The following is a 230,686-nucleotide window of genomic DNA, read 5'->3' on the forward strand; positions in this document are numbered from 1 at the left end:
AAGCGAGCGCCGAACAGCGTCAGCAGGTGTATCGCTGGTTATTTAAAACGCCGAACCGCAAAGCGCGCGACGCCCGCATCCGCATCATGCTGGAAGTTGAAGCCTTTACCGACATTCATCAGCGCTGGGCTAAACTTGGTTATCCGTTTGATCACTTAGTGCCAAGCCTTGGCACCGCACTTGGCAGTTCGGGCGACCGCCCTGCAGCGCTCGCTGAACTGATGGGTATAATCCAGAATGACGGTATGCGTTTACCGACCATCCGCATCGACAGCCTGCATTTCGCCGCGCGGACCCCTTATGAAGTGCAGCTGGGCTTTAATGCCAGCGCCGGCGAACGTGTGATGCGGCCAGAGGTGGCGCGGGCACTGAAAAAAGCGCTGGGACAGGTGGTTGCTGAAGGTACGGCACGGCGCTTAAACGGCAGTTTTGTCAAAGCGGACAGCTCGCCACTGCAAGTAGGTGGTAAAACCGGTACCGGTGATAACCGGATGGCCACGCAAGTGATCCGCGGCAAAACGGTGGCATCGACCGCCACCAGCCGCACCGCCACTTTTGTATTTTATTTAGGGGACAGCTATTTCGGCACTCTGACCGCTTTTGTGCCAGGAAAAGGTGCTGATGATTTCAGCTTCACCTCTGCCCTGCCGCTGCAGGTGCTTAAAGGCATGGCGCCTATTTTGCGGCCTTATGTGGTGAAAACCAGCCCGATGTGTCAGCCGGTGCAGCGTTAAAGATTAATGTCAGCAGCGGCACTCCTCGACCATCAGCCACAGTAGCGATAACGCAGCGCTGTGGCTGTACTCTGCATCAACTGCATACCGCATTGACGGGCTAAGCGTATCGCGGCCAGATTCTCTGGATGGATACTGACCTGCACTTCGAAACCAAGTAGCAGCGCGCGTTGCATCAGTGCGCTGTATGCGGTTTTGGCCAGACCCGCCTGCTGCCGGTCTGGTAACAGCATAATCCCCAGCTCCAGGGTGCCGGCGGCGGGTGTTACATCAAAAACGGCCAGCATACCGGCCAGCAGTTGTTGTGGGTTTTCCAGCGCCAGATAAAACTTTTGCAGCTCAGATTGTTGATTTGCTCTGGCGCAGGCTTCAATCCGGGCCATAGCTTCAGTTTGCGACAGTAGCTGCCCAACAAACTGCTGAGTGCGGGCGTCAGTGTAAATCGCGGCCATCACCGGGGCATCGGCTGCACACACTGGTCGCAGCCGGCAACCGGCCTGTTCTAACGCAAAATCAGCTACCGACAGCATCAGAGCTCCTGCAACGCCTGCAGCCGTGCCAGCATTTGGGAGTTTTTCTGCAAAGGCCGGGACGGCGGCAATACCAGCGTTGATTTCAGCGTCAGGCGCGCTGTCGGTAAATCGCCAAGCGCAATCCATTCCATCCGCGGCTGTTCAAACGGCATACTGGCGGCTTCATAAATCACCACCTGATGCTCGGCCGGATAATGCCCGGACAATAGCTCAACCAGTAATTGCAATTCAGCGGCGCCGGTATCAAACCGGGCGATGCTACGATCACCGGCCAGAGTGATTTGCCATAACACCAGATAGGCGCTCGGGTCCACCACGCGCTGATAAAACATAAACTGGCTGGCTTCATAATACTGACAACCAACCCGGCCCGGATCTATCCCCAAATCGGCGTGCAGACAATCTGCCGCACTGATGCCCGCCAGCATCTGCGCTTCATAACCTTCCTGGCGTGCCAGCTCTATCACCTTGTGCGGGGCATAAGCAAAAACGCCAGGATGACCATAAAAAGCACCAACGACAAACTTGCCGGCCCGTACTTCGGTCAGCATCAGGTCGATCATTTGCTGATAAGTTTCATGGCGGGACTTGCCCAATTCGTACAATGGCGCAAAGCTGCGGACATCGTCATGCATCGTCTGCAACCATTGCTCTGTGATCCCATCGGTCACCGCAGCAAACACCACATCGGCAGCCTGCAGATGACTTTTAGCCACTGGGGTGATGTGGGCGCCGAGCATAATCCCTGTACCCAATATCACGATACGTCCTTCATTTTGCATATATGTCCTTTGCGATATTCTGGTATCGTTTTTATCAGCGAAATCTGATGCTACGACAGCAGCCTTTGATTTACAAAACAAAATGCTTGCTCTAGTCTGAAGGACCGGTTGTTGTCACCGTACCGGAGTTATTAACAAATTTTAGCAAGGAGCTTTTTATGTCAGCATTACATCTCGTCTTAAACGAAATGGCGACCAGCACCTTACCTGCCCGGCAACGTGCATGGCTTATCGCCAATTTGGCCCGCCAGTATGGACTGAATGACGCTGTGGCTACCGCTCTGCAAAACGGTGACTGTCAGCAGTTAGCCCAACTGAGCAATACCCAAACGACGGGTTGTAGCTTTATCGTAGCGTCCAATGTTCCGGCAACCAGTACTGGCTGTTTTTTTATCGTTGCAACTGAAGTCCCCAGACACTGATTACAACGACATATCGCCACTACGTATTGCCTGTGTTTAATGATGGTCAGAGAAAAAAGGTCTTATCATGTCCCAACTGGTTCAAATGTTAGAGAAACTTGCACTTAACACCGAAAAAGTGACAGCACGCGATCACGAGATTGATCAACTTGCAGAGAGTTTTGCGTTAAACGAAGAACTGACGGCCGCTATGCGTAAAGCCGATCTTGCAGGCTTAATTCAGCTGGCAGGTATGCCGGGACGAGGTTGTTTCGTCATTGTCGCACCAGATGTACCGGAGCAACCGGATGACGAAGATGAACCAGATGATGACAAAAAAATCCGCCAACATTAAAGGTTTTTTATTGTGATGAAATACTGGCGACTGCTCAGTTGTCTGTTGTTATTGTCGGGGTCGGCGCTGGTCCGCGCGGCCCCCGACAATCATGCTGAGCGTATCGATCTGATGCTGAATGAAGCCGATGAACTTCGCAGTTCAGCGCCACAGCGCTTTGCTGAATTACTGACACAATTAAAGCTGGCCAGTGCAGAAATGAAGCCAGCTCAACGCAGTTTCCTCGACTTTCTGCTTGCTTATCAACTGGCTTACACCGGGCAACACAAACAAGCTGAAGCCCTGTTGACTCAGTTAGTGGCTCCTGGCCAGTCAGCATTAATGCGATTTCGTGCTTACTACACATTGGCCAATGTACAAATGGTCAGACGCCAGTTTGTGGATGCTTTTTCCAACCTGAGCCAGGCGATCTCGCTGTTACCGGATATCGAAAACGCCAAGTGGCGCAATCAGGGTCTGCTCAGTGCCGCAAATATTTATTCCGAAGCCGGACTCCATCAGGAAAGCAGCGAATTTATTGCCCAGCTGGCAGCAGATAAAATGACTACGCGCGATACCTGTCTGAGCCAGCTGATTGATTATCAGAACCAGTTGTTTCTCCAGAAAAGCCTCGAAGTCAGCCTGTTGGAAAAATCTGTTGATTTATGTCAGAACGCTAACGAAAAAATGTTTGCGCAGATGATCAAAGTACAAATCGGCTGGCATTACCTGCAACAAAAACAACCGGATAAAGCACTGCAAAACCTGCAAGCGCAGCGTGCTGACGCTGAAAGTACCGGTTACAACCGATTATTAATCCAGCTTTATCAGCTGATGGCACAAGCGCAGGCGGATATTGGTAACGCGGACGAAGCGCTGCAACTACTCAGGGAAGTAGAATCAGCCGCTAAAAACCTGCCGTATAGTACGCCATTGGTCGCTGCATTGCAGTTAAAGGCAGAACTGTCGGCTCAATTAGGGAATTTTCGGGAGGCCTATCTGGCCGCCAGACAATTTTCAGAAGCTGAGCGGGCGATGCGGGACGACCGCTCCGCCCAACTGTTGGCTTTTCAGCTGGCCAAAGGCGAATTACTGAAAAAAAATCAGCAACTGAAGCTGATGAAAGAAGAATTCCGTGTCATTGAGCTAGAAAATCAGCTGAAGAAACAACAAGCACAACGCGACAGTTTGTATATCGGCCTGCTCAGTTTTGCCAGTATTTTGCTGGTGTATATCAGCTATCGCCTGGTCCGCCGGCATCGCTTTTACAAACTGGCGGCGGAAAACGACGGCCTGACCGGCATCAGCAACCGGCATTTTTTTGATTTACAGCTGCAAAAGCAGGTAAAACGCTGCAAACAACAACAAAAGTCTTTGGGCGTGATTGTGTTTGATTTAGATTTTTTTAAGCTGATCAATGACAACTACGGCCATGACGTCGGCGATAAAGCGCTGCAGGCCACAGTACGCATCTGTAACCATTTTATCCGTAGCGGCGATATTTTTGGCCGCATTGGTGGTGAAGAGTTTGCCATCGCGCTGCCGGATTGTCAGCCGGACAAAGTATTGATGCTGGCGGAGATCTGCCGGGACGCAATTGAACAGCTCGATTGCAGCGAGTTCCAGAGCGGCCTCAAACTCACTGCAAGCTTTGGTGTATCTTACAGCCAAATCAGCGGCTATCAGACTGCAGAGTTAATGCGCCATGCTGATCAGGCGCTTTATCTCGCCAAATACAATGGCCGTAACCGCGTCGAAAGTTATGATCAGATGCAGCCCCATCCGGGACGACCGCTTATCAATAACCCATTGCACTAAGCCGCAAGGGCCGGCAGGTTTTCGCGCTCAGGATAAACGCAGAAAACCGTCCGGCACCTGCTCGAGCAGGAATTGTTTTAACTGTTCGTCGTTGAGCGGCCGGGCAAAATAATAGCCCTGCCCGACATCACATTTGTGCTTTTTCAGCAGCTGCAGCTGGGCGCGGTTTTCCACGCCTTCGGCCACAACCGTTAGTTCCAGCTTCTGCACCATCGCAATAGTCGAGACAATGATCTGATAATCCGCATCATTTTCCAGCATGCCAAATACAAAGGATTTATCGATTTTGATGATGTCGACCGGCATTTGTTTTAAATAACTCAGGCTGGAGTAGCCGGTGCCGAAATCATCGATGGCAAAACAAAAGCCCATGCCTTTGAGCTGGCGCATCATCTGCAGCGTGGTCTCAATATTTTTCACCAAAGTGCGTTCGGTCAGTTCCAGTTCAAAATGGTTGGCTGGCAGGCCAAACTCGTCCAGCAAGCCCTGCAGCACCTCTGGCAACTGCGGGTCCAGAAATTGCCCGGCTGATAAATTAATCGCAATCCGGATATGGCGATAACCCTGGCTAACCAACTGCTGCGCCAGTTCAAAGCTGCGCCGGAACACCCAATAACCCAGTTCAACCATTTGCGGTGAATTTTCCAAAACACCGATAAACTCATCCGGTGTCACCATACCGCGCTGCGGATGCGACCAGCGCAGCAGTGCTTCAAAGCCAACCAGCCGGCCGGTGGACAACTCAATCTGCGGCTGCAGCACCAGGTAAAACTGTTGCAGGCGAATGGCGTCTTTGATGTCGCTTTCCAGCTGAATACGACTCGACAGACGCTGATACATCTGTTGGTCATAGCCGGTATAGGCGGCACCGCCCTGCTCTTTGGCGTTATACATCGCAATATCCGCCTGACGAATGAGATCATCCGGCAGTGACAGTGGGTCAGACGACATCGCCACGCCGATACTGCCGGAGACATAAAACAGCTGGCCATTGAGCTCAACCGGCTGCTGAAACGCCTGCAGAATGCGGTTGGCGACTTCAGCCGGATGCTCGTCAGACATCACATCAGGTAACACCAGTACAAATTCATCGCCACCAAACCTTGAAGCCAAATCAGTTGGGCGGATACAGGTTTTCAGCCGGTTGGCGGCTTCAACCAGCAGCAAATCACCGGCGGCATGGCCCTGGGTATCATTCACCAGCTTAAAATTATCCAAGTCGAGAAATAACACGGCAATTTTCCCTGGATGCCGTTCAAGCGCCGCCAGATACTTTTTCAGCTGGAACAATAACATATTGCGATTGGGCAAGCCAGTCAGCAGGTCGTACATCGCGATGTTTTCCAGCTCGCGGGTGTTGTGTTCAATCTGCTGATGCAGATGTTCCAGTTCCAGGCTCAGCTGATTGGCCGCATTGCCCAGCACGTCCAGTTCATCGGAAAATACCAATGGCGGTTTTTGACTGTGGTCGCGAAATTCACGGAACTGGCGCTGCGCCAACAGCGGTAAATGCCGCGCCATCTGTAATAAACGCAAACTAAGCCGCTGGGTACTGAAATAAATCAGCACGGCTACCAGCACAAAACAAACTAAGGCAAAAATCACAATCTGGTACTGATAATCAGCTTTGGTGCGGGCAAATTTATTGGTGTCATCAACCAGCGCCAGATAATAACCCTGACCATTGCCAACCAAAGGCAGGAAGCTAATCAGATAATGTTCAGCGCCAATCTGCACCGGCAAGCCGTTTTCGATGGCCTGTTTCACTGTGGCTTCGGCCGGTAGTGCCGAAAACACTGAGGCCATCCGGCTGGCGTTGGATAAACTCAGCAACTGCAGTTCACGGGCCGGCCGTTCCAGGTCGCCTTCAATCCGCACTATCGCCACTTCTGACCCCACGCCTTGTTTCAGCGATGCCAGCACATCCAGCAGCGTAGTCGACAACGCTGCCACAGCGACATCGCCGTGTTGATTTTGCACCGGCACCAGCACCAGCTTAGCGCAGTGCTCGGCGCAGACGATTTCGCTGAATGGCTGCAGTTCCATCAACACTTGCTGCACCGCCTGACGCACCCTGCCCGGCACTTCAGGGGTGGAGGCATAAAGCAACACACCGTCTTTATCAAATAACCACTGATGTTCAACATTCAGGTGCAGCGCTATGGTGTCGTAGTGCCGCGCCAGCGCCGTCGCAAAAGCGCTGAAATCGGCTTGCTCACGGATATTGGCCATGTCAGTGAAGGATTCGAGCCAGCTGCGAAGCTGATTTTCCAGCAGCATATTGAGCAGTTCAAATTGTTGCTGACGCAGCTGCAACTGCTTTTGTTGCTGCAAACGGAAGTCCTGCTCCATTTTGACAATGGCAAAACTGGTGAGTACCACCGTCATCAGCAACAAAGCACTTAAGGTCAGCGCCAGGATCTTCCAGGGTAAACTTAAAAATGGCCGCATAAGATCAGAACCAATACATCAGTTGTACCGCCCAGATATCGTGCTGACGACTGCGGTTAATGTCGATGGCAGGTACCACATTTGGGCCCAGCCGCCCGGTGCCGGTGATCCAGTGATATTCCAGTTTCAACCGCAGATTGCGGTCCAGCTCCTGCGTGATGCCAAGGCCCCAGTCGCGCTGATAACCGAAATAACGCGCTATCAGCCCACCACTTTGCAGTGGTAACAAAGCACCGCCACGGTCGTCTTTATTGGCGGTGTACCAGTCATAACTGGCATACAACCGGGTATTTTCCGACCAGTTATAGCTGCCAAGCAAAAACGCGCCCTGAGCAAACTGGTTGCGGTTAAAACCGGGCAGATAAAAACCACGGGCAAACACCCGTTCCTGCATCAGTTCACTGGATAATTCCCACAATTCTGCGCTGTAACGCCAGTTGGCCATCACTCGCTGTACCGTAAATTCACCGTCAAAAAACAGGTCAGGTTGTGCCTGACGATATTCAAAACCGGAATCGAGTAAAGAGATGCCCCACTGTGTCTGGCTGTTGGCTGGCCGGAAAAACAGCGTCGCCTGATGCACGTATTTTTGCTCAGTGTCGCCCCGTAGCTGTGTGGCAATGACCCGGCGCGCCATTTCTTTGCTGATCGGAATAGCGCCATAACTCCAAATCATTTCAAATTCGCCAATCGCTGTGGTGTTGGTTGATTGCAGCGCAATGCCGTCAGAACCGACGGCAATATCACGAAAAGCGTCAAAATACACCGACTGCGGCAGCACAATCATTGGCCTGGTCATCGGCACATCGCGGGTGCTGGAATAAAGCCAATGCATATTTTTAAAGCGGCCGGCATATAAATTCAGCTGCCAGTCGAGGTTGTTCACTGCAGTCCAGTTCAGAAATAAATAATCGACCCGGCCACCGGATGCATAACGGTTACCACCATCCAGATACATTAATTGGCCAGACAGGCGTAAATCAGCACTGAACTGATAACTGCCATTGACGCCAAATTCAGTCAGTTCAGTACTGATGGCACCGTCGTCATTAACAAAATTACTGTCGCTGGCCTGCATCAGCCCCTGTGAGACAAAACCATGCCAGTGCCAGTTATCAGCCGCAGCAGCGTCAGACAGACCGCACATTGCCAGCAGGCAAGCGCTAAGGCCTGATTGGAATGACTTTAACAACCTGAGTTTCATCCTGTATCCCGATATAACCTATGGCACCTGGGGTTGCGGCGACTGCCTGCAACATGGCCTGTTGATCCTGTAATTCGGTAGGGGGCGTTCCTGTCCCGGAGTACGTCAGTTTTTGCCAGACCCGTTCCAGCTGATAAGGAAACAGCTGGAGCTGGTCGCGGCAGAATTGCAGATTGACCGCTGAGCGCGGCGCAAGGGTAAAAACACGAATGGCGACGCCGTCAGGCCAGACGACCTGACGCATCAGATAAATGCTGCGTAACTGTGCCGGTGTTAACGCCTCAACCTGAACGGACGGATGTGCGATAACCCTGACCTTTGGTGGCAGTTCTGCAGCCGGCGCTGCAACAGCAGCCTGACACCAGAGTAAATAGAAACAGATAAATAACCTTTTCACGATGTCCTTCTGTGCTGAATTGTCTGGCAATTCAGGTTGTATCCGGGAACTCAAGGCCATAGAGGCGAGTATAGACGACTTGGAAAAAAAACAAAAAAGAATGCTGTAAAACAATAGTTTACACAAAATTAGCATTCAGTATAGGATTTGATTGCGGCAAAGAATAAGGCCGGCAAAAGCCGGCCTTGTAGTGGCAAAGTGATATTAGCTCTTTGGCGTCAGTTCAAACACCGTTAAAGTCCCGCTGACTTCGTTGGCCATCAGCAACAGCGGTTTGCCGGTCGGGCTATTGGCCGGCGCAATAAAAGACAGCGATTCTGGCCCCAAATCACCGGCCTGCGCTACGTTACCGGTCACCACTGCCGGCAGTTTGTCGTCGTTAATGTTATACACAGCGTTCAAATCACGATTGAAGCTGTAGTCGACAAACTGCGGCGCATAAGGATTCGAAATATCATAGACATAGATACCACTCATCCGCTCTGTGCCAATAAACGCATAAGTCCGGCCATTGATTTGACCGAGCGCCAGCGCTTCCGGCTCAGGGCCTTTGTCGTCAGAGCGGTTATCGCCTTCGACCGTCAGATGATTGGAATTAAATTTATCGCCATGGACGCCGGAGGCAATGCGTTCAAAATCATTGCCGCTGTCAAACACCTGCTGACCATTCTGGTCCCAGATACTGAAAGAGCGGGCGCCATAAGCATACAAAGCATCATATTCGCCGCTGGCATTTTGCCCCAGCGCCGTGGTGACGTTAAGCCGGCCCAACACATCGGCCGAATATGGCTGACGGGCACTGAGTGCGGCAGAACGTTTCAGCGCTGACACGCGTTTTTGCTCAGAGAAACCGGCCCAGTCGCGTGCATCGCCTTCGTTGGCACTTACGTAAAAAGCACTGCCCTGCCAGCTGAAGCTTTGCAAAGTGTCTGGTTGATACATACCAAACAAACCAGGCACGGTTTGCAGATTGACGCCGTCTTTGTTGCTGACGTCCAGGCTGTTTTTGGCCAGGCTATGGTCTTTAAACCCAAGCGGCAGAATTTTATCCAGTTTCGCCGTAGCAAGGTCAATCACCGCGATGGCATTGTTTTCCTGTAACACCACCCAGGCCTTTTTCAGGTCTGGGCTCAGCGCGATATATTCAGGCTCTAAGTCCTGTGCCACAGTGGTACTGGCAGGCCCGGCGAATTTCACGCCTTTGGCAGCCAGCGCTGCTTTGTCGCCATTCAGCGCGCTGAAGCTGACGGTTTTGGCTTGTGTAGCCGCCACGCCATTCGATACAGAGATCAGCGAAACCGAACCTTCCGGATCAACCGAATAATCGGCCACCGGTTCGCCTTCATTGGCGACCAATAACCATTTGCCGTCACTGCTGAAGGTCAGCATATCCGGCTGGGCCCCCACCCGGATCGCTTGTTTTAACAGCGGCGCGCCCTGGCTTAAATCATAAATCAGCGCGACACCGGCCTCACTGCGGGTTTTATTTTCCACCGCGACTGCCAGCAGCTGGCCTTGAATACTGATGGAGTTGGCAAAACCTAAGGCCACAGTTTCGTCCTGATCGGCGCTGTTACGCACTGTCACAGTGGCTGGCAGCGTCAACGGCTGACTGGTCAGGGTGTTGGCGGTCAGCGGATCTGACAAGGCCTGACTTTTGACTGAAGCTGCATCCAGCACTTCCACCCGGTTTGCCGCGCCATTGACGACAAAAATCCGTTTGGACTGTGCATGAAAAGCGGTGATTTCCGCCGCGCCGGCACCGTAACTACCGGTTACATACCGAGCGACCGCCTGCAGCTGCATGCCAACCGGTGCATTCTGACCGTTACTGCCATTGCTGCCGTTAGTACCGGATGGGCCTGTGGCACCGGTTTGACCGGCCGGGCCCGTCGCGCCTGGCGCACCGTCGTCTCCTTCCAATGTGCAACCGCTTAATGCCGCCGTAACCAGCAAAGCCGCCAGCGAAACTTTTAACGCCTTCATTTGTCGCTCCTGAACAGAAAAAACAAGACGTTAGCTGCGGCGCATGACAATGGTGTGAAGTTATCGCGGCATTTACATGACAGAAAAAAATGTCCGGAATTTCGCCTTACCCCCTTGTAAATCAGCGCTGGGAGGCAACACTAGATAAAGCTTATTCATGCAAAACAACGGAGTGCAACTTGAACGCTGCCGAATGTGCTCTTCAGGTCGGTGATATTTTCGCTTTGCCGGATACCTGTCTGAAAATTAAAGAAATTATCGACGATGAAATCAGTGATATCGACGAAATTGCCGAACTGATTTCTTATGACCCGGTCTTGTCGTCTAAGCTGCTGCGCCTGGCCAACAGCGCGCTGTACAACTTTCCCAAACAAGTAGAAACAGTGCAAAAAGCCGTGCAGGTGCTGGGGGAAACTCAGGTTTATAACCTGGTTGTCGCCAGCGGCGCCGCCGAGGCTTTTGCCAGTCTCAAACCCAATGTCATCGCATTGGACAAGTTTTGGGAGCACAGTATCAATACGGCGCTGATCGCCAAACATCTGGCATTTCACCTTGGGGTGAAAAAGGACGAGCCGATTTATTTAGCCGGCTTGTTGCACAATTTAGGGGAACTGGTGGTTGTGCAGGTGAAGCCGGATATCGCCCGGATCTGTGCCCAGCATCAAAAAGGTAAAAAACCCTGGCTGAAACAACAGGAGTTGCTGGGCTTCACCTATGCTGACTGCACGGTCGAGTTGCTGAAACACTGGCAACTGCCGGACCGCATCATCCAGCCGCTGAAACAACTGAACCAGCCAGAATACTCGGCGGCCAATAAAGTGGGCCTCATCCTGCACCTGGCCAGTTGTCTGGCACTCAGTGAGGCTAACGCCGATGTGTTTCAACTGTATGATTTAACCGACAAACAAATTATGGAAGTGCTGAACCTCAGTAAAGACGATCTGCATGACGCCAGCAGTTTTGCCTTTTTAGAAGGCATGTCGATCCTGAGTTTACTGAATCCGGCGCTGTTCAGTATTTTCTGACGCAAACCGGACAAGCTTTATTATCAACAACAAAAAACCGGGCCAAAGCCCGGTTTTTATATGCCACAAAGGCTCAGACTGGCACGATATCAATCACGGACAATTGACATCTCATCCAGCAGATTCTGCGCCCCATCAACATACTGCATCATCCACAGCACAAAGCGGATGTCGACATGGATGGCCCGGGTGATAGCCGGATTAAAGTACCAGTCTTTACTGATCGACTCATAAGTTGAGTCAAAATTCAGACCAATCAGCTCACCTTTACCATTCATCACGGCAGAGCCGGAATTGCCGCCGGTAGTATCTGCGCTGGATAAAAAGTTCAGCGGCACCGAATCAAACGGTAGCGCCGGTTTTGCGCCAAGATCAGCATAATAATAACCGTCATATTGTTTGGCCTGATAGGCTTTCACCAGGTTTGCCGGCAGCTGGAACACCCCTGTTGGCTGTTGTTTGGCGATCATGCCGCGTACTGACGTGAATGGCGTTTTATAGACACCATCAGAGGCCGGGTAACCGTCAACATGGCCGTAAGTGATCCGCAGTGTACTGTTGGCATCCGGATAAACCGGTTTACCTTTGCTTTGATTAAAAGCAATCACCGCCTGCATATAAGCCGGACGGGTTTTTAATAAAGCGCCCTGAATGGCTTTTTGTTGCTGCTCCAGCGCAATTTGCTGCTGATAGACCGCAACGGCAGCTTTGATGAAAGGGTCTTCACTTGCAGCAAACTCCGCCGGTGTTTTTTCCAGCCAGGCCAACCGGCCGGCGCTGGTGCCTAAGGTTGTTTTGTCATACCAGGGTTTTAAGCTGGCGCTGATTTGCGCGGCAGTCATGCCAGGCACTAAACCTAACGCATCATCCAGCGCTTTGACCCGCAGCAGCGGTTTTTGCTGCAAATACACTTCAAGTTGTTGGCTCCACAACGCTAAATCGACCCTTGGTGCAAAGCTGGTATCAAGCCGTTTTAACCGGCCCTGCCACATTTTTTGGTCGCGTTGCTGATACCCCAGCTCACGCTCGCTGTCCGGTTTTTGCCGCTCTTGTGCCAGACGGTATAAATCCTGCGCCGCTTTGAACAAATCGCTGCGTTTGGCATTATCAAAATACCAGGTTTGTTGCTGATATTGTTGTTCAGCACTGACCACTTCTTTGAGCGCAGCCAGTGCCTGCTGATGGCCTTTGCGACTGCTGTCTGCGGCTATCCAGGCCAGTAATTCTTGCTGTTGCTGTTGCTTAATGGCGTGAATATCGGTGACTTTGAAGCCATCGAGCAGGCCCTGCATTTTTTTCATCCGGTTGTTATAGCCTTTGACCACTGAGGCGTAACGCACCTGCATGGCCGGATCTTTAGCGCCAAAAGCGTCGATGGTCTGGATCATCTGGTTAAAAGTGCTGACGCTGGCCGGATACTGCCAGTCACGGGCAAAAGCAATTTCTTCCGCCAGCCGGTAACGGCTGGTCTGGCCCGGATAACCGGCCAGTAAAATACCATCACCGGCTTTGACGCCAGCAGCGTTAATTTTTAAGTGAAATTTCGGTTGGTATGGCACGTTGTCTTTGGCAAAAGCTGCCGGTTTGCCGTCTTTACCAACATAACCACGCAAAAATGAATAATCGCCGGTGTGGCGCGGATATTCGTAGTTGTCGATATCACCACCAAAATTACCAACCGCTTCAGACGGCGCGTACACCAACCGCACATCCTGGATCATCAGCTGTTTGATCAGGAAAAACTGCAGGCCATGATGGAAACTGACCACATTACAGCGGTAATTGACATCACTTTCACAAGCCTGGATTAGCTGTTTACGGTTGTTTTCAATGGCTTCAAACCGGGCTAAATCAGTCAGCTTAGCCGGCAAGGCACCACTGACTTTCGCTGTTACATCTTCAACCAGTTCAGTGACATACAAACGTTCTGAGGGACCGGCCGGCAGTTCTTCTGCCTGAGTTTTTGCCAGAAAACCATTGGCAATTAAATTATTTTCAGCACTGGAGTTTTGCTGAATTGCGCCATAAGCACAGTGATGATTGGTGATGACTAAGCCCTGTGGTGACACAAACGACGCGGAGCAATAACCGAGACTGACAATGGCATTCATCGGATATTTGCTTAAATCGGCTAAATCGGCTGCCGGCACTGTGATACCGCGGGCACTGAGTTGTGGTTGTAATTGTGGCAATTGATAAGGTTGCCATTGGCCTTCGTCGGCAACAACGACGCTACTGCACAGCAGCGCCGGAACCAGCAGGTTTTTATACATCGGGACAGTCCATTCTGACAAAAACGCCTAGCCTATAGCTGTGGCGTTATCCCTGCAAGCAATGGTAGCAACGGGCGCGCCGAGCAGCCTGTCAGCAGCGGCCGTTATCTGTTGGCGCCGGATGAAGACCTCAGGTCCGGGCAGTTCTGTTAATGGCTGGCGCGAGGCACCGGCCCTGTTGCTGAACCACAAGCCCGCACCTGATACTGATAACCATAAGGCTGTTTTGCATCCGGCGTGATCACCAGCACTTCATAATCATTCAGATGCACCAGATGTTCGGCGCCCTGCATCAGGCATTGTGATTTGCTCAGGCTTTCAATCTGATATAAAAACCAGGCCACAGAGCGGTTGATCCAGCGCACTTCCGGATTAATGCCGGATAAACCCGAGATCTCACCGCCAAACATTTTGACCTGAGGATCCGCTTGCTTTGGCACAACTTCGGTCTCATCTGCTTGCGCGGCAGCAGCCTCTTCTGGCTGAACCTGTGCAGCTGCCGGTTCGCGGAAAATATCGATAGCCGCCGTATCGCCGGTAACATAACCGGTCATTGCTGCGCCCATATAGGTAAAAATCAGCGGCAAAAAACACAAACGGGCGGCCAATGATAATTTCGGATAACTGCCATCCTGCAGATGATGGCTGCGCACACCCAGCGGGCGCAGCATCACCAGTAACATCAGTTTGATGCTATGCAGAACCAGATAAGCCGACAGCAACACAAAGGCCAGCAGGAAACTCCAGAACGGAGCCAGTAACATCAGCGTCAGATTGACACTAAAAGGCACCACTTCAGGCCGCACGCCAATCAGGTTATTGACCGAACTGTCGGCGAGCGCAAAGCAAAAATTCGCCAACACCGCATAACAAACCAGAATAAAGGCCTTGCCCGGTAAACTGTGCCAGATGCGTAAAAAGCCCTGCCAGATGTCATTGACCACAGCAATAAACAAACTGACACCAAGCAAGCCCAGCAGCCAGTATTGGCTATTGAAGCTCAGCAACCAGGCCAGCACCAACAACGCTGAGATCAGATAACAGCGCTGCGACAAGTCCAGTTGCTGCCAAATCTGTCCGCCACGCTGACGCCAATCACTGAGCCATTGCATCTGATTAGCCCTGTTGTGAGTGTTGTTGTGGCTGTTGTTGCTGTTGTTGCTGTTGTTGCTGTTGTTGCTGTTGTTGCACTGCTTGCTGCTGTGCCCGGCGGATCAGACCGGTCAACAGCGGCGACAGCACAAACATCAGTACAGCAGAGCCGAGGCCCACCCAGCCCAGGATGGCAAACACTTCTGCGTAAATATTCAGCGCATCCGGCACCGCAGTGCCGGCCGGCATGGACGCCAGGGCGCCAAAACGGCCGGCAATCATTTCACCAAATGCAGAAGCGAGGAACCAGACGCCCATCATCAGACTGACCACCCGCGCCACTGACAATGCCGTGACCGCGGACAAACCAATCGGCGATAACGCCATCTCCCCAATCACTAAGACAAAATACGCCAGGATAAACCACCAGAAACCGGCGAGACCGCTCTCCAGCGGGTTTAACGCGGCATATTGCAGGATAAAATGCGCAAGGCCGGCGCAGAGCAGCGCGATGCCAAACTTATTCGGCGCAGACGGATTCCAGCCTTTACGGTCCAGCCAGGGCCATAACCAGGCAAATGGAAACGCCAGCAGTACGATAAAAAACGATGCGACAAAAGTCAGCTGTGACGAATTAAAGGCAAAACTGAACAAACCCAAATCAAAAGTCGGGCTTTGCATGACCCGGTCCGAATAGGCCAGCCAGCTGCCGTAGGTTTGTTCATACAAACCCCAGAACACCGCTGAAATGGCGGTCAGCACCATCAGCATAATCATGTTGGCGCGTTCCAACGCATTACACTGGACGAAAATGAACTTAAACCACCAGACCATCAACACCAGCGTCAGGGCCACAGCGACCACTTCAGTCGCGGTAATTTCCGCGCCTGGCGCCATGCCAAGTAATGCGCCTAAAGCACCAAAATCGATACTGGTTTGCAGAATTTGCTGCACGACCGCAACGCCAACCAGCGCCAGCAGATAAATCAGCGTTTCACGGCGCATTCCAGCTACTTTTTCATCAAGTACTGCCGGGTTGGCCGGTTCAGCCTGACCGTGGAAGTGTTTAGTGCCTTTTAAAAACACCACTAACCCCAGCAACAGACCGATACCGGCCGAGCCGAAGCCATATTCCCAGCCGTAGGCAATGCCAATCCAGCCGACAAACAAACTGGAAAAAATCGCGCCTAAATTGATGCCCATATAAAACAGCGTAAAAGCCGAGTCGCGGCGCGGGTCGCTGTCGATATAAAGCCGGCCAACAATAGTTGAGATATTCGGTTTGAGGAAACCAACGCCCACCGCCACCAGGGCTAACGAGGCGTACATCACCTGCAGTGCCAGTAAATCGGCACCGCCTTCGGCACTGGCCTGCGTGCCTTTGTACGCCATGCCTAACATGCCAACAGCCATCAGCGCGCCGCCAAAAGTCACGGCTTTACGCATGCCGAGATATTTGTCGGCGAGTAGTCCGCCCACGACCGGCAGTGCGTAAGCCAGACCGGCATAAGTGCCCAGCAGCAGATAACCGTTTTTGTCGTTGAATAAATGATGTTGGGTCAGATAAAGAAACAGCAGTGCTTTTAGGCCGTAAAAGGCGAAACGTTCCCACATTTCGGTAAAAAAACAGACAAAAAGTCCGACCGGATGGCCCAGCCATTGTTTCTGGCCAGCCAGCACGTCATGTGTTGAGGTCATAGGGATCCCGCAATAGATTGTTATCGTTATGTAGCACCGGAAGGGCTTGGGCCTTACTATACCATGAGCGACTGATTTAGGAAGCGCGCAGCGAAGGGCGACCGTTAGTGCTGTTCATCGGCAGCAGCCGGACTGGCGCTACTTTGCAGTTGCTGCTGTTGTTGCCACAGAGCCAGCTGTTCGCGGTAATAATCCCAGACACAAGGGCAACAACTGCCACTGCCACAGCACTCGTTGCTGCCAGGCGGTTCTGGTTTTTCCAGCAATTTGACAGGAATGGACGCTGCAGGCATAAAGACTCCGGAAAAGTTATGAATATCAGGTGCAGATGAACCCGCATTACAACCGGATCTGGCAAACAGTGCAACAAATCCCCGCTGGCAAGGTCGCCAGTTACGGCCAAATTGCTGATTTAGCCGGCCTGCCCGGCCGCGCCCGGCTGGTCGGAAAAGCCTTAGGATATAGCCCAACCCCACTGCCCTGGTATCGGGTGGTACGCAGTAATCTGAGCCTGGCTTTTGCACCCGGCAGCGCAGAAGCTTCCGAGCAAAGTGCCTTGCTGCGGGCCGAAGGCGTGATACTGCGTGGCATCAAAGTCCCGGCGCAATATCACTGGCAACCGGATTTAGCCGAGTTGTTGTTTCAACTGAAGTTTTAGAAAGGCTAAGGCTTATGCCAGGCGCGCAGCAACCAGCGCAGCGGCAACTGCGACAGCAACATGCCGAATAACATCAAGGCACAGCCGGATAAGGCTCTGACCGTCAGGGTTTCGCCCAATAACCAGACTCCGCCCACGGCAGCAAATACCGTTTCCAGACTGAGGATAATTGCGGCATGAGCCGGATGCGCGCGGCGCTGACCGATGATCTGCAGGGTATAAGCCACGCCAGTCGCCAGAATACCGGCATAAAGTAAAGGCCAGACAGCGGCTGCCACAGCAGCGAACGTGACGGTTTCCAGCACAAAAGCCAGTCCGAGGCTCAGCACCCCACAGACCAGACATTGCAGCAGCGCCAGCAAAACCGGGGTCAGCTTTGTTGCAAAGTGATCAATGCTCAGCAGATGGGCGGCCCAAAAAAAAGCGCCGGCAAATAACAGCAGATCGCCGGTATTGATTTGCATCGCGCTGTCGATCGACAAAAAATACAGCCCCAGCAAAGCAACCAGCCCACCCAGCCAGGTATTGGCACTGGTTTTATGCCGCAGCCATAAGCCAAGCAGTGGCACCAGCACCAGATATAAACCGGTGATAAAGCCGGCTTTGGCTGCAGTGGTATATAGCAGCGCCACCTGCTGCAGACTGGCGCCGATAAACAGCAACATGCCAACCGGCAAGCCGGCCCGCCACATTGTCGAAAATTCAGCACCCTTTAAGCCACTGCGCTGTTTCTGCCACAGCACTAATGGCAGCAAACTCAGGGCTCCAAGCAAAAAACGCACACCGTTAAAGGCAAAAGGCCCGAGACTATCGAGCCCCAGACGCTGAGCGACAAAGCCAAAACCCCAAATCGCTGCCGCCAGCAGCAACAGCCCATTAGCCTGCAGCATGGGGCCGAGCCGAAGTTTCAACGCCGGGTTGATTAGACATGAAGACTGATGGTGAGAGGCTGCGCGGTGCGAGAGCCCAAGCCTGATTATTTACGGTCATTGCCCTGAATAAAATAACTGACCTGTGCGCGCGGATTCAGATATTCATACACCGCCTGCGGCAATGCAGAAGGCTTCAGCACTTTGACAATACTGAGTTTGCCTTCCTGCAGCGATATCACCGGCGCTTCCAGGCGCGGAATTTGGGAGTCATACACCAGCACATTCGGGTACAGCAGCTGGTCGCTGTTGACCGACATGACCAACCCGACCCGGTCGTCGCTGAGCTGCACTATAGTGCCGGGCGGATACACGCCCATCATCTTGATCAGCTGGCCCATTTCACTGGCACCGAGTTTGCCTTTCATCGTTTTAAACAAAAACGACATGGCATGATGCGGTGAACGCGCTTTGGTCACATCCACCGGGTGGCACAAATTATCAAACTCATTGACCACGGCGACGACCTTCGCCATCGCGTCAATCTCGGCATCTTTTAGACCCAGGGGATAACCAGTGCCATCTAAATATTCGTGATGCTGCTCAACCACGGGCCAGGCTGCTTTTGGGAAAGACTCTGTCAGCTTCAGCAGTTCAATACCGTAGCGGGTATGCATTTTCAGTAAGTTGGCTTCAGGCGCCGTTAAAGGCTCAGTTTTACGCAAAATTTGCGTCGGGATCTTCAGCTTGCCAATGTCGTGGAACAAAGCGCCGAGGCCGGTCAGCTTGACCTGCTCTGCACTCATGCCGAGATTTTTTGCCAGCATCATCGATAATACCGACACGTTCAGCACGTGAAAATAAATACTTTCCTGTTCTTTGCCGGCCTGCGAAATCAGATGTAGCACTAAAGAATCGGCATTGATAATAGTGTCGGCGATTTGATTCACCAGGCCAGTCGCTTCGTCAACGGCCTGCAGTGGCCGGCTGCCAATTTTCGACATGACATTACGCACCTGCACCATCGACTGCTCAAAAGCTTTTTCGGTGCGCTGCAGCTGACGACGCTGTTCTTTGGCCTGCTCTATCCGCTCGTTTTTTTCCCGCTCCAGTTTATAACGTAACTCGCTGGCATGCTGCGCCAGTTCCTCAGCCGGAGCGGCCTCTTCCGAAATTTCAACACTACTTTTATCCGGGAAAAAATACACAAACTCCAAATCCAGCGTCTGGATGATGGCGATTTGTTCATGATTTTCGACTTTAAATTTATTGGTCAGAAATGGGTGTTTCATCCAGTTCACGGGCAACTGAATGAAATAACCAATTTTGACCTGAGACGGACTTATTTTTGCAACTGACACGCCACACCTTTGATTCGGCTATAGATTTAACGAAGCCGGATAATAAAAACAGCTGGAAATGACTTTTAGAACTCTGAGCAGTCTAGCAACCTATGCTGTAAATGTCTTTGATCTGGCTGATGTTCTGCACTTTTTGCCCGAACAGAGGCCGCGTATGTAATGAAAAAGCAAACCACGGCCTAACCAGATGTAAGCGGCATTCGCAGCTGATAACAAAGTCTGAGTTCATCAAAGTGCGGCAGGACAAAATCGGCCTGCGCCCGGTAATGGCCATTCTGGTCATTAAGGTACAAACAGCCCGGCATGCCGGCGGCCCGCGCGGTTGCCAGGTCAAAATGAAAATCACCGATAAAGATTAACTCAGCCGGCGGCAGCTGCCAGACGCTGGCTATTTGCAACAAACCGGTCGGGTCCGGCTTGGCCGGCGCATCTTCGCGCGTTAAGACAATATCCACCGCAATCCCAAGGCGATCCAGACAATGCCAGGTAGCACTGCGCATATTACGCGTCAGAATTGCGGTCGGGATTTGCTGTTGTTGCAGTAATGCCAGCAGGTCGGCCGCGCCCGGCATCCACTCTGCCGCGGCCGCGCCTGCCAGTTCAAATTGTTCGATAACGCCAAGCGCGCGCTGGTATTCATGACGGTCTGTCATCGTCGCCAGTTGTTCCAGAATAGGCGTACCGGCCGGCCAGCCGAGCTGCTGGCATAACTGACTGAAATCCAGCCTGGAATCCACCAGCGTACCGTCTAAATCAAAAATCACGCCGCGATGTTCACCTAATTGCATACTGCTGGCCCTGTTTCAGTCACTGGCTTTTGTATTCGGGTTGTGGAATACGGCGGCCCAGTCATATTGGCTCAGTTGCCGGCTGAACCATAATAATGCCTGCCCCGGTTGACTCTGACGCCGCCAGCCCAGATACATCATAGTGCCGGCCCTTGGCACTTCGCAGGCTTTGGCAATCAGCCGTCCAGCCCGGATCTCATCGCTGACCAGGTGTTTCGGCAAAAAACCCACGCCAAGCCCGGCCTGCTGCGCGGCGATTTTGGCCTGCATGCTGCTCACTACCACCCGCCGCCGGCTGTCATAGAGGCCGGAATCCCGCGCCGGCAAATCCAGTGCTGAATCACTGACCACAATCGCCGTTTGCTGCTGTAAATCCTGCTGTGTGACGACCCGGTCCAGCTGCGCCAGCTCGTGATGCGGCGCCACCGCAAACACAAAATCCAGCTGCGCCATCGGCTGCAACTGAAACTGACCAGATACGCCTTCGCCGGATAACCCCACCGCTAAATCAGCCCGGCCACTTTGTAAGGCCTCCCAGCCACCCGCCATCACTTGTTCCGACAACACTATTTGCGTCAGCCGGCCAAGCTGATGAAACTCATCAATCAGACTGAATAACGGCTGCAACGGCACCACTGAGTCCACCGCAATCACCAGTTGCCGTTCCCAGCCGGTATCGAGCTGGCGTACAGCCTCTTCTAACTGCTGACTGGCCAGCAATAAATGCCGGCCTTGTTGCAACAGCAGCTGACCGGCCTGCGTCAGCTGGGCCTTTTGCCGGCTGCGGTCAAATAATTGCACGCCAAGATCGCTTTCCAGGCGCGCGATGGTGTAACTGAGCGCAGAAGGCACCTTATATAAAGACTCAGCGGCTGCGGCAAAACTTCCTTTGCGATCAATAGCATCCAGCGCTCTGAGTGCCTCCAGCGTCAATACGGGCTGCATGGCCATCGGGGGAATGTCCTTAATTCAAATATTTTGAACATGAGTGTCAATTTATTCCGCTTTTTTCGCAATAGCAAGCAGGCTACATTTATCTCAACGCAGCAGAACGCAGGCAGTAAAGCCGGATGCGGCAGAACCTCAACAACATATTGGAACAAGACAAATGAAAAACTTAATCAAAACTTTCGTACAAAACACACAAGACTCAGGCAACAGCATTGGCAGTCTGGCGCTGCGGGTCCCGGCCGGCATCATCTTCGCCGCACACGGTGCACAAAAACTGTTTGGCTGGTTTGGCGGTTATGGCCTACAAGGCACGGCCGGCTGGATGGAAAGCATCGGTTTAACCCCAGGCATTCCACTGACATTGATGGCTGGCGGTGCTGAGTTCTTCGGTGGTCTGGCCCTGATTCTGGGTCTGCTGACCCGCCCGGCGGCTTTTGTGCTGGCAATCACCATGCTGGTGGCGATTTTCAGCGTGCACTTTGCCAACGGCCTGTTTATGAGCAACAACGGCTATGAATTTGCCCTGTCGCTGCTGGCTATCAGCGTGGCCCTGACGTTCAACGGTGCTGGTCGCTTTGCCATCGATAACTGGCTGGCGAAAAAACTGGCCTAACGCAGCAGCCCCAAGCACGGCAATCCAAAGCACGGCAACCCGGCGGTTGCCGTCTGACGCTCACAAGTTTTACAGGAGTCATCTGATGATCGAATTAAGAAAATCCAGTCAACGCGGCAGTGCAGATTTTGGCTGGTTACAAAGCCGCCACAGTTTTTCTTTTGGCCGTTATTACGACCCGGCGCAAATGGGCTTCTCTGCCTTACGGGTGATCAACGATGACCGCGTCACGCCAGGTGCGGGTTTTGATACCCATGGTCATCGCGATATGGAAATTATCAGTCTGGTCTTGGATGGTGTCATTGCGCACCGCGATTCCACCGGTCAGGTCGCCGAGCTGCCAGCCGGGGAATATCAGCTGATGAGCGCCGGCCGTGGCATTATGCACAGCGAATTTAACGCCAGAGCCAAGCAGAATCTGCATTTCTTACAGATTTGGATTGAACCGGACAGTCTGGGTGGTGAACCAGGTTATCAGCAAAAACCTTTTGCCCAAACGCCGGGACTGACGTTGATTGCGTCGAAAGATGGCGCGGCAGGCAGTCTGCTGCTGAAGCAAGATGCTAAATTGTTTCAGCTGCGGCTGGACGCGCAAACTAGCCTGAACTATCAGACGCAGGCTGGACGTAAGCTTTATCTGCATCTGGTAACGGGTAGTCTGAGCGGACAAAGTGGCGAACAGCACATCAGTCTGCAGCCGGGTGATGGGGTGAAAATTGCCGATTTAACCGACTGGCAATTCAGCAGTGGCGCAGAACCCGTCTTTGCTTTGTTGTTTGATTTACCCTGATGCTAAGCACTAACCAGTGCTTTCTGCACAAAAGCCCGCCCGTTGCGGGCTTTTGTGCAACTGCTCATGATCATCTCAACGGCCCTGCACCATCACACTGCCTTGCAGCGGTTTGGCAGCAATATCCTGAATGTCGACATGACCCCGCACATATTTTTTCAGATGCTGATAAACCGCGGTATTGCCAGCCTGGAAGGCAAAACTGGCAACCGGTAAGTCATTACACAGCAGCTTGTTGGCAGCAACTGCAGCACCAACCCGGTTATATTTCAGCTCATGTTTAAAATCGATTTTGCTCGCGGTGGCTGCGCTGATACATAAAGCAGTTTCCATCGACTGATCTGCCGCCACATACTGAGTTTGGGCCGCAACTGCTGAACTGGTTAACACACAACAAATTAAAAGCAATGTACGCATGATGGCTCTCCTGTTTGCTATCGCCATGATCAGAGTCGCAGATCTGCAGAAAAGAGTTGTGAATAGCGCTCTTCAGACTGTAACAAAGGCCACTTGCAGCAACAGGTCTGATTTTGCTAACTGCTTTATTTTTCAAATCATTCAGATAACCGGTGGGAAAAGTGGGACAGGTCTGGTTACAGAGCTGTGCCGGTTGTTGGATCAAACTGGCTGCAGTAAACGGCTTGCCCCCCAGGCAGGGCTTTTTTCCAAAGCCCTTTTTTCCCAACTCCTTTTTTGCGAACGCCCCTTGCAGCTTCAAACAGAAGCAATATACTGTATATATAAACAGTATATTGGTGATATTATGCAGCTGTCTGAACTGAAACAACAAGGCCACGTCTGGCATCTGAACCAGGCTCCACACCCCGAGCTGGCGCTGTGTCCGACCGGTTTTACCGAGCTTGATCTATTACTCGGTGGCGGCTGGCCCTGCCAGCAGGTAATTGAGCTACGCACAGCCTTTGGCATCGGTGAATTCCGCTTATTACTGCCCTATCTGCAGCGGCAAAGCAGCCGGAATAAATTACAGGTCTATATCAACGCCCCCGCCCAGTTACATGCGCCATTTCTGCGCAGTCAGGGCCTGCCGCTGTGGCAGCAACTTGAAGTGCGCGCGAAGGAGCAGGATGCGCTGTGGGCGGCAGAACAATGTCTGAAAAGTGGTTGCTGCAGTACTGTGCTGTTATGGCAACAGTCTTTGAATGTTGCCCGGCTCAAACGCTTACAACTGGCGGCAGCAGAAGGTCAGGCTGAGTTATTTCTGCTGCGTCTTGCTGAACCATCACAGCTGAGCTTACCGGTTGGGCTGAGTCTGGCGCTGAGCCCCGCCCCACAAGGTCTGAATGTCAGGGTGTTAAAACGTCGCGGCGGCTGGCCCGGCGCGCAGCAGCTGGTTAATTTCAGTCAGCGCTGGCCAAGGCTGGTCAAGCCTGTCATTTCTCAGGCGGGGCAACCGCTCACTGCGCCTGCAGCGCTGGCGATCTGACTAATGAAAAATTTCAGGTCATTGAGCCGCATACCAGCACAACACCGGCGATTAGGGTGGCGCTGATGCAGACCTTATGGCTTTATCTGTATTTCCCACAACTGCAGCTGGATTTATTGCCACAGCTGCAGGCGGATGCGACCAGCCCGGACTTGTCAAAACCTTTGGTGTTATTGCATCAGCAGCAGCTTTTGGTACAACAGGCGAATCCGGCGGCGCAGGCCTTGGGGATCCGGCCTGGTCAGAGTCTGGCGCATGCCTGTGCGCTTTGTGCCGCACTGCAGGTCCTGCCCTGGCAGAGTGAACTGGAACAACAGCTGCTGGAGCTGCTGGCGCAAGATTGTTATCAGCTTTGTGCTGATCTGGCGCTGGCGTCGCCTGCAGCTTTGTGGTTGCGGCTGGACCCGATGCTGCAACTCTATGGCGGGCTGGATAGCTTTCTCAGGCAACTGGAGCAGCTGCTGCAACAAAAGCCTGGCCTGCAATTTCAGTATGGCGGTGCAGTCACTGCCGAAGCGGCCCGGTTGTTGTGTCTGGCACAGCCCGGCCAGATAGCGCCAACCCAGACTGCGCAGCGAGCCGCACTTTCACAATGTCCAGTCACACTGCTGGATGTGGCGCCCGCATTATTACAACAGCTGCAACGGCTTGGCATCGGCCAGCTTGGCGCCCTGCTGCAGATACCGGCCGCCGAGCTGAGCCGGCGTTTTGGCGCGGAACTGCAGCGCTACCTGCAACAGATCCAAGGTCAGTTACCACCGCTGCTGGTGTATTACCAACCGCCGGAGCAGTTCTGTGCCCGGCTTGAATTGTGGTATCAGATTGAACACCATCCGCAATTGCTGGCTCCGCTGCGGCACCTGCTGCAACAACTGCAGCACTATCTGCAGCGCCGCGCTCAGCGTTGTTATCAGCTGCAGCTGGAACTGAGCCTGCGCGACCAGCCGCCGCTTTGTCTGAAATTGCATTCTCCACAGGCCGAAGCACTGGCAAAGCGCTGGCTGGCATTATGGCAACTGAAACTCGAAACCTTAACGCTGCCGGCCCCGGTTCTGGCCATACAATTGCAGGCCCACCAGTACAGTAAAGAAGAGCAACACAGTGCCGATCTGTATCAGGGCAAACAAGGCCAATACAGCCCGTTGCAGCTGGTGGGGCTATTGCAGGCGAAACTCGGCGCCGCACAAGTGCGCCGGCCCACTGAACATGCCGCCTTTTTGCCGGAACTCTCCGGCAGCAGTCAGGCCCTGCAACAAGCCGGCGAGCACAGAGTCACGTCCCTGATGCCAGTGCCTGAAAAGACAGTACCGCAGCTGCACCAACCAGCAGCCTGTTATGCCCCAGCTGTGTACAGGGCCACAGTAAAACCCACAGCGCAGTCACTCCATACCGCCAAACCGGCAGGGCTTGCCCCAACAGCACTTTCACCAACAGCGCTCTGCCCCTCAACCACGCCACACCGGCCGGCTTTTTTATTCGCAACACCGGTGCCGCTGCAACAGCAGGTGCAGCTGATGCCGGGGCTTGAACGCATTCAGAGCCACTGGTGGCAAGATCAAGCACAGCCGCGGGATTATCTGACAGCACAAAGCAGTGACGGCCGCTGGTTATGGCTGTATCGCACTGAACAGCAACAGTGGTTTGTGCATGGAGTCTTCGCCTGATGTCCTACGCCGAACTGTTTTGCCAGAGCCATTTCTCCTTTTTAAGCGCTGCCGCGAGCCCGGAGCAACTGGTTGATACCGCCGCCAGTCTCGGCTACCAGGCGCTGGCGCTGACTGATGAATGTTCAGTGGCAGGCGTGGTGCGGGCACATCGCCAAATCAAACAACATCAGCTGAAACTGCAGTTGATTGTCGGAGCCTATTTTCGCTTCGCCGCCGACCTGCAGCTGGTGCTGCTGTGCCCGGACCGACGGGCTTATGCCGAACTGTGCCGCATCATCAGCAACAGCAGGCGGCGCGCGGAAAAAGGCCAGTATCAGCTCGACGAATGGGATTTAAAAAGTTGCCGCTATTGTCTGGTGTTGTGGTTACCGGGCATCGATACCCAAAATAATCAACACTGGGGGCATTGGCTGAAACGCCAGTTCGGCCAGCGGTTATATCTGGCACAGCATCGACTGCTGGACGCCGGCGACTTCGACTATCAACAGCTTTGTCAGCAACTAAGCCAGCAATTTGACTTGCCGGCCTGCGCCGTCGGGGCCGTGCTGATGTTTGAACCAGCGCAGCAGCCACTACTGGATGTGATGACTGCGATCCGGCTCGGACAGAACGTCGCAACTGCCGGTTTGGCCTTATCCGCTAACCGGGAGCGCTGTTTAAGACCCATCAGTAAACTAACACATTTATTCAGTGCGGACTTACTGGCGCAAAGCTGTCAAATCGCCGCGCTTTGCCAGTTTAATCTCGATAGTTTGCAGTATGAATATCCGGCCGAACTGGTACCGCCCGGGCTCACTGCGATGCAACATTTGCGACAGCTGGTGGCAGAAGGCAGCGTTATCCGTTTTGGCGGCCATGTTCCCCCGGAGATCGCCAAACAAATCGAATACGAGCTACAGCTGATCGCCGAGCTGAACTACCCCTATTATTTTCTGACCATCGCCGATATCGCCCGCTTCGCCCGTGAGCAGCAGATTTTGTATCAGGGCCGCGGCTCGGCAGCGAACTCCATCGTCTGTTATTGCCTGCAAATCACAGCGGTCGACCCGCGAAAAATTGCCGTGTTGTTTGAGCGTTTTATCTCCCGAGAGCGCGATGAACCACCGGATATCGATGTCGATTTTGAGCATGAACGCCGCGAAGAAGTGATCCAGTACATTTACCAGAAATATGGCCGGCAGCGCGCGGCTTTAGCCGCGACTGTGATTTGTTACCGGCTGCGCAGCGCCGTTCGGGATGTTGGCAAAGCGCTGGGATTTAGCATCACCCAACTGGAATACTGGCTGAAACAGCTCAACCGGCGCCATCCTGATCTCAGCTGGTGGCAGCAGCTGGCGCAGCATGGTCTGGATATCCATAGCCTGCAGGCCCGGCAATTCATCAGTCTGGTCGAACAAATCCGCGGCAAACCACGGCATTTATCTCAGCATGTCGGCGGTTTTGTCATCTCCGCCGGGCCTTTGCATGAACTGGTGCCGGTAGAAAATGCCAGTATGGCCGAGCGCACCGTGATCCAATGGGATAAAGATGATTTGGAAACCCTGGGTCTGCTGAAAGTCGATATTCTGGCACTTGGCATGTTGTCGGCGCTGCGCAAGGCGCTGGCGCTGGTGAATCAACAACGCGAACAACCGCTGACCTTGGCGACGATCAGTCAGACCGGTGATGACCCGGCGGTGTACCGGCAAATCCAGCGGGCCGACACTATTGGCGTATTTCAGATTGAATCGCGCGCCCAAATGAGCATGTTGCCGCGGTTAAAACCGGCGTGTTTTTATGATTTGGTCATTGAAATTGCCATAGTGCGGCCAGGCCCCATTCAGGGTGACATGGTGCATCCGTTTTTGCGCCGCCGCGACGGCCTGGAGCCAGTCAGTTACCCCTCGCCAGCCGTGGAGTCAGTATTAAGCCGCACTATGGGCGTGCCGATATTCCAGGAACAAGTGATTAAGCTGGCAATGGTTGCAGCTGGTTTTTCCGGCGGTGAAGCCGACCAGCTGCGCCGCGCTATGGCCAGTTGGAAAAAGACCGGCGAACTGCTGCAATTTAAAGCCAAACTCATCAATGGCATGCTGCAGCGTGGCTACCCGCAAAGCTTTGCTGAGCAAATCTTCGCGCAAATCTGTGGTTTTGGTGAATATGGTTTTCCCGAATCGCATTCAGCCAGTTTTGCCTTGCTGGCCTACGCCTCCGCCTGGCTGAAATGTTATTACCCGCTTGAATTTTTAACGGCGTTGCTCAACAGTTTGCCGATGGGATTTTATTCTGCCTCGCAGCTGGTACAGGATGGTAAACGCCATGGTTTGCAGGTACTGCCGGTCTGTATTCAGCACTCGGACTGGGACCACCAGATTGAACAAAGTGACACTGGCCCGGCGCTGCGGCTTGGGCTACGTCAGGTCAAAGGGCTGCAGCAAGACGTGATCCGACCTGCTTTGCAACAGCGCCCAGCCGGCGGTTTTACCAGCCTGAGCCAGCTGAAACAAAGTGGCTTAAGACCAGACCAGCTCAATGCGCTGGCCAGCAGTGACGCGCTGAAGGCTTTATGTGGCCATCGCTTCGCCAGCCGCTGGCAATTACTGGACCGGCTGGATGAGCTGCCGCTGTTTCGCCAGCCACTCCATCAGCCTACTCGCCAACCGCAAAATATGGACACCACAGGCCCTGCACTATTACAACAACTGGGGCTGGATCTGACGGTCGAGCCAGCAGGCGACAGCCCTGCCGTCAGCCTGCATCAGCAGCCACCTTGTCCACTGCCGGCGCCAGATGCCTGGCAACAGCTGGGAGAAGATTATCAGAGCCAGGGCCTCAGCCTGCAGCTACATCCGGTAGCCTTATTACGTCAGCAGCCGGCACTGGCGAAGCAATCGCTGCAACGCGCCAGTGACTTGCTGGCCGCCCGCTCCGGCCAGATGCTCAGGGTGATAGGTCTGGTCACTGTCCGGCAAAGCCCGGGCACTGCCGGCGGTGTCACTTTTGTCACGCTGGAAGATGAGACCGGTCAAATCAACCTGATTGTCTGGCAGGCGACGGCGCTGGCGCAGCAACAAACCTTTATCAGCAGCCGGCTATGGCTGGTGCATGGTGTGCTGCAGCGTGAAGGGTTGGTTTGCCATCTGGTGGCTGGCAGGATAGAAAGTCTGGACTCACTGCTGCCAACTTTACCACTCCCTAGCCGGGATTTTCATTGATCCGCCGGCGTACACTTACAGTAAAATCAGCAGTAAAATCAGCCCACTGCAACCTGAATCCAGAATCCGATGACAGCACCAGATAAATACCAGCGCTTTGACCAGTTCCTGCAAAAACGCCGCAGCGGCGCTTTGCAGGACGAACAGGCAAACAACAGACGTCGCTCCCGTCTCGATAGCCCCAAAGGCGCGCAGGAGAAAAGCATTGATGCGACGATTTTGCAGCTGCACAGTGCCATGGTGGATAAAATTATCGCCAACCCGGCGCTGTTATCACCGGTCGCGGCACAGCTCGAACGGGAGCAGCAACAAGGATTATTGCGTCACAGTGCTTATTTATTCTGGAGCTGCGCTTTTGCCATGATTCACCAGCCGGAGTTATTCAGAGCGGCGTTATTAAGCCCGGAGCCCGGCGCCTGTAAACAGCGCCGGCGCACCCGGTTACGCGGCATTTTAACCGAAGCCGAACGGGCACAGGTGTTAGCCGGGCAATGGCCGCCAGTACCTGCCCAGATGCAGATCCTAACGACGCAACACAGGGCTAAACCGCACTGGCCTGTGACTAAAACAACCAGATTTGTTGCAGTGCCCAAGATCCTGCCGCAACTCAGTCACTTCAGCGCTAAAAAGCTGCCGCCGGGTGTACCCTAAGCCGTTCCCATTGAGTACACTCAGACATCTTCTTGTTGGTTTTTGCTGGGTTTCTCCATGTTGCTGAATGCTATTACCCGAGGCTTGCGCCGTCTGAACGCCGGTGCTGCACTGCCGGCCGCTTTATTGTTCTCTCCGTTATTCTTTTTCTCAATGCAGACGCTGGCGCAACAGACCGTTGCGCAGCCGGCTATCCCGCAGGCTGAATTGCCCCAATCCGGCAGCGAACAGCCAAACGGCCTGCCAGCTGAAGCAGCAGCGGCACAAAGCAACACAACGCGACTGGCCGGTGAACTACAAAGCCGTCAGCTGCAAAGCAAATTTGGCAGTGTCAGTGTCGAAGCGTTAACGCAAAAAAATGATGATGGCAGCGTCAACAGCCGTCAGTTTGTGTTAAAAACCGGGCCTGCGACTGCACCTTTAGAAAAAACTATCAGCCCAACCAGCGCTGATGCGCTGCTTATCAGTAAAAACCCGCTGTTTGATGCCGCCTTTGCGCTTAGTCAGCTGGAACGTCAGCAAAACAGTGTCAGTGAAATCACTGACTGGGGCTTTAACGACCAGCAAGCGCTGCCTTGCCCTTGTTTTGAAACCGGCGCCAAATGGCATTATGTCTGGACCCGCGATTTGTCTTATGCGCTGGATTTAGGCCTTAGCGCACTGGACCCTGAGCGCGCGCAAACTTCCCTACTGTTTAAAACCTCGCAGGTGCGGCCGGAGCTGATTGCCCGTGGCGTGGAAAACACCGAAGTCGCACTGCAGGACACCGGCTCCGGCGGCAGTTGGCCGGTCAGTTCCGACCGCGTCGTCTGGGTGTTGGCCGCCAGCGGTCTGACCGCGCAGGACCCGGAAGGCGCATCGAATCAAGCCGCCGCTGAGGCCTGGCAACAACGTTGGTATGCGATTGCGCGCAACACCATCCTGCAGGACCGCAGTTATATTTTTGATGCCAAGCTGGGTTTATATCGCGGCGAAACCTCGTTCCTCGACTGGCGTGAGCAGAGTTATCCCAGCTGGACCGCCAAAGATACCTTGTTCCTCGCGGAGTCCTTTTCGCTGTCGACCAACGTGTTGCATTATGTGGCGTTAAGCCGTGCTGCCGAAGCGGCAAAAACGCAGGAACCGGCCCGCGCCGCAGAACTTGCACAGTGGGCGCAGGCGCTGAAACAAGCCATCAACAGCTGGTTCTGGTTGCCGGAAAAGGGTCTATACGCCCGTTATATTGGTGAAGTCTATAACCCGCTGGCCGTAGAACATTATGATTTATTGGGTTTAGCGCTGGCGATTAATCATGGCGTGGCCTCGCCGCTGCAAGCCCAGCAAATTCTGCAGAATTATCCGCTGACTCAGGCCGGCCCGCCGGTGATCTTCCCGTCGCTGCCGGATGTACCGATTTACCATAACCGCGCCATCTGGCCTTTTGTCAGCGCTTATCTGCTGCGTGCGGCGCGCCAGCAAAATCAGGCAGAACTGTTCCATAAAGTGGCAGTGTCGTTGTATCAGGGCGCTGTGCTGAATCAGTCCAATATGGAAAATCTGGAATGGCTCAGCCAAAAAGCCCATGTCGAAGATGGCGCTTTATCCGGCCCGGTGATTAATTCTGAGCGCCAGCTTTGGTCTGTGGCGGCTTACGGCGATTTGGTGGCCGGTCAGCTGTTTGGTGCTGAGCTCAAAGCCGGCACGCTTCACATCAATCCGTATATTCCGGTGGATTTGGCGCGTGAACTCGATCTTGGTAACAACCCGGTTCTGCAAAACCTGACGCTGGCCGGTACTACGCTGGACCTGCAGCTGGAGCTGCCGCCACAAGCACGGCGGGGTCAGGTGTACCGGCTGGCGCAAATCAGTCTGAACGGCCAGCCGCAAGTGCTGACCGGTAATCAGCAATTCAACATCAAGCTCAGCGATTTCTCACAGCAGCGCAACGAACTGGTGCTGAAACTGCACGCATTCGACGCACCCGCATCCAGCGTCAATCAGTTGCGCAGCAGCAATAATGCCGGCCCGCTCAATGGCCTTAGCAATAGCGAAAAACGGAAGCTATTAGCGCCAAAAGAGCCGTTGCTGCAACTGAGCCTGAATGACAAAGGTATTGCGACGCTGGCCTTTGACGCCGCCGGTGAAAGCGATACCCGCTTTACCCTGTATAAAAATGGCGTGCCGGTGAAGCTCAAACCGCGCCAGCAAGAGTGGACCGACAGTAAAGCCAAAGCGGCGTACAGCCAGTGTTATGCCCTGACGCAAAGCTACAAAGACACAGCCCTGAGTTCACAACCCAGCCGCACTTTGTGTACACCGGGCGCAGCAGTCAACTTTGTTGCCGGTCAGGGCTTGGTGAGTGCAGATCATGAAATCAGCGATTATCTCAATCAGCCGGTGTTTAAAAACTGGGGGGCGCCGGAGCAACAGCTGCAGCTGAACTTCAGCGCCAGCCACGACGGCCTGCATGCGCTGCGGCTACAGTATTTTATTGATAATGGCCCGATCAATACCGGCATCACGGCTGTGGTAAAACGCCTGAGCGCCAACTGTCCACAATCTGGTCTGCAACAGGCGACGCTGGTAATGCCACATCTTGCCACTGCGCTCGAGGCTGGCTGGTCCAGTCGCGCCATGTTCCGCGCCAAGGCCGGTGAGCAGTGTACGGTCACTATCAGTGATGGCTTTAATATGAGTTATCTGCAGCACTTTAACCTGTACACCGGCGGCAAAGGCGGCCGCACCGGCCCGCTGAATCAGGCCGTGATCCAGCAGGCACAAATCCAGCCGATGGCGGAGTAAGGCCTCGGTTAGACCCTTTGTTGATTAAAAAAGCCCGGCACAAGCTGTCGGGCCCAAAGTGGAGTTGTTGTGAATTTTTATCTGATCCTGGCCTTATGTTCGGCAGTGTCGATGGCCAGCAGTGGCGTTATCGCCCGTTTATCCGGCCTGGGCGCCGCCGAACTGACCTTTTATCGGCTCTTTGTTGGCGCAATCTGCTTAGGCATGCTGGTGCTGGTGCTGGGGAAACAAGCCGACCTGAAGCAAAAGCCGGACCGGCGTATTGTGTTAAACGGCATACTGCTGGCGAGCTTTATGTTGTGTTTTCTCAAAGCCATCAGTTTTATCAGTCTGGCCAATGCCATAATGCTGGTCTATCTGGCACCGGCGCTGGCCGCCATCGCCGCACATTTCCTGTTCCGGGAAAAACTCGACGCGCTGTCAGGGCTATTGATTGCCTTGTCGTTTTTGGGTTTTGCGATGTTGCAGCAATTTAAACTCGATTTGGTGTTAACGGCCGCACAGTGGCCGGGTTTTGTTTATGGTGTGCTGTCGCTTTTGACTTATACCGGCTTTTTACTGGCCAATCGTCACAGCGGCAAATCCGCATCACCGCTGCAGCGCGCGTTTTATCAGCTGTTACTGGGCGCGCTGTGTGTTTTACCATTTTTAACTGCAGCACCAATCCCTGCCGCAGAGCAGTGGATTTGGGTGTTGTTAGCTGGTTTTTTCCCCGGTTTTCTGGCGATTTATCTGGCAATTGTGGCGCTGGAACATTTACCAACCAGGGTGTTTGGCACCCTGGCTTATATTGAGCCTGTGGCGGTGATCTTGGCTGGCTGGTGGTTGTTTCAGGAAACCCTGAGCCTGCTGCAACTGGGCGGCGTGGTGCTGATTCTATTGGCCGGTTTGCTGCAGTCTGTGCTGCATCAGCAACCAGCCCGTCAGACTGCGACGTCGCAATGAACTTCTTCGCCCATCTGGTACTGGCCGAGCCGACGCCACAATCAAGGCTTGGTAATCTGATGGGCGATTTTTGTCAGGGATTGGACCTTAAAACCCTGCCGTTGCCCGTCCAGGCCGGCATCTGGCGCCACCGCGCCATCGACCGTTTTACCGACATCGCCCCGCAAGTACAGCAGGCCAAAGCGTTGTTCAGCCCGGCGCGCCGGCGTTTTGCGCCGGTGATGCTCGATGTGTTGTTTGACCATTTACTGCTGCAACATTGGCCGCAGCTCGACTGTCGTCCACTGGCGCCACTGTGTCAGCAGCTTTACCAACAATTGTGGCAACAACGCAGTGCGATGCCGCCAGCGATGGCGGCGACAGTCACGGCCATAGTGCAACAAGACTGGTTTGGCAGTTATCAGCAACTGGACAACATCGGCATGGCGCTGGACCGAATTGCCAGCCGCATCCGCTTTGCCCATCAATTTACCGGCAGTATCGGTGAGATCCGCCAGCATTTACCTGAATTGCAGACGTTGTTTTTGCAGTTTTATCCAAAGCTGCAAAGCTATGTCCGCGAGCTAGGGCCGGAACTGACAGCTTTAACTGCACGCCGACATCCGGAGTAAAGCCGTCCGGACTAAAGCCTTCTGGCAAAAAATAGTGATACAATAAACCCCTTTAGCGGCCGCCCTGGCCTTCCCCTTCTTCACTCGGAGCTGATATGAGCCAATTTCCTGACGACGGCAACGGCGATATGCTGCAAGCCATGCAAGATTCTGGTATGGATTTAACCAAATCATTAGATCTCGATTTTTACCTGGTATTCCCGGACCGCGCCAAAGCGGAAAAAGCGCTGGAAGCCATGACCAAACTGGACCAGCCCGGCGAAGTTGAACTGAATTTAAACGATCTGGACCAATGGGAACTGATTGTTTCACTGAACATGGTGCCAGACCACGCCGTGATCACCGCCAAAGAAGCTGAACTGGACAAATTCGCCAAGAAATTCAGTGGCCATAACGATGGCTGGGGCGTGATGCAACATCAGGACGGCGACGACGAATTCGCCGACGATCATGACCACGAATGTGATGATGACTGCGATCATCACCACCACTAAGATAAAACCCAGCCATGGCTTTTACTGCTGAACTAACCTACCGCGCACTGGGACCGCTGTTTTATCAGACTGTGGCACCTACGCCGGTGTCGGCGCCGGACTGGTTGCTGTTTAACGAAGCCTTAGCGTCAGAGTTACAGTGGCCGGAAGATGCCCAAGTGACGCAGCTCGGCCTGCAGTATTTCAGTGGTAATCAGCTGGCGCCCTGGATGCAGCCGACGGCTTTGGCTTATACCGGCCATCAGTTTGGCTCGCTGGCACCGCGTTTAGGTGATGGCCGCGCTTTGTTACTGACCGAAGTGCTGAGCCAAAATGGCCAGCGCTTTGATGTGCAGTTAAAAGGTGCAGGCCCGACGCCTTTTTCCCGCCGTGGCGATGGTCGTGCTGCGCTTGGCCCGGTACTGCGGGAATATCTCATCAGCGAATGGATGGCTGCGGTGGGCGTGCGCACCAGCCGCGCTTTGGCAGCTGTCACCACTGGCGAGATGATTTACCGCGATACGCGGGTGCCCGGCGCTGTACTGACCCGTGTTGCAGCTTCGCATATCCGTATCGGAACTTTTCAGTATGCCTCCATCCATGGCACTGCTTCGGATGTCAAAGCGCTGGCTGATTATGTGATTAAGCGCCATTACCCGCAGTTGGCAACAGAGGCAGAGCCCTACCTGGCACTATTGCGCGCCATCGCAGCAGCTCAAGCCGATTTGATTGCACATTGGATGAGCCTGGGTTTTGTCCATGGTGTAATGAATACCGACAATATGACAGTCAGTGGCGAAACTATCGATTATGGCCCTTGTGCTTTTATCGACGCCTTTAGCCCCAATGCTTGCTTCAGTTCTATTGATACCCAAGGCCGCTACGCCTACCGCAATCAGCCGCCAATAGCACAGTGGAATCTGGCGCGCCTCGCCGAATCCTTGCTGGGGCTGCTTGATGCCGACGAACAACAAGCCATTGCGAAAGCGATGACAGTGCTGAACGACTTTCCGGCCATGTATCAGGCGGCGCGATTACTACGCTTTGCCACTAAGTTAGGGCTACAAGCACCGGTTGAGTCTGATCTGCCGTTGGTCGACGACCTGCTCAACTTGCTTGCAGAGCAGCAAATTGATTTCACATTGTTTTTCCGCGAATTATCCATTGATGCCGCGACACCGGGCCAAGCAGCCAAAGCGCTTTTTGCTGAAGCGGCCGCATTTGATGCCTGGCACCAACGTTGGTTAAACCGGCTGGCAGCAAACCCCATCAGCCCCGAAGCATTAAGCCAACAGCTGTTGCAGGTCAATCCGGCGTTTATTCCACGAAATTTCCGCATTGAACAAATCATCGACAGCGCATTAAACGGCGATTTGGCGCCGGCCAAGGCTTTTGTGAAAGCCAGTCAGTCGCCTTTTGTCGACGACGAATATTGGGCAACTTTACCACCGGCAGATTTTTGCGATTATCGGACTTTTTGCGGTACCTAAAGCCATTCAGGAGGACAAATGGGACTGGATTGCCGGGAAATTCTCGACGTCAAAGAATACGAGTTTTTGCTGAACTGGTTTATCCGCATGCAGCAACAGCATCAGTTGGCCAGCTTGCAGGAGCCTTTGAGTTACGACGGCCACTCCGAATACGACCAACTGTGTAATTTATTGCTGGAGCAGGCGCGTATCGCCTTTATCGAACAATTTGGCTATCCGGCGCCGCCGCTGGTGTTTACCAACCTGTTTCATCTGGCGGAACTCGAAATCGCCGGCAAACGAAATGCCCGTGGCATTAAAACCCCGCCGCAGCTGATGTAATTTTGCGCTGTCCACTTTGAAAGACAAAAAGCCCGCAGCGCGGGCTTTTTGTCTTCAGGCTGAAAACCTTAAATCGCGGCAGCCGGTTGCTGCTGCGCGGTTGGTGTTTGTTGCTGCTTCGCCTGCATCGTCTGACCACGCTGTTTCAGCAGATGGTATCTTTCCAGCTGCTCAGACGTCAGTTTACGGGCAACCACCGGGCCTAAAGGTAATGCCGCCACTTTGATCGCGGTTTTATGGCCTTTGGTGTTTGGCAATGAGCCGTACACGTCGGTCACACTGTAATTCGACAAATTGGTCAGAATGGTTTTATTGCCCTGCAGATAAGGTTGTTCGTCAAGGCGTAGATAAGTGGCTAAATGTTTACGCAGGTCGGATTGAAAATCCGGGAAATAGGCCGCACTGCGCTGATAAAAACTGGAGACGCGAAAACCCAAAGTGCCTTTTGGCAAGGTGCCACGGTTGGAGTTAATAAACTCAGCGGCATTTTTGACTAATTGCTGCTGCACATTGCTGCCGGTATAGGCCATGGTAGGGATATTCGGGCTACCAATCACGCCTTGGTACAGGCCATAAATCAGTTCCGGCTGCTCTGGAAATTGTTTCGGCAAAATCGCGAATTGAATGTCATCTAAACTCAGCCGCTCGCCGGCGACGGTCAGGATCTTTTGGCTCAGTAAACCAGGCTGTTCTGCAGTCCCGAGTAAAAATGCTTCTAAATCTTTGCGCGGATAGACTTTAATCACTTCGTCCAGCACTGTGACGTTATACAGATTTAGCCAATATGCCAGCTGTTCATTTTTACTCAGTTGATCAAGCGGCGTTCGCTCCGGTACCGCGGCTAACTGCCGGCGCAGCTGGCTTATCACATCGCGCATTTCCGGGTTTTGTTGATATTCCTCAAAATGAAAACGGTTGGCGGCAAGCGCGGTGAAATGGTCACCAACCGGATAACTGCGATACATGTCGTAGCGCTGTTCCCGCTCTGTCACTGTGCTGCGCTGCGGAATGCCTTCGGCTAACACTGACGTGCGCAGTACCAGATCCAGCACTTTGTAATCAATTTTTTTGCCTTGTTCTGTCCCACCGAAAAAGCTGGCAGGCAGTGTCTGCGCTGGCACGGTCTGGCCTGCTGACGACGGCTGATTTTCTAAAGCTGCGCCAGTGGCAGAATGTGCAAAAGCTGGATATGTCAGCGTCGAAGTAAGCAGCAGCGCTGCCATGGCAGATACAGAAATGTGCAGTTTCATCAGTGTCAGCCCCTGTGTTGTAAGCGGTATATCAGTTGTTTGCGGTACAAAAACAACCCTAGCCAATTAAACACAAAGCTGCAACCAATAATTACATTTATTTTACTTTCATCAAAAAGTCAGCTGGCCTAATCTGGCCGGGCTGACAAAAACCGGCTTAGGCCTGATACAAAGTCCTAATCCATTTCTCTTCGGTGATAAAGTTCCAGCTCCAGCTTTTCCACTGTGTTGACAAGCCTTTGGCCACCGTCTGGTCAGCAGTTAAGCCCTGCGCTTTCATCGCCTGCACTTCCGCTAATGTCTGCTCCATCATCGCCAGAAAACGCTGCAGCCCGGCTTTATCCATCAGCTCGCCATGGCCGGGAATGATTTTGGTGCTGTCGTTTATTTGCCCGAGAATGGTTTTGGTGTTGTTGATGTAGCCGACGACTGAGCCGCCGCTGTTGAGGTCAATAAAAGGGAAACGGTCGGCAAAAAACAGATCGCCCATATGCAATACATTCTGTGCTTTAAACCAAACGACTAAATCACCGTCGGTATGGCTGACCGGCATAGTTTGCAACAGCACCTGCTGATCATTGATTTGCAGCGTTTTTTCGCCGCTGAAAGTTTCGGTCGGTAATCCTGCTTTATTGAACTTGGTATCGCTTTGCAGGCGGCTCAATACCGCTTGGTGTGCAATGATTTTGGCTCCGCCAGCGAGCGCAGCATTACCGTCGGTATGATCTTTATGAAAATGCGTGTTAACTAATGTGTTGACCTGCACACCGCTTTGCAGCCGCTGCAGCTCAGCTTTGACCAAAGGCGCCGTCGCGGCAAACTGCGCATCCACCACCAGCGCGCCATCTTTACCAAGCAGAGCGCCAATATTGCCGCCACTGCCGTTCACCAGATAAAGATTTGGCGCCAGTTGCTGGCTGCTGACTTTAGGCGCATCAGCGGCCGAAGCAGAATTCACGAATAAAGCGCTGCCAAAGAGCGCAAAGGCCGGAAATAAACGAACAGAGAGTGTCATTGGCAAAGTTCCTGTGCTGTTTTTATGAAGTTGTTTTCTATGCAACTTCTTACGCCACTGACGCTAAAGCTGATCAGTACGCCAACACAAGCCTTTGCCTGTAGAATGCCATTAAGGTGCGACCGCTGACTTCTCACAGCGGTGTTCGCTTTTATATTTGCCTTCCCGATACAGATAAGACGGCAACTGTACTTCGGCCAGCGCCTTTTCATATTGTTGCCGGCTGGCCGGTAAATCACTTAGTTGCAGGGTCTTTTTCGCTTCATCATAACTGCCGCGCACCACAGTGCCATCCGGTTTTAAGATGGTCAGGCCGTCTGGTTGCTTCAGCGCAAAGTACTGATCAAACTGAATGAGCGCCCGCCCCGGCGAGCTGTTATCAAGCGTCAGGTCACGGCCCGTCATCGGATGGCAGCTGCTGACGCCCAGCATCGACAATAAAGTCGGCGCCAAATCAATCTGGCTGCTTAGCGTATCGATAGTGCCGGCTTTGGTGTCAGCACCTAAAATCAGGCCAGGGATGCGGAATTTCTCCACCGGAATGAGATTAGAGCCGTACACACGGTTGTCATGGTCAGCCACAATCAAAAATATTGTGTCCTGCCAGTAACTGCTGTTGCGGGCCTTCTTAAAGAACTGCCCCATGGCCCAATCAGCGTATTTCACCGCATTATTGACGGTATTTTTCGGCTCTTCGTGTAAATCGATGCGGCCGTCCGGGAATTCAAAAGGCTCATGATTGCTGGAGGTAAACACCAGGCTGAAAAACGGCTGACCACTTTGCTGCCGTTGTTGTTGCAGCCGGGTCAGCTCCGCATCGGCTTTATCGAATAAATCCTCGTCACTGGCGCCCCAGCTGGCGACAAACTTCGGTTTTGTAATCTGATTGATATCAACGATTTGGCTAAAGCCATTGCCGGTGAAATAGCTGCGCATATTGTCAAAATGCGCTTCACCGCCATAAATAAACTGGGTGTGAAAACCAGCGGCTTTGAGCACAGACGCCAGCGTGGTGAAATTTTGCTGGCTGTTGGACAGTTTCACTGTGCTTTGCGCCGGCGTCGGGGCAAAACCGGCGACCACGGCTTCAATGCCACGTACCGAGCGGGTGCCGGTGGCGTACAGCTGGTTAAACCACAACCCCTGTGTTTTCAGCTGTTCCAGCTCAGGCGTGACCGGCACACCACCAAGCGACTCGACAAAAGTGGCGCCCATACTTTCCTGCAGCACTATCACCAGATTCAGCGGTTTGTCGCGCTGCACCGTGGCCTGTTGCCGGTGCCAGGTTGGCAACGTGGTGTCAGTAAACTGATACTGCTTCAGCCAGGGCCAGTCCAGCGCCTGCTGTAGCATCGTTGCTTCATCAAGTTTGCCGTACATCTCGGTCGAGCGCGCTTCGTGGCGCAGGCTGTAAATGGCATAAAGCACGGAATAACCTGAGCTGATGATCAATGAATTGACCATCGCATCCGGTGTAATGGCAAATAACGCCGGATTGGCCGGTCTGTGCTGTGTGGTGGAACGGATACTGATAAACACCAGCACCACCACCAACGGCCAGCTCAGCCATAATTTTTTGTTGGAAGTACAGCCTTGCTGCTGCGCCACTGCGCGAAAATGCCGGGCCGCCAGCACCACCAGCAACACCGTAAAAGCACTGCCAAGCAGCAGCGGCACCCGAAAGCCATGCCACAAAGTGCTGAACACTTCTTTCGGGTATTTCAGATATTCGACGTATAACCTGTTGGGCCGGATGTCGTATTGCAGGATAAATGACGGCGTGGATAATTCGATAAAAATCAATAAGGTGAGTGCAAACAAACACCAGACATAACTAAAACGCCGCCACAGGGTTTTAAAACGGGACAATGCCAGCACAGGCGCCAGCAACAACGGGATCACCAGCAGTAAACCGAGCAAAATCAGGTCGGCGCGCACGCCCTGCACCAGCATCCACAGCGGATTGCCAGCCGCTTGTACCCGTTCCCATTGCCACAGCATCAGCGCGACACGGCTTAAGGTTAAGCCGGCCAGCGCCAGCAGAATAAAATGTGTAAAGACCAGATAAGGGCCGCTGATCCGGCTGAATAATGACTGTTGTGACATCAAATCCCTGCAACTTTTTGTTGTTTTACATCGGGTATTGTCGCGGCCGAGTCTTAAAACAACCTTAAGGTTAAAGCGGTTCAGGCAGCAACAAAAGCGTCACAAAACTTACCTAAATTCAGCGGCAACAGCAAGGGTTAGCTGCGAAGGAACAGCACAGAACGGCCGCCCGGCGGCTGAACGCTTAAAATTCATACTCAAGCGCAAAGCGCAGCGTGTTATTCACCGTTGAAGCGTCGATGGCAAAAATCACCGCCAGCTCCCATTTCAGCATTTTCATCTGCTCAAACTTCTGCACGCCCATCAGGCTGGGGCCGACACCTTTATAATTTTCGCCGGCATAGAATTCAAAGGCCGGCTGCAATTGCGGTAAATACCGATAACGATATTGCAGGCGGAATTCACCTTCCAGCTCATTTTCGATGTTGTTACCCCATTCATACACCGCCAGCGCGTTTAACGTCAGGCTGGTTGGGCCGAATTCTTTTTCCATCAAAAGGCCCGTGGTAAATTCGAAATTGCCCAGATGGTTGACCCGCTCCAGTTCAAACAACATGCCCCAGTCGGCGCTGTATTGCCCTTGTTCGGTCAGCATCCAGCGCAGTTCCAGTTCATAACCGCTGATCTGATAATCCTGTGGTGAACGACGCTCAGCCATCACATAAAGCTCCAGCGCCAGCTGGTCTGCGATAGCGCGGCCATAGCCGAGTTTTTGCGCCATATCGTTGTCGTTCTGATGCTCGTTTTGCTTTTGGTACACATAACGATATTCAAATTCCTGCTCGTACGGCTGGACATAAGGGTGATAAACCTTGTCGACCACCCGGCCATCCGCCAGCGCCTGCTGGCCACAACCCGCAAGTAGCAAACACAGTGCAAATACTCTGGCGAAAAACACTTTGCTGGAAAACACTTTGCCAGAAAACGTCAGGTTCATGATGTTGACTCCCGCTGGCGCAGCGCCAGCAACACAAGCAGCGTCAGGCTCCAGGCCAGTAACTGGCCCTGGCTGGGGCTGGACTTATAGCCCAGCAACGCATTGAGAAAATAACCGAGCTCCGAGCTTTCATCGATCCACAGGTGCTGCGACCACACCGGTGCCGCGCCGCCCAGCCAATCCATCTGATGCAGAATAAACACCGCCGCACTGATTTGCCGCGCCGCACTGAAACACAACAACACCGCAGCGACCTGCCGCCAGTGCCAGCGCAGTTCCAGCACCAGGTGATACATCAGCACCGCAATACTGAGGCTGATGCCACTGCCAAGCGCAGCACCCAACCATAAGCTCTGGCTGTCATCGAGCTGGCGTGGGTATAAAAACAAATACAGCACCAGATTACTGCCATTGACCAATAACAACGCGACCACAGCCAAGGCTGCCAACCAGTGATGCTGCCGGTTCTGCAGCAATAACGCCGCGACAAACACAGCACAGAGGCCATAACAACAGGCGTACCAGAATTCCAGCCCCTGCCCGTCCAGCAGTTCCGCCAGCAAGCTATATTGACTGCTTTGCAGCACCAGTAAAGGCGCGCCGAGCAATAACACCCGTAGCAAAATAGCGCGCATCGCCGCAGGATTGGCCGCGAGCAGCAGACTTAATAACAGCACTACCGGCAATAATTCACGCAGCAGCAAAATCACGGTATTAATCAGCATCATTGCCTCCGGCCTGAGGCAGCGCTTTCCAGTCTGCTTCCGGCAGCGCAATCAGCTGGCCTTTGGCACTGTCCGGATTATATTCGCCACTAAAAGGGTAAGTGCCCGGCAGCAAAGGTCCGACAAACACCACTCCGCTGCTGTTGCCTAAAATGACTTTCTCCCGGTTCATCGAGAAACTCTCAAACTCTTCCGGATTAGGGTCCTGATTATGAATAATGATTTTGACTTTTTTGCCGGCCGGCACCTGTAAAGTACTGGGGCTAAACAAATGATCTTTCAGCGTCAGCTCAAATACCGGCAAGTTGTCGGCAAAAAGCTGCGCCGGCCAGCACAGCAGCATCAGCACTAACTGAAAATAGCGTCGGGGCAAACCAGGTTTTAGTGCAGGTTTCAGTGCAGGTTTTAGTGCAGGTTTTAGTGCAGACTTTAGTGACACAGCGGCAACTCCAGAGTCACAGCCAGGCCACCAAGCGCCGAGCGGCCAAGCGCCAGCGTGCCCTGATGTAACAGCGCAATATCCTGCACTATGGCAAGGCCAAGCCCGCTGCCGGGCTGACCCGACTGATGCCGGTCGCCGCCCACCCGATAAAAACGTTCAAACACGCGCGAATATTCCTCCGCTGCTATCCCCGGGCCCGAATCCTCGACCAATAACCGGGCCTTTTGGCCATCCTGCACTACCTTCAGCTGGATCTGACCATGCTCCGGCGTATATTTGCTGGCGTTACCAAGCAGATTCACCACCAATAATTTTAAGGCAAAAGCATCACCATCCAGCCAGACCAACTCATCCCCTTCCAGTGCCACCTGCTGGTGCCTGCGTTCAATTTGCGGGTACAAGTCTATCACCACTTCACGGCACAGCGCGGCAAAATCCAGTCGTTGTAATTTGGCAGAAAAATGCGCCGGATTGGTGCGGTTCAGCAGCATGATCTGTTCAATCAACGCGCTCATCCGGCTGACGCCATCCTGTAGCGCCGGCATAATGCGGTCCGGATCGGCAAGGCCGGCATCCTGCCAGCGCTGCTGGGCATTATGTAAATTAACCTGTAATACGGCGAGCGGCGTGCGCAGTTCATGCGCCACATCGGCGGCAAAACGTTTCTCTCTGGCAAAGGCATCATCAAGCCGCACCAGCAGCTGATTGGTGCCACTTAATACCGGGTCGAGCTCAGTCGGTGTTTGCTCCAGCTGCAGCGGCGTTAAATCATCAGCTTTTTTCTGCGTCAACTGGCGGGTCAGCTCCAGTAATGGCTTTAAACCACGGCCGACCAGCAGCCAAATCAACAGCGCCTGCAGCGGCAGGCTCAGCACTACCGGATAAATCGACGCCAGCACCACCTGATCGGATAAAGCCAGTCGGTCCTGCAGCGGCTGCGCCACTATCACCGTCAAATCATCGATGCTCTGGCGAAAGGTTTGCCAGCGTTTGCCGGCAAAATTTTGCTCGCTGTAGCCGTCGGCGGCACTCAACAAAGTTTCGGGGGTTTGCGCACTGTGATACACCAGCTGACCGCCTTGCCATAACTGAATGGCGTTGGCTTCAGCCAACGTCGACGTGCTGTGCGGGTCATCCGGTAAATAAGGTGCCAGTACACTGGCCGCTAAGGCTTTGAGGTCATCATCAAACAGTTTTTGCGCCTGAGCGCTACTTAAGCGGTAACTTTGCAGCGCAGCTAAAAAGCTGGTCAGCGTCAATAAGGCGATAAGCAGAGTCACCAGATAACGCCGGATAGAGGTCATGCCACACTCACACTGTAACCCACGCCACGCACGGTTTTGATAAAGTCTTTTGGCAGTTTTTTGCGCAAATTCGAGATGTGTACTTCCAGCGCATTGCTGGCCACTTCTTCGCCCCAGGCGTACAAGCTGGCTTCTATCTGCTCGCGGGTTTTGATGCGGCCGGCTGATTCCAGCAACAGTTTCAGCAGTACATATTCACGGCGTGACAAGGTTAAAGCTTCACCATCGACCTGCACCTGATGCGCGCTGCTGTCGAGCACCACCGGACCTACTGTGATGAGATGGCTGCTGGCGGTACCAAGCCGACGTTCAATCACGCGCAGACGGGCAAAGAGTTCAGGTAGCGCGAAGGGCTTGACCAGATAATCGTCGGCGCCTAAATCCAGACCACGAATGCGGTCATCGACGCCGTCCCGTGCGGTCAGCACCAGCACCGGTAAGCGCGGGAATTTGTGCCGGGTTTGTTTTAACACATCCAGGCCATCGATATCCGGCAGACCTAAATCCAGCACCACAGCGTCACAATCGCCACTGCGGATACTGGACAGTGCTGCCGCACCGGTGCTGACATGGTTCACGGCAAAACCCTGTGAGCTCAGCGCCAGCTGTACACCTTGTGCCAGCGCCTGATCGTCTTCTACCAGTAATACCCGCATCCGTTCTCCGTATTTATCCTCGTCATCTACCCAAATCTTTGAAGATGTTGGGTAGATGTGACTGACAATTATTTTTTCAGTTTTTTCTGCACTTTGGCCAGCAAGTTGGCAATTTCCTGCTGCCGGCCGGCATCAGCACTTTCGCGGCCCGGCCGTGGCGCTGCTGCTTTAGCAATTTCAAGATAACGTAAAGCTTCGGCCCAGTCGCGTTTTCCTGCTAAATAATCGGCGTAAAAGTAGTTTGGATCAATCCCTTGTGGGTTTTGCTGCAGTGCTTTTAATAGTAATTCTTTGGCTTTTTTGTTGTCACCAAAACCAATAGGCCAACCCGGCACTTTTGAATACAACACCCCCAAACTGGTGTAAGCCGAGCCTTGCAGTGCAGTCGGGTCCAGTGTGATGGCTTGCTCTAAGTCGGCTTTGGAGCCTTCCGCCACCGACAAAGCACCTAACCCGCCTTTGGCATTGGCATAACTCGATTTGATAATACCGCGCCAAATCAGCGCTTCGGCTTTATCCGGATTGCTGCCGACCACTTTGTCTGCGGCGGCCAGTAACTCCGCAAAAGCTTTTTCGCGGTCATCTTCTGGCAGTGCATAATTGACTTCAGCCCAGCGGTCCTGCAGCGGTTTAATATCCGCCAGCACGTCGGCCAGGACGCTGGAACTCAGCAATAACGTCACGGCAGCGAATAAAGATTTGATCTGTGTTTTCATGGGATTAAGCCTCTGAATGAGAAAGTTGGGCGTAACGACGGATCACGGCCAGCTTGGCGGCCAGTGCTTTGTCGACGATACCGGGGAAAATCGCATTAACCCGGACGAATAATTGCTCAGGCCAGCCGACAAATCGCCGCGCCTGTTCTTGCTGAATTTGCTGCGACAGTGCTGTGGCTACCAGCTGTGGGCTGTCGCTGTGGTTCCCCAGTTCGCGGTTCATCGCCACCACTGCATCAGTGTTAATCGCGGTATCAGTGGCGCGCGGCGCGAAATACAACACCTGCACGCCAGTGTCGGCCAGCTCACGTTTGAGCGCTTCAGTAAAACCGCGCAGGCCAAATTTGCTGGCACTGTAGCCGCTAAAACCGGGATAACCGATACTGCCAAAGGCCGAACCGACATTGACAATCAGCGCTTGAGCTTTGCGCTGCAATTCCGGCAACAAGGTTTGCGTCAGCAGCATCGGCATTAACAGGTTGGTGCCTAGTTGTGCGGCGTAATCCTGTTGCGCCACCAGGCCAAACTGACTGATGCCAGCGTTGTTTATCAGCACATCAACGCCCTGCAGCTCACGGACAAAGGTCAACAGATGCTGCCGATCTTCTTCTTCGGTCAAATCTGCGCTAAAGATCTGATGGTCGGCCGGATATTTCGCTAAAAGCTCCGCGTGCAGCACCATCAGACGTGCGGTGTTGCGCGCCACCAGCACTAAACGGGCACCGGCGGCGGCGAGCTCCAGCGCTATCGCCTGACCGATGCCACCACTGGCGCCGGTTAATAACACCGTTTTGCCTTTGAGGTTCATTACACCGCCTCCGCTGTGGCAGTAACGGCAAGCTTGGCAATGCCATGCTCTGGTGTCAGGGTGCGGAAAATATCGCCATACAAGCGGTAGAAACGCTTCGCCGCATGGATAATCAGCGCCTGATCGGCCGGGTCGTCGATTTTATCCATCAGATTTTCATAGAATTTAATATGGTCCTGGTCCAGCGCACCGTGTGATGTCAGGTAGCTGAACGCCGATTTTGGTAACTGCAATTTAGTAGCGATGGTTTCGGCGGCATTTTCAGCCAGCGCCGTCGACGTGCCTTCGAGCACCAACACCATGCCAAAAAAACCAACCGGATTAATACGGCGCACCGTGTCATAGGCATAAGCGACCATCATCTCGGTGGCAAAAGACGGCGTGCTGCGACGGGCCATTTCTTTGTCATAACCACTGCGTTTGATGTCGTTTAAGATCCATTCCTGATGGCCTAATTCTTCTTCGATATATTCGGCAACGGCTTCGCGCAGCCATTCTTTGGATTCTGGTAATAGAGCACCGACACTCATCAGCAGCGGCACTGTGTGTTTGACGTGATGATAAGCCTGGGTCAGAAACGCCACATAATCGTCGCGACTGATGTCGCCATGAAAACAGCGGGCGATGATTGGCGCGCCCAGCAGGTACTGACGGTCTTGTTCGGTCGCTTGTAATAAAGTCTGATAAAAGCTCATAAATCACTCCGATCCAGCGGTTTTCCGCAAAAAATTAGGTTCAGTGTTTCAGGCAGCCGGATACAGTGCTGCTATCTGCTGTTGATATGCTTGCACAATGGCGGCGCGGCGTGGCCGGCCATTGCTGGTTAAAGTGCCTTCTGCCTGTGACAAAGGAGTTGTCAGGCGGTGATAACGCGCCACCCGCGCATAATCCGGCAATTGCTGATTGACCCAGTCGATATAGTCGTTGAGCTGGGCGTCGCTGACCGTTGGCGCGGCGTACAGCACGGCCACACAATAGGGTTTGGCATCACCACACAACACGGCCTGTTGCACCAGACCGGTTTTGGTCAGCTCGCTTTCCACCCATTCCGGTGAAATATTGCGACCAAAACTTGAAATCAATAAGTTATTGCGCCGGCCCAAAATTTGTAAATCACCATCGTCAGTCCACTGACCTAAATCGCCGGTGGCAACCCATTCATTCTGCTCTGGAGCGCTTTGCCCCATATACCCCAGAAACGGCGTTTTGACCTGAATTTCGCCTTGTTCAATCCGCACGGCCAGATGCGGCAGCGGTTTGCCGGCGCTTTGTAATTCATCATCTGTGGCGTTTGCGGCATCGACACTGCAAAGTGCGACCACTGAGCCACATTCACTTAAACCATACCCCTGATACACCGGCAATTTCAGCGCTGCAGCCTGACGCAAGGTATCCACCGCCACTTTGGCACCACCGACCGCAATAAACTGCAGACTGGCCGGCACAGGCCAGCCTTTTAACGCCGCCTGCACTAACAATTGCAGTAATTCCGGCACCAGAATGAGGCTATTGGGTTGAGTCTGACTAATCAGCCCGAGTAACTGCTGAGGGTTGGCCAGACTGCTGCCGGCAAAACCACGGCCGGCATCCGGCATCAGCAGCACTTCACCACCGGCTAATAACGGCGCATAAACACCAGCGATATTTTCCAGCAGCAAAGACAGGGGCAGCAGGCATAAATGCCGCGGTTGGCTTTGCGCCTGCAATTTGGGGGCAATGCGTGTGACCAGACTTTGCGCGGTATCCAGCTGGGTTTGCGCTGACAAACACACGCCTTTGGGCTGACCGGTCGAACCTGAGGTAAAAGTAATTTTTTGCGTGCCGGCCGGCACTGGCTGCGCTTGTTGCTGCAATGCCGCAGGGGTCTGGTACAGATAAAAACTGCGGCAGCGGCCACGTAAAGTCAGACCCAGCTGCTGTGCCCACTCTGTCGGCACTTCGCGGTCCGTCAATAAAAACTCCGGCCCCACCGCGCTTAATACATGCGTTAACTGGCCGTGACTGGCAAACAGTGGCAGTGGCACTAATAACTGTTGGCACCTGAGGCAAGCGATATCTAACAACACCCAGTCCAGGCTGGTATCGGCCCATAACACCAAACGCTGGGCGGATAAGTCGGTCAGAATTTGCTGCCACTCCAGCACGGCCGCTTCGATAGCGCTTTGATTTAATGACTGCCCGGACACCAGATCAGTCAAACGGGCACTGGCAGGCACTTCAAACGGAGCAGCAAACTGTACGGCAAACTTCATCAGACTTCCCCTTAGTGACCGGCTTGTTCAGACAAACTGGCGCCTGCGCTTTGCAACAAAGGCAGAAAACCACCAAGCATCTGTTGTAACTGCGGCTTGGCCATAATCAGTTGATAAGCCGCTGCTAAATCCAGCTGACAAACCTGCGGATGACGCTGGTAATAACTGCCCCAATCGGCGGCGGCATCACCTAACCGTCTTGGGTCACCTTCTGCCAGCACATTTAACTGCAGACCATGGCGGCTTAACATCGACATCACTGTGGGTGTGGCACAGCACACCAGATGACGGTAACCCTGCTGATACAGCGCCACAGCCATCGCGATAAAAAGTAATAAGGTTTGTTGCCGGCCACTGGCGTACAGATTGCCAATTTCGGCAACCTGAGCACGCTGCGTCTGGATACCGGCACTTGCGAGCACTGTGCAGATGTCGGCATCAAGATATTGTTCAACAAAAAGGCGCGGCGCGAGGCCACTGCGAATGCCCAGCACGGCCTGCCACTGACCGTGCAGCGTCACAGCTAATAAGTGTGGCATAAACTGAGTGATGCGGGCGTCGTACGCTGCGGCAAAGCCGCCTGCGATGAATTGCTCCAGGCTGTCACGACAAGCGTGGTTGCGGTCGCACCACAACAGCTGGGCCTGGGATGACTCGGTACAGGCAGACTGGCTTTCTTTGAAGGCCAGAGGTGGCAGGTATTCAACCGGGGACAGCGTTACAGCAGCAGTCATTTCAACCTCTCCACAGGTCTTCTTTGATGATGCTGATTCTGGCGGGGGAAACTTAAAGCAACCTTAAGGTTAATTAAGGTTGCTAAATTCGTTGATGAATTAAATTAACGTATTGAAATGAATAGAATTTAAATCTAAATTTAAATTTAAATCAGCCGCCAAAAATTAACTGCCAAAACGACGGACTTCTTTCTTTGTGATACTGCTTTTTCAGCGCATCAACTTCGCCCAGCAGTTGTTTGGCTTTGTCGAGGTTCTGTTCAGCCAGCGCACCTTGCACCAATACAAGTTGTGCCGCGACTTTGTCCAGCCCCTGCTGAAACACTTGCTGTTTTTCCGGCGTAAACTGATAAGCCTGCACCGACGCGGTTAATTCAATAAGCGCCTGTACTTTGGTTTGCATGCCTGGCACATCAGTCGCCTGCATCGCCTGCTTAAAATTCAGCCCCATCTGTTTCATTGTCGCTTCGACATCAGTGGTCGCTGCGACAGCGGTTGTCACCGGCTCTTCGGCCAAGACCGGCGCCGGATGCATTAGAAGCCCGCTGAGGAATACCAAGGTACAAGAATAAAACTGCAGCCCTTTCATAACTACTACTCCGAAAAATGGTGCGCCAGTTTAGCACAGTTGTTTGCTCTGTTGCCTCAAAGGGGCGGATTGGCTAGACTACGGCGGTTTTTTCCGACGTTAATCAAAGTGAGAGAGCAGCCATGGGCGCGCAATGGAAATCCAAACACAAAGCTGATGCCGCAGCGGCAAAAGGCAAACTTTTTACCAAACTGGCCAAAGAAGTCATGGTTGCTGCGCGCAATGGCGCAGATCCGGCAATGAACTCCAAACTGCGCATGGCCATTGAAGCCTCACGCAAAGCCTCGATGCCAAAAGAAACGCTGGAACGCGCTATTAAAAAAGGCGCAGGCTTACTCGACGGCCCGGTCAACTACGAACACGTTGTTTATGAAGGTTTTGCGCCGCATCAGGTGCCGGTGATTGTCGAATGTCTGACCGATAACAAAAACCGCTCAGCGCAAAGTATGCGGATTTTGTTCCGTAAAGGTCAGCTCGGATCTTCTGGTTCTGTGTCATGGGATTTCAAACGCTTAGGTCAAATTGACGCCTCACCTGCCAACGCAGATGCCGACATTGAAATGGCGGCGATTGAAGCCGGCGCGCAAGATTTTGAGCCGGGTGAAGACGGCGATGCGGTGTTTTACACTGAAATGACTGATCTTGATCTGGTGGCCAAAGCCCTGCCGGAATTTGGTTTTACCGTGTCAGCCGCCAAGCTGATTTATAAACCAAACAACCCGCTCAGCATGTCATCACTGTCGGCCGAAGCACTGGCCGAAGTTGAACACTTCCTCGAAGCCATTGAAGACGACGACGACGTCCAACATGTGTACGTTGGCCTTGGCGAATAAGCCAAGCACAGTCGCTGAAAAACCGCCGGAAGGCGGTTTTTTTATTCGCTGCCATCCATGGCGCTCTCCTTTCAGGCCAACGCTTTGCGTTGTTAAAAACCACTCCCGGTGGTTTTTTTATTTATTACATACTCAGCAGCGCCAATACCGATACCAGCCCAAACACACCGACACCGGCGCAGACCGGCCAGCCTAAAGACCGGGTGCGGCGCCAGACCAACACCGTCACCAGACTTGCCAACACTGTCGCCAGCCAGCCGCTAGCGGTTTCACTGACAGGGATCAGCGACACGCCGAGCATTGCGGCAATCATGGTCGGAGCCAGCACTGTAAGCCAAAGCGGCATCGCCTCACCCTGCCGCACCGGGTCGCGCCGGCGCAGATGGCGCTGCATCCACAGCAACGGCAGCATGCGCAGCAACAAAGTGCCGGCGGCACAAGCCAATAACGTCAGCCAAATCTCAGTGCTCATGCTGCGCCTCCGTCCGGGCTGTTTGTTGTTGCAGCAAATAAAACACCACTGCACCGCACAAGGCCGCCAGCGGGATCGCCAGATTGCTGTGGCCGGCTAACTTCAGCGCAAGCGCCACCAATGCTGTGCTGCTTAAAGTACAGGTCCATTGCCAGGAGGTAAACCGTGGCGCCAGCAGCACAATAAACAAGGCCGGCAGCGCAAATGGCAGCACTTGCCCGAGCAGCGGCCAGCGTGCGGTAATTTCTGCCCCGGCGACAGCGCCAAGCGCAGTGCCGGCGATCCAGCTGCCCCAGGCAATTAAAGCTGCGCTGCAATACCAGCCGAGACGCTGCGACTCCGGCAACTGCGGCAGCCGGGTATGCGCCAGCGCAAAAATCTGGTCAGTCAGACCATGCATCAGCCAGGGCCACAAACGGCCTGATGGCAGATAAGGTGCCAGATTCGGTCCATACACCACATGGCGGGCATTAATCAGCAGCGTCATGACTATGACCAGCCACAGCGGTGCACCGGCTGCGACCATGGCAATAAATAAAAACTGCGAGGCACCGGCATAAATCAGCGTCGACACCAGCACTGCCGCCCCTGCCGTAAAACCAGCCTGCACGGCAATCAGACCAAAAGAAATTGCCACCGGAATATAACCGCCCAGTAGTGGTAAGGCATCACGCGCCCCCAGTCGCCAGGCTGAGATATTACTCATCGCACAGCTCCTTCTGTTGATAAACAATAGTCAGCAGTGCCGTCACCCAATGCTCGCCACTGCGATACAAATGCGGCACATCGGCGGCAAACTGATGGCTGTCGCCGGCTTTGAGCCGTTTTATGCTGCCGGCGCCACCCACTTCAAGCTCGCCGCTGATCAGGCAAATCATCTCGACAGTGCCCTTGGCATGCGCTTCAGCCTGCCGTTCGGTATGAGGTGCCACCGACATCCAATACGCATCGACCGCCGGCTGATCTTTGCCCTGATCCAATAACCGCACCTGCACACCGGCATCACCGACCAGCGCCGCCACCGGCGCAATTAAATTGCCAAAAGGCACACCAAGCTGCAGCGACAGCCGCCAAATGGTGTCGAGCGTCGGGTTCCCGGCCCCCTGCTCCAGCCGCGACAAATTTGATTTAGCAATACCGGCCGCCGCCGCAAGCTGCGACAACGACAACCCTTTGCTTAGCCGCAGGCCCTGAATATGCCGGCCCAGTGTTTGTAAACTTTCCGGATCCACGTCGCAGCCTCTTGTTGTTGGAGTAAAATCGTTCTTTATACAGAACGTTCTATATAAAGAACAGTCTGCTGTCAAGATCAACGAATGACGTAGGACCCGCCTGAAATGAAAACAGGAGCTGAAATCAGCTCCTGTTTTGCCTACCAACGAAAAACTATCGTATCGCTAGAACTTCAGCGCCACTTTGACTGAAGCATCCACTTTCGCCGCGTCGACATACCCAATCACCGACGGATTGGTGGCGACCAGTTTCAGCATTTCTTCGTCACTGCCAATTTCTTTTGGTGGTGTGCCTTTACCGGTAAACACCAGTTTCGACCAATAGGCTTTAAGCTGACTTGATGATTTTTTTAGTACCGCATCGTTAAAAGCAGTGCTCGCCGGCGCCGCATCCGCCAGCGCCAGTGGCACCACCGATTGACCATCGGCAAAGGATTTTTCCCGGCCGAGGAAAATCTTCGACACTGTCGCTTCATCCAGCTGATTATTGTTCGACGGATGCACTATCACAGCAACTTCAGCAAAGGCCAGCTGACTAAAAAGCAAACCACTGATAATCAATAATTTTTTCATCATGCTCTCCTCAGAACACCAGATCGATGCCAAATGATAAGATTTTGTAGTCACCAACCGCAGCTCTGGTATCGGTGCCACTGAAATAGTCAACTTTGAGTGCGGCACTGGGGTGGAAGTCATAACGTACAGTCAAACCAACACCATCAAACTCACGCTGACCAAAAGCGTTATTGATGCCTTTGCCGGTCGCCAGCAACACCGGATGCGTCACACCATTAAGGAAATCATGGTCCGGTGACTGGGCATAATCTTCGGTATGCACCGTCAGTATCACGTTGTCAAAACGCCGCCCCAGTGCCAGATACCAGGACTGATTGGTGGCGTCGGTCGAGTCTTTCACTACATAGTCGACAAACTCAAAATCCAGCAGCCAATTATCCCGATCTATGGCAAAGCCGCTGAACCAATAAAACGCGTCTTTGTTATCCCAACCGATCCGCGATTTAAAATCGTCGATCTGAGCAGCTGTCGCGCCGGTCTTACTGGCGGCGCTGATGCCTGCCGCAGCCAGCGGAAACACAGTGCTGTTGTCGATGCTGGTGCCGTCAATTTGCGCAGCAAAGACCCCACCAAACAGCTGCCACCAGTCACCGGCTAGCGTGGCATTGGCACTGATGATATTGTCCATCCCGAAATCGACAAAGGTGTTGGTCACCGCACTGAAGGATTCACCGGACCAACCGCCAAACAACACTTTGGTCGACAGACTGTAGTCGCCGATATTGTATTGGCTGTCCAGCGCGACCCCTTCAATGGTGCTGAAATCAAAATCGATGTAGACCGCTTTAGGTAAGCGGGAAAAATTGTGGGCATAACCGACTTTTTCGTATTCGGACTGGTGGAAAATCGGGTTGGCAAAACGGCCGGCGCTGAGCCTGTGGGTATCATTAAACTGGTAACTGATGTAGGCCCAGCGCGCTTCGACCTCAAAGTCGCTGCGGCCTTCACCAAACAGCTGCACTGTGGCGGTCAGTCCTTCGCCGAGGTCAGCCTGCGCCTGCAGCGCAAACAACGACTCAGGATTAAAGGACAGCTCGCCTTCTTCAAAACCGGGAAACGGCTCCAGGCCGCCATCGCTCGACACCGAAGTGCCGCGGATGGATGCAAAGCCGTTCAGTGTGACCTCAGCCAGTGCAGTCGCCGGCAATAACGCCGTGACCAGCACCAGACTGAGTGACCGGAACGATTTATTAGCCAATACAATAGGTTTCATCTCTATCCTGCCTTTTTTATGAAATGCTCTTCAAGCGTAGCCGAAGCCGCAGGCAACATAGAAAATTCGTGTTAAAACAGCAGTAACATCGCGATTGTCCGCCAAAATCGCCGGCATAGCGTCAGAAATGCCGCTGTTGTTGCTGTCGGTAGGCGCGAAAGCCGGTTAATGCCAGGCAGATAATCAAAAGCACACTGTATTCCATACCGTTACGACCAGCGCCGACAACAAACCAGCCAAAAGGCGCATGCACCATCAACAAACCGGTGGTATAGATGCCGATAAACCCCAGCGACAAAGGCCAGACCCATTTGCCGGCGGCATATAGCACTGTTGCAATGATCTCATAGCCAGTGACGGCGGCGGCCAGATAAAAACCGGCGGGCAAGCCCTGCGTCTGCAGCCATTCGCCAAAAGGCAGCACACCGCCGCCAAGCAACCGGGCCCAGCCGTGTGCGGCCAATAAGCCGGCTAATGTCAGCCGCAACAGCGACCATAACCGTGCGTCCAACTGATCCAGCCGATCGCTGTGCATATAATGCTCCTTCATTGTGAGGGGATCCTGCTGCGCAGCTACTCCAGCAAGGTACAGATCTGCGCAAATGGTTTTTTCTTCAGCGCATGGGCCGGTACCGTTGCATCGTCGGCCGGATAGCCTAATACCAGCAACATATAAGGCCGGTCATTGTCGTTATCGCGGCCACAAATCTTGCTTAAAAAACTCATCGGCTTCGGTGTATGGGTCAGCGATACCAGCCCGACCTGATGCGCCGCCTGAATCAAAAAGCCAGTCGCAATGCCCAAAGATTCATGCACATAGTAGTTGGTATCCGCGTCATTGTTGTCGATGCCACCGCGTTTTTGCGAAAAAATCACAATAAGCCAGGGCGCGGTCTCCAGGTAGGGTTTGTGCGCGTCTGTCCCTAATGGTTTTAATGCGTTCAGCCATTCTTCACCAGCCCGGCCATTGTAAAAACCGGCTTCCTGTAATTCCGCTTCCTGGCGGATTTGCTGCTTCACTGTGGGGTCGCTGATCGCAACAAAATGCCAGGGCTGATGATTGGCACCGCTTGGCGCGCTCGCCGCTATCCGGATTAAATCTTCGATAACCTGACGTGGCACCGGCTTGTCAGAAAAACTACGGATAGTATGTCGGCGCTGCATCAGCGCCAGATGCTCTGTGGCACGTTGTTGCAGCTGCGCATCATCATATTGAACAAAATCACTGAGCGGGTATTGGGTTTCCATCAGCAGGCTCCGGCAAATTTGGGCGGGGTAAAATCTATGTAAACACAAAGTGACTACAAACAGAAATCCGACCAACGTCAGCGCCAGGGATGCGGGGCCTGATGCAAGGCGAATAGTGCAGCGATATAATCGCCTTTTTACCCGAAGGAAACATGCTATGTCCTGGCTGATAGCCGTCGCTTCCACCAATCCCGCTAAAATCAATGCAGTGCGCGATGCCTTTGCTTTAGCTTTCCCGGAAACACCCAGTCAGGTGGTAGGCTTTAAAACGGAGTCCGGTGTCGCAGCCCAGCCGATGACTTCTGCAGAAACCTTACTGGGCGCCGACAACCGCTTGCACAATTTACAACAGCAACAACAAGCTGATTTTTATGTTGCTATCGAAGCCGGACTGGACGACGGCATGACTTTCGCCTGGATCCGCATCAGCGACGGCAAGCGTGAAGGCCGCGCCCGCTCCGCCTCTTTGCAGCTCCCGCCGGCGGCTGTACAACGCCTATCACAAGGCGAAGAACTCGGCGATGTGATGGATGCTTTGTTTGGCACGCAAAACATCAAACAAGCCGGTGGGGCTATTGGCCTTTTGACCCAACATAAGCTCAGCCGCAGCAGCGTGTATCAACAGGCTTTGATTCTGGCCCTAATCCCGTTTTTAACACCGGAATGGTTTTAACCTCTGCTTTGCGATGCCGGCTCAAACGCAAGTCTGCACCAACAAAATATTTTTTGCGGATATCGTCGAAAAGTAATGCTTGCAAACGACCACAAGCAACAGACGCTGCGCCAGCAGTGTCAATTGCCAAAACCAACAGGAGTTCATGATGTCGAAGATGATTTTCGTCAATTTACCGGTCACGGATTTAACCGCCAGCGTCGGCTTTTATCAGGCGCTTGGTTTTACGCAGAATATGCAGTTCAGCGATGATACCGCCGCCTGCATGGTGTGGAGCGACAGTATCTTGGTTATGTTACTGACCCATGCCAAATGGCAAACCTTTACCACAAGGCCAATTCCTGCCAGTAACAGCAGCGAAGTGATGCTGGCACTGAATGCCGACAGTAAAGACGCTGTGGATCAATTTGTCGCCATCGCCGGCGCACAGGGCGGCACTGCAGATGTGAATCCGCTGCAGGACCTGGGTTTTATGTACAGCCGCAGCGCGCTCGATTTAGACGGTCATCTGTGGGAAGTATTTTGGATGGACCCGGCTGCGCTGGGCTCTGACCAGCAATAACCTTAACCGGCGCTGGTATCCATCGGCTATCAGCGCTGGTCACTGCTTGTTTCGGTTTGTCAGAAATAATTCATCTTCGCGACAGCGGCTTTTAACCTGACTGACGGCGGCCTGACTGCAGCCTTGCCCTAACATGGCTGCAGTTTCCATCAGCGGAGTTGCATCATGCACCAGTCTTTGTTTTCTGCCCGTCGTCTTCTGATCGCCAGCACTTTATTCAGCAGCAGCCTGCTGGCTAGCGAACTGAACCACAACATCACCGCTGCCGATGTCAAAGCGGCGCAAGATGCCTGGGGCCAGGCGTTAATTCAAATCAGTCATGACCACCGCAGCGGCGGTATTGAAAAAGCCACAGCAACAGCCCGGCAAGTGTTAGACCAGGCCTATGGCTACAATCTGGGGCCGGTGTTGTTTAAGCCGACGCTGGCCAGCGGCGACACCACCTTTCGCACCACCTATGCTGGCGCGTTGGCCTATTTTGTTGGCGGTAACCCACAATTTGCTGACAAAGGCTTCGCCTTAAAAGGCTGGACCAAATATGAATATAAAAATGCCGGCGTGCAAATCAACGGCGATCTGGCGCTGACTATGGGGCACGTGATGCTGACCGACCTGAATGGTAAAGTCACGCTAGTCGATAAGACCTGGGGCTTTCGCAAAGGTGATGACGGGAAAGTCCGTATTGTACTGCACCATTCGTCATTGCCTTACAGCGCAAACTGACCGCTAAAACGGAGTCGCAGCATCACCCGGTAGCTTTGGCGGTTGCGGCGGTTTTTCATTACACTGCACTCTTTATTGCTGCGGGTCCGGAGCCTGTATGTTTCGTAACAAGCTGTACCTGGCCTTTGCTTTATTGGTCGTGCTGACGTTAATTCAGGCGGCCACGGCCGTCTGGGCCAATCAGGTGGCGGCACATCATGTTGAACGCAGCCGGGTTGCCAATCAGATGCTGGCTGGTTTTATCTCGTTGGGTGCAGACAAACAGCGGCTGAAAGTCTGGCTGGCGCAAGCCCTGCTAACCAATGACGATGCACCGGGCGTACGCGAACGTTATCTGCAACAGATGCAGTCGCACCTGCAAAAAATCAATCAGTTGCTGCAGAAAGACCAGCAACTGGCACAAACACCAGACGACTTCAGTGCCATCACCACACAATTAAAAACCGTATCTATCTTAGAGACCAACGTCGTGGTGCTGGAACGCAGTCTGGCACGCAAAGCCTCAGCCCCCAGTGCCCCTTTGAATGCGGCAGATACCTGGACCTTATTAATTGAAATTTTCGACAATCTGGAAGGATTGGATCTGAAGACCCTGATTGCACAGGCGATAGAGCTGCAACAGCAACGTTCGGCGGCGGCTGAAGCACAAGCGGCGGCAGCGCTGACTCAGGCCCGGCTGTTGCTGTTCAGTACCTGCGGTTTTGCTGTGGTACTGGCCCTGTTGCTGGCCGTGGTCTTGGCGCGTGCCATGTACCGGCCGATGCAACAATTGCTGGCCGGCACCAGTGCGCTGGCACAGGGCGTGTTGAGCACCCGCCTGCCCGAGCAGGGACAACAGGAATTTGTCGTGCTGGCCCGCAGTTTTAACCAATTGGCAGTCAGTCTGGACCGCGCCAGAGCGCAGGAAGAAGCTCACACCCGTCAGATTGAAAAAGTGGTGGCAGAGCGCACCGCACAATTGCAGGACGCGGTCAGTAAGCTGCAACAGGCTGAACGCATGCAGCAACGCTTTTTGGGCGATGTCAGCCATGAACTGCGCACGCCTGCGACCACGATACGCGGCGAAGCAGAAGTCGCACTGCGCGGCACTGACAAATCCGCCGCTGAATACAAAGAAAGCCTGCTGCGGATTGTCGAAAGCAGCCAGTTGCTGTCGAGCCGAATTGACGACCTGTTGTTACTGGTGCGCAGCGACCAGCCGTTGCAATTGCGCTTTCGTGATATCGCGGTCGCCGACCTGTGGCCACTGTGGTGTGAACAGGCGCAGCGGCAATGTACCGCCGCCCAACAGGCGTTGGTGATAACGCCGGTCAACGCAGCGATGCTGCAACAGCATCTGTTTATCGATTTGGATAAAACCATGCAGGCACTGCAAATTGTGCTGGATAACGCCATCCGTTATGGCCTGCAGCGTCCGCTGCAAATGGGCTTTCAAGTGACCCACGAACAGTTGCAGCTCAGCATTACTGATCAGGGCATTGGCATTGCGCCTGCTGCACAACATCAGCTGTTTCAGCGTTATTTCCGCGCCGAAAATGCCCGCAACCTGCGCCCAGATGGTCTTGGTATTGGGCTGGCGTTGTGCCGCACCCTGATGCAGGCGCAACACGGCACGGTGCAGATCCAAAGCCCGGCCATGCTCGAGTGCGGCGGCCTTGGTGGTACCACAGTTTTATTAAGTTTTCCGCTAGTCGGCGAAGAACCAGAGGATATGTCCTGATGCAAGTCCTGATAATTGAAGATGAACAACGGGTGGCTGATTTTTTGGCCCGCGGTTTAAAAGCCGAAGGCTATTTCCCCAGCGTGGTCAATGACGGTGCCGAAGCCCTGCATGCGATCAGAACCCAACAACCGCAACTGGTGATCCTCGACCGCATGTTGCCGAATCTCGACGGGCTTAGTATCTGTCAGCTGATCCGCGCGCAACAATTGCCGGTGCGGATCCTGATGTTGTCAGCGCTCGGCGATACCGCGGAGCGGGTCCGGGGCCTGACCAGCGGTGCCGACGACTATCTGGTCAAGCCTTTTGCTTTTGAAGAACTACTGGCGCGGTTAAACAATCTGGCGAATCGTCAGAATGACCAAACGCAGCGCAATTGCCTGCGTTTTGCCGACATCGAACTGGATTTAGACTTACGTCAGGTGCGCCGCGCTGGCGAGCTGGTGAGTCTGACCGCAAGGGAATTAAATTTACTCGAATTGCTGATGCGCAACCCGCAAAAAGTGCTGAGCCGCGAACGCATTCTGGCTAACGTCTGGAGCATGAACGAAGATCCGCTCACCAACGTGGTGGATGTTTATGTCCGCCGCCTGCGTAATAAGCTGGATAAAGGGCACGCCGCAGGATATGTCCGGACACTACGTGGCACCGGCTACTACTTAAGCAGCGACTAGGTGCACATCGTTTAACGATCCAACAGCAAAAGTAGCGCCAACCAGTTTACAGGCCGGTTGGCGCACAACTTCAAAGCTTACGTACCCAGATATTACGGAAACTGACCTTGTCGCCATGGTCCTGCAGTTTCAAAGGCGCACAGCCGTGTGCGGGTTGCTGTGGCGGACCAATCCATTCAGTAGTACCCAAAATTTCCGTATGGTTTTGCAGCAACACGCCGTTATGCAGCACTGTGACGTATCCTGGGCTCAGGCGCTTGTCACCGTCAAAACGCGGCGCTTTATAGATGATGTCATACACCTGCCACTGCCCGGTTGGTTTTGTCGCGTTTACCAACGGAATGCTTTGTTTGTACACTGCTCCAGCCTGGCCGTTCGGGTAAGTCGGGTTTTGATAGGAATCCAGGATTTGTACTTCGTATTTATCCTGGAAGAAAATCCCGCTGTTATTGCGCTGCTGACCGGTTTTGGCCGGATCTGCCGGTGGCGACTGCCATTCCAGATGCAGCTGGATGTCACAGAAGTTCTCCGCGGTACGAATATCACCACTGCCAGGCGTGACCGTCATCACGCCGTCTTTCAGTTGCCACTGTGCCGCGCCGCCATCTTTCACCGCACGCCAGGCCGACAAATCTTTGCCAAGCAAAGCGATAGCATCCGAAGGCACGTTCTGTTGGTTAAAACTGACGACTGCCGGCACCGGCGTCCAGACTTCGGTGCGGGCGGCCTGGGCATGGCGCTCGGCGTCGGTCATTTTGGCCAGTTCCGCCGTTGTTGGAAAAGTGCCGCTCGCCGCTTGCGAAGCTGGCGCCACCACGCTGAACACCAGCGCAGCGCTGAATAAAACCGATAATTGCTGCATAAAAAACTCTCACAAAGTGGTTCGGAGCGCTGCTAAAAGCAGCGCCGTCTGTTGCTTTAAAACCCAGGCTATAAAAACCAAGGCCGGCCATCAGGTCGCCCAGGCTTTATCGCCTTTTTTATACGGCAAAGCACCATCATAGCGCCCCGGCACTGCGACATACCGCAGCACTTCAGTGGCGCCCGTTTTGGAGGTGAAAAACACAAAAATACTCAGCTGTTTCAGTAGCGTAAAATAGTGTGGTTCGATGCTGGCATCGCCTTTGCGGTTTGACACATTGGTGCTGTCATTGCTGGCGATAGCGGCATTACGGGCACTGGCGTCTTTGTCGAGTTGCGTCAGCAAAGCGGTGCGCTCGGCAGCGGTCAGCTGCAAAAAATCGCGCTGATATTTTTGTTTGCAGCTTGCCTGCAGCGCCGCAAGCCCGGCAACAAACAGTGCTTGTTGTTTGGCGTCATAACAATCCTGCACCATCACGGCCATCTGCGCGCCAGATCCGGCATCTTTTGCACCCGGCGTGTCGGTGCGCGGTAAAATGGTTTCGGCAATTTCATCCAGCAGCATAATGTCGCCGGCGCCAAATAAAGCTTTGCTAGCCGCTGTGGTTTTGTGGCCCGAAGCCCAGGCTTCGCCGCCAACAAAAGCCAGGCCGGTGGCCGCCGCGATCATTTTTAACAGGTCACGTCTTTCCATCTCAGAGTTCCCCTTTTTTCAGTGCTTCGACGGCGAAATTGGCGGCACGCGCGGTCAGCGCCATATAAGTCAGCGACGGGTTGACGCACGACGCTGATGTCATGCAAGCGCCATCGGTGACAAAGACATTGGGTGCATCCCACACCTGATTATTGGCGTTGAGTACCGAGGTTTTCGGGTCGCGCCCCATTCGTGCTGTGCCCATTTCGTGAATGCCCATACCCGGCGCGTAATCGCCGTTATAGCCATGCACGTTTTTCACGCCGGCCGCTTCGAAAAACTCGACCGCATCCTGCATCATGTCTTTACGCATGCGCAGTTCGTTGGCTTTCATCTCGACGTCCATCGCCAGCACCGGCAGGCCCCATTTGTCTTTGACTTTCGGGTCGAGGAAAATCCGGTTGTCATGGTGTGGCAGCATTTCGCCAAAACCGCCCATGCCGATGGTCCAGTGGCCAGGCTCCGTCAACGCTGCTTTTAAGTCAGCGCCAATCGAGAGCTCTGCGACATCACGACGCCAGTTTTCGCGACTTGCTGCGCCCTGATAACCAAAACCGCGTAAATAATCGCGTTTATCACCGCCCCAGTTGCGAAACCTTGGCACGTAAAAACCGGTCGGCCGGCGACCAAAATGATATTTGTCGAGGTAACCTTCGACTTCGCCGTAAGCGCCAACGCCCAAGTGGTGGTCCATCACGTTGCGGCCAAGTGCATTGCTGCTCGAGCCTAAACCGCCTTCCCACACGTCTGTGGCTGAATTCATTAAAATCCAGGTGGAGTTAAAAGCTGACGCATTTAAGAAAATGATTTTGCTGGTGAATTCAACGGTTTGGTTGGTTTCACTGTCCAGCACTTCGACGCCACGGGCGCGTTTTTTGTCTTTGTCGTACAGCACTTTGGTGACGATCGAATAAGGCCGCACCGTCAAATTGCCGGTTTTCATCGCCACTGGCAACGTTGAGGACTGAGTACTGAAATAAGCACCAAACGGACAACCCAACCAACATTTGGCGCGGTATTGGCAGTTAACACGGTTTTGTTCAGGTTTAGGCTGCGTGATGTTCGCCGTGCGGCCACAAATCAGCTGACGGCTGCCACCAAAGGCTTTTTTGATCCGCGCCGCCACGTCTTTTTCGACGATATTGAGTTCAAATGCCGGCAAATACTGTCCGTCCGGTAACACATCCAGGCCATCGCGGTTGCCGGAAATACCAGCAAAACGTTCGACATAATCGTACCAGGGCGCTAAATCGGCATACCGAATTGGCCAGTCCACCGCCACGCCTTCTTCGAGGTTCGCGGTAAAATCGCGCTCGTTTAAGCGATAACTTTGCCGGCCCCATAACAAAGAGCGGCCGCCCATGTGATAACCGCGATACCAGTCAAAGCGTTTTTTCTCGGTATAAGGCGAGTCTTTTTCATTGGCCCACATGCCGAAAGTACTTTCATTGAGCGGATAATCGCGCTTTAACACCGGATAATCCTGCTTCATCTGTTCGGTCGGCCGGTCACGATGCGGATAGTCCCAGGCCTCTTTCATCGCATTGGTGTAGTCTTTGATATGTTCGATGTTGCGGCCGCGCTCCAGCAGCAACACTTTTAAACCTTTTTCGGTCAGCTCTTTCGCCGCCCAGCCGCCGCTGATGCCGGAGCCGACGACGATGGCGTCGTAATGATTTTGCGCAGTTGTCATCTGTTTTACCTGTGATCTGTTGTGTGAGCGCTCTGCCGGCGCCTCGGGTCGGTTGTTAAAGCTGTATCTGGTTACACGTCACAAATTCGGACAGCATCCGCCAGCGACTGCACCTTGCCTTGTGGCGTCGCTGGCGTCGGAATAAATTCCTGCGCCAGATACCCCTTAAACCCGGTTGCGACTATCGCCTTGGCGATCGCCGGGTAATACAGCTCCTGCGTGTCATCAATTTCATGGCGTCCCGGCACCCCGGCGGTGTGGTAATGGCCAAAATACTGATGGTTGTCCTGTATGCTGCGGATAATGTCGCCTTCCATAATTTGCATATGGTAGATGTCATACAGCAGCTTAAAATTATTTGATTTCAGTCGCTTGCAAAGCTCGATGCCAAAGCGTGAGTTATCGGCCAGATAATCCGGGTGGTCGACTTTGCTGTTAAACAGCTCCATCTGCAGCACCACACCACGTTTTTCTGCCTGCGGCAGAATTTGCGACAAGCCAATCACCGCATGATTCAGTGCAGTTTCGCGGTCCATGCCACGGGCATTGCCGGAAAAACAAATCAGGTTGGTGTAACCGGCGTCCGCAACTAAATCGATATGGGCCAAATAACGTTTGATAAGCTCAGGGTGAAATTGTGGGTTACACCAACCATCGACCAGATTAATTTCAGCGCCATTACACATAGAGCAATCGATGCCGTGCTTTTTTAACGTCGGCCAGTCTTTGGGCCCGACCAAATCAATAGCGCCAAAACCTAAGGATTTGACCAGCTGACACAGCTCTTCAATCGACAGATGGCCATAAGTCCAGCTGGCAACTGAATGCCGCACCCGGCCTTTCAGCGGCGCTACTGCGTTATTTGCTGCAACATCATCTGTAGCCGGCGTTTGCTGAGCATTTGCTGCACAGCCACTCAGTAACAAAGACGGCCCAGCGACGCCCAGCGCCACACTGCCAGCCGCCAGCTGTTTCAGCATGTTGCGGCGTGACGCGCCAGTAGACTCAACATCAGTAGACGCAACATCACGAGATTCAAAGTGTTTAGTCATGACGGCCATCCTGAGCTGCTAAAGTCTCGTTTTTGAAAATCAGCGCAAACAGCACCAGCACTACTGCGGCAAAACCGGCCGGGAATAACCAGATCTGGGTCCAGTCCGCGCCGGCAGCCGTGGTATAGGCCTGGGTCACTTGCCCCGCCACACTAAAGCCAATCAGCATACCGACGCCGTAAGTGGCCAGTGTAATCAGGCCTTGCGCCGCGCTTTTATAGGCCGCACCGGCTTTGCTATTGGTATAAATCTGGCCCGAAACAAAAAAGAAGTCATAACAAATGCCGTGCAGTGCAATACCGACCAGCAATAAAGCTACACCGCTGCCGGCATCGCCATAAGCGAACAGCACATAACGCAGCACCCAGGCCGCCATGCCTAAAATCAGCGTCCAGCGAATACCAAAGCGGTTTAAAAACAGCGGCAGTGCCAGCATAAAAGCGACTTCGGACACCTGGCCCAGCGTCATTTTGCCAGTGGCATTTTCAACGCCAACAGCAGTCAGGAACGGGTTGGCATTCTGGTAATAAAACGCCAGTGGAATACAAATCAGAATGGAGGAGACAAAAAACAGCGCAAAGTTGCGGTCTTTTAACAGTTTCAGTGCGTCCAGCCCCAGTAACTCTCCAATCTTAACCTGACTGCCGCGCGCCGCCGGCGGCGTGGCTGGTAAGGTAAAGCTGTACAGACCGAGCGCTAAAGACGCCACCGCACACATCAGGAAAGTGTTTTGCAGCGCACCGGCGGCAATCGCATCTGCCGCATCCCAGCCAAACAGGTAGCTGATGACAAGGCCCGCCGCTATCCAGCCGATAGTGCCCCAGACGCGGATTTGACCAAACTCACGCTCCGGCTGTTGCATCTGACCGAATGATACCGAGTTGACCAGCGCCAACGTCGGCATATAAGCCAGCATGTAGCCGAGCACTAACGGATAAAACGCAGCGAAATCAGTCGCCTGTGCCATCAGATACATCAGTACCGCGCCAATCAGATGTAGCACCGCCAAAATGCGTTCAGCGTTAAAAAACCGGTCGGCGATAAGACCAATAAAAAACGGCGCGATAATGGCGCCCCAGCTTTGGGTCGAGAACGCCATACCGGTTTGCGGACCGTCAGCACCAAGGTTCTGGCTTAAAAAAGTGCCTAGCGTGACAAACCAGCCCCCCCAGATAAAAAACTGCAGAAACATCATCGTACTGAGGCGTATTTTTATTGTACTCATCGTCATCCCCGTGATTTTTTGTTGTTGTGTTCTCTGTTCTACTTGTTGTGTTTCGATACCCGCTCTTACAAACCTCTGTTACAAACCGCTATTCGAGGCCTAAAATCCGTCTGTTACGGACCGCATCCGAACTGCCACCAGCAAAATCGTCAAAGGCGCGGCCGGCGCGTTCAATCAGATGCGCGGCGATAAATGGTGCGCCCTCTTTGGCGCCCTGTGCTGAATCTTTTAAGCAACATTCCCACTCCAGCACCGCCCAACCGCGATAACCGTACTGAGTTAACTTACTGAAAATACTTTTAAAATCGACCTGACCGTCGCCTAATGAACGAAACCGCCCCGGTCTGTCGACCCAATCCTGATAACCGCCATAAACACCGGCACGGCCGTCTGGCCGAAACTCGGCGTCTTTGACATGGAACATTTTGATGCGGTCATAGTAGCGATCGATAAAGGCCAGATAATCCAGTTGCTGCAGCACAAAATGGCTGGGATCAAACAGGATATTGGCGCGCGGGTGGAAGTTCGTCGCTTTGAGGAAACGTTCAAAACTGGCGCCGTCGTGTAAATCTTCACCAGGGTGAATTTCATAACAGACATCCACACCTGCGGCGTCAAAGGCGTCCAAAATCGGTAACCAGCGAGCGGCTAATTCGGCAAAACCTTGCTCCACTAAACCGGCCGGCCGCTGTGGCCAGGGGTACACCAGATGCCACAATAAAGCACCGGAAAACGTTGCGTGCGCCTTCAAACCTAAATTCTGGCTGGCTTTGGCAGCGAGCTTGAGCTGTGCAATCGACCATTCGGTGCGCGCCTTGGGATTGCCGCGTAAATACGCCGGCGCAAAGTTATCAAACAGCTCATCATAAGCCGGATGCACAGCGACTAACTGGCCCTGCAAATGAGTTGAGAGCTCAGTGATGCTGATGCCGACCGCCGCGCATTGCGCTTTGATCTCATCGCAATAGGCCTGGCTGTTTGCAGCCTTTTCCAAATCAAACAGCGCCGGGTCATTGGTCGGCACCTGAATGCCTTTGTAGCCTAAATCGGCCGCCCATTTCGCCATCGTGATGAGGTTGTTAAAAGGCGCGCTGTCGCCCATAAACTGCGCCAGGAAAATCGCCGGGCCTTGAATACTGTTCATTGTGTGTCCTTCAAACCAAAATTCGTCAAATGCACGGCGTCAGCCACCTTTTCGTTAGCCGACATCCGGCACGGCCTGCCATTTTTCGCTGCTCACCGTGCTGACAGTGTCGATAAAAGCCATGCCGCGTAAGCCGGCGCTAATGCCAGGCACACCCGTTGGCGTGCCGCGTTCGCCGGCGCGAATAGCCTGAGCAAAATCACGGTACAGATTCGCCATCGCTTCTAAATAACCTTCGGGGTGCCCTGCCGGCAACCGGCAACGTTTCAGTGCTTCTGCACCTAAACCCGCCTGACCGGCCCCGGCGCGCAGCACATAAAAAGGTGCGCCGTGTGGCCGCACTATGATGCTGTTCGGCGCCATCTGCTGCCATTCCAGCCCGCCTTTGTCGCCATAGAGGCGAATTTTCAGTGCGTTTTCTTCGCCGGCACAGATTTGACTGGCAATGAGTACCCCACTGGCACCACCGTTAGTTTTAAATAACGCCGCACCGTCATCATCAAGCCGACGGCCCGGCACATGGCTGGTGAGTTCAGCACAAAGCTGGTTGATGCGCTGGCCGCTGATAAATTCGGCGAGGCCAAAGGCGTGAGTGCCGATATCGGCCATACAGCCGCTGTTGCCGGCCTGCGCCGGATCTGTGCGCCAGCTTGCTTGTTTCTGCGCGCTGGCTTCTAAATTGTCAGTCAGCCAGCCTTGCGGATATTCGACATAAATTTTGCGCAAAGTGCCCAGCACGCCGTCCGCCACCAGCTGCTTGGCCTGCCATACCATTGGATAACCGAGATAAGTGTGCGCCAGGCCATACAAGCGGTCGCTTTGCGCCAGCTCGGCTGCAAGCAACTGCGTTTCTGCTAAGCTGACGCCGGCCGGCTTTTCACAAAACACATGAAAACCTGCAGCGATGGCGGCGCGGCTGACCGGCACATGTAGCTGGTTCGGTGTGACAATCACCAGCAGCTGCATACGTTCGTGTTCCGGCAATGCCGCTTCACCGTCCAGCATCTGCTGCCAGCTGGTGTATAAACGTTCAGACGCGATATCCAGGCTTTGGCCGGTACGCTGATTATTGCCGGCGTCGCGGCTGAAGGCACCGCAAACCAGTTCAGTCTGCCCATCCAACGCCGCGGCGTGACGATGCACGGCGCCGATAAAAGCGCCTTCGCCGCCACCGAGCATGCCTAAACGAATTTTCTGTGAACGGGGGCGAACGGATTGGGTCATCTGGTTATCCTGCATCAGCTTTAAACGGAAATCAGCACCGGGCCCTGGCATCCGGTACTTTTCGGCACACCTGGCACAAGCCCGCTTTAAAAAATGTAACGGATTACATTTTGCCACGTCAACCTAAAATCCGGCCAAAAGCAAAATATTTGCGGCATTTTTGCGCAAACCTAATTTAATCTGCGCACCAAAAACGAGCTTTTGCACTAATTTAATGCCAAATTTTGCCGAAACAGCCCTTCCCTGTGCGGCCAAGATAGCTTATAAATGATACCGGTTACATTAAAAGCTATTGCATTCCCGGTCCTGCAACTGAGTAGAATGCCGGTTTGGATCCAACAACAAGTACACTTATGTCCAATATCCGCGAAGTGGCCCGCCTGGCCGAAGTGTCCGTGGCAACAGTGTCCCGGACTTTGCAGCAACCCGATTTGGTGTCGCTGAAAACCCGTAATAAAGTGCTGGCCGCGGTCAAAGCGGCCGGTTACAAACCCAATTTGATGGCGGTGCGTTTTCGCTCCGGCAAGACGCATAATTTAGTCGTGCTGGTGCCGACCGTCGCCAACGTGTTTTTCGCCCGTGTCATCAGCGGTATGCAGGAAGCCGCGCATGACAACCAATATGCGCTGCTGCTGGGGAACACGCTCGGTGATGACGAGATGGAAGCGGCTTATGCCCGCATGGTGCAAACCTCACAAGCGGATGGCCTGATTCAGCTGCGCGCGCACAACCCCTTTGATGCGCTGCAACAGCAGGACGCTGGCGACGACAGCCCGGCGCTGCTGCCGATGGTCAATGCCTGTGAAGTGCTGGACAAAGCCCCCTGCCCAACAGTGGTGCTGGATAACCGCGCCGCTGCCTGCGCCATGACCGAACATCTGTTAGCGCTTGGCCACCGCCGCATCGCGATGATTAAAGGCCCGGCCAGAAGCCCGCTGACCCGTGACCGCGTCGCCGGTTATCGTGATGCACTGCAAGCAGCCGGTGTACCTTTTGCTGCTGAGTTGCTGTCGCCGGGGAATTTCTCGCTGCAATCCGGTTTTGACGCCGCCGCCGATTTACTGGCGCTGCCGAATCCGCCGACGGCGATTTTCTGTGAAAACGACGAAATGGCGATTGGCGCCATGCAACGCATTAAACAACAAGGCCTGCGTGTGCCGGCGGATATCTCCGTCGCTGGTTTTGACGATATTTCTTTTGCCGCTTTTGCCGATCCGCCGCTGACCACTATCGCCCAGCCGGCGGAAGAGTTTGGCCGCACGGCGGTACGCCTGCTGATTGATGTGCTGGAAGGCAAACTCAGCAAAGCGCCCAAAGTCATTTTGCCTTTTGATCTGGTGATCCGCGCCAGTACCGGGCCTGCGCCGGGGGTGCATCAACGACAGCCCGATCTGCAGCAAAAAGACCAGCCCGATAAAACTTAGCTAAACCGATATTTGAACCACAACAGGGAGCTTCATCATGTTTAAGACCGAAAAACTGCCCTCACCGGGCCGCCGCCAATTCCTGCAGCAAAGCAGTGCCGGCCTCGCCGCTGTTGCCCTGCTCGGCAATCCGCTTCAGGCACTGGCTGCTGACTCAGGCAATTCCGCCAAAAAAGCCGGTCTGCAGCTTTATACCTTGCGCGACATGATGGAAAAAAGTGTTGCTGACACGCTGAAGCTGGTGGCTGGTGTGGGTTATGGCGATGTCGAATTCGCCGGTTATTTTGGCCACAGCGCCAAAGATATCCGCAAACTACTTGATGCCAACGGCCTTGCTGCGCCTTCAGTGCATGTGCCGCTTGAAGTGCTCAGAAGTGCGCTGCCGCAGGTGATACAGGATGCCAAAGTCATCGGCCATCACTACATTGTGCTGCCCTGGTTGTCAGAGGAGCAGCGCGGAGATTCAGTCGACAGCTATAAGAAGCTGGCGGCGGAACTGAACGGTTTTGCCAAACCGATTAAAGACGCCGGCCTGCAGCTGGCTTATCACAACCATGATTTTGAGCTGACACCAGTCAAAGGCGGCCTGCCTTATGATGTCCTGCTCGGTGAGACCGACAAAGATTTAGTCAAAATGGAGCTGGATTTATTCTGGTCCGTCAAAGCTGGCGTCGACCCGTTAAAACTCTTTGCAGCAAATCCGGGCCGGTTCCCGCTGGTGCATGTCAAAGACATGGCCAAAGACGGCGCTATGGTCGATGTAGGTACAGGTACTATTGATTTTAAAGCGATTTTCGCCAAAGCAGAGCAAGCCGGCATTCGTCATCAGTTTGTCGAACACGACAACTCAGCCAACCGCATCACCACCATTCGTCAGGGCTATCAGGCGCTGTCGCAGGTGCTGAAGGGCTAAGCTGCTTTTGGGAGCCGCGTCCTCAGCAAAACACCTCGGTTGTTTAAATATCGATGAGCCCCGGCCTGCACTGCCGGGGCTCATCGCCAGCAAAAAAACCGACTCGAAACGAAATGGTTTAATTTATCCGCCTTGCTCAGTCAGGTTTATTTTCCACATGGCGCCGGAAATTCTGCAAAATGCCGAGCCAACCCTGCCGCTGCATTTCTGCAGAATTTTCATCTTCGGCATCAAAGGATTCTGTGACTTTGACTCCTTCGGGCGTGTTGATAAATTCGATATCCACCTGACGGCCGTCACCGAGCTGGTAACTCAGCGCCTGATAAGGCTTGATAGCAACAAAGGTACCGGCGAAATCAAAACCAAAAGAACCATCTTTCGCTTCCATCCGGTAATTAAAAGTCCCGCCCACGACCAGCTCCAGCTCAGCCTTCGGGCAACACCATTCATCGATGGCAAAGTTCCAGCACATAATATCCTGTGGCGTGACAAAGCATTGCCACACCAGCTCCAAAGGCGCGTTTATTATTGTTTCAATTGAAATTTTCATCACCACTCCATTGCTTATCAGTTCAAATCAACAGACCTGCATGAAGGTCCTTCCTTCTGGTCGAAACGGTTTTGTCCAAATCGACAACTGATGAAAAAATATTTTCTCAGATCTATTCGGCGTACTCAGGCAGATACATGCTGGCGGCTGCCCATCGATACAAAATATTGCGCAAGCCCCAGGGCTAGCCGCAATACCTTTGAACTTTGTTTTTTAGTAACTTACCCGGTAGCGCCGCTAAGGCCGGCGCCTGTTACAACGGCAATACCATATCGACCCGATGCATGTTTGTGCCCCAGCCATCTGTCGTCACTGCCACCGTCTTCGCGCCAAATTTGGCAAAAAATGGCGCCGACAAATGACTGGCGGCAATACTGATTTGGCTGATTTGTTGCGCCTGTGCCAACAGCATCACCCGCTGCATGATGGCCCGACCCACACCAAGCCCTTGTAATTCCGGGCTTAGCAGGATCCAGTTGAGCGCGCCGTGCAGCCCGTCGCGGCAGATCAGGCCAAAAGCACCGACCACAACCTGCCCTTTACAACAAAGTTCATAGCCAGGCGGTGCTGCATCCAAAAACGCGGCATAATCATCGCGTTCATTCGGCGCAAAAAACGCCGGACAGTTGCGGTCAAACAACTGCAGGCAAGCCGCTTTGTCTTTGGCTGTATAGGCGATAAAACTCAGGTTTTGCATCAGATAAAGCTCCTTTGCGCTGACACTGGCCGCTTAATGCTTTGGGGTTTGCTGCTCTGCTGTTTGCTGTTTGCTGTTTGCTATTTTGGCGTGTCCGGCTGCGCAGCTTTGCTGGCCTGCCGCTTTTTCGCCTTGACCGCGACAAAAATACAAAAGACAAACACCAAAAGCCCAATAGCTGCAGCGCCCAGCGCGATAAAAGTTGCTTCCGTCATGCGATATCTCCTTGCTGATGAATTGATATTTCCAGATGCTAAAAAAACCTGTCAGGCATACTGATGCCAGCAGGTTTTAATCAATATCGATGGAAAAATACTTTGCTTCGAATGTCATGCCATGCTGCTGATAAAACTGGTGCGCCCGTTCCCTGGCGACGCCAGAAACCAACCGGACCTGACTACAGCCATTTGCTTTGGCGTACGCTTTTGCCCAGTTCAGCATTTGCACACCATAGCCTTGAGAACGCTGGTCCTGGCAGGTCACCAGCTCTTCAATTTCGACATACTTGCCACGATGCAACCAGGCGCCAATTCGGATCCCCATCACGGACTTGATTTGCGGGTCTTTTAGAGACACCAACCGATAGCCGTGCTCACACATCAGTGCACGGACCTGTGCCACAAAGTTATCCCGTTCCAGCTGTGGGCGCAGCTGCGACATCACCGGGAAACAGTCGGCAATATCCTGATCAGTTTCAGCAATAGCGATGTGCATCAATAGAACTCCCTGCCTTGGTCAAAGCGCCAGTCGGTAAGGCATCAGGCCTGCTCATTCACAATCTCGATTTGCGCGATGTTTAACACCGGGATGTGCGTCTGATAATAGTATTTGCCCGACTGCCGTCGGTTTGCACTGATAAAATCGACCCGCACCCGCTGCGCGCTGCCTTTGACCGTAATTTTTTTACCGGTAAAAAACGCTTCGGGCCCAACGCCGTATTTTGCCTGCAATTGCGCGACCACGGCCGGATGTATCGCCACAGTCACATTGCGCTGATCCCGATAATCAAGTTCAGTATTGAGATACACCTTCGCATCTTTTGTGCCGGTGGCCTGGATAGTTAACAAATATTCGCCCGGCACTCCCTGAGGCGCGGACTCAGCAGCCCTTTTGATTATGTCCATGGTGTTGGCAATGGTGTTGGCATTGGGCGCCGCAGGGGTACTGCCAGACAGCTGGGTTGTAGAACTGCAACCGGCCAAAATGAATACCAGACTTGCTAAAACAATACGCATATTTATTTCCTTATAATGAACTAAAAATTATTCGGCATCCCAGCCATAGGCATGGCTGATGCGGTCCGCCACCTGATTCATCAATGCCATACCGTTATCGCCGTTGGTCATGATAATCATGCCATAGCCTTTGCTGATATGCCCTGTCATCCAGGCCCGGTAGCCCCAGTTTCCCCCGCTATGCGAAAAAAACTTTTCCTGGCCGCGCTGCTCGATTTTTAAGCCCACCGCATAAGGCCCAACCCGCACCGGCGTGGTCATCTCACTGGCGGACTGACGGCTCAGCAACTGGCCTTTGGTATCACGCAGCGCTGTCTGTATTTCGATAACAAATCTGGCCAAATCGGTCGGCGTGGTCCAAAGCGCCGCGGCAGCGAGTTCCGGGTAAACATGCCATGGCGCACCCATCCGTTTGCCTTGTTCGTCATGTGCCAAAGCGGCGGTCAGCTCAGCGGACATCGCTTCAAAGCTACTGTCGGACATCTTCAGCGGTGTCAGCACAGTGCTTTGCATCAGCGGCGCGAAGGCGCAACGGCACAGGTCCATCATCGCCTGCTGCATAATTAAAGTGCCGCCGCCGGAGTATTTGTATTCGGTATAAGGTGGCCGCGCGAACAACACTTTGCCCACATTAGACGGCGCCTGACCGTGCAGAATTTGCAGCACTGTTGGCAAAGGTGCCTGTGGTGCATAACCGGGAAAACCAAAACCGTCATCGGCACCGGAGGTATGGCTGAATAAACTGCGGGCGGTCACACTCTGCTGCCGGTTAAATTCAGACGCCGGCACTTGCCATGAGCTGAGGAATGTATTGATGTCCTTGTCCAGCGCCAGCTGTCCGGCTTCAACCATCCGCATCGCCGCCATCGCCGTCACCGGCTTTGAAATAGACGCCGCCTGAAAACGGGTCTGGCTATCCACTAAGCGGCCGCTGGCAGCATCGGCAACGCCGTATGCTTTGGCCCAGTGCACCTTAAAATCTTTCACCACTGCAATGCTGAGCCCAGGCACATGCAGCTGCTGCATCAATACGGGCAGGCTGAGTTTGTCAAACTCACCACTTCCCGCTTTTTGCGCCGATTCAATCTGCTGGATATAAGACGTCGCATCATCCGGCGCGGCCGAAACCATAAAAGTGCTGCATAACGCCAGCAATAAACAAACTTTGGTCATCACTGAAACTGTCCTTGTCCGCCTTGTTAAATTCCTACAGTGCCAGATGCAACAGCGGATAAGGTTTACCCTGGCCATCGACCGGTGAGCGGCCAGTCACTTTAAAGCCAAGATGCTGATAAAAACCCAGCGCCTGCTGATTCTGCTCGTTTACATCGACCTTCAATGCGCCTTGCGCTTTGATCGCATGCGCCACCAACATGGCGCCAATCCCATTGCCGCGTGCATCCGGTGCGATAAACAACATCTCGATATTACCGTCGTGCACGCCACAAAATCCCTGTATTTCACCGTTTTCGTTTTTAACGCACCGTAAATCAACGGCATCAAAATACTGTTGCAGAATCAACGGCTTTAACTCTTGTAGATCAGCTTCAGCTAAAAAGTCATGGGTCGCTCTGACGGATGCTTCCCAGATCTCTATCAGCTTGAGGTGTTCAGCTTTTTCTACGCTCTCAATGTTCATTATCGTTCCTGTTTAATCTCTAACGCCGGTCACACAGCCCAACAGCTGGTGGCGGTCAAAAGCCTCAGGCTACTGTGTCCCGGCATTTGCCTGAGTTTGGCTACTCCAACACGTACTAAATAACCAAAGCTTCAAGCTGGGCTTTTTGTTCGGCGCTTATCCCCTTGAGAGATTTCAGCGCATCTTTTTGTGCGGCTTTGGCCTCCCCAGCCATTTTAAAATGCAGATAAGCGTTGATGAGCGCGGTATGCGCATTAAACGATTGCGGATAATTTGTCCGGTTCCACTGCAGTAAAACCAGCGAATCCTGTTGCCGGCCCAGGTACTGCAGCCACTGGCCGTAACCATTGGCTTTATCTTCCGGGATCATCAGGTCTGTTTTAAGCAGTTTCGAGCGACTGGCAAATTTTGCCTGCAAATCGGCCAAATTCTGCGGCTGCCCTTCCGGGATAGCCCAGCCGGAAAACACGTGCTTTAAAGCAGCATATTGCCCTTGTAACACTGTGGTGTTGTGGGTTTCATCGCTAAAAGTCTGGGATGCGACGACTAACTTGTCAGATGGAGAACGGGCCAGTAAATCAACAAATTGTTGATACGGCTCAGTCATCGTCGGTTCTTCATTGGCGATGGATATAAACAAACGCCCTTGCAGACGCTGCTGTTTCAGCGCCTGCTCAGTTAACCCAAGCAACTGATTTTTATCCCAATATAACGACGGGCTAATCGCGATGATGGCGTTAAACAAACCTGGGCGTTTCACCAGCGCATTGATGGCAAACTGGCCGCCGTGGGACGTTCCGGACAGGACCTGATAGTCCAGCGTCCGGTAATTCTGTTTCACATAAGGGATCACTTCGTTTTCAACAAAAGCTAAGAAGCGGTCGGCGTTTTGCGGTTGGTTTGGCTTTTGCTGGTCTTTAGGGGTCAGCGTCAGATCCCGTTCCCGGTGTTGCCGGTTCACAATGCCAACCACAATCATCGGCGGCAACTGTTCAAATTTTGCCAGATAATCGATGGTGCCAGCAGTATGCGGGCCCTGAATGTCGCCATCGGTCAGATATAACACCGGATAACGCTCATTGCTCTGCTGATAACCCGCAGGCAGATACACTACCAGCTCACGTGTTTCCGCCAGCACAGCGCTTTTTATGCTGACTGCGCGCACTTCCAAAAGATCGGCAGCAGCCCAACTACAGCAAGGGCTGCAGAGTAACAGCAGGATGACTCCGTACAGTATTTTTCGCATTTCTCTTCCCTAAACTTATGAATTTTCCATATTTTTATGTGAGGTGATTACAGCACTCGCGATAAAGCTGAGGGCCAACCTCGGTGAGCAGAAGTAGAGCTTATTGTGATACGCCTGCTTCGGACCAGACTGCAAACTCATTCCCGCTTGGCTCTGTAAAATGAAAACGACGGCCTCCCGGGAAGCTGAATATCGGTTTGATCACTGTGCCCCCGGCGTCGGTCACTTTTAAAAGTGTGCTCTCGAGGTTATCGCTATAGAAAACCAATAACGCCGAACCATTGGCTGTCCTTGCATTCAAATCGGCCTGAAAGAATCCCCCGTCCAGTCCCTGCCCGGAAAATGCTGTGTATTCAGGACCGTAGTCGGTAAACGACCAGCCAAAAGCCTTTGCAAAGAATGATTTTGTCGACTGCAGGTCAGCTGCCGGGAACTCAACATAATTTAATTTTTCGTGTCTGGTCATTTGATCTCTGTTTTACTGATAACGCCGCACTAAGCCGCGACTAACTCTGGGCGCTTTAAATTGAAGCAAAGCGACCGCGCATAAAGCGCACAAGGCTGGACGTCAGCATGCAGCACATTGTATATGCGAACCCCGGTACTAACTTCATTTCAAGCTCTGAAGGGCCTTCTTAATTTCTTTCAACTGCTCTGGAGGAACTTCCGAACTCTGTAGATTTTCTAATGCTAATTTATATGCAACACTGAAAGCGGAATCTTTGCTAGCTAAAATATCGGGTTGAACGCCAGTACCTTCCCAATTTGTATTGGTTATAGGATTAACGGCTTTTGCTATTGGTATCGCTATCTGATAGTTATCAATGAGCTCAAAAAACTTCCACGGATTTGCACCACCTTTGGTTGTCTCCCCAATGATAGTTGCGCGTTTAAGTGCTTTTAAATTATATGCAAATTCTTCCGCTGCAGAGAATGTATCTTTGCTGGTCAAAATATAAACAGGAACTTTAGATTGGGAACTATTTTCTATGTCTGAATACGTCCAGAATTCCGTAGTAGAATCACTTTCTTTCCAGTAAATAGAATTGAGGTGTACGCGACCTTTCAGTAAAAAACTACTAATCAGGCGAACCATATCAGCACTGCCGCCACCGTTATTTCTTAGATCAAAGATCAGCGCATCTGTTTCTGAAACAAACTGCATAGCTGATTGAGCTCTGGATTTTGATTTATCGTTAACGTTATCAAAACCCCAAAAATCAATGTAACCAACATTTCCATCCAAAATTTCAACTCGTTGAAAACCCGAGTTTTTTCTATCAAGTTGTGAGAACCACCCTTCGTAAACAACCTTTTCAGTTTTAGAAGCAGGATCACTCCACCTCACAGCAAAGTGTTTATCATGTCGCTGTAGAGCTGAGCTCAATATTTCAGCAATTTTAGCTGGATCATCAGAGCCACTGAACTCAGCTTTGATCTGTACACTGGATAGAGAATTAATGATGTCAGGAACTTTATCTCCCATCACATAATTATTGGTTATTTTTTCTTGAATAAGATTTACCAACTGGTCACTTTTATGCGCTTCAGCGCTTACGATGGGAGCGATCCAGACAGATAAAACTAGACAAATTATTCTCATTCTGACCTCAATAGGTGATGCCTGACTCCGGCATATAACGCCCGCTACAAACGCGAGCAACTTGTTGCGACTCGAGCCACGTAGTAGCGTTTTGGTGGCGATTGTTAAGGGAATAAAACTAGAACGGAGCGCATGTTGTCCCTTGATGGTAAATCATTTGCCACTGACCGCTCGCACTCCGACGCCAGATTGAACACCTATGCGAATAAAATGGCGATGGATGATCAATTTTTGACATCTTCGCTTTGTATAACAACTGAGCACAGTCCAGGCTAAACATTCGTAACTCATAATTAGTTGCAGTTATTTCAGGTGCAATCTCAGTTGGTAAACGCTCCAATACATTTGCCTTGCCAAATCGCAAACCTGAAGCACCAATTTCAATAAAATCATCAGAGATTAGCTGAGCGAGCTCACTTGAAGAACTTCGAACATCAGGCTGGAAAAGACGCTCCTCCAACCCGATTAATATTTGCTTCAAATCTTCCATTGAAGCTCCGAAATGCCCAAACGTTTAGCGTACGCGCGCAAACCTTGGCGAGCGTCGCAGCGGCGGCAGGTCGCAAAGTGCCGCGCCGTGTTATGTGTTGTACTTTGAACCATGGGCAAACAACAAATACCTTGGAGCATACCCTGTACATGCAACGCTTCCTGATACATGCAACATAATCCCCACGACCGCGACATTGGATAAAATGGCTGGCTCAAGCGGATCCATTACTACAGCAAGCATTACGTTGACACCAGCCAGAAGACCGCACAATAAGAGAAATGCTGACAACACTCGGAATAAGATTCTGACTTTTTTTACATCATTTTTGCTTGGGTAATTCATGTAGACCACACATAACATATTACTCAACGGCAAAACGCCTGCTTTTACGCCTGCGTCGTGCATTTGAAATTTTTTAACATCCGTTAACACTACCTAAAAAAGATACAGATCTCAACCCTTTGCCGTCAGACAAAGTTTTGTGAAAAGCTGAAAGCAGGAATGGTGCACCTTTCTGAAAAATTACTTTTTATTTACATTTGTCTACTAAAGAGCTTGCGCCAGAAAACTGCGTAGACCGTATTTTGACCGCAGCAATTCCCGCAGAATCACATCCCCATGCCGGCAAATAACCGTGGGTTGTAGATATCGTGAAACACTTGTTCGAGGCGCAGTTGGCTGGCTTCCGGGTGGCTGGCGTTGAATAGCAGGATGCTGCCAAGGCCGGGCGGGACTGTGACACTGGGCAGTTCCAGTGCGACTTTTCGCTGGCTGTGCAGCCAGTCGCTGCCGAGTTGTTGGGTGCAGGCGGGATAAGGGAAGATGTCCCAGTCGGCGGGCAAAATACCGCTGAAAGGTTCAATCAACGCGTCCGGCAGCTGGTATTGGCCGAGCCGGTAGCTTTTAGGGATAAAACGCGGGGATGGCAGATAGTTGGCGACTTCCAGCATCGCTACTGCGGCAGAACTGGCAAAATACAACACACGCTGGCCCGGTTGATTCCAGCGGCCGCCGCTTTTAAAACTGGCGCCTTCGCCGCTGAAATTCTCCAGGAAAGCTTCCGGGCAGATGCGATACAGCTGCATCAGCTGAATTCACCAAATTCAATGGCTTGCAGTACATCTGCCACCATATTCCGACCAACAAAACTGTCGAATAATGCGATGGGTTTGTCGCCGGATAGGGCCGGCATCGGGCTGTTCAGCCATTGGCGCGCCATGTCGGGGCCAAACAGATTTTCGGCGCGGCAAATCAGTTGCAGCATATCCAGCACCGGCTCGGCCTGATGGCTGGGTAAAGTGCCTTTATACAGCCGGCTGATATTGGCAGCGCTGATGGACAAGGCCACCACTAATACCGGTTTTAATTCGGGTAACCACTGCAGCAGGGTTTTTACTTTGTCGCCGGACACGCCGTCGCGGACCAGTTGTAAATAGCTGCGTTTATTTGCAAAGACTGTGGCAGAAACTGCACAGGCGTCAGAGACAGTTTTGACGGGCAAGGTTTGGCAAGGTTTGGTCTGATAGGTCACGGCCATGATTTATCTCCGGTTTGCACCTTTTGACGATACATCAAAACGAGAAGACCATCAAATCAAATTGATGAATCAGCTGCGCCTTACAATATCTGCCCGTCAGGTGTGCGTTAGATATGCGGTAACGGTGTGGACCCCATGCAGTCTGTCGCTTAGCCGGGCTGCCGCACGCCACTTTGCTGATCAGCCGCCGGGCGTAACAGGCCATTGCGCGCCAGTGCGCGGCGTACACCGAGACACATTTTGCCGAAGCGGCGGATCTCATCAAACTTTGGCAGCACGCCGCGTTTCAGCGCACTCTCCCAATAGCTGATCTCGCCGTCGACCATCTCCAGCAGCTTTTTCGGACAACCGGCACAATCTGTATTGGCGCCACAGATAAAAGTGGCCGGTTCATACAGCGGAAACTCGGTTTTGACCTGCGCGATGATTTGCCGCATTGCCGTGGCCCGATCTGGTTTCATCTGGCTTTGCTCCTGTCTGGCCCGCCACAGTCTCTGTATATGGCGGCAACAGGATCATCAGTGAAAACCGCCACAAGCACTATCCGGCAAAAGAGGTAGTGCGGCAGGGTTAAGCAGGTACTTTTTGCGCCAGATATTCCGGATAAAAGCGGAAATACACACCGGTGCCGCCGACATCACGCCGCTCGACCCTCAGCTCGCCCTGCAGCTGCCGGCTGCGCTCCTGCATGATGGCGAGGCCATAGTGATTAAGCTTTTCGGCTTTATCCGCAATGCCGACGCCATTGTCCTCGACGCACAGCTCAACCCATTTGTCGTCAAGCTGCGTCAGCCGCACCAGCACTTCAGAGCCTCTGCTGTGATGCACGGCGTTCTGACTGGCTTCGCGCACGATTTGCAGCAGGTGGATCTCTTCCTGTGGCGACAACGGAATATTCGCCAGCTGATAATCGAGCCGAAAGCGCATACCCGACTGCTCGGCCAGCACCACCACCGCCTGCTGCAACGCCACTTCAATACCACCGCCGTCGACTTTCAGCCGGAAAGTGGTCAAGAGTTCGCGCAGCTGGCGGTAGGCATTGTCCAGCCCCTGTTTCAGTTCAGCCGTAATGTCCTGCAATAACTCAGGTTTATTCAGTTCTATCGCCTTATTAAGCCGGGTGACCTGAATTTTTAAGTAAGACAGTGCCTGCGCCAGCGAGTCGTGTAACTCGCGGGCAATCACCGTGCGTTCCTGCATCAGCACCAGCCGCCGGCTTTGGTCCTGCTCTTGCTTCAGGCTGAGCGCAATCGCGATATGCCCGGCGACACTGCGAAACAGCTGCAGCTGCCAGTCATTGAGTTTGTCAGTGGCATGGGTGCGCACCACCAGTACGCCGTGATGCTGGCTTTCCCGCTGCACCTGAAAACGGTAAACCCAGCCGCTGTTATCCAGCTGACCGGTTTCGCTGGCGCTGGTGCAGTCACCACAGCTGTCTCTGCCGCATTCCTGATGACTGGCGTCCGGCAAAATTTGCAAATAAGGCCGGCTGCCCTGCTCGGTCAACAAACACAGCTCGATATCCTGCACCGCCACCACCTGTTGTAATTGCTGCACTATGGTGTCGAGCCGGGTACGGTCGACAGTTTCCACCGTTAAGTCGCGCACCATGTCGTATAAAAATTGCAGTTTGGTATTGGAGATTTGCAGCGCATGGGTCTGGGCATCCACACGTTTTTGTAAAGTGCCGTACATCGAGGCGATGGCATCAGACATTTTATTCAGCGTCTGTGCTAACACGCCGAGTTCGTCCTGTTCCTGCGGTTCCACCCGGCAGGTGAAATCGCCCTGACCGATGCGATGCGCGGCGCGGGTTAATTCACTGAGCGGCTGCTCGACCCGGTTGCGCAGCCAGTGCAGCACCACTGCGGCCAGAAACACTGTGGTAAACAGCGCAAAAATCTGCACGATGCGCAGCAATCGCACCTTGCGCTCGGCGTCGCGCTGAATAGTGCTGACCAGCACTTCGATGTCGTTGACCTGACGCTGCGCCTGGGCAAACCGCTCTGTGGGTGTCAGCAAAGGTAAATTCTGTGCCAGCTGCAGCCAGTTTTGCCGGGCTTTCACAAATTGCAGATTAAGCTCCGGATCGGCGGTTTTCATATGACTGAACACCGGGTGCTGCCAGCTTTGGGTTAATTTTTCCTGCGCAGCGGCAAAGTCGCCTGAACCTGGCTGCTCACTGAGCAGCACCACTTTATAGGTCTGCATCCTGAGAGAGCCGGCGACATTAATCGCTAAGGCATCGCTGTCGGCGCGCTCCGACAGCCAATACGAAATAATCATAGTGCCAAGCGCCAGCGTGACGATGATGCCAAGTGCAATACCAATACGGCTGACAATAGACGCCTGATGCGTTAACAGTGGTTTTGATTTCGACATGCCGGCTCCTGCTGCTGTTGCCCCATCATACCTGTTTCCACCGGCAGTTTCAGGAGCTACTCCTTTTGCGCCGCCTCTCAATGAGCTATAGGGCCTGCCGGTAACAGACACAAACAATATCAATATAAATCATAAAGATAACGAACAACCCTACTACCCACAAAGAGGTAGATGCCGGCTGTTGTACCCGTTCTTGCTCCGTGGATTGCTGGCGCCAAATCAATCATGATTCGCCATGCGCAATCCAGACTACTGGCAAGTTCAGCATCGCAGTCTGGTGCCTCACACCGCACCGGATTGGCAAGCAGGAGTAATATAATGAGTCACTTGCTCGACAAACTGCGTTTTTTTAAAACGCGCAGCACGCCCTTCGCCGAAGGGCATGGCATCACCACCAATCAGGACAGAACCTGGGAACAGGGTTACCGGCAGCGCTGGCAACATGACAAGATTGTCCGTTCCACCCACGGCGTCAACTGCACAGGGTCCTGTAGCTGGAAAATTTATGTCAAAGACGGTCTGGTCACCTGGGAAACCCAGCAAACCGACTATCCGCGCACCAGACCAGATTTACCAAACCATGAACCCCGCGGCTGCCCTCGCGGCGCCAGTTATTCATGGTATATCTACAGCGCCAACCGGCTAAAATACCCGAAAGTGCGCCAGCATCTGATGAAACTGTGGCGCGAAGCCAAAGCGCTGCATCAGGACCCGGTGTTAGCCTGGCAGTCGATTGTCTCCGACCCGGTCAAAGCCAAAAGCTACAAAGAACGCCGTGGTTTAGGCGGTTTTATCCGCGCCAGCTGGGATGAAGTCAATGAACTCATCGCCGCCGCCAATATCTACACCACCAAACAATATGGCCCGGACCGCGTCACCGGCTTCTCGCCAATTCCGGCGATGTCGATGGTGTCTTACGCTGCCGGCGCGCGTTATTTGTCATTAATTGGCGGCAACTGCTTAAGTTTTTATGACTGGTACTGCGATTTACCACCGTCGTCGCCGCAAGTCTGGGGCGAACAGACTGACGTACCGGAATCGGCCGACTGGTACAACTCGAACTACATCATTGTCTGGGGCTCGAACGTGCCACAAACGCGCACACCAGACGCGCATTTTTTATCCGAAGTACGTTATAAAGGCACTAAAACCTGTGTCATCACCTCGGATTATTCCGAAGCCTCCAAATTTGGTGACACCTGGCTTGCGCCAAAACAAGGCACAGATGCTGCGCTCGCGATGGCCTTTGGCCATGTCATCTTAAAAGAATTCCACGTCGACAGCCCAAGCAGCTATTTCACTGACTATGTGCGGCGTTACACCGATATGCCGATGTTAGTCCTGCTGGAAGAACACGACGGCAAGCTGACCCAAGGCCGCTTCCTGCGCGCCGCTGATCTGGTCGACAACCTCGGCGAAGCCAATAACCCGGACTGGAAAACCATCGGCGTGAAACAAGATGGCAGCCTGACCAGCCCGAACGGTGCTATCGGTTATCGCTGGGGCCAGAACACCAATCAGGTGGGTAAATGGAATCTGGAGCAAAAAGACAAAGACGGCGATATCGAGCTGAAACTGTCTTTAATTGACGCGCATGACAGCATCGCTGAAGTCGCCTTCCCGTATTTTGGCGGCGCGCCGCACGAGTACAAATACTTCCAGCACACTGAACATGACGAAGTGCAAATCCGCCGTATTCCGGTGCGTAAAGTTCAGCTCAAAGATGGCACTGAAGCCTTAGTCGCCACTGTCTATGACCTGACGCTGGCGCATTATGGCGTCGATAACGGCGCCGCTTTTGGTCTCACCGACCCGAATCGTGCGCAGTCTTATGCCGACAACGTGCCTTATACCCCGGCCTGGCAACAAGCCATTACCGGCGTGGAGCCAGAAGCGCTTATTCGCGTTGCCCGTGAGTTTGCCCGCAACGCCGACAAAACCCGTGGCCGCTCTATGGTCATAGTCGGGGCAGCACTGAACCACTGGTATCACATGGACATGAACTACCGTGGCCTCATCAATATGCTGATGATGTGCGGCTGTATCGGTCAAAGCGGCGGCGGCTGGGCGCATTATGTCGGCCAGGAAAAACTGCGGCCGCAAACCGGCTGGGCCCCGCTGGCCTTTGCGCTTGACTGGCAAAAACCACCACGCCATATGAACGGCACTTCGTTTTTCTATAACCATGCCAGCCAATGGCGGTATGAAAAACTCGAAATGGCCGAAGTCGTATCGCCGCTGGCTAACAAAGAAAAATGGACCGGTTCTATCATCGACTTTAACAGTCGCGCCGAACGCATGGGCTGGTTACCGTCCGCGCCGCAACTTGGCACCAACCCACTGCATTTGACCAGCAAAGCCAAAGCGGCAGGCCTCGATGTCAAAGACTATGTGGTGAACGAGCTGAAAAACGGCAGCCTGAAATTCGCCTGTCAGGAGCCGGAAAATCCTCAAAACTTCCCGCGTAATATGTTTATCTGGCGCTCCAACCTGCTGGGTTCGAGCGGTAAAGGCCATGAATATATGCTGCGGCATTTACTCGGCACCAAACATGGTTTGCTTGGGAAAGACTTAGGCGGATTTGGCGGCAAAAAACCTGAAGACGTTGAGTGGACTGACAACGCCGCTGAAGGCAAAGTCGATTTGTGGGTGACGTTAGATTTCCGTATGTCGACCACTTGTCTCTATTCCGACATCGTATTGCCAACCGCCACCTGGTATGAAAAAGACGATATGAATACTTCGGACATGCATCCGTTTATTCATCCGTTATCCGCCGCCATCGACCCGGTTTGGGAAGCACGCAGCGACTGGGAAATTTTTAAAGGCATCGCCAAAGAATTCTCCCGCCTCTGCCCTGGCCATTTAGGCGTTGAAACCGATTTGGTCACCACACCGATGCACCACGACACCCCGGCCGAACTGGCCCAGCCTTATGGCGTCAAAGCCTGGTGGAAAGGTGAATGTGACGCCATTCCGGGTTTAACTATGCCGCACCTGAATGTGGTTGAACGTGATTATCCCAATACTTATCAGCGTTTTACCTCATTGGGGCCATTGCTGGAAAAAGCCGGCAACGGCGGTAAAGGCATCAGCTGGGATACCAAAAACGAGGTGCATTTCCTCAAAGAGCTGAACCGCACTCATACCGCTGAAGGTGTCAACAAAGGCCTGGCGCGGATTGACAGTGCCATTGACGCCTGCGAAGTGATTTTAAGTCTGGCGCCGGAAACCAATGGTCAGGTTGCCGTCAAAGCCTGGGCGGCTTTATCGAAAATTACCGGCCGTGATCACCGCCATCTCGCGCTCAATAAAGAAGACGAGAAAATCCGCTGGCGCGATATCGTCGCGCAGCCGCGCAAGATCATCTCCTCGCCCACCTGGTCAGGTCTGGAAGACGAGCATGTGTCCTACAACGCCGGCTACACCAACGTGCACGAGCTGATTCCGTGGCGCACCATCACCGGCCGCCAGCAGTTTTATCAGGATCACGAATGGATGCGCGATTTTGGTGAGCAGCAATGTGCCTACAAGCCACCGATCAACTTAAAAACCGTGGCGCCGGTGCTGCATAAAAAACCCAATGGCAACAAAGAAATCGTCCTGAACTGGATCACGCCACACCAAAAATGGGGTATCCACAGTACCTATTCTGACAACCTGCTGATGCTGACCTTGTCGCGCGGCGGCCCTATTGTCTGGCTCAGTGAGCTGGACGCCAAAGCGGCCGGCATCGAAGACAACGACTGGATTGAAATTTTTAACGTCAACGGCGCTATTGCTGCCCGTGCCGTGGTGTCGCAACGCGTGCCGGAAGGCATGAGCATGATGTACCACGCTCAGGAACGCATCGTGAACGTGCCGGGCGCTGAAACCACCGGCACCCGCGGCGGAATTCACAACTCGGTGACCCGCGCTGTGATGAAACCAACGCACATGATCGGCGGTTATGCCCAGCAGGCCTACGGCTTTAACTATTACGGCACCGTCGGCTGTAACCGCGACGAATTCGTCATCGTGCGCAAGATGAGCAACGTCGACTGGTTAGACACCAAATAAGCTTGGAGTAGCAATTTATGAAAGTCAGAGCCCAAATTGGCATGGTGTTAAACCTCGACAAATGTATCGGTTGCCACACCTGCTCTATCACTTGTAAAAACGTCTGGACCTCGCGCGAAGGCGTCGAATATGCCTGGTTTAACAACGTTGAAACCAAACCCGGCATCGGTTTTCCGAAAGAATGGGAAAACCAGCAAAAATGGCACGGCGGCTGGACCAAAAACCAAAGCGGCGAGCTGGAACTCAAAATTGGCGGCAAACGCCGGGTGCTGGCGAATATTTTCGCCAACCCGGATTTACCGGAAATTGACGACTATTACGAACCCTTTGATTTTGATTATCAGCATCTGCACACCGCCAAAGACAGCCAGCACCAGCCGGTGGCGCGGCCGCGTTCACTGATTAGCGGTCAGCGCATGGAAAAAATCGAATGGGGACCAAACTGGGAAGAAATTCTCGGCACTGAATTCGAAAAACGTAAAAAAGACCAGAACTTCAACGACGTGGTGCAAAAAGACATTTATGGCCAGTTTGAAAAAACGTTCATGATGTATTTGCCACGGCTGTGTGAGCACTGTCTGAATCCGGCTTGTGTTGCAGCGTGCCCAAGCGGCGCCGTGTACAAACGCGAAGAAGACGGCATTGTACTGATTGATCAGGACAAATGCCGCGGCTGGCGCATGTGTGTATCGGCCTGCCCGTACAAAAAAATCTATTACAACTGGAAAACCGGTAAGTCAGAAAAATGTACTTTCTGCTTCCCGCGTATCGAAGCCGGTCAGCCGACTGTCTGCTCAGAAACCTGCGTCGGCCGCATCCGTTATTTAGGTGTGTTGCTCTATGACGCTGACAAAATCGCCGCTGCGGCCAGTGTTGCCAATGAGCAGGACCTGTATCAGGCGCAGCTGGATATTTTCTTAAATCCAAACGATCCGAAAGTCATCGCCGCCGCCCGCGCCGAAGGTATCAGCGATAACTGGATTAAAGCCGCACAGCAAAGCCCGGTGTACATGATGGCCATGGACTGGAAAATCGCCCTGCCGCTGCACCCGGAGTACCGCACGCTGCCGATGGTCTGGTATGTGCCGCCGCTGTCGCCCATTCAAAGCGCGGTACAGGCCGGTCATGTCGGCATGAATGGCGAGATCCCGGACTTAAAATCGCTGCGTATTCCACTGAAATACTTAGCGAATTTATTAACCGCCGGCGACGAAAAACCCGTGGTGCGGGCTTTGGAACGGATGATTGCGATGCGCGCCTTTAAACGCGCGCAGCAAGTCGACGGCGTCGAAGACTTAGCGGTACTGCAGCAGGTCGGCCTCACCGCCCATCAGGTGGAAGAAATGTATCGGTATATGGCGCTTGCCAACTACGAAGACAGGTTTGTCATTCCAACCAGCCATCGCGCTTATGCCGAAAATGCCTATGACCTGAAAAGCTCTTGCGGCTTTAGTTTTGGCAACGGCTGTGGTGATGGCAATAACGGCGTCAACCTGTTTGGCAGCAAAGCCAAAGGCGTGCGTCAGGTCATTCCGGTGGAATTGAAGGATTAACAACATGCAAATACTTCAGGTGATTTCGTTATTGCTCGACTACCCGACTGCGCTGTTACACGACAGCCAGGCCGAGCTTGAGCAAATTGTGCAGGCGGCGGCGTTGTCCGACGCCGCCAAAACGGCGCTGCTGGCCTTTATCAGCCAGCGGCTTGGCAAAGATTTAATGGACTGGCAGGCCGAATACGACAGCCAGTTTGAACGTGGCCGCAGCTTAAGCCTGCTGCTGTTTGAACATTTACATGGCGAATCGCGCGACCGCGGTCAGGCGATGGTCGACCTGCAGGCGCAGTATCGCGAGGCCGGGTTGGATATCTCGCAAAAAGAACTGCCGGATTATCTGCCGCTGTACTTAGAGTTTTTATCCACCCAGGGCGCTGACAATGCGCGTTTTGGTCTGCAGGAAGTGGCGCCGATTTTGGGCCTGCTGGCGGCACGTCTGGCGCAGCGCGATTCGGATTATCAAATCCTGCTGCATAGCCTGCTGGAGCTGTCAGAGGCAGAGATTGATCTCGCTGATTTGGCCAAACAAATCAGCAGCGAACAGCGCGACGACACGCCCAAAGCACTGGATAAAGTCTGGGAAGAGGAAATGGTCAGCTTTATGTCGGCTGGCAACACCGGCGGGGGTGAAACCAGCTGCCCCAGCAGTCAATACCGCCCAAGTGAAAGCCAACGCCGCGACCAAATGGTGCCGGTGCAGTTTTTTAATGAAGCGACACCCGCTGCCGCTGCAGCTTCAGGAGTTTTATGATGAGTTTCATAAATGCGAGTTACTTTGATCATCTGGCTTTTGGCATTTACCCCTATATCGCCTTTGCGGTGATGTTGATTGGCAGTTGGGTGCGCTACGACCGCGAGCAATACAGCTGGAAAACCAGTTCCAGCCAGCTGCTGGAGAAAAAACAACTCCGCCGCGGCAGTATCCCCTTTCATATCGGCATTCTGGCCATTCTGGGTGGTCACGCGGTCGGGCTGCTGACGCCGGCCGAAGTCTGGCATCTGCTTGGCATCAGCGCAGCGTTTAAACAAATGATCGCAATGGGTGTCGGTGGCTTTTTTGGCCTGATTTGCCTGTACGGTTTAGTGATCCTGCTGAAACGCCGGCTGACCAATCCACGGGTACGCGCCAGCAGCAATCCGATGGACATCGCGCTGCTGTGGTTATTACTGGCGCAGCTGCTACTGGGCTTAACCTCGATTTTTGTCTCCGCCGGTCATATGGACGGCAGTGAAATGCTGAAGTTAATGGCCTGGGCGCAAAACACTGTGACCTTTGACAGCGCAGAAGCCGTCGCGGCGATGCAGGGTGTGCACTGGATTTTTAAAGCGCACATTGTGCTTGGCATGACGCTGTTTGTGGTGTTCCCGTTCAGCCGTCTGGTGCATATGCTGAGCGTGCCGCTGCAATATATCCGCCGGCCGCATCAGATTGTGCGTCAGCGTTTTGTGCGCTAACCATCCTCGAAAAAGTGAAGCCGTAACCAGAACAAAGGCCAGCGCAGCGCTGGCCTGTTGGGAGTTCAATATGATTGAAGTCAATCAGCAGCCAATTTCCGAAGCCGAGATTTTTGCCGAGATGCAATACCACCCGGCGGCCGATAAACGCGCAGCTATGGTCGCTGCCGCGCAAAGTCTGATTATTGAAAAGTTAATCTGCCAACGCGCCGACGCACTGGGTTTAACCAAAGCAGTTGCCGCGTTACAGCAGACGGCAAACACCGATCAGCGTCAGGCTGCGCAAGACAGGTTGGTGCAGCAAGTGATCGATTTGGAGGTCACAGTGCCCAGCGCCAAAGCGGCGGATTGTGAGCTGTATTATCAGCAAAATCCGCAAAAATTTGTCAGCTCGCCGTTATTGGAAGTACGGCATATTTTGCTGGCCTGCGCGCCAGATGACCAGGCCGGACGCAGCAAAGCACAACAACAGGCTGAAACGCTGATCACACAAATTCAGGCGGGTAGCGCTTTTGCTGGCTTCGCCAGTCAGTTTTCCGCCTGTTCAACTAAAGACAGTGGCGGTTTATTAGGCCAGATCTCCAAAGGCCAGACAGTGCCGGAGCTGGAGCGGCCGTTATTTCGCTTACAGCCGGGTTTATTGCCTTATCCGCTGGAAAGCCGCTATGGTCTGCATGTGGTTGAAGTGCTGCATAGAGTCGAAGGCCAGCAGTTGCCCTATGCTGCGGTTTCACAACGGATTGCCGACTACCTGAACGAAAAAGTCCGGCGCAAAGCGGTGGCGCAATATATCTCAGTGCTGATTAGCGAAGCGCAAATCGCCGGTTTTGATTTTCAGGTGAACCCTTCGCCACTGATGCAATGAGGCTTGCTGTTGTAAAATTGCCGCATACTGGTGCAAAAAAGCCCGCCGGCCGCTTTTAGCCCGGCAAATTGCACCAGTTTGGCGCAAATTGCTGGGCGATCGCAGCACTGCTGGTTAGAATGGTGCTCTTTTTGCTGCAACTGTCGGCACTAACTATCGGTAACGACTGTCTGCAGCAGCAATCACGAGCAGCGACAATATCCATGGCCCCAGCGTCTTTACGGCAGCGTTTCCTGCAGCTGCTCGGTTTGTACCAGCCCAATGAACAACATCTGTCAGCGATCACGCTGCGCCACCGCTTAAAAGTGGTGGCTGCGGCCTTTGTCGCTTTGTTACTGGTTTCACAAATCAGTCAGTGGTATCTGGCCGGCAGCGGTCATGTGTTGCTGTTAGCATCGATGGGCGCCTCGGCGGTGTTGTTATTTGGTTTGCCCGGCAGCCCGCTGGCCAAACCGGCGGTGTTTTTATGGGGCCACTTGTTGCCAGCCGCGATAGGCCTTGCTTGTAGCCATCTGTTCAGCAGTTTTCCGCTGATGGCCGCCGCCACCATAGCACTGGTGTTATTTGTGATGTATTTGTTTGAAGCCATGCATCCGCCAGGCGGCGCCACCGCTTTGGTGCCGGTGATAGCCACCACGACGGGCAACCCGCCCGGCCTTGATTTTCTGCTGTTCCCGGTTGGGCTGAATTTAGGGGTGATGCTCGGCGTCAGCCTGTTGTTGCAACGGTATCTGCGTCCGCAACGCCTGCCTGGCCCTGGCACGCCGGTCACCACCGACCTGCCGCCGCTGAGCCGCAGTCAGCTGCAGCATGAAGATTTACAGGCGGCGATGGATAAGTTTCAGTCGGTGCTGGATATCAGTGAAGCTGATTTGGTGCAACTCTTTAGCCTGGCGCAACAACATGCCCAAAGCCGGCAGCACTCGGCGTTAAGCTGCGCCGATATTATGGCGAAGGATTTAGTCACAGTCAGCCCACAAACGCCGCTGCGCGATGCCTGGTTGCTGCTGCGCCAGCATAAAATCAGTATGTTGCCGGTGGTTGGCGCTGATGAGCGTTTAGTTGGCGTGATTTCGCTGCCGGATTTTCTGAAAGATTTGGCCTTACCGGAATTGACCGGCACCCGTCAGCATTTACGCAGTTTGTGGCTGCACCTGCGGCGGAAATGGCGCATACCACAGGACCAGCACAACGTCAGCGATAAAATGAGCACGCAGCTGGTCGTGGCAGCGCCAACCGATCCGATCACCACTTTAGTGCCACTGCTGGCCAACAATGGCTTACATCATGTGCCTATTGTGGCCGCCGACCAAACACTCTGTGGAGTGGTGACGCAATCGGATTTGATGGCGGCACTGGCCCACCAAAGGCAGGCTTAACACAGCAAACACGGGTTACCTATTAATGGTTATCTGGCTGTTTCTATTGGTATTTTCCACATAATGCGCCGCTTGCGCCCTACAATAGGCGCAGCGAACCGCATGAGGAAAACCAAAATGAAACGCGCGTTATTGCTGGCCACTTTGGCCACTGCCCCACTGACTATCTGCCACGCTGCGGCCACTGAAGCTGCCCAGTTCTGGCAAGATTCTACCGTCAAATGGAACTTCCGCTACCGCCTCGAACAAGTGCAGCCGGATGGCGCCTTAGCAGACGCACTGGCGTCTACCTTACGCAGCCGGCTGACGGTCAATAGCGGCCAATGGACGCTGGCAACCAATCAAAGTCTCAGTGCACTGATTGAAGCTGACCATGTTGCGCTGCTTGGCGGCGACTCCTACAACAGTACCGTTAATGGCCAGAGCCGTTACGCCACTATTGCCGATCCGGATGGTCTGGACCTCAATCAGGCCGCACTGTTATTTAAAGCCGGCAGCAACAGCCTGATTACGATTGGCCGGCAGCGGCTGAATTTCGGCGACCAGCGTTTTATCGGCAGTGTCGGCTGGCGGCAAAACGAACAGACTTTTGATGGTATCCGCCTGAGCCAACAGTTCAGCCCGACCCTGCAGCTCGATATGGCAAGTCTGCACAATGCCAACCGGGTGTTTGGCCCGGACGGCGCCAATGCCGACTTACACGGCCGCTTTAACCTGGCGCAGGCACAGTGGACTATGGCGGCCGACCAGGTGCTACAGGGTTATTTTTATGACCTCGACTTTGACACGGTAAGCGCCCGCTCCGCCGGCACCACTGGCCTTGACTACAAAGGTGGTGCGCGCGGGTTTAAATGGCAGGCGGCCCTCGCCCGCCAGCACGATGCTCATGCCGCCCTTGCCGACTATGAGCTGAATTACCACAGATTTGAGCTCAGTTATCCGCTGGGTAAAGTCACAGTCAAAGGTATTCTGGAGCGGCTTGGCTCGGACGGGCAAAATGCCTTTCAGACGCCTTTTGCTACTTTGCATGCCTTTAACGGTTTTGCCGATATGTTTTTAACCACGCCGGTCAAAGGATTGCGCGAACAAGCGGTGCAGCTGGCCTTTCCAGTGCAAAAAGCCAAAGCAACGTTGTCCTGGCATCGTTTCCACAGCGATGTGGCAAGCCTGCATTATGGCAATGAACTGGACGCCAGCCTGGCTTATGAGCTGAGTAGCCAGTGGCAGTTGCTTGGCAAAGTGGCGTTTTATCAGGCTGATACTTTGCAGGCCGACACCCGTAAATTCTGGTTGATGGCAACTTATCAGCCTTAATCCCCTGTTTTGCTCTCTGTGTACCGGTCGCTCCACGCCGGTTTTTTGCAGCGCCATCTCAGCTTGATTTGGCGCTCTTTTTTATTTCGCTTTGCCGCATTTGCGCTTTTTCGATTAAAAGCGCCGCCACTTCGAACAGCGATTGCTGCCGGTCCATCGCCAGTTTTTGCAGCTGATGATGCGCCTGCTGTTCGCTGATTTGATGCTGTGCAATCAGCATCAGTTTGGCGCGTTGCACCATTTTCAGCTCCTGCACCGCGGCCCGCGCTTGTTCCAGTTCAGTTTCGATGTTGCCGATATGCTGCGATTGCTCGCGCAGCAACTGCAGCAGCGACGCCTGGCCGTTTTGTTCGCTACTGAGTGGCCAAATACCGGCCAGCTTCTGCGCCGCTTGCAGTGGTGCAGCTTCTGGGACTGGCGCGCCCTGTTGCTTCAGCAGCTGCTGCTCTTTGGCATAAGTTTGTTTTGACGCGGCCAGCTGTTGCTCCAGCGCTTGTTTCAGCGGCTCGAGCAGCGCGTGCAGCAAATCAATACGCCGGCTGGCACACTGAAACCACAGTTCAGCCAGCGCCGGCGACGCCTGCTGATGCCGGCACAGGCCAAGCATCATGTCTTTGAGCTGCAGATATTGTGGGTCGGCCTGCTGACAAAAATGTGGCTGATACACCTGGCAAACCGCGGTGCTGAGGCCTGGCCACAGCGCCTGCAACGCATCCTGTTGCGACTGCGCCAGCACCTGCAACCGCTCGGCCAGTTCAATGCCATTGGCCTTGCCGGAAAAAGCCACCACGCCCCAGGCGCGCTCCTGACCGGCAAATTCTTTCGCCTGCAACAGGTAGATGAGGCTCAGCACCAGCTGACTGACGGCCGGCGACACTGACAGGCCAGCCGCCTCGATCACCACGTCAAGCCAATGCCGGATCAGCTGCGAATACTGTTCACAAGGTGCCTGGCTGCATGCCTGCTCTGCCTGACAACCGGCGACCGCCAGCCGGACTTGCGCCAAAACCTGACTTTGTTGTAAGGCACAGGCCAAAGCGCTTTGTAGACGCGGCGCCTGTAAAGCACCGGCTGCCAGCAGCTCTGCAGTCAAGGCGGCCGTTTGCGCCAGCCGGCGGCTGACCTCGCCCTGCTGCTGTTGCAGTGCGCTGCTTAGCGCCGGCTGCGGCGTATACATCAGCATGTTACTGAGGCCACGTTCGCGCTGCAGATGATGCACCAGATCGCCAATGCGGGTGACCACTTCAATCAGGCTGTGTAACTGGCGCAGCGCCGCCACATCCTGTTGTTTTGCCGACAGTAATAAACGAAGGACTAATGGATCCATAGCGGTCCGGTCTGAACATCACAGACCCCTGCTGCGGCAAAGGTTGTTCCAACCTGAAGCAAAGTGCGGCATCTGACTGAAAATAAACAACTTTAGCGTGCTATTCGGTGCAGCAGGCGCGCCTGCTGAGCTGGCGCTTGCGCCAGTTCCGTGCAATCACTGCACTGAACTGGCGCAGCCGTACCGGGACCAACCGCTGGCTGCATTATTTTTTGTTTATAAATGAATAAGTTAATAAATATTTCAAGCTGGCATCTGAAATGCATTTACCCATTTGGCTGCAAACGCATGTGGTGTGCACATGCATGTGGTGTGCATCTGGTGTGATAAACCAGTCGCACCGCACAAACTGCAGACAATACAAACAATATAAAAAAACGGACACAGGCGTCCGCTCCTCATTTGAGGGCGGGCGCTTTTTTTTGCAACAAAACGAGGAAATTTTATGGCATATCTCATCCCCGCTGAATTTGTCAGCAAAATGGTCGACGCCGGCGAAGCGAAAATTTTTATGTCGACCCGCGACACGCTGATCCGCGCTTTTATGGCCGGCGCCATTCTGGCTCTGGCGGCGGTATTTGCCGTGACTGTCAGTGTGCAGACCGGCTCGCCGCTGGCTGGCGCTATGTTGTTCCCGGTCGGATTTATCATGTTGTATTTAATGGGCTTTGATTTATTAACCGGCGTCTTTGTGTTAACGCCGCTGGCCTGGCTGGACCGCAGAGCCGGTGTCACAATCCCCGGCATTTTACGCAACTGGGGCCTGGTGTTTTGCGGCAATTTTGCCGGCGCTTTAACGGTCGCCTTTATGATGGCCTTTGTCTTTACCATGGGCTTTGATGCGCCAGCCGGCCCGGTCGGCGAAAAACTCGCCGGCGTTGGTGAAGCCCGCACTGTCGGTTATGCCGCCCATGGCGTCAGTGGCTGGCTGACGATCTTTTTGCGTGGCATGTTGTGTAACTGGATGGTGTCGATGGGCGTGGTCGGCGCGATGATCTCCACCAATGTCAGCGGCAAAGTGATCGCGATGTGGATGCCGATTATGTTGTTCTTTTACATGGTGTTTGAGCACTCGGTCGTCAATATGTTCCTGTTTCCTTTTGCCCTGATGATGGGCGGCGATTTTTCCGTGATGGACTATTTGCTGTGGAATGAAATTCCGACGGCGCTGGGTAATCTGGTCGGCGGTTTAGCCTTTACCGGGCTGACTTTATACAGCACCCACTATAAAACCGCACCAAAACGCGAGTTATTGCAAAACAACAGTTTCAGCGGCAATAAAAAGGCTGCCTGAATATGAGTTTACAGCTGAAGGCCGGCCAGCACAGTATGGCTGGCCGCCAGTTCATCAATCAGGATTTTGCTGATTTCAGCCTGCCCTCTGCAGGCTTGTTGCGTGATAAAGGCGCAGTGTTTGCAATAGCCGACGGCATCGGCAGCAGTCAGGTCAGCCAGCTGGCCAGTGAGACTGCCGTACGCAGTTTTATTCTGGATTACTTCGCTACGAACCCGGCCTGGTCAGTGCCTCATGCTGCACTGCAGGTACTCAAAGCCTGTCATCGCTGGTTATATCAGCAAAATAAACACAGCAGTTATGGTCAGGATCCGGATAAAGGCTATTGCTGTACTTTCTCCGCGCTGGTGCTGCGCCAGCAACAGGCGCACTGGATCCACCTCGGCGACTGCCGGATTTATCTGTACCGCAACGCACAGTTGTCGCAATTAACCCGGGATCAGCGCAGCTGGCAGGCTGGTCAGCAGCTGCTCAGTCAGGCGCTTGGCGCTGGGCCGGAGATAGTGCCGGAGCAACAACAGCTGAGCCTTTACGCCGGCGATTGTTTTCTGCTGGCAAGTGATGGCCTGTTTGATTTTATCTCCCAGCCAGAATTAGCCACTTTGCTGGAAGGCGCCGCAACTACGGCTGATTTGGACCAGCTGGCGCAGCAACTGGCCAATATCGCGCTGGCCAATGGCAGCGATGATAATATTTCCGTGCAACTGGTACAGGTGCTCGCCGTGCCGGCGCAGAGCCAATTACCCGGCGGCTTTTTACCTAATAGCCTCGATGCCAGATTGCCGCTGCCCCCGCTGCTACAGAACGGCAGTGTGCTGGACGGCATGACAGTGCAGCGGGTGCTGAGCCAGACCAACCGCAGCCATCTGTATCTGGTGGCGTTGCCGGATGGCACGCCGGCGGTGTTAAAAGCGCCGTCGCAGACGCTGGCCAATGATGATCTGTATCTGGAAAAACTGCTGCGCGAAGAATGGATAGCCCGACGAGTGCACAGCCCTTATGTGCTGCGCGCGGCGCAACCTGATTCCGGCGCGCTGGCAATGGCACCGCGCAGCGCCATTTATAGTCTGTTTGCCTATGTCAAAGGACAGACACTGGCGCAGTGGCGCCTGCAACAGGCCACACCGGACTTGCAGCAGGTGCTTGGCATTATTGAACAGACCGGTAAAGCGCTGCAGGCGCTGCATCGCGCTGAAATTCTGCATCAGGATATCCGGCCGCAGAATGTGATGATCGATGCGCAAGGCCAGATTTGTGTCATCGATTTTGGTGCGGCGCGACTGGCCGGTTTACAAAGCGATCAGGAAGTGGCGGGTGATATTCCGGGCACGGCGTTATTTACGGCGCCAGAATATTTCACTGGTCAGGCCGGCAGCTGTCAGTCCGATTTATATTCGCTGGCCGCCTTGTGTTATTACCTGCTGACCGGCCAGTCGCCTTATGGCCCGGACATCGCGCGCTGTAAAAATCTGCCGGCGCAGCAGCGTCTGAGTTACCAGCCGATTGTTGGCCGGCACAATGACTGGCCGCAGTGGTTAGATTTGACGCTGCAAAAGGCGTTACAGGTCGACCCGGCCAAACGCTATCAGCATCTGTCGGAATTTTTGTACGACCTGCGCCAACCGAACCCGCAGCTCGGCCGCGAACTAACCTTGCAGGCCGCTTATCCGCTGCGGCTCTGGCAGTGCCTGTGTTATCTGCAGACACTGCTGATCCTCTGGTTGCTGTTGGTATAGAAGCAGCACCGGCAAAACTGATCTATCAGTACCTGGCCAGCCACTGCAGCCAGTATTTACTGGTGTCGGTCAGATAATGCCGGGCGTCATACTGCGCCGCTTTGATGAACACCGCATAACGCGGGCCAAACTTCAGCTGCAGGCTGACATTAAGTTCATTGCCATAATCCGCGCCACCTGTGGCCGCGGTTAACCAGTGATATTGCAGCTGCAGGTCCCAATCCGGCTTGATGTAGCCAGCTTTGAGCTGCAAGTCTTTGACGCCATTGGCCGGCGTATTTAAAAACTTATCCGCATACCCCTGAAATTTATGCAGCGTCGCCAAAGGCGTGCTAAAGCCTACACCGCTATCTGAGCCAAGTTTTTCATAACCGGCGCCAAACAGATAAGCCTGATAACTAAGCTGCGCTTCGAGATTCTGATAAGAAGCGCGGTACGCACGCGGGTTGTCACCGCTATCCTGCTGTGTGGCGAGCGCGCCAGCCCACTGCCAGTTCAGCGCCCCGGCTTTGCCACTGTGCTGATAATCCAGCCCAATGGTGCGGTTGGACTGCGCGGGCGCCTCGCGAAAATCCATGTTGTAGCTATAAAATTTCAGCTGCTGCGCTGTCGAAATCGCGTAATTGACGTCCAGTAAATGGATATTGCCGCGCCAGTCGCCTTGTGGGCTTTTGCTGCCAAACACCCGGTTGACTCTGTTGCTGAAGCTGTAATCGAGGGTCAGACCGCTGCCAAGCGCGGTTTGATAACGCAGCGCATCAAAGGTCTGTTCGTTCTGCCGCCAGCTGACGCCACCGACAAAACGTTCGTTGCCAAGCGCCAGTTTTTGCCGGCCGATTTTCAGCTGATGCCCGCCATGCTGATACTGCACATAAGCCTGATTTAGATCACTGCCGGTAGGGTCGGCAATCAGCGGATACTGGCTTTTGCCATTCAAACTATTGTTGTAACGGCTGTTGTCCAGCGCCGCGACATAATCAAATTCGACGCCGGCGCTCCATTCATCGCTGATGCCCTGCTGGGCGCTAAGCCGCGTCAGCAGCGTATTGGCCAGCGCCTGCTCGGGCAGGCCGTCCTGATCAACATATTCCGCACGATAGCGAAACAGCCAGTTCAGGTTATTCTGGCCGGCTTTAAGCGCAGGCGGCTGGGATGCCGCGGCCGGCGTTGCTGGAGAGGCAATTGCTGCTGCATGGGCAGGCAGCGCTGTCAGTAGTGGCAGCAACATCAGCGGCGCCAATTTCAGGGGCCCCAGCTTCAGCGGTAATAGAACGACAAACGGGCGGACGGATAATTTCATCGACATTCTCCTTGGACAAATTCCGGGCAAAGCAAAGCCAGACCGGTGACCACACCGGCAAAAAACTGGCAAAAGCTGGTAAAAAACTGATTAAAGTTTGGGGTAAAAAAGGCCGGCTCAGACCTGCTGCAGCGGCCGTAATAAAGTGCGGTTTAGCGCCATCGGGCTGCTGACCACAGTGCCAATCACTATCAGCGTTGGCCCAAGCAGCGGGTTCGGTCCTTGCTGATGGCAGGCGTAGCGCGCACAAATATCGGCCAGACTGCCGGTCAGTTCTTGCTGTGTATCACTGCTGAGCTGGTCAAGCAGCGCCACCGGCATCGCGCCGGGCCAGCCGACATTCATCAGCCCCAGACACAGCTCGTTCAGCCGGTTCAGCCCCATATACACCACCAGCGTCGGGTTCTGGCCGCTCTGGTACTGATACTGGGTAAAATCCGGTTGCCGGCCTGGATCGGCAAACTGGGCGGTTAAAAACTGCACCGATGCGGCCTGACCACGCGCCGTCAGCGCGATACCGCTATAAGCACAGGCCGCCGAGGCGCTGGTGATGCCAGGCACTATGGCAAATGGTAAACCAGCCTGCGTCAGTGCCGCAGCCTCTTCACTGACCCGGCCAAAAATCGCCGGGTCACCGCCTTTGAGCCGTACCACCACTTTGCCGGCACTGACACTGTGCTGACCATATTCCACCAGCAGCTGATTAATCTGGCTTTGTGCCATCGCATGCTGACCCGCGCGTTTACCGACATAAATGCGCTGACAGCTACGCCGGCACAGCGCCAGCACACCGGCCGACACTAGATTGTCGTACAACACCACATCGGCAGCGCGCAGCACCCGCTCGCCTTTACGTGTCAGCAGTTCCGCATCACCCGGCCCGGCGCCGATTAAATACACTCCGGCGGCGGTATCGCCACCGGGCTGTGCCAGGTTCAGCTGGTTATTGCCGGCCAGGCCGCCAGAGCCCAAACCACTGGCGTTGAGGCCAATCGTATTAAAGCCAAGCAAACTGCCGATTTGGCGCAGGCTGAATCCTGCCGCCTGAAAAAAGCCCGCTACACTCATGTTGTTCTCCCGCTTTGCTGGTCTGACGCCAGTTCTGGTTGCGCTGGTCTGCCTTGTCTTTTGTCTTGCTTTTATATTCAGTTTGTAAACTGGTCAGGCTGCCGCAGCGGCTGTGGCCAGCGGCGTGCTGCCAATCAGCACTTTGTGCTGCGCCAGCAACACCGGATACACCGGCACCCGCACTTCTGACTGCTGCAGACACTGGCCACTGCGTAAACAAAAGTGCTGTTTATACAAAGGCGAAGCCACCACCAGCTGGTCACCGACCGACCCCAGAATGCCGCGCGACAACACATTGGCGCCACCGAGCGGGTCAAAGTTGCCGATGGCAAACAGCTCGCCAGGGCCGGTAGTGCCCGGTGTGCGTAACCAGAACAACGCCACCTGCTGGCCATCGACCAGTACACAAACGCCACTGTTTTCGACTAAATCATCCAGACTGCAAATTTCACGGACACTCATGCCATGCTCTCCTCTGTCAGGTTTTTCACCGGGATCTGTAACTGAAGTTGTTGTTTTTCCTGCTCGGTGGCCGGGCGGATTTGCGCGCGCTCCTGCACAAACAGAATATTGGGGTCGGCCTGGTCGCTGTTAACGAAGTGGCGAAAACGCTTCAGTGCCTGCGAGTCGTCCAGCGTGGCTTTCCATTCACAGGCATAAGTACCGGCCAGTTTGTCCATCTGTGCTTCCAGCTCAGCAGCAAGGCCAAGACTGTCGTTGATCACCACGTCCTGCAGATAAGCCAGACCGCCATCGAGTTTTTCCAGCCAGACCGAGGTGCGGGTCAGCCGGTCGGCCGTTTTGATGTAAAACATCAGGATGCGGTCGATGTAGCTGATCAGGGTTTTTGTGTCTAAATCGGTGGCAAATAAGTCAGCATGGCGCGGCCGCATGCCGCCATTGCCACAGACATACAAATTCCAGCCGCGTTCGGTGGCGATAATGCCGATGTCTTTGCTTTGCGCTTCGGCGCATTCCCGCGTGCAACCTGACACCGCCATTTTAATTTTGTGCGGCGCGCGCAGGCCTTTGTAGCGGTTTTCGATGGCGATAGCCTGGCCGACACTGTCCTGCACGCCATACCGACACCAGGTACTGCCGACACAAGACTTCACAGTACGCAGCGATTTGCCATAGGCGTGGCCGGTTTCAAAACCAGCGTCGACCAACAACCGCCAAATCTGCGGCAACTGTTCTAAACGCGCGCCGAACAAGTCAATGCGCTGGCCGCCGGTGATTTTGCAGTAGAGGCCAAAATCTTTGGCGATTTGGCCAATCACCAGCAGCTTGTCAGCGGTGATTTCACCACCGGCGATGCGCGGCACTATCGAATAAGAGCCGTCTTTTTGCATATTGGCGAGGAAAGTGTCGTTGGTATCCTGCAAACCAACATGCGGCTTTTTCAGCACATAGTCGTTATGCAGCGACGCCAGCAAAGATGCCACTGTCGGCTTACAAATCTCACAACCATGCCCCTGACCGTGTGCCTGCAGCAGCTGATAAAAAGTGGTAAAGCCTTCGACCTGGATCAGATGCAGTAGCTCCTGGCGCGAATACGCAAAGTGTTCACACAGATGGTTGTTGACCACCACACCGCGGGCTTTGAGTTCATCATCAACCACGGTTTTTAATAAGGCGCTGCAGCCACCGCAGCCGGTGGCGGCTTTGGTGCATTGTTTGATGGCGGCAAGGTCGCACACGCCGTTGCCAATCGCCTGAATAATGTCGCCTTTGGCAACGTTATGACAGGAGCAGACTGTCGCCGTCTCCGGCAGCACCAGTGCCGGCATCGCGCTATCGCCGGCCTGCGGCAGGATCAGCAGCTCCGGTTTGGCCGGAAGCACAAGGTCATTCAGCGCATATTGCAGCAAAGTGTCATAAGGGCTGGTGTCGCCGACCAGCACTGCGCCTAACAGCTTTTTACCATCCGGGCTTACCACTAATTTTTTATAGTGGCCGGCTTTGGGGTCGGTAAACAGATAACTCATCGCGCCCGGCGTTTTGCCATGCGCGTCGCCAATAGAACCCACTTCGACACCGAGCAACTTCAGCTTGGTGCTCATATCGGCGCCCAAAAAAGTTAAGCCGGTGTTGGGGTGGATGTCCTGGCTTAACCGGCGCGCCAGCTGGTCGGCCACTACCCGCGCCATCTGATAACCCGGTGCCACCAGACCGTAGATTTTGCCTTGCCACAGCGCACATTCACCGATGGCATAGATGTGGCGGTCCGACGTCTGACACCAATCATTAATCACCACGCCGCCGCGCTCGCCGACACTCAGGCCTGCGGCGCGCGCCAGCTGGTCATAAGGCCGGATCCCGGCGGAGAACAGCACCAGATCGGTATCGAGCACCGAACCGTCGGCAAACTGCAGCTGATAACGGCACTGACCGCCAGCCACAATGGCCTGGGTGGCTTTGCCGGTGTGTACCGTCACGCCAAGCCGGGTGATCTTGTCGGCCAACAATGCACCACCGGCGCCGTCTAGCTGCACCGCCATCAGCTGTGGCGCAAACTCGACGACATGGGTGTCCAGGCCCAGTTGTTTCAGCGCGTTTGCAGCTTCTAAGCCCAATAAACCGCCGCCAATCACCACGCCGGTTTTGCTCAGTGCTGCGCTTTGTTCAATCGCCTGTAAATCCTGCACAGTGCGGTACACCAGACAATGCGGCTGGTCGTTGCCGGGAATAGGCGGTACAAATGGATAAGAGCCAGTCGCCAGCACCAGTTGCTGATAACTAAACACCCGGCCGTCGCGACAAAACACCTGCAGTAGCTGCGAGTCAATCCGCTCCACCCAGCAGTTCAGCTGCAAATCAACCTGCTGCTCCCGGTACCACTCCTCGCTGGATAACGCCAGCTCGGCCAACGGCGTGCCACTGAAATAGGACGACAAATACACGCGGTCATAGGCCAGCTGCGGCTCACCGCACAGCACAGTGATGCCACAGCTGCGATCACGCGTACGCAACTGTTCGATAAAATGATGTCCGACCATCCCATTGCCAATCACCAGGATCTGCGCTGTTGTGATCTGATCTGTGCTCTGTTGCATGCTGCAATCTCCTGCCTGTCGTGTCTGAACGCCGTCGCTGAAAAATCGGCATAAAAAAAAGCCCGGGTCTTGCCTGCGAAATTGCAGGCTCAACCTGGGCTTCTTTGCCGGGGCAGAGTCTGGCTCTGCCTGTGTTAAATGTTTTACCGGTTGCAACCGGTTGTTTTGTTAAAGCAGTATTTAAGCCAACTTCATATCTTATTGTTTTTAAATAAAAAGAATCAAAAACACCATAACAACCGCTGCCTTTCCTGCACTTTTTTGGGGATTATTTGCACCAGTTCGCAGCAGCTACTCCCGATGGGGTAGCAGGCTTTGCTTCGCCGTTGACTTTGATCTGGATCAAATTCAGCCCCGGCATAAAACCTAAGCTAAACACCATATCTTGGATAATAAAACGCACAGATCACAACATATGGTGTTTTCTACTTTAAAGCAGGCCACACAGCCATCGACTACTGCACTCAGGTTCACCGCCTGCAATGTGCTGCTGCAGGAAATTCCCGCTGAAGTCAGCCTGGCGTATCTCATCAGTGGCTGTTCAATTGGCTGTAAAGGTTGTCACAGCGCAGACAGCTGGTCGGCGCAACAAGGCGAGTTACTGACTGCAGCACGTCTGAAGCAAGACATCGGCAAATATCGCGGTCTGCTCAGTTGTGTGTTGATGCTCGGCGGTGAATGGCAGCCCGGTGTGCTTAGCCAATTGCTGCAGCTGTGCCGGCAACTTGAGCTTAAAACCGCCTTGTACACCGGCCTGCCGTATTGCCCGTCAGCGCTGTTGCCGCTGCTCGACTATGTCAAAACCGGGCCCTGGCAGGCGGAACTGGGTGGCATCAACAGCCCCAGCAGCAATCAACGGCTGTATGACCTGCGCCGCCAGCTTTGCCTGAACCCGTTGCTGTGGCCAAACCCGGCACCGGCGTATCCGGCGAAACCGGCACTCGCGCCGGCATAACTCCATCATTAGAACCACGCTAAAAACAGACAATCAAAAGGACACCCATCATGCAAATTCTGCAAGCGGAACAACTGGCTAACAAACTGGCGTTTATTGAACAATATGTGGCGGCCGCCAACCCGGCTGATGGCTCCAAACTTGATGCCAACGCCAATGTCACACAAAAAAACATTGCCACACTCGAAGCCGAGCTGATGAAAGATTGTTTTATTCAGGTCAACCGCGCTTTGGTCGCCGGCAAAATTGCCAGTTTGTTTGGCCAGCCGCTGGCTGACGAATATCAGCGCCAAATCGAGGCGCACGAAATCTACGTGCACGACGAAACCAGCCTGAAACCTTATTGTGTGTCGGTGACCATGTACCCGTTTTTATTGGATGGCCTGACCAAATTAGGCGGCGAATCACTCGCCCCCAAACATCTGGAATCCTTCTGCGGCTGCTTCGTTAATTTTGTGTTTGCCGTCTCCAGCCAGTTTGCCGGCGCCGTCGCGACGGTCGAGTTTCTGACCTATTTTGATTATTTTGCCCGCAAAGACTACGGCGATAATTATTTAACCACCCATCGCCATCAGGTGGAAAACCACCTGCAGCACGTGGTGTACGCACTGAATCAGCCGGCGGCAGCGCGCGGTTATCAGAGTGTGTTCTGGAATATCTCGGTGTATGACCGGCATTATTTCGCCAGTATGTTCGGCGATTTTGTTTTCCCGGATTTCACTAAACCGGACTGGCACAGTGTCGAGGCTTTGCAGTGGTTTTTCCTGCGTTGGTTTAATCAGGAGCGGCAAAAAACCGTGCTGACTTTTCCGGTGGTGACAGTCGCGATGCTGACAGAACAGCAGCAGTGTAAAGACCGTGCTTTTGCCAGCCAGTTAGCGGCCGAGATGGCAGAGGCGAACAGCTTTTTTGTCTATTTGTCGGAAAATGCCGATTCGCTGGCGTCTTGCTGTCGCCTGCGCAGTGAAATCAGTGACAACACTTTTTCTTATTCACTTGGCGCCGGCGGCGTCGCCACCGGTTCTATTAATGTCATCACCTTAAATATGAACCGGCTGGTACAAGACGGGCGCGACCTTGCGGTGGCGGTCAATAAAATCCAGCGTTATCAGGTCGCTTACCGCGCCTTAATGGAAGAATATAAAGCGGCCGGACTACTGACTGTGTACGACGCGGGCTTTATCAGTCTGGACAAGCAATTTCTGACCATTGGCATTAACGGCATGCCAGAGGCGGCCGAATTCCTTGGCCTGACACCTGGCAATAATGCGCCTTATCTGGATTTTGTCCGCGCGCAGCTGAAGGTCATTTTTGATGCTAACCGCCAGGCGCGGGCAGACTATGGTTATCTGTTTAATACCGAATTTGTGCCGGCGGAGAATCTCGGCGTCAAGAATGCCAAATGGGATCAGGCCGACGGTTATCAGGTCAATCGCGACTGCTACAACTCGTATTTTTATCTGGTCGAGGATGACAGCAGCAACCTGCTGGATAAATTTGTGCTGCATGGCCACACCTTACTTGAATATCTCGACGGCGGCTCGGCGCTGCATCTGAACCTCGAAGAAAAACTGCCGGCGGCCGGCAATCTGGCCTTGCTGGATCTCGCCGCCAAAACCGGTTGTAACTACTTTTGTGTTAATGTCCGCATCACCCTGTGCAATTGTTGTGAGCACATCGATAAACGCACGCTGACAGCCTGCTCCGCCTGTGGCAGCAGTGACATCGATTACGGCACCCGCGTTATCGGTTATCTCAAACGGGTGTCGGCCTTTAGCAAAGCGCGCCGCGCCGAGCATCAGCGCAGGCATTATCACTGGCATGGTGCCACACACCCTACCCCCTAAGAGGTAAAACACTGCTCCTTTCGGGGAGCAGTTTCATCGGGCCGGCTTTGTTATGCTGCGCCAACTTCCATCTTGTTGACCACCAAAGGCCCATTATGAGCTGTGCATACCATCATCCAACGTCAGCCCAGGCTGAGCCAAGCCTCGACAGTTACGCCAGCTTTATTGCGCTGGCCAATGCGCAGGCTGAGCCTCAGCGTCTCTTATGGGTTTTCGCCAAAGCAGAACTGCCGAACGGCTATACCGAGAGCCAGCATCAGCATTATTTAGCTGGCCAGGGCGGCGCCTTGGAGCCGGTGCTTTGTGTCGATAAACTACCAGAGGAAGTGGCCGATTTTGCCACGCTGGTGGCCGAATCACTGGAAACCGGCGTCGACTGGGATATCGCTTTTGTCGCCAGCATGGCCGGACGCGCCGGCATCGCGCCCAATAGCGACGAAGCCATTCAGCCACTGCGGCTGATGCTGAATAAAATCCAGTCCGGCATCATCGCCGAGTTCCTGACTTTTGATAAACATGGTGAATTGGTCAGTTTAAGCTGAGCGTTCGGCTGCCGGCACACTAACCAGATCCAGACTCAGGGCGAAACTGCCGGGTGCGGATCGCGCAAAGTACCACCTTCAGTGCACAAGGTTAGTACCCTTTGAGAATGGCGACTTTGAGCGACAAGCAGTTTTATCGCGGCAAAGCCAACACCGCCACCACTGCGTTCGCCCGTTCGCGCCTCCCGCGCTCACTCTTGATCGCTCACTCCGCGGCTGCCGGTGTAGGCTTTGTTGGGGTTTGGAGCTGGCGGCTTTTAAGCGAAAAGCAGCTCTAAAAATCCCTGATTTTCGGAAAAACTAAATGACCGCTTTGCTGCTGTTGTGGGCATTGGTGAAACGTTCTGTACGACGGCGCTATCGCTTGCTCGTACCTACTCGCTAATTGAGATCGTAGGTACCGGCAAGCGAAGCGTCGCCGTACGATGGCTGCAATTAACTCTTAGCAGACATTGCCTTTTCCCTATTGCAAATATCCGCTTCTGGCCCAAACCTACTATCCAGACATCATAGCTGTTTTGTTGCCAGCTCAACTCAATACAACAAACACGGAGCCGCGATACACTGCTGCAGAAAACGCCTGGCTCCAGCTAGTTTTGCATCGTCGCCTGCTTCGTTTTTACAATTTCCTGCAGCCATAACATGACTGCAGAAGGCAACAGGTTGTCTGGCTCCAGCGTATCCAGATAGTTTTTCAGTTGCAGCGCCAGTTCAGTGTCACCGCTGATACTGAGGCGACGCTGAAAAAATAATGTATCCGGGTCGGCTTGCTGGGTCAGCAGTAACAACAGCTCTGTGCTGTTGGCGCGAAACAATACGGCTTCAGCTGTGCTTGCCGCTTCTATCGCCCCCTGCACCAAAGCTCCCTTTTTCGCAGCATCAGGTGCAGTAGCGTTCGTGACAGGTCTGCCGGCCTGCAGCAGCCAGAAGCGGCGCTGGCTGTCCAGGCCCAGCTCGTAATGCATCTGCAGGTCCGGCACTTCTACCCCAAGGCGGCGGCCGAGTAAAAAATCCAGCTCGCCACGCGCTGCCACAGCGCCAAATACCTGTTGCAACAACTGGCGCAGCAAAGCCTGACGCAGACAAGCCGGCAACTTTTGCTCCGCCAGCTGCACCAATTGCTGCGCATGATGACGCTGGCGCCAGCACCATTGCCCAAGCGGGCTCTGCGGCGTCGGAACCACATTTAACAACTGCTGCCATACCCCTTTGGGCGTAAAAAGCTGATACCCGTTTTGCATCCGCCACCTCAGCGCTGCCGTCTTTATAATGCCGCCATAGTGCCAAATCCACTGGCCCACGCCCATTAGGCTAAAGAGGTAAACCTGCATGGATAGTCCACAAGCCATAGCCAGCCAGCCTGAACCAACATCAAGCGCAAAAGCCGGCACCAAACCGTTACTGGAACTGCTGTGCCCGGCCGGTTCGATGCCGGCACTCAAAGCAGCAATTGCTGAAGGCGCAGATGCGGTATACGTCGGCATCAACAATGACACCAACGCACGTCATTTTGCCGGGCTTAATTTCACGCCGGCGCAGCTCAAAGATGCGGTGCACTACACTCACCAGGCCGGGCGTAAACTGCATGTCGCCATCAACACTTTTGCCCACCCCGGTGAGCTGAACCGCTGGCAGCAAACCGTTGATATTGCCGTGGATGCCGGCGCCGACGTACTCATTCTGGCCGACATCGCACTGCTGGATTACGCCCGGCAGCGTTATCCGGCGGCCGAGCTGCATTTGTCGGTGCAGGCCAGTGCCACCAATCTGGCGGCGCTGCAGTTTTATCAGCAATTTGGCATCCGCCGCGCTGTGCTGCCCCGGGTGCTGACGCTGCAACAAGTGCGGGCCTTAGCGCGCCAGACCAACCTTGAGCTGGAAGTGTTTGCCTTTGGCAGCCTGTGCATCATGGCCGAAGGCCGCTGTTATTTAAGTTCGTACCTGACTGGCGAGTCGCCCAATACCGCCGGCGCCTGTTCACCGGCCGCTTTTGTGCGCTGGCAGGAACAGGACGGCCAGCTGGAATCACGCCTCAATAACGTGTTGATTGACCGTTTTAACGCTGATGAAACCGCCGGTTATCCGACGCTGTGCAAAGGCCGCTTTGACGTTGACGGCGAGCGTTATCACGTGCTGGAAGAACCCACCAGCCTCAACACGCTGGAACTGCTGCCGCTACTGCATCGCGAAGGCATCGCTTCGCTGAAAATTGAAGGCCGCCAGCGCAGTCCGGCTTATGTGCGCGCGCTGACCCGCGTCTGGCGGGCCGCCATTGACCGGGTCAAAACTGACCCCATGGCGTTTCAAACCGACGCCAGCTGGCAACAAGTGCTGGCCGGGTTGTCCGAAGGCAATCAGACCACGCTTGGCGCTTATCACCGCCACTGGAAATAGCATTTGTATCAGGAGTTTCTGCAGTGAACCATGCAGCCGGCATTACAACCCCAGCCGATTTCCCGCAGCCCAGTATCGGACCCATTTTGTATTATTGGCCCAAAGCGCAGGTCCGGGAGTTTTATCAGCAGGTTGCACAAAGCCCGGCACAGCTGGTTTATCTCGGCGAAACCGTCTGCAGTAAACGACGTGAATTCAGCTTTGCTGATTATGTTGAAACCGCGCAGATGCTGCGCGAAGCCGGCAAACAAGTGGTGTTGTCCGGCCTTACGCTGCTGGAAAGTCAGGCCGATTTGCGTGCACTACAGCAACTGACGCAACAAGGCCAGTTTATGGTCGAAGCCAACGATGTCGGTACCGCGCACTATCTGGCCAGCCAGCAGCTGCCTTTTGTCGGCGGCGCGGCGCTGAGTCTGTATAACGAACAAAGTGTGCTGAAACTGTGGCAGCTTGGGATGCGCCGCTGGGTGGTGCCGGTCGAAATGTCACGTGACTGGCTGCTGACTTTATTGGCGCAGCCCGGACTCACGCCCATCCGCCAGCAGCTGGAAATAGAAGTCTTTGGCTATGGCCATCTGCCACTCGCCTGGTCGGGCCGCTGTTTCACCGCGCGTTCAGAAAACCGGCATAAAGATGATTGTCAGCTTTGCTGTATCAAATATCCGGCCGGCCGGCTCAGTACCAGTCAGGACGGTCAGCCGCTTTTTGTGCTGAACGGCATCCAGACCCAATCTGGCGCCCGCTGCAATTTGCAAAACGACCTGCCGTCGATGCAGGGTTTCGTGCATTATGTACGTTTAAGCCCCGAGCCGGAGGGCTTCTTCAGCAAGCTGCAACAGTTCAGCAGCGCACAAGCAGCGCCGCTGCAGCCCGATGAAGTCAATGGCTACTGGCATCGGCTGGCCGGTTTTTGCCAGCAGACACAAAGTATTGAATAAACCGATTTTTACATAGCAAAGAGCAGAACAAGATGACGATAAAGGCTCCGATCCGCATTGGTATTCTGACGGTCAGTGACCGCGCCTCACAGGGGATTTACGCCGACATTTCCGGCCAGGCCATTCAGGACACGCTGGCCGCTTATCTGGTTTCGCCCTGGCAGCCGGTGTACCGGCTGATCCCGGACGAGCAGGCGCTGATAGAACAAACGCTGATTGAACTGACCGACCTTGAGCACTGCTGTCTGGTGGTCACCACCGGTGGCACCGGGCCGGCCATTCGTGATGTGACGCCTGAAGCCACAGAGGCAGTTTGCGACCGGATGATGCCGGGCTTTGGTGAGCTGATGCGTGCCGAATCGCTGAAATATGTGCCGACGGCGATTTTGTCGCGCCAGACCGCCGGCCTGCGTGGGCAAAGCCTGATTGTCAATTTGCCGGGTAAACCCAGCGCTATCCGCCAGTGTCTGGATGCGGTATTTCCGGCCATTCCATATTGCATCGATTTGATGCAGGGGCCATATCTGGAAACGGATCCCACCGTGATGCCGGTGTTCCGGCCCAAAGCCTGAGCCGGGTCGCTTAAACGAATAGCCGTTTAAACAAATAGCCGCTTAGCCGCGCAGACTAAACAGCCAAATCAGCAGCAGAAAAGTGACAAACCAGAAGCCACTCATCAGCTGCCAGAACAGCAGTTTGTTGTTTTTCTGCGCTAAGGTCACTTCTTCGTGTAAATACAACGGGTTCGGCTGCTGTAAATCCTGCATCAGCTGGCTGATATGCAAATAGCGCTGGCTTAAATCCAGGCTGACTCCGCGTTGCAAAGCGCGGTCGAACCACAATGGGATCCGGCTGTTGCGGCTACGCGCACTGTGATATCTGAGCTTCTGATAATCCGCCAGCGAGCTGCAATCTTCCACGGCGTCGCCATAAGGCAAAGCGCCGGTGAACAGCTCATAAGCGATAGTCGCAAGTGCATACACATCGCCCTGCTCGCCGGAATTATGGCCATGCAGATAATGCGGATCGGAATAACTGGCCGTGCCAAGCGCCAGCTCCTGCGTCAGCGGCGAATATAACTCGGCAAGACCCGGCACAAAGGCCGAACCAAAATCGACGATTTTCAGCGTGCCGTCCGGCAGGCGCATAATATTGGCCGGTTTTAAGTCCTGATGAATAATGCCAAGCTGATGAAAAGCCCCCAGCGCATCGGCAATTTGCCGCAACAGCGCAATAGCGGTGGATGGCCGCAGCGGCTGCGGCTGGGTTGCCAGATAACAATCCAGCGAATCGCCGGCTAAGGGTTCCATCAGATAATACAAAAAAGTCCGTGGCCGCTGTTGCTGGCAAACCCGCACCACGCCGGGATGGTCAATTTTAAGCCCAACCCATTCCTCACGGATAAAACGTTCGATATAAGCCGCATCGTCGGCAAAATTCTGCGACGGCGTTTTTAGTACGTATTCAGCCTCGTCAGCCAAATCGCGCACCAGATACAAATGGCTGCGGGCACTGGCAAACAGCGGCCGCACCACCTGATAGCCATCGACTTTCATGCCAGCGTCGAGCGCCGGCAGCAGCGGCAAGCGGGTCAGCCGTTCGTTGTAATCATCCAGCGACTGCACCGGCAGCTGCGTCACTTTGGCGAGGATCAAGCTGATATTATCGTCGCTGTGTTTTGCCGCCTGCAGCAGTGCATCGGTTTGTTGCGGTAAATCAACGCCAGACAACAACAGTGCCGCGATATCCGCATCAGTGACAAAATCGCTGAGCCCGTCAGAGCACAGCAAAAACACATCATCAACTTCCAATGGCACTGTACCGTGTTGCCACTGCACCTGCTCATCCATGCCCAGCGCCCGCCCCAAAAACTGGCGGTTTTCCGATAACCTTGTGGTGTGATCGGTACTGAGCTGACGCAACTGGCCCTGACGCAGCAGATATAAGCGGCTGTCACCAATATGAAACCAGCGCGCCGTCGCCGATTTCAGCACCAGTGCAGTGAAAGTGCATAAATGGCCACGGTCATCCTGCTGATAGTGGTGTGAGCGTTGGTATAAGGTGCTGTTGATGGCCGTCAGCACTGTCGACACACTGTGTGCAGTGCTCCAGCTGTCCGGCGTTTTGTAGTAGTCGGCAATAAAACTGGCACAGGCAAACTGACTGGCACTGGCGCCGGCTTCAGCGGAACTGACGCCGTCGGCCAGCGCCAGCGCTATGCCTTTATGTAGCTGAAGATGCGCCGACATAGCCGGCAACAAGACCGGCGCCAGGCCAATCGCATCCTCATTGGGTTCTTTCCCGCCAGCGACACAAAGGCCGGCGGTCAGTACCTGCAACTGCTGATCGGCAGTGACTGGCGGCACGCTGTCTGCCGCCATATTCATCGCTGTGATCATTGCAGTGCTGTTCATCTCAGCTGACCCGGATATGATGCACGTTGCCGTCTTCATCCACTTCAGTCAGATGGCCTTTTGGCTCGGCCAGAAACAGCACCGACACCAGACCAATCAGCGCTGTCCCGCCAATCATATAAAAGAAAGTCGCATAGTCGACGTAGCTGAAAATCGTCAGATACACCACGGCCCCCACATTGCCATAAGCCCCGGCCATGCCGGCGATTTGCCCGGTCATCCGCCGTTTAATCAGCGGCACTATGGCAAACACCGCGCCTTCACCGCCCTGCACAAAGAAACTACAGGCCATACAGACAATCACGGCCGCGGCAATAGGCCAGCTGCTGTTGATGGTGCCCATCAGTAAATAACCTGCCGCTAAACCACCGATTAACAGCACCATACTTTTGCGCCGGCCAAATTTGTCAGAAAACCAGCCACCCAGTGGTCTGGATACCAGATTCATAAAGGCATAACCCGAGGCCAATAAACCAGCGGTGACCGGCGTCAGGCTGCTGAAGGTTTCCAGAAAGAATAGCGGCAGCATCGACACCACGGCCAGTTCAGAGCCAAAAGTGGTGAAATAGGCAATATCCAGAATCGCCACTTGTTTAAACGGGTATTTTTCGTGTTCTGGTACACCTTGGCGTAAATGCTCAGCATTGACGCGCCAGACCTGATGGGTTTGCACGACAAACAGCACGATGAGCCCAAGCCAAATCGCTTCCATATAGGCGGTGCTGAACAGGCTGACCCCGGCCGGTGACATCTTCCACGCCAGCATCGCCAGCGCCAGATACATCGGGATATTCATCAGGATTAACAACCACAGATCGCCCCAGCTGGTGACTTCCATGGCGCCGGATTTTTTCGGTTTAAAATACACCGAGCCTTTTGGTGTATTGCGCGCAAACTGATAAAACACCAGCGCATAGCCCATGCTAAACAGCCCAACACTCGCCAGCGCATAACGCCAACCGTCAGCGCCGCCAAACATCAGCGCAATGGTGGGTAAGGTCATGGCTGCCGCGGCAGAACCAAAATTGCCCCAGCCGCCATAAATGCCTTCTGCCGTGCCGACCTGATGCGACGGAAACCATTCGCTGACCAACCGGATGCCGATGACAAAACCGGCGCCGACAAAACCCAATAAAAAACGGAACAGTGCCAGGCTTTCAAAGCTGGTGGCAAAGGCAAAACCCAGGCAAAAAATCGACGATAAAAACAGCAGCACGCTGTACATAATACGCGGGCCGAATTTGTCGACCAGAATACCAACCACAATCCGTGCCGGGATCGTCAGAGCAACGTTTAAAATCAGCAGCGCTTTGATTTGCGCATCAGTCAGGCTTAACGCCTGCTTCAGATCGGCCAGAATCGGCGCGTGGTTAAACCACATTACAAAAGTCAGAAAAAACGCAAACCAGGTGAAATGTAAAGTTTTAATCTTCGGGTCAGCAAAGTTCAGTAATTCCACCTTGCCGGCGCCCCCTTGGGCGTTACTCGCCATAATGTCCTCCACTGGGAAACCAGTCGTTATCAATTCAGCTTCACTTTAGGTAGCCTAATGGACATTTCCTTTGACCGACATCAAAGGTTTTTGCGAATAACTTATTGAATATAAACAGCTATACCCACTAGTGGGTAGTGGCGCATCTGCAGCAAAACCCCGTGGTTTCAGCGAATGTTACCCCCAAAGAGATAGCGGAATTTATAAGGCCGGCCACCCAGGCAATTGCGGAGTACCTCTTTACTCGGACAGCGCGTTCAGAGCGGTTGCGATAGCATGACAACTCTTCGTGGCAAGCTGGAAACATTGATGAGCAGAATGCCCTGGCGCCCGGTATCGGTGGCTACTATGACTTTTGGCTGGTGCTTTGCAGTCTGGACCTGGTATGCCGCCGCCGGCTTATTACTGCAGGCACAGTGGCAATTAAGCGGCACTGAGCTGGGGCTGCTGCTGGCCAGCCCGATGCTGACCGGCGCACTGCTGCGTCTGCCGGCCGGCATTCTGGCAGACCGCTATTGTCCGCGACGCTTGTGGCAGGCGTTGTTACTGCTACAAACGCCGCCGTTATTGCTGCTCAGTCATGTCGAGACTTTTGCCGGTTATGTCGGTTGTGGCCTGTGGTTGGGTATCTCCGGCGTCAGTTTTACTTTAGGTACCCGGTATTTAACCGCGCTGGTTGCACCGGCACAGGCTGGTTTTGCCCTTGGGGTCTTCGGTATTGGCAATGCCGGGGCGGCTCTGTCTTTACTGGCTGCCAGTCTGGTCGCGGACCAGGTCACTTTGTTGCTCGATGCCGGCATTTTTCTTGCCGTGCTGAATATGCTGGTGTTGCTGGTTTTCAGCTGGGGCTGTCCGGCGCCTGTTTCACCACAAGGCATTGTGGAGCAAGCTGAAACCCCAGTCGCCGGCACCTGGCTGCCGCTGCTGAGTGACAGCCGGATCTGGCGTTTTTCGCTGTATTATTATTTTGTGTTTGGCTGTTTTCTGGCGCTGCTGCTGTGGTTGCCGCATTATTATATGACCGCCTATCAGCTGCCGATGAGTCAGGCGCTCAGTTTTACACTGTTTTTTGTCGCCACTTCCAGTATGGTGCGTGGTTTGGGCGGTTATCTGGCGGAACGTTTTGGCAGCAGAACCATCAACTGGGGCGTGTTCTGGATTTGCCTCGGCTGTTTGTTTTTCCTGAGTTATCCGCCCACTGATTTGGTGATCAGCGGTATTGACCGCAAAGTCGCACTGCATATTGAAATTAATGTCTGGCTGTTTACCTCGTTGTTGTTTGTGGTCGGCATCGCGCAAGGTCTTGGTCGCGCCAGCGTGTACAGCCTGCTGTATCGTTATTACCCGCAACAATTTGGCGCCGCCTCCGGCATAGTGTCAGCAGTTGCCGCCACCGGTGGTTTTACGCTGCCGGTGCTGTTTGGTCTGTCGCAGGATTTGCTTGGCATTTACAGCGGCTGTTTTATGCTGCTGTACGGCGTGTTGGCGTTTTGTATGATCCTGATGTTTTTTGCCAACCAGCGTGAACAGTTTCAGCGCGCGCTGGCCCGTGCCCGCGCTGATAATTTCTTAGCTGACGATTTCTTAGAAAAGTAGAACAACGCCGTTATCAATGAGGACCCTATGCAAATTACCGATTTAGCCCAGGAACAGAAAATTCCGGTGTTATTGCGCCTGGCGTTTCGGCCGCTATTTTTGGGTGCAGCGCTGTTTGCTGCGCTCGCGATCGGCTGGTGGGGCGCGATTCTGGCCGGTTGGTTGCAGCTTAAACCGGCACTGCCGCTGGTGTTCTGGCATAGCCACGAAATGGTGTTTGGCTTTGGCAGTGCTGTGGTGGCCGGTTTTTTACTGACGGCAATGCAAAACTGGACTGGTCTGCGCGCACCACACGGCAAACCACTGGCTTTGTTGGTCGGCTGCTGGTTAGTGGCACGACTGGCCAATGCCGCCCCCATTCAGTTGCCGTGGCCGCTGCTGATGTTGCTGGATTTAACCTTTTTGCCACTGGCGGCAGTGCTGCTCGCCCGGCCTTTGTTGGCGGCACGCCAGTACCGCAACTTGTTTTTTATTCCGCTGCTGCTGGTGCTGACTATCTGTAATGCGCTGATGTGGCTTGGCTTATTGCCGGGTTATGAGCAGTTGCAAACTCATGGCGCCGTCAGTGCTGTGCTGCTGATCACTATGGTGATGGCGATTGTCGGTGGCCGCGTGCTGCCGATGTTTACCGCTAACGGCACCCGCACGGCCCGGGTGCCTTCGATTATCTGGCTGGATCGGGCTGCGCTTGGCGCCTGCTGGCTGGTGTTTTTTTATCACTTTTTACGCTTAGAACTGTGGTTGCCCCCGCAAATTGCGCCGGTGTTGTGTGGCGCTGCCGCCTTGTTACTGGCAGTCAGAGCCGCGCGCTGGAAAATCTGGATCACCTGGCAGGAGCCGCTGTTATGGTCTTTGCATATCGCCTACTGGTGTATCCCGGTCGGGCTTGCGCTGTTCGCGGCGCGTTACGCCGGTTTAGCGGTGACACAAAGCCTCGCTGTGCATACGCTGACAGTGGGCGCTATGGGCGCGATGATTTTATCGATGATGTCGCGAGTCTCGCTTGGCCACACCGGCCGGCTGCTAAAAGCCCCCCGCTGGATGCCGCTTGGATTTGCAGCGCTGATTGCCGCGGTGCTCTGTCGGGTACTGTTGCCGCTGTTATCAGCCGGCTGGTATCAGACCGGTGTGTTGTTGTCAGCCTTATGTTGGGTATTCGGTTTTAGCTTGTTTTTACTGAACTACTGGCAAATTCTGACCAGCCCCCGCGCCGACGGTCACCCCGGCTGAGGGTGCTTTATCCAAATGGCTGCGCGGCAATCACCACCGCTGCAGCCGGTAGAGCCGTTTTGGACATCCATCTCATTCAATATTGAACATCCACCTCATTCAATAGGGTTTGTTTTGGACACCCACCTAATGCAACAGTGGACACCCATCCACTCGGAGCAGAAGAATTCAATATTGGACACCCATCCATTCGAAGCAAAAGTAATTCGAGTGGGTGTCCAAGCTCCCTATTCGAAGCAAAAGTAATTCGAGTGGGTGTCCAAGCTCCCTTTCAGGTGGGTGTCCAAGCACCCTACCTCCGAATGAGTAACTGCAATACTGGCTTGATTCAAATCAAGTCCTGTTTGCCAAACAACTTGCAGACTAAGTCCTGTCCATCAAATCGGAGTTGCAGCATGTCGATAAAAACCGCTGAGGCACGCCACAATAAACCATTAGTTTATGCTTGCTCCGGCTGCTCCAATGTGGCGCAGTTGACCAATGATTTAGCTGTAGTGCTGGACAGGCAAGGCATCGCCGAAATGTCCTGTATCACCGGCATTGGTGGCAGAGTCAAATCGCTGGTCAAAGTTGCGCAGTCCGGCCGGCCTGTATTGGCGCTTGATGGCTGTCTACTGAATTGCGTGCGACACACGCTGGCAACTATTGATGTGGTGCCGACCTGGCATATTGAAGTGACGTCCTTTGGCTATAAAAAAGCCCGGCAACAGGACTGCTCGTTGAGTGCGGCCTACGAGCTGCTGCAACACATTCAGAGTGAGTTACTGTCGCAGCACCCCAGCCATTTGCATTAGAAAAGCCCCGTTTATTTCACGCTGGCACAGCTGCAATCTGGTTGTTTTACCAGAGAAAAACTTTGCCATTGGCTATGCAAAGCATCAAACAATCGCAGTTGATGCCAGGGTAAATCGGCTGCGCCCGACAGCCACAACATGGCCCAAAGTGCCTGCTGCACGCCGATAAGCCCGACTACAGGTGCCAAAATGCCTGCGTCCAGGCAGCTCAGCTGCTGCTCACCAAACAGGCGGGACATACAGCGATAACAAGGCCCGCTACCGTCATTTTTAAAGGCGCAGAGTTGGCCTTCAAAGCGGATCGCCGCAGCGCTCAGCAATGGTTTTTTCGCCCTAACACAGGCGTCGCTGATCTGCTGCCGTACCTGCAGATTGTCAGTGCAGTCCAGGACCAGGTCCTGCGTTGCCACCAGCTCGGCCAACAGGGCAACATCGGCAAATTGCGACACCGCATGGACCTGGACCTCCGGATTTTGCCGTTGCAACCATTGCGCAGCCACTTTGGCTTTTAACTGCCCAACATCGGCGTCGGTGTACAGAATTTGCCGCTGTAAGTTGGTGAGGTCCACAGTATCGCCATCAACCAGCGTCAGTGCACCGACCCCACCGCTACACAGATAAGGCGCAGCCGCACAACCAAGCCCACCCATACCGATGATTAAGACTTTGCTATTGAGTAACTTTTCCTGCCCGGCCAAATCCAGCGCCGGTAACATGATCTGCCGGCTATAACGACGGGTTTGTGCAAGTGTATCCAGCTGTTTCATCTTAATCTTCCTGTGGTGCATCGCTCAGATTGAGCTGACTGCGACCAGATTTTAGCCCCAGTTTACTGGCCAGTTTATGCAGATTACTCGGGTCCAGTGCCAGCTGTCTGGCAGCCTGCGACCAGTTGGCAGAGTTTGCCTGCAATGCGGCGCTGATCATCTGGCGCTGTAGCTGAGCAACAGCGGTTTTTAAATCACCTGTCGGCAGCGCCGGCGACTTCACAGCCATTTCAGTGCCTGTGCCGCTTAATTCTGTCGCAGGACAGAGTTCGAGCAACTGCGGCGTTAGCGTGATGATATCCTGCCGGCTTGCCCCACGCGACAGGGCCTTGAGTGCTGCCCGACTGATGCAATGCTCCAGTTCGCGCACATTGCCAGGCCATGGGTATTGCTCCAGCGCCTGCACTGCTTCAACCGACAACCGCAGGGCGCGCACACCAAGCCGCACCCGGTTCAATTCCAGATAATGCCCGGCCAGCAACACAATATCACCCTGGCGCGAACGTAGCGGCGGAATATAAAGCGGATACACCGACAACCGGTGAAACAAATCGGCGCGGAAATTACCAGCCTGTACTTCTGCCGCCAAATCGCGGTTAGTGGCGGCAATTACGCGGACATCCACCCGGCGGCATTCGTCGCTGCCTAAACGTTGGATCTCACCATTTTGTAAAGCTCGCAGTAACTTCGCCTGCACCGCCAGTGACAACTCGCCAATTTCGTCGAGAAACAGAGTACCGCCTCCAGCCTGTTCGAACTTGCCAGCTCTGTCCTGCACCGCGCCGGAAAAAGCGCCTTTTTTGTGACCAAAGAGTTCACTTTCGGCCAGCGTTTCCGGCAATGCCGCGCAGTTGACATAAATCATTGCTTTGTCTTTTCGGGTCGAATGCTGTTGCAACCTTCTGGCAAATAACTCTTTACCGACACCGGTTTCCCCCGACAACAACACTGGCAATTCGGTTTTGGCCACCAGATCTAATTCGGTCAGCACCGCTTTGATGGCTGCGCTTTGACCTAACAGCTCCTGGCTGTGTCCCGCTTTGTGGTCAAACGTCTGCGGTTGAGCCAACTCTGCGATCCGGGCCTGCCGCAGCTGATTCTCCAGCTGACTGATGCGGATAATCGCCTCTACCAACAAAGAAAACCGTTGTAGTTCAAGCACGGTAAGCCGGCTGAAAGTGCCGGCTGTTAAGGCATCCAGCGTTAGTACGCCCCAGCACTGGCCTTCGAGATAAAGTGCCACGCCCATACAGTCGTGCACCGCCAGCGGCTGCCCGGCGAGTCCCTCGACAAGCCCGTCGTACGGGTCCGGTAACAGTGGATCCGGCGGAAAATGCACGACCTGCCGGGTTGCGAATAGCTGCGCCAGCCGCGGATGCTGCGCCAGATGAAAACGCCGGCCCCGGACTTCGGCCATGAGTCCGCAAAAAGCTACCGGCTTTAAGCTGCCTTGCTCCAGCTGCAGCAGTGCGACGGCCTGACAGCCAAAATGAGCTTGTAAGGTGATGACTAATCGCTCCAGCCGCACCGCGACCGGTAACTCTGTCACCAAATCGGCCATCAGACTTTCTTCGAGCATTTTATGTTGGTCCTGTATCAGTTCTATTTGGGTGTCCTGGTAACCGGCGTCCGTGGGTGTCCTGTATTAACGCTGCGGTATTAACGCTGCGGTAGTAGCGTTCCGGATTAGCGCCCGGATAGCACTCACTGTGTGGGTGTCCATGGAACCCGTTCTATTTAGGTGTCCTGGTAACCGGCGTCGGTGGATGTCCTCGATTAAGTATCTGAGGGTGTCCTCAATTCTGTAGTGTCAGTGGGTGTCCTCTGTTATTCCGTGGGTGTCCTCTGTTATTGGCGCTTGTGTGTTCCGCACTCCCCGTACTGCCTCGGGTCATTTCCACCCAACCGGGTCAATTTCACCGCACCGCGCTCAGGTTAATTTTACCCGACTCAGTTAAAACTCTATATAAATCAAAGGTGGTAGTTTTGGCCCATCTTTTGATTATCTGATGCATGCGGTTGTTGGTTTCCGCCAGAAGCCAACGCCTGAAATACCTGTCTGTAACGGAGTCAACACATGATTAATGCCAACCAAAGTCTGGGTCAGTTAGCCACGACTATTGCCGGTGCCACCGGCGTCTTTCATCAGTACAAACTGGATTTTTGCTGCGGCGGTTCGCGCACTTTGGCCGAAGTTGCGGCCGAACGCGGTCTGGACGTCACCGCTATCCTCAATCAACTGCAGGCCCTACAGCAACAAATCGGTGCCAAAGACTGGCGCAGCGCCAAACCTGCCGAGCTGGTGCAGCATATTCTGCAGCGTTTTCATGCGAAACACCGCGAACAGTTGCCTGAACTGATGCGTCTGGCACGCCGCGTTGAAACGGTCCATGCGGACCACCCACAGTGCCCGACTGGCCTTGCCGAACACTTAAGTCACATGCTGCAGGAGCTGGAAAGTCACATGCTAAAAGAGGAGCAAATTTTGTTCCCGATGCTCTGCAACGGCTTTTACCCGGCGGGCCCCATCCATGTGATGCAACATGAACATTTACAACATGGTGATGCGCTTGGGGACATGCTGAAACTGGCGCATGACTTAGTCCTGCCCGATGGCGCCTGCAACACCTGGACAGCCTTATATCTGGGTATGACTGAACTCAAAGAAGATTTGATGGAGCATATTTTGCTCGAAAACGAAATTCTGTTTGTCGAGCCTGCCGCGCAAAAAGGCAGCTGCTGTGGCTCTTGTCAGTAGACGAGTTGCCAGAGATATTCTGCAGACAATCTTGGTGCGTACTCGCACCAAGATTGGACAAAAAACCGCCCTACGCCAGCGTGACTGCCAGCGCCCACCATCATTAAATAACCATTTTTCAATCACTTAATCTTTATTCGTTCAACTGGCACAGAACCTGAATAATGTCTCTGCCAGCATCAAACTGGCGAAAGACTAAAGATCCACAGCAAAGACGCTGACTGGCACCGTTTTGAGGTTGCCCGCAGCGTTTTTTTTTGCCTGTGATTTAACCAACAGGTACCGGAGGCATGCGTTGAAGCAAATGAAAAAAAACACCACCCTGTGGCTCAGCAGCCTGTTGTTACTGCTGCCTTTGTGCAGCCAGAGCGCGGAAGCCGAGAAGTCACAGCTCAAACTCGGTTTTGTCAAACTCACCGATATGGCGCCACTGGCGGTGGCGTTGGAACAAGGTTTTTTTGACGACGAAGGTTTGTCGGTGCAACTCGAAGCGCAGCCCAACTGGAAAGTGTTGCAGGACCGCGTGCTGGACGGCCAGCTCGACGCCGCCCATATGTTAGCCGGTCAGGTACTGGCCAGTCAGGCGGGCCTCACCGGCAACGAAAAACTGCAAACGGCGCTGGTGCTGGATTTACACGGCAACGCCTGTACGCTTAGCAGTCAGGTCTGGCAACAGCTGTCTGCCAAAGGCCAACCCACCATCCCGCTTCATGCTGCGACTTTGCAAAGTATTCCGCAGCAGCTGAAGTTTGGCATGGTGTTTCCGGTCTCCAGTCACAATTATGAGCTGCGCTACTGGCTGGCGGCCGGTGGCCTGCATCCGGGCTTTTACGCACCCAAAACTGGTGATAACTCCGGTCAGCTGGACGCCGATGTATTGATTTCTGTGGTGCCACCGCCGCAAATGCCGGCTGCACTGGAAGCCGGCACTGTGGCCGGGTTTTGCGTCGGCGAGCCGTGGAATCAGCAGGCTGCGGCACGCAAACTGGGTGTCCCGGTGATTAGCAACAGCGATATTCGCGGTTTTATGGCGGAGAAGGTGCTCGGCGTCAACGCCCGCTGGGCCGCCAAACATCCGCTGACGCAGCAAAAACTGGTTAAAGCGCTGATCCGCGCCGGCCACTGGCTAGATGAAAAAAACAACGCCAACCGCGCTGCTGCTGCCGAGCTGATCTCAGCACCGCATTATGTCGGGGCTGACGCCGCCATCATTAAACGCAGCATGACGGGTCAATTTGAATATGCACCGGGCGATGTGCGAAAGGCCGCTGATTTTAATGTGTTTTTCCGCCATCACGCCACCTACCCTTTTTATTCCGACGCGATTTGGTACTTAACGCAAATGCGCCGCTGGGGCCAGATCAGCGACGCCAAACCAGACAGCTGGTACCTGGACACCGCCAAAGCAGCCTTTAACACCGCGGCTTATCAGCAGGCGGCCCAGGCCTTAATTGCTGAAGGCAAATTTAAAGCCAGTGATTTCCCGGATTTTGCCAAAGGCAGCGGATTCAAAGCACCTGGCCAATACAAATTTGCCGACGGCAAACCCTTTGATGCCAAAACGCCGAATCAATATCTGCACCAGTTCAGCATAGGATATAAGGATTAACTTCATGATTATTCAACTGAAAAATCCGATGCAGTCCAAAGCAGCGTTGTGGCAGCCAAAGCTTCGCGACACACTGCGCCAATGCAGTCTGACTTTGGCTGGCCTCCTGTTCTTTGTGTTGTGCTGGGCGACTTTAGCATCGCAGCTGCAGACCTCGTTGGGTCAGTTCCCTGGACCGGTTGCAGTGGGTGTCCAATTTCAGGCCTTGATGGCCGAGCATCAGGCAGAACAGGTGCGCGAACAGGCGTTTTACCAGCGGCAGCAGCAGCGGCTGGCGCAACAGCCGGACGCGGTAGCCCGCCCATACAATGGCCGGCCGACTTTTTTCAGCCAAATTCAAACCAGCCTGCAAACGGTGCTGAGTGGTTTTTTGCTGGCCAGCCTGTTTGCCATTCCGGCCGGCGTACTGATTGGCTTAAGTCCGCTGTGCTATAGCGCCGTGAACCCGCTGATCCAACTGCTAAAACCGGTGTCTCCACTGGCCTGGCTGCCGCTCATTACCATTGTGGTCAGCGCCAGTTATCCGGCCGACGGCCTGCTTAGCCGCTCTTATCTGGTGTCGGCACTGACCGTTGCGCTCTGTTCACTGTGGCCCACGCTGATTAATACCATTGTGGGTGTGTCTCAGGTACCCGCCGATTTGCAAAACGTCAGCAAAGTGTTGCGGCTGAACTGGTATCGCCATGTCCGCGCTATTGTGCTGCCGTCGGCAGTCCCGATGATGTTTACCGGCTTACGCCTGTCGCTGGGCATCGCCTGGATGGTGCTGATCGCCGCCGAGATGCTGGCGCAGAACCCGGGGCTTGGCAAATTCGTCTGGGACGAGTTTCAGAATGGTTCCAGCGACTCGCTGGCGCGCATTTGTGTTGCTGTCATTGTGATTGGTCTGATTGGGTTATTGCTGGATCGGCTGATGCTGAGCCTGCAAAAAATGCTGAGCTGGGACAAAAGTGTGCAGCTGCGCTGATTGATAAAAGTGTGCAGCCCCCTGTTTAAACGAGGAATTGTGATGCAAAAACATCTGGAACTCAGTCAGGTCGGGATTAGTTTCCCAACCGCCAAAGGCCCTTTCGTCGCACTGCAGAACGTGAATTTGAGTATCGCCAAAGGCGAGATCATCAGCCTGATTGGCCACTCTGGCTGCGGCAAATCTACGGTGCTGAATATCATTGCCGGTTTACTGAAGGCAACGGAAGGTGGCGTGATCCTTAACAACAAAGAAGTGAACGAGCCGGGCCCCGAGCGTGCCGTGGTATTTCAGCATCATTCGCTGCTGCCCTGGTTGTCGGTGTGCCAAAACGTTGAGCTGGCAGTGCGTCAGGTATTTGCCGGGAAAATGAATAAACCTCAGATGCAGGACTGGATTGAGCACAATCTGGCGCTGGTGCAAATGAGCCACGCCCGCGATAAAAAGCCAGCGGAAATTTCCGGCGGCATGAAACAACGGGTCGGTATCGCACGGGCTTTGGCGATGCAGCCGCAGGTGTTGCTGATGGACGAGCCATTTGGCGCACTCGACGCGCTGACCAGAGCACATTTGCAGGACAGCGTGCAGCAAATTCAGGCGGAACTCGGCAATACCGTGATTTTAATCACCCATGATGTTGATGAAGCCGTGCTGTTATCGGACCGTATCGTAATGATGACCAACGGCCCGGCGGCCACGGTCGGCGAAGTGCTGCACATCGACCTGCCACGCCCGCGGGACCGGTTGGCGCTGGCTGATTGCCCCAAATACAACCATTACCGCCATCAGGTGCTGAGTTTCCTGTACGAAAAACAGCGCAAAGTCGAGCCCTTACCGCTCGCAACTGACAAAAATGGCCAGACACCAGCTGTAGCGGCAACCGCAACAGAAATCCGGGCCTGACGTTTTAGTTCTGCACAGACCGCAACCTGATAGCTGTGGGTTGCGGTTTTAATCAAGGACATCCACCTTAAGCGGTTTTAATCAAGGACACCCAATCAGTTAGGGTTTTAATCAAGGACACCCAATCAGTTAGCGGGTTAATTCAGGACACCCACTTCGATTCAGTTAATCTCGTTCAAAACATACCGCGCCTTGACATTAACATTTTCGCAACCATATTAAATGTCAGCCCTAGACACGGATCGTCGAGGATATTGCGATGCCCATTCCCAGAAAAGCGCTGGTCTCTCTTGATACGACTCCCAGCTATCACGTTGTCAGTCGCTGTGTTCGCCGTACTTTTTTATTTGGCGTTGTTGATAGCAAAGACTTTAGCCATCGCCGGGATGCCATAGTTGCTCGCTTAGCTAAACTGACTCAGTTGTTTTGTATCGATATTTCCGCCTATGCCATCATGTCAAATCACTACCATTTGGTAGTACGAATTCAAAAACCGCGGGCCTTGAAGTTATCCTTGTCAGACGTCCACGATCGTTGGAGTGCTCTCTATTCTCTGCCGGTTTTAGCGAAACGTTATGTCGACGGTGAAATGTTATCAGATGCAGAGAGCAGTGAGGCCCGGCGACAAATCGAAGAGCGTCGGGCCAGGCTTTATGACCTGAGCTGGTTTATGCGCTGTTTAAATGAACCCATAGCTCGCGCTGCGAATCAAGAAGACGGTTGCACCGGCCGTTTCTGGGAAGGCAGGTTTAAATCTCAGGCACTACTGGATGAACGTGCGGAACTGCAAGCGATGGCCTATGTTGATTTAAATCCAATTCGGGCGAAATCATCGAAGTCTTTGATAGATAGTGACTTTACGTCTATTCAAACCCGACTGAACCAAGCTGAATCCCCGATGAAAACATTGTTACGTCCTTTTGCCACAGATCCGCATCAAAAACAAAATCCGGAATATATTCCTTATAATTTTGTTGACTATCTTCAACTGGTTGACTGGAGTAGCCGCCATATGAAGTCAGTTAAAGCCGGTTTTATTGCGCCAAAGGCCCCGTCAGTATTAATGCAGTTACAGATCCGCGCCGACACCTGGCTGTTAAACTGTGAAAGACTTGAACACATCTATCATCGAATGATTGGCAGCGCAGCACAGATGAGTAAAGTTTGTGAAAAACTCAAACAACGACATATTGTTGGCATTGCCGCCGCCCGCAATGCGTTTGGTTAATAGCCTTTTTAGATAAAAATTTGCCCGCAGGTACTGTGTAACGCGAAGACTAATTTTAAATTAGCGCTTCAACTCTTACAGAGTTGCCGATATCCATTTTCAAACCCGCCAGCCTCCTCTATTGACGTTATTAGTGAGTGTTTTCCTTCATTTTTGAGCTGTCTGCGTATAACTTCCCAAGGATACCCGAGGTATTTTACTCAGAATATCCACCATGACCGACTGCACATTTCTCTAATTATGGACATCCACTCAGATTGGCGGTGATTCGCGATTATCATTGGACATCCTTCTCCCCACTAATCTACGGATGTCCTCCGAATCAGTCGCTACACCTGTGGATGTCCTTGGAATACCCTACCTGTGGATTTCCTTGGAATAATTGCTCGAAAATGGCTGTCCAAAAGAATAAAAATCACACAGCCAGCAGTTCCATTTTCTGTAGCAACTTCTCAAGTTCCGGCAAACATGAGCCGCAACCTGTGCCGCACTTGAGTTTTGCCCCTAGGCTCTGACAGGTCCAAGCGCCTGCAGCAATAGCCTGCTGAATACTTTGCTGACGGACCTGAAAACAGCTGCACACCAAGGGTGAACAGTCAGCCCCCTCCCAAGGAGCTCCGCGCAGCAACTGCCGCCTTACCGATTCGACTGGCGCAACATTAAAGCAATTGTCCAACCATTGCCTGTCCAATCCAGATACCTTCGGCCCAGCGTACAACAGAGCCTGCAACTCATTGCCATGGAAATGCGCCTGCCGCCAATGAAATGGGGCTTCGATCTGGATACATTCAGACATTCCGGCAGACGGCTGTTGATCGTGAACAACAGGATCAATTAACTGCTGACGGATCTGAGCGACTAAATTCGACAGCTCGTTTACAGGCGCCAGCAGCGCCAACCGATACTCCTGCATGTGCTCATGTGGCAAAGTCACAGCGTAACTGCAAAACGGTGTCAGGCCCGCAAGCAAATCGCGCTCACGACTAAACAACACAAGCTCCAAAGTGACCGTCAGCTTACGTAGCTGCACCTGCCCCTGCTTAAAAGCAGGCTGATATGAGATGGGGTCACGAGTGTCGTCAAACAACACGTCGCAGCGTGACCAGGGAGCAAACTGACCACTCCAGTGCATCGGCACAAACAGCTCCCCAATTCGCGGCACATCAGTGAGCCTGGCGCGGGCTCTGAACAAACCTAACGAATTCGTCAGCTCAACCAAATCGCCGTCTTTAATTTTAAAGCGCCATGCATCGGTCGGATGGATGTCCACGCAAGGCTCACTTTGGTGTTGCATCAATGCAGGCACACGGCCTGTGCGTGTCATGGTATGCCACTGATCACGCAGCCTGCCGCTATTGAGCAGAAAATAATCAGCTTTCGGTGGACGACCTGTGCGTTCTTTACCAGACAGTGGAATGAACCTGGCTTTACCACTCTGTGTATAAAACCGGCCATTGGCAAACAACCGGGAAGTGCCTGTCCAGGTATCGCTTGTACGAGCGCTCTTTACTGCTTGCAGCGGCCAGCATTGTGGCGTCCAGGCATCGTATTCGGCATCAGAAAGCTGACTACACACGGCTAAATCCAGTGCGCGGCGGCCATCGTTACAAAGTGCGGTTAAAGCGGCATGTTCGCGGAAAATTTGTGCAGAGTTTCGGTAATCAAAACCATGGCCGAACCCTAGTGCTGTCGCCACGTCGCAGATAATCTGCCAGTCGGCACGAGCTATGCCTGGCGCTGGTAAAAACGCGCGCTGGCGAGTGATACGCCGCTCTGAATTGGTCACAGTGCCATCTTTCTCAGCAAAACCCAGAGCCGGAAAGACAATATCTGCCAACGCGACCGTATCGGTATCCTGATAAATATCTGACACCAGCACCAGCTCGCAACGTGCAAGCGCTTGTTTCACCAAGTCGGCCTGCGGCAGGCTTACTACCGGGTTCGTTGCCATAACCCAAACCGCTTTAATCTCGCCACGACCAATAGCTGCAAATAAATCAACCGCAGTATAACCACCTGATTTAACTAACGCCGGTGCTTGCCAGAATTCCTGCAGCGCCAACCACTCAGCATCGGGTTTAGCGTCGACTCCGATAAGTTCTTCCGGAAAACGTAAATGTCCCGCCAGCTGATTTGCCAACGCGCCCACCTCACGCCCGCCCATGGCATTGGGCTGACCAGTCACGGAAAGAGGACAGGCACCAGGTCTGCCGATACGACCGGTAGCCAGATGGACATTGATGATGGCATTTACTTTATCACTGCCATTTTCCGCTTGATTCACGCCTTGCGAGAACACTGTAACCGTGCGCGGCGTGCCGGCAAACCACCGAAAAAATGTTTGCAGATCAGAAAGATCGAGCTCGCAATAGTCAGCAAGCAGACCTAGGTCCTGCCAGCATCGCCCAGCCTCAAGGGCGGCTTCGAGTCCTTCACAATGCTTAAGGGCGAAATCGAACAGAGACCGACGCCCCGATGTTTGACGAAACGAGCCGCACTTCAGGCGCTGTTGTTCAGCCTCAAAACTGCTCACCCGACAATCGATCTCATACTTCGAAAGAGTGTCCATTGAGCATGTTGTATGGGTGTCCAACATAGATGAAGCTTGTTTCAGGTGGATGTCCTCTGACGAGTCTTGATGCTGGTCTTTGTACAAGCAATGGATGTCCTCGATGGAGGTGCAGTGGATGTCCTTGCTTAACAGTTGGTGGATGTCCTCTGATGAGTCATCTGAAGCGCATTCTGAATAGCCATGCCTGTCCAAATACTGCAGCAACCCGACAAACAGGGCGACATCGGTACCGGGTTTCAGTGGTAAAAACAGATCAGCGCTATCCGCGGTCGCAGTGCGACGCGGGTCAATCACGACAATTTTTTTGTGGGGAGCTGCAGCTTTTGCCGCCAGCAGACGCTGAAACAACACCGGATGGGCCCAGGCCAAATTACTGCCAACTAACACCGTGAGGTCTGCAAGTTCCAGATCTTCGTAACAGCCCGGCACTACATCTTCGCCAAAAGCACGTTTGTGTCCGGCGACCGTAGATGCCATGCACAGACGGGAATTGGTATCGAGGTGACTGCTGCCAATAAACCCCTTCAGCAACTTGTTCGCGACATAATAATCTTCGGTCAGCAGCTGACCGCTTAAATACATCGCCACACTGCCAGGGCCGTGCTCAGCAATAATTTTTTTCAGCCGCTCCGCTGCAGTCTCTATCGCAAGCGGCCAGTCCGTGGGCTTGCCATCAACTATTGGCTGTAACAAGCGGCCCTGTGGCTTCAGGGTTTCGGCCAACGCCGTCCCTTTGACGCACAAGCGTCCGAAATTCGCCGGATGTTGTTTGTCCCCGATAATTTGCACTTTATTGTCAGTGGCACAGGCGACAATGCCACAACCGACCCCACAATACGGACAAGTGCTGTTAGTTGTCGCCGCGCCATGATGCTGCATACCCAAACTCCAAAATAAAAAAAGGCGCCGCTGCCGACTGTTATGCCGGCGCAGGCGCCTTTACCAATTTCATGTTGTATCTCGGTGCAGCATTTCTGATGCCAGCTGTTAACTGATTGATTTTAATCAGGTGCAGCAAATCGACAGCGATCAGTTGGCCCAATCTGGTGCAACTTTGCCCTGTTTTTGCCCAACAGCAGTATCACCGCTGCAGGTTTCGAAAATTTTTATCGGTTTTTCATAGACTTAATCTGCGGCATTAAACTTGTAAGTCAGAAACAAATAACAGACATGCATGGCAACGAGGCCAGCTGCCGGGACACCGGCAGCTGGCCTTTTTACTTTGGCAACCGGGTGCTGATACCTACAAAGAGGTAAATCAACTGCCCAGACAAGGCAATAACAACCCAGCCGCCGGACTTTTACAATACCAACAACGCCGAGCCCTGCTGCGCTAACTCAGGAATACCTGACATGCCAGAGCGGCCGTGGCAATGATGCCGCCGGGCCTGACTGGAAACGGTCAGACCTCCCAACTTGGAAAGGTGTCGATTTATGTTGCAAGACCCATTTGAACGCCGGTTCAGCTACTTACGTTTGTCGCTGACCGAAAGCTGCAACTTTCGCTGCAACTATTGCCTGCCAAACGGCAGCGCCTGTGACAACAAAGCCGCTGAGCTGACGCTGGCCGAAATCAAACATCTGGTGCACGGTTTCGCCTATGCCGGTACCACTAAAGTGCGGCTGACCGGTGGCGAGCCGACGCTCAGACGTGATCTCTGTGACATCATCCACACAGTGCGTCAGACCGCCGGTATCCGCGAAGTTGCGCTGACCACCAATGGCTATCGCTTAAACAAGGACATCCACCATTGGCTGGATGCCGGCCTCACTGCGCTCAATGTCAGCATCGACAGCCTGGATGCTGATACCTTTCATCTGGTGACCGGACAGGACCGGCTGGCTGATATTCTGGCCGGCATCGACCGGGCGCTGACACTGGGCCTGCGTAAAGTCAAAATCAATACGGTGCTGCTGCGCCAGTACAACGGCCAGTCACTGAGTACTTTTCTGGATTTTGTCCGTGATAAACCCATCAGCCTGCGCTTTATCGAATTGATGCAAACCGGCGATAACGGCAGTTTTTTCAAAGCGCAGCACTTAAGTGGCAGCAGCATTATTCAGCAGCTGACCGCTGCCGGCTGGCAACTCATTCCGCGCCAAGCGAATGCTGGCCCCGCACTGGAATATACCCATCCGGGCTATCTCGGTAGTATCGGGCTTATCATGCCCTATAGCGCGCATTTTTGTGACGACTGCAACCGTTTAAGGGTGTCCAGTACCGGCCAACTGTTTTTATGCCTGTTTGCTGAGCAACACCAAAACCTGCGGCATCTGCTGTCAGAAGACAACCCGGCCGCGCTGATGGCGTTTTTACAAGCGCAGTTACGATACAAACCCTTCAGTCATCAGCTGGCCAATGCCAAAACCGGCCAGACCCGCCAATTGGCGATGATTGGAGGCTGAATATGCCAGCTCTGAACTTGCCTGAGTTTTCGGTGTTGGTGCTCTGTGGCGGTAAATCCAGCCGGATGGGCCGCGACAAAGCTTTGCTTGAATTAGCTGGTGAAACTTTGCTGGAGCGCACCATCCGCCTCGGCAAGGCACTCGGCGCCCGTCAGGTGCTGGTGAGCCGCAACCAACCCGGCTTTATTCAGGATCAAATCAAAGACGCCGGGCCTATGGCCGGCATCAGTGCAGCACTCAGTTATTGCGACAGCCGCTGGCTACTGGTGTTACCAGTAGATATGCCGTTACTTTCAACCGAAGCGTTGGAGCCTCTGCTGACTGAAACACTCGGTGCGCAGCAAGCCGGCTTTATCGCAGGTTTTCCGTTGCCGGTGCTGCTGGAAAACACGCCAGCGCTCAATCAGGCGTTAGACCGCACGCTCACCTCGGTCACCGTCAGCCGCTCATTACAGCGCCAGTGGCAACAGCTTGGTCTGCCGCAGTTACCACTGCCGGTTCCGCCTGCATTTCAAAACTGTAATGACCCGGCGAGCTTTGCCGCCATCCGTGCAGAACTTAACCCCTATCCCGAGCCTAAAGCTACTCCGACTACAGGACTATGTGATGACAGTATTTCCAGGTGAATCACCGCTGCAGCTGGCGCTGCTGACCATTTCCAATCGCCACACCGCGGCCACGGACGACAGCGGTACCATGCTGGTTCAGGCGGCGCAGCAGCAGGGCCATCAGCTCTGCCAGCGGCTGTTTGTGCCTGAGGATCGCTATCAGATCCGCGCCAGTGTCAGCAACCTCATCGCAGATGCCAGCTGTCAGGTGATCCTGCTGTGCGGCGGGACCGGTTTTCATGCGAAAAACTGCACCATTGATGCAATAGTTCCGCTGTTTGACCGCGAAGTACCGGGCTTTGGTGAATTGTTCCGCGCCCTGTCGTTCCCCAAAATCGGCAGCGCCGCGCTGCAATCCGGCGCCATTGCAGGCATTGCCAATCAAACACTGATTTTCGCCATCCCAGGTAGCCTGGATGCCGCGCAACTTGCTGCCGACCAGTTGATCTGGCCGCAGCTGCTGGCCCACACCAAACCGTGCAATTTCACCAGCCTGCTACGTCGCACCGGCACTTGCGGCGCAACTGAAACAGATCCAAGGACACCCATCGCATGATAGACAGGATGATAACCAGGACATCCATCGCATTGCCTCAACAGTGTCTGGACACCCATCGTATTTCAGGACGGAATTCAGGACATCCACACAACAGCAGAGCAAAGACACCCAGCGCATCGCCTGAACTTTGTCTGGACACCCAACCTAAGCCAGGACACCCACATGACTGAACTGACGCACTTAAACAGCCAAGGCGAAGCCAGCATGGTCGATATCGCCGGCAAAACCGCCAGCAGCCGCACCGCTATCGCGCAGGCTGAAGTGACCATGCTGCCGGCGGTGGTTGCGACGCTGGCGCACTTACCCAAAGGTGACGCCTTAGCTTGTGCCCGCATCGCCGGCATCATGGCGGCGAAAAAAACTGCAGAGCTAATTCCGCTGTGCCATCCGCTGTTACTCAGCAAAATCGACATCCAATTTGAACTGCAGCCCACGCTTGGCAAAGTGCTGATCCGCGCTTTGTGCAAAGTCGAAGGCAGTACCGGTGTCGAAATGGAAGCCCTGACAGCGGTCAGCATTGCCGCGCTGACACTGCACGATATGGCCAAAGCAGCCGACCCAGCCATTGAAATTAATCACATCCACCTGTGCGAAAAACTGGGTGGCAAATCTGGTCACTGGAGACGCACCGATGCCTGACATCACCGCAGCCGCAATCGACACAACGCCGCAAATCAAAGTGCTGTTTTTTGCTGCACTGCGTGAAGCCATTGGCCACAGCGAATTACAGCTGACGCTGCCGGCGCCGCTGCAGATCAGCGGTGTGCTGGCGTTACTGAGCGCCCAGTCATCAAAGGTCCACCAAGCCTTGGCCGGCCGTGAAGTATTAGCGGCGCTGAATCAGCAGCTCGTTGGCTGTGACACCTGGGTCCACAGCGGTGATGAATTGGCGTTGTTTCCGCCAGTGACCGGAGGCTGAACATGCCTGCCACCATCAACTGCCGGGTCCAGCCAGAGGATTTCGCCCTGGATCACGAATACCAGGCGTTGCAGCGGCAAGACTGTGGCGCTGTGGTGCTGTTTTGTGGTTTGGTACGCGAGCAATTCCAGCCGCAAGACGGGCCGCAGGACATGCCGCAGTCCGGCGACACGCTGCAGGCGCTGGAGCTTGAGCACTATCCCGGGATGACCGAACAAAGTATCCGCGCCATTGCCGGCCAGGCCGTCAAGCGCTTTGACCTGCGCGCCATCACTGTCATCCATCGGATTGGTCTGTTGCCACTCGGTGCGCAGATTGTGCTGGTCGGTGTTGCCGCGCCGCATCGAAGTGACGCTTTTGCCGCCTGTGATATGATGATGGACTACCTGAAAAATCAGGTACCGCTGTGGAAAAAAGTGCATTTTTCGACCAGTACGGCATGGGCCGATGCCAAAGCGTCGGATAAGCAGGCGTTGAACCGCTGGCAAACTGCTGAACAAAACACTGCCGAAAACTGAAAGGCAAAAGAAAAAAGCCGGCTCAGCATAGTCGATGTTTAAACTGAAGGAGTCGTCATGCGTTTGTTTTGCGCTTTGGCCATGCTGGCCTGTACCTTGCCTTTAAGCGCCACTTTAATGGCCGCGTCCTGCGAACTGACCATCTCGGCAGCCGCCAGTCTGACCGGCGCTTTTAAAGCTATTGCCTCGCAGTATCAACAGCTGCAGCCTTGTAAGCTGACGCTGAACTTCGCGGCATCCGGCGTGCTGGTGCAGCAACTGCGCCATGGCGCGCCGGTTGATTTGCTCGCCACTGCCGACCAGCAAAGTATGGATCTGGCAGAGGCCAGCGCTTTGATTGACCCGGCGAGCCGGCAGGATTTTATTGCCAACCGCCTGGTGCTGATTGTGCCGGTATCGCCAACCACCGCATCACCACAAGCCGGCAGCACAGCAACAGCGGCAACAACATCAAACAGTGCCGACCTGCAACAACTGACAGCGGCGGCTTATCAGCGCATCGCCATCGGTAACCCGGCGACAGTACCGGCTGGTCGTTATGCCAAAGACAGTTTGCAGCAGGCCGGGCTTTGGCCGGCGCTGAGCGCAAAACTGGTGCAGGCGGCCAACGTGCGTCAGGTGCTGGATTATGTGGTGCGGGGCGAAGCCGAAGCCGGTTTTGTCTACGCTTCTGACGCCAAAGACCAGCAGGTCCGCTCGCTTGGGATGGTGCCAGTGCAAAGCCCCATCCGCTATCCGCTGGCAGTCAGCAGCACCAGCAAATATGCAGCGCAGGCCCGGGCTTTTAGCCAGTATCTGCGCTCACAGGCCGCGCAACAGATCTTGTGGCAATATGGCTTCAGTCCGATTGAATAAATCCGTGAAGGTGTTTCATTTGAGCAAAAAAGAGTGGCTATGGACTGGAGTGCAATAGAGTTATCACTGTGGGTAGCCGGCGTCGCCACGCTGCTGAATTTACTGCTCGGCGGCAGTCTGGCCTATCTGCTGGCCCGGCGCGATTTTGCCGGCAAAAGCCTGCTCGAAGCACTGCTGACTCTGCCGATGGTACTGCCGCCAACCGTGGTTGGTTATTACCTGCTGGTGCTGCTCGGGCGGCACAGCACTATTGGCACTGCACTGGAGAGCTGGTTTGGCATCCGGCTGATTTTTACCATTGAAGGTGCCATTATCGCCGCCATGGTGGTGACTTTTCCGCTGGTGTTAAAACCAGCCAGAGCGGCGTTTGAGGCGGTCGATCCGCAACTGCTGCAGGCGGCGAAAGTGCTGGGACTCAACAACCTCGCCGTCTTTTGCCGCATCAGCCTGCCGCTGGCCTGGCGTGGCATTCTGGCCGGCCTGATGCTGGCATTTGCCCGCGCCATGGGCGAATTTGGCGCCACACTGATGCTGGCTGGTAGTATTCCGGGCAAAACCCAGACCTTGTCGATAGCCATTTATGAAGCGGTGCAGGCCGGCGACCAACAAAGTGCCAACGCACTGGTTTTGGTCACTTCAGGGCTTTGTGTCGCGCTGTTATTGCTGGCGCAATGGCTGACCAGACGCACTAGCGTTGGCAGTCATGTGAACAGCCGGGGCTGACACCGCTCATCATCAACCAGGCCGGAGAATGTCGTTGTTTCAGATTGATATCCATAAGCAGTTTGCTGCCGGCGATTTTCGTCTTGACGTCAGCTTTCACAGCAAAGCCCAGCGTCTGGTGCTGCTGGGCCCGTCCGGTGCCGGCAAAAGTCTGACGCTCAAAGCCATCGCAGGCCTGTTGCAGCCTGATGCCGGCCGGATTGCGCTGGCCGGCCAGGTGCTGTATGACCATGCCCGCCAGCTGAACCAAACGCCTCAGCAGCGCCAGTTGGGCTATCTGTTTCAGGACTATGCGCTGTTTCCGCACCTGAATGTACGGCAGAACATCGGTTTTGCCCTGAGACGCGGCCTTGGCAATCCGGGTAAGCAGCAGGAATTGCCGCAAGTGCAACACTGGCTGGCGCGTTTTGAGTTGCAGCCTTGTGCCAATTTGTATCCGCATCAGCTGTCCGGCGGGCAAAAACAGCGGGTGGCGCTGGCACGGGCACTGGCCGGCGCGCCGCGGGCTTTGCTGCTGGATGAACCTTTTGCGGCGCTCGATGCCGGACTCAAGCATAGCCTGCGCGAAGAACTGCTGCAGCTGCAAATCCAAACCCAATTGCCGATGCTGCTGATCACCCACGACGCCAGCGACGCCGAAATGCTGGGTCAGGCCGTGATAGAACTTGAGCAGGGCCAGGTCCGCAGTATTTGTTCCTGAGTCATTTGCGACTAACGCCAACCATGGCGTGGTTGGCGCTGCAATTCGCTTACAGACAAGCCGTTGTTGCGCCACACAACGCGGCTGAAAAATCGGCCAGCCGGCGGCTGTAACTGTGCGCCGGCAACATCACCTCAATCAGCCGGAAGCGGCTGGTATCGGCGAGCGCATCATCTAAGGCGTTGGCAAACTGATAAGCGTTCCAGACCTGCGCCGCGCCGCCGCCCATCCCCCGGCCCAGCGCGGCATACTGCCAGCCGGCAAGGCCGGTCGCGGTCAGGTCCGGTGCAAAAGCTTTAATCATGCCCCAGCTTTGATTATTCAGCACTATCACTATCGGATTGAGCCGATAGCGGGCGCAATGCCCCAGCTCCAGTCCGGTCATCTGAAAAGCACCGTCACCGACCAGCACTATCGGCCTTTTGCCAGTGCTGAGCTGCACACCAAGCGCCGCCGGCACCGCAAAGCCCATTGAAGCGTAAAAGGCCGGCGCGATAAAAATGTCCGGCGTGGCGGCCAATGTCGCAAACAGGCAATCACCGATATCAACGACAAAAGGATACTGCTGCGACTGCCGGCTTAAGCTGTCGTGCAACGTCTGCACCAATAAGTCTGAGCCCCATTCCGGCGCGGATGCTGCGGCCTGTGGGGCAGAAAATTGCACTGCAGGCACTGCCGGTTCTGTGCGCAGTGACGCTGGCCAGCTGAGCGGCTGGTGCAACAATTGCGCGATGGCAGCCAGCACCACCGCGGCCGGCGCCGTGATGCGGCGGCCATCCGGCAGCAAGGTTTCACCGGCATCCAGCCATAGCACTGGTTTTTTCGCCAGAAGCGTCGTGTGCGCGGCAAAATTACTGTCGGAACGGATCACGCCGCAGCAAATCAACAAATCTGCTTGCTGCAACAGCGGCAACACCGGGTCGGCTTTACTGCCGCTAAACACACCGGCCGACCAGTAGGGAGCGGCTTGTGTCTGCTCCAGCGTGCTGCGGCCCAATAAGGTGGTCAGCACAGGCAACGGATGCTTAGCAGCGAGTTTGCTGACTGCGTCAGCAAAAGCAAATCTTTTGGTTTTGACACCAACTAAAAGCAACGGCTGACGCACCGGCGCCAGCAAAGCTGCCAGGGCAGCGAAGTCTGAAGTCGCGAGGACAGCCATCTCAGCTTCACCAAGTGTGGTTGGCGCCGCCTCTAGGACAGCCATCTCAGCTTCACCGAGTTTGGTCGGCGCGTCCAGGGAGACCGCAGCACTTAGTGGTTCGGGCATGAGGTCGGTAACCACGGCCTGCGCCATATCGCGCGGCAGTTCAATCAACACCGGCCGGCGCTCACGCTTTGCCGTGGCGATACAGGCAGCCAGAGCGGCTGGCGCGCCGGCAATATCATCGAGCCGGCACTGCGCACAGCTGATCTCGCTGAAAATACGCCGCTGCGCGTCAACATCACCAAGCTGATGATGCAACAGTAAACCGGAGTCAATTTCACGCGCCGACGGATAACCGGCAAACACCAACAACGGCACATATTCCATATAAGCCTGCGCCACAGCATTAACCGCGTTCAGTGCCCCGGCGCCATAAGTCAGCATCACCGCTGCCGGTGCATTGCGACAACGCGCCGCCGCATCGGCCGCATACACGGCAGCGGGTTCATGACTGAGCTGGACTAGCCGCAATGCCTCATGTTGGTTTGCATCCGCAACCTCCAGCGCACGCAGCCAGGGCAAAATAAAGTCACCGGGGATAGTGAACAGTTCGCAGATACCATTTTCAAGCAGTTGTTGACGTAATAAATCGGCCAGAATCATCTGAGATCTCCGCAGCAAAATTGCGCTTATTGTGCGGGTTGGCCGAGAGCCGGTATTGCGCTGCATCAATAAAAACTGTGCCCGCAAACGGTGAAAAAGAGGTAGTACGGAAGGAGGCGGTGGGTGTCCTGAATATCTGGTTCGAATGGATGTCCAATTTAGGGCTGTGGCTGTCCTGTAAACGTTGGATGTCCTTTGAACGGTGGGTGTCCACGGTTTATCCAGCAAAGATTCAGATGGGTGTCCTCGGTTTAGTGCCCGCAATAAAAACGCCGCAATGCTGCGGCGTTACCAATGCGTGAATGGATTCTTTGCCAGGTTCTGCCCGGCAGCAGCGTGCTGTTTCAACACCAGCTAAAAAACTAGCTACAACACCAGCGACAACCGCACGTTACAACCACCAATGGCTTTTCGGTTGCAGCAATACCGGTTCGCCAGCCGCGACATCCCCACGTTCCTGCTCCAGCTGCAGCAAAGCGTCGGCGTGCAGCAACGATGTCAGCATGCCGGAGCTGTCGAGGCCAACAGGCTCGGCAACTATGCCATCGGCGCCAACCGTAAAAGACACACGCTGCATGTCGAGCCGGCCCGGTTTTTTCTTTAGTGCGACACCTGCCCGTGCCGGCCACAGCTTAGCCGCAGTGACGGATTGACCACTTAACAGCTTCAGCGCCGGCAGCAATAATTGCTCACAGGTGACCGCTGCCGAGACCGGATTGCCCGGCAGGCCAAATAACCAGACTGGCGCTGCAGCCGCCGCATTGCCCTGCCGCTGCAACCAGCCAAATGCAAAAGGTTTGCCCGGTTTAATCGCCACCTGCCAGAAATCCATCTGGCCCAGTTCCGCCAGCACCTGACGGGTATAATCGGCATCCCCCACCGACACGCCGCCGCTGGTGACAATCACATCCACTTGTGCGGCCGCCTGTTGCAACAAGGTGCGTAGCGCCAGCGGGTCATCCGCAACCCAGCCTAAATCAGTCACAGCGCAGCCAAAACGCTGCAGCACCGACAACAACATGATGCGGTTACTGTCGAACAAATCACCGGGGCGCAAAGTCTCGCCGGGCTGCTTTAATTCATCGCCGCTGGACAACACACCGACCCGCACCGGTAAAAACACCGGCACGCTGGCAATACCCAGCGTTGCCAGTAACCCCAGTTGCAATGGCCCCAGCACAGTGCCTTTTTGCAGCACCAACTGACCGGGTTCCAGCTCACTGCCCCGCAGCCGGATATGCTGGCCGGCAACCGGCCGGCGTTTCAGTACCAGCGAGTTATACCCAAAGTTCTGATGGGTGTCCTGAGTTTTGCCTATGGGGTGGGTGTCCTCGCTCACGATATTCCGATGGGTGTCCTCACTTCCCCCGATATTCCGATGGGTGTCCTCACTTCCTGATTGACTGTCCAGCTGCGTGTCCTCTTGCATCACCACGGTATCCAGTTCATCCGGCACCACGGCGCCTGTAGTGATCCGGATGCAACAGCCAGGCGGAACTTCGCCGGCGAATGGATGTCCGGCCAGGCTCTGCCCCACAACCGGCCAGCGCCGCGCCGGATCGGCTGTGACATCAGCAAAGCGCAGTGCATAACCGTCCATCGCCGAATTCGTCGCGAGCGGCACCGCCAATGGCGACACCACATCAGCCGCCAGCGTACGGTCCAATGCCGCGCTAATGCTTAAAGTTTCAGTGTGTAGTTGCAGCCGTGGGCTGATGGTCGCCAGCAACCGCGCGACCGCATCCGGCAGCGGCAACATGGCCGGTTTTGCTGTTTTTGTCTCAGTCACGGCCGGCTACCCTTTTTTGCCCTGAAAATTCACCATCCACACGGCAGCTTCGACCCTCGAGCGTAAATTGAGTTTTTTCAGCAGATGTTTGACATGCACTTTGACGGTGCCGTCAGAAATATCCAGCTCGCGGGCAATCAGTTTATTGCTGCGGCCTTTGGCTATCAGTTCGAGAATTTCCTGCTCGCGATTGGTCAGCTGGCTTAAATCGGTGGCGGCTTTTTCCACCGGCCGGCGAATGGCGTCGGCCAGCGCGGCGTTCACCGCTTCGCTTAACACCATTTTGCCCTGCACGGCTTTTTTGATTTGTTCGAGTAATTCATCCGGATCTGAATCTTTTAACAGATAACCGTCAGCACCGAGGCTAATCGCCTTAATCACGTCTTCGTTGGAATCCGACACCGTCAGCATCACAATGCGCGACGTCACGCCATCGTCGCGCATTTTTTTCAGCGTCTGATGGCCATCCATGCCCTGCATATTCAAATCTAAAATAATGAGATCCGGCTCCAGCTCGTTGGCCAGCACTATGGCTTCGGCGCCAGAGCTGGCTTCCGCCACAATCTGCAGCTGGTCTTCAAACGCCAGCAACTGGCGCAGGCCTTTGCGTAACAATGGATGGTCATCGACCAGCATCACGCTGTAACTGTCGGTGTCACCGGCTAAATCTTTTTGCTGTTCTGACATGTCTGGCATCCTGTGTGCTATGGGTCGATGGTTCTGCTGCCTATTTAGAAATATTCCATCGGTGCTGATGTTGATTTATATCATGTCCGTCAGCGACACCAAAATAAACCGGTCCGGCCTGCCGGCATCAACGCCCAAACACACTAACGCTAACCAGCTGTTTATATTCAACAAAATAGTACTTCACGTAAGGCATCTACCCCATTATGAGTATCTCCAACAAACGCAGAGGTAGCCGCAGCTAACTATTCAGATCCATTGAGACCGCACGGTCTGGCCTGCATAGTTGCGCTGATTGGTAAAATTATGCAGGAGTTTTTATGGCCAACTTAACCCGATGGCAACCCGAGGACGAGCAGTTCTGGTCACAGACTGGTAAAGCCATCGCCACCCGCAATCTGTGGATCTCGATCCCGAGTTTATTGTGTGGTTTTGCGGTCTGGATGCTGTGGAGCATTCTGACCGTACAAATGCTGAATCTGGGTTTTCCCTACAGCGCCAGCGACTTGTTTTCACTGACCGCGATCGCCGGGTTAACCGGTGCCACTTTACGGATCCCGGCCAGCTTTTTTGTCCGGCTTTGTGGCGGGCGCTACACCATCTTTTTAACCACCTCGCTGCTGATGCTGCCGGCCATTGGCACCGGCCTGGCGCTGCAGGACAAAAATACGCCGTTTTGGGTGTTTCAGCTGATGGCATTATTGTCCGGCATTGGCGGCGGCAACTTCGCCGCGTCGATGTCGAATATCAGTTTCTTTTTCCCGAAAAAACAACAAGGTCTGGCGCTTGGTTTAAATGCCGGTCTTGGTAATTTCGGCGTCACTACGATGCAAATTCTGGTGCCGCTGTTTATGACCTTTGGCGCTTTTACTGCCGTGGGTGGCGGTGAACCGATGATCCTGCAAAAAGCCAGCGGCACGCTGATTGGCGCTATCGCAGCCGGCAGCGCCACCTGGGTGCAAAATGGCGGTTTTGTCTGGTTATTGCTGCTGGTGCCGCTGGCGTTTGCCACCTGGTTTGGCATGAATAATATCAACACTGCGGAAGTGACACCGAAGCTGCCGTCAGCGCCGGTGTCTTTTGCCATCCAGCTGTCGATGCTGGCGATTGGTTTTTTAACCGCGATTGCCGGGTTGTGGCTGATGTTACCAACTGCTGTGAACGGTTCCGGTTTTGGCCTGCCCAAAGAGCTGGTGCTGATTGCGGTGTTATTCGCCACAGTGTTTTTGCTGAAGCTGCTGCCAGGCGCGATTCGCCACAGTTTAGAGCGGCAGTACCAGATTTTTGGCAATAAACATACCTGGGTGATGAGCGTGTTATACGTGATGACCTTTGGTTCTTTTATCGGTTTTTCCGCCGCGTTCCCGCTGTCGATTCAGGTGATTTTTGGTTATAGCCATCAGCTCGCCGACGGTGTGATGACCCATACCACTGTAAATCCGAACGCCCCAAGCGCGCTGACTTACGCCTGGATAGCGCCATTTATCGGCGCACTTATTCGCCCGGTCGGTGGCTGGCTGGCCGATAAAATGGGCGGCGCTTTTGTCACCCAGCTGTGTTCAGTGGTAATGATTATCTGTGCCTTAGGCGCCGGCTATTACATGCAACAGGCTTATCAGTCTGCAACGCCGGAACAGTTTTTCATGCCGTTTTTTCTGATTTTCCTCGGATTATTTGCCGCCAGCGGCATCGGCAACGGCTCGACCTTCCGCACTATCGCTGTGGTGTTTCCAAAAGAGCAGGCCGGCCCGGCGCTGGGCTGGACTTCCGCCGTCGCAGCCTACGGCGCTTTTTACATCCCACAGGTGTTTGGCGAACAAATCAAAGCCGCCACCCCGGAATACGCCATGGTCGGCTTCGCCATGTTCTACGCCATCTGCCTGGTACTGAACTGGTTCTTCTACCTGCGCAAAAACGGCGAGTTTTATAATCCATAGGCCGCGGTTTGGGGGATGGTTAAGAACACAAAGGGCTGATTGGCCCTTTGTTCTTTTTGCAGGTTCAGAAAAGATAATCCTGATGCGGCTTTTTGTTTGTTTAATCAGATGCCATCTAAATACCTGTCGTCACGGCGCTTTTAAATGGCGGAAAAGCTCACGACCTTCACGACGAATTAATTTGATCAAACAAGCCAAATAGAACGGTCGCAATTCAACCAGATTGCATTTGTAAATGCGGGTTGTTATGTTTCTTTTATCTCGCCAAAACTGTGCGTACACAGCACAGTCACAGATAACAATTCAAAGAGGGATTTTATGGTTGTTGAGCAGCAGCTGGAACGTGCACGTCTTGAATTACTGGATATGGGACTTAGAGCCAATCCGCAGCTCAATTACCGCAGTAATGCAAAATCGCTGGATATCATTGACGAGCAATCGGCCAAGATCTTTGACCTCTTGGTCGAACAGGAACAGACCCTCAGCTTTTTGCCTTTGCCAGAAGCTTACCAACAAAAAATTGCAGACGATGAAGACGAAGGGACATTTTTCCAGGCTGATGATGAAGCCACTGAATTGCCGCCGTTGGATTTATACCTTGAAGAGAAAAAAGGCAGCTCCCGCTTCAGTGACAAATACCTGCAAACGGGTCTGATCCCGGCCAAGCTCGATAAATCTCTGCTGAAGCTGGAAGCCGAAGCGCACACCATGCTACAGGAACAAGGAATTGAAGTGCTGTATCTGGCGCTGGGATTTCTGCAATGGAGTGAGCCAGCAAATGCTTCAGTCGCTCGTTATGCACCTTTGATTCTGGTCCCGGTGGAGTTAGTGCGTTCTTCCGCCCGCGATAGTTTCAAAATTCGCTACACCGGCGAAGACCTCGGCTCCAATTTAACGCTGGCTGCCAAACTCAGAACAGAATTTAAATTAATTCTGCCGGCCTATTCCGACGACATTTCAGTCGCGGATTATTATCAGGCGGTCACAGATGCCATTGCTGCGCAGCCGTCATGGCGGGTGCATCCGGATAAAATTGGTTTAGGTCTGTTCTCTTTTGGCAAGTTTCAAATGTATACCGACCTGGATCCGGCAGGCTGGCCGGAACAGAAAAAACCATCCACATTACCGCTGATTGGCAGATTATTCCGGGATGGTTTTGCTGATAACAATGACATTAATCCAGAAGACCTGAACCACCCGGAAAAACTGCATCTGGTTAAAGATGCCGACTCCACACAGATTGAAGCCATTCTGGCGATGAAAGCCGGCACGGATTTGGTTATTCAGGGGCCTCCCGGCACCGGCAAATCACAAACCATCACCAATATCATTGCGGAAGCCGTCGCCCTTGGAAAAAAGGTGTTGTTTGTTGCGCAAAAAATGGCGGCACTGGAAGTTGTGAAAAAACGGCTGGATGAAACCCATCTGGGTTTCGCCGTATTGGAATTGCACAGCCATAAAAGTACCAAAAAAGCAGTACTTGGCTCTATTGCCGAATCACTGGAGCAGGGAAAGCCACAAACTCAAAGTCGCGAACGTGAACTGACGGATTTAACCGCCGCAAAAACTCAGCTGGATGCTTATGTGTATGCGATCCGCCAGCCGATACTCAACAGCGGCATTAACTACGTAGATGCGTTAGGTACCCTGTTGCAGCTGCAGCAGCTTGATATGGACGCCAGTTTGCCTTTGATCCCTTTTAGCTATTTTGCCAACTGGGACAAAGAGCGATATAGCAATGCCAGCAAACTACTGACCGAACTGGTACAACAGCTGGCTAAGGTGGGCACACCAAATCAACATCCATTTGCCCTGTCTGGCCGCACTGATTTCTCGCCTGCCCTGCAACAGTCTCTGACAACAGCACTGACCGCCTCAGCTTCAATGCTGGAGCAAATGGCGATATCCAGTGATGCACTTTGCGCTTATTTGCAGTTAAAAACGCCCGAAACTTTGCTGAAGCTGCAATCGCTGGGCAAAACCGCCGACTGGCTGGCCAATGTACCAGATCTTAAAAACGTCAAAGTGAACACCTCACTTTGGCAGACTGAACAGAAAAAAATTCAGAGCGGCCTGCACTGCCTGCAAACCTTTATCGATCTGAAAGCACAATGTGCACAGCACTTTATTACGCAGGCACTGGACGCTGACTTACTGAGTATCCGACAAGGGCTGATTGGCAAAACGGATAAATGGTGGCGTTTTTTGTCATCAGACTACCGCAAGGCCAAATCCAGATTAGCAGGGCTGTGGCGCAGCCAGCTGCCAGATGACAATAACGACTGGTTACGCGCGCTGGAAACGGCTTTGCAATATCAGACGGTCAAACAAGAACTTGCAGGCTATCAGAATTTACTCAGCAACGTATTTGGTGTGCAGTGGCAAGGCGAGCTGTCGAATCACGATGAGCTAGCCACAATCTGGCAGTGGATAGATGATTTTTATGCCAAAACAAACCGCCAGGAGTTACCACCATCTCTGGCTGAGCTCATCGATCAAGGTCCAGATAAAAGTTTATTACGCCAACAGGCCGACACGCTTGCATCACTACAAAATAAGCTGCTTATCCAGCTGACAACTATCAAAGAAATATTGCAAATTGCAGCAGCGGATACTGCTTTTAATGTTCTGAGCATGCCACTGTCACAACTCACTACCCTGCTGCAGGGTTGGCAAAACGCCGCTCAGCTGTATGACTATGCCCGTTACAACCAAATCATCGAAGCATTTTCGCCTTACCAGATTCAACCTTTGACCGAGCTTGCCCACAGCTGGCAACTTTCTCCGGCATTGTTAATGACGGCGTTTGAACTGAGCTATTACCGCGGGCTGGTCGAACATGCTTATAGCAATAGCGAGCCCATCAAACGTTTTGACCGCAATAAACATCAGCAGTCTTTGCAGGAGTTTAAACGCATTGATGGCGCCAGCTTGTTCTACGCCCAAGAACTGCTGGTCAGTCGCTTGTACGAGCGTTTACCCAGGAAAACTGCCATCGGCGAAATGGAGCTGGTGCTGCGTGAACTTGGCAAGAAAAAGCGCCATATCCCCATTCGCAAACTGCTGGCTGAAGCGGGCAACGTCATACAGCAGATCAAGCCGATTTTTATGATGAGCCCGATGTCGATTGCTACTTATCTGAAACAAGGTGCATTGGACTTTGATCTGGTGATATTTGACGAAGCAAGCCAGATCCCTGCCCCGGACGCATTAGGCGCCATGTTGCGCGGCCGGCAGGTCATTGTTGTTGGCGATAGCAAACAAATGCCGCCAAACAGTTTGTTTGGCAAAGCCGTTGAACTGGAAGAAGAAGAGCTGGAAAGCAGTGCTACGGCCGAAATGGAGAGTATTCTGGCGCTGATGGAGGCCCGTGGCGCTGCGTCCAAAATGCTGCGCTGGCATTATCGCTCGCGGCATGATTCGCTGATTGCCGTATCCAACGACCAGTTCTACCAAAACAAGCTGGTTGCTTTTCCAAGCCCGGGCTTTCACCCGGACGCGACCGGATTACAATTTCATTATTTGCCCGAAACCCATTATGACAAAGGCGGCAGCCGCACCAATGCCGGTGAAGTAAAAGCCGTGGTGACTGCTGTATTGGAACATGCGCTGAGCAAACCGCATTTGTCATTGGGGGTGGTGGCATTCAGCCTGTCGCAGCGGGACGCTATTATGCTGGAGCTGGAAAAACAGCGCCGGTTGCACCCGGAAACTGATGACTTCTTTGCCCGTCACGCCGCTGGTGACGAGTTCTTTGTGAAGAATCTGGAAAACGTTCAGGGCGACGAACGTGACGTGATTCTGATTAGTATTTGTTATGGCAAAACCAGCACTGGCCAGTTAAGCCAGAACTTTGGTTTGCTGAATAAACCAGGCGGCGAACGGCGCTTAAACGTATTAATCTCACGCGCCCGGCTGGCAATGGAAGTGTTTGCCAATTTTAAAGGTGAAGAGCTTAAAGTCGAGACTGACAGTCCTTTTGGTGTGCGGGCCTTACAAATCTTTTTGCAATTTGCCGCCTCTGGCAAACTCGATAAAACCCACCACGAACAGCAGGAACAAAACTTTGCCTTTGGTACCCTGCTGCATCAGGCCATTCAACGGCTGGGTTATCAGGTCGCAACCAAAGTGGGCAGTCAGGGTTATTACATCGACCTCGCGGTCTGCCATCCGGCTGAACCGGATAAATATGTTCTGGCTTTAGAATACGACGGCGCTGGTTATTACAGTGCGGCATCAGCACGAGATCGCGAACGTTTGCGTCAATCGGTACTGGAAGGTTTAGGCTGGACTTTCGCCCGCCTCTGGTCAACTGACTGGTACCGCGACCCGGAAGCCGAACTGCACCGGTTAAACACCCTGATTGAGCAAGCCATTACGCAGCACGACAGCCGGATGCAAGCGCAAGCAGCCAGTGATAAACCGCAAGCAAAACTAGTGCTGAGTACTTCAGAAGCGCATGCTGCGCCTATTATGCGGGTTGAAGAAGAACAGGAAGAGTTTACCGCCTGCACCACGCCTTATAAAAAGACTGATGTATCAAAACTCAATATCCCACAGGTCGACGACTTCAGCGCCATTCCGCTGAGTGTACTGGTACATGCTGTAGAACGAATTGTCGAAACCGAATACCCAATCTACGCATCATTAGTTGCCACCCGCCTTGCCAACGCCGCCGGCCTCACTCGGGTTGGTGCCAAAATCCGCCGAACCGTTGACCAGGCGATAGAGATTGCCGCCAACAGAGAATTGATCCGCCAGGACACCGGCGAAGTGCTTTGGTCACAAGGCCGCAACACCGTAAAACTGCGCAACTGGAACAGCGCCGACGCCAGCACCCGCAAACTGGATAACGTCTGCGACGCCGAGCTGGCCAACGCATTATTACTGACAGTACAAGACGCACACGCCATCAGCGTCAGTGACGCAGCTTCTGCTGCTTTAGGGTTGCTAGGTTTTCAGCGCGCCACAGCGCAAGCTGTGGAACGGATGAGTATGTTGGCGCAGGTTCAGTGTGATAAGGGAATTTTGGTTTGTGAGAATGAAAGGTTGAAATTAAATACTAAGTAAATTCACTTTTAACGTTTGATAGAGAAAAACAATGAAAAAAAACGATTCATCGGTAAATAACAACAAATATCTTAAGTCGGCAATAGAAAAGATTTATGGCAATGGTGATGATTTCATTTTACTGGGACTAACCGGAAGGACAGGAAGTGGATGCAGTACGGCAGCTAAGATACTTACGACCGAAAAAAATTTTATAGTCCATAGCTTATATAGCGGAAACATGCCTGAATCAAACGAAAAAAGAAAAGAAAAAATAATACTAAATCACTTTAATTCAAAATGGGAACCATTCCTTCTCGTTCAAGTGAGATCAGTAATAACCACATTTCTCTTAGAATACGAAGTAGATCAAGTTTTGGATAAACTAAAACATATATTCCAAGAGGTATCAAAGAAAGGAGAGTTCGCAGCCCTACTTAAAGATCTTCGAGATTTATATATTAAAATATCTACGGGTGACGAAAAGAGCAAAACTGAATTTTATACTGATACACTTCCTTCTCAGTGTCAAAAAATTAAAGATTTAATTGGTGAAAGTAGTTTCGTACAACTTTACCAAGAAGTAGGAAAGAATATTAGACTATCTGGCGAACCATTCCAACCAGGTCTCCATGAAGGGAAGTTTTTCACGTTAGCGGAAAAAATAGACTCAATTGTTAAAGAAATTCATTCGGAACAAACCGAAAAAGGGAAAAGTACATTTATTGTAATTGATGCAATAAGGAGCCCACTTGAAGCTATTTACTTCCAGGATAGGTACGCATCTTTCTATCTGATTGCAGTTTCGGCGCCCGAAGCAGAGCGGATCGGGCGACTTAGAAAACTTAAATATTCTGAGTCAGCTATAGAACAACTCGACAAAGCAGAATATACAGCTCGAGATCTCAATGAAGAAGACTTCTATTCAGTACAAGATATTCCCTCATGTCTTCAGCGTGCTGATTTATATATTAGCAACCACGATGAAAATTCTGTAGTAAATAAATATCAAAATCTGGCAAATCAACTGATCCGTTTTGTTTCACTGATCAGACACCCTGGTATTGTTACACCTAGCGGAATCGAGCGATGTATGCAAATGGCATACACAGCCAAACTAAATTCAGGTTGCATTTCTAGACAAGTTGGCGCTGTGGTTACTGATAAGAATTATTCAGTCCGGTCAGTAGGTTGGAATGATGCTCCGTTCGGTCAAGTACCGTGCAATCTTCGAAATCGCGACGATTTACTTGGCGGCGTTGATTCTCAAGCATATAGCGAATTTGAACGTACCGATGAAAAATACATCGCACATTTTAAATTAAGTACAGAACAATTTAGTAACTCTGCGTTAAACGGTAGAAATAAATCTTTTTGCTTCAAATCTGAATACAACTCATATAAAAATGAAAAAAATCAAGTACACACTCGTTCATTGCATGCTGAAGAAAACGCATTCCTTCAGATTGCTAAATATGGATTGGCGTCGATTGAAGGAGGCATATTATTTACTACGGCTAGCCCATGCGAACTATGCGCTAAAAAGGCCTATCAACTTGGCATAACGGACATAGTATATATAGATCCATATCCGGGTATAGCGGTAACACATATACTTCAAGGTGGCTCAAAAAATCCAACTCTAAGACTTTTTTCTGGTGCTATAGGAAAAGCGTTTCATAGGCTCTATTCACCTATAGTTCCTTATAAAGACGAACTTAACGCATTAATTAGATAATTTGCATAACCAATAATTTAATAATCGAGAGTTTACTAGTTACAAATTAGAAATACAATTTGGGTGTTTAGTTTATTCAACCTACGATAAAAAATAATTGCGGATTAAACCTTACACCTGCAAATTGGCACACATGGAGAGTAAAAAACCCGCCAAATGGCGGGTTTTCCAATCAATTTCAGAGTTTTACCTCAAAAATTTTAATTACCGGTAATCTTCCGGGCTAGGACAAGCACACATCAGATTCCGGTCGCCGTAGACGTCGTCGATGCGCGTCACTGTTGGCCAGAACTTGTTGTCGGCAACGTACTGCGTTGGGAAAGCCGCGTATTGACGGTCGTAAGCGCGGTCCCAGCCGGCGTCGAAAATGTCGGCCATGGTGTGCGGCGCGAAGTGCAGCGGGCTGTTGTCCGCGGTCCACTCGCCGGCTTCGACTTTGGCAATTTCAGCGCGGATAGAGGTCATCGCTTCGATGAACTTGTCCAGCTCAGCTTTGGATTCTGATTCGGTTGGTTCAATCATCAGCGTACCAGCTACCGGGAATGACATCGTTGGTGCGTGGAAACCGTAGTCCATCAGACGCTTGGCGATATCCATTTCGGTGACGCCAGTGGCTTCTTTCAGTGGACGCATGTCGATAATACATTCGTGCGCGACGCGGCCGTTGGTGCCTTTGTACAGTACCGGGAACATCGGGTCGAGTTTGGCAGCCATGTAGTTCGCGTTCAGGATCGCCATTTCGGTTGCCTGACGTAAGCCATCGCCGCCCATCATTTTGATGTACATCCAGCTGATTGGCAGAATGCCGGCGCTACCGAATGGTGCCGCAGATACTGCGCCATTGTTTGCGCCGGTGTCTTCGATTTTCACCACAGCGTGGTTTGGCAGGAATGCCGCCAGCTGTTTCTTCACACCGATTGGACCCATGCCCGGGCCGCCACCGCCGTGTGGAATACAGAAGGTTTTGTGCAGGTTTAAGTGCGATACGTCCGCACCGATAAAGCCTGGTGCTGTCACGCCAACCTGCGCGTTCATGTTGGCGCCGTCCATGTAAACCTGGCCGCCATGCGCGTGGATGATGTCACACAGCTCACGAATGGATTCTTCAAATACACCGTGCGTAGACGGGTAAGTCACCATGATGGCCGCTAAACGGTCAGACACAGCTTCAGCTTTGGCTTTTAAATCGGCCATATCGATGTTGCCTGACTTGTCACAGTCGACCAGCACCACTTCGAAGCTTGCCATAGCCGCAGTTGCCGGGTTAGTCCCGTGTGCAGACACCGGAATTAAACAGATGTTGCGGTGACCTTCGCCACGGCTTTCGTGATATTTGCGAATGGCAATCATACCGGCGTATTCGCCTTGCGCGCCTGAGTTTGGCTGCATCGACATTTGGTCGTAGCCGGTGATGTTGACCAGCCAGTCGGCCAGTTCGCCAATCATCTGGTAATAACCTTCAGCCTGATTTTTTGGCACGAACGGGTGCAATGCGCCAAATTCTGGCCAGGTCACCGGGATCATTTCGGCAGTGGCGTTTAACTTCATCGTGCAAGAACCTAATGAAATCATTGAGTGGTTCAGTGCTAAGTCTTTGTTTTCCAGCTTTTTGATATAACGCAGCATCTCAGTTTCGCTGTGATACTGGTTAAAGACCGGGTGCGTTAAATACTTGGATGTACGGACTAAATCAGCCGGAATTGAGTTGGAGCCTTTGGCAATAATAGCGGCGTCCAGTGCTGCTACATCTAAGCCATGGCCTTTGCCCAAGACTATATCAAACAGCTCAGCGATATCTGCAGCTGTGGTGGCTTCGTTGAAGCTGACGCCTAAAGTGTCGGCTAAATCAGTACGGAAGTTCACACCAGCGGCTTCAGCACGGGCGATGACTTCAGCACGGTTGGCCACGCTGAACGTCACAGTGTCGAACCAGCTGTTGTGCTTCAGCGCAACGCCTTTGGCCGTTAAACCAGCGGCGAATACGTCAGCAGAGCGGTGAATACGCTCAGCGATGTTTTTCAGGCCAACCGGGCCGTGGTACACGCAGTAGAACGACGCCATGTTGGCCAGTAACACTTGTGCAGTACAGATGTTGGAGTTGGCTTTTTCGCGGCGGATGTGTTGCTCACGGGTTTGCATGGCCATGCGCAGCGCCTGATTACCACGGCGGTCTTTGGACACACCGATGATGCGGCCTGGCATCGAACGTTTGTAATCATCGCGGGTGGCGAAGAACGCTGAGTGTGGGCCACCGAAGGCCATTGGCACACCAAAACGCTGGGCTGAACCTAACACCACATCTGCGCCTAATTCACCCGGAGATTTTAACAGCAGCAGCGCCATTGGGTCAGTTGCGACCGCAACCACAGCTTTTTTCGCTTTTAAATCAGCGATTAACTGTGCGTCGTTACGTACTTCACCTGTCGTTGACGGGTATTGGATTAAGGCACCAAATACGTCGTGGTTCACGGCGTCAGCAGCTTTGCCTACGATAGTGTCAAAACCAAACATCTCGGCACGGGTACGCACGACGTCTATGGTTTGCGGGTGCACGTCGTCGGCGATGAAATAAGTGTTGGATTTGTTTTTGGTGACGCGTTTGGCCAGTGCCATCGCTTCAGCAGCGGCTGTGGCTTCGTCCAGCAGCGAGGCTGATGCCAGATCCATACCGGTTAAATCTAACGACACTTGCTGGAAATTCAGCAGTGCTTCTAAACGGCCCTGGGCAATTTCTGGCTGGTATGGCGTGTACGCGGTGTACCAGCCCGGGTTTTCCAGCACGTTACGCAAAATCACGTTTGGCGTGTGCGTTGGGTGGTAACCCATACCGATGTAAGATTTGAAGATTTTGTTTTTGCTGGCAACCGCTTTTAAGTAAGCCAGAGCTTCCACTTCGTTAACAGCTTCGCCTGTCGCTAAAGGCGTGGTCAGACGGATGCCGGCTGGCACTGTCTGCGCGATCAGCTCTTCGACGCTGCTGACACCGAGTTCGGCCAGCATGGCCTGGGTCTGTTCAGCGTCCGGACCAATGTGGCGGGCGATAAATTCTTGATGATTCGCAAGTTGCGACAGGGTTTTGACTGAAGTGGTCATGCCTGAGATTCCTGGTTGTGAACTAAAAAGCGATAAATTCGGGTACAGAAAAAGGCCGGGCCGCTAAATCAAAGCCCCGTAAAACGGGGCTTTGCGGCGCTGGCACTGGGCCTTGCTTATTCTTCGTCGATGGCGTTTTTGTAACCTGCGGCGTCTAACAGGCCAGCTACTTCGCTCTCGTCAGACGCTTTGATTTTGAACATCCAGCCGTCGGTGTATGGTGCGCTGTTGACCAGCTCTGGTGAATCGGTCAGTGCGTCGTTGACTGCAACGATTTCACCGGCGATTGGTGCGTAGATGTCAGAAGCCGCTTTGACAGATTCAGCGACTGCAACGTCGTCGCCCTGGCCAACAGAGTCGCCTACTTCCGGCAGCTCAACAAACACCATGTCACCCAGCAGGTCCTGAGCGTGCTCAGTAATACCTACGGTGTACACACCGTTGCCTTCACTGCGCAGCCACTCGTGAGAAGTTGCATATTTTAATTCGGTAGGGATATTGCTCATTTATTAATTCCTCGGACCTAACTCGACGTTTTTTATTGAGTATTTGTGTAAAAAATCTGCAAAAGCCAGTTTAGACGACTTTTTTGCCCATGCGGACAAAAGACGGCTTCACCACTTTCACTGGTACTAATTTACCACGGATATCCACTTCAGCCGTGTCGCCGGTCGATGCCGGGACCCGCGCCATCGCAATAGAATAACCTAAGGTTGGTGAGAAAGTACCAGAAGTGATTTCACCTTCGCCACCTTCAACCACCACGCGCTGACCATGACGTAACACACCTTTTTGTTCCATCACCAGACCTACCAGCTTGGCAGTGCCGGCAGCTTTTTGTTGCTCAAGCGCTGCACGGCCGATGAAGTTACGGTCGCTTGGTTCCCAGGCGATAGTCCAGCCCATGTTGGCCGCCAGTGGTGATACGGTTTCGTCCATATCCTGGCCATACAGGTTCATACCGGCTTCTAAACGCAGCGTGTCGCGTGCGCCTAAACCAGCTGGTTTTACGCCTGCATCTAACAGTTGTTGCCAAAAATCAGCGGCTTTAGCTTCTGGTACAGAAATTTCGTAGCCGTCTTCACCGGTGTAACCCGTGGTGGCGATAAATAAATCACCGGCCTGCACACCAAAAAATGGTTTCATGCCAGCCACAGCAGCTTGTTGTTCAGCAGTCAGAATAGTAGCGACTTTGGCTTTTGCGTTCGGGCCTTGTACGGCGATCATCGCAAACTCGGGACGCTCTGTGACGCTGACGTCAAAGGCTTTGGCTTGCGCGTTGATCCAGGCTAAGTCTTTTTCGCGGGTGGCAGAGTTCACCACTAAGCGGAAGAAATCTTCGGTCAGGAAATAAACGATCAGGTCGTCGATGACACCACCGGCTTCATTCAGCATACCGCTGTATAAGGCTTTACCGGAGACGGTGAGTTTGGCCACGTCATTGGCCAATAAGAAACGCAGGAATTCGCGGGTGCGGGTGCCTTTGAGGTCAACGATGGTCATGTGTGACACGTCGAACATGCCGGCGTCCTGACGCACAGCGTGGTGCTCTTCAATCTGTGAACCGTAGTGCAGCGGCATGTCCCAGCCGTGGAAATCGACTACTTTTGCGCCAGCTTCAAGATGTTTTGCGTATAACACAGTTTGTTGAGCCATCAGTACTTTCCTCTGGTGCCGGTACATAGCCGGCTGTCTAGGTATTAAACCTGTAAGGGCAGAAAGTGACACAGTCAGTCGGGCGGATGCCGCTATCACCGACTGGCCACCAAAAGATGGCCCGGATTATAACCGATGGGTTTCGCCTCAAATAGCCCCTTTTCGATTAGATTTAATAATCCGAAAACAGGCGCTATGACCGCCCTCTGCGTTCAACATTACAGCGAGATGACGCCAGGCCGCGCCACAGCTGGCAAATCACCCTGATTACCCAGCGCCGCCGCCAGCAGTTGCCGCTTCACCGGCGCCAGCTGGTTAGTGGCCGCCATGCCAACAGCTCGTACCAGCTTGGCCAATGGATGCTGCAACATAAAGCCGCGTTTAAAGGCTTCCATCAACGCAATCATCTGTTGCGCCTCAGCTTTTCGCCAGCGTTCGTACTGCCGCAGCATGCGCGGCTCATTACAGGTTCGACCAGTGTTGATATTTTGTACTATTAGTTCTGCTAATGCGCAAACATCCATCAGACCGAGGTTCATGCCCTGCCCGGCGAGCGGATGAATGGTGTGGGCCGCATCGGCGACCAGCACCGCATTGTGTTTCAGCCATTGGCTGGCATAACGCATTTTCAGTGGATAACTGCGCCGCTCGCTTTGTACCGCAAGCACACCGAGCACCGACTGACTGGCCGCCGTCAGCGCCTGATTAAATTGTTCGGCAGGCAGAGCAATCAGCTCCGCCGCACGTTCCGGCGCCACACTCCAGACAATAGACACTAAATGCGGGTCGGCCAGCGGCAACAACGCCAAAGGCCCGGTTGGTAAAAACACCTGACGCGCAGTGGCCTGATGCGGCTCGCTGGTGCGCACTACTGCGACTAAACCGTGATGATCGTAATCCCAAAATGCCAATGGCATTTTTAACTGCTCGCGTACCATTGAATTGGCGCCGTCGGCGCCAACTAACAACTTGCTGATATAGGCGCTGCCGTCAGCGAGCGTCAGCAGGTTCTGCCGCTCACTGGCGCTGATTTGTGTGATGCGCGCATCAAACTTCCACTGGATATTTGGAAATTGCAGTGCACGTTGATACAAGCACGTGCGTAGCTCTTCGTTGTCGACTATCCAGCCGAGTGCTGCCTCTTTACGCATAACAGCCGCATCGAGCGCGCCTAAATCTGAGGTGGCAAATTCAATGCGGGCAAAGCTGTCCGCTTCCCACACCTGCATCTGCTGATAAGCCGGTTTGGCAGTTAACAGCTGCCAGACGCCAAGACTAGCCAGCACGCGCTGTGATGCCAGATTCAGCGCGCTGACGCGGTTGAGCTGTGCCGGTCCTGCAACAGGTGCCGGGCCTTGCTCCAGCACTGTGATTGGTAAATCCGGGCAATTTTTGGCAAGGAGTAAGGCCAAAGTCAGGCCTGCACTGCCGGCGCCGGTGATCAGAATATCGGTATCTAACATGATGAATGTCCGTTAGCGGCGCCTGTTGCCACTTGAGAGGCCACATCAGGGGCCGCTTGCTGAGGCATGATTTGCTGCTGCGTGATTTGTTGTTTTTGGCTGGCGAGTGGTGACAGCCCCATCGTCAGTGCGGCAAAAGGCTGCTTTAACACATCGCACTGGTTTAACACACTGAGGCCAATACTGCGGCCTAGTGCCAGCAACTTACTGTCATTGGAAAATAACCGCACCAGACTGTCGGTAAAACCGACCACCTGCGCCATGTCGGCGCAACGCAATTGCTGATATTGCCGGGTTAAGCCATAAGCGCCGGCGTCATTTGGTTGAAGAGCCAATAGCTGCAACAGCGCGTCTAAATCGCGCAGCGCCAGATTAAAGCCCTGGCCAGCAATGGGATGTAAGTTATGCAGGCTGTTACCGCACAGCACCAGCCGGTGGTCGGCGGCTTTGGCGGCGGTTTTTAGTTTCAGCGGATACACTACGCGGTTGCCGACGCCGTTAAAAACCCCGGCGCTATAACCAAATGCCTGTTGTAGCGCTGCGATAAACTCATTGTCCGGCAATGCCTTCAGCGCTACTGTCTGCTCAGGCTGACAAGTCCAGACCAGCGAATAACGCTGCTGCGTGAGTGGCAAAAGCGCCAGCGGGCCATCTGTGGTGAAACGTTCAAAAGCTTTGCCTTGATGCGGCGCAGAGACTGCGATATTGGCGATCAGCGCGCTTTGCTGATAATCATGTTGCACGCTATCAACACCAGCCAGCATGCGGCTGGGTGAATCGCCGCCTTCGCACAGCACTAACAAACGGCAGCTAAGCTCGGCACCGCTTTGTAATTGCAGATGTTGGCAGTCACGTTCTGTGTGGATAGCGCTGATTTGGTCCGGTCTGAACCAGACCAGCTGCGAAGCCGGCACTTGTTGTAACTGCTGATACAGCAATCGGCCAATCCATTCAATTTCAATGACATAACCCAAAGCGCTGCGGCCAAACTCGCTTGCCGTCAACCGGCTTTTGCCAAAGTGGCCACGGTCCGACACCTGAATATGTTCGATGGCGCAGGCATGTGATTTGAGTTCCGGCCAAATGCCCCACTCTGCCAGCAAGGTCACGCTGCCGGCAGACAGCGCAATGCTGCGGCTGTCAAAGCTGCTGGTATGTTGGGCTGTGGTATCTGCGCTTTGTTGTCCGGCGATCTGTTGTTCTGGCTGTTGTTCAATGATCGCAATGCGAAAAGACGGCAACTGCCGGCTGATTTGCAGCGCCAGCATAGCGCCGGTCATACCACCGCCGGCGATCACCAGATCAAAGTTGTGGTCGTTATTGGTATTGGGTGCCGTGCTTTGGGCTGAACTCACACCTGCTCCTGTGCTTTGGCTGCTGTGCTTTGATGGCTGCGCTTTTATTGCTTTAGGCGCCGCGGTTAAAACGACCGGCCGGCCATTAAAGCTTCAATCTCAGCGATGGTTTTGGGCACAGTGTCGGTCAGATTCAGGTGGCCGTCTTTGATCACCAACAAATCATCTTCAATTCGTACCGCCATGCCCCACCAGCGCGGGTCACAATCTGAGCCGGTCGGAATATACAAGCCTGGCTCAATCGTCAGCACCATGCCAGGTTCAAACGGCCGCTCTATGTCCGCAACTTTGTATGCACCGACATCATGCACATCAAGGCCAAGCCAGTGGCCAAGGCCATGAATAAAATACTTTTTACAGGCTTGTTCGGCGATTAAAGTCGGCAGGTCGCCGTGCAAAATGCCTAAATCACGTAAACCACGCGTCAGTTCAGCAAGAGCGGCAGCAACTGTATCGCGTGTGCTGTTGCCAGGTTTGACTGCAGCGCAGGCGGCATATTGCGCGTCTAACACCACTTGATACAAAGCCGCCTGATCGGCGCTGAATTTGCCATTCACCGGAAAAGTACGGGTGATATCGGCAGCATAACCGGCCAGTTCGCCGCCGGCGTCAATCAGCACTAAATCACCGTCTTTGAGCGCATCATTATTGTCGGTGTAATGCAAAATACAGCCGTTTTCACCACCACCAACAATAGTGTTGTACGCCTGCTGCCGCGCACCGTGCATGGCGCAGAAATGGCGAATTTCGGCTTCAAGCTGATATTCAAATACACCGGGCGCGGTTATTTGCATGGCGCGTTTATGCGCACCGGCACTGATACGGCCGGCCTCGCGCATCAGCGCAATTTCGTGTTCGTCTTTAAATAAACGCAGTTCAGCAGTGAGCGGGCGCAAATCCTGAATATGCACCGGCGCGCTGTAACCGCGTTTGGGATAAGTGCGTAAAGTTTGCAGCGTCTGGAAAATCTTCTCGTCCAGTTCGGCATAAGCGCCCTGCGCAAACACCAGCGTCTGTTTGCCATTGAGCGCCTGCAGCAGCTCCTGCTCCAGCACATCGTTGCACAAAGCCGGTAAACCAAATTGCTGCGCAGTCACTGCCGGACCAAAACGCCGCCCTTGCCAGACTTCGGCCAGCTCGTCTTTCGGCCGGCACAACAATAATTCGCGGCAAGCGCCGTCGGTATCTTTACTTAAAATCAGCCAGGCTTCCGGCTCGGGAAAACCGGTCAGGTACAGCAGGTCGCTGTCCTGGCGGTAGGGATAATCTGTATCACGGCTACGAACAACTTCTGGTGCCGCGCAGTGCACCAGCACAGCGCCAGGGGTTAAACTGGCCAGCAGCGCGGCGCGGCGTTTGGCATACACAGCAACAGGCACCAGCGGAATTTGTGGTTGCGGCGTCATCAGGGCCTCTTATCAGCAGTTTTGCTTAGGTGTTGTCAGTGATTTAGTGCAGCGTCTGGCTGGCGACTTCCGTCGCCGCAAACTTTTGGCCAACTTCACAGAAGCAGGTCAGCACCATCACCCGCACATGCTCCAGCACCAGGAAATACGACTCTTCGTTTTCCGCTTCGCTGCTGTCGTCCGGCGTGTAGATATCAATACGGGTGACTTCGGTTAACTGTTCAACCGCGTCGCGCACTTCTTCGGCGACAATCGACAAATCGGTTTGCTGAATGGCAAACCCAACTAAAAATGCCTGCGACCATTCAACTAGAGCCTCCAGACGCTCCGGCAGCGCGTCGTCGTCGCTTGGCAGCAACGGACTAAACCCCAGCTCTTCGTCGGCCAGCTGGCGCGCCGTTTCACCGATGAGTTCACTGATCTGGCTTTTTAAAGCTGCATTGACCGCTTGCCCGTCGTTTAAGAAGTCGTGTAAAACTGGTAGAATCTGATTCGCATCCGCCGGGACACCGGCACTTAACATGCCGGCGATCAGGCCGTGCAGCTCGGCTGCCGACGCCATCAGCGCATTTTGATCTAAAGCGCTGGTCCAGAGGTCGAAATTCATTAAAGGATGTTTAGGCATAACAGCATCATCAGGCAGTGTAAATGCCACTATGCTAACACCGGGCTTTCTGAGCGCCAAGCGCGCACCGCCCTGAACCTATTAACCAGACAGTGGCCGCGGCCGCTGTAGTCACCAGAAAAGCAGACATTATGTATCCAAAAGCGCAAAAACCAGCCGCCAATCCGAATAAACCAAAACAGCTGACTATCGCTGTATTAGGCCGCCACATGAAAATTTCCTGCCCGGCCGGCCAGGAAGAAAAACTGCAGGCGGCGCTGACTGAACTGGAAAGCCGCGTCAGCAACACCCGTTACCAACCGGGCGTACACGGTGCAGAAGATGTGTTGCTGATGATTGCGCTAAATTTGTGCAATGAGTTGCTGGAAGCGAAAAAGAGCGACGAATAAGGCTTATTTCGCCGGATTCCGGTGATATACTGGCAACGTTCTCTGAGTTGTTTGTGACTGGCTGATGTCCCTGAGCCGATAATTCTTTACATCAGGGTTTCTTCTCCAGCGCTATTGTGCAAGCCCGGCCCGTACCGGGAAGCCTGCGGTGCTGATTGGTTTCCCGCCTTGAACCTCTGGTTCAAGGGCTTACGCCGGTCACGGCAATTCGGAGAACACTTTCGGAGTATGCTTAAGTTGCAGCAAGCCAATCCCGCGTTATCTCCCGGTTTCTCTACTGACTTTCAGCCCGACGCTGACAAACAAACACTGCGTAAACAAATTCGCCAGCAAGTGCGTAAAGCCCGCCAACAATTAAGCACAGAATTCCAGGCAGAATGTGCCGCAGCTTTGGTGCAACAAGCACAACAATTCCCTGACTTGCAGCAAGCACAGCATATTGCGCTGTACCTTAGTAACGACGGTGAACTCGACACCGCACCGCTGCTTGCTTACCTGCAGCAGCAAGGCAAAATTCTGTATCTACCGGTGCTGCACCCTTTTACGCCGGGTTATCTGTTATTCCAGCGTTATGACGCGTTAACCCCGATGCAGCTGAATAAATTCGGTATCCGCGAGCCTAAACCAGACGTCACAACCATCGAGCTACCAACGCAACTTGACCTTATTTTTATGCCGTTGGTGGCTTTTGACGAACAAGGCAAACGCCTTGGTATGGGCGGTGGTTTTTACGACCGCACGCTGGCGACTTTGCCAAAAACCAGCCAAAAGCCGCTATTAGTGGGCCTCGCGCATCAGTGTCAGCAAGTGGCAGCAGTTCCCACCGAACCCTGGGATGTGCCACTGCCGCTGGTGCTGACGCCACAGCAACTCTGGGATTTTCGCTGATCTTCAACTGATTTCTGTTGGATTTTGCCGCAGTTTAGCCAGTCCTTAGCGCCCAAACCTGACATCCCGCTGAACAGCCCCTATACCTGACACAAGTTTTTGATATACTCGGCTTTCCTCAGTCACCTTATGGTTTATATGGAAATCCTCATACTTGTTAGTCTGATTTTGTTAAACGGCTTATTTGCTATGTCAGAAATCGCCATAGTCACAGCACGCAAATCACGTCTGACAGCCCTGGCCCACAACGGCCGCTCCTCTGCCGCCATCGCGCTAAAACTGGCGGAAGACCCAACGCAATTTTTATCGACAGTACAGATTGGTATCACCTCGATTGGTATCTTAAACGGTATCTTCGGTGAAGCCGTGCTGGCTGGCCCGTTCTCGATGTGGCTGCAAAGTTATGGCCTGTCAGAAGCCTTCAGTTCGATTTTCTCCACTGTATTAGTGGTTGTAGTCGTGACTTATGTCTCCATCGTCGTCGGCGAACTGGTGCCAAAACGCATTGGCCAAATCAGCGCCGAAACCATCGCCTGCATCATGGCAAAACCAATGCTGGCGCTTGCGATGCTGACTAAGCCGTTTGTCTGGTTGTTGTCTGGCTCTACCCACGGCCTGATGCGGGTGTTTGGTTTTGCCCATAGCCAGGAATCCAATGTCACCCACGAAGACATTCAGGCGCTGCTGCAGGAAGGTTCCAGCAGCGGTGTCATTGAACACACCGAACATACTATGGTGAAAAACGTGTTTCGCCTGGACGAGCGCAGCATTTCGTCATTAATGGTACCGCGTTCAGACATCGTGTTTCTCGACATCGAATTGCCGCTTGCTGAAAACATGCAACGCGTGATGCAGTCGCCGCATTCGCGCTTTCCGATTTGCAAAGGCCACGCTGATGAATTAATTGGCATTATTTCCGCCAAGCAGCTGCTGGCGCAGTCAGTGGCTGGTACCTTAAATGACCTGCAACAGCTGGCGCAGCCTTGTAACTTTGTGCCAGACAGCTTAACCGGCATGGAATTGTTAGAGCACTTCCGCAGCTCCGGCAGCCAGATGGTGTTTGTCGTCGACGAATACGGCGACCTCAAAGGCCTCGTGACCTTACAAGACTTAATGGACGCGCTGACCGGTGAATTTAATCAGGCCGACTCTGCCGAGCAGGACCTGATGGTGGTGCAGCGCGACGACGGATCTTATTTACTCGACGGCCTGCTGCCGGTCATCGACTTAAAAGATTGCTTAGGTATCAGCAAGTTGCCGGAAGAAGACAGCAAACGCTATCAGACGTTAAACGGCCTGATTATGATGCTGCTGGGTAAAATTCCGCAAACCGCCGACAAAGTAGAACTGGACGACTGGTTACTGGAAATTGTCGATATGGACGGCAAACGCATCGACAAAGTGCTGGCCAAACGTATTGAACCGGTAGCCGAAGAAGAGATGCCGGGCGCGTTGGCCGACTAACCACGTCTGACTCACCGCCACCTGGCTTTGATTCCGCGCTGTTCGTCGCAGCAGCAACATTTCGCAACATTTCACGCCATCCGCCCACTTGGGCGGATGTTTGCTTTTATGCTAGCCTCGGCAAGATCTGTTAAAAACAGCTGATTCAATAACAAGATGACAACGCCCCGCGTCAGTCGTCATTTCACAGGAACACAAATGAAAACAATTCACTGGCTGACTCTCGGGTCAGCACTGGCGCTTGGCGCATGCCAGCAAACCAGCCAGCCGCAAGTCGCAGCCGCGGCAGTTACCCCGGTCGCTAATCAGGAAAACAGCCAACGAGCCATTGCTGAACGTGTTGAAGCGCACATGTTGTTTTTAGCCGACGACGCCCTCGCCGGCCGCGATACCGGCAGCAACGGCCACTTGATTGCCAGCCATTACATTGCCAGTAATTTCCAACAGTTAGGCTTAAAGCCTGCCGGCACTCAAGGTTACCTGCAGCCGGTACCGATGAAACAAAGCAAGCTGGTGCAATCCAGCCCAAAACTGAGCCTGACGGTAGACGGCAAAGCGACTGATTTCGCTTTCCCTAAACAATTTATGACAGGCCCAAGCAGCCATGAAGGTAAAGTGGATGTCAGCGCCGGCCTGGTGTTTGTCGGTTATGGCCTGGTGTCAAAAGAATTTGGTATCGACGACTACGCCGGTTTAGACGTTAAAGGCAAAGTCGTGGTCATTCTGCCGGGTCGCCCTGAAGCGCTGCCAAGCGAAGAAGCCGCGCATATCGCATCATTAAAAGCCCGCACCGCCGCGGAAAAAGGCGCTGTGGGTATGATCACTGTCAACACGCCAAAAGATGAAAAACTGCGTCCGTTCGCGCAAGGCGCGATGTTCCTGCACCAGCCACGCATCCGCTGGTTACATGCTGACGGCGTCGCAGAAGGTGATTATCCACAGCTGAAAATTTCGGCATCACTGGATATGAAACCAGCCGAAGCACTGTTTGCCAAAGCGCCAATGTCATTAAAAGACATCTACGCGCAGCTGGAGAAAAAACAAGCGCCAAAAGGTTTTGTCCTGCCAGGTGAAGTGAATTTCAGCCGCCAGTCTGAACATCAGCAAATCAGCAGCCCGAACGTCGCCGCAGTGCTGGAAGGTTCTGATCCGGTACTGAAAAACGAATACGTAGTCGTCACCGCACACTCAGACCACATTGGCGTCGGTGTAGATATGCGCAGCAAAGACCGCATCAACAACGGCCTGATGGATAACGCTGCCGGCGTCGCCATAATGCTGGAAACTGCACGTCTGTTTGCCAACGCACCGGTCAAACCAAAACGCTCAATTTTATTTGTCGCGGTCACAGGTGAAGAAAAAGGCCTGCTCGGTGCCGACTACTTCGCCCATAACCCAACCCGCCCGGCCGACAAGCTGGTGGCCAACGTTAATCTCGACATGCCAGTGCTGTTATACCCATTTGCCGACATCGTCGCCTTTGGTGCCAACCACTCCAGCTTAGGCCCGGTAGTCGCGAAAGCCGCTGGTTTATATGACGTGAAACTGGCGGCAGACCCAATGCCAGACCAGGCAATTTTCACCCGCTCAGACCACTACACGCTGGTAAAACAAGGTGTGCCATCGGTATTCCTGATGACAGGTTTCACCTCACGCGACCCGAAACAAAAAGGCGGTGAAGTGTGGGGCAAATTCTTCGCCAAGCACTACCACAAACCAACAGATGACGTCGCCGGCCTCACCAAAGACTTCGGCGCCATCCGCTACGACTACGGCGCCCTGTTCGCCGACATCAACTACGCCATCGGCACTGAAATCGCCAACGCCCCAGCGCGCCCAACCTGGAACAAAGAATCGTTCTTCGGCAAGATTTTTGGCAAAGACTACAACACTGTGAAGTGAGTTGTGGTTTGGGTTTTGATTGGAAAAAGGCGCCGCAAGGCGCTTTTTTGTTGGGGTTGAGGCTTGGTTGAAGCAGGATCATTGCTGAAACTGCTTTGGGTGACTGAACCACAACAGAGTGGCAAAGCCAACACCGCCACCACCATGTTCGCTCGTTTGCACCTCCCGCGCTCACTCTTGATCGCTCACTCCGCGGCTGCCGATGCTGGCTTTGACCTTTACCCCGTCTTCAAGGCATGATGCACCATGTTTCCAAGGGAATGGGTTGATTGGCCTATGCGTTTCAGTTTGATAGTCACAGCCTTGATTTGCGCAGGTTTACTGCCCGCTTTGGCATTTGCCGCCAACAGCAACCTTTATCAGGTGCGGCTGAAAAATGGTGATTTACTCAGCGGTGAGGTGAAAAGCAGTTCAGCGACTGCGCTTGTGCTGCACACCGCTTATGCCGGGACTATCACAATCAATCGCAAAGAAGTGCAGGCTTTAAGCCCGCTGCGCGTTGCTGCTAGCCCTGCAGCCAAATCAGTTGCCGCAACAACATCCGAACTATCTGCCGAATCCCCTACGGCAACAACCACCGCCCCAGCGACCGCAATCGCCGCAACATCCCAGGCCACCGAAACTTTAGCGCCAGCCGCCCCCCCGATAAAACAGTGGTCTTTGCAACTCGATTTAAGTGCGGCCACCCGCAATGGCAAAGAACGGGCGGAAAACTACAGCCTGACCGAACGTTTTGAGTATCGCCGCGGGGACTGGCGCAGCAAGTTTGATGCACATTACGACTACGAAACCAAAGAAGCGGCGCGTAAAACGCATAAATATGCGGTTAATCCGGGGCTGGACTATTTCTATAGCAACCAGCTGTTTTGGCGGCTGGATGCCGACTACAGCTACAACTACCTCGCCAGTGATTATAAAAGTGTCGATTTAAGCACAGGCCCAGGTTATGCGGTGTGGCAACAGGGCCCGACGCGGCTGGATTTAGTTTTGCTGCTGGGGCGCAAACAAGCCTATTTTCGTGAAGACGAAGCGTTTCGGCTGCTGACGGAATTTGAATCGCCGCTGGGTTACAACACCGCATCGTTGGCCTGGGATTTCAGCCACAAATGGCCGGGCACTTTGTTGGAAGTCTATAGCGAAGGCAACTGGCTGGAACTGCTCAGCCAGCCGCTCAGCATCTTTGATTTTGCCCGCGAACTGACGATGGAAACCGGTCTACGCTATGCACTGACTGACCAGATCCGCATCAGTTGGTCCTGGCACTACGAAAGAACTGAACTGACGCTGCTGTTACCCAAACTGCCGCGCACTTCGCTGGATTTATTTGATTCGAAACAAAAAATCAGCATCGGCGCGGCTTTTTGATATACACTTGGAACATCATGAAAATTGACTTACGACTCTGTAACTACGTATCTCTTTTATCTATATCGCAGATAGAAATGAATAGCCCTCATTTCATTTTAATATGATTCTGTATCATCGCGCTTTTACACCTAGAAGCATATACTTGACCTAGCGACAAAAATAAAAAATGCCCACTATACATTGGAGGGCATTTAAATCAGTGCATCAAAATGTGAACGTCGGACGTTTACATTTTAAGATGTGTGCCACGCAAATTCTTTTTCGTCGAAGCTTACCCGTCGTACCCCAAATTAATGTATTTAATCGCCAACAACTTCTCACCTGAAAATAAAATATACATTATAAGGTTTTCATCATAAGACGAAATCTTTACTTCACACGAAGATATACATTTTTTTTTAAAAAAATCAAAAGCAACACTTGAATCAATAAATAGCTCAATCAATTTATTAGAACTTTTCACTGTTGCACATAGAGTGTTAACCTTATTATATTTTTCTGATACCACTTGTTCAACATGCAAATCTGAATCACTAAAAGTTATATAAGACTGAATATCAGCATTGTGAATACTTCCGGCATAATGCTCCTTGCGCTTGTAATGTTTCACTAGATAGTCAAATATTTTTTTGTCATCAACCTGCTTAAATATATCTCCATTGGAGATTAACTTTATACCAGCTGTATTTTCTGATATTGGAATATCGAACAGACAAGACCCTTCGTTTGCTTTGGCATAACCGATAATGGCACACCAGAAAAAAATAAATTTAATAATAGTCATTAAGTAGTCCCTCTAGCTCTGTCGGTTCAGATCTAACTTCTGATTTCTTGAATAAGCCATCAATAGGTATAGATTCTGTTTTTAATATTTCATAATGTAAATGTGGTCCATTTGTATATTTCCCAGTGTTTCCTGACTTCATAATGTTATCACCCAATTTGACTGTATCCCCTTTCTCAACATTGAATTTAGAACCGTGAGCATATGAAGTGTACACTTTATTACCAGTCATGCTGGAATGTTCTAAAACAACCATTTTCCCATAACCTGAGTCAGTACCAGCGAAAGTAACTTTCCCATCTGCAACAGCGCTAACAGAGGTTCCTTCGGAGACTCCATAATCTGTTCCTTTATGATTTTTGGAACCTTTAGGTGTATTTCTTGGTCCCATTTTCGATGTGATTACTGCACTCCCTACGGGACTATTTAACGATGATTTAAAATTGGGTTTTGAAAAAGCCCCCTCTGCTACAACATATGTACAGCCACGCCCCATCAACTTGCCTTTAAACAACCCACAAGTCCCCTCCGGATCCACCTTATTCATCGGATCATTGCCGACATAGGCGTACCAGTTCATGCCGTCTTTGTAGCCGAGAGGATCGGTTTGCAGGAAGCGACCTAGCTTTGGATGGTAGACCCTGGCTTTGTAGTGATAAAGCTCGGTGCCCGGTAACAGGATTTGGCCTGTGTATCTGAAACGGGACGTGCTGGCATTCATCGGCTCGCCGTAGGGGCCATATTGGTGTTTTTGCACCACAGTGCCCGCGGCATTGGTCTCAGCGATAATACTGCCGCGTTCGTCTGCTAACAGGTAGGTTGGACTGGTGGTACCATTGCCATCATAGCTGAGCAGTGGGTCGTCACTGCCGATGCCGTGAACATAGCGTTTAAGCAAAGCACCGCTGGCATTGTATTCCGCCACTAACTCATTGCCGTCGTACAAAAAAGTCGTTTTGTTGCCATTTAAGGTGCTGTTGTTTAGACGGCCAGTGGCGTCATATTCCAGGCTCAGGTTTTGGCCTGATTTACTGGCTGATGTCAGCCGGTTGTGGGCGTTGTAGTTATACGTCCAGCTGTCAAAGTTTTTTAAATTACCATTGAGGTCATAACTAAAGCTCTGGCCGCCATAAGTCGTATATTGATTTAGATTGTTGGGCTGATAGTCCTGCCGACCCGGTTGCGGAATTTTAATTTGAAAATCTGCACTGGAAGCTAGCCGATTAATCAGCTGACCTGATGGATTGTATTGAAAACTCAACCGGTTGATATTCAGATGGTCAAAGTTTTGCAGTTGATTGCGCGGTGTAAATGCCAACACTGAGTTGACACTATTCCCACGAAAGATGCCGCTCAGTCGGCCCGTGCCGTCGTAGCTGTAGCTCACCAGGGTTTTATTGGTGTTATCGACAATGCGGCTTAAGCTGCTGTCACTCTCATATGCGTAAGTGACATAAAACCCATCCGGATACGTTAACCGGTTGCGTCGTCCGGCGTTGTCGTAGCCATAAGTCAAGGTTTTGCCATTAGTATTGGTTGTTTCCAGCCGCCCTAAATCTTCATAAGTTGTGCTAACCGTCTGAACGTCACGGCTGACCGACGTTTGCCGGCCCAGGCTGTCATAACCAAAAACGATCGTGCTCTCGGAAGGCACAACGGTATTGCTGAGCCGGTTGGTGTTGTCAAAACTATGTGTGAACATGACGCCATCGCGTTTTCGCAATGTTTGCAGGTTGTGGTTCGCATCATAACCATTTTCCTCAAAACTGCCGTCCGGGAAGGTTGTGCGTTTTAACCGGTCAAAACCGTCATAGCTATACACTGTGCTGTTGCCGTTACCATCTGCACGTGTTTCGACCTGCCCGTTGGCAGTGTAAGTCATCTCAATATCAATACCCTCGGCAGCTGTGCCAAGGCCTGAGATGGTTTTGAGTAAACGTGAATTGGTGTCGTAACTATGCTGACTGATCCGGTCATCGCCATAATCCACTTTGCTGCCAAGCACACAGGCATCAGTTGGCGGCGCCGTGAATTGACCCGGGTCCATTCGCTGAGCAATGCACCGCTGGCGGTTACCGTTGTCATAACTGAATTGCGTTACTGCTTCAATTTGCTGTGCAGATCTGACCTCGGTTTTCAACTTCAGACCTTTGCTATCAAACTGATGCTCAGTAGTCAGTTCAGTCTGCAAATTCTCATCAGTGGCGGAGTTCAGCATGCCTTGCTCCGTCATCCGTACCTGACCATCCTGATTGCGGTAACTGTAACGGATAGCCGATCGCTTACCTTGTTGATTTACCGGTCCAATCTCCCAGGTTTTGCGGCCTGTCACATCGTAACGGTAGTATTTTGCATCAGCAGTGCCTGGCAGAGGCCCGTCTTCCATCAACAGGCGACCTGACGTGTCGTAATCAAATGTTGTGGTTTCGGTTTTACTGCGACTGCCATTGGTCTTACTCACAGTTTTTGGCAGATTGGTATTATTCCAGTAGGTAAATTCGGTAATTTGCTCCAGTTTGCCGCTGCATTGTCCTGTGCCACACACCGAAGTTCTGGTCAGACGGTAAAAACCATTCAGACGCTCAAATGTGTTGGTCGTCAGACGTCTGATACCATTTGCATCTGCGGGTTCCAGCTTGGTCAGCAGACCACCGTGATCCGGGTCAAAACTGTAATCGGTACGGTTGCCTTTCGCATCCAGCGAATGAGTCGGCCGATAGCACAATAAAGTCAGATGGACATCGCAGTTGACGATGTCATAGCCGGCTTCAGTGACAATATCGTTCAGATTAGAACCAGGCTTCGCAATTTGTTGTTTTTTAATCACATTACCGAGGTCGTCATAACTATAGAATTCTTGATTTCCCTCGGGAAAGGTCACGGACTCTACCAGTTTGTGGTCGGTATAGGTGTAGCGGGTTGTTCGCCCCAGACTATCGGTGTCGGACTTGATCAGTTGGCGCTGTTCTGGTGCAGGATATACGCTCAGCTGAATAGTGCGTTGGTAGCCAGCAGGGCCCGTGATCTGAATTTTTGAGAACTGTTTAGCCGGGTCAAAACCAGTGCCGCTCGCTGCGGTATAAACGTATTTATAAGCAAGCCCGCGATCCGTCACGTCAGTGACAAATAAATTGTGATTGATGCCACCATAGTTCAGTGTGGCACTACTGACTTGCAGAGTCTGCGCACTGTCATCCGGCAATTTCAATGAAAATGCTGAGGTAAAATCGCTGGCACCGAGTGCATTTTCAGCACCACTATATCTCCATGTATTCCCCAACATATCGATTTGGCTGTAATCTCCTTGTCCGCTGTAGGTAAAACGCGCCAAATCTGTGGCAGGGGCATCCGTTTTTACAATGCGGGCTGTAGCGACTGAACTCCAGGCAAAAGTTCCAGTGGTAATGTCATTTGATTTATAGGTCAGGATTAACTGATAACCTAAATTTGTGGAGACCGTTTTGGGCCTGTGATATTTCACCCCCCCCAATACTACGGTGTCGTATTGATAACTGAGTTTTTCCCCGTCCGGAAAATACACCTCGCTGGCGTACCAGGTGCCTTCATAGGTTTTTTTACTCAGCGCATCACCGCTGAAATCCTGAAACGAAGACAATAAGGTATACCGCACCAGTAAACCGGTTTTGCCCTGTTTATAGGTAAATTGCCGGGAAGATGCATCCATAGTGCCAAGCAATTTTGACCCGGTACCGTCAGAAGCCACACATTCCGGATTACAGTTAAAAAACTCCGACGTTTTGCCGCCAAAGATCAGGGTGTAACTTTCTTTGCGCGGACCAATCAGGAAGCCCTGTGGTGTAGCGGAGCTGTACAACACACCGGTAATTTTTGAATCGAACTGCTGCATGCTTTGTAATGACAAATTGGGCGCTGCAGGAATTTGTAGTACCGGCAGTTGTGGATAAAATTTGCCGGACATCAGGTCGACGGAGTTCAAATCTGCCGCGACTTGCAACGGTTTTAACGGTTGTAAGTCGTTGGCTTTCAGCAATCCGGTACTCGTCAATAATATGCAGAGACCGATCAGAGTTTTATTAATAAATTTCATTTTGCTGCTTCTCTTGTCAGGTTCGTCCTTGTCCAACTGCGAAGCCGATGCTTCATGAACGCTGATTTCATAAAGCTACTAATTGCCAATTCTGATGATTTTTCCTTCCACATCAGCGGATTGTCCGTTGCTGCATTGCAAGATGATCGACGTTGCCTGCGGCACCGGAATACTGGTACTGCCCGCTACCGGCAAGTTCAGTTGCTGGCTGTAACTGCCAAGCACCTGCAAGGTGCATTTGCTGGTATTTTGCGATGCCCATTGCACCTGCACTGTAGCGCCTGCAGCACTGACTTTGTCAGGTGCAGAGAACAGCGTGATCCGCGGAAAAGCGGCTGGGATATTACTAACGTCCACCAAAGTGCGGTTATGGCTGTCATCGAGTAGTTGCTGCATACTGAGGCTGTTATTGTCAGTCGCGCTGACGAGACGCCCACGGGTGTCATAACTAAAAGAGCTGGTTAAATCTGTTGTGGTGAAAGTGAAGGGCGCTGACGTCTGCGTGCTGTCGGTCATGCCGGCTTTAAAAGCCCTGGCTTTGACTGTTGCGTTAGCAGTTAAAGCAAAGGGTGCAGAATAGACTGGCGAGCTCGCACTGATATCCGCGCCATTGGTGCTGTAGCGGATAGTCGCCCCGGCAGTTGCTGAACTTAAGCTCACTGATACTGAACCCGAATGAGTGCCGCCATTGGGGGAAATGGTTGGGCTACTCACCGGTGGCAGCGGGTTCACCACAAAGCTCGCCGATGTCTGCGTGCTGTCCGTCATACCGGCTTTAAAAGCTCTGGCTTTAACTGTTGCATTGGCCGTTAAAGTAATAGGTGCAGAATAAATCGGTGAATTCGCATCGATATCAGCACCATTAGTGCTGTAGCGGATAGTTGCGCCTGCAGTTGATGAGCTTAAGCTCACCGCCACTGACCCCGAGTGGATGCCACCGTTGGGGGAAATGGCTGGACTGCTGACTGTTTGCAGCGGATTCACCACAAAGCTGGCCGACGTTTGTGCGCTGTCTGTCATGCCGGCTTTAAAGGCTCTGGCTTTGACTGCTGTGTTAGTGGTTAAGGTAAAAGGTGCGGTATAGACCGGCGAACTCGCGCTAATATCCGCGCCATTGATGCTGTAGCGAATAGTAGCCCCCGCAGTTGCCGAGCTTAAGCTCACTGAAACTGACCCCGAATGGGTACCGCCGCTTGGGGAAATGGCCGGACTGCTGACTTGTTGCAGCGGATTCACCACAAAACTTGCCGACGTCTGCGTGCTATCTGTCATACCTACTTTAAAAGCTCTGGCTTTAACTGTTGCATTGGCGGTTAAAGTAATAGGTGCAGAAAAAATCGGTGAATTCGCATCGATATCCGTGCCGTTAGTGCTGTAGCGGATAGTTGCCCCTGCTGTTGCTGAACTCAGGCTCACTGACACTGAACCCGAATGAGTACCGCCATTGGGAGATATCGCCGGGCTGCTGACTTGTTGCAGCAGATTCACCACAAAGCTTGCCGACGTTTGCGTGCTGTCTGCCATCCCGGCTTTAAAAGCTCGGGCTTTGACTGTTGCGTTAGCAGTTAAAGCAAAAGGTGCAGAATAGACTGGCGAGCTTGTGCTGATATCCGCACCATTGGTGCTGTAGCGGATAGTCGCGCCTGCGGTCGTTGAACTCAGGCTCACTGAGACCGATCCTGAATGGGTGCCGCCGTTGGGGGATATACCCGGGCTATTCACCTGTGGCAGTGGGGTTGCAGTAAAGCTGGCATTAACGTTACATGGTGCCGTGATCTGGCCTGTGGTATAAGTGGTACCAACCAGTTGTCCGGCACAGCCCGAGGCCGCTGCTGTGTAGCCAGTACTGGGGGTCACGGTAAACATGGTGGTCTGGCCATGTGGCACATCGCGAAATGATGGGCTGATGCTGCCGTTGGCGCCTGCGACAGCATTCACCCTGTGTAACACCTGAGGCGCCTGGATTTGGATGTTGGCTGAAGCCGGACTAAAGCCGGAGCAGCCGTCGATATTACAAACCCGATATAACAGGTTAAAAACACCAACCCGAGAGATCCGGGCTGTCGTGGTTACATAGTCTAAGCCGCTGTTAGCCGTTGGTGCTGAGATGCCTCCAACCTGCTCATAGCTGCCGTAGTGATCTACTGCCCAGACATCATATTCAACTGCACGAAAGTCATTGGTATTGGCAAGTGTCACATTAAAATAGCTACCGACATTAAACACAGAGCCACTGATCTGAGGCGAGACCCACGGTGTGCGTGGCAAGATCACGCCAGGTTCGCAATCCTGCTGCAATGTCTCCGGCGTCGGCACCACTTGTTCTATTGGACATTCTTCCTGAATGTCACTTACCAGTGCCAGATCTTCAGCCAGTAACTTAGCATTGCCCGAGGTCTGACAAAGTTCCTGGGTCTGGTCTGTTTCAGCGTCGTACAACCAACCAAGGCAATGCGCATTGCCCTTGGACTGCTCAGCCGCGTTGTAGGCCCGAAACAACAAAGGCTGACGGGTTGATTTGCGCAATACAACTCTGATCCCGGCCTTATTATCGGCCCAGCTCAGATTGCCGTGCAGCGTATGGATTGTCTTCCCTGTCGTCTGCTGAAAACCATGTTGTTTATCGCCGTAAACCAGATAATTGGGGAAAAGACCATCTTTTGATAACGCAAAAACATCGTCCGTGCCATCCTGATTAAAGTCGCGAATGATGATGCGCTCTTTCGCTTTTAAGCCCCAAGCCGCGCGTTGGGAGACGGGCCGCGCAGATTTAAATTGATTGCTTTTATCTAAAGACACCAGCTGATGTGTACCAGTGTCAGCGTGTAACAACAGCAAGTCCTGCTGAGTATCACCGTCAAAATCGCCGGTAAAAAAGCGGATGTTAGCCGCTTCACGCAACCATGAATGCTGTTTTGCCTGATATTGCTGACTGGGTCTGACCAGGTCTGCCGGGCTGCGCACGGCTTCAAACAATAATGCACTGAGCGTTTTGTTGTTAATCAGCAGTAATTTTGCACCGCGTTGTTGGTTTTTTAGCGCGACCAGCGCGGTATCACCTGCGAACCAGGTTTGCCCCTGAATACTTGCAGGGAGTTCGATGCGCTGTCGCGTGTCGAAGGGTTGGTTTTTAAGCCCGGTGCCAGGCAGTAAAAAGTGCGGGTGTCGGGCATGTTTTGCCTGCAATAACAAGTCAACCACTCCATCCTGAGTCACATCGGCATAAAACCCCTGATGAGAAGCAGGTGTCCAACTGAACTCTGCCGGCTCAGCAGCGCTGCTGTTAAAAGTTATTGCTGCGACTGCGGCAATGCTCAGCCGCCTGAGCAGATTGAAAGAGGAACTGATGGAACGCCACTGCGCGAAATGTTGCATAACTGTAACTTCCTTGTCTGAAAAACTAGAAAGTAGTCAGCATTCGCCATGAAATTCACTGAAAACTAAAATATCACATTTTTATTTCTGTTTTATAACAATCAAGAGGCGGTTGAACTGCAGACAAAAATAACGGGGGGAAAATGAAGGGATGATCACCATTGATGAGCGTAGCTTTAGTGCGAATGGCACTGAACCAACTGCGCCGCAGCAGAGCGCAAACTGCCGCGCTTTTCGCTGGATTTGTTTGATTCGAAACAAAAGATCAGCATCGGCGCGGCGTTTTAAGCCGCGCTGAGCTTAATCGACAGCCTAACTAGCTACAGCCACGGCAGCGGCCGGTAAACGGCGTTTGCCGTCGGTTTCAAACAGGAAACAGCGGTCCTCTGCAAAAGTCAGCGCGACTTTTTCACCAACTTCGTATTGGCAGTCACCTTCCTGGCGCACCACCAGCTGCTCCTGCGTCTGGCAGTGCAGGTGAATAAAGGTCTCAACCCCCAAACGCTCAACCAAATCCACTTCCCAGCCACTGCCACCGCGTACAATTTGTAAATGCTCCGGCCGCACGCCGAGTTGCAATTCCGTCGCGCTGCCGTAGCCAGTGTCCAGCTGCACCTGTTCGCCGCAAGGCAGCGTAAACAGGCCGTTTTGCAGGCGGCCTTTGACCAGATTCATCTTCGGTACACCGATAAACTGCGCAACAAAAGTGTTGTCTGGCTGATGATATAAATCGAGCGGCGCGCCCATTTGCGCGACGTGGCCGTTATGTAGCACGACAATTTTTTGTGCCATGGTCATGGCTTCCACCTGGTCATGCGTGACGTACACTATGGTCGAGCCAAATTCGCGGTGTAATTTGGTCAGCTCAGCGCGCATCTGCACACGCAGCTTGGCGTCCAGGTTGGATAATGGCTCGTCAAACAAAATCACTTTGGGCCTTTTGACAATAGCGCGGCCAATAGCGACGCGCTGGCGCTGGCCACCAGATAAAGCCGCGGGTTTGCGCTCCAGCAAATGTTCCAGTTCCAGCATTTTGGCAACATCGCGCACGCGCTTGGCGATTTCTTCTTTTGGTACTTTTTTCAGCGACAGCGCAAAACCGATATTGTCGGCCACCGTCATGTGCGGATAAAGCGCATACGACTGAAACACCATGGCGATTTCGCGCTGGTCCGGCGGCACCATATTCATCACTTTGCCGCCCATCACCAGCTCACCGCTGCTGATATCTTCAAGGCCGGCTATCATCCTGAGTAACGTAGATTTACCGCAGCCAGATGGGCCGACAATCACGGCAAACTCGCCCTCTTCTATTGTGATATCAATGCCTTTGACGATTTCAGTACCCTGATAATCTTTTTTGATGCCACGTAATTCAATTTTTGACATAACAGGTCCTTATCCCTTCGTTAGCCTTTGACGCCGCCAGAGAATGTCTGGGTCAGGAAACGTCGGGCGAATGCAAATGCGATGACAGCCGGCAGGGTGTAAATCACCGCCAGCGCTGTTAAAAAGCCATAGTCGATGGCGTCAACGCGCAAAAAGGCGCGGAACATACCTAGTGGCAGGGTTTGTAATTCCGGAGATGAGGTAAACATCAGCGGCATCAGGAAATCGCCCCAGGCATTGATAAAAGCGAATAAACCGGCGGCAGCAAAGCCTGGTAATGCGAGCGGAATGAGCACATGCCGCAGTGTTTGCCACTGACTGGCACCATCCAGCGCCGCCGCTTCTTCATAGTCTTTTGGAATGGCATCAAAAAAGGTTTTCATGATCCAAATAGCGAGCGGCAGCTGCAATGCGGTGTAAATCAGAATGAGGCCCAGATAACCGTCAACGAACGAAAACATCCGCAGCAAAGTTGTTTGCAAAGCGGCATCATCAGTAAGGCCTGTGATCAAACCGTGCATCCAGCCGTTTAACGTCAGCATCACTTTATACACCGGCACAATCAGCGCCGGCGGCGGTACGATACGCACCAGAATAATGGCGTATAGCAAAGGCCGCTTCCACCAGGCCTGGGTGCGCGACAAGGCATAACCGCCAAGCCCGGCAAAAATCAGCGTCAGCACAGTGGCACTACCGATGATCACCACCGAGTTCATGATCCAGCGCACGCCGCTTTCGTTGGTCAGCAAATTATGAAAATGCGCCAGCGTCAGGCTGTCCGGCAGTCTTAAAAACTGCGAGGCTTTGGGGTCAAAAGCCGCCAGCAGCACCCAGAAAAATGGCGCCAGACAAAATAACGAAATCAACACCAGCGTGACATAAGCGCGACGCTGCGCCTGTTGCCCGCTGACACAAGTATCCATCGGGACTTCCCGAACCAGACTCACCACGTCAGACCTCCACTTTCAGCGCGCGCACATACAAGATGCCGAGCAACATCGAGACCACCAGACTGACCACTGCGACCGCGGCACCATAACCGAGCTGGAAGGCAGTAAACGACTGATTGTAAATATAAATCCCCAAAATCTCGGTGCTGTTGGCCGGTCCGCCGCGGCTTAAGGTGTAGACCAGGCCAAAGATGGCAAAGGTGGTCACCGTCGAGATAAACATGTAGAGGAAAATGGTCGGCATCATCATCGGTAAGGTGATGCGCCAGAAGATTTGCCGGTCGGTCGCGCCGTCAACCCGCGCCGCTTCATACAAATCTTTTGGAATGGACGACAGGCCCGAGGTCAGCAAAATCATCGCAAAAGCGATACCACGCCAGGTGTTGACGATGATGATCGACAACAGCGGGAAGGTGTACAGCCACTGCTGCGGCTCGACGCCAAACCAGGCCACCAGCCGGTTTAAGGTGCCGTATTCACCGCTGGCGAACATCGAGATCCATAAAAAACCCACCACCATCTCAGGCACGGCATTCGGCAGGCAGATAATGGCGTTAAAAATCGCTTTGTATTTCACCGGCTGCTGCAGCGTCAGCGCTGACAAAAAGCCGAGCACAAACTGGCCAATCACCGCCGAGCCAATCACAAAAATCAGTGTGACTTTTAATGAGTTCCAGAACAGCGGGTCGGTAAACAGCCGCTCGAAATTACGCAGGCCAACAAAAGAAGATTCCTGCGCGGCAAAACCCAGCAGCGCATCGTCGGTAAGACTCAGTGAAAAGGCATACAGCGCCGGAAACACGATAAAAGCCGCCATCAGCACTAAGGCCGGCGTCATCATCAGGCGGTAACCAAACTGGCGGCGCGCCTCAAAAGTTTTTGGCTTCATTGCGCCTCCTGCTGTTGTTCTTTGCCTTCAGCCTGCGCCAAAGCGCTCGCTGCTGGATCTGTCAGCGATGTCGCCCTTTGACCTACAGTGTCTTCGCCCAATACGTGACTGACGTATTGCAATAACAGCTGCTGCGCACCGGCGCCATCGACCTTGCCGATGAGCACAGCTTCAGTCGCCCGCGCCACACCTGCCATCATCGCATTGGCGCCGACGGTACTGCGTAGCGCTCTTGCTTGTGGCAACAACGCATGGTCGGCGGTCATCGCGCCTAATTCAGCAAACTTCGGATGCTGCGCCGCATCCAACCGCGCCGGCACATTACCGAGGCGTTTGGCATAAGCCAGCGCCACATCGTTGTCGCCCATCAATAAAGCCAGCGCCCGCGCCAATTCAGGCTTGCGGCTATGGGCATTAACCGCCCAGGCATACACCACTGAAGCCAGCGCAAAAGGCTCAGCCCCATCGGCCGAAGGGAAACGCCAGGTGCGCACCGCATCATCAACGTTAGCAATCGGATTGCGACTGCCCGGGCCCCAGTCAAAAGTTTTACACCAGCTGCCGCAAGTGGTGATCAGCAGCTGGCCTTTCGGGAACATTTCATATTTGGGGATAACCCAAGGCTCCGGGTTTAACAGCGGCGCCACCGGCATCAGCTGTTCACTGACTAAAGTGTGATAAAAATCAAAAGCTTTGGCGACAGCCGGGTCACGCAGCGCGTAACGGTTGTCGCTGGTCAGCAGCTGATAGCCGGAGAAACTGGCCAGTAAATAACGGAAGCCTTCGGTGTAGCTGCCCATGCCCCAGGTCAGGCCGGCCGGAATTAGCAGCGGAAACTGCCCCAATTGTTGTTTGATTTGACGGCTACGCGCCAACAAATCCTGCCAGTCTTTTGGCTGCGCGGTAGAAATACCAGCTTGGGTTAATAAATCATGGCGGTAATACAGTTGCTCGACGGCAACGATGGAAGGCACTACATAACTTTTTTCGTTAAAACTGGCACGGCTCAACTGCCGTACTAACTCAGGCATGGAAGCATAACCAGGCCAGGCTTGTAAATCTTGCGTCAAGTCAGCCAGATAACCGGCAGCAGCCAGGTCGTCGACCTGCAAATCCCGTGGAATACTAAACACATCTGGCGCATTGCCAGCGCGTAATTCAGTCACCAGCTTGGTGAAATAATCCTGCGGCGGCGCCGGATATTCGACAATGCGGAGCTGCACACCCAGACGTTGCTGCAACATCGGCTGTAATTCACGTAAAGCGTCCAGCCGGGCGGCTCTGTGTTCGGCGATCACCAGCACCGGCTGAGTGCTATCGGCGACAGGCGGCTCCCCCCGCCCCTGATTGGCGCTATGGCACCAACCGATCGCAATCATTGCCGCCACCGGTAGCAGCAGTAATTTTATCGTCTGTCTCATCTATGTTGCTCTGTTATCGGTCAGAAAAATGTTGGTCTGTTCAGCCATTGTCGCTGCGGGCAGCTGCCCCTGCGTCACTGGATCTATGCTGGCGCCGTTGCCCCACCGACAATGCGGGTGTCGGCAGTTTTAGCGTCAGCATGTAACTTCGCGTGCGGTTGTTTTGCACAGCTGCACAGCACATTTTTCGTTCCTGGTTTTTTCGTTCCGGTCTGCCGGCAAAGCGCCAGCGCCAGACGTCGTTTTTTTAAGCAGAAAACCCTGTCGACTTTGATAATACGCTTATTGACACCGGTGTCAATATACAATTTAATGGTGTCAATGCCAGCGGTAGCAGCACCATGCACAGGCCGGCACACCTGATTATTAATTAGTATATCTTTATGTTTTTTATAGGTTTTTAACCTTCAGGAGTTTTGCTGTGGCCTTACAATTAGCGATCATCGGCTGTGGTACCAAAGCCACTCAGTATATTCAGACCTGGATCAGCCGGGACGACTTGCAAATCCGCGCCGTGATGGACCCAAATCCAGCCGCGATGGCTAATGTCGCCACTATCGCTGCCGCAGCGCAAAAAGCAGCGCCGCAAAGCTATAGCGACTGGCAACAACTGCTTAATACTGAAGCAGCAACTCTTGACGCGGTATATATCTGCACGCCGCACGCCGCTCACGCCGAGCAAGCGCTGCTGGCGCTGAACCTCGGCCTTGATGTGCTGCTGGAAAAACCTATGGTGACTACAGTCGCAGAAGCTGAAGCCTTAGTGGCTGCCCAGCAACGCAGCGGCAAAACACTGGTGGTGGCTTATCAGGGCGGCTTATCGCCGTTAGTTGCCGAGTTGCGTGACGCTATCGCGACAGAAAAATACGGCCCGCTGGTCAGTATCAACGCCGCCATCTGGGAAGACTGGGCCGACAAATATCAGGGCCACTGGAAACAAATTCCGGCGATTTCCGGCGGTGGTTTTATGTTTGATACCGGCGCCCACATGATGAACACCGTATCGCGCATCACCAGCAAACCGTTCGCCCGTATCAGCGCTATGATGCAAAATCTCGGTTTCCCGGTCGACGTGGTGACGTCGGTTTCCGGTGAACTCAGTGACGGCACACTGTTTAACCTGCACGCCAGCGGCCGCGCTATCCGCTGTGTGTCACGCATCGAATGTTATTTCCCAACCGCCATAGTGCGCATCTGCGCCTGGGGCCGCTGGATGGAAATTGAAGATGCGCAAGGTAATGTGGTGCGCAAAGAACAAGAAGCCGCCAACAATCTGATGAACGTCTTTATGCAAACGCGCAGCGGTGAAATCGCCAATCCATCCGACGTGTTACAAGGCCTGCGCATGGCGCAGCTGTGGGACGCAATTAAGTTGTCTGCCAGCCAGCATGGTGTGCCGGTGACTTTGTAAGAGATTAAATATCCGAAGAATTTTTGCAGCTAGCGGCTCCGGCCGCTGCTTTTTCGCCCACCCTAAACACACATCCCTCTAAATCCGTCAGTTGACACCATCCACCAAAACGTCCACCTGTTTTGCACCGGCAGAGTAACCCACTTCCAGCAAACAGCGCAGTTCAATCTCCGATAGACCGCCCTCGATTCTGTCTTTGGCAACGATGGTTAGCCTCGGTTTTGCTTGCCAGAAGCCAGTCGTACCCAGTAGTTTCAGGCCATTTTTCACGCAATCAACGGCGGGAGCAAAAGTACCAACCAGCAAGCGCTGGCTGCTATAAGGACTGGCAGGTTGCACCTGAACGGTGCGCCCCTTACCAGTTAAAACCATCTTGTCGGCATAGATGTCGATCTTTACTTCCATTAAATAAAATCCTTTGATTTGATTGGGTTTATATCTAAAACAAATACCAAATTCAGCACACAGTCTGCGGTATAACTTTGGGAGTTGTACCGCACTAATTGCAATAGCCTGGAGATGGAATTAAATTCAAAATGCAGTTAATTTAACTCATTGCCAATTCACCACCAACAACGTCAGAGGAGCTGATGCCGTCACTGTGACAGAGTATGAAAACCTTTTAAAACAATGACGTAAAGCAGTACTTGGATTAAAAATGTCAGTGCCAATAACACGATGAAAGGCAACCCTGAGGCCAGTACGGGCCGGGCTATGAAAATTCTGTTTAGGATTTTAAAAAAACTCTGGTAAATCAATGGCACCAGAAATATGAGAATTAGTGTCCGCCAAATATCATCCAACCAAGCTGTAATGCCCCAAATCATTATTATCGTGGGCGAGAACGTCAGAATAAGTAACAAAACAAACACAGCGGCTTCCTTTCCATTTAGACCTGCCACGATCCATCAAGTAGCTGAGCGCCAATCAGTCGGGATTGGACATATTTAAATACCATGAACAAATTATCAGATTTAAAACCAGACTAGCACAAAGAGCATTACCTGAGTCACTTAGGATTCAACCATCAGATTTCATCTGCCCAAAGCGTGCGCCGAGATAACCTCCCAGCAGAGCGAACAAGCATGTGTAGATCAAAGTGAAAACGCTGCCGATGGCAAAAGTTGATGACATTTTGGCACCTTCAATCAGCGGAACCCACTGATTTAATATCAAAAAGCTAAAACTGACTGCAGCTGCGATAAGACTGCCCCAGCCGGCCGATTGGCGAATTTGCGCAGATTGGCGCCGAACTATCAGCAGCACAACAAAAACCCCGAGCAGGGGCAAAACACCGGATAGCAGATGCGACAACAGCGGCTGGAAATCCGTTTTGTTTAACGGGCTAAGCAAATAGACCGGCATATTTTTCCCGGTAACCAAGCAATATAACTGCACAATCAACGCTTCTTGTAACAGGCAGACCAGCATGGCCAGCACCAGATATATGGCTTTCATCATCTTCCCTGTTTTCATCAATAAACGTTAATACTCACCACCCCGTCCCCAAGATAGCAAAGCCCTTTATCCCAGAAGATACTTTCACGCATCAAAAAAACTGTCTGGCACGACGAATCGCTTTACCGCTTCTTCCGCTTCGCCAGACTTTGCTCTAACGCCGCAGTGATATCCTTGGCCATAAAAGCATATTTCTTATGCAGCACGTGGTACAGATTGGCATCAAACAGCTTCACATAGCTTAGTTCTGCCGGATTTAACCGCTTCAATTCATTGGCCGTTGAGGGATAAATGGCGTAGCTAAAACGCCCGCTGCTGACAAATTTGGGGATCATCGCCAGGTCATTCACCACATAAAACTGACTGCGGATGGCGACGCGATAACCTTTTTCCAGACCGTTTTTTGACACTGAGGTGGTGACAATTGTTTGCTGTGGATCGGACAGTACCGAAGGATCACAAGGCAGTTCCGGCTGGCACAATAGGGTGTAAATACCTGATACCAAAGGCGGTTCTATGCTGATGATGTTGTTATAACCGTCCAGCACAATCCGCATATAACCGACATCTCCATCCACCACATTTTTTTCGACCAGCATCAAATTGCGGTTCGACGGCTGGGCGACAAAGTCAGTTTCTATGCCGAGTTTTTGATAAGCGTCGCGAATAACCGGGATGATAAAATTGACCATAGCGGGATGGTCGACGTAGGAAAAAGTCATTTTGGCCGGGCGCTCTGGTTGTTGTGCCGCCAGGGGAAAGGCCAGCAGCAACAGCCAACCAAATAGCGCTAGTTTTGTCATCATTGGTACACCTACCCAGACTGCCGGTCGCCGATGGCCAATGCTAAGGACACGGCGTTTTCCACTGACCATCGCCGATTATAGCCAGCCTTTCACTGCGCCGGTGCATTCACCGGCAGGCCTTGCTGAGCTTGCTGTGCGACTGCGGCTTTGAGTTGTTGCAATAATAATGGGTCAGTCTGTGGGTGCGCCGCCAGATACAGCTGAATTTGCCGGACTATCTGACGCGATGCATAGAATTGAGTCTGCCGCACTTTGGCATCACTCAGGGCCTGAAAATCCGGTTCAAATGCCAGTGTCAGCTGGGCACGGTTTAACTGCAGGATTTTCCACTGGGCATTCACATCTTTGACCAAAATCAGGTTTTGATCAGGGATAAAACCAAGCTGTTGCAGCGTGCTGTCCATCATGCTGCCAGCGACGGCCACTGCAGTGAATTCGGTCGGTAATTTACCTTGCTGAATTTGTTCAATCACAGCGCTGTTGGCTGAATAATAACGATAATCGGCGTTAATCAGCGGCGCCAGCCAGATAAACAAGTTCTCGCGCGCTGGCAGCCGCGCCAACGAATAGACCAGGGTATTGGGTTGGGTGCGGGCCAGATCAAAAGCGCGGGCCCAGGGCAAGACTTCAGTACGGCAAGGTAAACCGGCGGCTTGCAAAATTGCCTGCACCTGTAGATAGGCCGAGCCGGCGACGACCTTGTCTTCATGCACCACCTGATAAGGCGGTAAATCTTCGGTGACAACCCGCAGGCCACAGGCTTGTAGCGCTGCTGGCAGCAACGCCGACAACCACAATAACAGCCTCACGGCAAATTTCCCTGTCATTGGCACACCTCCTGTTCCTTTTGCAGTATAAACAGCAAACCAGCGCATGGTTTGCTGTTCTGGCAACTTTTATCAGGTAGGGATTATTTCTTCGCTTTTGCTGCCTTTTCCGCCAGCATCAGCTTGCGTGGTTTTTTGTAGTAAGTTTGCTTCGGCGCACCGGCTTCGAGCGGAATAGGCCGGCCCCAGTTGCCGAGATTCCAGCCGCTTTGATGCGGTTGATGTGCCCAGGCGATGGCGTTGGCCAATATCTGGATAATGTGTTCGTTGCGATAAATCGGGAAGGTCTCATGGCCCGGCGCAAAAAAGAAGATCCGGCCACGGCCGCGCTGGAAAGTGCAGCCACTGCGCAACACTTCCCCGCCCTGATACCAGGAATTAAAAATCAGCTCGTCCGGCTCCGGGATATCAAAAGGCTCGCCGTACATTTCCGATTGTGGCAGTTCCAGATAAGGCGGAATGTTGTAAGCAATTGGATGTGAAGGTTTTAAACACCAGACCCGTTCACGCTCGCCGCCTTCGGCTTCGCGCCAGCTCAGGTTACAACTGGTGCCCATCAGACGTTTAAACAGTTTGGCGTGATGACCGCTGTGCAACACAATCAGGCCCATGCCGGCCAGTACCCGCGCCTGCAGTTTGTCGATCAGCGCATCGCTTAATTCGTCGTGATAGCGATGGCCCCACCAGATGGCGACTTCAGTGCTTTCAATTAAGGCATCCGGCCAGCCCTGCGCCGGGTCGTCCAGCGTACTGAGAGTCAAATCAAAACCATAAGGTTTGAGGTTATCGACAATGCAGCCACCGATGGTTTCCGGGTAGACTTCCTGCACATCGGCGTCTTCTTTTTCATGGCGGCATTCGTTCCATACTGTGACTTTAATCATGCCTGACTCCTTTTATTTGACGCTGTGGCGCTGGTACTGAAATCACGCGCGCTGTAGTCGCGGCATTCAATGGCAAGAATTTGTAATGCTGTGCCCATGCCGTTGGCCAGAATGACACAAAGCCAATAACTCAGCCGGTCAGCAAAGGCCGGCTGTGCCGCCAAAGCCTTAGGAAATAGCCCATCAATAGCCAGATAACCAGCCATCAGGTCGTCGATATGATCCCAGCGCGCTAAGCGGTTTTGCATCAGCAGGTCGGCTAAAGCGTCTTCGACAACAAGCGTGTCGCCTTTGCCATCAAAGCCCATGCTGTAACGCAGCCAGCAGGCGCTGGCAAAACACAGATATTCTATCGACTGGCCCTGGGTCAGACGCGCTGCCGCGACGCCAAGCAGCGGCTGCAAGCGGGCTGAGCCTTGACTGAGTAAGGAGCCAAGCGGTGCTGCGCCCTGCTCTTTATTTAAAGCCGGCAGCGCCAGTTCTGTGCTGAACTCTGTGCTGAGGCCATTGACAAAATCTGCCAGCGCAGGATACGCCAGCGCGGTGTGTAATGCAGTGCTGGGATGCTGGCCGCTTAATAACGCGGCGCAGGACAACACCAGCGCGGCAGCCGATTGATGTTCAGTTTGCAATTCAGACTCCTGTGAATACCAAATTTCATGAATAACCTGGCAAAAACCATAGCATGCTGACACGTTGACACCGGTGTCAATATGCTTTATACCTGACTTTTTCTGCGCATTTTCAACGTTCTTTTTCTGCAGCTATTGCCGCAGACGCGCAGGTTCTTCGCTGCTATCCGGCAGCTAAACGGAGGTTGTTGCTGTTATGTCTGCTGTCACCATTAACGATGTGGCCCGTGAGGCCGGTGTATCGAAAAAAACTGTGTCGCGCGTCATTAACAATGAAGCCAATGTGTCGGTGGAAACCCGCGACAAAGTGATGGCGGTCATTCAGGCCACCGGTTTTAAACGCAACCCGCTTGGCATGGCGCTGGCAAAAAACCGCTCGTTGTTTATTGCGCTGCTGGCCGACAACCCCAGCCCCGGTTATCTGCAAAAACTGCAAAAAGGCGTGCTGCAATATTGCAGCGAATCGAATATGGGGCTGTTTTTGTACGACTGCAGCTACCGCTCGCCCGGTCTGGTCGCTGAAATTGAAGGCTTTATCGACAACACCCTGGCCGATGGCCTGATTTTGGTGCCACCGCTCAGTGACAAAAAAGAACTGCTCGACATGCTGAACCGCCGCAAGGTCGCTTATGTGCGCATCGGCGCGCCGGACGCTGCGCTTGGTGACAGCGTTGGCTTTGATAACCAGCAGGCGGCTTATGAACTGACGCGTTACCTGCTCAGGCTTAAACATAAAGATATTGGTTTTGTGCTCGGTCACCCGGATCAGGGTTCCAGTCAGCGCTGCGAAGCCGGCTTTCGCCAGGCCTATGCCGAAGCTGGCCTCGAGTTTCCGGAAAAGCTGCTGGTGCAGGGTTATTACACTTTTCAGTCGGGTGTTGATGCAGCCGCCGTGCTGTTGAACAAAAAGCCGCGCCCCACCGCTATTCTGGCATCGAACGACGAAATGGCGGTTGGTGTGCTGTACAGCGCGCACAGCCGGGGCCTGAAAGTGCCGGACGATATTTCGGTGGTTGGCATCGACGATATCGCACTCTCGACCAAGGTCTGGCCGAACCTGACGACGATGCGCCAGCCGATCACCGCTATTGGTTATCGCGCCGCGTACAAACTGATTCGCAAACTGCAGGGCTTGCCGGACGAAGGCCCAACCAGCCCGGACGCTGACTTGCTGACTTGCGAGCTTATCGTGCGCGACTCGGCGCGCGAGCCGGGTCGCAACTGACAAAACAGCATGTCGCATACCGGCTGTGGCGCTCATTTTTTGATGATCCATTCATGCTGCGGGTCATTTTTAAACACCCACTGCCGCGTTGGGCCGGCCATCACATTGAGGTAATACAGCTCGTAACCGTGTGGCGCGCCGACCGGATGATAACCGCGCGGCACCAGTACTAAGCTGTTGTGCTCAACACAAATGGTTTCATCCAAACTGCGGTCATCGGTATAAACGCGCTGAAAGGCAAAGCCTTGCTGCGGATTGAGTTTGTGATAATAAGTTTCTTCCAGCGCGCTTTCGACCGGCAGCATGTCGGCGTCATGTTTATGCGGTGGATAGCTTGACCAGTGGCCCGGCGGCGTAATGACTTCAGTAATAAGCAAGCGCTCTGCCGGCAAGTTACCGAGCAGAATATTACACACCAGCCGGGTATTAGTGCCCTGGCCGCGGGTTTCGCGGGTGCAGTCTTCGGGTTTTATTAGCCGCAGCGGATATTGGTTGCCGGATGCAGGCGCGCGGCACAAAGCGATTTCGGCGTCAGTGTCGGCGAAAATCTCCAGCGCGAGCCCCGGCGGCACATAAAGCGCATAAGGCGCAGTGCCGTCAAAAACTGACATGCGTTTGCCGACCTGCAGAAACTGCTGCTCACCGCAGTCGAGGCTAACGATACCGCTTAAAATGACGACACAAAGCTCGGTGGTGCTGTCGCTGTCGACAGCCAAATTAGCACCAGCTTTAAGCTGTGCTGCTGCAAAACCTACATATTGCCAGCCGGCACTTTGCGGCGTGACCCGCTGGATAAAACCTGCAGCGTCCGGCGCTGTCGGTTTGCGGTGTAATGAAGAGCTTGTCTCAGGCATTTGGCAGCTCCGGTTTGATGCAGTGTGCGTTGGTTTGCTCAGGTGTCTGCTGTTCATGCCCTAAGTGGTCATGAATCAAGCCCAGCACCAGCGCCTGCACCAGGCTCATACTGGCGCTTAATGAACGAAAGGCGTGTAACTCGGCTTCGCGCACCAGCAGCGTATGGTCGGCCAGCTGATACAGTGGGCTGACGCGGCTATCAGTGATCAGCAGCACTTTGCAGCCAACCGCTTTGGCACGTTGCACCACGGTTTGGGTCTCGGCAGCATAAGGCGCGAAGCTGACTGCGAGCAACACATCGTCGGCGCCGAGCAGATTCAGCGCCGACTGCTGCATATAACCGGTGCCGTCAAATAAATGCACGGCAAGGCCAGTGTTACCCAGCAGATAACTGGCGTAGCTAACGACCGGAAAAGCCCGGCGCGCACCTTGTAAATGGATCAATCTGGCTTTAGCCAGCAGGCTGGTGGCGGCAGATAAGGCTGACGCATCAATGCTTTGGCACAGCTGATTCAGCGCCTGCTGGTTGGCGCTACTGATTTGCTGCAGGTAATTCAGGCCCGCGCTGTCGGCCGGCACTGAATGGTCTTGCTGCACTGCGGCAATACGCTGCTGATAGTCCGGCTGGTTTTGCAATAGCTGGGTTTTGTACAGCTGTTGCAGCTCAGAAAAACCGGTAAAAGCAAAGGCGTTGGCAAAACGCACCAGCGCCGAGGCGTGCACACCGGCGGCCTGCGCGATAGACGCCGCAGTGCCAAGCGCGACCGCTTGTGGCTGGTCGAGTAAATAACGGCCAATCACCTGCAGCCGGTCGCTCAGACTGCTAAAACGGCTGCTGATCTGTTGTTCCAGCTCAGCCTGAGTAGCGGCTGGCTGCGTAGCGGTTGGCTGCGTGTTCGTTGTGCTTGGTGCTGTGGCCATATTGCGAAAAAAACCAATCGGCGGACTGTGATGCTCTGGAGTCTAACTCAATAAAATATTTATTCCAATAGTTGATCTAATAGAATTTTCATTCTAATCTGACGAAAATTTTAGCAACGCTGCCTGTGTGCTTTTTTTATTGGCCACCGGTAGCAGATGCGATGAAAACAGCTTTTTACAGCAGGAGTCAGCGGGTGACAGTACTAATTTCAGACAAAAAGCTCGACGTGATTTGCTTAGGCCGTGCCTCGGTCGATTTGTACGGCCAACAGATTGGTGACCGGTTGCAGGACATCAGCTCCTTTGCCAAATCACTCGGTGGTTCGTCCTGCAATATCGCTTTTGGCGCAGCACGACTTGGCCTTAAAGCGTCGATGCTGACGCGGGTTGGCGACGAACAATTTGGCCAGTTTATCCGCCAGGAATTACAAAGCGCCGGCTGTGATGTCAGTCATGTGGTGACTGATCCGAACCGGTTAACCGCTTTGGCGATTTTATCGATAAAAAGCAAACAGCAGTTTCCGCTGCTGTTTTACCGCGCTGATTGCGCCGATATGGCGATTGATGTCAGCGATTTTGACGAAGCTTATATCGCCTCGAGCAAAGCGCTGCTTATCACCGGCACACACTTTTCCACTGCCCATGTGGACCATGTCGCCCGCACTGCCATTGGTTATGCCCGCGCCAACAATACCAAAGTCATTCTGGACATCGACTACCGCCCGGTACTGTGGGGTTTAACCCGGCCCGGCGAAGGCGACAACCGTTTTGTCAGCAATAACAGCGTCAGCGCGCATTTGCAGTCGATTGTGCCTTTGTGTGATTTGATTGTCGGCACCGAAGAAGAAGTGCATATCGCCGGTGGCAGCACCGACACTATCGCTTGCCTGAAAACGTTGCGCCGCCTGACCGACGCCGTGATTGTGCTCAAACGCGGCGCCGACGGCTGCAGCATTTTTGATGGCGCTATTCCGGATAGCCTCGACGACGCCTTTTTTGCTGCCGGTGTGCGGGTCGAAGTGCTGAATGTATTAGGTGCCGGCGACGCCTTTATGGCCGGTTTCCTGCGCGGCTGGTTGCGCGGTGAATCTTTTGACAAGGCCTGCACCTACGCCAATGCCTGCGGCGCTTTAGTGGTGTCGCGCCACGGCTGCGCGCCGGCCATTCCCACGCCGGAAGAGCTGGATTATTACATCGCCCGCCAGCACGACATCAAAAGACCGGACATCGACAGCGAACTGAATTACCTGCACCGCGTCACCACACGCCAGCCTGCGCAGTGGCCGGAGCTGTGTATTCTGGCGTTTGACCATCGCAAACAATTTGTTGAGATGTGCGAAGCGACAGGCGCCAGCACAGCGCGGCTACCGAAACTGAAACAGCTGATTCTGCAGGCCGCACAGGCTGAAGTGGCCGCGCTACAGCTGACAGCTAAAGGCTATGCGCCAGGAGTGCTGATTGACGACACTTTTGGTCAGGACGCGCTGAATGATGTGACCGGGCTTTTTACTGAAGAAAAAGCTAACCGCTGGTGGATTGGCCGGCCGGTGGAAGTGCCGGGTTCACGCCCGCTGGAGCTGGAAGGTGGCCGTTCTATCGGTTCACGGCTGGTTAGCTGGCCACGCAGCCATACGGTGAAATGTCTGGTGTTTATGCACCCGGACGATGCGCAAGCATTATGGCAGCAACAAGCCCGGCAAATTCAGGAGCTGTATCAGGCCTGTGCCCTGTCCGGCCATGAGTTATTACTCGAAGTGATACCGCCAAAAGATTTACCGATCGATGATTTAACAGTCTGTAACGCCATGGCGCAGATTTATCAGCTCGGCGTGCGGCCGGACTGGTGGAAGCTGCCGCCACAAACGGCAACAGGCTGGCAAGCCGTCAGTGATCTTATTCAGCGCGAGGCGCCGCATTGCCGCGGCGTGATTTTACTCGGTCTGGATGCCCCTCTCGTCGACCTTTGTGCGGCCTTTGCCACTACTACGTCCTTCCCGATTTGCCGTGGTTTTGCCATCGGCCGCACTATTTTTGGCGCACCGGCTAAAGCCTGGTTAAGCGGCGAGATTGACGATGGTCAGTTGCAAACGCAGATCCGCGCCAATTATCGCCAACTGACTGAAGCCTGGCTCGCACGTAAGCAAGCGGCAGGTCACAGCGCCACAGGTCCTCATGAAGCAGGAGCATCTTTATGAAAAACCCTAACAGCACCATCCGACTGACCATGGCGCAGGCGCTGGTGAAGTTCTTAAGCAACCAGTTTATCCAGCAGGACGACGGCCGTGTTGAACCGCTGTTCGCCGGTGTATTTGCCATTTTTGGTCACGGTAATGTCGCAGGTATTGGCGAAGCACTGTATCAGGTGCGCGACACTTTACCGACGCTGCGCGCGCACAACGAACAAGGTATGGCGCATGCGGCCATTGCTTTTACCAAGGCCAACGACAGACGCCGGCTGATGGCCTGCACTACATCTGTTGGCCCGGGTGCTACCAATATGGTCACCGCCGCCGCACTGGCGCATGCCAACCGCTTGCCGGTGTTGCTGTTGCCGGGTGACCATTTTGCCAACCGCAAACCCGACCCGGTGCTGCAGCAAATCGAAGATTTTGGCAATCCGAATACCGCCGCCAGCGACTGTTTTATCCCGGTCAGCCGTTATTTCGACCGTATTAACAGGCCCGAGCAGCTCATTCACTCATTGCCGGTCGCAATACAAACGCTGCTCGACCCCATCAACTGCGGCCCGGTCACACTGGCATTGCCGCAAGACGTGCAGGCGGAAGCCTATGATTATCCTCAAAGTTTCTTTGCCCCGACTACACACCGGCCACGTCGCCAGCCGGCTGATGCGGCCGAGATTTTTGATGCGCTGAAGCTTTTGAGCCACGCGAAAAAACCGCTGTTAATCGCCGGTGGCGGAGTGCTGTACAGCCAATGCGCTGCACAGCTGGCCGATTTTGCTGCCCGTTATGGCATGCCGGTGGCCGAAACTCAGGCCGGTAAAGGCAGCCTGCACTGGCAACATCCGTGCGCGGTCGGCGGCATTGGCGTCACCGGCTCGGCGGCTGCCAATCAATTGGCGCAGGAAGCGGATTTAATTATCGCCGTCGGTAGCCGTCTGCAGGATTTCACCACTCAGTCACGCACCGGTTTTGCCGGCAAGCCACTGCTGCAAATTAATGTGGCGGCATTTGATGCGCACAAACATCAGGCGCTGCCTTTGGTGGGCGACGCCCGCACTGTGCTAAAACAACTGGACGACGCGCTGCAGGCCGGCAACTGGCCGGAGTCCTCGCCCATCGACGCCAATTGGCTCAGCCATGCCAAACAGCTTAATCAGCAGTGGCAGCAAAAGTACGAAGCACTGACCCAGCCGCCTTTAAGTGGCTTGCCTTCAGACGCACAGGTGCTGGGCGCCATCAAACGCCAGTCGCAGCCAAGTGATGTGGTGGTCTGTGCTGCCGGTGGTTTGCCCGGCGAGCTGCACAAACTCTGGCGCGCCGAAGGCCCGGGCAGTTATCACCTCGAATACGGTTTCTCCTGCATGGGCTACGAAATTGCCGGTGGCCTTGGCGTCAAACTGGCGGCACCTGCGCGTGAAGTCTTTGTCGTGGTCGGCGACGGCTCTTATCTAATGCTCAATTCCGAATTGGCCAGCAGCGTGATGCTGGGGCAAAAAATCATCGTGGTGCTGCTGGATAACCGCGGTTTTGGCTGCATCAACCGGCTGCAGCAAGGCTGTGGCGGCGCGCCCTTTAACAATTTATGGCGCGACTGCGAAGGCAGTGCACCGGATATCGACTTTGCCCTGCATGCCCGCGCTTTGGGCGCACTCAGTGAAAAAGTCGCCAATGTGGCGGAGCTGGAGCAGGCCATCAGCCGCGCCCGCGCCGCCGATCGCAGCTATCTGATTGAAATCAAAACCGATCCGGCCGTCAGTACTGACAACGGCAGCTGGTGGGACGTCGCCATTCCGGCCGTGTCCAGCCGCGACGAAGTGCAACAAGCCTTCGCCCGTTATCAGAGCCAACAACAACAGCAACCTTATTAAGGCGTTTTTATGCAAACTCTTCTGCATTTTATCAACGGCAAACCCGAGGCCGGTCACAGCGAGCGCGTAGCGCCGGTGTATAACCCGGCGAGCGGCGAAGTGATCCGTCAGGTCAAACTGGCCAGTGTCGCCGACACTGAAGCGGCCATCGCCAGTGCGCAGCAGGCTTTTGCCAGCTGGAGCCAGGTGACGCCGCTCAATCGCGCCCGTGTGATGTTTAACTTTAAGGCGCTGCTGGAGCAACATCGCGACGAGCTGGCCAAACTGATTAGCCAGGAGCACGGCAAAGTCTATTCCGACGCGCTCGGCGAGCTGACCCGTGGCCTCGAAGTCGTTGAATTCGCTTGTGGTATTCCGCACCTTCTAAAAGGCGAGCATTCGATGAACGTTGGCCGCGGTGTCGATAGTTTCAGCCTGATGCAGCCACTCGGCGTCTGCGCCGGCATCACGCCGTTTAACTTCCCCGCCATGGTGCCGCTGTGGATGTTCCCGATTGCCATCGCCTGCGGCAATACCTTTGTGTTAAAGCCGTCTGAGCGTGACCCATCGCTGCCGCTGCGTCTGGCTGAACTGCTGGTTGAAGCCGGACTGCCGGCTGGTGTGTTTAATGTGGTCAACGGCGACAAAACCGCTGTCGACGTACTTTTAACTGACCCGCGCGTGCAGGCAATCAGCTTTGTTGGCTCTACCCCCATTGCCGAATATGTCTACGCCACAGGTTCTGCCCACGGCAAACGCGTGCAGGCCTTAGGCGGTGCCAAAAACCATATGCTGGTACTGCCGGATGCCGATTTAGACCAAGTAGTCAGCGCCTTAATGGGCGCCGCTTACGGCTCGGCCGGTGAGCGCTGCATGGCAATCTCCGTTGCGCTGTGTGTCGGCGACGAAGTAGCCGATGCGCTGACGGCCAAACTGGCTGCCGAAATTGCCCAGACCAAAACCGGCCCAGGCACTGGCCCCTTTAGCAAGGATCAACCAGAGCCACATTTAGGCCCGCTGGTGAGTAAAGAGCACGCTGCCCGCGTGCGCGGTTATATCGACAGCGGCGTCGAGCAAGGCGCGACTTTGCTCTGTGATGGGCGCCAAGTAGTTGTTACAGGACAAGTTGAAGGCCAGCCACAGGGTTATTTTGTTGGCCCCACCCTGTTTGACCATGTGACGCCAGACATGCGGATTTACCGTGAAGAGATTTTTGGCCCAGTGCTGTCTGTAGTGCGGGTACCGTCTTTTGCTGAAGGCTTATCGCTTATCAACCAGCACGAATACGGCAACGGCACTGCGATTTTCACCGCCAGCGGCGAAGCCGCCCGCGAATTCGCCGCACAAGTTCAGGCCGGCATGGTCGGCATCAACGTGCCGATCCCGGTGCCAATGGCCTTCCACAGCTTCGGCGGCTGGAAACGCAGCGTATTCGGCCCGCTCAACATGCACGGCCCTGACGGCGTACGCTTCTACACCCGAATGAAAACCATCACCGCCCGCTGGCCAACAGGCCCGGTCACCGGCAATCAGTTCTCAATGCCGACGATGAAGTAAGGTGTTGATTCTGTTCTAGAAAACCGAAGCCCGGCATTGTTGCCGGGCTTTTTGTATATCCACAGGAATAGCAGCAAACGGCACGGGCGGTTACACATGATTGGTCGTCACACGCACGCCGTGAATACTTCTGGGTCTCACAGACCGGGTCTCGCAGACTTGTAGGTATCGGCTAGCGAAGCCCGCTGGGCGTCAAACGCCGTACATCTATGAATTCCCCCAAAACATCACAGCGGACGACAACAAACTGGTCGTCAAACGATGGAGGTCACAAGCCCGCCGGCAGAGACTCGGAAATAACAAGCCTTCAGGGCGAATCCGTGGCAAACGGCACGGTCAACAACAACGCAGACTCGCCGTGAATACGGTCCATGTAGGCTCCTCTGCGGCATCCCTGCCGCAGAGGGTCTGCTAACGTTGTCGCCCGACCGTTTTTCGAGTGCATTTGCATCATCAGCAATCTTTTTCGACAGCAGGCCATCAGAAAAAACTACCGGACAAATGTAAATTTGATGATCAGTCCCAAATCAAATGCCCCTGCACGCTTTCTCTTTTTACAAATAATACAGCACCCACAAAGGCTTGAGGTCTGTATCTTTTTTCGGTAGTGTTAACTGATGTTAAAAACATCAAAGGCAGAGCACAGGCTTTACAGCGTGCATTTTGCATTTGATTAAGATGTTAAGCAGAATTACATATGAGCAATAGTCAAAGAATTGAACCTAATAAAATAACAAAACCAATCCAGTTGCTGGCGTCATGGTTAGTTGGATTGGTTCTAGTAAATGGAAGCTTTCTTTCTGCAGCTTCAGCAATTGAAACTCCCTCCTGGTTAAGGGCCACTTTAGTTATTGCCTCAGTGATTAACGTGCCAATATTTCTTGTATGTATATTTCTACTTCAAACTAAATTCCGCCCGGAAATGCAGGAGGATTCTTTTTACCACGAATATTTACTAAGCAAAGATGGTAGGGAGAAAAACAAATCACACGAAGTTACTGAAGAGCCTCCAAAAGAGAAAGGTGGAATCTGGGATGGTTATAGTATTCAGCTTAATCAAAATATCAAAGGGTTTGAAACGATAGAAAGTGTATTTAAAGAATGTAATATACCAATTTCTACTTATTTCGGCGGTCCTAAAGGTCACGTGCCTCCTGGTCTGACCGCGTCGATAGGGCGTGGCTTTTCAGATGAACAAATTAAGCAATTGGTCAAAGCGCTAAGCAAAACAAGCATCACTCATATTGATTATGCGGCAGATGAAGAGAAGGCGGATGAGTGGAATAACATCATCCTGATAGGCTCTTGGGTATCAGATTACGAAACACACTCAGTCCCAATTAGGGAGGCATTAGATATAGTCAATAACTGGGCATTTAAAGCTGATAAGTTTTATAGCGAAATAATAATCGCACACGGAAGTGGCAATGCTTAACAAACGCAAGCACACGGAAAAATTCTCCGCTGCGCTCCAAATTGTGCGGTGTTGCGATAGTTATATGCGTTCAGTATCGAGTGATTAAGGTAGCCAATGAAAAGAATCACATTTGGAATCGATTCGCCCAAAGATCTATTAGAAAAATTGCAGTTTGACGGCGATCGCCTTGAAGCAAACATTCATCCATATGACGTATTTAATTTTTTTATAACAGCTTCAGTATTATACGAGTGGATAACTAAACATTACAAAAACTGTAGTTTTGTCAGTAATGTAGAAGTGGCTGTTAAAACGGAAGAAGCTCTAATAATCCCGGAGCTAGCTCTGAATTGGATTACTGATAGCAGTTGCATACCTAATGATGCACGTGACTTTCGTTTTGATATAGTAAATGTTATTAACGCTTGTTGGTATACTGCTAATGCAAGTAAACACTATCATTGGTTCAAAAACAATCCGGTAACAGCTGTTGAAACAGAACCAGTGATTAAAGATTCCTACCAATATTTCTTCACATCTGTAGAGCCCAGTTTGTATTTGGAAATTAATAATCAACATTACAACTTGAGGCAAATAAAAGGCATAATCCTACAGTTTTATTCAGGGTTTATTGCTTACCTTGAAAGCGAAGAAACAAAAAAAATAACAAGTCGTTGCAGCATCTGCCGCTGAATTCGGCGTTATATTTCTAAGGAGTAGAACGTGAAATCTCATGATATAGATAAATTCGTAACTGAATTCCCTACTCTTCGCCTAAAAATTAATAAGGGCGAAAGGCATAGAATTATGCATAAAAACCTAAGAAGTAAAGATGGTAGCTTGTGGTTTCAACCGTATAGCTACAAATTCAGGCTCTACCCAACTGGGCTCGTTGTTAGTCATCTAGGCCCAGTTTTACGCGAGAAATTTGGTTCAGCGCATGGCCAGGACATGGGGCGTGATTACTGGTACGTGAATCAACTTGATGAAGTTAAAGAAATCGTCAAAGCTTTTGCTGAGCTGAAAATATAACAAACAAATTTTATCGACAGCAAAAAGCACTTGCTGCGCGGCTTTCCTCGTTAAATTTGGTAGTTAACACTATATGAAAATAACAGATCTTGAGCAAAGAATTAGAGATTTTATAAATAGTGCCAGACGCCAATCTTCTTTATTAGAGAACACTGCTGATTGGAATAAGCTGTGCAGCTCATTGGATCTTATTGGTGATACACAGTTGGCAATTGAATCGTATCCATTACTCTGTAAAAGTGAAGATGATGGTGCAAGGTACCTAATCATTTATGGAATTCTGCAAGCACTGTTATTACAACAAGATGCAGCGAAACACATAGCAGCTTCGCTAAATATAAAAGTAAAGTTACCCAAAGAGCTTGAAGATATTAGGATTGTTCGAAACAGTGCTGCAGGTCACCCAGGGTTCCAAAAGGAAAATGGACAGTCAAAATCATGTTTTATATCAAGGTCGTCCTTGAGTCCTTCAGGTTTTGATCTGATGACAGTTTACTCTGAAGGCAATGACTATAAGATGGACCATGTAAACATTCCTAAGCTATTAAAAATACAAGAGACGTATCTAGGAGAGATCTTGTCGAAAGTTGTCGATGAGCTGGAAATGCAAGAGACGGAGCATCGTAAAATGCATAAAGGAACAAAGTTGATTGATTGCTTTCCTCACACTATTCGTTACTTTTTTGGAAAATTATTCGAGGCCACTTCTGGTGAGGATAAGTATTGCCTTGGCGCAATGCATTTAGAGCTTATTCAAAATTGCTTAGATGATTTTCATAATAAGCTCGAAGTCCGTGGTGAGTGGGATGTAAATGAATCTATAAAATATCACTATGAAAAACTATCTTATCCTATGACTCTGTTAGAGCTGTACTTTAAAGATAAAACTGATTCAAAGCTAAATGACAAAGATGCCTATATATTTGTTTCATTTCTGGTGGAGCATATAGATGCTCTTAAGAAAATTGCGGTAGAAATCGATGAAGAGTACGCAAAAGCTCCTTAGTGTTAACAAATCGAGGCAAAGCAACGTATTTTTCGTTACGGCATTACCTTCACTACAAAGTCGCGCGTTCTTGCAGCATTAGCTTATCCCTCATAGCTACAACCCTAAACTCAAACAAAGCCAACACCGGCATCCGCGGAGTGAGCGATCAAGAGTGAGCGCGGGAGGCGCGAACGGGCGAACGTAGTGGTGGCGGTGTTGGCTTTGCCACGATACAAGTCGTTAACCGTTCCAAGCGCTTATCCATAAAAGTAAACAAAGCCCGGAAGGCACATCACCTCGCCGAACTCACACAACCGCACAACGCACCAGGCACCAGGCACCCTCAGCTCTCAAGCGCCTGCAGCATTTCGGTACATTTGGCTGTGACCGATGCGCCATCCCCGCCCAGCTGTGCGATAACGATTGCGCCCTCTTTCATGATGCAGATTGCGTCCAGCAATGCGCTATCTGCATCAATCAAGTGGCGGCTGATAATTTCCCGTACCTGTTCTTTATGGAAGCGACAGAATTGCAAAATTTCGCTATTCATATCGCTGAATTCGGCTGAAGTGTTGATAAAAAAACAGCCTCTGAAATCGCCTAACGTATTTTCTTTGTGCTCAAACCAGCTGGCCAGCGCTGAAAATAAACGCTGAATCACCTCTTGATTTGAATTCGAACCAGACAGCTTCTGCTCCAGCCACGCCGCAAAAATCTCATGTCGTTGTTGCAAGGCCGCCACAATTAACGCCTCTTTACTTGCAAAGTGAGCATAAAGCGTACGTTTTGCCACACCGGAAACACTGATTACTTCATTGATCCCAATAGAATTTATGCCGTTTTTATAAAACAGGTCTAAAGCTGTATCTATCAGTAATTGTCGCTTTGGGTTCATCTGCTTTCTCCTTTAAACAGAGATTGACATATGTAGACCGAATTGTCTACCCTAGCCATGTAGACAATTCGGTCTACATCACCGGAGTGTAGTTATGAATAGCATGGTTATGTCGATTTTTGCCGGGCTTGGGGCTTTTTTAGCAATAGGCTTGCTGTCTTTTCTCGATTCAACAATGAACGAAGTTGCCTGGCTAATGGCTCCTTTTGGCGCAACGGCTGTGCTGGTGTTTGGGCTGCCGGGCAGTCCGCTGGCACAGCCTAGAAATGTCGTATTTGGCCACTTAATCACTGCTTTTATTGGCGTGTTTTTTACGCAGTGCATTGGTGTCACGCCCGTGACATTGGCGCTGGCGACGGGAATTGCCGTGAGTGCGATGTTAATGACAAAAACGACACATCCGCCGGCAGGCGCAAATCCATTATTGATCATGCTGTCAGGCCAAAGTTGGGGCTTCTTAATTACGCCAGTGTTAGCAGGTGCGCTGCTGATTGTATTGGTGGGGAAAGGGATGCAGATGTGCGTCGCTAAGTGGGAAAAAGTCAGGGTACAGACAAAACGGTCGACAGAGATCCGCAACGCATAAAATTTTCGTTAAACGTTGATTTTATTAGATTTCGAGCAATGTAAAAGGTTGGTTGCAGCATTGCTCCATTCCAATAACGAGGGGTTCGCTAGTCACTGAAAGCTGCCCCGCCCAAACTCTAACAAAGCCAGCATCGGCAGCCGCGGAGTGAGCGATCAAAAGTGAGCGCGGGAGGCGCGAACGGGCGAACGTAGTGGTGGCGGTGTTGGCTTTGCCACCATAGCGCGGTTTAAGCTGTTGTCAGCCCCCCGGTAAAGCCGACATCGGCAGCCGCACAGCAACCTACTGCCCCACTTCAATAAACACCGGGTTGCTGTAAAACCACAGATCACTCCAGGGGTTTTCGCCTTTGGTATCGGCTTTGGGTTCCAGCTCATCGCGCTGGTTAGTGCCACGCAGGCGGATGTATTGGTTTTGTTGCAGGTTTTTCAGCGAGTAACTGAGCTGGTAGACCACGCCGTGGCTGTCGTCGCTAACCTTTAGAAACTCAGTCTGGTCAAAGCGTTGCAGCACGCGGGTTTGTGGTGCTTCGTCGCTATTACGGTCATTATTTCGGTCGGCTGCCGGGTCAGTGATTTGACCGCCGATGACATCCAGCCGGGCCACTTGCGGTCGTTCGAGCCCACCGTTTAAAGCGGCTGGCACGCGGAAGCGGATTTGAACCAAGACGTTGCTGCCGGCTTTGACCTGCAGGCTCTCGCCGGCTTTTGCTACTTTTGTGCTGTCAGCGCCCTGCATTTGTGCGCCCTGCTCTTGCACGCCCTGCACTTGTGCGCTTAAGTCCAGTTCATCGATTAAATCACCGGTGGTGACAAAGATGTTGCCGCTTTTCAGTGCAGCAAAAATAGCGTCGTAGTTTTTGTCGGCCAGCACATAAGTTTTGGCGTATTGGCCTGGCCAGAAATCGGCCCAGCCGTCGGTGTAGTGGCCGTGGCTGTCAGAAACGCCGGTCACCCAAAACCGGCGGCCTTCGCTTAATAAACTGTCCCAGACCCCGCCTAAACGGGCAGTCATCTGATCATATCCGCCGTAGGTTGGATGGTCCGGGTATTCGCCGCGAATACCATCTGGTTTTGGGCTGCCGTCCGGGTTTAAGGTCGCAGCCTGATGGCCCTCAGCGCCGGTCATGCCGATCATCACGCCAGGGGCGGTATCCTGCCAGTCACGCAGCTGCTTCGGGGTGATTTTAAAGTATTGCCGAAAGCCCTTGGCCAGGCGCGCCGGGTGATTGGCGAGCAATAACGGTGGGTCTGGCAGCTTAGACATCGCCGCAAGGGCTTTGAGCATATAAGCATCGTCGGCTTTTTCTGGCCCCGGCGGTACGCCCTGACGGCCATTGTAAATCCGCTCAATGCTAAACAGTTGTTCGGCTTCATTGGGCCTGCTGCCATTTACCACCGCATCTGGCCGGTACGGCATAATCAAACTGGCGTGACGGCCGCCCGGCGCATTGCCCGGCACATCGAACTCCATGCCATGAAACTGCAAAATTTGCGGCAGCGCGCGCCGTGATGCTAACAGTTCCGGATAAGCTTGTTTTAACGCCAGCTCGGCGCGGTTTGGGCCACCGTGGTCAGTCAGCACTATCCAGTCGAGGCCATAGTGACTGGCCATCTGGGCGTTGAGCGGGATCGAATATTTGGCATCGCCACCAATAATAGGTTTGGGCGGAAAAACGCTGTTGTCCCATTTTACACTGTAATGGGTATGGATATGGTGGTCGCCGGCCAGCCAGCGTTTTGCTGGCGCTGGAGCCTGATGCTGACCTTGTGATTGCTGGCCTTCTGATTGCTGACTCTGCTGCGCACAGCCCGCCAGCGATAAAGCGATAACAAGGCTTAGCGGCGCTAAAGAGCACTGCGGCGTGAAGAAACTCAGCGGCTTTGCAAAAAACACTGTTTTCATGATTTTTTCTCTTGCGCTGCCGGCGCAAAATGCAGTGTGGCGTTTTTATCAGGCCCTGCCACCGTGTCGAAATAAGGCGCCAGCGGTTTCACCAGGGCGATGCCGCCATTGTCAGCACTGAGTATTTCAGCCGCGCCAGTTTGAGAGTCGCTGCTAAGCGCTAATAACAACGGCTGCGGCACATTTTGCAGCACCAGTTGCGGGCGTTGTGTGCCGGCGAAATGGGCTTGTTGCAGGCTCAGCCGGCGCACGTCGTCCAGCACCAACGCCGGGCGAAAATCGGCGTCGCGACAGCGGATTTGGATGTTTTTCAGTTGCAGCCCATCGACATGGCGGACAAACAGGCCATAAGCCGGCAGCTCACCAAACATGCTGTATTCGGGGTAAGCCGCGCGTTCCTGCGGCACCAGATGCAGCTGATGCCAGGGCCGGTACGCCATGCCTGTGTTGGCGCGGCCCGGATAACTGATGTCGATATTTTCCAGCAATACGTCCTGCACTTTTGCATCCGGCAGGCCGGTAATTGAGGCCGGAATGGGGTTATGCAGCGCGTTTAACAAAGGCCCACGCACTTGATAGGCCAAATCGGCTGGACCAAAAGCAATATTGGCTTTGAGGTTACGGATACGCACATTACGCAAAGTGCCGACCGCTTTGTCAGGCGCGACGCCCATATTGCGCTGACCCAGGCGGATAAACAGTGCACAGCCGACGTGCTGCGCATCGATGCCGTCCACTTCGACATCTTCTAAAAAAGCACCGTCGACACTTTCCAGCGCCACTGCGGCACGGTAGGTGTCAAACACCATAATGTTGCGGATGCTGACACGGCGAAAACCGCCTTGTGACTCAGTGCCAAACTTGACGCCATTGGCCGAGGAGCGCACCACGCACTCAAAGATCTCAATGTCTTCGTTGTACAGGCCTTTGGTCGATTTCAGGCAAATCGCATCGTCAGCGGCATTGATAAAACAGTTGCTGACGCGCACTTTGCGGCAGTCGTTGATATCGATGCCGTCGTTATTCCAGTAGCAGTCACTGTCGACGCGGATACCGTCTATGACCAGATCGGCACAGGCGCCATAGTGCTGCACCCAGGCCGCGCTGTTGGCGATGGTCAGGTCATAAATCCGGATCTGCTCGCAATGAGTAAAAGCGATGACTTGTGGCCGATGATTCGAGCGGTTACGCCACAGGTTAAAATCCGGCTCGATGCGCTGACCGGAATGATGTAAATCACTGATATTATTAGCAAGCTGCCGGCCCTGCCCGTCCACTCGGCCTTTGCCTGCCAAGGCGATATTGCTGGCTTGGTCGGCCCACAGCAGCGCATGCAGTTGGCCTTTTTCATCATAATAATCAGCTATATCGACACTGCCTAAAAGCACTGCGCCTTCATCAAACTCCAGTGTCACACCGCTTTTAAGCTGCAAAGCACCGCTCAGATACTGACCTTTGCCAAATTGCAAAGTGCCACCACCGCCGGCGGCTAAAGCATCAATGACCTGCTGCAGCGCGGCTGTGACTTTACTGCGGCCATCGGCAGCGACACCCAAGCTTTGCACCAGCACCCTTTTGCCGGCAGGCAATGCTGGTCTGTTATTGTGTTTAGCCAACTGCAGATACCACTGTTCAAATTGCGCCAACCGGCTTTGTGGTTCGGCTTTTGCCCCTGCTTTTGCCAAAAGAGGTGTAGCGGCAGCAGCGGCCAGCGCCGATTGCAGAAAAGTACGACGGCTCAGCATCAGGGAGTTCCTCTGGTTTGACAAAACGCTGCGGTAAAAGGCCCGTCCGGCAGGCGAAATTGCAGCGCGGGCTCGCCTTGCGGCGCGCCCAAATAAAAATCCGATGAAATAAACTGGGCGCCACTTTGAAGCGCATGGCTAAAACGGGCAGGTTTCAGCACATTGCCATCATCACTGCGGGTGCGCACCAGCAAACCTTGCGCCAGCGCGCTGGTTATTTCAGCCTGCTGGCTCGCCGGGTCATTTAGCACCAAAATGGCCGCTTCATCAGTACCTGCGGGATAATTGCCAAACATCAGCCGTCCTTGCAGCGATGGGTGATCAGTGCGATACAACGCGAGCTGCGCCGGTGAGCCATCAAATAACAGCACAAAACGCCCGGCGGCTTGTGTTAACGTCGGCCAGCCATGTTGCTGGATACTGGCCGAGAGGCTTAATGGCGCCTGACGCACATCATCCGGCGTCAATAGCCGTTCACGGCCAAGGCCTTCCAGCCACAGCTGCTCCAGCGCCTGATAATCTTTAGCCTGCCAGGGCGCGACTTTTGCAGCGCTCTTGGCAAAGTCTGCCGGCAGATAAGCGCCGGCGCCCTGCTCGCGCACGTTAATCACAATGAGCACAGGCCAGTGGCCGGGATTGGTTTTCGACCACTGCGCCAGAGTGGCAATGCAGTCACGGGCTTGAGCGCAATGACTGGCGAAGTCTATATCCGGCAAATGCAGCACTTTCAAACCCGGCTGGGTCAATGTTGCAGGGAAATACCGGGCAGATAAATCTTGCTGAGTTTGCGCGAGCAACGCCTGTTTAAGCTCAGCGCCAAACAAGGGCTTAGCAAAGCTGCCACCGGCGTCGTCTTTGAGGAAATCCAGCTCCAGCAGACGCAAGCCGCTATTGAGCTGGCTGGTCAGGCTGGCATGGCCGTAACGCAGGCTCTGCAGTTTCTGTAGTGCTTGCGCTGTTGATTGAGCTGCCGTGCGCGGCGTCTGCTGCAGCCGTGCGTCCAGCGCCTCGTAATAAGCCGCCGGCAACACTGGTTTAAAACTATTGTGTGATCCAAGCCAACGCGCCTGATTAAGCTTGCAGTCCGGCAAAGGTGCCGCTGTCATATTTAAAGCTGCCCACAGCGCGACGGCTAACACTGGCTAAATCCGCACAAAGATGTTGGCGCGATACAGCGCGTACACCGGCAGATAACACAAACCGACAAACAGCAGCATCCAAAGGCCCACAGTGCAGAACTGATTAAAGCCAGCCTCAAGCGCAAAAGCCTGATAATGCCCGAGCACCGACAGGCTGCCTGCGGCATTGCCCCCCGCGGTTATAGCAGCAGCGCCAAGCGGTACTTCCAACAGCTTTTCCAGCGCCACGTGTAGCACATAAGCCACTATGGCATTAGAGCCAAAAATCAGCGGCACCCGGGTCAAAGCGCGATAACCGGCACAGTCGCAGTACCACAGCAAAGTAGCCAGTACTATCGCCGCCATGCCGCTGGTCAGCAGCACAAAAGAGCTGCTCCAGATCTGTTTAATCAGCGGAAACTCCAGGCTCCATAACCAGCCGGCAAAACAACAAAGCACGCCGACCACAAAAAGCCGGCTGACTAACACATGCAAGTCCAGGCCTTTACTGGCCTGAATCACACGAGCCAGCAACACACCGGCAAGGCCACTGCTGATGGCCGGTAAAGTGCTGAGTAAACCTTCCGGGTCCCAGCTGCCGCGCCACAACATGCCTGGCAAAAAGGCGCTATCGACCCAGTTCACCAGATTGGCACCGCGTTCGAGCTGGCCGGCCACCAGGCCCGGTGCCGGCAGCCATAAAATCAGCAGCCAATAACCCAGCAAAATACCCAGTGCGATGGCGAGTAAACTGCGCCACTGGCAATACAACGTCAGCATGGCACAGACGCCATAGACAATCGCAATACGCTGTAACACGCCAAGCATCCGCACATCGCTGAATTTCAGATACATCAGATTGACGAACAGCCCAAGCGCAAATAACAGCACAGTGCGGCGCGCTATTTTCGGTAAAGCCTGGCGAATTTGCGCGCTACTACGCTGTTGCCCACCGGGCAGTGGCGCAAAACCCAGGCCAATCGCCACACCGACAATCACCAGAAAAAACGGATAAACAAAATCAGCAAAAGTGACGCCATCCCAATAAGCATGGGAAAAAGTGCCGTAAGTATTGGGGCTGTTGACCATAATCATCATCAGGATGGTCAGGCCACGAAACAGGTCCAGCGCTATCAGTCGGTTGTTCTGCATCAACGTCTTCCGTTACAGGTTAGAAGGTGGCGCTTTACTGGCCAGAATTTGTTGCTGAATGGCCGTAAGTGCAACCTTCAAATCCGCCGGTGCCTGTTGCGGCGCTGCCAGCGGCTGTTGCAGCCAGACGTCGTCAAAGGCAATTAATTTCGCCTCAGTGGCTTTGGCAGCAAAAGTTTTTTTTGCCACTAACGCCTCGCGCTGCGCAGTGAAAAACAGCTCCCAGCGCGGCAAATAATACTGGGCGTATAAGCCAAACCAGGCTTTGGACGCATAGTCTTTCAGTTTATCGCCGCCCCAACGTGTCACCTGCAGTTTGGCATTGTGCTCGTACAAGGCTTTCTCAGTAGCGGTGTCGCCATAAGCGCGTGCGTCCGCTACCCAGGAATACAAAGTTTCGCGTTTAGTGCCGGGCGCCTGATAGCCCATTAACGCATCGACGGCGAGAACCAGCGCTTTGACTTGCGCCCGCAGTTTATCGCCCTGCGCCAGCTGGCCCTGGCTGTACGCCAGCATCGTATGCTGCAGCAGCATATCGATGTGCTGTGTGGCGCTGTGGCGCTGTAAATCAACTAAATCAAACTGCAGCAACGGTGCTTTTAATGCGCTTGCTGGCAACTGGGTTAAATCACGCAGCGCCTGGTCCAGCAACATCAGATTGCCCGGCGCGCCGCTGTAACGCAGGTAGTCCAGCTTGGGCCGTTTTTGCAATAAAGCGCCGCCAGCGGCATCTTCCCACCAGCGTGGTTCCCAATAACGCGTGCTGTACACCGCTTTGTAGATATTCAGCCACTGCGCTTTGACGGCCGGGTCCAGCTTGCCATACCGCGCCTGCAGCTGCTGCGCTAACCAGTCGGTGGTAGATGCTTGCTGAGTCGGTGCCGTACTTTTCGCCTGCCACGCCAAATCAAACATAAAGTCATACACCAGGCTATTGGAATGGATGCCTTCCGGGAAAGCGCCAAAACCGCGCAGCTGGCCTTTATCGCTGTGATTCAGCGCGATATTGGTTTTGTGGCGGTAAAAATCAAAGTCGCCATAAACCGGATTGCTGCCGCCATAATTGTGGATAAAACCAAAGACCCAGGGTTTGCCATAAAAGCCTTTGGCTTTTTGCCAGACGTCAAATCTGTCGTTGCCGATGTCATGAATAAGCATGTTATTGGCCGGCACTTTACTTAAAAACGCCTCGATCGCCGGTAAATCCCAGAAATGTGCATCCGAGCCAAACATCCAGCCCTGCATTACCCAAATCGCGCCCGGCGAGGCCTGCGCTAAGGTCTGGTACAAAGCGGCGCCATAATTGGCCAGTTCAGCGTTTTTGTTAGCCGTGGATACCGGCGGCAGCATTTCGTTAAAAGCATCGAGCAGGAAATAACGCTGCGGGCCATATTCGGCCTGATATAACTCAATAAATCTTTTGGCAATTTTGCTGAACAGCGGGTCGGCCGGGTCCAGCCAGTAGGTTTCGCGGGCAAAACCGGACCAGGCTTTCATTTTTTTGATCCGCGCCTGTGGGAATAACTGCTTTAAGCCAGCCGGCACATAACCGGAAAACGCCGGCACCACCGGCTGCATGTCCAGCGCCTGCATTTGCGTCAGGATTTGGCGCTGTAGCTGGCGTTTTTTCTCAATGTAAGATTGCGGTAAAGGGCCGGCGTGCGCTTCGATATTGCCCATGCGCTGCCAGGGCAAAAACGCCGGACCGGAAAAATATTGCGTCAGTTCAGTGTCGCTCAGGCCAAATTCGCGCCACAGCTGTTGCCAGATAAACTCCTGCCCTTCCATCGCCACCGGCTGGGTCACGCCGTGCAGCGCCATCCAGTCGATTTCCTGTTGCCAGCGTGGCCAGTCCCACCAGGGGCTGGAATAACCATAAGCACAGACATTCAGATAAGCGCGGTCGGTAAACAGACTGTCGAGTCGTTGCGGCGCTACGTCGGGCAAAATTGCCGGCAAAGCCAGCCGGTTACCTTCCCAGCTGACACTCAGATAACCCTGGCTGCGCAGCAACTGATAAGCGCCATAAGCCAGTGCAGTCGCGGCATTACCGCGCACTTTAATCACGCCGTTTTCGATACTGGTTTCTACCCAATGCGGCTGACTATCGCTTTGCAAAGTCCATTGCAGCGGCAGTTTGCTGTCACCGCTCAGACGCTGAAAAATTGCCTCAACCGTGTTCTCCTGCAGTGTGCTGTAGGCGGCTTGATTTGCGGATTCATCGGCAGGTTGCGTTGACGCTGAAACAGCGGACGTCAGAGTGGAGAGGGTCAATACCAGCAGCGGCAAGCAAACAGAGCGACGGCAAAAGAAAGTGCTGAGCAAAAGGATTCTCCAGAAGTTTTTTAACAGCGCATCGCGCTCGCCCCACAGGCATTAAATTCGGTGTGGCGTTAATAAAAAAACCGGCGGCGGACGCAGGACTGTATCTCAGATGCCGCCGGTGCACACAAAATGTGGCAGCTTCCATGCCGCCGAAAACTCACCTCAAAACGAACATCAGGCGGCAAAGCCGCCTGCAGATCAGAACTTGTAACTGAAGCCCGCGCTGTAAGTACGGCCACTGGTCGTGGTGTTGTACGGACGGTCGTTCGAGTCACTGTATTGCTCTTCACGCTGGTTCGTCAGGTTGATGCCTTCAATGGTGAATTTCAGGTTTTCTGAGAACTGATAAAACGCCGAGAAATCAACAAAAGTGGTGGCATGGAAGCCGCGTTCGTCTTCGTCACGTAAACCACCTTCCACCACACTGATGTAATCCGCACGGTGGGCCGCGGCAATACGGGCACCAAATTTGTCGGTCTCGAAATAGAACGTCAGGTTGTAGCTGTTTTTCGACAAGCCCGGGAAGCTCTTCTCTTGTGTCTGGCCAGTACCTTGCACGTTGCGGTACAAAGCAGTGCCGTCGACCCAGGTGTAGTTGGCGATCACGCCCAGTTGATTAAATGGCTCCGGCAGGAAATCCAAATCACGTTGGTAAGCCAGTTCCGCGCCTTTAATCGCTGATTTATCAGAGTTTTGTGGCGAGGTCACGTCAAACAGCGTATCGACTGTGGCGCCGTTAGGCAGCAAAGTCGTCGGCAGACCAGTGTCGCTGTACTTCATCGTGGTTACTTCGGTGACGATGAAGTTTTCGATGTCCTTTTTAAACACTGCCGCCGACAACGAACCCACACCTTCGTAATATTTCTCTAAAGCTAAATCGAAGTTGACGGACTCAAACGGCTCCAGGTTCGGGTTACCGACAGTGATTTTACCCACTTCACCCGGCGAGCCAGTCATCTGTGCGACGTTAGCCGAGACCGAAATCGCACTTAATGAAGGCCGGGTTAAGTTTTTGCTGGCGCCAAAACGCAGCAGCAAATCGTCTTCTAATTCGTACACCAGGTTCAGTGTTGGTAACACACCTGAGTAGTCTCGGCTGATTTCAACAGGTAAACCTTTGGACACGCCAATCGAAGTCAGATCAGTTTTGTAATAACGCACGCCGACACTGCCGCGCAGCACTTTGCCGCCAAGCATGCTATCCCAGGCGTATTGGCTGTACAGGCTGTTACTTTCCTCTTCCACCGTGTAAGAGTTGGTCTGAATAATCTTGTCGCTGCCAAGCGCTAAATTGTGAATACCGTAGAACTTCTGCAGCGCGTCGACATCAGCCTGTAACCAGGACATGTTCGGGTGCTGGAACACATTGACCACATCTGCATTAATGGTTTTGACACCATTATTCAGCGGTGTGGCTTTGCTCTGTACATAACCGGCATCTTCCCGGTTTTCACCGACGTTGGAGAACTTTTTAAAGTTCGCACCAAAAGTCAGGGTACTGCTGTCGGTCAGCGCATAATCAAAGTCGACTTTGGCATTATCAAAATCGTTGCTGATGTAATCTTCACGGAAATACAGATCGTTGACGGTCCAGCCGGCGGTGGCTGCAGGGTCAAAATCATAAGTGTTGATGCCGTAGAAACGGTCCTGGGTAAAATCTGTGGTTAAAGTGCCGCCGGTGCGGGTCAGGTTCACTTTATCGACGCGCGGCTGTTCGTAATCAGACGAACTGGTGCCCAGCTGGAACACCACACCTAATTTGTCAGTGGCCTGCCAGTTGGTGCTGAATGTTACCTGGTCAAAAGTGGTGTTGTTTAAATCAGAACGGTTTTCCGTGCGGGTGACTACGTTGCTGAAGCGGGCGTAAACGGCTTCGATATCACCATTGTTATCAATGGTTTTAATCTCTTCCAGCCGGCCCAGTGCTGTGCTGCTGGCGCCGCCGGTGGAAATGTGATGCTCGTCACCTTCGTTGTCCAGTTTGCCATGCATGATATCAAGCGCAAATTTTAAATCATCGCTTGGCCGGTATTGGAAAGCAGCGGTCATGCCGAGGCGTTCCTGCTCGTTGTTCCACTCGGAATAACGGTTACCACGGGCAAACCAAACCTGACCGGCTTTGACTTTGGCTGCAGTGGCCGCATCCACGCCAGTACCGATATTGCTACTTGCCACCTGACGCCAGCGGATAGTGTTGTAACCGACTTCGGATGATTCTTTCTGGCTATAAGCGACAGACGCTAAAGCACCAAATTTACCCCAGGTGTTAGACACCATAGCGGCCAAGCGTGGTTTGGTTGCATCTGAGTTTGAATTACTGCCGACCTGGCCGGCGACTGCGCCCTGAAAACCATCGTAATCAAAAGGTTTGGCTGTACGTAAATTGACGATACCACCAATACCACCTTCTTCCTGATCTGCAGAATATGACTTTTTCACGTCAATCTGGTTAAACAATTCAGAGGCAAAAATGTTGAAGTCAAAAGCACGCGAGCGGCCAACAGCACCGCGGCTGTCCATTGGCGAGGACGAAGTACCGAGCGCTTCCATGCCATTAACTTGCACGCGGGTAAAATCCGGGCCTAAGCCGCGCAGAGAAATTTGCCGGCCTTCACCGCCTTCACGGGTGATGGCAATACCAGGTACACGTTGCAGTGAATCGGCTAAGTTCTGGTCCGGGAAGTCGGCGATGTCTTCAGCGACGATAGAATCCTGCGCCACCATGGCTTCGCGTTTTAAATCTTTGGCTTTGATCACCGAGTCGCGGAAGCCTTTAACTTCAATGACTTCAGTTTCTTCGGCTTTATTATTCTGGTTGGTTTGCTGGGCGCCGGCACTGAAGGCTGCGCCAAGTGCTGCGAGCACGGCCAGCGCGACCGCTGTTTTCTGCTGCTTGTACATATCTACCCCTGTTTCTGATGTGTTTGTTTTATCGCCTTTTCTTCCCAGTCTCAGCTTTTAAGTGAAAGCCTGATGACACCGGTGTCAGTTATGGCGTTTTTTTTACCACAGTTTTAGCCAATTTGGCGCAGTACTGGTTTTTACTGCGTCAAACCGGCCGGATCTCAAGACGGTATTTCACCCGTTACATCGCAAAACTGAGGACTACAACCTCTCAGTCACAGGTCAATACCCCGGCCGCACTTCAAAGCGCGGCCAATACATCCAGACAAGCGCACAGCGTGTGATAATCACACTTAGCGCCGGCACTACTTTTTTCATTGGAAACTTTTTGGTTTTGCCGGTTCAGCAGGCGATACCAGGCGCCGTGCTGATGATCGACAAAAAATGCCCAGCAATAAGCCCACAGCTGCTGATATTTCTGCAAATACTTCGCATCGCCAGTGGTTTGATACAAAAGTGCCGCAGCGGCCATAGATTCGGCCTGCACCCAGAAATATTTGTCGTCGTCGCACCAGACGCCATCCAAATCATAGCCATAGATGAGGCCTGCATATTCATGGTCCCATGCCAGTGCATAAGCGCGGTCAAACAATTCGGCGGCGCGGCGCACTAAAGCCGGGTCCGGTGCTAAGCGATTTAGCTGTAACAACAATTTCGCCCACTCAGTCTGATGACCAGGCTGAAAACCCCAGGGCCGGTACAGATTTTTCGGGTCGTTTTTGTTGTATTCCAAATCAAGCCCGAACTTTGGCGTGTAGTGTTCCCACACTTGTCCGCCGCTTAACGCGGCCTGACGCACTGTGATGTTGTGCGCCAGCAGCTGAGCGCGCTGGAGAAAATGACTCTGCTGCGTTGCCTGATACGCCGCCAGCATGGCTTCACATAAATGCATATTGGCATTCTGGCCGCGGTAACTACTTAACACGCCATCACTGCTGATTTCGTCGGCATAGAGGCCATATTCTGGCTGCCAGAAACGCTGCTCCAGCAAATCCCAGGTTTGGCAAAGCTGCGTGCTGACATCAGCAATTTGAGCCAGCTGCACATGGGCATAGGCCAGCAGCACAAAAGCATAACCATAAGCCTGCTGCGTCATAATATCCGGCTGATGCTGGCGTAAGGTCCAGGCGTATTGTTTGGTCTCGCGCTGAAAATGCACGTTTTCCAGATACTGCAGGCCATGTAATGCATAAGCGCGGTATTTTTCCGCCAGTTCTTGCTGACCATTGCGCCCTGCCAGCTCGCGGCTGGCTCTGGCGTAATTAACAATAATCCGGGTACTGCTGACCAGCTGGCGAAACTCGGGCGCAAACAAACTGCCGTCATCATAATAATTCTGGAAATAACCACCGGCCGCATCTATCACCCGCGGGTCGTAAAACTCGAGGATGTCGTGGCAATGCTGCCGGATAAAACCGGTGCTATAAAATTCAGTGGTTGCTGTTTGCATCTGCTGTGTTCCTGCTGATCCTTGGTCAGAACTTTGGCTTACCAGTTAAACATGGTGCCATCTTCTAACCGGTTAACCGGCAGATAGGCTCGTTTGTACGGGTATTTCGCCGCCAGTTTTTCGTCGATATCAACACCATGGCCCGGTTTTTCGCCGGCATATAAATAGCCGTTGGCGAAGTGATAATCATGCGGGAACACTTCATCTGTAGCCGGCGTGTGGCGCATATATTCCTGAATACCGAAATTTGGTACCCAGGTATCAAAATGCAGCGCCGCGCCCATAGTGATTGGGCTTAAATCCGTCGCGCCGTGGAAGCCGGTGCGGACATGATAAAGTTCGGCCAGATGTGCAATCCGGCGCAGATGCGTGATACCGCCGCCATGCACGATAGTGGTGCGGATGTAATCAATCAGCTGCTCACTAATCAGTTGCTGGCAATCATGGATAGAAGCAAAGACTTCACCGACCGCAATTGGCGTCGTGGTGTGATGGCGGAATAAACGGAAACCTTCCTGCAGTTCGGCCGGTACTGCATCTTCTAACCAGAATAATTTGTACGGTTCTAATGACTTACCCAGCTGCGCCGCTTCAATCGGCGTCAGGCGGTGGTGGGTGTCGTGCAGCAGATGGTGGTCGTAGCCATAAGTTTCGCGCAGCACTTTAAACAGCTCAGGCACGCTGTTCAGATATTTGCTGGTGGACCAGACATTTTCGCTTGGCAGGTCGTTGTCGGCCGGCTCGTAATACATTTTGTCTTTTGACACACCATAAGTACTGGCAAGGCCCGGCACACCGGTTTGGGCGCGGATGGCTTTGTAGCCCATGTCGATATAACGCCCGACTTCAGCGACAGTTTCGGCGATAGTGTTGCCATTGGCATGGCCATACACCATCACGCCGTCGCGGCTACGGCCACCGAGCAGCTGATACAGCGGCATATTGGCGGCTTTGGCTTTGATATCCCACAACGCCACGTCAATAGCAGCGATGGCGGTCATGCCAACCGGACCACGGCGCCAGTAAGCGCCACGATAAAAAAACTGCCAGATGTCTTCAATGCGGCTGGCGTCACGGCCAATCAAACAAGGGATCAGATGGTCCTGCAGATAACTGGCCACCGCCAGCTCGCGGCCGTTTAAGGTCGCATCACCGATGCCATACAGCCCCTGATCCGTGGTGATTTTGACCGTGACAAAGTTACGGTCCGGGCAGGTAATAATGACTTTTGCATCAATGATTTTCATCTGGTTCCTCTGAGGTTCCGCACACGGAACTGCTTAAATGCTGTGTAACCCTACTGCCACCGCTGGCATTTGTTGCTATAAACGCAGCGGCTTTTTACTCTAAGGCTTTGACCATCTTGACGCCTGTTGTGACCCGCTTTTCTGCAGCGCCGGTTCGCCATCTGGTCTGACCGCTTACAAACTAAACGCTGAAAAGTTGCGTCTGTTGCGCCTCGCGGCTAAATTGGTCAAGCCTGTTGAATTCAACTTACATCCGGACAGGCCAATTTGCAACTATAAATTTTTGGTCAAACCACTTCTGCAGGAACTCATGAACGACAGCAGCCCTCTTCCGCTCATCAACACCCAGACCAACCCGCGTCAGGCCCAGACGTCAAACTCCAGACTGTACTTGCAGATAGCAGACAAGTTGGCGCAACAAATCAACAGCGGCGGGTTAAAGCCCGGTATGCGCTTACCGGCCGAGCGTGATTTAGCCCAGCAATATGACGTTAGTCGCCAGACTGTGCGTGAGGCGCTGATCGCGTTAGAAGTGTCCGGACTAGTGGATATCAGGCCTGGCTCCGGCGTTTATGTGGTGCAGGAAGCCAGCCTGAAAAGTTCAATCCTGGCTGAAAACGCGCCGGGACCGCTGGAGATTATGGAAGCGCGGTTATTACTCGAAGGCGATGCGGCCGCGCTGGCGGCAGAACGCATCAGTAACGAAGAGCTATTGAAATTAAAAGCTTATTTAAATCAGATGATTAGTCTGGTGCAGCAACAAAGATCAGCCGAAGCTGAGACTTTTGACGGCAAATTCCACCAGCTCATCGCCAGCGCCACCCGTAACAGTGCTTTGCAATCGATGATTGAATGGCTGTGGGCGCTGCGTGAAAGCTCAGAACTCAGCCAGCTGTTTGCCGAGAAAATCCGCCGTCAGGTGGCAGGCCCGAATATCGAAGCGCATGAAAAAATCTATTTGTGTTTAAGCCGGCGCGATGCGGCGGGCGCCAAAGCGGCGATGCAATCGCACATAGCGCAGGTAACCGAAGCTTATGTGCTGTTGATTGGCGAGTAACCTGGCAGCGCTGAGAATCTCCGGACAAACCACTCACCAACCGGTCAGGCCTGCTGCAATTGGACAGGCCAATTTGATATAACCAGCACAGACTCAATAAAGGAGCTGGTTGATGCCTGTCCTGAACTATCTCACCACGGCGTTGAATTTCCGTCCGGTAATGCGCCGGCAATTTTTCCCTAAACTGCTGAGTTGCCTGCTGTTATTGCCCGCAATCTCGACGCTCGCGCAAGATAAAGTGCAAAGCAGCACAGAGCCGACAGGCTTCGCCAAAGAGCCGGCAGCGCTGGTATATCCGTTTTTGGATACCGCCAACAGCCGCTGGTTTTATTTCTCCTCAGCAGCGCGGCCTTTTGGCATGGTCAGCCTGTTTCCTGATACCGCCATCGATGGCGAATGGGGCAGCGGTTATCGTTATAACGAGCCGACAGTTAAAGGTTTTAACCACATTCACGAATGGCAATTGGCTGGTCTGTCGCTGATGCCGCTCTCCGACGCACGCCCTTTAGCTGAGCAAAAAGCCGATTATGCCTCGGCTTTTTCGCATGACACTGAACAGGTCAGGCCCGGATCTCATCAGTTGCAACTGAGCCGTTACGGCATCAAAGTCGACCTGACTGCCACCTCACGTGTCGGCTTTTCGCGCTACCAATACCAAACTGCCAAGCCGCAACAACTGTTGCTTCAGCTCGGTGGCGTGCAGGGCCCTTCCAAACTTGGCCATGCTGAAGTCTGGCAAATTGACGCACAAAACATCGCCGGCTTTATCACCAATCAGGGCACAGAGCGGCGGGTAAAACTGGTGAAAGTGTATTTTCATCTGGCGTTTTCCACACCGGTGCAACAGTTTGATGCCTGGCGCGGTGACATGTTGTTTGCCAATGTCAGTGGTATCAGCGGTGATAACGCCGGGGTGCGGCTGAGTTTTCAAAGCAAAGACCAGACAGTTTTAGTAAAAACCGGTTTTTCTTATGTCTCAGCCGACAACGCAAAGTTAAATCTTAATACCGAACTGCCCGGCTGGGATTTTTCCGGCACCAGCGCGCAAGCCTATAACGAATGGAACCAGCTGCTGGCACGCATTCAAATCAAAGGCGGCAGCACGGCGCAACAACGGCGCTTTTATACCGACTTGTGGCATGCGCTGCAGGGCCGGCGTGTGGTGTCAGACGTCAATGGCCAATATGCCGATTTATCCGGCGTTGAACCAACAATACGGCAGTTGCCGCTGGACGCAAAAGGCCAGCCTAAATTTGCCATGTTTAACTCAGATTCATTCTGGGGTGCACAGTGGACTATCGCGACTTTATGGCCACTGGCTTTTCCGGAAAAAGCTACAGCAATGGGCGAAAGCCTGATTCAATACGGCCGGGATTTTGGTCTGATCCCACGCGGCCCGTCCGGTGGTCAAGACACGCTGGTGATGCCCGGTGTGCCGATGACGCCATTTTTAGTTTCGCTGGCGCAAAAAGGCTTATTACAAACCACTGCAACCGAGCTGCTGCCAATGTTGGAAAAGAACCACAGTAGCGCTGGCCTGATGGCCAAAGCCGGCTACGAGCACTATAGCGCCACCGGCGGCGGATTCAGTTATTACCTTCAACGCGGCTACGTGCCCTACCCGCTGCCCGAAACCGAAAGCAGTTACGGTAGCCACAGACGCGGCGCTGGCCAGACGTTGGAATATGCCTATCAGGATTTTGCGCTGGCGCAGCTGGCAATAAAAGCCGGCAGCGAAGAAGTAGCAAAACAGTATCTGCAGCGCAGCCAGAACTGGCGTAATTTGTATGACGGCAAAACCGGTTATATCAGACCCAAGGAAGTGGACGGCAGCTGGCGCACACCTTTTGACCCGCTGGAATACGAAGCTGGTTTTATCGAATCTAACGCCGCGCAAGCAAGCTGGTTTGTTCCGCATGATATCGAAGGCCTGGCTGAGGCAATGGGTGACAAAACCGAGTTAATCAACCGTCTTGAAACAGCATTTGAAAAAGCCGCTAAACAAGATTTCACTGCCGGCACCGCCCATGCGCAGGAAGGCCATCCGGAATATCGCCGCACGCCAATTAACTATGGTAACCAACCCAGTATCCAAACCGCTTTTATTTTTGCGGCTGCCGGCGATGCGGCGAAAACGCAGTATTGGTCACGCCGGATCAGCGACACTGTGTACAGCCATTTAAGCCCGGAGCGCGGTTACAATGGCGATGAAGATCAGGGGTTGATGGGTAGCCTCGCGGTACTATTGAAACTCGGTTTATTCCAGTTAAGTGGTGGATTAGAGGCCGACCCGGTTTATCAGCTCGGCAGCCCGTTATTTGACGAAGCTTGCCTACAGCTGGCCAGCAAACGCAGCTTCTGTATTAAAACGCTGAACAATGGCCCCGAGCGGCCTTATATCCGCCAAATCAAACTCAATGGCAAAGTGCTGCCACGTTCTTACCTGCTGCATAGCGAAATTATGGCCGGCGGCGTGTTGGAACTGCAGATGGTCGCGAAGCCTTGAACGAGCCGGCAGTGCAAGAGCCAGCAAGGCGCATCCGCGCTGTGCTGTTTGACAACGACGGCACCCTGGTTGACAGCGAATACCTGTGTAATCTGGCGCTGCAGCAGCAATTTAACAGTTATGGTGTGGACTTAACGCTGGACGAGCTGATTAAGCATTACCGTGGCGGCAAGCTGAGTGATATTTTCAGCAGGTTGTGCCTGGCTCATCACATCAGTCGGCCGGCCAATTATGAAACCGAATACCGCGCCCGTTTGCAACAGCTTTTTGCCGAAGCGTTGCAGCCAATCGCCGGCGCCGCTTTGGTGCTTGAACAGCTCAAACAACAACGGCTGCAACTCGCCGTGGTCAGCAACGGGCCGCAAAGCAAAATGCGTTTTACGCTGCAGCATTGTGGTCTGCTGCAGTATTTCTGCGATAACACCATGCCGGATCGGCTGTTCAGTGCTTATGACTGCAATTTGTTTAAACCAGATCCGGCGCTTTATCTGCACGCGATCAAGGCATTAGGCCTAAAGCCCGCAGAATGTGTGATAGTCGAAGACAGCCCAACTGGCGTGCAGGCAGGCCTTGCGGCTGGGGTGAAGACGTTTTTCTTAAATCACTACGCCGAGCCCTGCCCGGCCGGCGCTATTGAGATCAAGCAGCTGTCAGACTTGCTGACAGCGCTTTAAACATAACTATCAAGCTTTACACAAATGCACTGTGACTTCTTCGCGGTCGTGGAATAAATGCCGCGCCTGGAATTTCACTTTGATGCCGGCTTCGTCAAAACGCTGCTGCATTTCTGCCAGTACTTCCTGCACGGTTTCGTAGCGTTTTTTCATCGGCAGTTTCAGGTTAAAAATACTTTCCTGACACCAGCCGTTGATCAGCCAGTCGCAAATCAGCTGGCCTACCCGCTGCGGTTTTTCAATCATGTCGCAGACCAGCCAATACACGTTCTTTTTCTCCGGTTTGTATTTAAAACCGTCGACCATATAGTGTTTAACCTGACCGGTCATCATCAGGCTCTCCGCCATAGCACCGTTATCAATCGACACCACCATCATCGAGCGCTTCACCAGCTGATAAGTCCAGCCGCCCGGGCAAGCGCCTAAATCCACCGCGCGCATGCCGGATGCTAAGCGGGTGTCCCACTCGTCACGCGGAATAAATTCCAGAAAGGCTTCTTCCAGTTTCAGCGTGCTGCGACTTGGTGCATCAGACGGGAACTTCAGCCGGCGGATACCGTTTTCCAGCGAATTGTTATTTTCCGGATAAGACACGGCGAGCAGAGCTTTTTGCCCGCTTTGCATAAACATATGCAGCACAGGCGCACGTAGATTTTCTTTTTTCAGCATCAGGCCCGCCTGACGCAGACTCTGGCGCAGCGGCACTGTTAATTTACGCGCCAGCGTTGACAGCTCTTTGCCATCATTGGTATCCGGGTACTCAATCCTGAGTTCACCAATACTGCTGATTTCACTGCCCTCTTCGACGCTGCGCAGAGTGTCCAGCACAGGCGTTACCCGATCGCCGGCTGGTAATTCCAGCCAGTCGCCAATGACTAAAGCCCACTGGCGGACAAAAATCAGTTTGGAAAACGGGAAATCGCTGAAAAAGCGCTCTAATGCCGCGCCGTCATATGCTTCGAAAATGATAAAAGCGTCGTTGGCTTTGAGTTTGCAATAACCAAAGACACCAAACTGGCCGGCTTTATCCTGAATTTCTGCCGCACATTCTTTTTCAAAACCTGAACGACAGTAGAGCAATAATTGTTTCATTTGTTTTTCCGCAGCCAGGGCAACAGCATCAGGCCGGCCCAGCATAAAATCAGCATCTGACCACCGACCGGCGCTAACTGGCGCCAATACAGCGGTAACTCAAATAATCCGGCCCAGACAGTGTAGACAAAACACCAGAGGCCCAGATGAAATCCCAAAATCACCAGCGCCAGCAGCCAGCGCTGTGCCTGACTAAGCTCGTTGTTTTTGCTGGCCACTGAGCCATACAACGACAGCGCTAAAATCGCCAGCGCCTGAAACGCCAAAACCGCAGTGCTCGACACCAGCCGGCTGAATTCTTCCGTCACCATATTGAACTGGAAATAATGCGAAATTGCCGCGCTCATACCAACGACGGCTGCACCATATAACCCGGCTAAAGATAAACTGCATTTCCACAGCGTTTGCATCAGGTTGCTCCTGCTAAGTTGTAGTTCTGTGGCGGCGGATAAATTCGCCACATGCCGCTGCCGCAAGACTAAAAGCCTGCTCAGCCGGTAAACCCGCCCGTTTTGGCAGCGCATAATCATGATCGGCGCTGACTAATTCAATGACCTCTGCTGTACCTGCCACCTGCCGTAGCGCTTCAGCACCGCCAAAAGGGTCGCGACTGCCCTGACAAATCAGAAGTGGCCGCTGCAGCTGCTGCAAACACTGGCTGCGCGCTTTGATTGTTAAAGCGGCTTTTGCTGCATCTTTAGCTTTTGCCGGTGGGCACAGCGGATAACCAAATACCAGACCACCCGCTACTTCAGATGCAACTTGTGTCCCGGCCAGATACAGGCTCAGCACCCGTCCGCCCAGGCTTTTGCCGCCAAGCCACAGCGGCAATTGATCATCTGCTGGAATATCATCAATCAGCTGTTCCAGCTCAGGCAGCAGCTTGTCAGCTTTAGGCGCGACCTGGCGTTTGCCCAGCAAGGTCTGCTGCATAAATTCAAAATTGGCAGTAAAAACTACAATGCCCTGTGCATTTAACAGAGGAATAAGCTGCTGAAAAAAAGCCGATTGCACAGGAGCGCCGGCGCCGTGTAGCAGCAGTAATCGCGCAACAGGCGCTGCTACATCATGTTTGCTGACCAGCGGCATTAATCTTGTTCCGACGCTATGGCAATATTAAATTGCTGCTCGTTAAAAGCTTCTTGCTCCTGCGCCACCAGTTTATTCATCCAGTCGCGAAAAGCTGCAATTTTGCCCAGTTCAATCTGATTGTCGCGGCACACCAGATAATAAGCATCTTTACTTTGCAACACGTGATTAAACGGCACTATTAACCGTCCGGAATTGATGTCAGGCCGCGCCAGCACGTTGTGCGCCAGCGCCACGCCCTGGCCGTGAATAGCCGCCTGCAACACCATAGCGGTGTGACTGAAAATCGGCCCCTGATTGACGTTAAAATGTTTAAAACCCTGGCTGGTAAACCAGGCTTTCCAGGCGTCGCGGGTGCCATCATGCAATAAAGTATGAAAACGTAAATCGGCTGGCTCGTTCAGCGGTTTGGCGCGGTTCAGCAACATTGGCGAGCAAACCGGTACCAGATATTCAGTGTGTAATTTGTCTGCGTGTAAATTACGCCAGCTGCCACGGCCATAATAAATCGCGACGTCAACGTCGTCAGTCAAAGAGCCTTCTTCATAATCAACAGCGCGAATACGCACGTCGATGTCGGGGTTTAATTCGCTGAACAAACTTAACCGCGGCACCAGCCACTGAATAGCAAAGCTTGGTGGCAGGCTGACGGTGAGCGCACCTTTAGCGCCACGCGCCAGCAGTTTTTCGGTAGCTTCGTGCAGCTGCAGGAATATCTCTTTGATATCGAGGAAATAACTCTGGCCTTCTTCAGTCAGCAGCAAAGAGCGGTTTTTCCGCATAAACAGCTTGAGGCCCAAATGGTCTTCCAGCGCTTTGATCTGATGACTGATAGCGGCCTGAGTGACAAACATTTCCTCTGCCGCTTTGGTGAAACTTAAATGCCGGGCAGCAGTTTCAAAGGCTTTTAATGCGTTCAGTGGCGGCAGGCGACGGGCCATAATTTGATCCCGGCTTAAGACTTGGCTTGTGGCACGTAGCCTTCAATTTCAACAGCTCCGCCTTCAAACAAAAACTTCTGCATCTGCTCTTCCAGCAGTTTGCGGTGTTCAAGGTTCATCATGTTGAGTTTTTTCTCGTTGATCAGCATCGTCTGTTTGCTTTGCCATTGTGAGAAAGCTTCTTTGCTGATGTTGTCGAAGATTTTTTTGCCAAGCTCACCCGGATACAGTTGAAAATCCAGACCAGGAGCAGTTTTTTTCAGGAATACACAATACACTTCGCGGGCCATGTCTTACCTCCGAATAGCACAAGTGGCGCTATTGTAATGCATTTTGCCTGCTGAATTGCACATAAACTCGAGTGCTGGCGTTTTTCTTAAGCGTCCAGCAGCGCCTCAAGATAAACCCGCACCGGCGCCGGCAAGCCAAAATCCGCCAGATTAGCCGTGTCCACCCAGGCTTGCTCCGCCTCTGCAATGCTCACTTCAGCCGACCAGACTTTTGCCTGGAGCTTGTAATGGGTGAACTGATGACTGAATTCACCCACCAACTCAGCATCCAGTGGCGCCTGCGCCGGCTGCGGTAAACACCAGAGCGCTGGCCAGATACCGGCGCCGGGTCTTTTGACCAGCAGCACCTGCTGCGCTTTACGCACCAGCAAAAAATGCCCCTCTTTCACCGGTACAATTTTTTTCGGTTTGGCATTAGGGAAATCGCTGATGCGGTGCTGCGCCAACGCCTGACAATGGCTGGCGAGAGGGCATTGCTCACAAAGCGGCTGACGTGGTTTGCAAACCGTCGCACCTAAATCCAGCAGGCCTTGCGCAAAAGCGCGACAATCGGCATGCGGTTTTTGATGTTGCGGTGTCAGCTGTTCAGCTTTGGCCCATAACTGTTTTTCCAGCGCCGGCGTATTAGGCACACCTTCCAAAGCAAACAAACGACAATACAGCCGCCGCACATTGCCATCGACAATAGGTCCATGCTGCTGGTAAGCAAAAGACATAATGGCGCCGGCGGTATAACGGCCAACACCAGGCACTTGCAGCAAAGCTTCCAGCGTGGCCGGAAATTCGCCTAATTCCGTGATAAACCGCGCGGCTTTTTGCAAATTACGCGCCCGGGCATAATAACCAAGCCCCTGCCACAATCGCATCACTTCATCTTCCGGCGCTGCAGCTAACGCCTGCACTGTCGGGAAAACCTGCATCCAGCGCTGAAAATACGGAATAACAGTCGCAACCTGGGTTTGCTGCAGCATCAGTTCTGACACCAGCACTTTGTAAGGTGTCACATCCTGCTGCCACGGTAATTGATGGCGGCCATGGCTTTGTTGCCAGTTGATCACCAGTTCGGTGATCAACTGACTCTGATTTGCCGGTGTTGGCTGATTTTGGCTACTGCTCACTACGGGTTCTCACTACAAGGTCTCATTGCTGCTTTGCTGCGCGCAGTCTAAACGGCCGGGCCTGAACTGCCAACAGTAAAGCCTGCCGTTACACTCACCTGCAGATGCCGGTTGAGCAAAGGGCGCGCAAACGGCATAATATGCGGCCTTTTTTAAGCGGAGTTCCCGATGAGTCAGCAAGCCAATCCCGACCAGTCAGTATCAGCGCAACCGGATCTGCCGGATGCAGCAACAGCGGCTGATGAGCCGAAATATCTGCGTCGGATCCGCAGTTTTGTCCTGCGGGAAGGCCGCCTGACTAAAGGCCAGCAACGTAGTCTGGAATTATTCTGGCCAACGCTTGGCCTCGAATACCAGAACGAACTTTATGATTTGGAACAGGTTTTCGGCCGCAAAGCCCCAGTGGTGCTGGAAATCGGTTTTGGTATGGGCAAATCGCTGGTCGCTATGGCCAAAGCTGCACCGGAGCAGGATTTTATCGGTATCGAAGTGCACAAACCCGGTGTTGGCGCTTGCCTTGGCGAAGCCGAAACTGCTGGTGTTTCTAACCTGCGGTTATTCGAACATGACGCGGTTGAAGTGCTGCGCGACTGTATCGCCGATGCCTCTTTAGACACTATTCAGTTATTTTTCCCGGATCCATGGCATAAAAAACGCCACCATAAACGCCGCATAGTTCAGCCGGACTTTGTGCAGATGCTGCGCCAGAAGCTCAAAATCGGTGGTGTATTCCATATGGCGACCGACTGGGAAAACTACGCCGAGCATATGCTGGAAGTGATGAGCGCTGCTGAAGGCTACCGCAACCTGGCGACAGATCAAAAGTATGTGCCAAGACCAGATCACCGGCCTTTAACCAAATTCGAAAACCGCGGCGTGAATCTTGGCCACGGCGTTTGGGATTTAATGTTTGAGCGTCAAGCCTGATGTTATTCCCGCAAAGCCAGCTGCTGCTGCGCAACCTCAATGATTTACAAGGCAAAGTACTGCTGGTTGAACCTATGGCCGATGATTTGGCACAGGAGCTGAGCAGTGCCGGCGTCGACTTCAGTGTTTATTGTACAGATGCGGCAGTCGCCAAAGCTTTTAGCCGTGCCAATGCCTGTTATTTCGCGGCAAGACTTGAAGCCACGGATAAATTCGACACTGTGGTGCTGTTTTATCCAAAAAGCAAAGAACAGCTGGCGTTTACGCTGGCCGAACTTAGCGCAGTGCTGCACGCTGACAGTCAGATTTATCTGGTTGGCGATAATAAAGGTGGCATTAAAAGTCTGGTCGCGCACGCTGCGAAATTTGGCTTACATGCACATAAACTTGATAACGCTAAACACTGTTTATGGTTTGCCTTAACCGGTCTTTTTGCAAAGCCACTGCCAAAACAGGATTTTGGCCGGTTTAAACTAAGCGCGACGCTCTCTGGTGTCAGCAAAGACCTCGAATTCTGCTCGCTGCCGGGTGTGTTTAACCACGGTAAACTGGACGCAGGCACCGCCTTGTTACTGCAACAGCTTGGCCATGTGCAACACGGTAAAGTGCTGGATTTTGCCTGTGGCGCCGGCATTATCGGTGCACTGCTGAAGTTACAGCAGCCGTCAATTGAGCTTTATGCCACTGACATCTGCGCGCTGGCTGCCGCTTCAACCACAGCCACACTGGCGCTGAACAATGTTCAGGGCCAGGTACGTTGTCAGGATGGTTTAAGCAGCGACCTGCCGAAGTTTCAGCATATTGTTACCAACCCGCCTTTTCATACCGGCCTGAAAACCGACTTGTCGGTGGCTGAGATTTTTATCAGCCAGTGTAAACAGCATCTGACTACAGGCGGCACGCTGACGCTGGTGGCTAACGCGCATTTACCATATGCTCAGTGGCTGCAGGCGGCTTTTGGCAATGTTAAAGAACTGGCACGGCAGCAAGGTTTTGTGGTGTATCAAAGTAAATTCAGCGGCTGATAAACTGCTATAGATGAAAAAGGCGCCCAAGGCGCCTTTTTTAATCCCGAAAATAGTTAATCAGCCAGATAAATCTGCCGGCTTTGGTAACTGCCAAGATACTCTTCACGATTTTGAAAAAGCGCCGGCACCAAATACAAGTCACCACCTTCAACCCAATAAATGGCGTTCTGTGAAAACTTACGGGCCAGATCTACAGCAGTCGCTTTGTCACATAACACAGCCCAGCTTTGTTCCTGAAAGGACAGATCCGGCGATGCACCAATCAGGCGGCGATGTGGCAGATGAGCAGCATTAAGACGGGTTTCGAACTGACAATCTAACGTCAGATTTAATTGATGGTGTTTTACATCACCAAAAGGATTTTGTGCACTGATAATGGCGAAATTGATTTGGTCACCTAAAGGCTGATGACACAAAAACACGCTGGTTTTATAGCTTTCCCAAAGATCCATCAACGGCTCCTGTCAGCAAATGCATGTCGCGAAACACTATAACTGAGCCAAAGTTTTTTGTCAGGCCGTTTGCTTAATTAACTGAATGTGCATAACATCAGACTACGCTTATCAGGAAGCGAAAGTCTCCGCCAAATCAATCAGATGTTGGTAAAGGGCCTGATAAAAATGTTGTAAGGGGCTGTGAACGGATACATGAATTCCTTATTACGCACGACATCTATTAAAGCCGCATTAAGCTGGGTCGTGATGCTGATTTGCAGCGTCACCTTACTGGCATCGCTGACTATTTCTACGCTGCAGGACATCAGTTTCCAGAAGAAAAAACTGATAGACCAGCTACATGCCTACGCCAATATCATCGCCTTTAACTCTGTCGCCGGCATTTTATATGACGACCCGGAAATTGAAGAGAACCGGCTGAAGTCATTTGCCGCTGTTGATATTTTGCACAACATTCATATCTACAAATTAACAGCTGAAACCGGCGAGCTCAGTTTTTTTTCCAGTTATAACAGACGTGACGTCGGGCCTCACCCGACACAATTCACTAAAGTCAGTCAGCTGCAGCAACCGCAGTTTGAAGGTGACATAGTAGAGATAAGCAAGGTTGTTGAATTTGAAGGTAAAAAATTAGGCTACATCTATATCCGCGCCAGCATGGAAGAGCTCAGTAAATATGTACAGAGCCGCATCCTGTTTGATTTATTGATAGCTGTTATCGCGCTGCTCTGTGCTTATTTCATCAGCCGACTGCTACAACGCCGTTTTACCGCGCCGATTGAAACACTGCTTACAACTGTGCAAAAAGTCACCAAAGAAAAGAACTATTCGGTGCGGATGCCGCTGACCGACATTGAAGAGCTGCAAATGCTCGGCCGCGCCGTCAATAACATGCTCGAACGCATCGAGCAGCAAATTAATAAACTGCAGCAGGCAGAACAGGAAATTCGGCAATTAAACCAAGGGCTTGAAGCAAAAATAAACGAACGGACTGTGGCACTTAAAAGTTCAAACCAGGATTTATTGAATACGCTGGAAACCCTGCATCAATACCAGAACCAGATTGTCGAAACGGAAAAAATGGCCAGTCTTGGCCAGATGGTCGCAGGTGTTGCGCACGAAGTTAATACACCGATTGGCCTGGGCGTGACGGCTTCAACGTTGATGCAGGATAAACTGACCGACATTCAAAAAGCTTTTGACGAGAAAAAACTGACTTCTAATCAGCTGGCGAAATTCTTAAGTGAAAGCAAAGAAAATCTCGGCATTATCTATCGGAACCTGGAACGCGCCGCCAGCCTTATCCGCAGTTTTAAACAGGTTGCCGTTGATCAGTCCAATGAAAACCGTCGTCAATTCAATATGCTGCAACTGATGAATGAAGTGCTGTTATCGCTGCGGCCAAACTTGAAGAAAACTCAGCATCAGGTTTTAATTGACTGCGACCCACATCTGGAAATCGACAGTAAACCAGGCCCGATCAACCAAATTCTGATTAACCTTATCATGAACAGCCTGATCCACGCCTTCGAACATACCGACCATGGCACTATCAGCATCACTGTCAAAGTGGAGCAAAATCGTTGTCAAATTCACTACAAAGACAACGGTTCAGGCGTACCGGAAAATATCAAAAAACGCATCTTTGACCCATTTGTCACCACCAAACGCGGTGAAGGCGGCAGCGGTCTGGGCATGCATCTGGTCTATAACCTGGTGACTCAGGCTCTTAATGGCAAAATCAGTCTGGAAAGCGCATTAGGTGAAGGCGTCGACATCCTGTTTGATTTCCCGGTCATCGTCAAAGCCAGCACAGCCTCTACGCTAACTCATAGCTAAGCATCTGTTTTACTTAAACAAATATTCATCACGCACCCAGTAATTAAGAAAAGTCTAATTGTTAACAAAATCACTTGTTAACAATTGGACCCAAAGCTATAATTGCAAAAAAAATGGCAACTGGTTGTCATTTGACCAATCTCGACACGCGCGAAAATCCAACATAGTTAACATAAGGTTTATCTCCATGCAGACGCCGGTGATTTTGATCGTTGAAGACGAGGAAGTAACCCGTTTAAATCTGGTCCAGTTGTTCGAAGGCGAAGGCTACGATGTACTTGAAGCCGTAAATGGTGAAGAGATGCATCAGCAACTGACCGACAATACCGTCAATCTGATTGTTATGGACATTAATCTGCCAGGGAAAAATGGCTTAATTCTGGCGCGTGAATTACGCCAGAAAGAAAATATCGGTTTAATTTTCTTAACCGGCCGCGACAGCGAAGTTGATCGCATCCTGGGTCTGGAAATTGGCGCCGACGACTACCTGACCAAACCATTTAACCCACGTGAACTGACTATTCGCGCCCGCAACCTGTTAAGCCGCACTGTGGCTCAGCCAGTGGTCGAAGAGCACAAGAGTGTGGTGAAGTTTAATGGCTGGACGCTGGATGAAAACAGCCGCAACCTGACGTCGCCAAAAGGCGTGTCACGTCGTCTGCCAAAAGGCGAATACCGAGCTCTGCGTCTGATGCTGGATACACCGGGTAAAATCTTCACCCGCGAACAGTTGATCCGCCACATGACCGGCCGTGATTTACGTCCAAACGACCGTACTGTGGACGTGACCATCCGTCGTATCCGTAAACACTTTGAATCAGATATCGACAGCCCGGAGCTGATCAGCACTATCCACGGCGAAGGCTATCGCTTCGTCGGCAAGCTGGAAAAATAATCTGCTTGTTTGCTGACAGGTAATTGACGATAAAAAAACGGCGACTCAGGTCGCCGTTTTTATTTTGCAGCTTTCATCACTGCACTCAAAACCCGCAGCCAATGGCTAGCCCTCATAAGCTTCCAGATACTCAGCTAACAGCTGCAGGTGGGTGTCTATAGTCAGGTGAAACTCTATCAGCTGGCGCTCTATTGCAGGCCAGTTTGGCTGTTCCAGCTGTTCTAATTGTTTCGCTTGCTGCTGTGCCCACAACAAACCTATTGAAGCAGCTGCACCTTTTAATTTATGTGCAGCGTCCTGAAACTCCTGCAATTGCTGCATGGTCGCAGCTTCCACCATCTTATTGACGTAACCCGGCACTAATTGCTGAAACAACTGCATACTGCGCTGCATCGGCGCTTTGCCAAGCGACTGCAAATAATCCTGTAAAGTCGAAGTATCAAGCACTGTATCAGCTGCTTCATTTTCATCAGTCTCCGCAGTCTGGCTTTGCCGTACAGCACTGGGTGAAAACAGCCGGGCCAGTACCTGGTCCAATTTATTGGTATTAATAGGTTTTGCTAAAGCCCCGGCGATCTGGATGCCTTCAAGCTGCTGCTCGGCCTTGCGCACATTGGCGCTTAACACCACGATTGGAATTTGCGCCAGATGCGGTTCTTGCTGCATAAAACGGGCGATCTGGTCGCCAGTCATATCCGGCAGCTGCATATCGAGCAGTACCAAATCAATATCATCTTCGGTTTCCAGTAGCGCCAGCGCATCTTCACCGGTTTCAGCATGCACTACGCTATGGCCGCGTTGTTCCAGCAAATTGGTCGCTATCTCAGCGTTTAAAGGCACATCTTCAACCAACAGCACGGTAAGCTCAGGGCAAACCAGCAACTGGCTGAGTTCCGGCGCCTGTTGTATTTCTGTCGGCAGCCGTACGGTGAAATGGCTGCCCTGATTTATCTGGCTTTGCACTGTGACCGAACCACCCATGGCTTCTACTAAGGCTTTAGACACCGACAGTCCGATACCGGAGCCAACAATACTTAAGCGCCGGCCGTCGCTGGATTTGTAGTACATGTCAAAAATGCGCTGTTGTTCATGCGCTGAAATGCCGATGCCGGTATCACTGACGACAAAAATCAGTTCATTATCACAAAGCTCGGCGTACAGGCTAATTTCGCCGCGGGCGGTAAATTTCACCGCGTTGCTGAGCAAGTTCCACAGCACCTGGCGCACCCGTGTCGGGTCCAGCTTTAAATGGCCCTGTAACTCACCCACCTGTTGTAATTTAAAGCTCAAGCCTTTTTGCTGACAAATCAGCTCAGCAAAATTGGCGATATCGAGAATAAACTGAGCTATATCAGTGCTTTGATACAGAATATCCAAATCCTGCCGGTCGATTTTGTCCAAATCGATAATGTCGTTAAAGATATTGCCTAAGGTTTCAGCGCTGCTAAAAATCGTATTGGCCCAGCTGCGCTGCTCGTCGGTCAGACGGGTTTCCAGCAAACGCCGGGTCAGACCAACAATGCCGTTTAACGGCGTGCGCAGCTCATGGCTCAACGTCGCGATAAATTTACCTTTATCCTGATAAGCGCGCTCCAGCGCCTGTTCCGCCATTTTGCGCGACGTGATGTCCCGGCCAAAGCCGAGTAAACCGATGTACCTGCCCTGCCGGTCAAAAAACGGCACTTTACGCATTTCAAACCACATCAACTGGCCTTCTGGTGTGTTGTATTCCACATCCAGCGTCAGTTCGGCCTGGTTCACTGACACTTCGTGGTCGGTCAGAATGGCGGCGGGCGCCATATCAGGCGCGTAAATTTCTGACGGATAATGGCCAATCAGCTCGCTCGAACTTTTACCAATCATCCGCTCAAACATTTTATTACAGCTGGCGAAGCGGCCGGTTTCATCGCGGTAATAAAACAAGTCCGGTGAACTGTCGACAATCGACTTCATCAGTAAACTCTGTTCTTCCACTAACAGCTGAGTCTTTTTGCGCTCGGTGATTTCTTTACGCAGTTCATCAACCGCCTGACGTTTAGCCTGAAAGGCTTTTTTCCGTTCTTCAATTTCAAAGTTCAGCTGACGGATATTCTCTTGCAGGTTTTCGTTCAGACGTTTTTCCTGCCGCGCTGAGTCCTGCAGATAAAACAAAGTGGCATCGAGGTGTTTAATCAGATAAAGGCAGGCAGAAACCAAAGGCGGCGCAGCGACCAAAGCAAATAACAAAGCACCGCTGATAAAATCCCAGTCCACCCTGTTGTGTAACGTCAGACTGAACGCCAGCGCAATCAGGCCGGAAGCCACAATAATCAGCAAGGTGGTCAGACTGAATAACTGCAACCAGCCCCACTGCTTCAGCACCAGCGCCAGCTGACTGACCCAGGGATGGATCCGGTATTGACTCATGCAGTGACAACCTCTTTTGTGCCTGCGCAGGTGCATTGTAAGCGTCTTTGCGCAAACCGGCACTTTGGTAAAAATTCGAAGTGAAACCGTGTCTTATCATTGTCGTCACGGCTTGATTTGTACCTGTTAGATTATCTTGTCCTGACCACTTTGCCAATTGCAGTTCACAGACCACACGCCGGTGTATGGCGCCTGTTCATCGCCAGGTGAGACTGTCGCCCAAAGCTATGCTGATCCGGCTGACTTGTCAGTGCGTAAATGAAAGGGGTAAAATACCTGACTATTTTTATCAGGTATTAGAGCGTGTTGACCTTTGGTTGTTAGGTTTTGTTCGAATTGGTGGCGTTTTGGGCGCGAAACGAGGCGCGTAGCATAGTGATTCTATGTGAGCAACGAGTGACAAAGCCCAAAGCACCACCAAACGAACCCGCAGGGCAGCGTTTGGCAGCTCTTTCTGCTGCGTTAGTGCTCGTTTGTGTAGAATAACTACACGGCTCTCGCACTGCCTTGCATAAAAAGCTGCCAAACGGCTGCAAAAACAAACACCAAACGTCAACACGCTCTAAACCTTGTTTCTGCCGCAGCTGCCCACAAATAGCAGCGCACCATAGATGAAGTTCAACGCCGGTACGCCAATCGAGCGAAAAAATGGATGGCACCTTTGCAAATTTTTCATAAGACAAATGTGTGAAGCTTGATAGAATGCCGCCCTTTCCAGACAAAGCGTGCTGAAGTAGTCGCAACAGACAGACCCGGAGATTTCATGCCGATAGCGATGCCAGATGTAGCCAACCAATCATGTGCCACCACTGAAGGCACTTTAGACTGGGTTGGCATGAGCCATATTGAAGTGCCGCTGATGCTGGCATTACACGGCGAAGCGCCGCGTCAGGTCAGTGCTAAAGTAGAAGCATTCGTCAACCTGGCCGACCCCAAAGCCAAAGGCATTCACATGTCGCGGTTGTACCTCGCGCTCGACGAATTGTCCCGCGAATCCAGCTTAAGCCATGCCACCTTGTGTGAATTGCTCGATACCTTTATCACCACTCACGAAGATTTAAGCGATCAGGCTTTTGTGAAGTTTGATTTTGATCTGCATTTACGCCGCAAGGCGCTGATCACCGAAAAACAAGGCTGGAAAGCCTATCCTGTGACTATCACAGGCCAGGTGATAGAGAACCAGCTGCAGGTCGAGCTGAAAGTGAATGTGCCATATTCATCTACCTGCCCCTGCTCTGCTGCGTTAGCGCGTCAGCTGATTCAGGAAGCTTTTGTTGCCCGTTTTGCTGGTCAGCAACAAATCAGCAGTGAATTGGTCGTTGATTGGCTTGGCACCACGCAAGGCATAGTGGCAACACCACACAGCCAGCGTTCGGTGGCGGAAGTCAAAGTGAAGCTGCAGCGTAGCGTCAGCGAATTCCCGATTGTCGCGCTGATTGATGCGATTGAAGATGCGCTGAAAACGCCGGTACAAGCTGCGGTAAAACGCGCCGATGAGCAGGAATTTGCCCGCTTAAACGGTCAGAATCTGATGTTCTGTGAAGACGCGGCGCGCCGGTTAAAACATGCCTTAAATGGCCTGACCGAGTTTGAAGATTTCTGGCTGCGGGTCAACCACTATGAATCGCTGCATGCGCATGACGCCGTAGCGGTGACAGTGAAAGGTCTGCAGGGTGGCTACCGCGCTTAAGCGCTGCCCCATCACGCCGCTGAATAGCGCGCATATTTAGCGCATATATCTGCGACTAAAAACCAACAAAAAGCTGCCAGTGGCAGCTTTTTTTATGTCTCCTGCCGGCAAAGAAGCGCCGAAAAACAGCAATTTCTGTAATTTTATTACATTTAAGCCCAGCCGGCCGATGCGGTGAATCACCGGCACTCTGCCAAAAGTCATCTTGCAATTTTCAGCAAAAATCGGTATATCTGATAGCAGGTCTTTACGTTCAGACGTCCAGACCTCACTAAAATAACAACTCAAACAGCCATTGACCCTTGAAAGTACGACCGTTATTTTCTTTCACACGTAAAAACCAAAATTAAAAGAATATAAATTCACTATTTTTACATTTTTATTTATGCAGGACAGGTTGGAGGGAGTGTGTCATGGCGTTGTATCACCACAGCCAGGCCAGAGAAAACTGTGGCTTTGGTCTGATCACCCATCTTGAAGGGGTGGCAAGTCACCGGATAGTCAGGACTGCAATCAGCGGTCTGGCCCGGATGCAGCATCGCGGTGGCATTTCAGCAGACGGTAAAACCGGTGACGGTTGCGGCTTGCTGATGCAGAAACCTGATAGTTTTTTCCGCGCTATTGCCGCGGAAAATAACTGGGTGCTGGGCAAAAAGTATGGCGTCGGGATGATTTTTTTAAGTCAGGACCCGGTCAAAGCCGAAGTTGCCAAATCAATTATTGAAGCTGAAATCAGTCGTGAGACCTTAACACTGGTCGGCTGGCGCGAAGTGCCAACTGACGCTTCAGTGCTTGGGCCTATTGCGGCCAGCTCAATGCCGAAAATTATGCAGGTGTTTGTCAGCGCCCAGCCAGGCTGGGGTGACCACGACCTCGAGCGCCGCCTCTATATGCTGCGCCGTCGCGCCGAGAAGCTAGTCGCCGAGCAATTGCCGGACGACAGCGATTTTTATATTCCGAGTTTCTCCAGTCTGGTCACGGTATTTAAAGGCCTGATGATGCCGGCCGACTTACCGGGATTTTATCTGGATTTAGCCGATATCCGCATGGAAACCGCAATTTGTGTGTTCCACCAGCGCTTCTCGACCAACACCATGCCGCGTTGGGCTTTGGCGCAGCCATTCCGTTTTCTGGCGCACAACGGTGAAATCAACACCATCACCGGCAACCGGCAATGGGCGCGCGCGCGGCAATACAAGTTTGCCTCGCCGCTGATTCCGGATATGTCGCAGGCAGCACCTTATGTTGGCACTAAAGGCTCGGATTCGAGTTCACTCGACAACATGCTGGAGCTGTTTTTAGCCGGTGGCATGGACTTGTTCCGCGCTATGCGCTTGCTGGTACCGCCAGCATGGCAAGGCAATAAAGTCATGGACGATGACTTAAAAGCCTTCTACGAATTCAACTCTATGCATATGGAGCCGTGGGACGGCCCGGCCGGTATCGTACTGACCAATGGTCAGCATGTCGCCTGTAATCTGGACCGCAACGGCTTGCGCCCTGCCCGTTTTGTTATCACTAAAGACAAATTAATTACGCTGGCTTCTGAAGTCGGGATCTGGGATTACACTGCAGATGAAGTGCTGGAAAAAGGCCGCGTCGGCCCGGGCGAGATGCTGGCGATCGATACACAAACCGGTAAAATCTGGCGCTCCGACGAAATCGACGCCGACTTAAAAGCACGTCACCCATACCGGCACTGGCTGAACCAGAACGTACAGCGTCTGGTGCCATACGAGAAATTTGAAACCGACCTCATCGGTAAACGCGTGTTCTCGGACGATGAGATGCTGGTGCTGCATAAGCTGTTTAACTACAGCTACGAAGAAATTGATCAGGTCATCACTGTGCTGGCCAAAGACGGTCAGGAAGCAGTCGGCTCTATGGGCGATGATACGCCGATGGCGGTGTTGTCGCGTAAACCACGCACTTTCTATGATTATTTCCGCCAGCAGTTTGCCCAGGTCACCAACCCGCCAATTGACCCATTGCGTGAAGCACACGTGATGTCGCTGGCGACCAGTATTGGCCGCGAACATAACGTGTTCAGCGAAACCGCCGGTTACGCCCGTCGTATTCAGTTTGAATCACCGGTGATGATGTATTCCGATCTGAAGCAGTTAAAAACTGCGGATCAGAACTTCTACAAACACCACATTATTTCGCTGAACTACGCGCCGGAAGAAGGCCTGGAAAACGCGCTGCGCCGCATTGCCGCCGAAGCCGTGCGGGTGGTGCGTGAAGAAAACGTGGTGCTGGTCATTCTGACTGACCGCAAAGTACAGCAAGGTTTTGTGCCGGTGCCGGCCGCGATGGCAGTGGGCGCTGTGCATCACGCGTTGGTCGACAACCAGCTACGCTGCGACTCCAACATCATTATCGAAACCGCCGGTGCTCGTGACCCGCACCACTTTGCCGTGCTGGTGGGTTTAGGTGCGACCGGTATTTATCCGTTCCTGGCTTATGAGACCATCGAACAGCTGGTGGAGAAAGGCAACATCAACCTGACCGCGCGTCAGGCCGTACTGAATTACCGCAAAGGTATTAACAAAGGCCTGTACAAAATCATGTCGAAAATGGGTATTTCTACAGTGGCCAGTTACCGCTGTTCTAACCTGTTTGAGGCCGTTGGTATCAATAAAAATGTGATGCAGCTGTGCTTCCCGGACGTGCCTTCACGCTTGGGCGGGGCTGATTTCACTGATTTTGAGGCTGATGTACTGGTTCGCGCCAATACGGCATGGTTAAAGCGTAAACCGCTGACGCACGGTGGTTTATTAAAATACGTGCATGATGGCGAATACCACGCTTACAACCCGGACGTGGTGCAGACCTTACAAAAAGCGGTGCGTAGTGGCGATTACGAGGACTACAAAGCCTATCGTGATGTGGTGAACACCCGTCCGGTGGCGCATATCCGCGATTTGTTTGTATTGGATACATCTAAAGCCACGCCAATAGCGCTGGATAAAGTCGCGCCCGCCGAACAGCTGTATCCGCGTTTTGACAGCGCAGCGATGTCGATTGGCGCCTTAAGCCCGGAAGCGCATGAAGCTTTAGCCATTGCGATGAACCATCTTGGTGGTCGTTCCAACTCAGGTGAAGGTGGTGAAGATCCACGCCGCTTTGGTACGGAAAAGAACAGTAAAATCAAACAAGTGGCATCTGGTCGTTTTGGTGTCACACCACATTATCTGGTTAATGCTGAAGTCATCCAGATCAAAGTAGCGCAAGGTGCAAAACCAGGTGAAGGCGGTCAGCTGCCCGGTGAAAAAGTTACGGCGGAAATTGCCCGTCTGCGCTATTCAGTGCCCGGTGTGACGCTGATTTCGCCACCGCCGCATCATGATATTTATTCGATTGAAGATTTGTCGCAGCTGATTTTTGACTTAAAACAGGTCAATCCACAGGCGCTGATCTCGGTCAAACTGGTGTCAGAGCCGGGCGTTGGCACTATCGCCACTGGTGTGGCCAAAGCCTACGCTGACCTCATTACTGTGTCCGGTTATGACGGCGGCACTGGCGCCAGCCCACTGACTTCGGTCAAATATGCCGGCAGCCCGTGGGAGCTGGGCCTTGCAGAAGTACATCAGGCCTTAGTGGAAAACGGCCTGCGTGACCGCGTGCGCTTGCAGGTCGACGGTGGTCTGAAAACCGGTCTGGACGTCGTGAAAGCAGCGATTTTAGGCGCCGAAAGCTTTGG

General features: G+C 53.0%; 196 protein-coding genes, 1 other RNA gene and 1 riboswitch (2 of these 198 running past the window's edge). Of the genes, 86 read left to right on the forward strand and 111 right to left on the reverse strand.

Annotated features, from left to right (window positions below; genetic code table 11):
- Positions 1–734: the 3' portion of a transglycosylase domain-containing protein gene (locus ABNT34_RS14660; RefSeq protein WP_348732897.1), read on the forward strand. It extends 2,350 nt beyond the left edge of the window; 734 of the gene's 3,084 nt are visible here — the last part of the coding sequence; its start codon lies off the left edge, out of view; it ends in the stop codon at positions 732–734.
- A 32-nt stretch (positions 735–766) separates the two neighbouring features.
- Here ABNT34_RS14660 and ABNT34_RS14665 read toward each other — a convergent pair whose 3' ends face one another.
- Both ABNT34_RS14665 and ABNT34_RS14670 read right to left on the reverse strand, forming a co-directional pair.
- A complete protein-coding gene (locus ABNT34_RS14665; RefSeq protein ID WP_348732899.1) occupies positions 767–1,264 on the reverse strand; it encodes a GNAT family N-acetyltransferase in 498 nt (165 codons plus the stop codon).
- Positions 1,264–2,049, reverse strand: a complete 786-nt coding sequence (locus ABNT34_RS14670; protein WP_348732901.1) for an SAM-dependent methyltransferase — start codon at positions 2,047–2,049, stop codon at positions 1,264–1,266. The genes ABNT34_RS14665 and ABNT34_RS14670 overlap by 1 nt, the downstream gene beginning before the upstream one ends.
- A gap of 158 nt (positions 2,050–2,207) precedes the next feature.
- On the opposite strand from ABNT34_RS14670, the gene ABNT34_RS14675 reads away from it, so the two are divergent.
- The 3 genes from ABNT34_RS14675 to ABNT34_RS14685 all read left to right on the forward strand — a co-directional run bounded on the left by ABNT34_RS14675 (position 2,208) and on the right by ABNT34_RS14685 (position 4,602).
- The gene (locus ABNT34_RS14675; protein WP_348732903.1) at positions 2,208–2,471 is read left to right on the forward strand and encodes a hypothetical protein; all 264 of its coding nucleotides are present in this window, start codon (positions 2,208–2,210) and stop codon (positions 2,469–2,471) included.
- Positions 2,472–2,538: 67 nt separating this feature from the next.
- Complete coding sequence (locus ABNT34_RS14680) at positions 2,539–2,805, forward strand: hypothetical protein (protein ID WP_348732905.1); 267 nt, start codon at positions 2,539–2,541, stop codon at positions 2,803–2,805.
- Positions 2,806–2,820: 15 nt separating this feature from the next.
- Positions 2,821–4,602 (forward strand): diguanylate cyclase, encoded by a 1,782-nt coding sequence (locus ABNT34_RS14685; RefSeq protein ID WP_348732906.1) that lies wholly within the window; start codon positions 2,821–2,823, stop codon positions 4,600–4,602.
- Between the two features lie 27 nt (positions 4,603–4,629).
- On the opposite strand, the gene ABNT34_RS14690 is transcribed toward ABNT34_RS14685, so the two are convergent.
- The 4 genes from ABNT34_RS14690 to ABNT34_RS14705 form a co-directional block, all read right to left on the reverse strand.
- Entirely contained in the window at positions 4,630–7,053 is a 2,424-nt protein-coding gene (locus ABNT34_RS14690) for an EAL domain-containing protein (RefSeq protein WP_348732908.1), read from the reverse strand.
- Between the two features lie 4 nt (positions 7,054–7,057).
- Positions 7,058–8,257, reverse strand: coding sequence for a hypothetical protein (locus ABNT34_RS14695; RefSeq protein ID WP_348732910.1), 1,200 nt, complete (start codon positions 8,255–8,257; stop codon positions 7,058–7,060).
- Positions 8,217–8,654: a hypothetical protein gene (locus tag ABNT34_RS14700; RefSeq protein ID WP_348732912.1), complete on the reverse strand. Its 438-nt coding sequence runs from the start codon at positions 8,652–8,654 to the stop codon at positions 8,217–8,219. The genes ABNT34_RS14695 and ABNT34_RS14700 overlap by 41 nt, the downstream gene beginning before the upstream one ends.
- Before the next feature lie 204 nt (positions 8,655–8,858).
- Entirely contained in the window at positions 8,859–10,640 is a 1,782-nt protein-coding gene (locus ABNT34_RS14705; RefSeq protein WP_348732914.1) for a choice-of-anchor I family protein, read from the reverse strand.
- Positions 10,641–10,819: 179 nt separating this feature from the next.
- Between ABNT34_RS14705 and ABNT34_RS14710 the strand changes: the two genes are divergently transcribed.
- Entirely contained in the window at positions 10,820–11,665 is an 846-nt protein-coding gene (locus ABNT34_RS14710; RefSeq protein ID WP_348732916.1) for an HDOD domain-containing protein, read from the forward strand.
- Positions 11,666–11,754: 89 nt separating this feature from the next.
- On the opposite strand, the gene ABNT34_RS14715 is transcribed toward ABNT34_RS14710, so the two are convergent.
- The 4 genes from ABNT34_RS14715 to ABNT34_RS14730 form a co-directional block, all read right to left on the reverse strand.
- Entirely contained in the window at positions 11,755–13,938 is a 2,184-nt protein-coding gene (locus ABNT34_RS14715) for a S46 family peptidase (RefSeq protein ID WP_348732918.1), read from the reverse strand.
- 149 nt (positions 13,939–14,087) lie between these two features.
- Positions 14,088–15,050, reverse strand: coding sequence for a hypothetical protein (locus tag ABNT34_RS14720; RefSeq protein ID WP_348732919.1), 963 nt, complete (start codon positions 15,048–15,050; stop codon positions 14,088–14,090).
- Positions 15,051–15,054: 4 nt separating this feature from the next.
- Positions 15,055–16,728, reverse strand: a complete 1,674-nt coding sequence (locus ABNT34_RS14725; RefSeq protein ID WP_348732921.1) for a peptide MFS transporter — start codon at positions 16,726–16,728, stop codon at positions 15,055–15,057.
- Between the two features lie 104 nt (positions 16,729–16,832).
- Positions 16,833–17,021 (reverse strand): oxidoreductase-like domain-containing protein, encoded by a 189-nt coding sequence (locus ABNT34_RS14730; RefSeq protein ID WP_348732923.1) that lies wholly within the window; start codon positions 17,019–17,021, stop codon positions 16,833–16,835.
- A gap of 35 nt (positions 17,022–17,056) precedes the next feature.
- Between ABNT34_RS14730 and ABNT34_RS14735 the strand changes: the two genes are divergently transcribed.
- The gene (locus tag ABNT34_RS14735; protein ID WP_348732925.1) at positions 17,057–17,386 is read left to right on the forward strand and encodes an MGMT family protein; all 330 of its coding nucleotides are present in this window, start codon (positions 17,057–17,059) and stop codon (positions 17,384–17,386) included.
- A gap of 5 nt (positions 17,387–17,391) precedes the next feature.
- Here ABNT34_RS14735 and ABNT34_RS14740 read toward each other — a convergent pair whose 3' ends face one another.
- From ABNT34_RS14740 to ABNT34_RS14755, 4 genes are all read right to left on the reverse strand, one after another.
- The gene (locus tag ABNT34_RS14740) at positions 17,392–18,276 is read right to left on the reverse strand and encodes a DMT family transporter (RefSeq protein WP_348732927.1); all 885 of its coding nucleotides are present in this window, start codon (positions 18,274–18,276) and stop codon (positions 17,392–17,394) included.
- An 86-nt stretch (positions 18,277–18,362) separates the two neighbouring features.
- The gene (locus ABNT34_RS14745; RefSeq protein ID WP_348732929.1) at positions 18,363–19,616 is read right to left on the reverse strand and encodes an HD-GYP domain-containing protein; all 1,254 of its coding nucleotides are present in this window, start codon (positions 19,614–19,616) and stop codon (positions 18,363–18,365) included.
- A 179-nt stretch (positions 19,617–19,795) separates the two neighbouring features.
- Positions 19,796–20,404 (reverse strand): HAD-IA family hydrolase, encoded by a 609-nt coding sequence (locus ABNT34_RS14750; protein WP_348732931.1) that lies wholly within the window; start codon positions 20,402–20,404, stop codon positions 19,796–19,798.
- Positions 20,405–20,419: 15 nt separating this feature from the next.
- Positions 20,420–21,355, reverse strand: coding sequence for a LysR family transcriptional regulator (locus ABNT34_RS14755; protein WP_348732933.1), 936 nt, complete (start codon positions 21,353–21,355; stop codon positions 20,420–20,422).
- Between the two features lie 157 nt (positions 21,356–21,512).
- On the opposite strand from ABNT34_RS14755, the gene ABNT34_RS14760 reads away from it, so the two are divergent.
- On the forward strand, positions 21,513–21,968 hold the full coding sequence (locus tag ABNT34_RS14760; protein ID WP_348732935.1) for a DoxX family protein: 456 nt from the start codon (positions 21,513–21,515) through the stop codon (positions 21,966–21,968).
- Between the two features lie 85 nt (positions 21,969–22,053).
- Positions 22,054–22,758, forward strand: coding sequence for a pirin family protein (locus ABNT34_RS14765; protein WP_348732937.1), 705 nt, complete (start codon positions 22,054–22,056; stop codon positions 22,756–22,758).
- Positions 22,759–22,833: 75 nt separating this feature from the next.
- Here ABNT34_RS14765 and ABNT34_RS14770 read toward each other — a convergent pair whose 3' ends face one another.
- A complete protein-coding gene (locus ABNT34_RS14770; RefSeq protein WP_348732939.1) occupies positions 22,834–23,175 on the reverse strand; it encodes a DUF3718 domain-containing protein in 342 nt (113 codons plus the stop codon).
- Between the two features lie 346 nt (positions 23,176–23,521).
- Between ABNT34_RS14770 and imuA the strand changes: the two genes are divergently transcribed.
- The 10 genes from imuA to ABNT34_RS14820 all read left to right on the forward strand — a co-directional run bounded on the left by imuA (position 23,522) and on the right by ABNT34_RS14820 (position 36,335).
- On the forward strand, positions 23,522–24,202 hold the full coding sequence (imuA, locus tag ABNT34_RS14775; protein WP_348732941.1) for a translesion DNA synthesis-associated protein ImuA: 681 nt from the start codon (positions 23,522–23,524) through the stop codon (positions 24,200–24,202).
- Positions 24,203–24,267: 65 nt separating this feature from the next.
- A complete protein-coding gene (locus tag ABNT34_RS14780; protein ID WP_348732943.1) occupies positions 24,268–25,866 on the forward strand; it encodes a DNA polymerase Y family protein in 1,599 nt (532 codons plus the stop codon).
- Complete coding sequence (locus tag ABNT34_RS14785) at positions 25,866–29,063, forward strand: error-prone DNA polymerase (RefSeq protein ID WP_348732945.1); 3,198 nt, start codon at positions 25,866–25,868, stop codon at positions 29,061–29,063. The genes ABNT34_RS14780 and ABNT34_RS14785 overlap by 1 nt, the downstream gene beginning before the upstream one ends.
- 69 nt (positions 29,064–29,132) lie before the next feature.
- A complete protein-coding gene (locus tag ABNT34_RS14790) occupies positions 29,133–29,714 on the forward strand; it encodes a hypothetical protein (protein WP_348732947.1) in 582 nt (193 codons plus the stop codon).
- Between the two features lie 57 nt (positions 29,715–29,771).
- Positions 29,772–32,495, forward strand: a complete 2,724-nt coding sequence (locus tag ABNT34_RS14795; protein WP_348732949.1) for a hypothetical protein — start codon at positions 29,772–29,774, stop codon at positions 32,493–32,495.
- Positions 32,496–32,564: 69 nt separating this feature from the next.
- Complete coding sequence (locus ABNT34_RS14800; RefSeq protein ID WP_348732951.1) at positions 32,565–33,440, forward strand: DMT family transporter; 876 nt, start codon at positions 32,565–32,567, stop codon at positions 33,438–33,440.
- On the forward strand, positions 33,437–34,051 hold the full coding sequence (locus tag ABNT34_RS14805; protein ID WP_348732953.1) for an ACP phosphodiesterase: 615 nt from the start codon (positions 33,437–33,439) through the stop codon (positions 34,049–34,051). Before ABNT34_RS14800 ends, ABNT34_RS14805 begins: the two co-directional genes overlap by 4 nt.
- 95 nt (positions 34,052–34,146) lie before the next feature.
- Positions 34,147–34,545, forward strand: a complete 399-nt coding sequence (locus tag ABNT34_RS14810) for a ribonuclease E inhibitor RraB (protein WP_348732955.1) — start codon at positions 34,147–34,149, stop codon at positions 34,543–34,545.
- A 14-nt stretch (positions 34,546–34,559) separates the two neighbouring features.
- A complete protein-coding gene (locus ABNT34_RS14815; protein WP_348732957.1) occupies positions 34,560–36,014 on the forward strand; it encodes a protein adenylyltransferase SelO in 1,455 nt (484 codons plus the stop codon).
- An 18-nt stretch (positions 36,015–36,032) separates the two neighbouring features.
- Positions 36,033–36,335 (forward strand): hypothetical protein, encoded by a 303-nt coding sequence (locus ABNT34_RS14820; protein ID WP_348732959.1) that lies wholly within the window; start codon positions 36,033–36,035, stop codon positions 36,333–36,335.
- Between the two features lie 68 nt (positions 36,336–36,403).
- On the opposite strand, the gene ABNT34_RS14825 is transcribed toward ABNT34_RS14820, so the two are convergent.
- From ABNT34_RS14825 to ABNT34_RS14890, 14 genes are all read right to left on the reverse strand, one after another.
- Positions 36,404–37,585, reverse strand: coding sequence for a DUF547 domain-containing protein (locus tag ABNT34_RS14825; protein ID WP_348732960.1), 1,182 nt, complete (start codon positions 37,583–37,585; stop codon positions 36,404–36,406).
- A 157-nt stretch (positions 37,586–37,742) separates the two neighbouring features.
- Positions 37,743–38,600 (reverse strand): MBL fold metallo-hydrolase, encoded by an 858-nt coding sequence (locus ABNT34_RS14830; RefSeq protein WP_348732962.1) that lies wholly within the window; start codon positions 38,598–38,600, stop codon positions 37,743–37,745.
- Between the two features lie 111 nt (positions 38,601–38,711).
- A complete protein-coding gene (locus ABNT34_RS14835) occupies positions 38,712–40,706 on the reverse strand; it encodes an LTA synthase family protein (protein ID WP_348732964.1) in 1,995 nt (664 codons plus the stop codon).
- A gap of 184 nt (positions 40,707–40,890) precedes the next feature.
- Positions 40,891–41,643, reverse strand: coding sequence for a hypothetical protein (locus ABNT34_RS14840; RefSeq protein ID WP_348732966.1), 753 nt, complete (start codon positions 41,641–41,643; stop codon positions 40,891–40,893).
- Positions 41,640–42,368, reverse strand: coding sequence for a hypothetical protein (locus ABNT34_RS14845; RefSeq protein ID WP_348732968.1), 729 nt, complete (start codon positions 42,366–42,368; stop codon positions 41,640–41,642). The genes ABNT34_RS14840 and ABNT34_RS14845 overlap by 4 nt, the downstream gene beginning before the upstream one ends.
- Positions 42,358–42,807, reverse strand: a complete 450-nt coding sequence (locus tag ABNT34_RS14850; protein WP_348732970.1) for a cupredoxin domain-containing protein — start codon at positions 42,805–42,807, stop codon at positions 42,358–42,360. The genes ABNT34_RS14845 and ABNT34_RS14850 overlap by 11 nt, the downstream gene beginning before the upstream one ends.
- The gene (locus ABNT34_RS14855; RefSeq protein WP_348732972.1) at positions 42,798–44,114 is read right to left on the reverse strand and encodes an ATP-binding protein; all 1,317 of its coding nucleotides are present in this window, start codon (positions 44,112–44,114) and stop codon (positions 42,798–42,800) included. Before ABNT34_RS14855 ends, ABNT34_RS14850 begins: the two co-directional genes overlap by 10 nt.
- Positions 44,111–44,770 carry a response regulator gene (locus ABNT34_RS14860; RefSeq protein WP_348732974.1) on the reverse strand — a complete coding sequence of 220 codons (660 nt, stop codon included), beginning with the start codon at positions 44,768–44,770 and terminating at the stop codon, positions 44,111–44,113. The genes ABNT34_RS14855 and ABNT34_RS14860 overlap by 4 nt, the downstream gene beginning before the upstream one ends.
- Positions 44,771–44,838: 68 nt before the next feature.
- On the reverse strand, positions 44,839–45,486 hold the full coding sequence (locus ABNT34_RS14865; protein WP_348732976.1) for a hypothetical protein: 648 nt from the start codon (positions 45,484–45,486) through the stop codon (positions 44,839–44,841).
- A 4-nt stretch (positions 45,487–45,490) separates the two neighbouring features.
- Positions 45,491–46,294, reverse strand: a complete 804-nt coding sequence (locus ABNT34_RS14870; RefSeq protein WP_348732978.1) for an SDR family oxidoreductase — start codon at positions 46,292–46,294, stop codon at positions 45,491–45,493.
- Positions 46,294–46,989, reverse strand: a complete 696-nt coding sequence (locus tag ABNT34_RS14875) for an iron-containing redox enzyme family protein (protein ID WP_348732980.1) — start codon at positions 46,987–46,989, stop codon at positions 46,294–46,296. Before ABNT34_RS14875 ends, ABNT34_RS14870 begins: the two co-directional genes overlap by 1 nt.
- 48 nt (positions 46,990–47,037) lie before the next feature.
- Complete coding sequence (locus ABNT34_RS14880) at positions 47,038–48,546, reverse strand: AMP-binding protein (RefSeq protein WP_348732982.1); 1,509 nt, start codon at positions 48,544–48,546, stop codon at positions 47,038–47,040.
- An 11-nt stretch (positions 48,547–48,557) separates the two neighbouring features.
- Positions 48,558–49,280, reverse strand: a complete 723-nt coding sequence (locus ABNT34_RS14885) for a thermostable hemolysin (RefSeq protein ID WP_348732984.1) — start codon at positions 49,278–49,280, stop codon at positions 48,558–48,560.
- Positions 49,281–49,431: 151 nt separating this feature from the next.
- Positions 49,432–49,869, reverse strand: coding sequence for a cytochrome b562 (locus tag ABNT34_RS14890; RefSeq protein WP_348732986.1), 438 nt, complete (start codon positions 49,867–49,869; stop codon positions 49,432–49,434).
- Positions 49,870–49,991: 122 nt separating this feature from the next.
- Between ABNT34_RS14890 and ABNT34_RS14895 the strand changes: the two genes are divergently transcribed.
- A complete protein-coding gene (locus ABNT34_RS14895) occupies positions 49,992–50,702 on the forward strand; it encodes a YebC/PmpR family DNA-binding transcriptional regulator (protein ID WP_348732988.1) in 711 nt (236 codons plus the stop codon).
- A 124-nt stretch (positions 50,703–50,826) separates the two neighbouring features.
- Here ABNT34_RS14895 and ABNT34_RS14900 read toward each other — a convergent pair whose 3' ends face one another.
- The 7 genes from ABNT34_RS14900 to ABNT34_RS14930 form a co-directional block, all read right to left on the reverse strand.
- On the reverse strand, positions 50,827–51,174 hold the full coding sequence (locus ABNT34_RS14900; protein WP_348732990.1) for an AzlD domain-containing protein: 348 nt from the start codon (positions 51,172–51,174) through the stop codon (positions 50,827–50,829).
- Positions 51,164–51,880 carry an AzlC family ABC transporter permease gene (locus ABNT34_RS14905; RefSeq protein WP_348732992.1) on the reverse strand — a complete coding sequence of 239 codons (717 nt, stop codon included), beginning with the start codon at positions 51,878–51,880 and terminating at the stop codon, positions 51,164–51,166. Before ABNT34_RS14905 ends, ABNT34_RS14900 begins: the two co-directional genes overlap by 11 nt.
- Positions 51,873–52,406 carry an XRE family transcriptional regulator gene (locus tag ABNT34_RS14910; protein WP_348732994.1) on the reverse strand — a complete coding sequence of 178 codons (534 nt, stop codon included), beginning with the start codon at positions 52,404–52,406 and terminating at the stop codon, positions 51,873–51,875. The genes ABNT34_RS14905 and ABNT34_RS14910 overlap by 8 nt, the downstream gene beginning before the upstream one ends.
- 165 nt (positions 52,407–52,571) lie before the next feature.
- Complete coding sequence (locus ABNT34_RS14915; protein ID WP_348732996.1) at positions 52,572–52,979, reverse strand: phosphate ABC transporter substrate-binding protein; 408 nt, start codon at positions 52,977–52,979, stop codon at positions 52,572–52,574.
- A gap of 10 nt (positions 52,980–52,989) precedes the next feature.
- Positions 52,990–54,195, reverse strand: coding sequence for a hypothetical protein (locus ABNT34_RS14920; RefSeq protein WP_348732998.1), 1,206 nt, complete (start codon positions 54,193–54,195; stop codon positions 52,990–52,992).
- A gap of 121 nt (positions 54,196–54,316) precedes the next feature.
- Positions 54,317–54,730, reverse strand: a complete 414-nt coding sequence (locus ABNT34_RS14925) for a DoxX family protein (protein WP_348733000.1) — start codon at positions 54,728–54,730, stop codon at positions 54,317–54,319.
- Between the two features lie 38 nt (positions 54,731–54,768).
- Complete coding sequence (locus ABNT34_RS14930) at positions 54,769–55,443, reverse strand: nitroreductase family protein (RefSeq protein WP_348733002.1); 675 nt, start codon at positions 55,441–55,443, stop codon at positions 54,769–54,771.
- A gap of 157 nt (positions 55,444–55,600) precedes the next feature.
- On the opposite strand from ABNT34_RS14930, the gene yjjX reads away from it, so the two are divergent.
- From yjjX to ABNT34_RS14955, 5 genes are all read left to right on the forward strand, one after another.
- A complete protein-coding gene (yjjX, locus tag ABNT34_RS14935; RefSeq protein ID WP_348733004.1) occupies positions 55,601–56,116 on the forward strand; it encodes an inosine/xanthosine triphosphatase in 516 nt (171 codons plus the stop codon).
- Between the two features lie 148 nt (positions 56,117–56,264).
- Positions 56,265–56,678, forward strand: coding sequence for a VOC family protein (locus tag ABNT34_RS14940; RefSeq protein WP_348733006.1), 414 nt, complete (start codon positions 56,265–56,267; stop codon positions 56,676–56,678).
- 165 nt (positions 56,679–56,843) lie between these two features.
- Positions 56,844–57,401 carry a phosphoribosyl-AMP cyclohydrolase gene (locus ABNT34_RS14945; RefSeq protein ID WP_348733008.1) on the forward strand — a complete coding sequence of 186 codons (558 nt, stop codon included), beginning with the start codon at positions 56,844–56,846 and terminating at the stop codon, positions 57,399–57,401.
- Positions 57,402–57,498: 97 nt separating this feature from the next.
- Positions 57,499–59,121: a HAMP domain-containing sensor histidine kinase gene (locus ABNT34_RS14950; RefSeq protein WP_348733010.1), complete on the forward strand. Its 1,623-nt coding sequence runs from the start codon at positions 57,499–57,501 to the stop codon at positions 59,119–59,121.
- Positions 59,121–59,795 (forward strand): response regulator transcription factor, encoded by a 675-nt coding sequence (locus ABNT34_RS14955; RefSeq protein ID WP_348733012.1) that lies wholly within the window; start codon positions 59,121–59,123, stop codon positions 59,793–59,795. Before ABNT34_RS14950 ends, ABNT34_RS14955 begins: the two co-directional genes overlap by 1 nt.
- Positions 59,796–59,865: 70 nt before the next feature.
- Here ABNT34_RS14955 and ABNT34_RS14960 read toward each other — a convergent pair whose 3' ends face one another.
- The 7 genes from ABNT34_RS14960 to ABNT34_RS14990 form a co-directional block, all read right to left on the reverse strand.
- Positions 59,866–60,657, reverse strand: a complete 792-nt coding sequence (locus ABNT34_RS14960; protein ID WP_348733014.1) for a DUF1080 domain-containing protein — start codon at positions 60,655–60,657, stop codon at positions 59,866–59,868.
- A 90-nt stretch (positions 60,658–60,747) separates the two neighbouring features.
- On the reverse strand, positions 60,748–61,350 hold the full coding sequence (locus ABNT34_RS14965; RefSeq protein ID WP_348733016.1) for a gluconate 2-dehydrogenase subunit 3 family protein: 603 nt from the start codon (positions 61,348–61,350) through the stop codon (positions 60,748–60,750).
- A gap of 1 nt (position 61,351) precedes the next feature.
- Positions 61,352–63,043 (reverse strand): GMC family oxidoreductase, encoded by a 1,692-nt coding sequence (locus tag ABNT34_RS14970; protein ID WP_348733018.1) that lies wholly within the window; start codon positions 63,041–63,043, stop codon positions 61,352–61,354.
- Between the two features lie 71 nt (positions 63,044–63,114).
- Positions 63,115–64,095 carry a TIM barrel protein gene (locus tag ABNT34_RS14975; RefSeq protein ID WP_348733020.1) on the reverse strand — a complete coding sequence of 327 codons (981 nt, stop codon included), beginning with the start codon at positions 64,093–64,095 and terminating at the stop codon, positions 63,115–63,117.
- Positions 64,088–65,320 carry a nucleoside permease gene (locus tag ABNT34_RS14980; protein ID WP_348733022.1) on the reverse strand — a complete coding sequence of 411 codons (1,233 nt, stop codon included), beginning with the start codon at positions 65,318–65,320 and terminating at the stop codon, positions 64,088–64,090. Before ABNT34_RS14980 ends, ABNT34_RS14975 begins: the two co-directional genes overlap by 8 nt.
- Before the next feature lie 88 nt (positions 65,321–65,408).
- Positions 65,409–66,464, reverse strand: a complete 1,056-nt coding sequence (locus ABNT34_RS14985; protein WP_348733024.1) for a sugar phosphate isomerase/epimerase — start codon at positions 66,462–66,464, stop codon at positions 65,409–65,411.
- Positions 66,465–66,518: 54 nt separating this feature from the next.
- Positions 66,519–67,688: a Gfo/Idh/MocA family oxidoreductase gene (locus ABNT34_RS14990; protein ID WP_348733026.1), complete on the reverse strand. Its 1,170-nt coding sequence runs from the start codon at positions 67,686–67,688 to the stop codon at positions 66,519–66,521.
- A gap of 353 nt (positions 67,689–68,041) precedes the next feature.
- Between ABNT34_RS14990 and ABNT34_RS14995 the strand changes: the two genes are divergently transcribed.
- Complete coding sequence (locus tag ABNT34_RS14995) at positions 68,042–69,112, forward strand: LacI family DNA-binding transcriptional regulator (RefSeq protein WP_348733027.1); 1,071 nt, start codon at positions 68,042–68,044, stop codon at positions 69,110–69,112.
- 37 nt (positions 69,113–69,149) lie between these two features.
- Positions 69,150–70,025, forward strand: coding sequence for a sugar phosphate isomerase/epimerase (locus ABNT34_RS15000; protein WP_348733029.1), 876 nt, complete (start codon positions 69,150–69,152; stop codon positions 70,023–70,025).
- Positions 70,026–70,161: 136 nt separating this feature from the next.
- On the opposite strand, the gene ABNT34_RS15005 is transcribed toward ABNT34_RS15000, so the two are convergent.
- The 15 genes from ABNT34_RS15005 to ABNT34_RS15075 all read right to left on the reverse strand — a co-directional run bounded on the left by ABNT34_RS15005 (position 70,162) and on the right by ABNT34_RS15075 (position 81,407).
- Positions 70,162–70,575 (reverse strand): SRPBCC family protein, encoded by a 414-nt coding sequence (locus ABNT34_RS15005; protein WP_348733031.1) that lies wholly within the window; start codon positions 70,573–70,575, stop codon positions 70,162–70,164.
- Positions 70,576–70,828: 253 nt separating this feature from the next.
- The gene (locus ABNT34_RS15010; protein WP_348733033.1) at positions 70,829–71,272 is read right to left on the reverse strand and encodes a GNAT family N-acetyltransferase; all 444 of its coding nucleotides are present in this window, start codon (positions 71,270–71,272) and stop codon (positions 70,829–70,831) included.
- Positions 71,273–71,352: 80 nt separating this feature from the next.
- On the reverse strand, positions 71,353–71,487 hold the full coding sequence (locus ABNT34_RS15015) for a hypothetical protein (RefSeq protein WP_348733035.1): 135 nt from the start codon (positions 71,485–71,487) through the stop codon (positions 71,353–71,355).
- A 76-nt stretch (positions 71,488–71,563) separates the two neighbouring features.
- Entirely contained in the window at positions 71,564–71,986 is a 423-nt protein-coding gene (locus ABNT34_RS15020; protein ID WP_348733037.1) for a GNAT family N-acetyltransferase, read from the reverse strand.
- Positions 71,987–72,030: 44 nt separating this feature from the next.
- Positions 72,031–72,507, reverse strand: coding sequence for a hypothetical protein (locus ABNT34_RS15025; protein WP_348733039.1), 477 nt, complete (start codon positions 72,505–72,507; stop codon positions 72,031–72,033).
- Between the two features lie 27 nt (positions 72,508–72,534).
- Positions 72,535–73,680, reverse strand: a complete 1,146-nt coding sequence (locus ABNT34_RS15030) for a serine hydrolase domain-containing protein (protein ID WP_348733041.1) — start codon at positions 73,678–73,680, stop codon at positions 72,535–72,537.
- A gap of 34 nt (positions 73,681–73,714) precedes the next feature.
- Positions 73,715–74,146: an acetyltransferase gene (locus ABNT34_RS15035; protein ID WP_348733042.1), complete on the reverse strand. Its 432-nt coding sequence runs from the start codon at positions 74,144–74,146 to the stop codon at positions 73,715–73,717.
- A gap of 115 nt (positions 74,147–74,261) precedes the next feature.
- Entirely contained in the window at positions 74,262–75,392 is a 1,131-nt protein-coding gene (locus tag ABNT34_RS15040) for an alpha/beta hydrolase-fold protein (protein WP_348733044.1), read from the reverse strand.
- Positions 75,393–75,492: 100 nt separating this feature from the next.
- A complete protein-coding gene (locus ABNT34_RS15045) occupies positions 75,493–75,858 on the reverse strand; it encodes a VOC family protein (RefSeq protein ID WP_348733046.1) in 366 nt (121 codons plus the stop codon).
- 144 nt (positions 75,859–76,002) lie between these two features.
- On the reverse strand, positions 76,003–76,995 hold the full coding sequence (locus ABNT34_RS15050; RefSeq protein ID WP_348733048.1) for a S41 family peptidase: 993 nt from the start codon (positions 76,993–76,995) through the stop codon (positions 76,003–76,005).
- Positions 76,996–77,113: 118 nt separating this feature from the next.
- Complete coding sequence (locus tag ABNT34_RS15055) at positions 77,114–77,485, reverse strand: DUF4440 domain-containing protein (RefSeq protein ID WP_348733050.1); 372 nt, start codon at positions 77,483–77,485, stop codon at positions 77,114–77,116.
- Positions 77,486–78,096: 611 nt separating this feature from the next.
- Positions 78,097–78,573: an RES family NAD+ phosphorylase gene (locus tag ABNT34_RS15060; protein WP_348733052.1), complete on the reverse strand. Its 477-nt coding sequence runs from the start codon at positions 78,571–78,573 to the stop codon at positions 78,097–78,099.
- On the reverse strand, positions 78,573–79,025 hold the full coding sequence (locus tag ABNT34_RS15065; RefSeq protein WP_348733054.1) for an antitoxin Xre/MbcA/ParS toxin-binding domain-containing protein: 453 nt from the start codon (positions 79,023–79,025) through the stop codon (positions 78,573–78,575). Before ABNT34_RS15065 ends, ABNT34_RS15060 begins: the two co-directional genes overlap by 1 nt.
- A gap of 149 nt (positions 79,026–79,174) precedes the next feature.
- Entirely contained in the window at positions 79,175–79,486 is a 312-nt protein-coding gene (locus ABNT34_RS15070; protein WP_348733056.1) for a hypothetical protein, read from the reverse strand.
- A 109-nt stretch (positions 79,487–79,595) separates the two neighbouring features.
- The gene (locus ABNT34_RS15075) at positions 79,596–81,407 is read right to left on the reverse strand and encodes an ATP-binding protein (protein WP_348733058.1); all 1,812 of its coding nucleotides are present in this window, start codon (positions 81,405–81,407) and stop codon (positions 79,596–79,598) included.
- A gap of 318 nt (positions 81,408–81,725) precedes the next feature.
- Between ABNT34_RS15075 and ABNT34_RS15080 the strand changes: the two genes are divergently transcribed.
- From ABNT34_RS15080 to ABNT34_RS15110, 7 genes are all read left to right on the forward strand, one after another.
- A complete protein-coding gene (locus ABNT34_RS15080; protein ID WP_348733060.1) occupies positions 81,726–85,466 on the forward strand; it encodes a nitrate reductase subunit alpha in 3,741 nt (1,246 codons plus the stop codon).
- A gap of 17 nt (positions 85,467–85,483) precedes the next feature.
- A complete protein-coding gene (gene narH, locus ABNT34_RS15085) occupies positions 85,484–87,019 on the forward strand; it encodes a nitrate reductase subunit beta (protein ID WP_348733062.1) in 1,536 nt (511 codons plus the stop codon).
- Between the two features lie 4 nt (positions 87,020–87,023).
- On the forward strand, positions 87,024–87,773 hold the full coding sequence (narJ, locus tag ABNT34_RS15090; protein ID WP_348733064.1) for a nitrate reductase molybdenum cofactor assembly chaperone: 750 nt from the start codon (positions 87,024–87,026) through the stop codon (positions 87,771–87,773).
- Complete coding sequence (gene narI, locus ABNT34_RS15095) at positions 87,773–88,477, forward strand: respiratory nitrate reductase subunit gamma (RefSeq protein ID WP_348733066.1); 705 nt, start codon at positions 87,773–87,775, stop codon at positions 88,475–88,477. Before narJ ends, narI begins: the two co-directional genes overlap by 1 nt.
- A gap of 70 nt (positions 88,478–88,547) precedes the next feature.
- Positions 88,548–89,342: a peptidylprolyl isomerase gene (locus tag ABNT34_RS15100; RefSeq protein ID WP_348733068.1), complete on the forward strand. Its 795-nt coding sequence runs from the start codon at positions 88,548–88,550 to the stop codon at positions 89,340–89,342.
- 203 nt (positions 89,343–89,545) lie between these two features.
- Positions 89,546–90,721, forward strand: coding sequence for an HPP family protein (locus ABNT34_RS15105; protein WP_348733070.1), 1,176 nt, complete (start codon positions 89,546–89,548; stop codon positions 90,719–90,721).
- Between the two features lie 117 nt (positions 90,722–90,838).
- Positions 90,839–92,035 (forward strand): alginate export family protein, encoded by a 1,197-nt coding sequence (locus tag ABNT34_RS15110; RefSeq protein ID WP_348733072.1) that lies wholly within the window; start codon positions 90,839–90,841, stop codon positions 92,033–92,035.
- A gap of 58 nt (positions 92,036–92,093) precedes the next feature.
- Here ABNT34_RS15110 and ABNT34_RS15115 read toward each other — a convergent pair whose 3' ends face one another.
- Positions 92,094–93,362 carry a nitrate- and nitrite sensing domain-containing protein gene (locus ABNT34_RS15115; RefSeq protein WP_348733073.1) on the reverse strand — a complete coding sequence of 423 codons (1,269 nt, stop codon included), beginning with the start codon at positions 93,360–93,362 and terminating at the stop codon, positions 92,094–92,096.
- A 445-nt stretch (positions 93,363–93,807) separates the two neighbouring features.
- Between ABNT34_RS15115 and ABNT34_RS15120 the strand changes: the two genes are divergently transcribed.
- Both ABNT34_RS15120 and ABNT34_RS15125 read left to right on the forward strand, forming a co-directional pair.
- A complete protein-coding gene (locus ABNT34_RS15120; protein ID WP_348733074.1) occupies positions 93,808–94,656 on the forward strand; it encodes a formate/nitrite transporter family protein in 849 nt (282 codons plus the stop codon).
- A gap of 2 nt (positions 94,657–94,658) precedes the next feature.
- Positions 94,659–96,392 (forward strand): protein kinase, encoded by a 1,734-nt coding sequence (locus tag ABNT34_RS15125; protein WP_348733076.1) that lies wholly within the window; start codon positions 94,659–94,661, stop codon positions 96,390–96,392.
- A 25-nt stretch (positions 96,393–96,417) separates the two neighbouring features.
- Here the strand turns inward: ABNT34_RS15125 and ABNT34_RS15130 are convergent, their stop codons facing one another.
- From ABNT34_RS15130 to nirB, 4 genes are all read right to left on the reverse strand, one after another.
- Positions 96,418–97,692, reverse strand: coding sequence for an alginate export family protein (locus tag ABNT34_RS15130; protein WP_348733078.1), 1,275 nt, complete (start codon positions 97,690–97,692; stop codon positions 96,418–96,420).
- Between the two features lie 117 nt (positions 97,693–97,809).
- Positions 97,810–98,760 carry a uroporphyrinogen-III C-methyltransferase gene (gene cobA, locus ABNT34_RS15135; protein WP_348733080.1) on the reverse strand — a complete coding sequence of 317 codons (951 nt, stop codon included), beginning with the start codon at positions 98,758–98,760 and terminating at the stop codon, positions 97,810–97,812.
- Between the two features lie 93 nt (positions 98,761–98,853).
- Complete coding sequence (nirD, locus tag ABNT34_RS15140) at positions 98,854–99,222, reverse strand: nitrite reductase small subunit NirD (protein ID WP_348733082.1); 369 nt, start codon at positions 99,220–99,222, stop codon at positions 98,854–98,856.
- Positions 99,219–101,816, reverse strand: coding sequence for a nitrite reductase large subunit NirB (gene nirB, locus ABNT34_RS15145; protein ID WP_348733084.1), 2,598 nt, complete (start codon positions 101,814–101,816; stop codon positions 99,219–99,221). Before nirB ends, nirD begins: the two co-directional genes overlap by 4 nt.
- A gap of 415 nt (positions 101,817–102,231) precedes the next feature.
- Here nirB and ABNT34_RS15150 point away from each other — a divergent pair, with 415 nt between their 5' ends.
- The 3 genes from ABNT34_RS15150 to ABNT34_RS15160 all read left to right on the forward strand — a co-directional run bounded on the left by ABNT34_RS15150 (position 102,232) and on the right by ABNT34_RS15160 (position 105,160).
- Positions 102,232–102,771 carry a 4Fe-4S cluster-binding domain-containing protein gene (locus tag ABNT34_RS15150; RefSeq protein ID WP_348733086.1) on the forward strand — a complete coding sequence of 180 codons (540 nt, stop codon included), beginning with the start codon at positions 102,232–102,234 and terminating at the stop codon, positions 102,769–102,771.
- Positions 102,772–102,821: 50 nt separating this feature from the next.
- Entirely contained in the window at positions 102,822–104,618 is a 1,797-nt protein-coding gene (gene nrdD, locus ABNT34_RS15155) for an anaerobic ribonucleoside-triphosphate reductase (RefSeq protein WP_348733088.1), read from the forward strand.
- A 95-nt stretch (positions 104,619–104,713) separates the two neighbouring features.
- Positions 104,714–105,160, forward strand: coding sequence for a ribonucleotide reductase subunit alpha (locus ABNT34_RS15160; protein ID WP_348733090.1), 447 nt, complete (start codon positions 104,714–104,716; stop codon positions 105,158–105,160).
- Between the two features lie 590 nt (positions 105,161–105,750).
- On the opposite strand, the gene ABNT34_RS15165 is transcribed toward ABNT34_RS15160, so the two are convergent.
- Positions 105,751–106,401 carry an SCP2 sterol-binding domain-containing protein gene (locus ABNT34_RS15165; RefSeq protein WP_348733092.1) on the reverse strand — a complete coding sequence of 217 codons (651 nt, stop codon included), beginning with the start codon at positions 106,399–106,401 and terminating at the stop codon, positions 105,751–105,753.
- Between the two features lie 160 nt (positions 106,402–106,561).
- On the opposite strand from ABNT34_RS15165, the gene ABNT34_RS15170 reads away from it, so the two are divergent.
- From ABNT34_RS15170 to mog, 3 genes are read left to right on the forward strand one after another with little or no spacing between them, the layout of a single operon-like run.
- Positions 106,562–107,554, forward strand: coding sequence for a peptidase U32 family protein (locus tag ABNT34_RS15170; RefSeq protein WP_348733723.1), 993 nt, complete (start codon positions 106,562–106,564; stop codon positions 107,552–107,554).
- A gap of 23 nt (positions 107,555–107,577) precedes the next feature.
- Complete coding sequence (locus ABNT34_RS15175) at positions 107,578–108,492, forward strand: U32 family peptidase (protein ID WP_348733094.1); 915 nt, start codon at positions 107,578–107,580, stop codon at positions 108,490–108,492.
- A 32-nt stretch (positions 108,493–108,524) separates the two neighbouring features.
- Entirely contained in the window at positions 108,525–109,064 is a 540-nt protein-coding gene (mog, locus tag ABNT34_RS15180; protein WP_348733096.1) for a molybdopterin adenylyltransferase, read from the forward strand.
- 42 nt (positions 109,065–109,106) lie between these two features.
- Here mog and ABNT34_RS15185 read toward each other — a convergent pair whose 3' ends face one another.
- Together ABNT34_RS15185 and ABNT34_RS15190 are read right to left on the reverse strand one after the other, a co-directional pair.
- The gene (locus ABNT34_RS15185) at positions 109,107–110,906 is read right to left on the reverse strand and encodes a protein phosphatase 2C domain-containing protein (protein WP_348733098.1); all 1,800 of its coding nucleotides are present in this window, start codon (positions 110,904–110,906) and stop codon (positions 109,107–109,109) included.
- A gap of 1 nt (position 110,907) precedes the next feature.
- Positions 110,908–112,398: a NarK family nitrate/nitrite MFS transporter gene (locus ABNT34_RS15190; protein ID WP_348733100.1), complete on the reverse strand. Its 1,491-nt coding sequence runs from the start codon at positions 112,396–112,398 to the stop codon at positions 110,908–110,910.
- 309 nt (positions 112,399–112,707) lie between these two features.
- On the opposite strand from ABNT34_RS15190, the gene ABNT34_RS15195 reads away from it, so the two are divergent.
- The 3 genes from ABNT34_RS15195 to ABNT34_RS15205 all read left to right on the forward strand — a co-directional run bounded on the left by ABNT34_RS15195 (position 112,708) and on the right by ABNT34_RS15205 (position 116,018).
- The gene (locus ABNT34_RS15195; protein ID WP_348733102.1) at positions 112,708–113,994 is read left to right on the forward strand and encodes an MFS transporter; all 1,287 of its coding nucleotides are present in this window, start codon (positions 112,708–112,710) and stop codon (positions 113,992–113,994) included.
- A 27-nt stretch (positions 113,995–114,021) separates the two neighbouring features.
- A complete protein-coding gene (locus ABNT34_RS15200; protein WP_348733104.1) occupies positions 114,022–115,224 on the forward strand; it encodes an NnrS family protein in 1,203 nt (400 codons plus the stop codon).
- 395 nt (positions 115,225–115,619) lie between these two features.
- Positions 115,620–116,018 carry a putative zinc-binding protein gene (locus tag ABNT34_RS15205; protein ID WP_348733106.1) on the forward strand — a complete coding sequence of 133 codons (399 nt, stop codon included), beginning with the start codon at positions 115,620–115,622 and terminating at the stop codon, positions 116,016–116,018.
- 11 nt (positions 116,019–116,029) lie between these two features.
- Here the strand turns inward: ABNT34_RS15205 and moeB are convergent, their stop codons facing one another.
- Together moeB and norR are read right to left on the reverse strand one after the other, a co-directional pair.
- Complete coding sequence (gene moeB / locus ABNT34_RS15210; protein ID WP_348733108.1) at positions 116,030–116,785, reverse strand: molybdopterin-synthase adenylyltransferase MoeB; 756 nt, start codon at positions 116,783–116,785, stop codon at positions 116,030–116,032.
- 1 nt (position 116,786) lies between these two features.
- Positions 116,787–118,364, reverse strand: coding sequence for a nitric oxide reductase transcriptional regulator NorR (gene norR, locus ABNT34_RS15215; RefSeq protein WP_348733110.1), 1,578 nt, complete (start codon positions 118,362–118,364; stop codon positions 116,787–116,789).
- Between the two features lie 498 nt (positions 118,365–118,862).
- Here norR and ytfE point away from each other — a divergent pair, with 498 nt between their 5' ends.
- The 5 genes from ytfE (at position 118,863) to ABNT34_RS15240 (ending at position 124,250) form a co-directional block, all read left to right on the forward strand.
- Positions 118,863–119,543, forward strand: a complete 681-nt coding sequence (gene ytfE / locus ABNT34_RS15220; RefSeq protein ID WP_348733112.1) for an iron-sulfur cluster repair protein YtfE — start codon at positions 118,863–118,865, stop codon at positions 119,541–119,543.
- 304 nt (positions 119,544–119,847) lie between these two features.
- Entirely contained in the window at positions 119,848–121,152 is a 1,305-nt protein-coding gene (locus ABNT34_RS15225) for a CmpA/NrtA family ABC transporter substrate-binding protein (protein ID WP_348733724.1), read from the forward strand.
- 4 nt (positions 121,153–121,156) lie between these two features.
- Positions 121,157–122,119: an ABC transporter permease gene (locus tag ABNT34_RS15230; RefSeq protein WP_348733113.1), complete on the forward strand. Its 963-nt coding sequence runs from the start codon at positions 121,157–121,159 to the stop codon at positions 122,117–122,119.
- A gap of 42 nt (positions 122,120–122,161) precedes the next feature.
- Complete coding sequence (locus ABNT34_RS15235) at positions 122,162–123,022, forward strand: ABC transporter ATP-binding protein (RefSeq protein ID WP_348733115.1); 861 nt, start codon at positions 122,162–122,164, stop codon at positions 123,020–123,022.
- Positions 123,023–123,281: 259 nt separating this feature from the next.
- Entirely contained in the window at positions 123,282–124,250 is a 969-nt protein-coding gene (locus ABNT34_RS15240) for a transposase (RefSeq protein ID WP_348733117.1), read from the forward strand.
- A gap of 415 nt (positions 124,251–124,665) precedes the next feature.
- On the opposite strand, the gene ABNT34_RS15245 is transcribed toward ABNT34_RS15240, so the two are convergent.
- Entirely contained in the window at positions 124,666–127,701 is a 3,036-nt protein-coding gene (locus ABNT34_RS15245) for a molybdopterin-dependent oxidoreductase (protein WP_348733119.1), read from the reverse strand.
- Between the two features lie 425 nt (positions 127,702–128,126).
- Positions 128,127–128,265: riboswitch (molybdenum cofactor riboswitch) on the forward strand.
- Here ABNT34_RS15245 and moaA point away from each other — a divergent pair.
- The 9 genes from moaA to ABNT34_RS15290 all read left to right on the forward strand — a co-directional run bounded on the left by moaA (position 128,257) and on the right by ABNT34_RS15290 (position 134,110).
- Positions 128,257–129,228, forward strand: coding sequence for a GTP 3',8-cyclase MoaA (gene moaA, locus ABNT34_RS15250; RefSeq protein WP_348733121.1), 972 nt, complete (start codon positions 128,257–128,259; stop codon positions 129,226–129,228). It overlaps the preceding riboswitch by 9 nt.
- A gap of 2 nt (positions 129,229–129,230) precedes the next feature.
- Positions 129,231–129,854, forward strand: coding sequence for a molybdenum cofactor guanylyltransferase (locus tag ABNT34_RS15255; RefSeq protein WP_348733123.1), 624 nt, complete (start codon positions 129,231–129,233; stop codon positions 129,852–129,854).
- Positions 129,835–130,392 carry a molybdopterin-binding protein gene (locus ABNT34_RS15260; RefSeq protein WP_348733125.1) on the forward strand — a complete coding sequence of 186 codons (558 nt, stop codon included), beginning with the start codon at positions 129,835–129,837 and terminating at the stop codon, positions 130,390–130,392. The genes ABNT34_RS15255 and ABNT34_RS15260 overlap by 20 nt, the downstream gene beginning before the upstream one ends.
- 165 nt (positions 130,393–130,557) lie before the next feature.
- Positions 130,558–131,034, forward strand: a complete 477-nt coding sequence (moaC, locus tag ABNT34_RS15265) for a cyclic pyranopterin monophosphate synthase MoaC (protein WP_348733127.1) — start codon at positions 130,558–130,560, stop codon at positions 131,032–131,034.
- Positions 131,027–131,314, forward strand: a complete 288-nt coding sequence (locus tag ABNT34_RS15270; protein WP_348733128.1) for a MoaD/ThiS family protein — start codon at positions 131,027–131,029, stop codon at positions 131,312–131,314. Before moaC ends, ABNT34_RS15270 begins: the two co-directional genes overlap by 8 nt.
- Before the next feature lie 2 nt (positions 131,315–131,316).
- On the forward strand, positions 131,317–131,832 hold the full coding sequence (locus tag ABNT34_RS15275; RefSeq protein ID WP_348733130.1) for a molybdenum cofactor biosynthesis protein MoaE: 516 nt from the start codon (positions 131,317–131,319) through the stop codon (positions 131,830–131,832).
- Between the two features lie 57 nt (positions 131,833–131,889).
- Entirely contained in the window at positions 131,890–132,687 is a 798-nt protein-coding gene (modA, locus tag ABNT34_RS15280; RefSeq protein WP_348733132.1) for a molybdate ABC transporter substrate-binding protein, read from the forward strand.
- Positions 132,688–132,726: 39 nt separating this feature from the next.
- Positions 132,727–133,410 carry a molybdate ABC transporter permease subunit gene (gene modB, locus ABNT34_RS15285; RefSeq protein WP_348733134.1) on the forward strand — a complete coding sequence of 228 codons (684 nt, stop codon included), beginning with the start codon at positions 132,727–132,729 and terminating at the stop codon, positions 133,408–133,410.
- A gap of 28 nt (positions 133,411–133,438) precedes the next feature.
- Complete coding sequence (locus tag ABNT34_RS15290; protein WP_348733136.1) at positions 133,439–134,110, forward strand: ATP-binding cassette domain-containing protein; 672 nt, start codon at positions 133,439–133,441, stop codon at positions 134,108–134,110.
- A 49-nt stretch (positions 134,111–134,159) separates the two neighbouring features.
- Here ABNT34_RS15290 and ABNT34_RS15295 read toward each other — a convergent pair whose 3' ends face one another.
- The 3 genes from ABNT34_RS15295 to narL all read right to left on the reverse strand — a co-directional run bounded on the left by ABNT34_RS15295 (position 134,160) and on the right by narL (position 138,393).
- A complete protein-coding gene (locus ABNT34_RS15295) occupies positions 134,160–135,917 on the reverse strand; it encodes a thiamine pyrophosphate-dependent enzyme (protein WP_348733139.1) in 1,758 nt (585 codons plus the stop codon).
- Between the two features lie 391 nt (positions 135,918–136,308).
- Positions 136,309–137,706, reverse strand: a complete 1,398-nt coding sequence (gene glp / locus ABNT34_RS15300; RefSeq protein ID WP_348733141.1) for a gephyrin-like molybdotransferase Glp — start codon at positions 137,704–137,706, stop codon at positions 136,309–136,311.
- Positions 137,707–137,712: 6 nt separating this feature from the next.
- The gene (gene narL / locus ABNT34_RS15305; protein ID WP_348733143.1) at positions 137,713–138,393 is read right to left on the reverse strand and encodes a two-component system response regulator NarL; all 681 of its coding nucleotides are present in this window, start codon (positions 138,391–138,393) and stop codon (positions 137,713–137,715) included.
- Positions 138,394–138,713: 320 nt separating this feature from the next.
- Here narL and ABNT34_RS15310 point away from each other — a divergent pair, with 320 nt between their 5' ends.
- The 3 genes from ABNT34_RS15310 (at position 138,714) to ABNT34_RS15320 (ending at position 147,117) form a co-directional block, all read left to right on the forward strand.
- A complete protein-coding gene (locus ABNT34_RS15310; RefSeq protein ID WP_348733145.1) occupies positions 138,714–140,330 on the forward strand; it encodes an antiporter in 1,617 nt (538 codons plus the stop codon).
- A gap of 318 nt (positions 140,331–140,648) precedes the next feature.
- Positions 140,649–145,400: a DUF3320 domain-containing protein gene (locus ABNT34_RS15315; RefSeq protein WP_348733147.1), complete on the forward strand. Its 4,752-nt coding sequence runs from the start codon at positions 140,649–140,651 to the stop codon at positions 145,398–145,400.
- Between the two features lie 31 nt (positions 145,401–145,431).
- Entirely contained in the window at positions 145,432–147,117 is a 1,686-nt protein-coding gene (locus tag ABNT34_RS15320) for a hypothetical protein (protein ID WP_348733149.1), read from the forward strand.
- A gap of 204 nt (positions 147,118–147,321) precedes the next feature.
- Here the strand turns inward: ABNT34_RS15320 and gcvP are convergent, their stop codons facing one another.
- The 7 genes from gcvP to ABNT34_RS15355 all read right to left on the reverse strand — a co-directional run bounded on the left by gcvP (position 147,322) and on the right by ABNT34_RS15355 (position 156,715).
- Entirely contained in the window at positions 147,322–150,210 is a 2,889-nt protein-coding gene (gene gcvP / locus ABNT34_RS15325) for an aminomethyl-transferring glycine dehydrogenase (RefSeq protein ID WP_348733151.1), read from the reverse strand.
- A 116-nt stretch (positions 150,211–150,326) separates the two neighbouring features.
- On the reverse strand, positions 150,327–150,716 hold the full coding sequence (gene gcvH, locus ABNT34_RS15330; protein WP_348733153.1) for a glycine cleavage system protein GcvH: 390 nt from the start codon (positions 150,714–150,716) through the stop codon (positions 150,327–150,329).
- A 70-nt stretch (positions 150,717–150,786) separates the two neighbouring features.
- Entirely contained in the window at positions 150,787–151,866 is a 1,080-nt protein-coding gene (gcvT, locus tag ABNT34_RS15335) for a glycine cleavage system aminomethyltransferase GcvT (protein ID WP_348733155.1), read from the reverse strand.
- A gap of 218 nt (positions 151,867–152,084) precedes the next feature.
- Positions 152,085–153,329, reverse strand: coding sequence for an FAD-dependent monooxygenase (locus ABNT34_RS15340; RefSeq protein WP_348733157.1), 1,245 nt, complete (start codon positions 153,327–153,329; stop codon positions 152,085–152,087).
- Entirely contained in the window at positions 153,323–154,684 is a 1,362-nt protein-coding gene (ubiH, locus tag ABNT34_RS15345; protein ID WP_348733159.1) for a 2-octaprenyl-6-methoxyphenyl hydroxylase, read from the reverse strand. Before ubiH ends, ABNT34_RS15340 begins: the two co-directional genes overlap by 7 nt.
- A gap of 65 nt (positions 154,685–154,749) precedes the next feature.
- Positions 154,750–156,090: a Xaa-Pro aminopeptidase gene (pepP, locus tag ABNT34_RS15350; RefSeq protein WP_348733161.1), complete on the reverse strand. Its 1,341-nt coding sequence runs from the start codon at positions 156,088–156,090 to the stop codon at positions 154,750–154,752.
- 43 nt (positions 156,091–156,133) lie between these two features.
- Positions 156,134–156,715: a UPF0149 family protein gene (locus tag ABNT34_RS15355; protein WP_348733163.1), complete on the reverse strand. Its 582-nt coding sequence runs from the start codon at positions 156,713–156,715 to the stop codon at positions 156,134–156,136.
- Between the two features lie 131 nt (positions 156,716–156,846).
- On the opposite strand from ABNT34_RS15355, the gene ABNT34_RS15360 reads away from it, so the two are divergent.
- The 6 genes from ABNT34_RS15360 to ABNT34_RS15385 all read left to right on the forward strand — a co-directional run bounded on the left by ABNT34_RS15360 (position 156,847) and on the right by ABNT34_RS15385 (position 162,723).
- A complete protein-coding gene (locus ABNT34_RS15360; RefSeq protein ID WP_051685726.1) occupies positions 156,847–157,104 on the forward strand; it encodes a cell division protein ZapA in 258 nt (85 codons plus the stop codon).
- Positions 157,105–157,140: 36 nt separating this feature from the next.
- A non-coding RNA gene (ssrS, locus tag ABNT34_RS15365) (6S RNA) lies at positions 157,141–157,323 on the forward strand.
- Positions 157,324–157,332: 9 nt separating this feature from the next.
- On the forward strand, positions 157,333–157,992 hold the full coding sequence (locus tag ABNT34_RS15370; RefSeq protein ID WP_348733165.1) for a 5-formyltetrahydrofolate cyclo-ligase: 660 nt from the start codon (positions 157,333–157,335) through the stop codon (positions 157,990–157,992).
- Positions 157,993–158,130: 138 nt separating this feature from the next.
- Positions 158,131–159,456 carry a hemolysin family protein gene (locus tag ABNT34_RS15375; RefSeq protein WP_348733167.1) on the forward strand — a complete coding sequence of 442 codons (1,326 nt, stop codon included), beginning with the start codon at positions 158,131–158,133 and terminating at the stop codon, positions 159,454–159,456.
- Positions 159,457–159,654: 198 nt separating this feature from the next.
- Positions 159,655–161,358, forward strand: a complete 1,704-nt coding sequence (locus ABNT34_RS15380; RefSeq protein ID WP_348733169.1) for a M28 family metallopeptidase — start codon at positions 159,655–159,657, stop codon at positions 161,356–161,358.
- A 276-nt stretch (positions 161,359–161,634) separates the two neighbouring features.
- Positions 161,635–162,723: a DUF481 domain-containing protein gene (locus ABNT34_RS15385; RefSeq protein ID WP_348733171.1), complete on the forward strand. Its 1,089-nt coding sequence runs from the start codon at positions 161,635–161,637 to the stop codon at positions 162,721–162,723.
- A 274-nt stretch (positions 162,724–162,997) separates the two neighbouring features.
- Here the strand turns inward: ABNT34_RS15385 and ABNT34_RS15390 are convergent, their stop codons facing one another.
- The 7 genes from ABNT34_RS15390 to ABNT34_RS15420 form a co-directional block, all read right to left on the reverse strand.
- Positions 162,998–163,510, reverse strand: coding sequence for a hypothetical protein (locus tag ABNT34_RS15390; protein WP_348733173.1), 513 nt, complete (start codon positions 163,508–163,510; stop codon positions 162,998–163,000).
- A complete protein-coding gene (locus ABNT34_RS15395) occupies positions 163,497–167,615 on the reverse strand; it encodes a peptidoglycan DD-metalloendopeptidase family protein (protein ID WP_348733175.1) in 4,119 nt (1,372 codons plus the stop codon). Before ABNT34_RS15395 ends, ABNT34_RS15390 begins: the two co-directional genes overlap by 14 nt.
- A 42-nt stretch (positions 167,616–167,657) precedes the next feature.
- A complete protein-coding gene (locus ABNT34_RS15400) occupies positions 167,658–170,954 on the reverse strand; it encodes a chitobiase/beta-hexosaminidase C-terminal domain-containing protein (protein ID WP_348733177.1) in 3,297 nt (1,098 codons plus the stop codon).
- Between the two features lie 312 nt (positions 170,955–171,266).
- Complete coding sequence (ugpC, locus tag ABNT34_RS15405) at positions 171,267–172,343, reverse strand: sn-glycerol-3-phosphate ABC transporter ATP-binding protein UgpC (protein WP_348733179.1); 1,077 nt, start codon at positions 172,341–172,343, stop codon at positions 171,267–171,269.
- A 20-nt stretch (positions 172,344–172,363) separates the two neighbouring features.
- Complete coding sequence (locus ABNT34_RS15410; RefSeq protein ID WP_348733181.1) at positions 172,364–173,266, reverse strand: carbohydrate ABC transporter permease; 903 nt, start codon at positions 173,264–173,266, stop codon at positions 172,364–172,366.
- 28 nt (positions 173,267–173,294) lie between these two features.
- A complete protein-coding gene (locus ABNT34_RS15415; RefSeq protein WP_037045538.1) occupies positions 173,295–174,182 on the reverse strand; it encodes a sugar ABC transporter permease in 888 nt (295 codons plus the stop codon).
- Positions 174,179–175,603, reverse strand: coding sequence for an extracellular solute-binding protein (locus ABNT34_RS15420; RefSeq protein WP_348733183.1), 1,425 nt, complete (start codon positions 175,601–175,603; stop codon positions 174,179–174,181). The genes ABNT34_RS15415 and ABNT34_RS15420 overlap by 4 nt, the downstream gene beginning before the upstream one ends.
- A 421-nt stretch (positions 175,604–176,024) precedes the next feature.
- Between ABNT34_RS15420 and ABNT34_RS15425 the strand changes: the two genes are divergently transcribed.
- On the forward strand, positions 176,025–177,014 hold the full coding sequence (locus ABNT34_RS15425) for a Gfo/Idh/MocA family oxidoreductase (protein WP_348733185.1): 990 nt from the start codon (positions 176,025–176,027) through the stop codon (positions 177,012–177,014).
- A gap of 87 nt (positions 177,015–177,101) precedes the next feature.
- Here ABNT34_RS15425 and ABNT34_RS15430 read toward each other — a convergent pair whose 3' ends face one another.
- The 6 genes from ABNT34_RS15430 to ABNT34_RS15455 all read right to left on the reverse strand — a co-directional run bounded on the left by ABNT34_RS15430 (position 177,102) and on the right by ABNT34_RS15455 (position 181,621).
- The gene (locus ABNT34_RS15430; RefSeq protein ID WP_348733187.1) at positions 177,102–177,419 is read right to left on the reverse strand and encodes a hypothetical protein; all 318 of its coding nucleotides are present in this window, start codon (positions 177,417–177,419) and stop codon (positions 177,102–177,104) included.
- 615 nt (positions 177,420–178,034) lie between these two features.
- Complete coding sequence (locus ABNT34_RS15435) at positions 178,035–178,475, reverse strand: hypothetical protein (RefSeq protein WP_348733189.1); 441 nt, start codon at positions 178,473–178,475, stop codon at positions 178,035–178,037.
- A gap of 119 nt (positions 178,476–178,594) precedes the next feature.
- Positions 178,595–179,278, reverse strand: a complete 684-nt coding sequence (locus ABNT34_RS15440) for a hypothetical protein (protein ID WP_348733191.1) — start codon at positions 179,276–179,278, stop codon at positions 178,595–178,597.
- Positions 179,279–179,367: 89 nt separating this feature from the next.
- The gene (locus ABNT34_RS15445) at positions 179,368–180,105 is read right to left on the reverse strand and encodes a transporter substrate-binding domain-containing protein (RefSeq protein WP_348733193.1); all 738 of its coding nucleotides are present in this window, start codon (positions 180,103–180,105) and stop codon (positions 179,368–179,370) included.
- An 83-nt stretch (positions 180,106–180,188) separates the two neighbouring features.
- Positions 180,189–180,989: a ThuA domain-containing protein gene (locus tag ABNT34_RS15450; protein WP_348733194.1), complete on the reverse strand. Its 801-nt coding sequence runs from the start codon at positions 180,987–180,989 to the stop codon at positions 180,189–180,191.
- Positions 180,986–181,621, reverse strand: coding sequence for a hypothetical protein (locus tag ABNT34_RS15455; protein ID WP_348733196.1), 636 nt, complete (start codon positions 181,619–181,621; stop codon positions 180,986–180,988). Before ABNT34_RS15455 ends, ABNT34_RS15450 begins: the two co-directional genes overlap by 4 nt.
- A 196-nt stretch (positions 181,622–181,817) precedes the next feature.
- Here ABNT34_RS15455 and ABNT34_RS15460 point away from each other — a divergent pair, with 196 nt between their 5' ends.
- Positions 181,818–182,846, forward strand: coding sequence for a LacI family DNA-binding transcriptional regulator (locus ABNT34_RS15460; RefSeq protein ID WP_348733198.1), 1,029 nt, complete (start codon positions 181,818–181,820; stop codon positions 182,844–182,846).
- 32 nt (positions 182,847–182,878) lie between these two features.
- Here the strand turns inward: ABNT34_RS15460 and iolB are convergent, their stop codons facing one another.
- The gene (gene iolB, locus ABNT34_RS15465) at positions 182,879–183,700 is read right to left on the reverse strand and encodes a 5-deoxy-glucuronate isomerase (RefSeq protein ID WP_348733200.1); all 822 of its coding nucleotides are present in this window, start codon (positions 183,698–183,700) and stop codon (positions 182,879–182,881) included.
- Entirely contained in the window at positions 183,693–184,622 is a 930-nt protein-coding gene (locus tag ABNT34_RS15470; RefSeq protein ID WP_348733202.1) for a MurR/RpiR family transcriptional regulator, read from the reverse strand. The genes iolB and ABNT34_RS15470 overlap by 8 nt, the downstream gene beginning before the upstream one ends.
- Before the next feature lie 194 nt (positions 184,623–184,816).
- Between ABNT34_RS15470 and iolC the strand changes: the two genes are divergently transcribed.
- From iolC to ABNT34_RS15505, 7 genes are all read left to right on the forward strand, one after another.
- A complete protein-coding gene (gene iolC, locus ABNT34_RS15475; protein WP_348733204.1) occupies positions 184,817–186,817 on the forward strand; it encodes a 5-dehydro-2-deoxygluconokinase in 2,001 nt (666 codons plus the stop codon).
- A complete protein-coding gene (gene iolD, locus ABNT34_RS15480; protein WP_348733206.1) occupies positions 186,814–188,676 on the forward strand; it encodes a 3D-(3,5/4)-trihydroxycyclohexane-1,2-dione acylhydrolase (decyclizing) in 1,863 nt (620 codons plus the stop codon). Before iolC ends, iolD begins: the two co-directional genes overlap by 4 nt.
- A 9-nt stretch (positions 188,677–188,685) precedes the next feature.
- Positions 188,686–190,212: a CoA-acylating methylmalonate-semialdehyde dehydrogenase gene (locus ABNT34_RS15485; protein ID WP_348733208.1), complete on the forward strand. Its 1,527-nt coding sequence runs from the start codon at positions 188,686–188,688 to the stop codon at positions 190,210–190,212.
- Positions 190,213–190,909: 697 nt separating this feature from the next.
- Entirely contained in the window at positions 190,910–191,647 is a 738-nt protein-coding gene (locus ABNT34_RS15490; protein WP_348733210.1) for a hypothetical protein, read from the forward strand.
- A 96-nt stretch (positions 191,648–191,743) separates the two neighbouring features.
- Positions 191,744–192,322, forward strand: coding sequence for a hypothetical protein (locus ABNT34_RS15495; RefSeq protein ID WP_348733212.1), 579 nt, complete (start codon positions 191,744–191,746; stop codon positions 192,320–192,322).
- A 30-nt stretch (positions 192,323–192,352) separates the two neighbouring features.
- Positions 192,353–192,661: a hypothetical protein gene (locus ABNT34_RS15500; RefSeq protein WP_348733214.1), complete on the forward strand. Its 309-nt coding sequence runs from the start codon at positions 192,353–192,355 to the stop codon at positions 192,659–192,661.
- Positions 192,662–192,734: 73 nt separating this feature from the next.
- Complete coding sequence (locus tag ABNT34_RS15505; protein ID WP_348733216.1) at positions 192,735–193,667, forward strand: hypothetical protein; 933 nt, start codon at positions 192,735–192,737, stop codon at positions 193,665–193,667.
- A 325-nt stretch (positions 193,668–193,992) separates the two neighbouring features.
- Here the strand turns inward: ABNT34_RS15505 and ABNT34_RS15510 are convergent, their stop codons facing one another.
- Positions 193,993–194,544 (reverse strand): TetR/AcrR family transcriptional regulator, encoded by a 552-nt coding sequence (locus tag ABNT34_RS15510; protein ID WP_348733218.1) that lies wholly within the window; start codon positions 194,542–194,544, stop codon positions 193,993–193,995.
- A gap of 94 nt (positions 194,545–194,638) precedes the next feature.
- On the opposite strand from ABNT34_RS15510, the gene ABNT34_RS15515 reads away from it, so the two are divergent.
- Positions 194,639–195,130, forward strand: coding sequence for an HPP family protein (locus ABNT34_RS15515; RefSeq protein WP_348733220.1), 492 nt, complete (start codon positions 194,639–194,641; stop codon positions 195,128–195,130).
- A 282-nt stretch (positions 195,131–195,412) separates the two neighbouring features.
- Here the strand turns inward: ABNT34_RS15515 and ABNT34_RS15520 are convergent, their stop codons facing one another.
- The 8 genes from ABNT34_RS15520 to manD all read right to left on the reverse strand — a co-directional run bounded on the left by ABNT34_RS15520 (position 195,413) and on the right by manD (position 208,976).
- Entirely contained in the window at positions 195,413–197,035 is a 1,623-nt protein-coding gene (locus tag ABNT34_RS15520; protein ID WP_348733222.1) for a phosphoesterase, read from the reverse strand.
- Positions 197,032–198,780, reverse strand: a complete 1,749-nt coding sequence (locus ABNT34_RS15525; RefSeq protein WP_348733224.1) for a glycosyl hydrolase family 28 protein — start codon at positions 198,778–198,780, stop codon at positions 197,032–197,034. Before ABNT34_RS15525 ends, ABNT34_RS15520 begins: the two co-directional genes overlap by 4 nt.
- Positions 198,780–199,886: a Ca2+-dependent phosphoinositide-specific phospholipase C gene (locus ABNT34_RS15530; protein ID WP_348733226.1), complete on the reverse strand. Its 1,107-nt coding sequence runs from the start codon at positions 199,884–199,886 to the stop codon at positions 198,780–198,782. The genes ABNT34_RS15525 and ABNT34_RS15530 overlap by 1 nt, the downstream gene beginning before the upstream one ends.
- A gap of 36 nt (positions 199,887–199,922) precedes the next feature.
- Positions 199,923–201,050 carry a heparan-alpha-glucosaminide N-acetyltransferase domain-containing protein gene (locus ABNT34_RS15535; RefSeq protein WP_348733228.1) on the reverse strand — a complete coding sequence of 376 codons (1,128 nt, stop codon included), beginning with the start codon at positions 201,048–201,050 and terminating at the stop codon, positions 199,923–199,925.
- A gap of 12 nt (positions 201,051–201,062) precedes the next feature.
- The gene (locus ABNT34_RS15540; RefSeq protein ID WP_348733230.1) at positions 201,063–203,324 is read right to left on the reverse strand and encodes an alpha-N-acetylglucosaminidase TIM-barrel domain-containing protein; all 2,262 of its coding nucleotides are present in this window, start codon (positions 203,322–203,324) and stop codon (positions 201,063–201,065) included.
- A gap of 249 nt (positions 203,325–203,573) precedes the next feature.
- A complete protein-coding gene (locus tag ABNT34_RS15545) occupies positions 203,574–206,276 on the reverse strand; it encodes a TonB-dependent receptor (protein ID WP_348733232.1) in 2,703 nt (900 codons plus the stop codon).
- Positions 206,277–206,520: 244 nt separating this feature from the next.
- Entirely contained in the window at positions 206,521–207,729 is a 1,209-nt protein-coding gene (locus ABNT34_RS15550) for an AGE family epimerase/isomerase (protein WP_348733233.1), read from the reverse strand.
- A 38-nt stretch (positions 207,730–207,767) separates the two neighbouring features.
- Complete coding sequence (gene manD, locus ABNT34_RS15555; protein ID WP_348733235.1) at positions 207,768–208,976, reverse strand: D-mannonate dehydratase ManD; 1,209 nt, start codon at positions 208,974–208,976, stop codon at positions 207,768–207,770.
- Positions 208,977–209,286: 310 nt separating this feature from the next.
- On the opposite strand from manD, the gene ABNT34_RS15560 reads away from it, so the two are divergent.
- The 3 genes from ABNT34_RS15560 to ABNT34_RS15570 all read left to right on the forward strand — a co-directional run bounded on the left by ABNT34_RS15560 (position 209,287) and on the right by ABNT34_RS15570 (position 213,213).
- Positions 209,287–210,033 carry a FadR/GntR family transcriptional regulator gene (locus ABNT34_RS15560; protein ID WP_348733237.1) on the forward strand — a complete coding sequence of 249 codons (747 nt, stop codon included), beginning with the start codon at positions 209,287–209,289 and terminating at the stop codon, positions 210,031–210,033.
- Between the two features lie 112 nt (positions 210,034–210,145).
- Positions 210,146–212,539 carry a GH92 family glycosyl hydrolase gene (locus ABNT34_RS15565; RefSeq protein ID WP_348733239.1) on the forward strand — a complete coding sequence of 798 codons (2,394 nt, stop codon included), beginning with the start codon at positions 210,146–210,148 and terminating at the stop codon, positions 212,537–212,539.
- Between the two features lie 11 nt (positions 212,540–212,550).
- A complete protein-coding gene (locus tag ABNT34_RS15570) occupies positions 212,551–213,213 on the forward strand; it encodes an HAD-IA family hydrolase (protein ID WP_348733241.1) in 663 nt (220 codons plus the stop codon).
- Between the two features lie 9 nt (positions 213,214–213,222).
- On the opposite strand, the gene rlmM is transcribed toward ABNT34_RS15570, so the two are convergent.
- From rlmM to mutY, 6 genes are all read right to left on the reverse strand, one after another.
- Positions 213,223–214,305: a 23S rRNA (cytidine(2498)-2'-O)-methyltransferase RlmM gene (gene rlmM / locus ABNT34_RS15575; RefSeq protein WP_348733243.1), complete on the reverse strand. Its 1,083-nt coding sequence runs from the start codon at positions 214,303–214,305 to the stop codon at positions 213,223–213,225.
- A complete protein-coding gene (locus ABNT34_RS15580; protein WP_348733245.1) occupies positions 214,302–214,715 on the reverse strand; it encodes a hypothetical protein in 414 nt (137 codons plus the stop codon). Before ABNT34_RS15580 ends, rlmM begins: the two co-directional genes overlap by 4 nt.
- A gap of 13 nt (positions 214,716–214,728) precedes the next feature.
- Entirely contained in the window at positions 214,729–215,394 is a 666-nt protein-coding gene (locus tag ABNT34_RS15585; RefSeq protein WP_348733247.1) for an alpha/beta family hydrolase, read from the reverse strand.
- Positions 215,394–216,335, reverse strand: coding sequence for a transcriptional regulator GcvA (locus ABNT34_RS15590; protein ID WP_031566083.1), 942 nt, complete (start codon positions 216,333–216,335; stop codon positions 215,394–215,396). Before ABNT34_RS15590 ends, ABNT34_RS15585 begins: the two co-directional genes overlap by 1 nt.
- Before the next feature lie 14 nt (positions 216,336–216,349).
- Entirely contained in the window at positions 216,350–216,625 is a 276-nt protein-coding gene (locus ABNT34_RS15595) for an oxidative damage protection protein (protein ID WP_348733249.1), read from the reverse strand.
- 86 nt (positions 216,626–216,711) lie between these two features.
- A complete protein-coding gene (gene mutY / locus ABNT34_RS15600; protein WP_348733251.1) occupies positions 216,712–217,743 on the reverse strand; it encodes an A/G-specific adenine glycosylase in 1,032 nt (343 codons plus the stop codon).
- Positions 217,744–217,911: 168 nt separating this feature from the next.
- On the opposite strand from mutY, the gene trmB reads away from it, so the two are divergent.
- Positions 217,912–218,670, forward strand: a complete 759-nt coding sequence (gene trmB, locus ABNT34_RS15605; protein WP_348733253.1) for a tRNA (guanosine(46)-N7)-methyltransferase TrmB — start codon at positions 217,912–217,914, stop codon at positions 218,668–218,670.
- The gene (locus tag ABNT34_RS15610) at positions 218,670–219,695 is read left to right on the forward strand and encodes a methyltransferase (protein WP_348733255.1); all 1,026 of its coding nucleotides are present in this window, start codon (positions 218,670–218,672) and stop codon (positions 219,693–219,695) included. Before trmB ends, ABNT34_RS15610 begins: the two co-directional genes overlap by 1 nt.
- A gap of 56 nt (positions 219,696–219,751) precedes the next feature.
- On the opposite strand, the gene ABNT34_RS15615 is transcribed toward ABNT34_RS15610, so the two are convergent.
- Positions 219,752–220,150, reverse strand: a complete 399-nt coding sequence (locus ABNT34_RS15615) for a DUF3293 domain-containing protein (RefSeq protein WP_031566095.1) — start codon at positions 220,148–220,150, stop codon at positions 219,752–219,754.
- A gap of 195 nt (positions 220,151–220,345) precedes the next feature.
- Here ABNT34_RS15615 and ABNT34_RS15620 point away from each other — a divergent pair, with 195 nt between their 5' ends.
- A complete protein-coding gene (locus ABNT34_RS15620; protein WP_348733256.1) occupies positions 220,346–221,992 on the forward strand; it encodes an ATP-binding protein in 1,647 nt (548 codons plus the stop codon).
- A 187-nt stretch (positions 221,993–222,179) separates the two neighbouring features.
- Positions 222,180–222,887: a two-component system response regulator ArcA gene (gene arcA / locus ABNT34_RS15625; protein WP_031566099.1), complete on the forward strand. Its 708-nt coding sequence runs from the start codon at positions 222,180–222,182 to the stop codon at positions 222,885–222,887.
- A 105-nt stretch (positions 222,888–222,992) separates the two neighbouring features.
- Here arcA and ABNT34_RS15630 read toward each other — a convergent pair whose 3' ends face one another.
- On the reverse strand, positions 222,993–225,293 hold the full coding sequence (locus ABNT34_RS15630) for an ATP-binding protein (RefSeq protein WP_348733258.1): 2,301 nt from the start codon (positions 225,291–225,293) through the stop codon (positions 222,993–222,995).
- Positions 225,294–226,056: 763 nt separating this feature from the next.
- Between ABNT34_RS15630 and folE2 the strand changes: the two genes are divergently transcribed.
- Complete coding sequence (gene folE2 / locus ABNT34_RS15635) at positions 226,057–226,983, forward strand: GTP cyclohydrolase FolE2 (RefSeq protein ID WP_348733260.1); 927 nt, start codon at positions 226,057–226,059, stop codon at positions 226,981–226,983.
- Positions 226,984–227,396: 413 nt separating this feature from the next.
- On the forward strand, positions 227,397–230,686 hold the 5' portion of the coding sequence (gene gltB, locus ABNT34_RS15640) for a glutamate synthase large subunit (protein WP_348733262.1). Its footprint extends 1,186 nt past the window's final position; only the first 3,290 of its 4,476 coding nucleotides appear in the window; its start codon is at positions 227,397–227,399; the stop codon falls past the right edge of the window.

This window comes from Rheinheimera texasensis (genome assembly GCF_964031785.1).
GTDB classification, from domain to species: domain Bacteria; phylum Pseudomonadota; class Gammaproteobacteria; order Enterobacterales; family Alteromonadaceae; genus Pararheinheimera; species Pararheinheimera texasensis_A.

Bases quoted from the DNA above. Each gene is read 5' to 3' on its own strand.
- ABNT34_RS15050 (WP_348733048.1), bottom strand. From the start codon at position 76,995: ATGAGAATAATTTGTCTAGTTTTATCTGTCTGGATCGCTCCCATCGTA.
- ABNT34_RS15485 (WP_348733208.1), top strand. From the start codon at position 188,686: ATGCAAACTCTTCTGCATTTTATCAACGGCAAACCCGAGGCCGGTCAC.
- ABNT34_RS14950 (WP_348733010.1), top strand. From the start codon at position 57,499: ATGTTTCGTAACAAGCTGTACCTGGCCTTTGCTTTATTGGTCGTGCTG.
- ABNT34_RS15615 (WP_031566095.1), bottom strand. From the start codon at position 220,150: ATGGATCTTTGGGAAAGCTATAAAACCAGCGTGTTTTTGTGTCATCAG.
- ABNT34_RS15020 (WP_348733037.1), bottom strand. From the start codon at position 71,986: ATGCACATCGCTATTGCTGAAACTGATCAGGATATTGCCGACTGTTTC.
- folE2 (WP_348733260.1), top strand. From the start codon at position 226,057: ATGCCGATAGCGATGCCAGATGTAGCCAACCAATCATGTGCCACCACT.
- gcvT (WP_348733155.1), bottom strand. From the start codon at position 151,866: ATGGCTCAACAAACTGTGTTATACGCAAAACATCTTGAAGCTGGCGCA.
- imuA (WP_348732941.1), top strand. From the start codon at position 23,522: ATGCAGCTGTCTGAACTGAAACAACAAGGCCACGTCTGGCATCTGAAC.
- ABNT34_RS14665 (WP_348732899.1), bottom strand. From the start codon at position 1,264: ATGCTGTCGGTAGCTGATTTTGCGTTAGAACAGGCCGGTTGCCGGCTG.
- ABNT34_RS15630 (WP_348733258.1), bottom strand. From the start codon at position 225,293: ATGAGTCAATACCGGATCCATCCCTGGGTCAGTCAGCTGGCGCTGGTG.
- ABNT34_RS15120 (WP_348733074.1), top strand. From the start codon at position 93,808: ATGGCATATCTCATCCCCGCTGAATTTGTCAGCAAAATGGTCGACGCC.
- ABNT34_RS15125 (WP_348733076.1), top strand. From the start codon at position 94,659: ATGAGTTTACAGCTGAAGGCCGGCCAGCACAGTATGGCTGGCCGCCAG.
- ABNT34_RS14735 (WP_348732925.1), top strand. From the start codon at position 17,057: ATGAACCCGCATTACAACCGGATCTGGCAAACAGTGCAACAAATCCCC.
- mog (WP_348733096.1), top strand. From the start codon at position 108,525: ATGACGATAAAGGCTCCGATCCGCATTGGTATTCTGACGGTCAGTGAC.
- ABNT34_RS15195 (WP_348733102.1), top strand. From the start codon at position 112,708: ATGAGCAGAATGCCCTGGCGCCCGGTATCGGTGGCTACTATGACTTTT.
- moaA (WP_348733121.1), top strand. From the start codon at position 128,257: ATGTTGCAAGACCCATTTGAACGCCGGTTCAGCTACTTACGTTTGTCG.
- ABNT34_RS14990 (WP_348733026.1), bottom strand. From the start codon at position 67,688: ATGACCCAATCCGTTCGCCCCCGTTCACAGAAAATTCGTTTAGGCATG.
- iolD (WP_348733206.1), top strand. From the start codon at position 186,814: ATGAAAAACCCTAACAGCACCATCCGACTGACCATGGCGCAGGCGCTG.
- ABNT34_RS15010 (WP_348733033.1), bottom strand. From the start codon at position 71,272: ATGCAAAACCTGAGTTTTATCGCCTATACAGCCAAAGACAAAGCGGCT.
- trmB (WP_348733253.1), top strand. From the start codon at position 217,912: ATGAGTCAGCAAGCCAATCCCGACCAGTCAGTATCAGCGCAACCGGAT.
- ABNT34_RS15545 (WP_348733232.1), bottom strand. From the start codon at position 206,276: ATGTACAAGCAGCAGAAAACAGCGGTCGCGCTGGCCGTGCTCGCAGCA.
- ABNT34_RS15005 (WP_348733031.1), bottom strand. From the start codon at position 70,575: ATGAAAATTTCAATTGAAACAATAATAAACGCGCCTTTGGAGCTGGTG.
- ABNT34_RS15580 (WP_348733245.1), bottom strand. From the start codon at position 214,715: ATGCAAACGCTGTGGAAATGCAGTTTATCTTTAGCCGGGTTATATGGT.
- nrdD (WP_348733088.1), top strand. From the start codon at position 102,822: ATGCAAATTCTGCAAGCGGAACAACTGGCTAACAAACTGGCGTTTATT.
- ABNT34_RS15060 (WP_348733052.1), bottom strand. From the start codon at position 78,573: ATGCAGCTGTATCGCATCTGCCCGGAAGCTTTCCTGGAGAATTTCAGC.
- ABNT34_RS14725 (WP_348732921.1), bottom strand. From the start codon at position 16,728: ATGACCTCAACACATGACGTGCTGGCTGGCCAGAAACAATGGCTGGGC.
- ABNT34_RS14730 (WP_348732923.1), bottom strand. From the start codon at position 17,021: ATGCCTGCAGCGTCCATTCCTGTCAAATTGCTGGAAAAACCAGAACCG.
- ABNT34_RS15075 (WP_348733058.1), bottom strand. From the start codon at position 81,407: ATGTCGAAATCAAAACCACTGTTAACGCATCAGGCGTCTATTGTCAGC.
- ABNT34_RS15310 (WP_348733145.1), top strand. From the start codon at position 138,714: ATGGCCAACTTAACCCGATGGCAACCCGAGGACGAGCAGTTCTGGTCA.
- ABNT34_RS15435 (WP_348733189.1), bottom strand. From the start codon at position 178,475: ATGATGAAAGCCATATATCTGGTGCTGGCCATGCTGGTCTGCCTGTTA.
- ABNT34_RS15205 (WP_348733106.1), top strand. From the start codon at position 115,620: ATGTCGATAAAAACCGCTGAGGCACGCCACAATAAACCATTAGTTTAT.
- ABNT34_RS15315 (WP_348733147.1), top strand. From the start codon at position 140,649: ATGGTTGTTGAGCAGCAGCTGGAACGTGCACGTCTTGAATTACTGGAT.
- ABNT34_RS14895 (WP_348732988.1), top strand. From the start codon at position 49,992: ATGGGCGCGCAATGGAAATCCAAACACAAAGCTGATGCCGCAGCGGCA.
- ABNT34_RS15380 (WP_348733169.1), top strand. From the start codon at position 159,655: ATGAAAACAATTCACTGGCTGACTCTCGGGTCAGCACTGGCGCTTGGC.
- ABNT34_RS14830 (WP_348732962.1), bottom strand. From the start codon at position 38,600: ATGACACTCTCTGTTCGTTTATTTCCGGCCTTTGCGCTCTTTGGCAGC.
- ABNT34_RS15295 (WP_348733139.1), bottom strand. From the start codon at position 135,917: ATGATTCTGGCCGATTTATTACGTCAACAACTGCTTGAAAATGGTATC.
- ABNT34_RS14680 (WP_348732905.1), top strand. From the start codon at position 2,539: ATGTCCCAACTGGTTCAAATGTTAGAGAAACTTGCACTTAACACCGAA.
- ABNT34_RS15440 (WP_348733191.1), bottom strand. From the start codon at position 179,278: ATGATGACAAAACTAGCGCTATTTGGTTGGCTGTTGCTGCTGGCCTTT.
- ABNT34_RS14750 (WP_348732931.1), bottom strand. From the start codon at position 20,404: ATGCAATTAGGTGAACATCGCGGCGTGATTTTTGATTTAGACGGTACG.
- ABNT34_RS15165 (WP_348733092.1), bottom strand. From the start codon at position 106,401: ATGCAAAACGGGTATCAGCTTTTTACGCCCAAAGGGGTATGGCAGCAG.
- moaC (WP_348733127.1), top strand. From the start codon at position 130,558: ATGACTGAACTGACGCACTTAAACAGCCAAGGCGAAGCCAGCATGGTC.
- ABNT34_RS14695 (WP_348732910.1), bottom strand. From the start codon at position 8,257: ATGAAACTCAGGTTGTTAAAGTCATTCCAATCAGGCCTTAGCGCTTGC.
- ABNT34_RS15340 (WP_348733157.1), bottom strand. From the start codon at position 153,329: ATGTTAGATACCGATATTCTGATCACCGGCGCCGGCAGTGCAGGCCTG.
- ABNT34_RS15290 (WP_348733136.1), top strand. From the start codon at position 133,439: ATGTCGTTGTTTCAGATTGATATCCATAAGCAGTTTGCTGCCGGCGAT.
- ABNT34_RS15035 (WP_348733042.1), bottom strand. From the start codon at position 74,146: ATGAACATTGAGAGCGTAGAAAAAGCTGAACACCTCAAGCTGATAGAG.
- ytfE (WP_348733112.1), top strand. From the start codon at position 118,863: ATGATTAATGCCAACCAAAGTCTGGGTCAGTTAGCCACGACTATTGCC.
- ABNT34_RS15130 (WP_348733078.1), bottom strand. From the start codon at position 97,692: ATGAAATTATCCGTCCGCCCGTTTGTCGTTCTATTACCGCTGAAGCTG.
- ABNT34_RS14705 (WP_348732914.1), bottom strand. From the start codon at position 10,640: ATGAAGGCGTTAAAAGTTTCGCTGGCGGCTTTGCTGGTTACGGCGGCA.
- ABNT34_RS14740 (WP_348732927.1), bottom strand. From the start codon at position 18,276: ATGCTGCAGGCTAATGGGCTGTTGCTGCTGGCGGCAGCGATTTGGGGT.
- ABNT34_RS15190 (WP_348733100.1), bottom strand. From the start codon at position 112,398: ATGGCGAGTAACGCCCAAGGGGGCGCCGGCAAGGTGGAATTACTGAAC.
- ABNT34_RS15040 (WP_348733044.1), bottom strand. From the start codon at position 75,392: ATGCGAAAAATACTGTACGGAGTCATCCTGCTGTTACTCTGCAGCCCT.
- cobA (WP_348733080.1), bottom strand. From the start codon at position 98,760: ATGAGTGTAGCGGGCTTTTTTCAGGCGGCAGGATTCAGCCTGCGCCAA.
- ABNT34_RS15610 (WP_348733255.1), top strand. From the start codon at position 218,670: ATGTTATTCCCGCAAAGCCAGCTGCTGCTGCGCAACCTCAATGATTTA.
- ABNT34_RS15420 (WP_348733183.1), bottom strand. From the start codon at position 175,603: ATGAGACAGACGATAAAATTACTGCTGCTACCGGTGGCGGCAATGATT.
- ABNT34_RS14715 (WP_348732918.1), bottom strand. From the start codon at position 13,938: ATGTATAAAAACCTGCTGGTTCCGGCGCTGCTGTGCAGTAGCGTCGTT.
- yjjX (WP_348733004.1), top strand. From the start codon at position 55,601: ATGTCCTGGCTGATAGCCGTCGCTTCCACCAATCCCGCTAAAATCAAT.
- ABNT34_RS14955 (WP_348733012.1), top strand. From the start codon at position 59,121: ATGCAAGTCCTGATAATTGAAGATGAACAACGGGTGGCTGATTTTTTG.
- modA (WP_348733132.1), top strand. From the start codon at position 131,890: ATGCGTTTGTTTTGCGCTTTGGCCATGCTGGCCTGTACCTTGCCTTTA.
- gcvH (WP_348733153.1), bottom strand. From the start codon at position 150,716: ATGAGCAATATCCCTACCGAATTAAAATATGCAACTTCTCACGAGTGG.
- ABNT34_RS15385 (WP_348733171.1), top strand. From the start codon at position 161,635: ATGCGTTTCAGTTTGATAGTCACAGCCTTGATTTGCGCAGGTTTACTG.
- ABNT34_RS15450 (WP_348733194.1), bottom strand. From the start codon at position 180,989: ATGATTAAAGTCACAGTATGGAACGAATGCCGCCATGAAAAAGAAGAC.
- ABNT34_RS15275 (WP_348733130.1), top strand. From the start codon at position 131,317: ATGCCTGCCACCATCAACTGCCGGGTCCAGCCAGAGGATTTCGCCCTG.
- narI (WP_348733066.1), top strand. From the start codon at position 87,773: ATGAGTTTCATAAATGCGAGTTACTTTGATCATCTGGCTTTTGGCATT.
- ABNT34_RS15535 (WP_348733228.1), bottom strand. From the start codon at position 201,050: ATGCAGAACAACCGACTGATAGCGCTGGACCTGTTTCGTGGCCTGACC.
- pepP (WP_348733161.1), bottom strand. From the start codon at position 156,090: ATGACGCCGCAACCACAAATTCCGCTGGTGCCTGTTGCTGTGTATGCC.
- ABNT34_RS15025 (WP_348733039.1), bottom strand. From the start codon at position 72,507: ATGCGTATTGTTTTAGCAAGTCTGGTATTCATTTTGGCCGGTTGCAGT.
- ABNT34_RS15240 (WP_348733117.1), top strand. From the start codon at position 123,282: ATGCCCATTCCCAGAAAAGCGCTGGTCTCTCTTGATACGACTCCCAGC.
- norR (WP_348733110.1), bottom strand. From the start codon at position 118,364: ATGCTCGAAGAAAGTCTGATGGCCGATTTGGTGACAGAGTTACCGGTC.
- ABNT34_RS14890 (WP_348732986.1), bottom strand. From the start codon at position 49,869: ATGAAAGGGCTGCAGTTTTATTCTTGTACCTTGGTATTCCTCAGCGGG.
- modB (WP_348733134.1), top strand. From the start codon at position 132,727: ATGGACTGGAGTGCAATAGAGTTATCACTGTGGGTAGCCGGCGTCGCC.
- ABNT34_RS14995 (WP_348733027.1), top strand. From the start codon at position 68,042: ATGTCCAATATCCGCGAAGTGGCCCGCCTGGCCGAAGTGTCCGTGGCA.
- ABNT34_RS15565 (WP_348733239.1), top strand. From the start codon at position 210,146: ATGCCTGTCCTGAACTATCTCACCACGGCGTTGAATTTCCGTCCGGTA.
- ABNT34_RS14860 (WP_348732974.1), bottom strand. From the start codon at position 44,770: ATGCGGGTATTACTGGTAGAAGACGATCAGGCGCTGGCACAAGGTGTA.
- ABNT34_RS14985 (WP_348733024.1), bottom strand. From the start codon at position 66,464: ATGAACAGTATTCAAGGCCCGGCGATTTTCCTGGCGCAGTTTATGGGC.
- ABNT34_RS14670 (WP_348732901.1), bottom strand. From the start codon at position 2,049: ATGCAAAATGAAGGACGTATCGTGATATTGGGTACAGGGATTATGCTC.
- ABNT34_RS14790 (WP_348732947.1), top strand. From the start codon at position 29,133: ATGACAGCACCAGATAAATACCAGCGCTTTGACCAGTTCCTGCAAAAA.
- ABNT34_RS14820 (WP_348732959.1), top strand. From the start codon at position 36,033: ATGGGACTGGATTGCCGGGAAATTCTCGACGTCAAAGAATACGAGTTT.
- ABNT34_RS15505 (WP_348733216.1), top strand. From the start codon at position 192,735: ATGAAAATAACAGATCTTGAGCAAAGAATTAGAGATTTTATAAATAGT.
- ABNT34_RS15370 (WP_348733165.1), top strand. From the start codon at position 157,333: ATGCTTAAGTTGCAGCAAGCCAATCCCGCGTTATCTCCCGGTTTCTCT.
- ABNT34_RS14960 (WP_348733014.1), bottom strand. From the start codon at position 60,657: ATGCAGCAATTATCGGTTTTATTCAGCGCTGCGCTGGTGTTCAGCGTG.
- moeB (WP_348733108.1), bottom strand. From the start codon at position 116,785: ATGAAACAGCTGGATACACTTGCACAAACCCGTCGTTATAGCCGGCAG.
- ABNT34_RS14855 (WP_348732972.1), bottom strand. From the start codon at position 44,114: ATGACCTCTATCCGGCGTTATCTGGTGACTCTGCTTATCGCCTTATTG.
- ABNT34_RS15460 (WP_348733198.1), top strand. From the start codon at position 181,818: ATGTCTGCTGTCACCATTAACGATGTGGCCCGTGAGGCCGGTGTATCG.
- ABNT34_RS14845 (WP_348732968.1), bottom strand. From the start codon at position 42,368: ATGCTGATTAATACCGTGATTTTGCTGCTGCGTGAATTATTGCCGGTA.
- ABNT34_RS15620 (WP_348733256.1), top strand. From the start codon at position 220,346: ATGAATTCCTTATTACGCACGACATCTATTAAAGCCGCATTAAGCTGG.
- ABNT34_RS14940 (WP_348733006.1), top strand. From the start codon at position 56,265: ATGTCGAAGATGATTTTCGTCAATTTACCGGTCACGGATTTAACCGCC.
- ABNT34_RS15230 (WP_348733113.1), top strand. From the start codon at position 121,157: ATGATTATTCAACTGAAAAATCCGATGCAGTCCAAAGCAGCGTTGTGG.
- ABNT34_RS15115 (WP_348733073.1), bottom strand. From the start codon at position 93,362: ATGGATCCATTAGTCCTTCGTTTATTACTGTCGGCAAAACAACAGGAT.
- ABNT34_RS15400 (WP_348733177.1), bottom strand. From the start codon at position 170,954: ATGCAACATTTCGCGCAGTGGCGTTCCATCAGTTCCTCTTTCAATCTG.
- ABNT34_RS15065 (WP_348733054.1), bottom strand. From the start codon at position 79,025: ATGGCCGTGACCTATCAGACCAAACCTTGCCAAACCTTGCCCGTCAAA.
- ABNT34_RS14840 (WP_348732966.1), bottom strand. From the start codon at position 41,643: ATGAACCTGACGTTTTCTGGCAAAGTGTTTTCCAGCAAAGTGTTTTTC.
- ABNT34_RS15430 (WP_348733187.1), bottom strand. From the start codon at position 177,419: ATGGAAGTAAAGATCGACATCTATGCCGACAAGATGGTTTTAACTGGT.
- ABNT34_RS15530 (WP_348733226.1), bottom strand. From the start codon at position 199,886: ATGACAGCGGCACCTTTGCCGGACTGCAAGCTTAATCAGGCGCGTTGG.
- ABNT34_RS15080 (WP_348733060.1), top strand. From the start codon at position 81,726: ATGAGTCACTTGCTCGACAAACTGCGTTTTTTTAAAACGCGCAGCACG.
- ABNT34_RS15255 (WP_348733123.1), top strand. From the start codon at position 129,231: ATGCCAGCTCTGAACTTGCCTGAGTTTTCGGTGTTGGTGCTCTGTGGC.
- ABNT34_RS15105 (WP_348733070.1), top strand. From the start codon at position 89,546: ATGGCCCCAGCGTCTTTACGGCAGCGTTTCCTGCAGCTGCTCGGTTTG.
- ABNT34_RS15260 (WP_348733125.1), top strand. From the start codon at position 129,835: ATGACAGTATTTCCAGGTGAATCACCGCTGCAGCTGGCGCTGCTGACC.
- ABNT34_RS14765 (WP_348732937.1), top strand. From the start codon at position 22,054: ATGATCGAATTAAGAAAATCCAGTCAACGCGGCAGTGCAGATTTTGGC.
- ABNT34_RS14975 (WP_348733020.1), bottom strand. From the start codon at position 64,095: ATGACTAAACACTTTGAATCTCGTGATGTTGCGTCTACTGATGTTGAG.
- ABNT34_RS14825 (WP_348732960.1), bottom strand. From the start codon at position 37,585: ATGAAACTGCACATTTCTGTATCTGCCATGGCAGCGCTGCTGCTTACT.
- ABNT34_RS14870 (WP_348732978.1), bottom strand. From the start codon at position 46,294: ATGAACCTCAAAGGCAAAACGGTGTTATTAACCGGCGCCAGTGGTGGC.
- ABNT34_RS15200 (WP_348733104.1), top strand. From the start codon at position 114,022: ATGCAAATTACCGATTTAGCCCAGGAACAGAAAATTCCGGTGTTATTG.
- ABNT34_RS15410 (WP_348733181.1), bottom strand. From the start codon at position 173,266: ATGGATACTTGTGTCAGCGGGCAACAGGCGCAGCGTCGCGCTTATGTC.
- ABNT34_RS14690 (WP_348732908.1), bottom strand. From the start codon at position 7,053: ATGCGGCCATTTTTAAGTTTACCCTGGAAGATCCTGGCGCTGACCTTA.
- ABNT34_RS14770 (WP_348732939.1), bottom strand. From the start codon at position 23,175: ATGCGTACATTGCTTTTAATTTGTTGTGTGTTAACCAGTTCAGCAGTT.
- ABNT34_RS15415 (WP_037045538.1), bottom strand. From the start codon at position 174,182: ATGAAGCCAAAAACTTTTGAGGCGCGCCGCCAGTTTGGTTACCGCCTG.
- ABNT34_RS14780 (WP_348732943.1), top strand. From the start codon at position 24,268: ATGCAGACCTTATGGCTTTATCTGTATTTCCCACAACTGCAGCTGGAT.
- ABNT34_RS15160 (WP_348733090.1), top strand. From the start codon at position 104,714: ATGAGCTGTGCATACCATCATCCAACGTCAGCCCAGGCTGAGCCAAGC.
- ABNT34_RS15045 (WP_348733046.1), bottom strand. From the start codon at position 75,858: ATGACCAGACACGAAAAATTAAATTATGTTGAGTTCCCGGCAGCTGAC.
- gcvP (WP_348733151.1), bottom strand. From the start codon at position 150,210: ATGACCACTTCAGTCAAAACCCTGTCGCAACTTGCGAATCATCAAGAA.
- ABNT34_RS15270 (WP_348733128.1), top strand. From the start codon at position 131,027: ATGCCTGACATCACCGCAGCCGCAATCGACACAACGCCGCAAATCAAA.
- ABNT34_RS14785 (WP_348732945.1), top strand. From the start codon at position 25,866: ATGTCCTACGCCGAACTGTTTTGCCAGAGCCATTTCTCCTTTTTAAGC.
- ABNT34_RS14980 (WP_348733022.1), bottom strand. From the start codon at position 65,320: ATGAGTACAATAAAAATACGCCTCAGTACGATGATGTTTCTGCAGTTT.
- ABNT34_RS15000 (WP_348733029.1), top strand. From the start codon at position 69,150: ATGTTTAAGACCGAAAAACTGCCCTCACCGGGCCGCCGCCAATTCCTG.
- narJ (WP_348733064.1), top strand. From the start codon at position 87,024: ATGCAAATACTTCAGGTGATTTCGTTATTGCTCGACTACCCGACTGCG.
- ABNT34_RS14915 (WP_348732996.1), bottom strand. From the start codon at position 52,979: ATGAAAAAATTATTGATTATCAGTGGTTTGCTTTTTAGTCAGCTGGCC.
- ABNT34_RS15550 (WP_348733233.1), bottom strand. From the start codon at position 207,729: ATGCAAACAGCAACCACTGAATTTTATAGCACCGGTTTTATCCGGCAG.
- ABNT34_RS14965 (WP_348733016.1), bottom strand. From the start codon at position 61,350: ATGGAAAGACGTGACCTGTTAAAAATGATCGCGGCGGCCACCGGCCTG.
- ABNT34_RS15560 (WP_348733237.1), top strand. From the start codon at position 209,287: ATGAACGACAGCAGCCCTCTTCCGCTCATCAACACCCAGACCAACCCG.
- ABNT34_RS15030 (WP_348733041.1), bottom strand. From the start codon at position 73,680: ATGACCAAAGTTTGTTTATTGCTGGCGTTATGCAGCACTTTTATGGTT.
- ABNT34_RS15525 (WP_348733224.1), bottom strand. From the start codon at position 198,780: ATGCTGAGCCGTCGTACTTTTCTGCAATCGGCGCTGGCCGCTGCTGCC.
- narL (WP_348733143.1), bottom strand. From the start codon at position 138,393: ATGTCAGAACAGCAAAAAGATTTAGCCGGTGACACCGACAGTTACAGC.
- narH (WP_348733062.1), top strand. From the start codon at position 85,484: ATGAAAGTCAGAGCCCAAATTGGCATGGTGTTAAACCTCGACAAATGT.
- ABNT34_RS15185 (WP_348733098.1), bottom strand. From the start codon at position 110,906: ATGAACAGCACTGCAATGATCACAGCGATGAATATGGCGGCAGACAGC.
- ABNT34_RS14875 (WP_348732980.1), bottom strand. From the start codon at position 46,989: ATGAGCTTTTATCAGACTTTATTACAAGCGACCGAACAAGACCGTCAG.
- ugpC (WP_348733179.1), bottom strand. From the start codon at position 172,343: ATGTCAAAAATTGAATTACGTGGCATCAAAAAAGATTATCAGGGTACT.
- ABNT34_RS15100 (WP_348733068.1), top strand. From the start codon at position 88,548: ATGATTGAAGTCAATCAGCAGCCAATTTCCGAAGCCGAGATTTTTGCC.
- ABNT34_RS14880 (WP_348732982.1), bottom strand. From the start codon at position 48,546: ATGAAGTTTGCCGTACAGTTTGCTGCTCCGTTTGAAGTGCCTGCCAGT.
- ABNT34_RS15375 (WP_348733167.1), top strand. From the start codon at position 158,131: ATGGAAATCCTCATACTTGTTAGTCTGATTTTGTTAAACGGCTTATTT.
- ABNT34_RS15510 (WP_348733218.1), bottom strand. From the start codon at position 194,544: ATGAACCCAAAGCGACAATTACTGATAGATACAGCTTTAGACCTGTTT.
- ABNT34_RS15390 (WP_348733173.1), bottom strand. From the start codon at position 163,510: ATGACTATTATTAAATTTATTTTTTTCTGGTGTGCCATTATCGGTTAT.
- ABNT34_RS14970 (WP_348733018.1), bottom strand. From the start codon at position 63,043: ATGACAACTGCGCAAAATCATTACGACGCCATCGTCGTCGGCTCCGGC.
- iolB (WP_348733200.1), bottom strand. From the start codon at position 183,700: ATGCCTGAGACAAGCTCTTCATTACACCGCAAACCGACAGCGCCGGAC.
- nirD (WP_348733082.1), bottom strand. From the start codon at position 99,222: ATGAGTGTCCGTGAAATTTGCAGTCTGGATGATTTAGTCGAAAACAGT.
- ABNT34_RS15070 (WP_348733056.1), bottom strand. From the start codon at position 79,486: ATGAAACCAGATCGGGCCACGGCAATGCGGCAAATCATCGCGCAGGTC.
- ABNT34_RS15110 (WP_348733072.1), top strand. From the start codon at position 90,839: ATGAAACGCGCGTTATTGCTGGCCACTTTGGCCACTGCCCCACTGACT.
- ABNT34_RS15445 (WP_348733193.1), bottom strand. From the start codon at position 180,105: ATGACAGGGAAATTTGCCGTGAGGCTGTTATTGTGGTTGTCGGCGTTG.
- nirB (WP_348733084.1), bottom strand. From the start codon at position 101,816: ATGCAACAGAGCACAGATCAGATCACAACAGCGCAGATCCTGGTGATT.
- ABNT34_RS15595 (WP_348733249.1), bottom strand. From the start codon at position 216,625: ATGGCCCGCGAAGTGTATTGTGTATTCCTGAAAAAAACTGCTCCTGGT.
- ABNT34_RS15320 (WP_348733149.1), top strand. From the start codon at position 145,432: ATGAAAAAAAACGATTCATCGGTAAATAACAACAAATATCTTAAGTCG.
- rlmM (WP_348733243.1), bottom strand. From the start codon at position 214,305: ATGAAACAATTATTGCTCTACTGTCGTTCAGGTTTTGAAAAAGAATGT.
- ABNT34_RS14720 (WP_348732919.1), bottom strand. From the start codon at position 15,050: ATGCAATGGCTCAGTGATTGGCGTCAGCGTGGCGGACAGATTTGGCAG.
- ABNT34_RS14905 (WP_348732992.1), bottom strand. From the start codon at position 51,880: ATGAGTAATATCTCAGCCTGGCGACTGGGGGCGCGTGATGCCTTACCA.
- ABNT34_RS14685 (WP_348732906.1), top strand. From the start codon at position 2,821: ATGAAATACTGGCGACTGCTCAGTTGTCTGTTGTTATTGTCGGGGTCG.
- ABNT34_RS15495 (WP_348733212.1), top strand. From the start codon at position 191,744: ATGAAAAGAATCACATTTGGAATCGATTCGCCCAAAGATCTATTAGAA.
- ABNT34_RS15150 (WP_348733086.1), top strand. From the start codon at position 102,232: ATGGTGTTTTCTACTTTAAAGCAGGCCACACAGCCATCGACTACTGCA.
- ABNT34_RS14865 (WP_348732976.1), bottom strand. From the start codon at position 45,486: ATGAAAACACAGATCAAATCTTTATTCGCTGCCGTGACGTTATTGCTG.
- ABNT34_RS15585 (WP_348733247.1), bottom strand. From the start codon at position 215,394: ATGCCGCTGGTCAGCAAACATGATGTAGCAGCGCCTGTTGCGCGATTA.
- ABNT34_RS14795 (WP_348732949.1), top strand. From the start codon at position 29,772: ATGTTGCTGAATGCTATTACCCGAGGCTTGCGCCGTCTGAACGCCGGT.
- ABNT34_RS14835 (WP_348732964.1), bottom strand. From the start codon at position 40,706: ATGTCACAACAGTCATTATTCAGCCGGATCAGCGGCCCTTATCTGGTC.
- manD (WP_348733235.1), bottom strand. From the start codon at position 208,976: ATGAAAATCATTGATGCAAAAGTCATTATTACCTGCCCGGACCGTAAC.
- ABNT34_RS14945 (WP_348733008.1), top strand. From the start codon at position 56,844: ATGCACCAGTCTTTGTTTTCTGCCCGTCGTCTTCTGATCGCCAGCACT.
- ABNT34_RS15490 (WP_348733210.1), top strand. From the start codon at position 190,910: ATGAGCAATAGTCAAAGAATTGAACCTAATAAAATAACAAAACCAATC.
- arcA (WP_031566099.1), top strand. From the start codon at position 222,180: ATGCAGACGCCGGTGATTTTGATCGTTGAAGACGAGGAAGTAACCCGT.
- ABNT34_RS15360 (WP_051685726.1), top strand. From the start codon at position 156,847: ATGTATCCAAAAGCGCAAAAACCAGCCGCCAATCCGAATAAACCAAAA.
- ABNT34_RS15235 (WP_348733115.1), top strand. From the start codon at position 122,162: ATGCAAAAACATCTGGAACTCAGTCAGGTCGGGATTAGTTTCCCAACC.
- ABNT34_RS14925 (WP_348733000.1), bottom strand. From the start codon at position 54,730: ATGCACAGCGATCGGCTGGATCAGTTGGACGCACGGTTATGGTCGCTG.
- ABNT34_RS14755 (WP_348732933.1), bottom strand. From the start codon at position 21,355: ATGGCCATGCAGCCCGTATTGACGCTGGAGGCACTCAGAGCGCTGGAT.
- ABNT34_RS15590 (WP_031566083.1), bottom strand. From the start codon at position 216,335: ATGGCCCGTCGCCTGCCGCCACTGAACGCATTAAAAGCCTTTGAAACT.
- ABNT34_RS15055 (WP_348733050.1), bottom strand. From the start codon at position 77,485: ATGGAAGATTTGAAGCAAATATTAATCGGGTTGGAGGAGCGTCTTTTC.
- ABNT34_RS15015 (WP_348733035.1), bottom strand. From the start codon at position 71,487: ATGACGGAAGCAACTTTTATCGCGCTGGGCGCTGCAGCTATTGGGCTT.
- ABNT34_RS15355 (WP_348733163.1), bottom strand. From the start codon at position 156,715: ATGCCTAAACATCCTTTAATGAATTTCGACCTCTGGACCAGCGCTTTA.
- ABNT34_RS15515 (WP_348733220.1), top strand. From the start codon at position 194,639: ATGAATAGCATGGTTATGTCGATTTTTGCCGGGCTTGGGGCTTTTTTA.
- ABNT34_RS15470 (WP_348733202.1), bottom strand. From the start codon at position 184,622: ATGGCCACAGCACCAAGCACAACGAACACGCAGCCAACCGCTACGCAG.
- ABNT34_RS15225 (WP_348733724.1), top strand. From the start codon at position 119,848: ATGAAAAAAAACACCACCCTGTGGCTCAGCAGCCTGTTGTTACTGCTG.
- ABNT34_RS14815 (WP_348732957.1), top strand. From the start codon at position 34,560: ATGGCTTTTACTGCTGAACTAACCTACCGCGCACTGGGACCGCTGTTT.
- ABNT34_RS14930 (WP_348733002.1), bottom strand. From the start codon at position 55,443: ATGGAAACCCAATACCCGCTCAGTGATTTTGTTCAATATGATGATGCG.
- ABNT34_RS14885 (WP_348732984.1), bottom strand. From the start codon at position 49,280: ATGACTGCTGCTGTAACGCTGTCCCCGGTTGAATACCTGCCACCTCTG.
- ABNT34_RS14675 (WP_348732903.1), top strand. From the start codon at position 2,208: ATGTCAGCATTACATCTCGTCTTAAACGAAATGGCGACCAGCACCTTA.
- ABNT34_RS15245 (WP_348733119.1), bottom strand. From the start codon at position 127,701: ATGCAGCATCATGGCGCGGCGACAACTAACAGCACTTGTCCGTATTGT.
- ABNT34_RS14920 (WP_348732998.1), bottom strand. From the start codon at position 54,195: ATGAAACCTATTGTATTGGCTAATAAATCGTTCCGGTCACTCAGTCTG.
- ABNT34_RS14900 (WP_348732990.1), bottom strand. From the start codon at position 51,174: ATGAGCACTGAGATTTGGCTGACGTTATTGGCTTGTGCCGCCGGCACT.
- ABNT34_RS15520 (WP_348733222.1), bottom strand. From the start codon at position 197,035: ATGAAAACAGTGTTTTTTGCAAAGCCGCTGAGTTTCTTCACGCCGCAG.
- ABNT34_RS14810 (WP_348732955.1), top strand. From the start codon at position 34,147: ATGAGCCAATTTCCTGACGACGGCAACGGCGATATGCTGCAAGCCATG.
- ABNT34_RS14760 (WP_348732935.1), top strand. From the start codon at position 21,513: ATGAAAAACTTAATCAAAACTTTCGTACAAAACACACAAGACTCAGGC.
- ABNT34_RS14805 (WP_348732953.1), top strand. From the start codon at position 33,437: ATGAACTTCTTCGCCCATCTGGTACTGGCCGAGCCGACGCCACAATCA.